This is a genomic window from Sphingomonas ginsenosidivorax, from assembly GCF_007995065.1.
Classification (GTDB): domain Bacteria; phylum Pseudomonadota; class Alphaproteobacteria; order Sphingomonadales; family Sphingomonadaceae; genus Sphingomonas; species Sphingomonas ginsenosidivorax.
This window is the reverse complement of the sequence record NZ_VOQR01000001.1, coordinates 3,352,501-3,575,263: the sequence shown is the minus strand read 5'-3', so window position 1 is coordinate 3,575,263 and position 222,763 is coordinate 3,352,501. Positions and strand designations below refer to the sequence as shown.

Sequence of the window (222,763 nt, the reverse complement as noted above, 5' to 3'; positions counted from 1 at the left end):
ATTCCCTGGGTCCTCGGCCTGATCGCGACGCGCAGCCTCGACAAGGAGGTAACGGGGATGTCCGAACTCGTGCTCAAGGCGCAGGAGCGGATTACCTCGGGCGTCATCGCCTATGACGCGGTCGAGCGTCTCAAGGTCGACCGGACGAACGTCGCGCAGCGCGCGCGGTTCGAGGCGCATAAACGCGACCTCGGCTATGCGCTGCTGCTCAAGCGACACGTCGCCGATCCGAGAATGGCATCCCCGCAGCTGATCGCTACGACCGCGTGGGACGTGGTGCCGAACGTCCCGCTGATGTTCTGGAGCTTCCGGATCATGGCGTTCATCGGCTTCTTCATGATCGCACTGTTCGGCGCCGCGTTCGTGCTGACCTCGCTGCGCCTGCATACCAAGACGCGCTGGTTCCTGAAGCTTGCCGTCATCGCGATCCCGCTGCCCTGGATCGCGATCGAGCTCGGCTGGATGCTCGCCGAGATCGGCCGCCAGCCCTGGGCGATCGAGGGCGTGCTGCCGACCTTCCTCGCCGCCTCGTCGCTGACCCGCGGCGTGCTGTGGACGACGATCTTCGGCTTCACTGCGATCTACGGCACGCTCGCGGTGATCGAGGTCCGGCTGATCCTCGCGACGATCCGCAAGGGACCGTACGAGCATGACGAGGATCTGCCCGGCCCAGCGGCCGCCCGCCTCGCGACAGCCACCCCACCGCTCCCCTTGGTCGCCTGACAGGAGACATGACGATGTTCGATTATGAAACGCTGCGTCTGATCTGGTGGGCGCTGATGGGGATCCTGCTGATCGGGTTCGCGCTGACCGACGGCTTCGATCTCGGCGTCGCGGCTCTGCTCCCGTTCGTCGGGCGCACCGATAGCGAGCGACGGATGGTGATCAATGCGATCGGGCCGACCTGGGAAGGCAACCAAGTCTGGTTCATCCTCGCCGGCGGCGCGATCTTCGCGGCATGGCCGTTCGTCTATGCGATCAGCTTCTCGGGTTTCTACCTCGCGATGTTCCTGGTTCTCGCGGCGCTGATCCTGCGCCCGGTCGGGTTCAAATACCGGTCGAAGCGGCCCGACCCCGCCTGGCGGTCGCGCTGGGACTGGGCGCTGTTCGTCGGCGGGTTCGTGCCGGCTCTGGTGTTCGGCGTCGCGGTCGGCAACGTCCTGTCGGGCGCGCCCTTCCGCCTCGACAGCGACCTGCGCACGGTCTTCGACGGTAACTTCCTCGGGCTGTTCACGCCGTTCACCTTGCTGTGCGGGCTGTTGTCGGTGGCCATGCTGGTGCTGCACGGCAGCGCCTGGCTGGCGATCAAGGTCGAACGCGGCCCGGTCCATGACCGCGCGCGCGCCTTCGGCACGGTCGCCGGGCTCGCCACGCTCGCGCTGTTCGCGATCGGCTGGGGCTTCGTCGCCTATGGTGAGATCGGCTACCGCATCGTCGGCGCGATCGATCCCGCGGGCGCGTCCAATCCGCTTCGCACCACCAGCGAGATCGCGCACGGCGGGTGGCTCGCCAATTACGGCCTCCACCCCTGGATGATGATCGCCCCCGTGCTCGGGTTCGTCGGCGCCGCGCTCGCGCTGTTCGGCATCCGTCGCGGATCGGAGGTCGCCGCGTTCGCGGGGTCCTCGGTCGCCGCGCTCGGCATCATCGCGACCGTCGGGCTGTCGATGTTCCCGTTCATCCTGCCGTCGAGCATCGACCCGCATTCCAGCCTCACCGTCTGGAACGCGTCGTCGAGCGCAAAGACGCTCGGCATCATGCTGGTCGTCACCATAGTGCTTCTGCCGATCGTGCTCGCCTACACCAGCTGGGCCTACACGGTCATGTTCGGACGGGTGACGACGCAGGACGTCGCGACCAACCCCGATTTCTACTGATCCCGCTTAAACAGGACATCTGATCATGTGGTATTTCACTTGGGTCCTCGGCCTCGGACTGGCAGTCGGATTCGGCATCCTCAACGGCATCTGGCACGAATTCCACCTCCCGATCGAGGACGATGCGGACGCATCCGTGGTTTCGTAACGGACGCGTAAAGAAATCACGCGGATATTCGGGGCCGTCGGCGTATACCGGATTGATGGCCCACCACGACATCTGTGCGGATTGTGCGGTCCGCGACCAGGCACTTTGCAGCAGCCTCAGCGACGTCGAGCTGACAGCGCTGAATACGATCGGCCGCCGCCGGAAGATCGCACGCGGCCAGACGCTGATCTGGGCGGGCGACGAGAGCATCATCTGCGCGAACCTGCTGGCGGGCGTGCTGAAGCTGGTCGCCGCGACACCCGATGGTCGCGAACAGATCGTCGGGCTGCTCTACCCCGCCGATTTCGTCGGCCAGCCCTATGCAGGCCAGGCCGGGTTCACGATCACCGCGCTGACCGATGCCGAGCTGTGCATCTTTCCGCGCTACGCGTTCGAGCGCGTGCTCGGGGATCATGCGCGGATGGAACGGCTGCTGCTCCAGCGTACGCTGGCCGCGCTCGGCGTCGCCCGCACGCGCATCCTGTCGCTCGCGCGCACCTCCGCGCAGGAGAAGATCGCCGGGTTCCTGATCGACATGGCGACGCGCGCGGCCGCCACCGGATGCCGTGCGACGCCGGACGGCCCGCTGACCTTTGACTTACCACTGACACGCGGGCAGATCGCCGATGTGCTGGGGCTGACGATCGAGACGGTCAGCCGCCAGATGACCCGGCTCCGGATCGCCGGCGTGATCGCGCTGCCGGGCGGCCGGGCGATCACGATCTCCGACGAAGCCGCGCTGCACGAGCGCGCCGAGGCCGCCTAGTCCACCGCACGTCCGCACAGCCCGCCGACCAGCACGGCGCGCGCGTCCGGCGTCAGCCGCGTGCTGCCGAGCGTCAGGATTGCGAGTTCGGTGAAATCCATCGCGTGCCGGCAGCCGTCGAAGAACCCGCGCAGCATATGCCCGAACGCCTCCGCGCACGGCTTTGCCGTGCCGGACAGTATGGCGAGGATGTCGTCGGCCTGGATCGCGTTGCCCAGATGACGCGCCCGGATCCGCTCTACCACCGCCGCCGTAAGCGGATCGTCGCAATGCCCGGCGAACAGCGCGTCGATCACCGCGGTCTCGTCGCGCGCATGGCTGGCGACGACTGCGCTCAGGTGCCGGCCCAGCGCATCGGCCTCGCTGCCGGAAACGCCGCCGGGCAGCGCATCCGCGCACGCCTCCAAGAGCGTGCACAGGTCGCGGAGCCGGGCATGATCGGCGGCAAGCGGGGCGATGTCGACATCGTGGATGACGTGCCAGCGTCGCACGAACGGCACGACACGCCCGTCAGGCTCCTCATGCTCGGTCATCTTTGCTCTCCATGCCGGCACTGAGCACGATGTCGAATGCGCGGCATTGACGACGATCAAACCGATGCCATCGATCGGGCCGGCAGGCAGATGACGGCTCGCCCCGACAGGCGCCGCGTGTCGCGAGGGACGGATTCCATGTTCCGCCGATCGACGGACAGGTATCGGGGCGCCTGCTGGATCCGACCGCCATCTCTCACATTGACGCAGTGCAGCATTGCACCTACCGCCCGCGCTCCCGAATTTGCGCAGCCCGACCAGGCCCAGCCGAGCACAGCGCTGGAGGCGCCGTTTACAATGACCATGACATTCGCCGATCTCGCCCTGGCGCCCGCGCTGCTGCAGGCGCTCACCGAGCAAGGCTATGCCAACCCCACGCCGATCCAGGCGCAGTCGATCCCGCTGCTGCTCGAGGGCCGTGACATGCTCGGCATGGCGCAGACCGGCACCGGCAAGACCGCGGCGTTCGCGCTGCCGCTGCTGCACCGGATGGCGGCGGATCCCCGCCCCGCGCCCGCTGGCGGTGCCCGCGTCCTCGTCCTTGCACCGACGCGCGAACTGGTCTCGCAGATCGCCGCCGGCTTCGAGGGCTTCGGCCGCCATCTGGGCCTGCGCGTGACGACGATCTTCGGCGGCGTCAGCCAGGTCCATCAGGTCCGCGCGCTGGAAAAGGGCGTCGACATTGTCGTGGCGGCCCCGGGCCGCCTGCTCGACCTGGTCGAACAGGGCCTTTGCGACCTGTCGCGGCTCGAGGCGCTGGTGCTCGACGAGGCCGACCAGATGCTCGACATGGGCTTCGCCAAGCCGATCGAGCGGATCGTCGCGACCACGCCGCAGGACCGGCATACGCTGCTCTTCTCGGCAACGATGCCGAAATCGATCGCCGCGCTCGCCGAAAGCCTGTTGCGTGACCCGGCCAAGGTCGAGATCGCACCGCCGTCGACCACCGTCGACCGGATCGCGCAGTCCGTGATGTTCCTCGATGCCGCCGACAAGAAAGCCGCGCTGCTCGCGTTGCTGCGGACGCCCGACATGGGCCAGGCGGTCGTCTTCACGCTGCAGAAGAACATCGCCAACGAGGTCTGCGCGTTCATCGGCGAGGCCGGCATCACCGCCGAGGCGCTGCATGGCAACAAGTCGCAGGGCCAACGCGAACGCGCGCTCGACGCGTTCCGCGCCGGCACAGTCCAGGTCCTGGTCGCGACCGACATCGCCGCGCGCGGCATCGACGTCGACACCGTGACGCATGTCTTCAATCACGACCTGCCGAGCCTGCCCGAAAGCTATGTCCACCGCATCGGCCGCACCGGTCGCGCCGGCCGCAGCGGCTACGCCGTCACCCTGTGCGACGCTGAGCAGCGCGCCTGGCTGCATGACGTCGAACGCGAGATCGGCCGCACGCTGACGGTGCAGGACGATCACGAATGGCATTGCGAAGTGGCGCGCCATTCGACCAAGCGCGCGCCCGTGCTCGGCGGCGGCCCGGTCAAGCAGGTCAAGGCGCCCAAGCCACCGCGCGAGCGGAAAGTCTGGACCGAGGAGGAAAAGCAGGCGGCGCGTCTGGCGGCGACCGCGGCCTGAAAGCGCTCGGGGAAAATATCTGTACCGATTAGTACGATATTCCTCCCCGCCCTGGTTGCTTTCGCGGGCGGCGTGACCACCTACGCCCTGCATCAGCAGGAGACACTTCATGACCCCGACCGGCAACACGATCCTCATCACCGGCGGCGGCTCGGGAATCGGCGCGGCGCTCGCGCAGCGTCTCCACGACGCCGGCAACAGCGTCATCGTCGCCGGGCGGCGGCAGGAGGCGCTCGACGAGACGATCGCCGGCCGCGAGCGGATGAGCGCGGTGACGCTCGACATCGACGATCCTGCCGCGATCACAGCGTTCGCGGCCCGCGTCCTTGCCGACCACCCGGCGCTCAATGTCGTCATCAACAATGCCGGCATCATGAAGCTGGAGGACATCACGGCAAAGCGCGACCTGGCGGACGTGGAAGCGACGATCGTCACCAACCTGCTCGGCCCGATCCGGCTGATCGACGCCTTTGTCGACCATCTGAAGATGCAAGACGGCGCGACGATCGTCAACCTGACGTCCGGGCTCGCCTTCGTCCCGTTGACCGCGGCGCCGACCTATTCGGCGACCAAGGCGGCGATCCATTCCTATACGGTCAGCCTGCGCCGCGCGCTCGAGGGGCAGGTCGCGGTGATCGAGATCGCGCCACCGGGCGTCCAGACCGCGCTGACCCCAGGGCAGGAGACGCGCCCCGGCTACATGCCGCTGGACGCGTTCGCCGACGAGGTCATGGCGTTGTGGGCGGAACTGCCCCCCTCGAACGAGATCCTGGTCGAGCGCGTCCGGCCGCTGCGCAACGCGGAGGCCGACCACCGGTTTCCGGAAACTCTGGGCCAGCTTAACGAATCCGCGGAACGCGCGCGCGCGGCTGGCAACGCCTAGGCCAGATCCGGTCGGCGGCGGGCACCTGTGCTCGCCGCCGACGATTGCGTTTCCTGCATTCGGGATGGTGATCGTTGCGATTGCGACCGGACGGCAGGCAGACCAGATACACCTCGATGCTGCGACGCAGCAAAGCACGAGGTTTATTATGTTCAGTCTAATCGCTCTGTATGTGACCCATCGCCGGCAGGCGACGGTTCCTGCTGTCTCCGCCGCACCGATGGCCCCCGTCGCCGTTAACGACCGCGACGCGGCACCGACGGCGCGCGCCGCCTGACATCATCGAACCGCGCCGGCACGGCGCGGTCGGGCCGGGGTCAGGCCGTCAGGCGGATGACGTCGTCGCTGACCGGACTTGCGCCCTCGCAGGCGAACGCCGCGGCGGCGAGGATCGCCGATTCGCTGAACGGCTTACGGATATACCCGAGCGCCGGGCTGTTATCGCCAATCTGGCTCGGGTTGGCGGTAACGAACACGACCTTCACATTATGCTCGCGCGCAATCCTCTCGGCGATTTCCGGACCGGTCGGCCCATCGCGCAGATTGATGTCGACGAACGCGAACGAACATTGCGGTGCCGCTGCGATCGCGCCTTCGCGATCGGCGGCGATCGCGACAACCGCATAGCCCGCATCGGTGAGGATCCTTTCCAGGTCCAGGGCGACGAAGATCTCGTCCTCAACGATGAGCGCGGTGTTGGTCATGGCACTGCAACAGTCACGCGCCACTTGCGTTCCCGCTTCGTGTTAATATCGATCAATATCGGTGCAAGATCGACAATAATGTCACGCTCGACGCAGCAGAAAAATCGCGTGCTCCGCCAGCAGGTTGGCGGCGGATGACGTCGTTTTCTTGTCGCCGGACAGGAACCATGCGCCCTCGACCGTCACCCCCCGTGGTCTCAAAAAGGCACGGAAATCGTCGATCGTGACGTGATGGATGTTGGGCGTGTCGTACCAGCTCTCGGGCAATTGCCGCGTCACCGGCATCCGCCCGCCCCACAGCAGCGACAGCCGCACGCGCCAATGCGCGAAATTGGGGAAGCTGACGAACGCGCGTTCGCCGATCCGCAACAGCTCGTCGAGTACGACGTCGGGCGCGCGCGCGGTCTGCAGCGTCTGGCTGAGGATCGCATAGTCGAAGCTGGCATCGGGATAGCCGGCAAGGTCGATATCGGCGTCACCCTGGATCACCGACAGCCCGCGCCCGACCGCGGCGGCGACGTTGCCCGCATCGATCTCCAGCCCGCGCGCATCGACGCCGCGCTCGTCGCGCAACGCCGCCATCAACGCGCCGTCGCCGCAGCCGATATCGAGCACGCGGCTGCCCGGCGCGACGTTCTGCGCGATGATCGCAAGGTCTGCGCGAAGCGTCATGGCTCGGCTCGCAGACGCGCGGCGGTGTCGGGGTCCAGCCGTTCCATATAGCGTTCGGGACGCAGCGGCGCGTGGAAGCCGATCGCCTCGTACACGCCGTGCGCGTCCGCCGTCACCAGGCCGATGCGGCGGATCCCGGCGAAGCGGGGATGGTCGACGAACCAGCCGACCATGCGGCGCGCGAGCCCCCGTCCGCGAACGCTCTCGTCGACCCAGACATCGGCGATCCAGGCGAAGGTCGCATGATCGGTGATCGCGCGCGCGAACCCGACCTGGACGTCGCGGTCATACGCGCCCAGGCAATGCGATCCCGCGATCGCGCGCTCGACCAGATCGCGCGCGATGCCTGGCGACCAGTAGCTGCCCGCGAGCCAGGGATGGATACGATCGAGCTGAAGCCGGGTCGCGTCGTCCGAAAGCGTGATCATGCGCCGGCCCTCAGGAAACCGTCGACGACGCGGTTGAGCTCGGGTGCTTCCAGCAGGAAGGCGTCGTGGCCGTACGGGCTCGACAGCTCGACGAAGCTGACCGGCGCGCCTGCGGCGTTGAGCGCCTGCACGATGCTGCGCGACTCCGCGGTGGGGTAGAGCCAGTCGGTGTCGAAGCTGACCAGGCAGAAGCGCGACTTGGTTGCGCGGAACGCGCCCGCGAGCAGCCCGCCATGCTCTTCGGCGAGATCGAAATAATCCATCGCGCGGGTGATGTAGAGGTAGGAGTTCGCGTCGAACCGGTCGGTGAAGGCGAGCCCCTGGTGGCGCAGATAGCTCTCGACCTGGAAGTCGGCGTCGAAGCCGAAGCTCTTGGCCTCGCGTGCCTGGAGGCGGCGGCCGAACTTCTCGGTCAGCCCTGCCTCGGACAGATAGGTGATGTGCGCCGCCATCCGCGCGACGGCGAGCCCCGCGCTGGGCGGATCGCCCTCGTAATAGTCGCCGCCGCGCCAGTTGGGGTCGGCCATCACCGCCTGGCGCCCGACCTCGTGGAACGCGATGTTCTGCGCGGTGTGGCGCGCGGTCGAGGCGATGACGACGGTCGCGCGGACGCGGTCCGGGAAGGTGGCGGGCCAGCTCAGCGCCTGCATGCCGCCCATCGACCCGCCGACGACGGCGGCCAGCACGCCGATGCCGAGATGGTCGAGCAGCATGGCTTGCGCGCGCACCATGTCGCGGATCGTGATGACGGGGAAGCTCATGCCCCAGGGCTGGCCGGTCGCGGGGTTGACGGTCGCCGGGCCCGACGAGCCCATGCAGCTGCCAAGCACGTTCGCGCACACGACGAAATGGCGGTCGGGATCGATCGGCCGGCCCGGGCCGACCATCCGCGTCCACCAGCCGGGCTTGCCGGTGCGCGGGTGCGCCGAGGCGACATGCTGGTCGCCGGTCAGTGCGTGGCAGACGAGGACCGCGTTCGACGCCTCGGCGTTGAGCGTCCCGTAGGTCTCGTAGGCGATATCGACTGGCGACAGCAGCACGCCGCCGTCGAGCCGGAGCGGCCCCGCCAGCGTCACGCGGCGCGCAAGGCCGAAGCGCGGGTCGATCGTGTCTGAAGTCGCGAGCATGGGCCCGCGCTACCACAACCATTTGCCACCGCGCCACCGCGACCGCTATGGCCGCGGCCATGACCGTACCCGCTCCCAAACCCTGGATCCTGGGCATCGCGCCCTACACCCCCGGCCGTTCGACGACCGACGATGGCCGCAAGGTCACCAAGCTGTCCTCGAACGAGAACCCGCTCGGCACCAGCGCGGCCGCGAAGGCGGCGTTCGACGCCGCCGACCGGACGCTCGAACGCTACCCGGACGCGAGCGCAGCCGAACTGCGCGAGGCGCTAGCGGCGCATTACGATCTCGACCCCGCGCGGATCATCTACGGCACCGGGTCGGACGAGATCCTGCACCTCGCCGCCGGCGCCTATGCGGGCCCAGGCGACGAGATCATCCATGTCCGCTACGGCTTCGCGGTCTACGAGATCGCGACGCGGCGCGTCGGCGCCGAACCCGTGGTGGTGCCCGACCGCGACTATGCGACCGATGTCGACGCGATCCTTGCCGCGGTGACCGACAAGACGCGCGTCGTCTTCGTCGCCAACCCCAACAACCCGACCGGCACCTTCACCGTGCGCAGCGAGATCGCGCGGCTCCATGCCGGGCTGCCGGACGACGTGCTGCTCGTGCTCGACCAGGCCTATGCCGAATATCTGAGCCCCGAGGAGGACGATGCCGGCCTCGCGCTCGCGATGACCGAGCCCAACGTGCTGGTCACGCGGACCTTCTCGAAGATCCACGGCCTTGCCGCCGAGCGGATCGGCTGGGGCTATGCCTGCCCCGCGGTGATCGACGCGATGCACCGCATCCGCGCGCCGTTCAACGTGACGACCGCGGGCCAGGCCGCCGCGGTCGCGGCGATCGGCGACACCGCGTTCGTCGACGCGACGCGCGCGCACAACGACACATGGCGCGGCTGGTTCGTCGAGCAGATCGACGCGATGGGCAATGCCGGCCTGCGCCCGGTGCCGTCCAAGGCGAACTTCGTGCTCGTGCTGTTCGAGGGATCGCTCAGCGCCGACGCCGCCTATCACGGACTGATGGAGGCGGGGTACCTCGTCCGCTGGCTGCCCGGCCAGGGCCTGCCGAACGCGCTGCGCATCACGATCGGTACCGAGGACGAGACGCGCGGCGTGATCGCGGCACTGCGCGCGCTGACCGACCGCTGATGCTGCCGTTCGCGCGCGTCACGATCGTCGGTCTCGGGCTGATCGGCTCGTCAGTGGCGCGCGCGGTGATGCAGGCGATGCCGACCGTCCGGGTGACGGGCTACGACGCGGACGCGGGCGTGCGCGAGACCGCGGATCGCCTGCAGATCTGCCACGACGTCGCGGACAGCGCCGGCGCGGCGGTGATCGATGCCGACCTCGTCATCCTGTGCGTCCCCGTCGGCGCGATGGGCGCGGTCGCGGCGGAGTTCGCCGCCGACCTGCCCGCCGACGCGATCGTCAGCGACGTCGGCAGCTGCAAGGCCGAGGTCGCGCGCGCGCTGTCCGCCGCGTTGCCGGGCGCCACGGTCATCCCCGCGCACCCGGTCGCCGGCACCGAGCGCAGCGGCCCGGAAGCGGGCTTCGCCACCCTGTTCAAGCATCGCTGGTGCATCGTCACCCCGCCCGAGGGGGCCGACGCCGCCGCGGTCGAGCGCGTGTCCGAGTTCTGGCGACGGCTCGGCGCCGAGGTCGAGACGATGGCGCCCGAGCATCACGACCGCGTGCTCGCGGTCACCAGCCATCTGCCCCATCTGATCGCCTATACGATCGTCGGCACCGCGAGCGACCTCGAGGAAGTGACGCAGTCCGAGGTGATCAAATATTCGGCAGGCGGATTCCGCGATTTCACGCGGATCGCGGCGTCGGACCCGACGATGTGGCGCGACGTGTTCCTGACCAACCGCGAGGCGGTGCTGGAGATGCTCCAGCGCTTCTCGGAGGATCTGAGCCACCTGCAGCGCGCGATCCGCTGGGGTGACGGCGACGCGTTGTTCGACCTGTTCACGCGCACCCGCGCGGTGCGCCGCTCGATCGTCGAACAGGGCCAGGACGACGACGCCCCCGATTTCGGACGGACGCACGAGTAGCGGTTTTCCTGCGAGGGCAGGAGCACCGTCAGGCTTCCAGCGCGTTCATTGCCGCGTGTACCCGCGCCTCGGCGTCTTCGCGCGGCAGGCCTGGGGGGATCACGTCGCCGAAGCGGAAGGTGACGACGCCTGGCCCCTTGGGGCCCTTTTTCGGCCAGACCACGCCGCTGTCGCACGCGATCGGCACCGTGGGCATCTTCAGCGTGCGATAGAGCCCCGCGAACCCGGGTTTCAGCGGCGGGTGTTCGCCCGGCGACACCCGCGTGCCTTCGGGAAAGATCAGGATCGAGCGACCCGTGGCCTTCGCGGCGGTCGCTTCGCGCATCATGCCGCGCATCGCGCCCGCCGAGGCGTCGCGGTCGACCACGATCGCGCCGTAGCGCCGCGCCGCCCAGCCCCAGAGCGGGATGTCGGCGAGTTCGCGCTTAAGCACCATCGCCGGGCCGTCGAGCAACGCCTGCAGTTCGAGCGTCTCGAACATCGCCTGGTGCTTGCACGCGTAGAACGCCGGTTCGGTCGGGCGCGTGCCCTCGATCCGGATCTTGATGCCGAGGATGACGCGCGTCGCCCAGCGGTGGAACCGGGTCCACACCGTCGCATGTGCGATCACGGCCTTGTCGCCGAACAGCGCCGAGATCGGCACGCTGGCGACGATCGGCAGCGAGATGCTGTAGAACACGATCATGAAGACGATCGTGCGAACCCAGGCGATCATGTACCCATTCCGATCCAGAGCGCGATCCGACGCAGGATCAGCTTGTTATATTCGTTGACCAGCATCCCGAGCCGCGGGGTGCCGGGCACGCCGTCGCCCAGCACGGTGACGTGATGGTCGAGCGCGGCGTCGAGTTCCATCTTCGCGCGCGGCACGTGCCAGTCCGAGGTGACGAGGCGCACCGAGCGATATTTATGCACACGGACCCAGGCCGCGGTCTCCTCGGCATTGGAGCGCGTGTCGACCGCGTCGGCGCCGAGATCGATGCAGCAGGCGAACAGCGCGGCGGGTGTGCGATATTCGCGCGCGAGGTCGATCGGCCGCACCCCCGGCGCAACGCCGGTGACGAGCATCCGCCGCGCCTGGTGCCGCCGCAACAGGTCGAGCCCGCGGTCGATCCGCCCTGCGGCCCCGGTCGGCACCACGATCGCATCGGTCGTCGTTCCCTCCAGCGGCATCGGAAGCAGCAGCATGAACGCCGCGAAGCCGAGCGCCCAGGCGAGCGCGACGAGCCCGAACAGCCGGACGATCACAGCGTACGCCTGAGAGCGCGGACGATCGTCACGCGCGCCGACAGCGTGGCGAGCAGCACGAAGCCGATCGGCAGACAGACCAGCAGCAGCCAGTCCGCCACCGACAGCATCGCGCCGCTGAGCAGTTCGGAGCCGAGCAGGCTGAGCCGCGCACCGACGATCCCGATCACGCCCAGCGCGGCAATCCCGCCGACGATCCCGCCGAACCCGGCGTCGAGCGCGATCCGGCGCTGGAACAGCCGCGCGACCTGCAGGTCGGTCGACCCCAGCATGTGCATCACCTCGATCGTCGGGCGATGCGCCTCGAGTCCCGCACGCGCAGCGAGCATCACCACCGCCGCGGTCGCGCCACCCATCAGCAGCACCAGCGCGAGCGCCAGCCACGTCAGCGACGTCATGAAGCCGCTGACCGGGGACATCCAGCTTTCGTGCCGGTCGACGCGCGCGGAGCGGCTGATCGCATGCACCGTCGCCGCGATCCGCGCGTCGGCCGCATCGCCGCCGGCGAGGTCGATGTCGATCATCGCCGGCACTGGCAGCTGCGGATCGGCGCCGTCGCTGCCGAGCCACGGACGCAGCAATCGCGTCAGCTCGGCGCGGTCGACCGGCGTCGCGCGCGCGACCTGCGGCAGGCGGCGCACTGCGGCCAGCACGCGCTGCGCGACCGCATCGCGGCGCACCGGATCGCCCTCGACGATCTGCACGGTCAGCCGTCCGACGAGCTGGCGATCGAGCACCCGCGCGGCGCTTGCGGTGCCGAGCCCGAGCGCAGCCGCGAGCATCGTCAGGAACAGCATGATCGCCATCACCCACGCCATCGCGCGCAAGCCCCCGACCTCGTCGAGCACGCGCCGGTCCGTCGCGCGGCGGCTCATGATTCGGGCCGGTGCGGCGGATGACGCAGCGATCCCGTGGGGTCGAGCAGCCGCCCGTGGTCGAGCCGCATCATCTGCGCGTGCGGAATGCGGTTGAGCAGGTGGAAGTCGTGCGTCGCGACCACCACCGTGGTGCCGAGCTTGTTGAGCGAATCGAACAGATGCAGCAGCCGTTCGGCCATGTCGGGGTCGACGTTGCCGGTGGGCTCGTCGGCGACCAGGATCTCGGGCCGGCCGATCACCGCGCGCGCGATCGCGACGCGCTGCTGTTCGCCGCCCGACAGCGTCGCGGGCCGCGCCTGCGCGCGTTCGGCGAGCCCGACCCAGGCGAGCATCTCCTGCACCGGCTGTTCGATATCGACCTCGGGCACGCCCGCGACGCGCAGCGGCAGCGCGATATTGTCGCGCGCCGACAGATGGGGGACGAGCCGGAAATCCTGGAACACCACGCCGATCCGTCGCCGGAACCCGGGCAGCCGGTCGCGCGGCAGCAGCACCGCATCCTCGCCGAACAACCGGATCACGCCGCGCGTCGGACGCTGCGCCAGATACAGGAGTTTCAGCAGCGAGGTCTTGCCCGCGCCGCTCGCGCCGGTGACGAAATAGAATTGCCCGCTGCGCAGCGTAAAGCTGACATCGGTCAGCGTCTCCGCGCCCGTGCCGTAGCGCAGGCCGATATTCTCGAACTGGACGATGTTCGCCATGCGTTGTGGTCGCGCCCGCTCTGTTACCCGATGCCCCGGTCCGCTTTCGCATGGCCCGCGCGCGGCTTCAAGCGCACGCCCCGGGGGCCTGCCTCTGGCGGGCACGGGGCTTGCCATGAGTCGGGGCGCCGTGCTTAGATTCACGGCGATAAGGCCCAAGTCCGGCGGCCGCGCGGTGAAGCGTACCCATGATCCTGCAATGCCCCGAGTGCAGCACCCGCTATCTGGTGCCCGACAGCGCGATCGGCGCCGACGGCCGCACCGTGCGCTGCGCCAATTGCAAGCATAGCTGGTTCCAGGCCGCGACCCCGATCGAGCCGGTCGCGCCGCCGCCGATCGCGGATACGCCGGCACCGTTCGCGCCGCTCGCGCCGCTGGCATCGGCGCCGGACCCCGCGCCCCTCCCCGCTCCGTCGCCCCCGCCCCCCGCCGCGCCCAGCGTCGCGGCGGAACCGGTGGCCGAGCCGATCGCCCGGTTCGAACCGGTCGCCCAGCCCGTCCGGCCGCGAATCAACGTGACCAGGCGCTGGACGATCGCGGCAGTCGCGGCGGGTCTGCTGATGCTGCTCGCGGTGGTCGCGATCCTGTATCTGGGTGCGCCAGGGATCGGCACCACGCTCGGGATCGGCGCCGACCAGACCCCGCTGCGGCTGCGCGACAACCCGATCGAGCGCCGCGAGCTCGAGAACGGGTCCGAACTGTTCGCGGTCAGCGGCCAGGTGACGAATCCCTCCGACTCCCGTCAGCGCGTCCCCGACATCCGCGCCGAGCTGCGCGATGCGCAGGGGCGGATCGTCTATAGCTGGACGATCACCCCGCAGCAGCGGACTCTACCGCCCGGCGGTGCGATCGACTTCAATTCGGCTAAGCTCGACGTGCCGTCGAATTCGAAGCGGCTGGAACTGAGTTTTGCGGGCGAGAGCACGCTCTAGGGGACGGGAACTGTTCTCCCCCTGCCGTTCGTCCTGAGTAAGGACTGAGCGCAGGCGAAGGCCCGTATCGAAGGACAGGTTAGCGCGCGGAACCTGTGCTTCGATACGAGCCTTCGATACGCCTCTTTGGGGCTACTCAGTCTCTACTCAGCACGAACGGGTAGGGGTGACGCACCCTACCGCGCCAGCGCCTCGGCGATCAGCTTGCGCGAATTCGCGACCCCGTACAACGCGATGAAGCTGCCCATCCGCGGCCCCTGTTCGGACCCGAGCAGCGTCTCGTACAACGCCTTGAACCAGTCGCGCAGCGTCTCGAACCCGCCGGTCTTGCCGATCTCGTAGACGATGTTCTGGATATCCTCCGCGCTCGCGTTCGCGGGGAGCGCGGCGAGTTCGGTGTCGAGCCGTTCGAGTGCGGCGACCTCGACACCCTCGGGCGCACGCCGCTTCAAGGTCGGCGCGACGAAATCGCGGCCATAGGCCAGCGCGTGATCGATCAGCTTGTCGAGCTCGGGATAGGTCTCTGCCGACGCATCCGGCACATAGTTCGCCAGATAGCCCCAGACCTGCGCCTTGCTCGCATCGCCCATCACACCGACGAGGTTGAGCAGCAGCCCGAACGTCACCGGCAGCTCGCCCGTCGGCAGCTTGCCGTCGTGGACGTGGTGCACCGGGTTACCGAGCTTCTGCTTCAGGTCCTGGCCCGCATAATTGCCGCGGAACTGCCAATATTCGTCCACCGCACGCGGGATCACGCCCATGTGCAGCGACTTGGCCTTCTTGGGCTCGCGGTACGCGTAGAAGGCGAGGCTCTCCTGCGGGCCATAGGTTAGCCACTGGTCGAGGCTGAGGCCGTTGCCCTTGGACTTCGAAATCTTCTCGCCATTCTCGTCGAGGAACATCTCGTAGTTGAACCCCTCGGGCGGGCGGCCGCCGAGCACGCGCGCGATCTTCGACGACTGCGTCACCGAATCGATCAGGTCCTTGCCCGCCATCTCGTAATCGACGCCGAGCGCGACCCAACGCATCGCCCAGTCGACCTTCCACTGCAGCTTGGCCTTGCCGCCCAGTACCGACTGCTCGATCCGCTGGCCGTCATCCTCGAACGCGATCAGCCCGGCCTCGGCATCGACCACCTCGATCGGCACCTGCAGCACGATGCCACTGGTCGGCGAGATCGGCAGCACCGGCGAATAGGTCGCGCGGCGTTCGGCGCGTAGCGTCGGCAGCATGACGTCCTGGATGCTCTGGAAGTGTCGCAGCACACCCTTTAGCGCCTCGTCGAACCGGCCGCTGGTGTAATAGTCCGTGGAGGAGGCGAACTCGTACTCGAAGCCGTAGCGGTCGAGGAAGTCGCGCAGCGTCGCATTGTTGTGCGCCGCGAAGCTGTCGTGGCAGCCGAACGGATCGGGCACCTGCGTCAACGGCTTGCCGAGATGCTCGGCGAGCATCGCGCCGTTGGGCACGTTGTCCGGCACCTTGCGCAGGCCGTCCATGTCGTCCGAGAATGCGATCAGCCGCGTCGGCGTGTCGCTGAGCGCGTGGTACGCGTTGCGCACCATCGTCGTGCGCAGCACCTCGTTGAAGGTGCCGATATGCGGCAGCCCCGACGGGCCATAGCCGGTCTCGAACAGGATCGGGGCGCCGCCGGGCTTGCCGTCCGGATAGCGCTTGAGCAGTTTGCGCGCTTCCTCGTACGGCCAGGCTTTGGACTCGAGGGCGGCGGTGCGGAGTTCGTCGGTCATGGCCGAAGCGACTAGCGCCTCGGCCACTTCCCGTCACCCCTGCGCACTTTATCAGCGGCAGCGGCGCTTCGCGGTCATCGACCGGTCGATCGCACGCCCGCCGAGCGCACCGGCCGCACCGCCGGCCACCGTGCCGAGCAGTCCGCCGCCGACCGCATTGCCGAGTACCGCGCCACCGACGCCGCCAGCGACCAGCCCGGTCGTGCCGCTCGAATAGCGGCAGCGCTTGGCGCGGTAGCGCTGGTTCTTGCCGCGATACTCCTTGCGCGCCTCGGCCTTGCTTGCGGGGATCACCACCGCTGCCGGAATCGCCAGCGACAACGCGCTCAAAGCCATCAACATGTTACGCATGCAGTATCTCCCTGTTGTATCATCCCGCGCAACGCGTGTGGGTAGGCGGCGGTTGCATCGCGGGCAGCGGGGGCCGGGCGGTTGCCCCACCCCGTCATCCCAGCGAAGGCTGGGATCTCCATACGCAGGCGCGGTTCGCCGCCGCGCAAGACCCCAGCCTGCGCTGGGGTGACGGATATGGAGTGCGGCCGACTACACGCCTGTTGCCCTTTCGTTCCCGACACGCGATATCTCGCCCATGCCGCTCCCGTACCCAGCCCTGCACGCCAGCCATGCCGGCATCTGGATCGCGACCGGGGAGGAAACCCGCGCGGTCGGGCGCGGCGAGGCGATCCGGATCGCGGCGGACACCCCCGTCATCCTGCTCAACGCGCCGCTGATCGGGCAGCGGCTGGGCTATGCCGAGCTGACCGGGCTCGACTTGCTCGAACTCTATGCGTTCCTGCGCCCCGCGCAGTTCGCGGTGCCGACGCCCAAGGGCCTCGCGCGCGTCGCCGGGCTGCCGATGCCGACCGACGACGCGCAGATCGCGCCGTTCCTGCTGCGCGCGGTGGAAGCGCTGCTCGACCTCACCGACGGCGACTGGCCCGAGCGCGAGGGCGCGTGGACCGCGGCGCAGTCGCTGTTCCGCCTGCGCTGGCCCTGGGCACCGGTCGTTGCCGAGCGGCTGAAGAAGCCGGCGGTCAACGAACGCTGGCTGTTCAGCCGCCTCCCCGAATGGGAGGAGCACGCCCCCCGCCCCGCGCCGCGCACCGTCACGATCGAGCCGGGCGAGGCCGAGACGCGGCTCGTCGACCTGACCGGCCACGGCGCCGAGGAACGCGCCGGACAGCGCGCCTATGCCGGCGCCGCCACCGCCGCGTTCGCGCCAAGGGCCGTCCGCGACACGCCCAATCTCGTACTCGCCGAGGCGGGCACCGGGATCGGCAAGACCTTGGGCTATCTCGCGCCCGCGTCGCTCTGGGCGGAGAAGGCGGGCGGCGCGGTGTGGATCTCGACCTATACCAAGGCGCTGCAACGCCAGCTCGGCCAGGAGACCGCGCGGCTCTATCCCGATGCCGCGACGCGGAAAGCCAAGGTCGTGACGCGCAAGGGCCGCGAGAATTATCTCTGCCTGCTCAACCTCGAGGATGCGCTGCAGGGCGGGTTCGCGGGCCGTGCGGCGATCCTCGCGCATCTGGTCGCGCGCTGGGCGGCGTACAGCGCGGACGGCGACATGGTCGGCGGCGACCTTCCTGGTTGGCTGCCCACGCTGTTCCGCCGCAACGGCTCGACCGCGCTGACCGACCGGCGCGGGGAGTGCGTCTATGCCGGCTGCCCGCATTACAAGAAATGCTTCATCGAGCGCGCCGCCCGCGCCTCGTCCGAAGCGGACATCGTCATCGCCAACCATGCGCTGGTGATGGTCAACGCCGCGCGTGGCCGCGAACTCGCGACCCGCCCGACGCGATACGTGTTCGACGAGGGGCATCACATCTTCGACGCCGCCGATTCGATGTTCGCGACCGCGCTCACCGGCGCCGAGACGATCGAGCTGCGCCGCTGGATCCTCGGCCCCGAATCGGGCGGGCGCGGGCGTCGCCGCGGGCTCGCCGCGCGGCTGTCGGACGTCGCGAGCTACGACGAGGGCGGCTCGCGCGCGATCGCCGAGGCGGTCGCCGCCGCAGGGGCGCTCGCGAGCGAAGGCTGGCTGCAACGCGTCGGCGAAGGCGCGCCGTTCGGCCCGATCGAGACCCTGCTCGCAGCGGTCCGCGGCCTCACATATGCGCGCGCCGAACAGCCGGGCGACGCGGGCTATGGCCTCGAGACCGAGCTCGCCGAACCCGACGCGACGCTGATCGAGGCCGCCGCCGCTGCCGCCGCCGCGCTCGACACTTTGGTCCGCCCGCTGGTCACGCTCGGCCGGCGGCTCGAGGCGGTGCTCGCCGAGGCGCCCGACTGGCTCGACGGCCCGGCGCGCGCGCGCGTCGAGGGCGCGATCGCGTCGATCGGCTGGCGCGCCGAGACGGTGGCGGCCTGGCTTTCGCTGCTCGCGCGCGTCGGCGGGCCCGCGGATGCCGATTTCGTCGACTGGCTCGCGGTCGACCGCGGCGACGGTCGCGAGTTCGACATCGGGTTGCACAGGCACTGGCTCGACCCGACCCGCCCGTTCGCCGAGATCGTCCTGAAGCCCGCGCACGGTGCGCTCGTCACGTCGGCGACGCTGACCGGCGGCGGCACGCACGAGGAAGGCTGGGAGGTCGCCGAGGCGCGCAGCGGCGCGCCGCACCTCGCGCGCCCGGCGTCGCGGTTCCAGGCGGTCAGCCCGTTCGACTATGCCCGGCAGGCCGAGGTCCTGATCGTCACCGACGTCAAGCGCGGCGACATTCCCGCACTCGCCAACGCCTATGCGCGGCTGATCGTCGCGAGCGGCGGCGGGACGCTCGGGCTGTTCACCGCGATCCGTCGCCTGCGCGGCGTCCATGGCCGGATCGCCGATCGGCTGGCGCGCGAGGGCCTGCCGCTGCACGCACAGCATGTCGACCCGATCGACACCGGCACGCTCGTCGACATTTTCCGCGACGATCCGGGGGCGTCGCTGCTCGGCACCGACGCGCTGCGCGACGGCGTTGACGTGCCCGGCGATTCGCTGCGGCTGGTGGTGATGGAGGGCGTGCCCTGGCCCAAGCCCTCGGTGCTGCACGGCGCGCGGCGGCTGGCGGGCGGCGGCTCGGCCTATGACGACCGCATCGTCCGCGCGCGGCTCGCGCAGGCGTTCGGCCGGCTGATCCGCCGCGCCGACGATTCGGGTGCGTTCGTGATGCTGTCGGCGGCAATGCCCTCGCGGCTGCTCACCGCCTTCCCGCCGGGCGTGCCGATCGCACGCGTGACCCTGGACGAAGCGGTGAGTCGAATCGCGGCACGGCTTTCCTCGAGCCCGCGCCTGGGGCATGGAATGCGCGAACCGGCCTGAGGACGCCCATGAAGACGCTGACGCTGCTGCGCCACGCCAAGTCCGGCTGGGACGACCCGGTCGCACGCGATTACGATCGCCCGCTGAACGGCAAGGGCAAGCGCGCCGCCGCGATGGTCGGCCGGCACATGCGCAGCCTGGCGCTCGACTTCGATCATGTCGTCGCCTCGCCGGCGGTCCGCGTGGTCGAGACGCTCGACGAGATCGTCGCCGGCTATGGCCGCACGCTGGCCCCGGTCTGGGACCGGCGTGTCTACCTCGCCTCGTCGGCGACGTTGCTCGACATCGTCCACGGCCTGCCTGCCGAGGTGGAGCGCGCGCTGCTCGTCGGTCACAATCCGGGGCTCGAGGATCTCGTGCTGATGCTGGTCCCCGATGCGGTCGACGCGTTGCGCGACGCGGTCGAGCAGAAATACCCGACCGCGAGCCTTGCCGAACTGCAGTTCGAGACCGACGACTGGGGCGACGTGGCAACCGGCCGCGCCCGCTTCACGCGGTTCGTCCGTCCGCGGGACCTGGATCCGACGCTGGGACCCGACGCGGACTGAGTCCGTCGACCCGGGGTCCAGGGTTTCAAGTGGCGATCAACACCCCCCTTTACCGTTCGTGCTGAGCGAAGTCGAAGCACAGGACCCGAACGGGGACCCTTCGACTTCGCTCGGGGCGAACGGGGTGGGCGAACGGGAGAGGGGGCGAACGGCGGGGGCCGGACGGGGCGCCCGCAAACGGGGGGCGCTGCACTCCGCAAGCTCAAGTCCCGAGCCCCAACCCCATCACAATCCGTTATGCCGGGCCCGTCCCGGCATCCAGAGCCGCAAATGCTGCGCGTGATAACCCTGGATCCCGGGACAAGCCCGGGATGACGACGATACTGCCGCCGGCGAAGTTACTTCCCCGCCATCTTCGCCTTCAGCCCCGCAAACGCATTCGCCGGCTGGAAATCCTCTTCCGCGACCACGCCGGCCGCGGCCAGTACGTCTGCCGCATTCGGACCGCGCGGGAAGGGATCGAGCGCGAGCGCCAGCGTTTCCGCCGCCGCTTCGCCCAAGTCGATCGCGCCGCCTTCGATCAGCATCGTGTCGAGCACGTCCTCCGACAGCTCGATCTCGTCCGCCTCGGTCTCGAATTCCTCGACGAAGCGCAGGGAGACGGGTTCGTCGATCGTCACCGGCAGCGGCTCGCCCGTGACCGAGCACGCCTGCACCACATCGCCGCTGACCTGCCCTTGCGCGAACACGCTCCCCGCCTCGCGCCGCACCGCCAACGTCGCTTCGAGTCGCGCGATCGAGACCAGGCCGAAGCGCCTGGCGACCGCGGCGCGCTCGTCGGCGTCCGCAGCGATCGTCACCGTCCGGCCGCGCTCGCCGATCGTGTCGAGCCGTTCGCGACGACTGAATTCCGGATTCACGGCAAATCTCCCACCAGCAAATTGGTCATCGGCGTCGCCGCCAGCGCCGCCTGGAACCGCAGCAGCGACTCGCGGACATGTCGAAGCGCGTCGGGCGACGGCGCCGCCCCGCGATACAGGTTGCGGATCATCGCGCCGTCGATGTCGCCCGCCGCGAGCCCGTCGCGATACGCGCCGAGCCGCCCGCCGAGCATCCCCATCATCCGCCCGATATGCTTGCCGACGATGATGTCGCCGATCCCGAATTCGCGCAGCTGGCCGTCCATGTCGTCGACGAATCGCTCGGCGAGGCGCGCGGCGGGTTCGCCACCGGCGGGCTCGGATTCGAGTCGGAGCATCACCAGCGCGAGGATCGTGGCGATCATGTCGAACCGGCCGTCGACCGTGTCCGGCACGGCGCCCTCGCGGTACCAGTGTTCGGCGCGCCCCCGCGTCACCACCGCATTATACAGCGGTAGCGCCTCGTCGCGCTTCTCTCCCAGCAATCTGCCCAACCACCCCAAAGCAACACGCCTTTCCGCCCGCGGCTTGTCTGCCCGCGCATCCTCGCATATCGAGGCGATCGGTCGCCGATGCAATCGCGCGACACCTGTTTCGCGTACCCCGCCCTGGGAGTTGATTATGAGCGTGTTTTCCGCCCGTACGGGTCTTGCTGCCGTGGCATTGCTCGCGGCGGTCGCCACCGGCGGCTGCGCACAGCTGCGCTCGCACCAGGGCTATGTCGTCGACGTCGACCTCGTCAACTCGGTCCAGCCCGGCGTCGACAACCGCCAGTCGGTGCTGGCGACGCTCGGCAAGCCGACGATCACCGGCCAGTTCGACCAAGGCGACTGGTATTATGTCGCGCGCGACAGCCGCAACTATGCGTTCCGCAACCCGCGCCCCAACGCGCAGATCACGCTGCAGATCAGCTTCGACGCGAAGGGCACCGTGACCGCGATCCGCCGCAGCGGCATGGAGCAGGTCGCCTCGATCAGCCCATACGGCAAGAAGACGCCGACGTTGGGCCGGGAGCGCGGGTTCTTTGCGGATCTGTTCGGCAATATCGGCACCGTCGGCGCAGCGGGCGCGGGCGGCGGCAACAACGGCAGCAACACCGGCGGCGGTCGCAACCGCCCGTAAGAGTTCGCTATGTCCCGTGTCCGGGTTTGGTCGCGCCGCGTGCTACGCATCGGCGCGACCGGGCCTCAGTCGGCACCGATCCCGAAAGGGGAAAAGGGATCGGATGTCGAACGCACGATAGAGGCGTTGGTTCTCGGTAATCGGTGCGGGCCTGCGGTTTGCACCACAGGCCCCGCGTCCGTCCTTACTGCACCCCGTGCATCCACCGCTTGATCAGCGGCGACACCAGCAGCAGCACCACGCCGATCCCGGCCGAAACCAGCCCGATCGTCCAGAACACGCCGGCATAGGTGTCGAGGCTGACCTTCAGATTGGTCACCTGTCCGCCGACCGTCTCGACGCTCGCCACCTGCGCGACGACGCCCGCGACATATTGCGCGACCGAGATCGACAGGAACCATACGCCCATCATCAGCCCGACGACGCGCGCGATCGACAGCTTGGTGATCATGCTGAGCCCGACCGGCGAGATGCAGAGCTCGGCGAACGAGTGGATGAAGTACAGCCCCGCGAGCCACCAGATCCCGACCTTGAACGTGGGGCCCACCATGCTCGCGCCCCAGACGAGGAACAGGAAGCCGACGCCGACGCCGATCAGCGCGATGCCGAACTTGACGGGGATCGACGGTTCCATGCCGTGCGCGGCGAGCTTGGTCCACATGATCGACATCACCGGCGCCAGCGCGACGATGAAGAAGGCGTTGAAGAACTGCGTCTGCCCTGCCGAGATGCTGAACAGCCCGAACACGCTGAGATCGGTGTTGCGGTCGGCGAACAGCGTCAGCGACGATCCGGCCTGCTCGAACAGCGTCCAGAACACGACGTTGAACACGATCAGCACCATCGCCGCCAGCATCATCTGGAACTCGCGGCGATCGCCGTTGACCAGCGACCAGATCAGGATGCCCGGTACCGAGACGAGGAACGTGCCGAACAGCAATTTGCCCATCAGCGACAGCGACGCAATATAGCCAATGATCCCGGAGCCCGGCACCGGCGGCTCTGCGTTCATCAGGTTGACGAACAGCAGGTAGAAGAGCGGGATGCCGATCAGCGCGGCGGCATAGATGCCGAGCGCGCGGTCGGGGCCGCTGCGCACCGGCGGCTCGCCATAGCCGTTCAGCTTGCCGCCATCGAACTGGATCAGCGTCCACGAGAACAGCATGCCGATCGCGGCGAGGCCGAACCCGGCCCACCAGCCGAATGCGACCGCGAGGAACGGGCACAGCAGCTGCGAGAACAGCGAGCCCAGGTTGATGCCCATGTAGAAGATCGTGAACCCCGCATCGCGGCGCTTGTCCCCTTGCGCATACAACTCGCCGACCATCGTCGAGATGTTGGGCTTGAAGAAGCCGTTGCCGACCGAGATCATGCAGAGTGCGAGCAGCATGATCGTGACGTAGAAGCTGCTGCGCTCCGCACCGGCCTCGAACCCGCCCTTTTCGACCGTCCGCGCGACCGATCCATCGGTGCCGAGCAGCGAGACGGTGCCGTCGTCATTGCCCTTGATCTTCAACCGGCTCGCGCCGTCGACGAGGTAGCGGACCTCGCTGTCTGCCTGGTCCTCGACCTGGATCTCGTAGCGCTGGTTGGCGATCGTCGCATAGGGCTTGGCGGTCTCGCCGCCGAAGCACAGCAGCAGATAGCCCAGCGCCATGATGATCGCGCCGAACTTCACCGCGCGCTTCGACCCGAGATACTGGTCCGCCAGATAGCCGCCGACCAGCGGCGTCAGATACACCAAGGCGGTATAGCCGCCGTACAGACCGGTCGCCTCGCGGTCGCCGAACACGAAATGCTTGGTGAGATACAGCGTGAGCAGCGCACGCATGCCGTAATAGCCGAACCGCTCCCACATCTCTGTGGTGAAAAGCCGCGCGAGCTGCCGCGGATGGCCGAACCAGGTCCCGCCGTCCGCCGGATTCACATGGGTGATATCCGGCTCGCGCGGGGTATCCGCGGTCGGGGTGTCCACCATTTCTACGCTCCCTAAACACTGGACGCGCCGTCGGATGCGGCGTCGTCATGATCGCGCGACCCTAGCGGCAAAGCCCGCCCTGTAAATATCGCAGCGGCGTGCCTATCTGCGCCGACATGCTCAACGACACCTCCAGCCCGCTCGCGCTGCTCGCCACCCGCCGCTCGGGCAAGCCGCGCGATCTGGTCGCTCCGGGGCCCGATGCCGACCAGCTGGCGCGGATCCTGCTGATCGCCGCGCGCACGCCCGATCACGGCAAACTCGCCCCGTGGCGCTTCGTGATCGTCGGGGCGGACCAGCGCGCCGCGCTCTCCCGGGTGATTGTCGATGCCTATCGCGCCGAGCGCCCGCAGGCGTCCCGGACTGAGATCGACGCGCTCGACCAGTTCGCGCACCAGGCGCCGACCCTGGTCGTGGTGATGGCTTCGCCGCGTCCCGACAGCCACATCCCGCTGTGGGAACAGGATCTGTCGGTCGGCGCCGCGTGCATGAACCTGCTCCACGCGGTCCATGCACAGGGGTTCGCGGGCGGCTGGCTGACCGGCTGGCCGAGCTACAGCGACGCGGTGCGCGATACGTTCGGCACGGCGCCCGAACGGATCGCGGGCTTCCTGTTCATTGGCACACCGTCGCGTGCGCTCGACGAACGCCCGCGCCCGGACATGGCACGGCTGGTCTCGACCTGGACAGCTGATCCAAAGCAGGACTCGACCTTTTAGGCAATTGCTGTATTAGGACAGCATGACAGCGCTCAGCAGCGACGACAGCCCGGTCTATATCCGGTTGCGGGGAACAATAGCGGCAGGGATCCTGCGTGGCGACTATCGCGCGGGCGACCAGCTTCCTTCGGTCCGCGCGTTCGCGGCCGAGCACGGGGCCAATCCGCTGACCGTCGCCAAGGCCTATCAGAGCTTCCAGGACGACGGCTATGTTGAGGTCCGCCGCGGCGTCGGCATGTTCGTGCTGCCGGGCGCCGCGGAAGCGTTGCGCGTCGCCGAGCGCGAAACCTTCGTGACGGTGCAGTGGCCGCGCATCCGCAGCCATATCGACCTGCTCGGGCTCGACGCGCACGACCTGCTGAACCGCGAGCGGGTCTGACCAGCGGGCGTTCGATCGCGGGCCTGGCCACGCTGACACTGATCTGGGTCGGCGGACTGATCCTGTCCGGCTGGCACCCCTTCGATCGCGCGACCTGGTGGATGGAGGTCGCGCCCGTGCTGGTCGCGCTGCCGATCCTGTGGGCGACCGCGCGGCGCCTGCCCTTGACGACGCTAGCGATGCTGCTGATCGGGTTTCACGGCCTCGTGCTGATGCTGGGCGGCGCCTACAGCTATGCGCGCGTGCCGATCGGCTTCGACGTGCAGCATCTGCTCGGGCTGGCGCGCAACCCCTATGACCGGTTCGGGCATCTGATGCAGGGGTTCGTGCCCGCGATCGTGATTCGCGAACTGTTGATTCGCCGCGGCGGCCTGCATCGCGGTGCGCTGCTGACCGGCCTGGTGATCGCCTGCTGCCTCGCCATCAGCGCGACCTACGAACTGATCGAGTTCGGCGCGGCAATGCTGCTCGGACAGGGCGCGGACGAATTCCTCGGCACGCAGGGCGATCCGTGGGACACCCAATGGGACATGCTGATGTGCCTGGTCGGCGCGATCGTGGCACTGGCGCTGCTGTCGCGGGTCCACGACCGGCAATTGGCGCAGCGGAGCGAACCCTTTTTCCGCTCGCCCTGAGCGCAGTCGAAGGGGCAGCTGTCCTGCACGCGCGCTCTGGGGGAGATCAGTGCCTGACTTCGCTCGGCACGAACGGGTATGGAAATCGGAACGGAAACGACGTTCCTCCGACCGGACGCACATACGAAAATGGCCGCTTGCGCGACCATTTTCGTAACCCAAAACTGTAGAAAACTGGAGCGGGCGAAGGGATTCGAACCCTCGACCCCAACCTTGGCAAGGTTGTGCTCTACCCCTGAGCTACGCCCGCTCTGGCGCCTAACCCGCTAGCGACATCCGCTAGTGGCTGGGTGAGGCGCGGCACTAGCCCGACATGCAGGACACCGCAACCCCCAAGTTCAGAGATTTCCTGCTTGGCGACTCGACCCATAGAACATTACAAGAACATATGGCCGACTCGACCGCCCTGCTTGCCCATTTGCGCAGCCTTGCCGCCCCTGCGGTACCGCGCCAAGCCGATTCGCGCCCGGTCGAGGCCTGGCTCGGCGAGGGCCTAGCGCCCGCGCAATTGCACGAGGTGTTCGCGTTCGAGGCCGATGACGGCCCGAGCGGCGCGGGATTCGCGATCGCCTGTGCACTCGCCGCCGATGCGATGCCTTTGCTGTGGCTGCGGACCGAGGCGAGCGAGAGACAGGGCGGGCGGCTGCATGCGACCGGACTGGCCGAGCTCGGGCTCGACGCATCGACCCTGCTGCTGGTGCTGGTGGCGGACGAGGCCGCATTGCTGCGCGCCGCCGCGGATGCCGCGCGCTGCCCGGGACTCGGCACGCTGCTGATCGAATCCTGGGGTCGCGCGCCCGGCCTCGACCTGACCGCGACCAGGCGGTTGATGCTCGCCGCCGAATCGTCGGGCGTCACCATCCTGTCGCTGCGAGTCGCGGCCGAGCCGGTGCCGAGCGCCGCCGCGACGCGCTGGCGGGTGACCGCGGCGCCGTCGCGCGCGCTCGAGGCGGACGCACCGGGAGGCCCTGCCTTCCAAGTCGAATTGTTGCGCCGGCGCGGAGGCCATGCCGGCCTTGGCTGGTGCGTGGAGTGGAACCGTGACACGCGAACTTTCCAAGACGGGGCCTTCGGTCCCGCGGCGCTATCTGGCGCTGGTCTTCCCCTGGCTCCCGGTGGAGCGGCTGCGGACCGAGCGCCCGCATCTGTTCGTCGGACGGGCTGAGGCGCCGATCGCGTTCGTGGAGAGCGTAGCCGGCGGGATCCGGCTGAAGGCGCTCGACCGCGAGGCCGTGCGCGCTGGGCTGAGCGTCGGGCTGACATTGGCCGATGCCCGTGCGCGCGTGCCCGAGCTCGACGTCTATCCGCACGATTCGCATACCGACCATGCCTGGCTCGAACGGCTCGCCGACGGGTGCCAGCGCTATACGCCGTCGGTCGCGCTCGATCCGCCCGACGGACTGGTGCTCGACATCGCGGGCTGCGTGCACGAGTTCGAGGGCGAACGGCGGCTGGCGGCCGATCTCGAGGACCGCCTCGCGCGGCGCGGGCTGCTGGTGCGCCACGCGTTCGGCGACACGCCCGACGCGGCGCGCGCACTCGCCCGATTCGCCGGCGCCCCCGCCCCCGACGAACGCCGCGCGGTGAAGCGGCTGCCGGTCGCAGCGCTTGGTCTCGACGACGACGCCACCACCGCGCTGGTGCGCGCCGGGTTGAAGACCGTGGGCGACGTCATGGCGCGCCCGCTCAGCGGGATCGCGGCGCGGTTCGGCGCCGAGGCGGCGACGATGGTGCGCCGGCTGAGCGGCGAGGTGAAGGGCCCGATCATCCCGCGGCGAACGGTCGCGAAGATCGGCGTCGAGCGCCGCTTCGCCGAACCGATCGCGCGCACCGACTATGCGCTGGAGGTGATCGGCGACCTCGCAACCGAAGCCGCGGGGACGCTCGCCGAACGCCATGAAGGTGGTCGCCGCTGGGAAGCGCGGCTGTTCCGCGCCGATGGCCTGGTCCAGTCGCTGCGCGTCGAGACCGGCACGCCGACGCGGGACGTGCCGCTGCTAATGCGGCTGTTCCGCGAACGCATCGACAGCCTCGCCGACCCGCTCGACCCCGGCTTTGGCTACGACCTGGTCCGCCTCGACGTGGCGCTCGCCGAGCGGCTCGACGCGAGCCAGCTCAAACTGGAGGGCGGCGAGGCACAGAAGGGGGAAGTGGTGCAGCTGCTCGACCAGCTCGGCACGCGCCTCGGCCGCACCCGCGTGCGCCGGTTCGGATCGCGCGACAGCCATATTCCCGAACAGGCCGAACTGATGCTGCCCGCGAGCGATCCGGTGCCGACTGCGCTGTGGGTCCCGCCCGAAGAGGGCGAGCCGCCGCTCCGCCCGATCTATCTGTTCGATCCGCCGCAGCCGATCGAATCGATGGCGGCCGAAGTCCCCGACGGCCCCCCGCACCGCTTCCGCTGGCGGCGCACCGTCCACGACGTCGCGCGTGCCGAGGGGCCCGAACGCATCGCCGGCGAATGGTGGCGGCGCGAGGATATCCCGACCCGCGACTATTTCCGCGTCGAGGACCGCAAGGGCCGCCGCTTCTGGATCTTCCGCCACGGGCTGTATTCGGAACGCGAAAACCCGCGCTGGTATCTCCACGGGCTGTTCGCGTGAGCCCCCCCGTGAGTTTCGCCGAGCTGGTCGCGGCGACCAATTATTCGTTCCTGGACGGTGCCAGTCAGGCACTCGACGTCGTCGCCACCGCCGCCATGCTCGGACATGCGGGCATCGGCATCGCCGATCGCAATACCGTGTCGGGTGTCGTCCGCGCGCATTTCGAACTGGCCAAGATGCGCACCGGACAGCGTGGGCCTGTGATCCCGCCCGACGCTTTCAAGCTCGTGGTCGGCGCGCGCCTCGTCTTCGCCGACGGAACGCCCGACATCGTCGCCTATCCGGCGACGCGGCTCGGCTGGGGCCGGCTGACCCGCCTGCTGACGGTCGGCAATCTGCGCGCCGAAAAGGGCAACTGCATTCTCGGGCTGGGGGACCTGATCCGCCATCTGCAGGACCTTCTGCTGATCGTGCTGCCGTACAGCAGCGCGCGCGCCACGACGCCGCGACGTGGCGCCCTGTTGCCGCCGGATCTTGCGGATCCGAGCCTTGCCGCCACGCTGCTTCGGCTGAAGCGCGCCGCGCCGGATCGCGTGTGGTTGGGGGTGACGATGACGCACGCCGGCCGCGATCGTCGTGCGGTGGCGCGGTTGGCGCGGCTCGCCGACGGCATGGGCGTGCCGATGCTGGCAACCGCCGACGCGCTGTATGCGCATAACGACGACAAGCCGCTCCACGACATCGTCACCTGCATCCGCGAAGGCGTGACCATCCACAAGGCAGGCAGGATGCTCGCCGCCAATGCCGAGCGGCATATCAAGCCGCCCGAGGACATGGCCCGGCTGTTCGCTGCCCGGCCCGATGCCATTGTCGAGACGATCCGCTTCCTGGATCGCATCACCTTCGACCTCGAGCAGCTCTCCTACGAATATCCCCACGAGCCCGTACCCGAGGGCCGTGACCCGCAGGCCTGGCTCGAAGAGCTCAGCTGGACCGCCGCGCGCGAGAAGTTTCCGGACGGCATCCCCGATCGCCTGGTCAAGCTGCTCGACGAGGAACTGCCGCTGATCCGCGAGCGCAACTACGCGTATTATTTCCTCACCGTGCACGACATCGTGAAGCACGCGCGGTCGCTCGACCCGCCGATCCTGTGCCAGGGCCGTGGGTCCGCCGCCAATTCGGCAGTCTGCTGGCTGCTCGGCGTGACATCGGTCGATCCGATGAAATACGACCTGCTCTTCTCGCGCTTCGTCTCGTCGGAGCGCGACGAGCCGCCCGATATCGACATCGATTTCGAACATGAGCGGCGCGAGGAGATCATCCAGTATATCTACGACCGCTATGGCCGGCACCGCGCGGCGATCGCGGCGACCGTCATCCATTACCGGCCCCGGTCGGCGGTGCGGGAAGTCGGGCGGGCGCTCGGGCTCAGCGAGGACGTCACCGCTCGCCTGACCAGCACCGTATGGGGCAGCTTCTCCGACCGGTTCGAGAACGACCGGCTGAAGGACAGCGGGTTCGAGGCGGACAATCCGCAGATCGCGCAATTGTGCGATCTCACCCGCCGCCTGCTCCAATATCCCCGGCATTTGTCGCAGCATGTCGGCGGGTTCGTGCTCACCGAAGGGCGGCTCGACGAGACCGTGCCGATTCACCACGGTGCGATGGAGGGTCGCACCTTCATCGAATGGGACAAGGACGATATCGATTACCTCAAGATCATGAAGGTCGATATCCTCGCGCTCGGCATGCTGACCTGCATCCGCAAGGCGTTCGATCTCATGGCCGTCGTCGGACATCCCGTTCCCGAACTGGGCACGATCGCCAACAGCGAGGACGATGCCGTCTACCACATGCTCCAGGACGGTGATTCGGTCGGCGTGTTCCAGGTCGAGAGTCGTGCGCAGATCAACATGCTGCCGCGGCTCAAGCCCCGCGAATTCTACGACCTGGTCGTCCAGGTCGCGATCGTCCGCCCCGGACCGATCGAGGGCGACATGGTGCATCCCTACCTGCGCCGTCGTGCGGGCAAGGAGATTCCCGAATTCCCCTCGCCCAGTCCGCCGCACGATCCCAACGAGCTGCGCGACCTGCTGCGCTTCACCTATGGCGTGCCGCTGTTCCAGGAACAGGCGATGAAGCTGGCGATCGTCGCCGCCGAATTCACGCCCGACGAGGCCAACCAGCTCCGCAAGGCGATGGCCACCTTCCGCAATGTCGGTGGCATGGAGGACTTCAAGGCCAAGCTGGTCGGCGGCATGGTCCGCCGCGGCTATGAAGAAGCGTTCGCCGAGCGCTGCTACAGCCAGATCGAGGGGTTCGGCTCCTACGGTTTTCCCGAGAGCCATGCGCTGAGCTTCGCGCGGCTGGTCTATGTCTCGTCCTGGCTCAAATGCTTTTTCCCTGCGGTGTTCGGCTGCGCGATCCTGAACGCGCAACCGATGGGGTTCTACGCCCCGGCCCAGCTGATCCACGACGCGGTCGAGCACGGCGTCGAAGCCAAGCCGGTCGACATCAACCACAGCGGCTGGAACAACAGGCTGGAGCCCGTCACGCCGGGGCGCCCGACCCGCGTGACCCGCCCCCCCAACCGCGCGCCCGGCGGTCGGCACTGGAATCCCGCCGGTCGTCAGGATGTCGACTGGGCCATCCGCCTCGGCTTCCGCCAGGTCGACGGGTTCCGCGAGGACTGGGCGAACGAGATGGCCAGGGCCGCCCCCTTCACCGGAATCGAGGACCTCGCGCGCCGCGCGAACCTTCCCCAGCGCGCGATGAACCTGCTCGCCGATGCCGATGCGTTCCGCTCGATCGACAAGAGCCGTCGCGACGCGCTGTGGGACGTCCGCCGCACGCCGCCGAAACAGCTCGCATTGTTCGCCGCCGCGGATGCGCCCGAGCTGGGTGCCGAACCCGATGCGAACCTGCCCGCGATGCCGCTGAGCGAAGAGGTCGCCGCCGACTACCAGACCACGCGGCTGTCGCTCAAAGGCCATCCGATGGCGTTCCTGCGCACGCATTTCGCCGCCGAGGGTATCCTGTCGTCCGCCCAGGCCAACGCCACCAGGGACGGCCGCCGCGCGAAGGTGGCCGGGATCGTTCTGGTCCGCCAGCGCCCCGGCAAGGGTAACGCGATCTTCATCACGATCGAGGACGAGACCGGCGTCACCAATGGCCTGATGTGGGCCCGCGACTTCGAGGCGAACCGGCGCGCGGTTATGGCGTCGCGGCTGATGGTGCTGGAGGGCGTGATCCAGCGCAGCGAGGAAGGTGTCACGCACCTGATGACCGCGCGCGTCCAGGACCGCAGCGACATACTGCGGCTGTTGTCTGAGGATCACGCGCTCACGCCGCCGCTGGCGCGCGTCGACGAGGTGATCCGCCCGGTCCTGCCTCGCGGCCCCGAATGCGGCGCCCCCCGCGCCTCGCACCCCCGAAACGTTCGCGTGCTGCCAAAGTCGCGGGACTTCCATTAAGAGCCCGCCGGCCCCAAATAGACGCCTACGCCACGAAGGAGCTGATGTTGGCCACGCTTGGAATGTCGCCTGCCGAGAAGGAAGCCGTCGAATCGTTCCGGCGCGACGTCGTCGAACCGTCGATGACCGCCCTTGTGATCATCGATTTCTGGGCGGAATGGTGCGGGCCCTGCAAGGCGCTGACCCCGACGCTCGAAAAGGTCGCCGCCGACTATGCCGACAAGGGCGTCGTGCTGGCCAAGGTCGACACCGACAAGAACCAGTTCATCGCCGCACAATTCCAGATCAAGTCGATCCCGACGGTCTATGCGATGTTCCAGGGCCAGCTCGTCGCCGACCTCACCAGCGCGCGCACCGAATCGCAGATTCGCGTCCTGCTCGACCAGCTGCTCAAGCAATTGCCGATCGAATCTCCCGCCGCCGGTGCCGAGGCGGAGATCGAGCCGCTGATCGCGATGGGCGAGGAGGCGCTGACGCAAGGCGACGGCGAGCGCGCGCTGTCGATCTTCCGCCAGATCGCCGAGATCGCGCCCGATCATGTCGCGGTCCATGCCGGCTTCGTCCGCGCGCTTGTCACGACCGGCCAGCTCGACGAGGCGGCCGACTGGCTCGCCAATCTCGATCCGGCGATCGCCAAGGATCCCGCGATCGGGCGTGCGCAGGCGGCGCTCGCGCTCGCGCAGTCCGCGCCGCCGGTCGAGGACCTGACCCCGCTGGTCGCCGCGGTCGAGGCCGATCCCGACAATCTCGACGCGCGCTTCGCGCTCGCCAACGGCCAGATGGCGGCGGGCGACCGCGATGCCGCCGCCGACACCTTCCTCGGCATCATCGCCACCGACCGCAGCTGGAACGAGGGCGCGGCACGGACGCAGTTGCTGAAACTGTTCGAGGTCGTCGGGCTCGAGGATCCCTGGGTCTCGGCGCAGCGCCGGCGCCTGTCCGCGATCCTGTTCGGATGACCACCCGGCTGTCGATCTTCCCGCTGCCGGGCGCGCTGCTGTTCCCGGGGATGCAGCTGCCGCTGCACATCTTCGAGCCGCGCTACCGGGCGATGGTCAGCGACGCGATGGCGCGCGACCGGCGGATCGGGATGATCCAGCCGCGCGGCGGCCAAGGCGACGATGGCAGCCAGCTTTACGACATCGGCTGCATCGGCAAGATCGCCGAGGTCGAGGCGCTGGACGACGGCCGCTACAATCTCGTGCTGGAGGGCGTCTCGCTCTACCGTATCGTCCGTGAACTCGATGTCACCACCGCGTTCCGCCAGGTCGAGGCCGAATTGCTGGCGGCGGTCGAGGACGACACGCTGTCGCTCGGCCGCCGCTCCTCGCTCGAACTCGAATCGCGCCGGTTCGCCGAGGCGCAGGGCTATGCGGTCGACTGGGACGCGGTCGGCCGGCTCGACGACGAGAGCCTCGTCAACGGCATCGCCCAGATCGCGCCGTTCGATGCCGCCGCGAAGCAGGCGTTGCTCGAAGCCCCCGATATCGAGACCCGCGCCGAACTGATCATCCAGCTGATGCAGTTCTTCGGCCGCCACGACGGCGACGAACGGGTGACGCTGCAGTGAGGGCCGGGCAATGAGCACGACGATCGACCCATGGCTGCTCGACCGACTCGTCTGCCCCGCGACGCGCACGCCGCTGCGCTACGACGAGGCGGCGCAGGAACTCGTCTCAGAGGCGGCGGGGCTGGCCTATCCGATCCGCGAGGGCGTGCCGGTGATGCTGGTCGAGGAAGCGCGGCGGATCGACGCGGGCTGAGTCAGGCCTCCTTGTTCCGTTCGCCCTGAGCGAAGTCGAAGGGCATGCCCCAAACGAGGATGCTTCGACTGCGCTCAGCACGAACGGGTAGTGGGCTTACGTCCCCCCTTCCGTTCGTGCCGAGTAGAGACCGAGTAGCCCCGCGGGGGTGTATCGAAGGCTCGTATCGAAGCACAGGTCGCGCGCGGAACCTGTCCTTCGATACGCCGCTTCGGCTTCGCTCAGCGGCTACTCAGGACGAACGGAAAGCACTGAGGCGGACCCCCCCGCCACTCGCCGCGTTGATGCGGATCATAATTCCAAGGACCGCATCATGATCAAGCCCATCGCGCTCGCCGCCCTGCTCGCCCTGTCCGCAGGGGCCGACGCGCAGACCCGGTCGGGTGGCCTTGCCGGGCTGCTCGGCGGCGCGCTGCCCAATGTCGCGTCCGCGAGCGCGGGCAATGCCGCGGGGTTGCTCGGCTATTGCGTCAAGAACAACGTGCTGTCGGGGGCAAATGCCGCCACCGTGCTCGGCAATCTGACCGGAAAGCCCGGGGTCGCGACCTCCGATGGCTTTGCCGCAGGACAGGCCGGGACGCTCGAAACCGGCCGCGGCTCGGCTCTATCGCTGGACGCGCTCAAGGGCCAGGCGAAGACCAAGATTTGCGACCTGGTGCTGAAGCGCGCGAAGTCGTTTCTCTGATCCCCTACGGGATCAGACCATCAGCCCCTGCAGCAGCTTCGGCAGGTCCCCGCTCTCGCCGCGCGCCTCGGCCATGAACCGGTCCTTGAGCGGTGGGATCGCGTTGACCGCGGAGATCCCGAACCGCCGCACCGCGCTCGCGGTCTTGCCGCGCACGCCGAACAGCCGGGTCAGCGAATCGGTCGCGAGCGCCACCATGAACGTGTCCAGCCCGCGCCACCGCTGATAGCGATCGAGCAGCGCCGCATCGCCGAGGTCAAGCCCCAGCCGCTTGCCCTCGACCAGCACTTCGGCGAGCGTCGCGACGTCGCGCAGGCCGAGGTTCAGCCCCTGCCCAGCGATCGGATGGATGCCGTGCGCGGCGTCGCCGACCAGCGCCAGCCGCTCGGCGGTGATCCGCGCGGCATGATGGAAGCCCAGCGGATAGGACGAGCGCGGGCTCGCGTTCGACAGCGGTCCCAGGAAGCCGCCCATCCGCTTCTCCGCCTCGGCGAGGAACGCGCGGTCGCCGAGCTTGAGCATCGCCGCGCCGTCCTTCGCATCGACCGTCCACACGATCGCCGAGCGATGCCCCTCGGCATCGTCGGGCAGCGGCAGCAGCGCGAACGGCCCGGCGGCGTAGAAGATCTCGTACGCGATATCGCCGTGTGGCCGCGCGTGATGGAACGCGCCGATGATCGCACTGTGATCGTAGCTCCACCGCGCGATCGTGATCCCCGCCGCCTCGCGCGTCGGCGAATTGCGCCCCTCCGCCGCGATCAGCAGCGGCGCGCGCACCGTCTCGCCGCTATCGAGCGTCGCCGTCACGCCGGCCGCCGACCGTTCGACCGCGGTCGCACGCGTCTTCATCCGCAAGTCGATATGCTGCGCGCGCGTCGCCGCGTCGAACAGCGCGGTGCGCAGCAGCTTGTTCTCGTACATCGTGCCCAGCGCACCGTCGTCGGCGTCGGGGATGAAGTCGAGCGCACCGGGCTCGAGCCCGTCGCTGACCCGGATGTGCCGGATCGCACAGCCCTTGCCCGCCAGGCCTGCGCCGACTCCGATCGCATCGAGCATCCGGTGGCTGGCGCTCGCGATCGCCGAGGCGCGCCCGTCGAACCCCGGCGCCAGCGTCACCGCCGGGTCCGCAGGATCGATCACCGTCGAGGAAACCCCGTGTACGTCGAGCGCGAGCGCCAGCGTCGCGCCAACCAGGCCGCCGCCGAGAATGATGACATCTGTGTCCATGAAGCCGCTCTATCCCGCCAACCGTCCCGTGCCAACGCTGCTGACTTGACGACGGACCGGCCGGGGACGATGAAAACCATGGTTTACGGACATTGAGGATACCGACATGGCGAGCCGCGCGCAGCCAGCTTTGTGGCGCGAAACGGTGAAGGCGGGGGCGGTGCGCAGCGGCGCGCTGGTCGCGTCGGTGACGCTGTTCGCAGTGACCTTCGCGATGGCGCTGGCGCTGGCCAGCTATCACGCCAGCGACCCTGCGCTCAACACCGCCTCGGGCGGCTATCCCGCCAACCTGATCGGACCGCCCGGCGCCTGGTTCGCCGACATCGCGCTGTCGCTGTTCGGCCCCGCGGTCGCGCTGCTGCTACCGGTCGGGCCGATCATCGCGATGCGTCTGTGGCGCGACCTGCCGTCGGGTCGCTGGGCGCGGATGCTGCGGCATGCTGCACTGGGCGTCGCGCTGATGGCAAGTGCGCTGGCGTTCGTGTCCGATTCGTCGGTCCTCGCGCTGCCCGCCGGCTGGGGCGGCGTCATCGGCCTCGCGGTCGCCAACGCGGCGCAATGGGCGCTCGCCTTCATCGGCGAGCCCGTCGCGGAATTATGGTCCGCGCGCGCGATCGGGCTGGTGCTCGGCGTCGCCGGCGCGATCGTGTGGGGCAAGAGCCTGGAGATCGAACTCGGCGAGCGCGCCTGGCGGTTCCGCCGCGCCGGTCGCGCCGATCTCGACCCGCAGGACATGGGCTATGACGAGTATGACGACGAGGAGCCGCTGACGCTGACGCGCAAGCCGGTGAGCCCACGCCCGCTTGCCGAACCCGATGCGCGCCCCGCCCCGGTCATCGCCGATCGGCAGGTCGCGCCGTCGCAGGCCAAGCCCAAGTCACAGTCGCAGCTCGACCTGCGCGACAATTACACGCTGCCCCCGCTCGACCTGCTCACGCCCTCCCCACCCAGCCAGGGTAACGTGATCGACAAGGCCGGGCTCGAACGCAACGCACGCCTGCTCGAGAACGTGCTCGACGATTTCCACGTCAAGGGATCGATCATCGAGGTGCGGCCGGGCCCCGTCGTCACGATGTACGAACTCGAACCCGCGCCCGGCATCAAGGCCAGCCGCGTGATCGCGCTCGCGGACGACATCGCGCGCAACATGTCCGCCATCTCCGCGCGCGTCGCGGTGATTCCGGGCCGCAACGTCATCGGCATCGAACTGCCCAACGCACGCCGCGAAGCGGTCTCCCTGCACGAACTCGTCGGCAGCCAGACCTTCGAGGACCAGCAGGCGCAGCTGCCGATCATCCTCGGCAAGAACATCGCGGGCGATTCGGTGATCGCCGATCTCGCGCCGATGCCGCATCTGCTGGTCGCGGGCACCACCGGCTCGGGCAAGTCGGTCGGCCTCAACTCGATGATCCTGTCGCTTCTCTACAAGCTGACGCCGAGCCAGTGCCGGATGATCATGATCGATCCGAAGATGCTCGAACTGAGCATGTACGACGACATCCCGCACCTCCTCTCGCCGGTCGTCACCGATCCGGCCAAGGCGGTGCGCGCGCTCAAATGGGCGGTCGAGCAGATGGAGGACCGCTATCGCCAGATGTCCTCGGTCGGCGTCCGCAGCCTCGCCAGCTTCAACGACAAGGTCCGCGGCGCCAAGGCCAAGGGCCAGCCGCTCGGGCGGAAGGTCCAGACCGGCTACCACCCCGATACCGGCGCGCCGATGTACGAGGAGGAAAAGCTCGAATACGACGTGCTGCCGCAGATCGTCGTGATCGTCGACGAGCTCGCCGACCTGATGATGACCGCGGGCAAGGAAGTCGAATTCCTCATCCAGCGCCTCGCGCAGAAGGCGCGCGCGGCGGGCATCCACCTGATCATGGCGACGCAGCGCCCCTCGGTCGACGTCATCACCGGCGTGATCAAGGCGAACCTGCCGACGCGGATCAGCTTCCACGTCACCAGCAAGATCGATTCGCGCACCATCCTCGGCGAACAGGGCGCCGAACAGCTGCTCGGCAAGGGCGACATGCTCTACATGCCCGGCGGCAAGGGCATCGTCCGCGTCCACGGGCCGTTCGTCAGCGACGACGAGGTCCGCGCGGTCGCCGATCACTGGCGCAGCCAAGGGCTGCCGGATTACATCTCGTCGGTCACCGAGGAGCCCGAGGACGGCTTCGTCCTCGACGGCACGCCCACCGGCGAGGATTCGGCCGAGGACCAGCAATATCGGAACGCGATCCAGCTCGTCTGCGAAAGCCAGAAGGCCTCGACCTCGTGGCTGCAGCGTCAGCTCCGCATCGGCTACAACTCCGCCGCGCGGCTGATCGAGCGGATGGAGAAGGACGGCATCGTCGGCCGCCCCGACCACGTCGGCCGCCGCGAGGTGCTGCGCGATACCGAAGGCCATGCGATTTAACTCATATTAGCCTTCCGTCGTCGGCCCGGCTAACGCGGTCGTCGAAGGATCCCGAACGATGCGAATGACAAGCCGCAGCATATTGACCGCGATGCTGCTGACGAGCGCGGTTCCCGTAGCCGCGCAGACCGACACGACGACGCCGGCGAACAAGACCGCGGGCGGCAGCGCGACCGACACGCAGCATCGCCCCAGCACCGGCGTACGCCGCGACAGCGACCTGTCGCCATCCGCGCTGACCGCCGATACGCAGCGAACCCCGCCGCCGGGGCTGATCGGCGACTGGCGCGAGATCCGCACGCGGCTCGCCAGGCGCGGCATCGGCGTCACCGCGCGCTACGCCTCGGAGAGCGGCTACAATGTCGCGGGCGGCGACCGGAAGCTGTTCCGCGAGACCGGCCAGTTCGACGCGGGCGTGCTGCTCGACCTCAACCAGATCGCCGGGTTGAAGGGCGGCGCGTTCCAGGCGACGCTGACCTATCGCCGCGGTCGCGACCTCGGGCTCGACGCCAATCTCGGCGTGCTGCAGCAGGTCCAGGAAGTCTATGGGCGCGGCCAGACGCTGCGGCTAACGCAGTTCTGGTACGAGCAGCGCCTGAGCGACGCGGTCGAGATCAAGCTCGGCCGGACCAATCCCGGCGAGGACTTCGCGGTCTTCTCGTGCCATTTCCAGAATCTCAGCTTCTGCGGCGCGCAGCCCGGCAACTTGGTCGGCGACTATTGGTACAATTGGCCGATCAGCCAATGGGGTGCGCGTATCCATGTCGCGCTCGGCGACAGGTTCTACGTCCAGACTGCCGCCTATGAGGTCAACCCGCGCAACCTGCGCAAGGATTTCGTGCTCGGCCATTTCCACGGCGCGACCGGGGTGCTGGTGCCGATCGAGGCGGGATGGAACCGCGAGGATGCGAACGGCCATGTCGGCGCGGTCAAGGTTGGCGGCTGGCTCAACACCGCGGACGGCGACGACGTGTATCTCGACGTCAACCGCCGGCCGATCGCGATCACCGGGCTCGACCCGCTGCGGCGCGGCGCGCGCTACGGCGTGTTCTTCAACCTGCAGCAGCAGCTGACCGGCACGTCGAAGGACGGCAAGTCGGTGACCGGACTCAGCGTCTTCCTCAACGCGACGCAGGCCGATCGCGCGACGTCTGTGACCGACAACCAGATCGCCGCGGGGCTGTTCTACAAGGGGCTGGTGCCGTGGCGGCCGGGCGACATCCTGGGGCTCGCGGTCGCGCGCACCAACGTCAACGGGCGCGTCGCGCGCGGACAGCTGCTCGATCCCGCGCGGCCGGCGGTGCAGGACGCCGAATATGCGGGCGAACTCTATTACAGCGTCCACCCGCTCGACTGGCTCGAACTGCGCCCGAACCTGCAGATCGTCCACAATCCCGGTGGCGTCCATGATGCGAACGACGTCGCGGTGCTCGGCATGAAGGCCGCGGTCACGCTGTAGAGCCGCATCCTTCCCTTTTCCGTCATCCTGACGACCGTCAGGATCCAGAGCCACGAACGCCACCGTCCGTTACCCTGGGTCCTGACTTTCGTCGGGAGGACGGTTTATGGGTTCACGACGCGTTCAAGCCGCGCGTTCCACACGCGCCGCCTAGGAGATTTGCATGTACCGTCCCGCCCTGATCGCTACGCCCCTGATCGCGATCGCCGCCGTCACGATGAGCGCGCCCGCCCCGCTCGCCGCGCAGGCGACCGGCGACCTCGCCGCCGTCCAGCGCCACCTCCAGTCGGTGACGACGATGACCGCGGACTTTTCGCAGTCGGATCGCAACGGCAAGGTACTGACCGGCGTGCTGACGCTGAAGAAGCCCGGCAAGCTGCGCTTCCAGTACCAGAAGGGCGTGCCGATCCTGATCGTCGCGGAAAGCGGCGCGCTGACCTTCATCGACTATTCGGTGAAGCAGGTGCAGCGCTGGCCGATCAAGAATTCGCCGCTCGGCGTGCTGCTCGATCCCAGCCGTGACATCACGCGCTATGCCAAGCTCGTGCCCGGGTTCGACAATCGGCTGGTCTCCGTCGAGGCGAACGACCCCAAGCATCCCGAATATGGGCGTATCACTCTAGTCTTCGCCCGCGACGGCGCAGCGCCCGGCGGACTGATGTTGCAGGGGTGGGTGGCGCTCGACAGCCAGAACAACCGCACCACGATCCGGCTGTCGAACCAGCGATTCGGTGGGCCGGTGAGCGACAATACGTTCCGCTGGAACGATCCGCGCCGGACGACCACGCGATAAACTTACCCGAATTGAACGGTTCATTCATCCACGCGACAGGTTGAGTCCCCTAGAGGGTCTCTCGCGGATGTGGGGCGCCAGGATTTTCCCCCCTGTTGCCTGGTTTCCTCATATCTCGCCTGCGTGACGAACGCTGAGTTGGCCCTCGCTCCACGCCCCCGGAGCGGGGGTCTTTCGCGTAAAGCGGCAGCGGACTGCGTCCGCCGACTCGCTCAAGCGCGGCCGACGGGCAAAGCCCGTTCGACGACATGGGCTTTGCCCATGTCGCGCCGCTTGTGACCCGACAAGCTTGAGCCTACCTAACCCCCGTGAAAATCGTCTCGTGGAACATCAACTCGGTCCGCTTCCGGATCGGCATCGTCGAACAGTTCCTTCGCGAGAACGAGCCCGACATCCTGTGCCTGCAGGAGACCAAGGTCATCGACAGCGACTTCCCGCTCGATGCCTTTCGCGCGCTCGGCTATCGCCACATCGTCCTTCACGGCCAGCGGATGCACCACGGCGTCGCGATCCTCAGCCGCGTGCCGATCACGCTCGACGACCGGCTCGACTGGCAGGCGAACCAGGAGGCGCGCCATATCGGCGTCCAGCTGGAGAACGGCGTCCGTCTCGAAAACGTCTATGTCCCGGCCGGCGGCGACGTGCCCGACCGTGACGCAAACCCCAAATTCGGCCAGAAGCTCGATTTCGTCGAGCGCATGACGCGCTGGTCGGAGAGCCTTGCCTGCCCGACGATCCTGGTCGGCGACTTCAACATCGCGCCGCTCGAATCGGACGTCTGGAGCCACAAGCAGCTGCTCGACGTCGTCAGCCACACGCCCGTCGAGGTCGAGGCGCTGAGCGAGCTGCAGGCGGCGGGCGGCTGGACCGATCTCGGCCGCCATTTCCACCCCGCGCCCGCCCGCCTCTACACCTGGTGGAGCTACCGCGCGAAGGATTGGCAAGCTTCGGACCGCGGCCGCCGGCTCGATCACATGTGGGCCACGAACGGTGCTGCCGAACACGCCGTGTCACATACCGTGTTCGAATCGTGCCGCAGCTGGCTGAAACCCTCCGATCACGTGCCGATAATGACCGAGTTCGCGTTTTGAACCCGCGCAGCGCGGCGCGCGCGGTCGATGCGCTGCGGCGCGGCTGGCCGATCGCGATCGACGGGCTGACGGTGCTCGCGGTCGAGACCGCGGACGCGGATCGGCTCGCGGCGTTCGACCCGCCCGCGAGTGGCGGCGTACTGATCTCGTCAGGCCGCGCGGTGACGCTGAAGCTCGCCAACCAGCTCGAGGCCGCCGACCCGACCGCACCCGTGCTGATCGACCGCGCGCCGTGGATCGACTTCGCCGCCGCGACCGCGCTCGCCGACCCGCAATTCGATCTCGCGACGCCGCTGAAAGGCCCGTTCCGCACGCTGCCCGTGCCGCATCCGCATGCGGCGAGCGCAGCGCTCAGGCTCGCCCGGATCGCAGGACTGCTCCCCGCCTTCTTCCTCGGCACGGGCGAGCCCGAAGTCGCGATCACGCTGGCTGATATCGACGCGCACGAGGATGCCACGCGCCTGACTCTCGCGACCCGTGCGCGGTTGCCGGTTGAGGGGGCGGATGATGCGGAGATCGTTGCTTTCCGGTCGCCCGAAAGCGCCGACGAACATATCGCGCTGCTGATCGGTCAGCCCAATGGCGAGCCGCCGCTGGTCCGCCTGCACAGCGAGTGCCTGACCGGCGACGTGCTCGGCAGCCTCAAATGCGACTGCGGGCCGCAGCTCCACGCCGCGATCCGTGCGATTCGCGACAGCGGCTGGGGGATCCTGCTCTACCTGCGCCAGGAGGGCCGCGGCATCGGGCTGGTCAACAAGCTGCGCGCCTATGCGCTGCAGGACCAGGGATTCGACACCGTCGATGCCAATACGCGCCTCGGCTTCGCGGTCGATGCGCGCGATTTCGGCGTTGCCGCGCGGATGCTGACGCTGCTCGGCCAGGACCGCGTGCGGCTGTTGACCAACAACCCCGCAAAAGTCGCCGGGCTCGAGGCGACGGGCGTGCGCGTGATCGAGCGCGTGCCGCACCACCTGCCGCCCAACCCGCACAATGCGCGCTATCTCGCGACCAAGCGCGACCGCACCGGGCACCAGTTCTAGCGTGCCGGCACCGCGTCGCCTGATCGTGATCTTCGGCGCGGCGGTCCGCGCCGACGGCCGGGCGAGCCCGACGCTCGCGCGCCGCATCGCCTATGCCGAGGCGGCGGCGCAGCGCTACACCGACGCGCACGTCTTCTGCTCGGGCGCCCAGGGTGCGCACGGACCGTCCGAAGCGTCGGTGATGGCACGCATCCTCGCCGAGACGATCGACCCCGCGCGCATCCATCTCGACGAAGCGAGCATCGACACGCTCGAACAGGTGCGCGCGGCGGTGCGGTTCGCGAAAGCCCATGACTGCGACGAATGCCTGACCTGCACCGACGGCTATCACCAGCCGCGCGTGCGGATGCTGTTCGCGCTGCTCGGCATGAAGACGCGGCCGGTGCGCCTGCCGCATGCGGGGCGCAGGCGGTACCGCGCGAAGATGTCGATGCGCGAGGCGCTGGCGCTGCCGTATGACCTGGTCGCGGGGACGGCGGTGCGGATGCGGCGGCGTAAGCCTAAAACCGTCATCCCGGGCCTGTCCCGGGATCCAGAGTAACAAAACGCCGCATTCGTGACCCTGGATCCCGGGACGGGCCCGGGATGACGAGGAGGTCAGACGCGCAGCAAACGCTTCACGTCATCGAAGTCGTGCGCGATCGCGTCGACCCCGATCGCCTCCAGCCGCGCGCCGTGATCGACCGCGCAGTGCGATCCCGCGCATAGCCCGATGACATAGCCGCCCGACGCCACCGCCCCGGTCGCGCCGACCGGCGAATCCTCGAGGATCGCGGTGCGCGCGATATCGACGCCCAGCCGCTCGGCGCCGAACAGGTACAGGTCGGGCGCGGGCTTGCCGTTCGCGACATGCTCGCGCCCGCTGTAGAGATGTTCGCCGAACACGTCGCGCAGGCCGATATGGTCGAGATGCCGCGCGATCCAGCGGGTTCCACTCGACGAGACGATCGCCTTGGGCAGGTCGGCGGGGAGCGATCGCACGAACGCCACCGCGCCCTCGACCGCATCGACGCCGGCGGCCATGATGCGGGCATCCTCGGCGGCGCGCGCGTCGTGGAAATCCTGCGGCAGCGGTCGGTCGATCCAGCGTTCGATCGCGTCGATGAACTGCGGGCCCGCGAGACCCATGAAGTTCGCCATCGAATCGGCGGGCGTGGTCGGATGCCCCGCCGCGGTCAGCCACTCGGCGATCTGGCGGTTGCCCGCGGCCTCGCTCTCGATCAGGACGCCGTCGAAATCGAACAGCAGCGCATCGACCTTCATGCCGCGGGCCTCGCGCCGAACAGCGCGCTGCCGATGCGGACATGCGTGGCGCCCAGCGTGATCGCGGTCTCGAAATCGTCGGACATGCCCATGCTCAGCCCCTCGAGCCCGGCATCGCGCGCGAGCTTCGCCAGCAGTGCGAAATAGGGCGCGGCGTCGACATCGGCGGGAGGCAGGCACATCAGCCCGGCGACCGGCAGCCCCGCCGCGCGCGCGGACTCGAGCAGCGCAGGCAGGTCGGCGATCGCGCAGCCGCCCTTTTGTGGTTCGTCGCCGATGTTGACCTGGATGAAGCAGTCCGGGCGACGATCCGCGGCGTCCATCGCCTTGGCGAGCGCGGCGACCAGCGACGGCCGGTCGACCGCGTGGATCGCATCGAACAGCACGACCGCCTCGGCCGCCTTGTTCGACTGGAGCTGGCCGATCAGGTGGAGTTCGACGCCCGGATAGGCCTCGCGCAACGCCGGCCACTTGTCCGCGGCCTCGGCGACGCGATTCTCGCCGAAGACGCGCTGCCCGGCCTGGAGCAGCGGTTCGATGGCCTCGGCCGGGTGCGTCTTGGAAACCGCGATCAGCGTGACGTCGCTGCCGCGGCGGTCGGCGATGGCGGCGGCCTTGGCGATGCGCGTCTGGATCGCGCTCAGGGTGTCGGATGTCATGGCGGGCGCTATAGCAGCGCAGTGCGCGCCCGAAAGCCCATCCCGACCCGCTGGCTGATGACCGACGAGCGCATGGGCGACGCGCTGTGGACGGCGCTCGGTCGCCTGCCGCCGGGGTCCGGCGTGGTGTTCCGGCATTATGCGACTCCGCCGACGGCGCGGCGCGCGCTGTTGGTGAGGGTGAAGCGTGTGGCGCAAGCACGGCGGCTGGTGGTGGTCGTGGCGGGCGGAGGCGTGGGGGGCGCCGATGGCGTCCACGGGGGCGCCCGGACGAAGGGCCTGCGGGCATGGCCGGCGCATGATCGCGCGGAGGCGCTGGCCGGCCGGCGCGCCGGTGCCGATGCGCTGTTCGTGTCGCCGGTCTACGCCACGCGGTCACATGCGGGCGAAGGCGGCATCGGTCCGCTGGGTGCGATCCGGATCGGCCGCGGGCTCGGCATCCCCCTTATCGCACTGGGCGGCATGACCGAACGCCGCTGGCGACGACTGCGCGGGTTCTACGGCTGGGCAGCGATCGATGCGTGGGTGGTTTAATCCCAACGCCGTCATGCCGGATCCTTCGGCGAAGCTCAGGACAGGCTTGGTCCGGCATCCATGCCGCCGCACGTCCTGAAGCCTTAGGGTACGCGGCACGGTGGACCCCGGACCAAGTCCGGGGTGACGGGATGGTCTGTGTTAATGTCTCTCAAACCTCGGCAAAGCCCCGCTTTGCCGAACCGATCAGAACCGGAACGCGGTGCCCAGATAGACGGCCTGGCTGTCGCGGCGGTCGTCTTCCATCCGCGCGAAGCGTTCGCGGTCGGAGCGATAGCGGACACCGGCGGTCACATCGATGTTCCGCGTCAGCGAGTAGGATCCGCCCAGGTCGACCGAATAGGTCGGTGCATCCTCGACCAGGCGCGGCGCATTCGCCAGCGGACGATCGGTCGCCGCCTTCACGCTGCCCGTGAAGCGCTTGGCCGAATAGCTGACCGCGAGGTCGGCGGATTCGCGGCTGCCCGGCAGCCCGGCGAGATCGATACGACCGACATCGCCCGAGATCGCAAAGCGCTTCCAGCCGACCGACATGCCCAGATTATAGGCGATCGGCGCGAGGCCCACGGTCGGCGCGACGGTGGTCGCGGCCAGGCGGCTGGTATCGGCGTTGCGATTCGTGCGCGCCCGCACCGCGACCGTCACCGCGCGCGTATCGCGCCGCGTCTCGGCCGGGGTGAAGCGGAAGCTGCCCGCATCGACGCCACCGCGGGCGAACAGCGCCGCGAGTCGCGGATCGGCGGCGGCGGGCGTGAAGCCACCCAGACCGCGGATCGCCATCGGTGCCGTGTGGCGCGACAATCTGGCGGGCTGTTCCGAGGCGCCGAAGGCGGGCGCGACAACGACGCCGGCGGTGACGAGCACCCCAGCAACCATTCCCGCCAACACGCGCCTGCTCAACACCTAAACCGCCCCTCTGACATTCTCGTCGTTGAACGGCGCCTACCACGAAACGATCCGGTGCAACCACGTCGGCGTCGGCGCCCTGTATGATTATTCGAAAGTGTTGCAATCCGCACACATACGGCCGTTTGGGCGACTGTTCGGGGCGACCGTTTGGGCGACCTTACGGATGCGGTGCCGAGACCTGCCGGCCCGCCTTGCGGGGCCCCGGCCGGCTCTGTAGAGGCAGAGGCTAGTTTTCTTGCCAGGATGATGCCCATGTTCCGCCGCCATCGCACCGCGCTCGTGGTCCTCGCCACCGTTTCCGCCACGCTCTCGCTCACCGCATGCGGCGGCGGCAGCGCGCGTCCCACGGCCGACCTGGCGGCATCGAAGGTCACGACGATCGGCGTGAACGCCTATCTGTGGCGCGCCAGCCTCGACACGCTGTCGTTCATGCCGCTGCTGCAGACCGATTCGAACGGCGGCGTGATCGTCACCGACTGGTATGTGAACCCGCAGACGCCGTCCGAGCGGATGAAGGTCACCGTGTCGATCCTCGACCAGGATCTGCGCGCCGATGCGCTGCGCGTCGCGGCACTGCGCGAAGTGAACCAGAACGGCCAGTGGGTCTCCGCGCCGGTCCAGGCCGCGACCACGCAGAAGCTGGAAGACATCATCCTGACCAAGGCGCGCGACCTGCGCCGTGCGTCTATTGCCGGCTGACGCCGGATGCGGCGCCGGCCCGCTCCCCTACCCCGCCTCCTGCAGATTATCCTGGATGGGAGGCCGGGTGGGCGAGCGGGCCGGCGCCGCGTTTCAGCAAGGCTGAAACCATGAACGGAGTTCACTGAACAATGTCGCGTTTCAACGCACTGAAGGCGGACGCGGCGTGGCAGAAGGTCTGGGACGACGCCCAGACCTTCGCCGCCGACGATTCGTCCACCAAACCGCGCAGCTACGTGCTCGAGATGTTCCCCTATCCGTCGGGGCGCATCCATATGGGGCACGTCCGCAACTACACGATGGGCGACGTGCTCGCGCGCTTCCGCCGGATGAACGGCATGGAAGTGCTGCATCCGATGGGCTGGGACGCGTTCGGCATGCCCGCCGAGAACGCCGCAATGGAAAAGGGCGTGCATCCGGGCACCTGGACGCGCGCCAACATCGCGACGATGAAGGCACAGCTCAAGCGCCTGGGCTTCGCGCTCGACTGGAGCCGCGAACTCGCGACCTGCGAGCCCGACTATTACGGCCACGAACAGGCGCTGTTCCTCGACCTGTTCGCCGCGGGGCTGGTCTATCGCAAGGAGTCGGCGGTCAACTGGGATCCGGTCGACATGACCGTGCTCGCCAATGAGCAGGTGATCGACGGTCGCGGCTGGCGCTCGGGCGCGCTGGTCGAGCGGCGCAAGCTGAGTCAGTGGTTTCTCAAGATCACCGACTTCGCCGACGAGCTGGTCGATGGGCTCGGCGCGCTCGAACATTGGCCCGACAAGGTCAAGCTGATGCAGGAGAACTGGATCGGCCGCAGCCAGGGCCTGCAGTTCAGGTTCGCGCTTACCTCTCCCCTCCCGCCCGCGGGAGGGGTCGGGGGAGGGCCTGTCGACTCCGACGCGACCCCCGATGGGACACGCCCTCCCCTAGCCCTTCCCGCAAGCGGGAGGGGAATCGACAGCGTCGAGGTCTTCACCACCCGCCCCGACACGATGTTCGGGTCGAGCTTCGTCGCGGTCGCCGCGGATCATCCGATCGCGCAGGCGATCGCCGCGACGAACCCCGACGCGGCCGACTTCATCGCGCTGTGCAAGCGCGGCGGCACCACTGCGGCCGAGCTCGACACGCAGGAGAAGCTGGGCTTCGACACCGGGCTGCGCGCGACGCATCCGCTCGATTCGAACTGGCAGCTGCCCGTCTACATCGCCAACTTCGTGCTGATGGACTACGGCACCGGCGCGGTATTCGGCGTGCCCGCGCACGACCAGCGCGACCTCGATTTCGCGCGGAAATACGACCTGCCGGTCAAGCGCGTCGTCAGCGAAGGCGATGACGAGGCACCCGTGTTCGTCGGCAACACCGCCTGGACCGGCCCGGGCAGCCTCGTGAACTCGCACTTCCTCGATGGGCTCGATATCGAGGACGCCAAGCGCACCGTCATCGAACGCGCCGAGGGCGAAGGCTGGGGCACCGGCACCACCGTGTTCCGCCTGCGCGACTGGGGCGTCAGCCGCCAGCGTTACTGGGGCACGCCGATCCCGATCATCCACTGCGACGCGTGCGGCGCGGTGCCGGTGCCGCGCGAGCAGCTGCCGATCGTGCTGCCCGAGGACGTGGCGTTCGACATCCCCGGCAACCCGCTCGATCGCCATCCGACATGGAAGCACGTCGCCTGCCCGACTTGCGGTGCAGATGCCCGTCGCGAGACCGACACGCTCGACACCTTCGTCGATTCGTCCTGGTATTTCATCCGCTTCGCCAGCCAGCCGGACGCCAAGCCGTTCGACCGCACGGGCGCGGAGAAGTGGCTGCCGGTCAACCAGTATATCGGCGGCGTCGAGCATGCGATCCTGCACCTGCTCTACGCACGGTTCTGGACGCGCGCGCTGAAGCATATCGGGATGCTCGACATCGCCGAGCCGTTCGCCGGGCTGTTCACGCAGGGCATGGTCACGCACGAGACCTATAGTCGCGGCGATGCGGAGCCGGAGACCGAGACCGACGACGAAGAGTCCGAAGACGCGCCGGTGCAGACCAAGTGGCTGTCGCCCGAAGAGGTCCGCAAGACTGACGCAGGCTATATCGAGATCGCGACCGGCGGCCCCGTGACGGTCGGCCGCGTGACGAAGATGTCGAAGTCGAAGAAGAACACCGTCGATCCCGAGCCGATCGTCGACCAGTATGGCGCCGATGCGGTGCGCTGGTTCGTGCTCTCCGATTCGCCCCCCGAGCGCGACCTGCCCTGGTCCGAATCGGGGATCGAGGGCGCCTGGCGCTTCGTCCAGCGGCTATGGCGCGCGGTCGAGACAGAGGGCGGCGCCGCCGGCACTGGCGACGACCTGCCCTTGCGCAAACTCGCGCATCGCACGACGCACGGCGTCGCCGGCGATATCGAGGCGCTGCAGTTCAACAAGGCCGTCGCGCGGCTCTACAGCTTCGTCAGCGCGATCGAGAAGGCGGCGCCCTCCGCCGACCGCGACGCCGCGGTCGCCACGCTGCTGCGGCTCGCCAGCCCGATGGTCCCTCACGTCGCCGAGGAAGCCTGGGCGGCCGCCGGCAACACCGGGCTGATCGCCGACGCCGCCTGGCCCGATGTCGACCCTGCGCTGCTGGTCGACGACGAGGTGACGATCGCGGTCCAGGTCAACGGCAAGCTGCGCGACACGCTCGTCTTCGCCAAGGGCGCGCCCAAGGACGAGGTCGAGGCCGCAGCACTCGCGTCGGACAAGATCGTCAAGCTGCTGGACGGCAAGCCCCCCCGAAAGGTCATCGTCGTGCCCGACCGCCTCGTGAACATCGTCGCATGAACCGCCGCATCGCACTCGCGCTCGCGCTGACCTCCGCCGCGCTGTCGGGCTGCGGTCTGCATCCGCTCTATGCCGGCGGCGGCAGCGGTGCGGTCGCGACCGCGCTCGGCCAGGTCGAGGTTGCGCCGATCGAGGGCAAGTCCGGCTGGCTGATGGCAACCGCGCTGCGCGACCGGCTGCAGGCGTCGGGCACGCCGCTCTACCGGCTCGACATCCGGCTCGACGACCAGATCAGCGGGCTCGGCGTCCGCCGCGACGACAGCGTCTCGCGCGAACGCCGCGTGCTGCGCGCACGCTATCAGCTCGTGCGGCTGTCCGACGGCACCGTGCTGGTCGATGCGACCGCGGGATCGGATGCCGGCATCGACGTCGTGCGTTCGGAATATGCCACGATCGCCGCGGAGAACACCGCGCTCGAGCGGCTGTCGACGATCGTCGCGGACCAGATCGTCGCGCGGGTCGCGCTCTACGTGCAGCGCACGCCCGCCAGACCGTGAAGGCCAATGCAGGGCAGATCCGGAGCGCCCTCGCCAAGCCCGGCGCGGATATCCGGCTGTACCTGCTCCACGGTCCCGACGAGGCGGGTGCGTCGGACCTCGCGCGCGTCCTCGGCAAGGCGATGGGCACGGAGGCCGAGCGCGTCGACCTCGACGGCGCGACGCTGAAATCGGATCCGGCGCGGCTGGTCGACGAGGCGGCGGGCATGTCGCTGTTCGCCGCCGCGCGCTACGTCCGCATCGCCACCGTCGGCGAGGAGAGCCTGGAGGCGTTCACCGCGCTGCTGCAGGCCGATCGCGCGGGCAACCCGGTCGTCGCGATCGCCCCCAGCGTGAAAACGAGCGCCAAGATCGTCAAGCTCGCGATCGACTCGCCGCGCGCGATGGCGTTCGCCTGCTACGCGCCGACCGCGCAGGATGCCGAACGGCTCGCCGCGACGATCGCGGGCGAGCACGGCCTGCGCCCTGCCAGCGGGGTCGCGCGGCGGCTGGCCGAGACCACCGGCGGCGACCGCGCGGTGATGGCGCGCGAAATCGAGAAGCTCGCGCTGTATCTCGACGCCGCGCCCGACCGGCCGCACGATCTGGAGCACATAACGCTGGACCTGATCGGCGCAGACTTGGGCGATGCGGAGATGACGCATGCGATCGACGCGATCATCGAGGGGCGCGCCGCCGACCTCGGCAACGAGCTGGCGATGCTCGACGAAGCGGGCACCTCGCCGATCCCCTGGCTGCGCCAGCTGGTCCGCCGGTTGATGACGCTGGCCGAGATGCGCGGCGAGATCGACCGCGGCGAGTCGCCCGACGTCGTGATGAAGCGCCACCGCGTGTTCTACAAGGAAGAAGCGCAGACCGCGCGGTCGCTACGCCGCTGGTCGCCGGTGATGATCGCCGCCGCGATCGCGCGCGTCCGCGCCGCCGAACGCGCGGTGATGGCGCCGGGCAACGCCGGGAGCGTGCTCGCCGAAGCCGCGGTGACGACGATCGCGCAGGGTATCGCGCGCCGCAACTGACCGCCCGCATCGCCGACATCGCCAGCGCTGGGGTTTTGCGTATAGTCGCGGCCATGAGCATCAGAATCGGCATTGGCGGCTGGACCTACGAACCCTGGCGGGGGACCTTCTACCCCGAGAAATGGCCGCAGAAGCGCGAGCTCGACTATGCGGGGACCCATGTCACCGCGATCGAGATCAACGGCACCTATTATGGCAGCCAGAAGCCCGCCACCTTCGCATCCTGGGCCGCCGCGGTTCCCGAAGGCTTTGTCTTCTCACTGAAGGCGTCGCGCTACTGCACCAATCGCAAGGTACTGGCCGATGCGGGCGATTCGATCGCGAAGTTCGTCGGCCAGGGCATCGTCGAGCTGGGCGACACGCTCGGCCCGATCCTCTGGCAGTTCATGGCGACGAAGCAGTTCGACCCGGACGATTTCGGCGCGTTCCTCAAACTGTTGCCGGCCAAACACGACGGACTCGCATTGCGCCACGCGGTCCAGGTCCGGCACGAGAGCTTCGCGGTGCCCGAATTCGTCGCTTTGTGCCGGGAGGCCGGCGTGACGATCGTCTATGCCGATTCGACGGAGTATCCCGCGATCGCCGACGTCACCGGCGACTTCGTCTATGCGCGGCTGGAATCGGCCGAGGAACGCTTCGTCGCGGGCTACGCACCGCACACGCTCGACGACTGGGCGGCGAAGGCGAAGAGATGGGCGGCCGGCGGTAGGCCCGACGGTCTGCCTTATGTCACCGAGACCGCGCCTGCGAAGACGCCGCGCGAGACCTTCGTCTTCTTCATCAACGGCGCCAAGGTCCGCGCGCCGCACGGCGCGATGGCGCTGATCGAGCGCGTCTCGGCCTGACGCGCCGGATTTCCCGGTGCGTGGCGGGCGTGCTACGGCGCGGCCATGGCAAATTCCCGCAATTCCGGCACCCTCGACGTCGACGGCGTCACCTATGACTGGCAGCTCGAGCGCGAGCCGCAATTGTCGGACGACGAGGGCTGGAAGGGGATGGCGATCTCGCTGCTCGCCAAGGACAGCAAGCGCGAGGCGCTGCTCGAATTCCCCGCCCCCAAGCGCCTGCTCAAGGGCCTGCAACGCGGCCGCCTCCAGATTGACGACGCCACCATCACTCGCGGCATCCGCGCCGCGCTGCTCGCCGGCTGGGAACCGTTCTCGCGCGGGCGGCCGGTGGTGTTCACGGTCGACGCCGACGGGAACTAATCGACCGAGGGAAGGATCAGGAGGCAGGAAGAAGACCCTCACCCAACCCTCTCCCGCGAAGGCGGGAGAGGGCTACGAGCAGAACGGTCGGTTCCCACCCGATTCTGTCATCCTGACGAACGTCAGGATCCGGGGGTCCGCACGCCGTGCCTGACCTCGATTTGCGTCAGCGTACCGGCGTAGCGGAGGCGGGCGTCTCGACGACTGGCTCGACCGTCGGCGCAGCCGCGGCAACTGGCGCCGGGTTCGGCTGGCCCACCTGCCCCAGGATCGCGGCGTTCTCGATCCCGTCGAGCGCGTGGCGCGCCTGGATGTAGCGCGTCGCCGCCGCCATCCAGTTGCCGGCGTCGCGCGCGCCCGGCAGCCGGGCGACCTCTGCGCGAGCCGCCTCGACCTGGCCGCCCTCGAGCAGGCGCCGGGCGCGTGCAAGGCGGTCGGCGGCCATCGGCGAGGGCGTGTCGGAGCGGCGCAGCACGATCAGCTGGTCGATCTGGCGTCGCAGCGTCGCGCCCCAGGTGTCGCCGGTCGCCGCGGTGATCTCGGGCGCGATGTCGTCGAGGCCCTTGCGCAGGTCCTCGATCGTCACCGGCTGGCGCGCGGCCTGGATCACCGCGAAGGTCGCGCGCGGCTGGGTGGCGCCGAAACGCAGGCGGAGCTGCTCCTCGAGATAGCCCAGCGGCAGCCCGCGATCGATCGCGCGGCGCGCCGCGAACGCGACCAGCAGCCCCTCGGCGCGAGTCGCCTGGCCGCTGGCCGCGGACGCGTCGATCGTGACCGCGGCGGTGCGCGCCTCGAGGGCTGCCAGCTGCCCCGCCAGCGCGGCCTCGCGCGTCGCCAGCATCGCCGGATCGAGCGCGGCGGTCGCCGCCGGTGCCTCGCCGTTCGCGTTGAGCGGTTGTTGCGGCACATAGCCGGTGCTGGTCGCGGGCTTTTCGACGACGGTGGCCGCGGGCGTGCCGCCGCCGAGCCACCCGCGGTGCATCGCATAGCCCATCAGCGCGAGGCCCGCGGCGAACGCCAGCGCGATACAGATCAGGATGGTGCCAAGCCTGGCCCCGCGCGGCTGTTGGGTCGGCACGTAGTCGGTCATGGCGTGCTTATCCCCGCCCGCGGACGCCCGGTCAATCGCGCGCGTCGCAGCGAGCGGGACGAGCGCGTCGTCGCTCGGTTCGGCGGCGATATCGACGCTCTCCCAGCCCTCGCCGGCGGCCGCCCCGACGGCGGGCGACAGCGCCACCAGCGCGATGGCGGCGCGTTCGGTCTCGAACACCCGCGCGGCAAGCATCTGCGCGGCGCGAGTGGAATGCAGCAGGACGACGCAGCCCGACAGCGCGCGGACGTCCGCCTCGCCGACGGGCGCGGGATCGCTGGCATAGACGGTGACCGCGGTGACGCCCTCCCCGGTCGGCGCGCGGTCCTGCCCCGCGAGGTGAAGCAGCCGCGCGAACCCCGCCTCGCGCGCGAGCGCGACCGCCGCCGCGGCATCGCTCTCGCCGGTCTTTGCGATCATGAAGCCGGCGGCGCGCGCGGCGGCGGCGGTGGCCGCCCCGACCGCGACGACGGGCAGGCCTTTCAGCGCTTCAAGCCCCGGTCCGCCATGCCGGACGGCATTGGCGCTGGTCACCAGCAGCGCGTCGAACGCCGTGGGCGCGGGCGCGGTCCATGCGACCGGCGCGGCGGCGAAGAAGGGGAGTTGCCGGACGCTGAGGCCAGCCGCGCGCAGACGGTTCGCGGTCGCGGCATCGCTCGGCGCGGGCCGCAGCACCACGACGGTACGGCTCACGCCGCGAACAGCCGCCGTACGCTGTCGGGTGCGCGCGTGAGCAGGTCGACCGCGAGCGCGGTGCCCAGATCGTCGCCGAGCGCCCCCTCGATGGAGCCGGCGACGTCGCATGCCCCGTCCTCGGCGATCAGTTCGGCGCGCAGACTGAGCGTCTCGCCCGCCAGCGCAGCGAGCGCCGCGACGGGCGAATGGCAGTCCGCCCCCAGCCGTGCGAGCAGCGCACGTTCGGCGCGCACGCACGCGCTCGTGTCGGCATGGTCGATCGCCTCGACGATCGCGTGTGCAGTACTCCCGGCGAGCACCTCGATCCCGACCGCGCCCTGCGCAGGCGCCGGCAGCATGACGTCGGTCGGGATCGCATGCCCGCACTCGTCGCGGCCCAACCGGTCGAGCCCCGCCGCCGCCAGCAACGTCGCGTCCATGTCGCCGCCCGCGACCTTGGCGAGCCGCGTATCTACATTGCCGCGGATCAGCACGATGTCGAGATCGGGGCGCAACCGCAGCAGCTGCGCGCGGCGGCGCGGCGAGCTCGTGCCGACCACCGCACCGTCGCGCAGGTCCTCGATCCGCTCCGCGCCGATCAGCCGGTCGCGGACGTCGGCGCGCGGCAGCATCGCGGCGATGCGGATCTGCTCTGGCCGGATCGTCTCGACGTCCTTCATCGAATGCACGCACGCGTCGATCTCGCCCGCCATCAGTGCGCGGTCGAGCTCCTTGGTCCACAGCGCCTTGCCGCCGATCTCGGCGAGCGCGCGGTCCTGCACGCGGTCGCCGGTGGTCTTGATCACCACCGTCTCGATGTCCTCGGGCACCCAGCCATGCGCGGCGCACAGCGCGTCGCGGACCATCCCCGCCTGGGTGAGAGCCAGCGGCGAACCGCGCGTGCCGAGCCGGAAACGAGCCATCCCCCGACCATGACGAAGCCCGCGGGCTTCGACAAGCCTGAGGGGGACAAGCTTCGACGGTGGCGATAGGGTGGCGCCCATGATCATCCTCGGCATCGAATCCTCCTGCGACGAAACCGCCGCCGCGCTCGTGACCGGCGACCGCCAGGTTCTCGCGCACCGGCTGCTCGGACAGGAAGCCGCGCACGCGCCGTTCGGCGGCGTCGTCCCCGAAATCGCCGCGCGCGCGCATGTCGAGGCGCTGGAGCCGCTGATCGTCGCGGCACTCGCCGATGCGAAGCTGACGCTCGCGGATGTCGACGCGGTCGCCGCGACCGCGGGGCCCGGGCTGATCGGCGGCGTGATGGTCGGGCTGGTGACGGGCAAGGCGCTCGCGCACGCAGCAGGGAAACCGCTGGTCGCGGTCAACCATCTGGAGGGCCATGCGCTCAGCCCGCGGCTGTCCGACTCCGATCTGGAGTTTCCGTACCTCCTGCTGCTCGTCTCGGGCGGGCATTGCCAGCTGCTGCTGGTCGAGGGCGTCGGGCGCTATCGCCGGCTCGCGACCACGATCGACGATGCGGCGGGTGAGGCGTTCGACAAGACCGCGAAGATACTGGGGCTCGGCTTTCCGGGCGGTCCGGCGGTCGAGCGCGCGGCGGCGCTGGGCAATCCGAAGGCGGTGCCGCTGCCGCGTCCGCTGAAGGGATCGGCCGAACCGCATTTCTCGTTCGCGGGGCTGAAAAGCGCGGTCGCGCGCGCGGCGGGCGACTACACCCCCGAGGACCTGGCGGCGTCGTTCCAGGCCGCGGTGGTCGACTGCCTGATCGATCGCACGACCCGGGCGCTGGGGCGCGTCCACGGCGCGACCGCGCTGGTCGTCGCGGGCGGGGTCGCGGCGAACGGCGCGGTGCGATCGGCGTTGCAGGCGCTGGCGACCGCGCACGGGCTGCGCTTCGTCGCGCCGCCGCTGTGGCTGTGCACCGACAATGCCGCGATGATCGCCTGGGCGGGGGCGGAGCGCTTCGCCGCCGGGCTCACCGATCCGCTCGACGTCGCCGCGCGCCCGCGATGGCCGCTCGACCCGGGGGCGGAGACGGTACGCGGTGCGGGGGTGAAGGCATGATCGGCGTCATCGGCGGCGGCGCCTGGGGCACCGCGCTCGCGCAGGTCGCGGCGCAGCGCAGCGCGGTGCTGCTCTGGGCGCGCGAAGAGGCGGTGGTCGAAGGAATCAACGCGGGCCACGAGAACGCGCTGTTCCTGCCCGGCTGCGCGCTCGACCCCGCGATCCGCGCGACGGGCGACCTGGCCGAGCTCGCCGCGTGCGACCTCCTCCTGGTCGTGGCACCGGCGCAGCATGTCGGCGCGGTGCTCGCGGCGGCGCCGGTCGGCCGCATCCCGCTGGTGCTGTGCGCGAAAGGGATCGAGGCGGGCAGCAAGCGGCTGATCGGCGAGGTCGCGCGCGCGGTGCACCCCGACGCCCCGATCGCGGTGCTGTCGGGCCCGACCTTCGCGCACGAGGTCGCGGGCGGGATGCCGACCGCGGTGACGCTCGCCTGCGAGGATCCCGCGCTCGGCGAGGCGCTCGCGGCACGGCTCGCGGTGCCGCATTTCCGGACCTATGCGACCACCGACGTGATCGGCGCGGAGATCGGCGGCGCGGTGAAGAACGTGCTCGCGATCGGCTGCGGCGTGGTCGAGGGCGCGGGGCTCGGCCAGAATGCGCGCGCGGCGCTGATCGCGCGCGGCTTTGCCGAGATGACGCGGTTCGGGCTCGCGCGCGGCGCGCGAGCGGAAACGCTCGCCGGGCTGTCGGGGCTGGGCGACCTCGTCCTGACCTGTTCGTCGACGAGCTCGCGCAACTTCTCGCTGGGCGTCGGGCTCGGCCGCGGCGAGTCCGCCGCGACGCTGCTCGCCGACCGCCGCACCGTCGCGGAAGGCGCGTTCACTGCGCCCGTGCTGCACGACGCCGCCCGCGATGCCGGCGTCGACATGCCGATCACCGAGGCAGTGTGCCGGTTGCTCGACGGCGCCGCGGTCGGCGACGTGATCGGCGACCTGCTCGCGCGGCCGCTCAAGGGCGAGGTTGGCTGACACCGGTGGCATCGGCGACCATCGTGCGGTAGCGTCGCAGTGCCGACGGGAGAGCGGCGCGCAAGGAGAGGCCATGACCATCAATCGCCGCGACCTGTTGAACGGTGTCGTGCTGGGCGGCGTCGCCGCGGCAGCGCCTGTCGACGCACTGGCTGCCCGCCGCCCGACCGGCTCGGCGCCCGTACCCGTACCCGCCCCCGCTCCCGGCTGGCGCCGCGGTTTCGACGGCCAGCGCGTCTGCGATCTGGACGACGGCCGGTTCCTGAACCCGTTGCTTGCCGGCGACCATCCCGATCCCGCCATCCTGAAGGACGGTGCGGACTATTACATGACGTTCAGCAGCTTCGACAGCTATCCGGGGCTGACGATCTGGCATTCGCGCGACCTAGTGAACTGGCAACCGCGCGGGCCTGCGCTGACGCGCAACATCGGTTCGGTCTGGGCCGTCAGCCTGGAAAAGCATGCCGGCCGCTATTTCCTCTACATCCCGGTCAAGGCGAGCCCGAACAGCATCTTCGTGATCTGGGCGGACCATATCGACGGCCCGTGGAGCGACCCCGTCGACCTGGGGCTGCACGCGCATATCGACCCGTGCCATGCGGTCGGCGAGGACGGGTCGCGCTGGCTGTTCCTGTCGGGCGGCGACCGGATCAGGCTTGCCCCCGACGGGCTGTCGACGGTCGGCGCGGTCGAGCATGTCTATGATCCGTGGCGCTATCCCGACGACTGGGACGTTGAGGGATTCTCGCCCGAAGGACCCAAGATCGTCGCGCATGGCGGCTGGTTCTACATGATCACCGCGGTCGGCGGCACCGCGGGGCCGCCGACCGGGCACATGGTCATCGTCGCGCGCTCGCGCTCGATCCACGGGCCCTGGGTCAACGATCCCGGCAATCCGGTGGTGCGGACCGTCTCGACCGACGAGAAATGGTGGTCGCGCGGGCATGCCTCGCTGGTCGAGGCCCCCGATGGCAGCTGGTGGTCGGTCTATCACGGGTTCGAGAACGGCTATTGGACGCTGGGGCGGCAGGCGCTGCTCGATCCGATCCGCTGGACCGCGGACGGCTGGTTCCGGACGACGGGCGGCGACCTGTCCGCACCGATCGCCAAGCCGCGCGGCGGGACGGCCGTACCGCACGGCCAACCGCTGTCCGACGATTTCGCGACGCTGAAGCTCGGCGCGCGGTGGAATTTCTTCCGCCCGACACCCACCGAGCGCGACCGTGTCCGCGTCGAAGGCCGCGCGCTGGTGCTGAGGGCCGCCGGGACCGCGCCGAGCGATTCGTCACCGCTGCTGCTGACCGCGGGGGACCAGGCCTATCGGTTCGACTGCGATATCGAGATCGCGCCGGGCGGCACCGCGGGGCTGATCCTGTTCTACGACGACAAGCTCTATTGCGGGCTCGGCTTCGACGAGCGCCGGTTCGTGACGCACCAATACGGCATCGAGCGCGGCCGCCCGGCCAACCCGCATGGCCGCCGCATGCGGATCCGCATCACCAACACGCGGCATATCGTCGCGATCCATACCAGCGGCGACGACGGCCGCAGCTGGCAGCGCTTCGATCGCGGGATGGAAGTCTCGGGCTACCACCACAATGTCCGCGGCGGGTTCCTGATGCTGCGGCCCGGACTCTATTCGGCGGGGGCCGGGGAGGCGCGCTTCCGCGACTTCCGCTTCACGGCGCTGTAGCGCCCGCGCGCTACGCCCGGCTCAGCGCGTTCGTCGGGACCGCGATCTCCATCACCAGCCCCTCCGGACGCCAGTCGCGCTCGACCGTGCCGCCCAGCTGTCGCACCGCGCTGAGCTCGATCAGCTGGCTGCCGAACCCGGCACGCCCCGCCGGCGCCTCGAGCGTCGGGCCGCCCAGTTCGGACCAGGTGACCAGCACGGTTTCGGTCCCCGCCGAAATCGTAACCTGGACCGTCCCGGCCGCCGTGCTGAGCGCGCCGTATTTCGTCGCGTTGGTGGCGAGCTCGTGGAACAGCAGGGCGATCGGCGTCGCCGAGCGGTCGTCGACGCGGACGTCGTCGCCGACCACCATCAGGCGCGTGCCGTCGCCCTGCTGATACGGTTCGAACAGGTCGGCGAGCAGTCCGTGCAGGCTGTCCTGCCGCGCGGTCGGCCGCGAGCCCGCGCTGTGCGGCCGGACGAAGTCGTGCGCGCGGCCCAGCGCGGTGATGCGGTGCCGCAGGTCGGCCGCGGTCGCGGCGAATTCGGGCTTGCCGCGCGCCGCGAACGCGATCAGCCCCGAGATCACCGCGAAGATGTTCTTGATGCGGTGGCTCAGCTCCTGGCTGATGACCTCGCGCTCCTCATAGGCCAGCTTCTGTTCGTGGATGTCGGTACACGTCCCGAACCAGCGCATGATCGCGCCGTCCGCGTCGCGCACCGGCAGCGCGCGCCCGAGCACCCAGCGATAGGTGCCGTCGAAATGGCGCAGGCGATATTCGATCGCATAGGGTTCGCCGGTGGCGAGCGAATGCCGCCACGCGGCCCAGGCCCGGTCCTGGTCCTCGACATGGAACATCCCGTTCCAGCCCTCGCCGTCGGTCGTCCCCTCGGGCGCGCCGGTGAAGTCGTACCAGCGTGCGTTGTAGTAATCGTGGAACCCGTCGGGCAGCGTCGACCAGACCATCTGCGGCATGGTGTCGGCCAGCGTGCGAAATTTCAGGTCGCTGGCCTCGAGCACGCGGCGCGACTCGGCCTCGGCCATGCCCTGTTCGCGCGCGACGCGGCGATCGTCGAGGCGGCCCATCGCCGCCTTTGCGAGGATCCGCAGTCCGCGATGCTGCAACGGGGTCAGCGCGGCGCGCGGCTCGGAATCGATCACGCAGAGCGCGCCGAGCGGCACGCCCTCGCTCGAGACCAGCGGTGCTCCCGCGTAGAAGCGGATGAACGGCGGGCCGGTGACCAGCGCATTGTCGGCGAAGCGCGGGTCGGCGCGCGCATCGGGCACCTGCATCACGTCATGGCCGAGCATCGCGTGCGCGCAGAAGGACTGGCTGCGCGGCGTCGCGAGCAGGTCGGTCCCGGCGCGCGCCAGGAACCGCTGATATTCCTCCTCGACCAGGCTGACGAGCGCGACCGGCGCGCCGCACAGTTCCGCGGCGAACGCGACGAGATCGTCGAGCTGCCCGGCGACGCGCGCGCCGGCGACATCATAGGAGGCGATCACGCGCGTGCGGATCGCCTCCTCAGGTCCCAAATCGCTATCGACGGCCACGTCGGATCAGAACGGCACGTCGTCGTCGAGATCGTCCGAGAAGCCGCCACGCGCGCCACCGGCCGGTGCACCGCCACCGCCGCCGCCACGGCTTCCGCCGCCGCCGCCATAGCCGCCGCCACCACCGCCACCGTAACCGCCGCCGCCGAAGTCGTTGCCGCCGCCGGCCCAGTCGTCACCGCCGCCGCCGCGTGCCCCGCCGCCGCCACCCTGGCCGCCGCCGGGACCGTCGAGCATCACCAGCACGCTGTTGAAGCCCTGCAGCACGATCTCGGTCGAATATTTGTCCGCGCCCGACTGGTCCTGCCATTTGCGGGTCTGCAGCGCGCCCTCGATATAGACCTTCGAGCCCTTGCGCAGATACTTCTCCGCGACGTTGGCGAGCCCTTCGTTGAAGATCGCGACCGAATGCCATTCGGTCTTTTCCTTGCGCTCGCCCGACATCTTGTCCTTCCAGGACTCGGACGTCGCGATGCGCAGGTTGACGACCTTGCCGCCGTTCTGGAACGCCTTGCTCTCGGGGTCGCGCCCCAGATTGCCGACGATGATGACCTTGTTGACGCTGCCTGCCACGGCCAGAACTCCACTGGTAAGGTTCAATTGCTCGATAGAGCATAAACGAATAAGGGGATGTGGCGTAGGGCCTAGATCGCGGATTACCCTGTTGGAAGGGGCAATCGCTTCTGAGGAGAAGGGCTAAGTCCTACGCCTTGAACGGCAATGGACGCCGCTCACAGCACCAACCTACAGGCCGGCGAGGACCGCCAGCCAGTATGTGATGCCGGCCATGATGTACGCCGCGCAGAACAAATAGCCAACCATGAAGGCCGGCCATTTCCACCCATTCGTCTCGCGCCGGGTGACCGCGATCGTGGAAATGCACTGCGGCGCGAACACGAACCACATCAGGAAGGCGAGCGCGGTCGGCAGGCTCCAGCGGCCGCGCAAATTGTCGATCATCGCGCGGTTCTCAGAATTGGGGCCGCCCTGGTTGCTCTCGGGATCGTCGATTGCGTACACCGTCCCGATCGCCGCCACCGCGACCTCGCGTGCCGCCATCGCCGGGATCAGCGCGAGCACAATGTCGCGGTTGAAGCCGATCGGCGCGAACACCGGCGCGATGCCGTTGGCGATCCGCCCGGCGACCGAATAATCGACGTTCGAGACCTTGCTGCCCTCGGGCGGCTTGGGGAAGCTCAGCATCACCCACAGGATCACGGTCGAGATCAGGATGATCCCGCCGGCGCGCTTGAGGAAGATCTGCGCGCGGCTCCACAGCCCGATCGCGACGTCACGCCACTGCGGCCACTGATATTTGGGCATCTCCATCATGAAGCCCGACGAGACGCCCTTGGTGACCGTCCGGCGCAGCACCAGCGCGGCGACGAACGCGCCGAGGATGCCCATGACGTAGAGCCCGAGCATCACCAGCCCCTGCAGCCCGACGAACGGCAGCACCTGCGTGTTCGGAATGAACGCGCCGATGATGAGGGTGTAGACCGGCAGCCGCGCGCTGCACGTCATCAGCGGTGCGATCAGGATCGTGGTCAGACGGTCCTTCTCGTCGTCGATCGTCCGCGTCGCCATGATCCCGGGGATCGCGCAGGCGAAGCTCGACAGCAGCGGGATGAACGCGCGCCCCGACAGCCCGACGCTCGCCATCACGCGGTCCATCAGGAACGCGGCGCGCACCATGTAGCCGCTCGCCTCGAGCACGAGGATGAACAGGAAGAGGATCAGGATCTGCGGCAGGAACACGATCACCGCGCCGACGCCCGCGATTACGCCGTCCGCAATCAGCGAGCGGAGCAGCGACGGCGCGAATTCGGCGGCGATGGTCGCCTGCAGCCAGGCGAAGCCGCCGTCGATCACGTCCATGAACGGCTGCGCCCAGCTGAACACCGCCTGGAACATCGTGAACATCACGACGAGCAGCAGGATCGGCCCCGCGACCGGGTGCAGCGCGACCGCGTCGAGCATGTGCGTCCAGCGACGGACCTTGGTCTCCGACACCGTCGCCGCATTGGCGATCCGCCGTGCGCGACGCTGCAGCGTGACGATGTCCTCCTGCGCCGCGCCGGTAGAGGCGCGCAGCCGCATCGGCCCGTTGACGACGATGCTGCCGAGCTCGGCGCGCAGTGCGTCGAGCCCGCGCCGCCGCACCGCGACGGTCGGGATCACCGGCACGCCGAGCTCGCGCGACAATATGTCCGCGTCGAGCGTCAACCCGTCGCGCTCGGCGAGATCGACCATGTTGAGCGCGACCACGACCGGGAGGCCCAGCGCGATCAGCTGCAGCGTGAAGCGCAGGTGGTTGTCGAGATTGGAGGCATCGACCACGACGACCAGCGCGTCGGGCAGGCGTTCGCCGTCCTGCGTGCCGGTGACGACGTCGCGCGTGACGCGCTCGTCCGGGGACGAGGGTTCGAGGCTGTAGGCGCCGGGCAGGTCGACCAGCTCGACCGGGCGGCCGTCGTCGAGCACCAGGCGCCCTGCCTTCCGCTCGACCGTCACGCCGGGATAATTGCCGACCTTCTGCCGCGCGCCGGTCAGCGCGTTGAACAGCGCACTCTTGCCGGCATTGGGATTGCCGACCAACGCCACCAATGGTGCAGCGTTCATGCTACTCGGCGGGAGCGTGCGCTGGCGATACCTGGATCGCGCCGGCGACGACGCGGCGCAGCGCCACCGTCATCCGGCCGATCCGGCACGCGATCGGGCCGCGGCCCAGCACCGCGCGGTGCAGCACCTCGACATCGACGCCCTCGTCGAACCCGAGTTCGCGCAGGCGCCGCGCCTCGGGACCCGCCAGCCGCGCCCAGTCGATCGCGGCGACAATGCCGTGCTGGCGGCGGGGAAGCGTTTCGAGGCTGTATGGGCTATCCATGATGCGACTGATTATCAGTAACGGGAGGAAAGGGAAAGCCCCGAGTGCTCGCAACCGTGATAGACAATGCCGATCCCACCACCACCCCGGCGCAGGCCGGGGCCCAATTGGGGAACGGACGTGACGAAGGCCGGTCGTCCATCACGAGGACCTTTCCAATTGGGCCCCGGCCTCCGCCGGGGTGGTGGCTTGGTCCGAGTCCCCCTTCGTCCCTACCGTACCGGGTACCGCAACCGCCCGACGAACCGCGACAGGCTCGGCCGGTTGGCGGTCCGCGCGAGGAAGCCCGCCTTGGCCTTCTCGAACGCCATGATCCCGTCGATCCGCCGCGCCAGGAACGCACGCGTGTCCGCCTGCCCCTCGCTGTCGTCGTCGAGCAGCACGGTCATCGTCGCGCCGTAGACGCCGAACAGGATCGTGCGCTTGGTATAGTGGTTGTAATCGGTCGCGACGTCGCCCGCGGCGCGCCACATGCCGTCGACGGTGCGCCACCCGAGCTTCGCGCCGCGCGCGACGTTCTGCGGCAGCGCGAGGATCGCCAGGGCCCGGCGCAGCGATTCGCGGTACGGCGCGACCGCATCGATCCGTGCCTCGACCAGGGCGGCGATCCGCGCGCGGATCTTCATCGTCGCGAGCGTCTCCGGCGGCAGCGCCTGCGCCATCGCGGCGTCGATGCTCGCGAACCACGCGTCGATCATGTCCACCGCGCCGCCGGGAAAGGCGAGCGCCGCGACGTCGGGATCGATCCCGGCACCCTCGGCCGCCATGTCGCGCGCGGCGTCGCCCCAGCCGTCGAACGCCGCATTGGCGGCGATGCCGGGTGCGAGCCGGTCGCGAATCTCGTCGAGCGTCAGGTCTTCGGTCATGCTGTCTCCCGACCAGTCAGATGGGCACCATGGTGCAGTGCGCAACGGCCCCAAGTTATTCTTTCGCCCACAGGCGATGCGACCCGACCCTTAGCGTCCTATCTTGCCCCCGTCAGGCACTAAGGAGCCCCCATGCCGAACCTCTTCGATCCGATCCAACTGGGCGCGATTTCCGCGCCGAACCGCATCCTCATGGCACCGCTGACCCGCGGCCGCGCCGACAAGGCCGCGGTGCCGACCGACATGATGGTCGACTATTACACGCAGCGCGCCAGCGCCGGGCTGATCATCTCGGAAGCCACCGGGATCAGCCGCGAAGGTCTCGGCTGGCCGTTCGCGCCGGGCCTGTGGACCGACGAGCAGGTCGCCGCGTGGAAGCCCGTCACCGATTCGGTCCACGCCGCCGGCGGCCGGATCGTCGTCCAGCTGTGGCACATGGGCCGCCAGGTCCATTCGTCGGTGATCGGCGGCCAGCCGGTCTCGTCTTCGGCCACCGCGACCGCGGGCCAGGCGCATACCTATGAGGGCAAGCAGGACTTCGAGACCGCGCGTCCGCTCGAGACCGACGAGATCCCCCGCCTGCTCGCCGATTACGAGCTCGCCGCGAAGAACGCCAAGGCCGCCGGGTTCGACGGCGTCCAGGTCCACGGCGCGAACGGGTATCTGATCGACCAGTTCCTGCGCGACAATGCGAACTTCCGTGACGATCGCTATGGCGGCAGCATCGAGAACCGCATCCGGCTGATGCGCGAAGTGACCGAGCGCGTTGCGAGCGTCATCGGCGCCGACCGCACCTCGATCCGCCTGTCGCCCAACGGCGATTCGCAGGGCGTGAACGACAGCAACCCCATCCCGCTGTTCACCGCGGCGGCCAAGGCGCTGTCCGAGATCGGCATCGGCTTCCTCGAACTGCGCGAGCCCGGCCCCGACGGTACCTTCGGCAAGACCGACGTGCCCAAGATCAGCCCCCAGATCCGCGAGGTCTTCTCGGGCCCGCTGGTGCTCAACTCGGACTATCGCACCGTCGACGAGGCGCAGGCCGCGATCGATTCGGGCGTGGCGGACGCGATCGCGTTCGGCCGTACCTTCCTCGCCAACCCCGACCTGCCCGAGCGCCTGCGCACCGGCGCACCGCTCAACCAGGACGACATGAAGACCTGGTACAGCCAGGGGCCCGAGGGCTATATCGACTACCCGGCGCTGCAGACCGCGGACGCCTGAGCCTCACCCCGTCGTGCCGGACCAGGTCCGGCATGACGGGGTACGCCGCGGCCTGCGCCGTAGCGGTCGAAGGCGGCAGCGGGTACAGCACCGGCGAACGCGTCGATATGGCGTGGCTGCAGGAAGGACCATGATGAAGATCAGCGCGCGCAACCAGATTTCCGGCACCATCGTCGGCATCACCCCCGGCGCGGTCAACGGGTCGATCAAGGTCGATATCGGTAACGGCACGATCGTCACCGCGAACATCACCGAGGAAGCGATCGCGGACCTTGGGCTTGCCGAGGGCGAGACGGTCACCGTGATCATCAAGGCCAGCGACGTGATGATCGGGAAGTAACGTGAAGCTCGGGCCGCTCTGGCTGAAGCTGCAGGTCGCCTGTGGCGACGCGCCGGCGATCGGCCCGGGCAAGGCGGATCTGCTCGAGGCGATCATCGTCCACGAATCGATCACCGGCGCTGGGCAGGCGCTCGGCATGAGCTATCGCCGGGCGTGGATGCTGGTCGACGAGATGAACCGCTGCTTCGATCCGCCGCTGGTCGAGACGCTCCGCGGCGGCGGCCGCGAGCGCGGAGCGCGGATCACCCCGGCGGGCACCGAAGTGCTCGCCGCCTATCGCGAAATGGAACAGCACGCCGCCGTGATCGCCGATCAGCCGGCCTATGCGCGGCTCCTCTCCCACCTGCGCCCAGAGCCGCTGCCACCCGCCTGAACGCGCGATTTCGACGCAGGTAGGATTTGTCGGCTCGCTCTATATACGAACGAACATAGCCTCGATATACGCCCGGACATAATGAGCGGGGACACCCCGCGCGAAGGGGTCCATCGATGTCCATGCGTCTTGCCGTCCTGCTGTGTGCCGCTGCCATGCCCGTCGCCGCCGTGCCGGCGTTCGCGGAGACGCCGGCACCCGATGTCGCCGTGAACGATCCTGCCGCGACCGACGCGAGCGACGGCCTGCCCGAGGTCATCGTCACCGCGCGGCGCAGGGCCGAGGACGCGCAGACGGTGCCGGCCGCCTTGTCGGTGGTGGGCGGCGCGCTGATCGACCAGAGCTTCACGGTCAACACGCAAGGGCTGACGACGCTGATCCCCAGCCTCAACTACAGTTCCGCCAATCCGCGCAACACCGCCTTCACCATCCGCGGCCTGGGGTCGAGCGTGGTCGCGGTCAGCCAGGCGAATGACGGGCTGGAGCCGGGCGTCGGCTTCTATGTCGACCAGGTCTATCACGCACGGCCGGCGACCGCCGCGTTCGACTTCGCCGACATCGAACAGGTCGAGGAACTGCGCGGACCGCAGGGCACGCTGTTCGGCAAGAACACCACCGCCGGTGCGCTGAACGTCACCACGCGCGCACCGACCTTCACGCGCGAAGGCTTTGCCGAGATCTCCTATGGCGAGCGCAACTTCGTGCAGGCGAAGGGCTGGGCCTCGGGCCCGATCACCGACAGCATCGCCTATCGCATCTCGGGCGTGTCGACGCGCCGCGACGGCGTCATCGACAATATCCGCACCGGCCGCGACACCAACACGCTGGGCACGCAGGCGGTCCGCGGCCAGTTGCTGTTCAAGCCCGACGACACGATCCAGATGCGCGTCATCGCCGATTTCACCAACTTCCAGGCCTATTGCTGCGGGCAGGTCTATCTGCGCACCGGCACCTCGCTGCGCGCCGCCAACCGCCAGTTCGGGGGCCCGACCGGCCTTGCCGCGCAGTTCGGCTACACCCCCGCCAGCACCAATCCGTACGACCGCGTCACCGACATCGACGGGCCGCTCGGCGTCGATACCAACGAAGGCGGCGTCAGCGCGATCACCGACTGGAATCTCGGCTTCGCGACGCTGACCTCGGTCAGCGCGTGGCGGTTCTGGAACTGGGATGCGGAGAACGACCGCGACTATACGGGTATCCCGGTCCAGCTCTCGCAGCACATTCCCTCGCGCCAGGACCAGTACAGCCAGGAGCTGCGCCTCGCCTCGAACGGCACCGGCCCGCTCTCCTATGTCGCGGGCCTGTACGGGTTCCGGCAGAAGCTCGTCGGGCGTCCGATCAGCATCTACGGCCCGGCCGCCGCGCGCTATCTGATCGGCACGACGACGGGTGCCGCCAACACCCCGGTGCCGTCGAACCTGCTCGACGGCTACGGACAGGATGGCCGCACCGATTTCCGCAGCCTCAGCTACGCCGCGTTCGGCGAGGTCAACTGGCGGATCGTACCGCGCCTCACCGCCACGCTGGGCTTGCGCTACACGCAGGAGGACAAGGACGGCTATTACACCACCACCGTCTCCGGCGGCCCCGCGACGACCAACGCCGCGCTCGTCGCCGCGCGCCTCGGCGTGCTGCGTCCGCAAAGCTACGAGGCGCACGACAGCGACGGCAGCCTGTCGGGGCGCGGCAACATCGCATGGCAGGCGACCGACAGCATGATGGCCTATGCGAGCTATGCGCGTGGCTTCAAGTCGGGCGGGATCAACATGTCCGGCCTGCCGCTCGACAACGCCAACCGGCCGGTGCTGGCGACCGCAGTGGTGCGGCCGGAACGCAACGAGACCTATGAAGCCGGGATCAAGACATCGCTGTTCGACCGCCGCCTGATCTTCAACATCGACGGTTTCTACACCAAGGTCCACGACTTCCAGGCGACGGTGGTCGAAAACTCGCTGACGCAGACGGTGCAGCTACGCGGCTACCTGTCGAACATTCCCGAGGTGACGGTGAAGGGGATAGAGGCGGACGTCACCGCGATCCTGCTGCCCGGCCTCAGCGCCCGGACCAGCGTCGCCTATTCGGACGGGACCTACAGCGACTATCCCGCCGGTCCCTGTCCGCTGGAGGTGCAGACCGCAGCGACGACGCAGTGTAGCCTCACCGGTCGCCGGCTCGCCTCGCTGCCGCGCTTCGCGCTGACCGCCGGGCTGGATTATACGCGGCCGGTCGGGACGGGTGCGGTGTTCGCGCATGTCGATACCGCATCGCGCAGCGGCTATAACGGCGATCCGAGCCTGTCGCGCTTCACCTATATCCGCGGGTACACCCTCACCAACGCGAATATCGGCTATCGCTTCGCCGATGGCCTCGAACTGATCATGTGGGCGCGCAACCTGTTCGACGCCGACTATATCCAGAACCTGACGATCCAGGCGGGCAATTCGGGCCTGATCCTCGGCGCACCGAGCGATCCGCGCACGATCGGGGGTACGGTCCGCTTCCGGATCTGATCTTTGTGCGAGTGCCGGGCGGCGGCGCGCGACCGGCGCGCGCCTCCGCAGCCGGCGACCGCCCCGTGCCTATTTCGCGAACCGTTCCCGGAGCGCCAGCATCGCGAGCGCCGCCTGCGCCGCGCCGCCGCCCTTGTCGCCTTCGCTCGGCCGGGCGCGGGTGAGCGCCTGCGCCTCGTTCTCGGTGGTCAGGATGCCGTTGCCGATGCACAGCCCGTCCATCGTCAGCGCCATGATGCCGCGTGCGCTTTCGCCCGCGACGATCTCGAAATGATAGGTCTCGCCGCGGATCACGACGCCCAGCGCGACGAACGCGTCATACGCCTCGCTTTCCGCCGCCAGCGCGATCGCGCCCGGGACTTCGAGCGCGCCGGGGACGGTGATCGTCTCGTGGGTATGCCCCGCAGCCTCGATCGCGGCCTTCGCGCCTTCGACCAGCAGGTCGTTCAGATGGTCGTAGAAGCGCGCTTCGACGATCAGGAGATGCGCCATCAGAGGTCCTCGATTCGACGCTCGCCGACGATCGACAGGCCGTAGCCGTCGAGCGCGACAAGCGTGTGATGCGTGTTGGTGAGCAGGATCATGTCGTGGACGCCGAGTTCGGTCAGGATCATCGCGCCGACGCCGTAGTCGCGCAGCTCGTCCATGTCCGGGGTCGTCTCGCCCGCCTTGTGGCGGATCGCGGCGGCAACGCCGTCGGGGCGCGGCTTGTTGATGACGACGATCACGCCCGAACCCTCGGCGGCGATCTGAGTCATCGAGCGCGCAAGCAGCTGGCCGCGGTCGCCGGTCTCGCCGAACAGGTCGGCGAAGGGCGACATCGCGTGCATCCGCACCAGGGTCGGCTTGGCGGGGTCGACCTTGCCCTTGACCAGCGCGACCTGCTCGGTGCCGGTCGCCTTGTTCCAGAAGGTGTAGGCGGTCCAGTCGCCGCCCCACTGGCTGGTGAACTTGGCCTCCGCGCGGCGCTCGACGAGATGGTCGTGGCGGCGACGGTAGGCGATCAGGTCGCGGATCGTGCCGACCTTGATGTTGTGGAACTGCGCGAACGGCAGCAGATCGTCCATCCGCGCCATCGTGCCGTCGTCGTTCATGATCTCGCAGATCACGCCCGACGGGTTGAGCCCGGCGAGCCGCGCGACGTCGACCGCTGCCTCGGTATGCCCGGTGCGCACCAGCACGCCGCCGTCGCGCGCGACCAGCGGGAAGACGTGGCCCGGCGACACGATCTCCGACGCGGCGTTGTTGGCGTCGATCGCGACCGCGATCGTGCGGGCGCGGTCGGCGGCGGAGATGCCCGTGGTCACCCCGGTGCGCGCCTCGATCGAGGTCGTGAACGCGGTCTCGTAGACCGTGCCGTTGTTGCGGCTCATCAGGTCGAGCCCGAGTTCCTCGACGCGCGCCTTGGTCAGCGCGAGGCAGATCAGCCCGCGGCCGTATTTGGCCATGAAGTTGATCGCGTCCGGGGTCGCCATCTGCGCGGGGATGACCAGGTCGCCCTCGTTCTCGCGGTCCTCGTCGTCGACCAGGATGAACATCCGGCCGTTGCGCGCCTCGTCGATGATCTCTTCGGGCGACGACAGGAACGCATGTTTGAGACGCGCGAGTTCAGCCGGCTTTTGCACGATAATGCTCCATGCGTTGCAGATAGCGGGCGAGCACGTCGATCTCGATGTTGACCGATCGCCCGGCCGCCAACGCGCCGAGTGTCGTCGCGCCCTGCGTGTGCGGAATGATGTTGACCGCGAAATGGGTGACGTCGCCGTGATCCGCAACCGAATTGACCGTCAGCGACACGCCGTCGACCGTGATCGATCCTTTTGGCGCGAGGAACGGCGCGATGGCGGCGGGTACCGCGAAGCCGATCCGCAGCGAATCGCCGTCGGGCTCGACGCCGAGCACCTCGGCGACGCCGTCGACATGCCCCGTGACGATGTGGCCACCGAGTTCCTCGCCGAGCTTCATCGCGCGCTCGAGGTTGAGTGGGCGGCCCTTGGTCCACTGGTCGGTCGCAGTGCGGCTGATCGTCTCGCCCGACACGTCGACCGCGAACCAGTTGGGGCCCCCCTCTCGCTGGCCCTTGTCCACCACCGTGAGGCAGACGCCCGAACAGGCGATCGACGCGCCCAGGTCGACGGTGGTCGTGTCGTACGCGGTCTCCACGACGATGCGCGTGTCGCCACGCGTCTCGACGCTGGCGATGGTTCCGATGTCGCTGACGATTCCGGTGAACATTTAGTCGCTCCTCGCGCGCTCGTAGACTTCGAGACGATCACTGCCAAGTTGCCGCGCGTCGATCGCCGTCCAACGCCCGTGCGCGGCGGAAAGATCGATCCCGATCGCACCGATCGCGGGCAGGCCGCCGCCGATCAGGATCGGCGCGCGGTAGAGCAGCAGCCGGTCGACCAGGTCCGCGGCGAGGAACGCCGCCGCGGTCTGTGCGCCGCCCTCGACGAGGATGTGGTCGACGCCGTCGAGCGTGGCGATCTCGGCGGGGCGCGCAATCACGGTCCAGCCTTCACCTTCCGCTTCGGACCGCCGCCCCGCCCCGTCACCCGGCCCGTCACCCTCCCCCTCTCCGTCACCCCAGCGAAGGCTGGGGTCTTTCTGTTGGGGAGAGCGACCCTGTCCCTCGGCGAGACCCCAGCCTTCGCTGGGGTGACGGAGTGCGGAGGCTAGGGGAGAGGCAGAGGGCGCCAAGCTGCCAGACAGCATCACCCGCCGCGGCGCACGCGACTCCAGCCCGGCCAGCCGCACGTCGAGCCGCGGCGCATCCGCCACATAGGTCCCGCGCCCGATCAGGATCGCCTCGTGCCGGCTCCGTTCGAGATGCGCATGCGCGCGCGCCTGCGGCCCGGTGATCCACCGGCTCGTGCCGTCGGCCATCGCGATGCACCCGTCGAGCGAGGTGGCGAGCTTCAGCGTCACCTGCGGCCGGCCGAACCGGCGTCGCGCGAGGAACCCCGCCATCGACCGTCGCGCCGCGTCCGCGCGCATGCCGGTCTCGACCGCGATCCCCGCCGTCTCGAGCCGCGCGAACCCCGCGCCCGCGGTCCGCGGATCGGGATCGCGCAGTGCCGCAACGACTCGGGTAACCCCCGCCGCGACCAGCAGGTCCGAGCAGGCCGGCCCGCGCGCCGACAGATGCGCACACGGCTCCAGCGTCACATACGCCGTCGCCCCGCGCGCCGCGTCGCCCGCTTCGGCCAGCGCCATCGCCTCGGCATGCGGTCGCCCGCCTGCCTGCGTCCAGCCGCGCCCGACGACGCGGCCGTCCGCCACGATCACGCACCCGACATTGGGATTGGGCGCGGTCGCCCCGCGCGTCCGCTCGGCCAGCGCCAGCGCGACGCCGATCCAGGCCGCATCGCTCCGGGCGTCGCTCAGAGCCCCATCGCCGTCATCTTGTCGTCCATCCGCTTGAACACCGCGCGGGTCTCCTCCTCGCGCTTCTTCTGCTCGGCGAGCGCCTTAGCCTTAATCGGCGCATCGATCTTCTGCTGCGCGATGATCTGGGCATCGGTGCGATCCGACGGCCATTGCTCGACATAGATGATCTTGGGCCGATAGACCGGCTCGGCGTAGGAATCCTTGGCGAACGCATAGACCAGGAAGCTGGTCACGCAGAGCGCGGCGATCAGGAACCACAGTTCGTGCGGCTGCCGGTTGGCGAGGAAGAACCGCAGGTCCCGATAGGCCGCGAGCGGCGAAAAACGACTGAAGAATCCCATGCCGTGCAAGATAGGCGCGCGGGGCGGCACAGGCCAGCCCCGCGCACCAAAACCCAGTTCCGGCTCAGTCCTGGCTGAGCACGAACCGCAACGTCATCGTCCGCCATGCCTCGACCGGAACGCCGTCGCGCGTGCCCGCCGTGAACCGCCACTTGCCGAGCGCGCGGTCCATCGTCGCGCGGTAGAACGCGTCGTTGGTCGCGCTGACCCGCTCGACCTGCTTCACGCGGCCATCGGTGCCGATCAGCACGCGGACGACGACCCGGCCCTCGCGTTGGGCGCGGCGCTCGCCGGCGGGATAGACGGGCTGGAAGTCGGCGGCGTAGCGCGAGTCGATCCCCGGCTGCACCATCACCGGCGCCAGCTTCGGCGGATCGGCGGGCGGTGCCACCGGCCCGCTGCCCGTCCCGGCCGAGCCGTCGATCGTCGGCGGCACATAGGGCATCGGATCGACCGTGACGCCGCGGCTCGCCGTGGGAACCGGGACAAGCGGAGTGGGCGCGCGTAGCCGCGGCGCGGGGCTCGGCTCGGCCTTGGTCTGCGGTTCGGGGGGCGGCGGCTTGGGCAGATCGACCTGGTAGGTGACGAGCGGCGGGTCCTTGGGGAAGATCGTCGGCACGATCCCCGGCGCGGCATAGAACAGCGCGCCGATCACCAGTCCGTTGACGCCCATCGCCACCGCGAAGCTTGCCGGGCTGAACCGCCCGGTCCGTCTCTCTGCGTACATGCTCGCTCTCCTTCGCGTCTCCTCGAGGATGGCGGCGTAACGGTGATGCCGCCGGGGAGGAGGCTACGCCGATGGCGGGCGCAAGCAAGCGGGATTTTCGGCAGAGATTGGAGGGGGTTGGCAGCCACCAATTCTCCCCCGCCAGGGGGAGGTGGCACGCGTAGCGTGACGGAGGGGCGGACACGGAAGAGGCGTGGTCGTCGCCCGCCCCCTCCGTCGCCTTCGGCGCCACCTCCCCCTGGCGGGGGAGGATCGAAACTGGCCTATGGCTAGCGCGCCAGCAACCGCGCGATCGCCCGATCGCGCCCGATCAACGGCAACAGCGCCGTCATCTCCGGCCCGTGGTCCAACCCGGTCAACGCGCGCCGCAACGGCAGGAACAGCGCCTTGCCCTTCCGCCCCGTCGCTTCCTTCAACCGTCCGGTCATCGCGTGCCAGGGATCCCCCGCCCAATCGATCTCGCCCGCGACCGCTGCCGCCTGGTCGAGATACGCTGCGTCCAGCTCCGCATCCACCGGCACCGGCCCCTCGATCACCCGCCACCAGTCCGCGGCCTCTGCCAGCACGCTCAGATTCGGCCGCACCGCATCCCATTCCGCCTCACCCATCCCCGCTGGCAGGCGGTCGGCGACGGTCGCGAAATCGAGCCCGTGCACGATCCGCGCGTTCAACTGCGCCAGCTCCGCCTCGTCGAACCGCGCCGGCGCGCGGCCAAACCGCGCAAAGTCGAACCCCGCGATCAGCGGCGCGGCGTCGGCGATCGGCTCGACCGGATCGCTCGTCCCGATCCGCGCGAGCAGCGCGCGCACCGCCTGCGGCTCGATCCCGACCTCGCGGAAATGATCAACGCCCAGCGACCCAAGCCGCTTCGACAATTTGCCCTCCGCACCGGTCAGCAGCGCCTCGTGCGCGAAGCGCGGCGGCGTCACCCCCAGCGCGTCGAACATCTGCAGCTGCAGCGCGGTGTTCGAGACATGATCCTCGCCGCGCACGACATGGGTCACCCCCATCTCGGCATCGTCGATCGCCGACGGCAGCATGTACAGCCACGACCCGTCGGCGCGCCGCACCACCGGATCGCTCATCGTCCGCGCCTCGAAATGCTGGCTTCCGCGGATCAGGTCGTCCCATCCGATCGGCGCGTCGTGATCGAGCTTGAATCGCCAATGCGGCGCGACCCCCTCCGCCGCCAGCCGCGCATGGTCGGCATCGGTCAGCGCCAGCGCCGCGCGGTCGTAGAGCGGCGGCAGCCCGCGCCCCGCCTGGATCTTGCGCTTGAGGTCGAGCTCCTGCGCGGTCTCGTACGCGCGGTACACGCGGCCCTTCGCGACGAGCTCGGCGAACCGCGCCTCGTACAGCGCGCCGCGCGCCGACTGCCGCGCCTCGCCGTCGGGCGTCATCCCCAGCCAGTCGAGATCGGCGCGGATCGCATCGACGAACCGCTCCTCGCTGCGTTCCGCATCGGTATCGTCGATCCGCAGCACAAAGCGCCCGCCGTTCGCGCGCGCGAACATCCAGTTGTGCAGCGCGGTGCGGATGTTGCCGACATGGAGCCGGCCAGTGGGCGACGGCGCGAAACGGGTGAGGATGGTCATGCCCCGCGCTGTAAGTGGCCGACGCCGCAGCCGCAAACCTCTTCCACCTGCCGGGCGCGCGGCCTAAGAGCACCGCGTTAGCGGGGAGCGCACCAATGAAACTGATGACCGGCAACTCCAACCTGCCCCTGGCGCAGGAGATCGCCGCCTATCTCGAAACCCCGCTGACCGATGTCAGCGTGCGGCGCTTCGCCGACGAGGAGGTATTCGTCGAGATCAACGAGAACGTCCGCGGCGAGGACGTCTTCGTGATCCAGTCGACGGGCTTTCCCGCCAACGACAACCTCATGGAATTGCTGATCATGATCGATGCGCTGCGCCGCGCATCGGCCAGGCGAATCACCGCGGTGATCCCGTATATGGGCTATGCCCGGCAGGACCGGAAACCGGGGCCGCGCACGCCGATCTCGGCCAAGCTCGTCGCCAACCTGATCACCGTCGCCGGCGCCAACCGCGTGCTGTCGGTCGATCTCCACGCCGGGCAGATCCAGGGCTTCTTCGATATCCCGACCGACAATCTCTACGCCGCGCCGGTGATGTCCGCGGACATCCATGCGCGGTTCAAGGGGCGCAACCTGATGGTCGTGTCGCCCGACGTCGGCGGCGTGGTCCGCGCGCGCCAGCTCGCCAAGCGACTCGACAACGCCCCGCTCGCGATCGTCGACAAGCGCCGCGAGCGCGCCGGCGAATCGGAAGTGATGAACATCATCGGCGAGGTCGAGGGCCGATTCTGCATCCTGATCGACGACATCGTCGATTCGGCGGGCACGCTGTGCAACGCCGCCGCCGCGCTGAAGGAAGCGGGCGCCGAGGACGTCGTCGCCTATGTCACGCACGGCGTGCTGTCGGGCGGCGCGGTCGCGCGCGTCGAGGGGTCGGAACTGCGCGAGCTGGTCATCACCGATTCGATCGGCAACCACGACGTGATCAAGGGCGCCGGTGGCAAGATCCGCCACCTCCAGATCGCCCCGCTGCTGGGCGAGGCGATCAAGCGGATCGCGGACGAGACGAGCGTGTCGAGCCTCTTCGACTGACGCGGGCTCTGCCGTCGTCCTTTACTCTTCCGGCGTTTACTCCCCCATTTCTTACCCCCCGTCTCTTACCCCCCGTCATGCTGAACTTGGTTCAGCATCCATCCCTCCACATGCGCCAGCGCCTGGGGAAAGATGGACCCTGAAACGAGTTCAGGGTGACGGAGCGGGAGATAGGGTCGCGCGCCTCGTCATGCTTCCGTCATCCCGGGCTCGTCCCGGGATCCAGGGTTACACGGCGCGACGTTTGGGGCTCTGGATCCCGGGACGAGCCCGGGATGACGAGGAAACGACCGCCGCCGCCCCCCGTTCACCCTGAGCGAGGTCGAAGGGCATGCCCCAGGCGCAAGTGCTTCGACCTCGCGCGGCACGAACGGGGGTAGGCCGACCGCCGCCGGCAAAGCCGTCGGCCGGGTTCGCCCGGAGGCGCCCCGCCGTCCGATCGTGGCGCTGTCGCTGCGCCTCAGCGCTGCGACAGCGCCACGATATGCTCGAACACCGCGGGATGCAGCGGTTTTGCGAACGCGCAGCCATATTTGAACTTGTCGCGCCAGGCGACCACCGCCTCGAGTGCGGCGAGCCCCGGCAGCGTCAGCCATACGACCGTGCCCGGCCAGAGGGTAAAGCTCGTCTCGGCGCGGAAGCCCGACAGCGACAGGTCGGTCACCTCGATCTCGAACCGGGTCTGGCCGCGATCGCGCAGGTGCGCGCGCATCTTGACCGACTTCCGCAGCGCCTGGCGCAGCTCCTCGCCGGCCGAGTCGTCGACGGGTGGGACGGACGGATCGATCGCGGGCTGTATCATGACTCGGACCTTCTCCGAAAAAGGTTACTTTTCCGCAAACGCACGCGGCGCGCGAATACGTCCGCTCGCCCGGCGTTTCAGCTCCGCCTTGAGATCCTCGGGCCTGGGCGCCACCAGGAAGCCGAAGCTGACATTGCCCTCTTTCGTCTCGACGACATGGTGCAGCCGGTGCGCCTGGACGATGCGCTTCATATAGGCCGACTTGGGCAGGTAGCGCGTCGGGATGCGCTGGTGCACGATCACGTCGTGGAACCCGAAATAGATCGCGCCGTACGCGGCGATCCCTGCACCAATCCAGATGAACCCCGGCCACCAGCCGAGCTGCGCGCCACCGAGCAGCAGCACGATCGACGGCACCGCGAAGATCGCCGCATACAGGTCGTTCAGCTCCCAATTGCCGTGCCGTGCGCGGTGGTGGCTCTCGTGCAGGAACCAGCCGAACCCGTGCATGACCCAGCGATGCGCGGCGTAGGCGAACGCTTCCATGCCGACGACCGTCGCGAGGAAGAGGAGAAGGCCGAACCAGATCGTCATGCCCCCGCATATAGGGGCGACGCACGCCGCGGCAAAGCGTGTGTGGGGAATAGCGAGCGGCGATGGCCCGAACGCCCTATTGCAAACGCGAACCAGTCGCAAAAGCCTAAGGGGTGGATTCCGCGGGCCGCCTGTGCTTTACGCGCCCCAATTCCCGAATTTCAATGCGTGGAGCCTCCCGATGAACATCCATGAATATCAGGCCAAGGAATTGCTGGCCAAGTTCGGCGTCCCCGTGCCTGCCGGCTTTGCCGCGCTGAGCGTCGAGGAGGCCGTCGAGGCTTCGAAGAAGCTCCCCGGACCGCTCTATGTCGTCAAGGCGCAGATCCACGCCGGCGGCCGCGGCAAGGGCAAGTTCGTCGAGCTGGGCCCCGACGCCAAGGGCGGCGTCCGCCTCGCCAAGACCGAGGACGAGGTTCGCGCGGCCGCGACGGACATGCTCGGCAACACGCTGGTGACGATCCAGACCGGCGACGCGGGCAAGCAGGTCAACCGCCTGTACGTCACCGACGGCGTCGACATCGCCAAGGAGTTCTACCTGGCACTCCTCGTCAACCGCGCCACCGGCCGCGTGTCGATGGTCGCCTCGACCGAGGGCGGCATGGACATCGAGACCGTCGCGCACGACACGCCCGAGAAGATCCACAGCATCGACATTGACCAGGCGACCGGCTTCCAGCCGCATCACGGCCGCGCCGTCGCTGCCGCGCTCGAGCTGACCGGCGACCTCGCCAAGCAGGCCGCGAACACCGCGTCGAAGCTCTATGACGCGTTCATGGGCACCGACGCCGAGCAGATCGAGATCAACCCGCTCGCGGTGACCGAAGACGGCAAGCTGATGGTGCTCGACGCGAAGGTCGCGTTCGACGGCAACGCGCTGTTCCGCCACAAGGACCTGCTCGAGCTGCGCGACGAGACCGAGGAGGATCCCGCCGAGCTCGAGGCGTCGAAGTACGACCTGGCCTATATCAAGCTCGACGGCGACATCGGCTGCATGGTCAACGGCGCCGGCCTCGCGATGGCGACGATGGACATCATCAAGCTCAACGGCATGTTCCCGGCGAACTTCCTCGACGTCGGCGGCGGCGCGAGCAAAGAGAAGGTGACGGCTGCGTTCAAGATCATCCTCGCGGATCCCAACGTGAAGGGCATCCTGGTCAACATCTTCGGCGGCATCATGAAGTGCGACATCATCGCCGACGGCATCGTCGCCGCGGCGAAGGAAGTGAACCTCTCGGTTCCCTTGGTTGTCCGCCTCGAGGGCACCAACGTCGAGAAGGGCAAGGAAATCCTCGCCAACTCGGGCCTCGCGATCGTTCCCGCGAACGACCTGGGCGATGCGGCGAAGAAGATCGTCGCAGAGGTGCAGAAGGTCGCGGCGTAATCGCTGCCCATCGCGCATACTGATTTTGCGAAAAACGGGGCTCGGACGGAAACGTCCGGGCCCTTTTTCGTTGAGGGTGCAGCTGGTCCGATCAGCCGCCCCCCGTGTCGCACCGATGACGCTACGGCAGGGCGATGTTTCCATACCGCACTTGCGAAAACGGCGCAAAACCGCCATCTGTGGCGCCAACGCCAATCGGCGAAACGACTAATTCACCTTGGAAGGAATCCTGATGAAGGTGCTGGTGCCGGTCAAGCGCGTGCTTGACTACAACGTGAAGCCCCGCGTGAAGGCGGACGGAACGGGCGTCGATCTGGCGAACGTCAAGATGAGCATGAACCCGTTCGACGAGATCGCGGTCGAAGAGGCGATCCGCCTGAAAGACAAGGGCGTGACCGAGATCGTCGTCGTCTCGATCGGCGAGCAGAAAGCCCAAGAAACGCTGCGCACCGCGCTCGCGATGGGCGCCGACCGCGCGATCCTGGTGGTCAGCGAGACCAAGGTCGAGCCGCTGGGCGTCGCCAAGATCCTCGCCAAGATCGTCGAGGAGGAGAAGCCCGACCTCGTCATCCTCGGCAAGCAGGCGATCGACGACGACAACAACCAGACCGGCCAGATGCTCGCCGGGCTGCTCGGCTGGGGCCAGGGCACGTTCGCGTCCAAGGTCGAGATCGCCGACGGATCGGTCAACGTGACGCGCGAAGTCGATGGCGGTGCCGAGACCGACACGCTGAAGCTGCCTGCGATCATCACCACCGATCTTCGCCTCAACGAGCCGCGCTACGCCTCGCTGCCCAACATCATGAAGGCGAAGTCGAAGCCGATGGCGAACAAGACGCCCGCCGATTTCGGCGTCGATGTGTCGCCGCGCCTGACCACGCTCAAGGTCGTCGAGCCCGCCAAGCGCTCGGCCGGGATCAAGGTCGCCGATGTCGACGAACTCGTCGGTAAACTGAAGGCAATGGGAGTCGCCAAGTGAAGACGCTCGTCTGGGTCGAACATGACGGTACCGCCGTCAAGGATGCCACGCTGTCCGCGGTGACCGCCGCGAGCAAGCTCGGCGAAGTCCATCTCCTCGTCGCTGGCCAGGGCCTCGACGCGGTTGCCGCTGCGGCGGCGAAGATCGCCGGCGTCGGCAAGGTCCATGTCGCCGACGACGCCGCGTTCGCGCATGCGCTCGCCGAGAACGTCGCACCGCTGATCGTGTCGCTGATGGCGGATCACGACGCGTTCGTCGCACCGTCGACCACCAACGGCAAGAACATCGCGCCGCGCGTCGCCGCCCTGCTCGACGTCATGCAGATCAGCGACATCCTGTCGGTCGAGAGCGAAGACACGTTCACGCGCCCGATCTATGCCGGCAACGCGATCGCCACCGTGCAGTCGTCGGATGCCAAGAAAGTGATCACCGTTCGCGGCACCGCGTTCGACAAGGCCGCGGCCGAGGGTGGCAGCGGCGCGATCGAGGCAGTCGCCTCGACCGGAGACACGGGTCTGTCGACCTTCGCCGGGTCGGAGATCGCGGCGAACACGCGCCCCGAACTGACATCCGCGAAGATCATCGTCTCGGGCGGCCGTGCGCTGGCCTCGAGCGACCAGTTCCATGCGCTGATCGATCCGCTCGCGGACAAGCTCGGCGCCGGCGTCGGTGCGAGCCGCGCTGCGGTCGACGCGGGCTATGCGCCGAACGACTATCAGGTCGGCCAGACCGGCAAGATCGTCGCGCCGGAAGTCTATGTCGCGGTCGGCATCTCGGGTGCGATCCAGCATCTGGCCGGGATGAAGGATTCCAAGACGATCATCGCGATCAACAAGGACGAGGACGCCCCGATCTTCCAGGTCGCGGACATCGGGCTGGTCGGGGATCTGTTCAAGATCCTGCCGGAACTGACCGAGAAGCTGTAGGCGAAGCCGATGCGCGGGGCAAAGCCCCCGCGCAGAGGCAAGCCCGGCCGGCGGCGCTCCAGCGCCGTCCGACGACGCGGGATTTACTCCCGCGTTGCGCCACAAGAAGAAGGGCGGCCCGACCTACGTCGCGCCGCCCTTCTTTGTTATAAACCACTCCGTCACCCCGGACCTGTTCCGGGGTCCACCGCGCCGCGGATCAAACGCCATTGGATACGCAGCGCCGTGGATGCCGGACCAAGTCCGGCATGACGAAGGCGTCCCTTACGCCGTCACCGCCTCGGCCTTCGGATTGATCTTCCCCGTCGCCATCGCGGTCAGCTTGTCGTCGGTCGCATATTCCTCGTCGAGCGTTTCCTGCAGGATTGCCGCGATTTCCGGCCGCCCCAGCTGGTTCGCCCAGGCGATCAGCGTGCCGTAGCGGGCGATCTCGTAATGCTCGACCGCCTGCGCCGACGCGATCAGCCCGGCGTCGAGCACCGCCTTGTCCTCGATCTCGCCGGCGACCTCGTTGGCCTCCTTGATGATCCCGTCGATCGCGGGGCAGGTCACGGCCTTAGGCTTCTCGCCGAGCAGCTCGAAGATCCGCTCCAGCCGCACGATCTGCCCCTCGGTCTCGCGCAGGTGCGTCTCGAAGCCCGTCTTCAGCGACGGCGAGGTCGCCTTGTCGGCCATCTTCGGCAGCGCCTTGGTGATCTGGTTCTCGGCATAATACACGTCCTGCAGCTGGTGCAGGAACAGGTCGTCGAATGTCGCGATGTCCTTGGAAAACAAGCCCATGATGACGTCCTTGATTGAAGAGGCGGAGCCCATCGCTCCGGCCCCACCAACGCGCTATCGGACCCGAAGTTGCCGCGCCTCGTCGGCTAGCCGCTTGTCCAGTTTCGCCCCTGCCGCCGCGGCATAGGCGGCGCAGCCACGGCGATCGACCAGCGGCGTCGTACCGGCGAGCCGCGCATAAAGATCGCTCGCGCCGGGATGCGGCGTGACGAGGATGTCGCACGGCAGCGCTGCGACCTTGGCAAGCGTCGTGCGGAACGTCGCGACATAGGCGGGGTGATCGGTGAACCGATACCCATCCGCCGAGATCGCGCTGAGGCTGTCGGCATAGACCATCGCCCGGCATACGCCCGCATCGCACGATCGCCACGTCCACGACGTCCCGCCCGGCGAATGCCCCGGCGTCGTGTGCGCGGTCAGCCGCACCGGGCCCAGCGTCACCATTTCGCCGTCGCGCACCAGCCGGCCCACGCGCACCCCGGCAAAGGGTGGCAGCCCACCCCTTTGCGGATCGTCCACCGCCGGTGCGCCGCTCTCCAGCACCCCGCGCGCGGCAGCCGTCGCGACCATCGTCGCGCCCGTGAGCCGCTGCATGCCGCGCAGTCCGTCGGCATGGTCGACATGCTCGTGGCTCGACAGCAGCAGCTTCACGTCGCGCAGGCGAAACCCCAGCCGCGTGATGTTGCGCGCGATCGGCGGCACCGCCTCCGCGGTCGCCGCATCGATCAGCACATGCCCCCTGGGCCCGGTCACCAGTAGAGCGACGATCCCGCACGTCCCCACGTCATAGACGTTGGCGAAGATTCGCACCGGCGGTGCCGGATCGCTCCAGCCGTCCTTGCCGCGGCACTGGCGTTCGTGTTCGGGGAAGCTCGCGGGGCGCGGGGCTGCCGGCTCCTTGGCGGCGGTCGCGTGCGTCGCGAGCAGGCAAGCCGCCAGACCAGCCGCGCGTAGGAAGCGTGCCACATCGATCTCCAACTACCGTCATCCCGGGCTCGTCCCGGGATCCAGGGTAACAGGCGACACCGTTCGCGGCTCTGGATCCCGGGTCAAGCCCGGGATGACGGTGGTAGGGGCGGGAAGACGCTGGGGCGCTTGCCCTCCCCGCCCCGCAAACCCAGATACTGGCGATGTACGGCGTCCAGACTCCCCGCGACCGGATCGCCTCGGCGACGGCGTCGATCCTGCTCTGCGCGCTGCTGGGCTATGCGCTGATCCTCGGCCTCGGCGTCACCATGCCCGCCGTCGCGCCCGAGGCGCTCAAGCTCTTCGCGGTCGGTCCGAAGCCGCCCCCGCCGCCGCCCGAGCGCGTCGTCCCGCGTCCCGCCAAGAGCCACCGGCCCGAGGGCGCCGCGTCGCCCGCCAACCTGAAGGCCAAGGCGACCGAAGTCGTCGCGCCCAAGCCGATCGTGCCGCCGATCGTCCCGCCGCCCGTCGTCGTCGCGCTCAAGGCCGGCCCCGGTGCCGAGGCCACGACCGGTGCAGCGCCCGTCCCCGGTCCCGGCACGGGCGCCGGCGGGATTGGTACCGGTACGGGCAGCGGTCGCTATGGTGACGGCGACGGCGATGGCGGCGAGGAGACCCCGCCGCGCCTGCTGCAAAGTCGCTTCAGCCGCGGCGATTATCGCGAGGCGGAGGCGCTGGTCGGCGAGAACAACGTCGTCGGCCGGCTGGGCGTGCGCTATACCGTGGGGCTCGACGGTCGCGTCACCCAGTGCCGCGTGACCCGCTCGAGCGGCAAGCCCGCGCTCGACGGCATCACCTGCCGCCTGATCGAGAAACGCTATCGCTACCGCCCGTCGCTCGACGCCGCGGGACGTCCCGTCGTCTCGACGGTGTTCCACAACCAGACCTGGTTCGAGATCGAGGACGACGGTCGCGACGATGAGGACGACCAGTAGGTCCCCCCCGTCATGCCGGACTTGGTCCGGCATCCATCCGTCCGCGCACCCCTCGGCCTTAGAATATGCGGACCGATGGACCCCGGACCAAGTCCGGGGTGACGGAACGCTTGGGACTATCGGCAGCGCTCTCCGCCCCCCCCGCCTTAGCCCCAGGTTATGCGCCGCATGCCAGAAACCCCTGTCCTACACGCTTAATGCTGTGTCACCTTCGCCACCATGACGAACACCGGTCCCGCACTAGCCTCCCGCCCGCGAAACCTCGTGCGTGCGTGCGACGTTCGTGACCTTTCGCGAGCCTTGCCCTTATGATCACCGCGCTTCTCCTCCTCGCCGCATCCCCCACAGTCGCCACACCCGCTATCGTCGCGCGCGTCGACCGCATTCTCACGCGCACCCCGGTGATCGACGGCCATAACGACCTGCCCTGGGAGATTCGCGAGCATGGCGACGCAAAGCCCGAGGCCGTGCCGCTGGCGCAGGGCACGGCCGCGCTGCCCTATCCGATGCAGACCGACATCCCGCGGCTGCGCAAGGGCCGGGTCGGCGCACAGTTCTGGTCGGTCTGGATCCCCGCCGACACCACCGGTCCGGACGCGGTCGAGACGACGCTCGAGGAGATCGACATCGTCCGCCGGATGGTCGCCGCCAATCCGAAGACGTTCGAGCTCGCGACCACCGCCGACGACATCCGCCGCATCGAGAAAGCGGGCAGGATCGCCTCGCTGATCGGGGTCGAGGGGGGGCACCAGATCGACGGCCGGCTGTCGGTGCTGCGCGAATATCGCGCGCTCGGCGTGTCCTATATGACGCTGACGCACGGCAAGAGCCTCGCCTGGGCGGATTCGTCCACCGATGCCCCGCGCGCCAATGGGCTCACAGCCTTCGGTCGCCAGGTCGTCACCGAGATGAACCGGATCGGCATGATCGTCGATCTCGCGCACGTCTCCGACGCGACGATGCGCGCCGCGCTCGCCGTGAGCAAGGCACCGGTGATCGCGTCGCACTCCAGCGCGCGTGCACTTGCCGACGCGCCGCGCAACATCCCCGACGACCTGCTCGCCGCGATCGGCGCCAATGGCGGCGTGGTGATGGTCAATTGCTACCCCGCCTTCCTGTCGACCGAATGGCGCGCCTGGGACCAGGCCCGGTCCGCCCATGCGAAGTCCGTCGGCGTCCCCGGCAACGCGTACGGCAGCAAGGCGGCGGGACCGCTGATCGCCTGGGACGCCGCGCATCCCGAACCGCGCGTCACCGCCGCGACCGTCGCCGATCATGTCGACCATATCGCCAGGGTCGCGGGCCACGACCATGTCGGCCTCGGCGGCGACTATGACGGCATCCAGGGCACCGGGCCCGCGGACATGAAAGGCGTGGACAGCTATCCCGTGCTGTTCGCCGAGCTGGCGCGCCGCGGGTGGAGCGATGCCGACCTGGAAAAGCTGGCGGGCGGCAACATCCTGCGCGTCATGAAACGGGTCGAGGCGGTCGCTAACAGCATGGCCGGGACAGCCGTGAACGACGCGACCGACATCGCCTCGCGCTAGAACCCGGCGAGGAAGCTCAGGACATTGTGGCCGAGCGCGTTGACCGCATAGCCGCCTTCCATGACGATCACGGTCGGCCAGCCGCGCGCCGCGATGTCGCTGGCCAGCACCGCATAGTCCGGCGTGGTCAGCGCGAACTGCGAGATCGGGTCGCCCTCCCAGGTGTCCGCGCCGAAGCTGACGACCAGCAGCCCGGGGTCGAACGCCGCGATTCGCTCCAGGGCCTGCGCCTGCGCCGCGCGGAACGCATCGCGGGTGGTGCCGTGCGGGAGGGGCAGGTTGAGCGTGGTCCCCAGCCCCGGGCCCTCCCCCGTCTCGTCGGCATGCCCCCAGTAGAAGGGGTAGTCGCGCTTGGGATCGGCATGGACCGACGCATAGAACACGTCGCCGCGCGCGTAGAAAATGTCCTGCGTGCCGTTGCCGTGGTGATAGTCGATGTCGAGGATCGCGACCCGCTCGACGCCCGCATCGCGCGCCGCCTGCGCCGCAATCGCCGCGACGTTCAGGTGGCAATAGCCGCCACAGTAATCCGCGCCGGCATGATGGCCCGGCGGCCGGCACAGCGCGAATGCCGCACGCTCGCCGTCCAGCACCGCCTGCGTCGCCGCCAGCGCCGACTGCGCGCTCGCATAGGCCGAGCGCCAGGTGTCCGCGGTGATCGGCGTGGTCGCGTCGAACGCATGCGCGCCCAGCAGCGCATCGACCCGGTCGAGCCGCAACGGCCGCCGCCCGCGAATCGGGAAGGCGTAGGGGATCGCATCTCCCGACCGCCCGGCCTCCTGCCACAGTCGCGGCGCGTCCTTGAGGAAGGCAATGTACGCGGCATCGTGGACCGCGAGGATCGGCGCCTCGCCGCGATCGGCCGGGGTCTCGGTGGGGCCCACCGCCTTCAGGATCGCGTCGAGCCGCGCGGGCGTCTCGGCATAGGCGGCAAACGCGCCGTTATGCAGCTCGCGCGCCGGCGCATGCGTCCGCTGCGCGTCGTCGTAGAATATCCGCATCATGTCCTTCGCCCCGTCCACCAGAGTACCGCAAACCCCGAAACCGCCGCGAGGACCGACCCCGCCAGCACGCCGAGCTTGACCGCGTCGAGCCGCGCCGGGTCCCCGGTAAAGGCCAGGCCGCCGATGAACAGGCTCATCGTGAACCCGATCCCCGCGAGCAGGGCCACGCCCCAGATCTGCGTCCAGCTCGCGCCCGCCGGCCGCGGCGCGAACCCGGTCCGGTCGGCGATCCAGATCGCGCCGAGGATGCCGGCCTGCTTGCCGACGAACAGCCCCGCGCCGACCCCCAGCACCAGGGGATCCGCGAGCGTCGCCCAGCCGATCCCGCTGAGCGCCACCCCGGCATTGGCGAACGCGAACAGCGGCAGGATCGCGAACGCGACCCAGGGCTGCACCGCATGCTCGATCCGCCTGGCCGGGGCCGCCGGGATGGTAAGCGCCGCGACGACGCCCGCGATCGTCGCGTGCACGCCCGACATCAGCACCAGCACCCACAGCAGCGCGAACCCCGCCAGATACGGCCAGACGCGCCGCTCGCCATGCCGGTCGAGCGCGACCAAAGCGGCGACCACACCCGCCGCCGCCGCCAGCGCCTCCAGATCGATCGCCTCGGTATAGCCGACCGCGATGATCGCCACCGCGCCCATGTCGTCGGCGATCGCCACCGCGGTCAGGAACACCTTGAGCGACGCGGGCGCCCTACTGCCCAGCAGCGCCAGCACCCCGATCGCGAACGCGATGTCGGTCGCTGCGGGGATCGCCCAGCCGCGCGAGAGGCCCGTCCCGGCGATCGCTAGATACACCAGCGCCGGCACCGCCATCCCGGCGGCGGCCGCGACGAACGGCAACCGCCGCCGCGCCGCCGTCGCCAGCTGTCCCGCGACCAGTTCGTACTTGATCTCCAGCCCGACGAGCAGGAAGAACAGCGCCATCAGCGCATCGTCGATCCACGCATGCACCGACAACGGTCCGGCCGGCGCGTGCAGCAGCGCCGCATAGGCCGGCGCCAGCGGCGAATTGGCGACCCAGATCGCACAGGCCGCCGCGGCGATCAGCACGATCCCGCCGGCAGCCGGGTTGGCGAGCCACGCTCGCGCCGAGGATCGGGAGGTGCCGGCCATGGATCCCCCTAGCGGCTGCCGACAGGCAGGCCAATCGCGCCTTCGTGGCGCAACCGCCGCGCGACCTGCCAGAACCGCGCGCCGTGGAGGATCGCGGCGGTGAGCATGCCCAGCCCCGACGCCCAGACCAGCGCGATCGGCCCGTACCCGGCCTGGACCAGCCACCACCCCGCCCCGCCGGTCACGACGAAATAGGCGGCAATGCTGTTGACGCCCGCCACCACCTGATCGCCGAGCGAACGCAGCGCATAGACCAGCACGACCTGCGCGCCGTCGAACAGGATGAACGGCGCCCAGACCGGCAGCATCGCCAGCGCGACGCGGTGGACAGCGGGATCGGCGGGGAAGCCCGCGACGATCGGTCCGCGACCGGCGATCAGCAGTGCCGCGGCGGCGCCGAGCGCCAGCATCGCGAGCGCCGTCGCGATCAGCGCCCGCGATACGCCTGCCAGCGGATCCCCCTCGCCCACCGCATTGCCGACGCGCACGCCCGCCGCGGAGCCCAGGCCCAGCGCCAGCGCGAAGGTCACGTTATGCGCCGCGAACACGATCTGGAACGCATGCGCGACCGAATCGCCGAATCGGGTCGAGAGCGCGATCAGGATCGAAAACCCCGCGAGCTCCAGCCCCGATGCGATCGCCGGCACGATCCCGAACGCCGCCAGCGCGACCACGCCGCGCGGCACGCCGATCCAGGCCGCCCGATCGATCCGCCGCGTCCCGCGTTCGGCGGCGCGGGGCAGCAGCAGCGCCGCCGCGACCATGCCGACCGCGCCGAGCAGCGATGCGATCACGGTCGCGGCGGCCGCCCCCACCGCGCCCAGCGCGGGCAGCCCGAGATGGCCACCACTCAGTGCCCAGGCCAGCACCGCGTTGAGCGGCAGGATCGACAGGTTCACGATCGTCACGCGCTGCGGACGGCTGACCCCTTCGAGGAAGAAGCTCGCCGCGAGCATCACGAGTTGCGGCGGATAGCTGAGCGCCATCACCCGGACGACCCGGGCGGCCGGCGCGACGAGCGTCGGCGCGACGCCGAGCGCCGCCAGCATGGGCGTCGCGAATACCACCAGGATCGCGGCCAGCACGAGCCCCAGCAGCAGCGCGAACACGCTGCCCTCGCGCAGCACCTGCCCGGTGCGCGGCAGGTCGCCCGCGCCGTCGGCGCGCGAGGTCTGGACGATGACACCCGACAGCCAGGCGAGCCCGGCGACGATAGCGATGAAGGTGAGTGCGCGGCTGGCCCCCAGCGCCGCGACCTCGTGCGCGCCGACCAGACCGACCACGACCACGTCGGTGACATGGAGGATCGTCCAGTTGAGGCTGGTGAGCGCGACCGGCCAGGCGAGCGCGAGGATGCGCCCCGTCTCCGCCCGGGTGGTCTGCGAGAGGAGAATGCCCATCCGTCCCAGCTACCCGGTGCGGCTTTGTTTGGGAATGCGCGCAAAGGCGTTGCAGCGGCGCAAAAGCCTTGCTAGTGGCACCGGCCTACCAGCTGCCGGGTGAAAGTCCGGCCTGTATCACGTGCGGCCGTGGCGGAACTGGTAGACGCGCAACGTTGAGGTCGTTGTGGGCGAAAGCCCGTGGAAGTTCGAGTCTTCTCGGCCGCACCATTTTCTCCCCTGCCAGGGTCTTCCCTGCCAGGCGGGGCCCCGGAGAGCAGATGTCCATCGACGATACGATGATCGACACGCCCGACGGCCCGATGACCTTCGCGCAGTGGAAGAAGAAGAACCCCGTCCAGCTGCCGTCGCGTCGAACCAAGGGCAAGAAGCTGCCCAACAAGATCAAGCTGACGACCGACGAGAAATAGCCCCGCCCGATTCGGGATCGGCCGGTGCGGAGGCGCCTCTATGGCATCAGCACCCCAGAACGACCGACAGCGTCGTCAGCGATAGCGGCGCGACGAAGCGAAATCCGAATCGTTCGTCGCGGGTCCAGCAGATCGTGCCGTAGACCGACGTCTCCGTGTCGGGCAGCATGATCTGGCCGGTCAGTCCGAGCGTGACGGGCGTATCGCCCATCAACTTTGCCCCGCCGGCCGAGATATCGATCAACGCCGCGGTGAACGGCGCGCCGTCGAAACGCAGCCGCGCGAGCGCCGCGATCGGGAATCGCGGCGATCGCGCGATCCGGCCATCCTCCAGCTTCAGCGTGAAGACCCGGTCGACATCCTGGGGCTGATCGAATTCGAACCCCGCCTTCAGACCGTTGACCCAGCGCACCGTCCCCGGGACCAGAGGCAGGCCGCGGACCTCGATCCGCAGCGTCTCGCCCACCACCGGCGGGGTCGTGAACCGCGCCATCAGCCCGAATTTCGAGATGTTGTGGACCAGGCAGACCGATTCCTGGTCGCCGCGACAGACCTTGCCGATCAGCAGGACGATCGAATGTCGCTTGCCGCCGCGGCGCTCCTGCGGCGTCACGGCCAGGGCCGGACCCGGACGGTCATGCGGGGGGTCGTTCTTGTCATCGAGCATCGCGAGGTTCCTCGATTGCAATCGTGAGTGTTGCACAAATCGGCCATGTTTGGAACGTGACGCAGTGCGGAAAAGTCGCATCGTCATGCATTACCGATGCAGTTTCGGGACCGTCCGCCGTCATCGCCGCCCCCCGAACAGGGCGCGGGTCACCCCGCCCAGCGTCGCCTGGTCGAACTTCATCCGCATCGTCAGATACGGTCCCTGCCGCGTGTAGCGGTCGTCCTCGAAATCGCGATCGCGATAGCCGGCGATGTTGTAGCCCGCACTGACCCAGATATTGGCGGCAGGCGACACGCCGGCCGACGGCCCGCCGCTCCACGACACCGCGCCGCGGGACCAGGCATGCTGTACCGATCCCTGCACGCCGATATCGAACCGGCTGCCGAGATCGCGGCGCAGGTCGAACCCGGTGACGTCGATATAGCCGTCATAGCGATTGTCGGCGAACCGGCCTGCGACATACTTGGCGCCGTAATACACCGTCGCTTCGAGCCCGTGGCCCGCGCCTTCCGCGCCGGTACGGTAGTTGAGCGCGAGGTTGTTGATGATCCGCGACGTCACTTGGTCGCCCGCGCCATAGGCCGGAACGCCGAGCGTGTTGTCGTCGGTGAAGCCGCGGTCGGCGCGCTCGTGACGCAGTTCGAGGCGCTCGAGCAGCGACCAGCGGCTGTCGAGCGGGCGCCAGGCGATGGCGAGATCGGCATTGGCATAGGCCGCGACCGCGCCCGTCTTGTCGGTGACGGTATAGGCGCGCAGCCCCGAGGCGAGCGTCTTCCCCTCCCCCAGCGTACGGAGGAAATTGGAGGTGATCCCCCAGCGATGGCCGGCGTCGGCGGCGCGATATTCGAGGCGCGCGTTCCACGACCAGCGATCGCCGCGGTAATTGCCGCCGATCGTCGCCGCAGTGTAGTCGCCGATCTGCTGCTCCCCGCTTTGGCCGAGCGCGCCGCCCGATGCGATCGGCTGGAACGCGTTGATCACCGCACCCGTCGGAATCTGGCCCTTCAGCGTGCGGCTCGAATCGAGCGTGCCATCGACGGTCCAGCGCTTGCCCAGCGGGACCGACTGGCTGAGACCATATTGCGCATAGGTGCGCTGGCCGTTCTCGCCGCCGACCTCGCTGCCCATGTCTCTGGCCATGTCTCTGGCCATGTCTCTGGCCGCCTGCTGGTTGACCGTCGTCATGACCTTGGCGCCGGTCCAGGGCGCGACATCGACGCCGATCCGCTTGGTATGCGCGACGAAGTCGGCACCGTCGGCGATCTCGTAACCGCCGATCAGGCGGATGCCGGGGCGGATCTGGTACGACGCGGTCAGCTGGTGCCGGATGGGGAAGTCGACGCTGTCGTCGTCGCCGCCCGGCGCGACCTGCGTCTGCCCGCCGAGCACGAGCGCGTCGCCGAACAGCGACTGGCTGCCGCCGATCGTGAGCAGCCGCGAATCGCGCTTCTCGCCGTCGATCCCGCGATCCGACGAGACCTGGCCGCCGATGAAGACCGTCCCCGTCTCGCGCTTGTATTCCAGCCGCATGTCGCCCGCGATCCGCGTCGCCGGACTGTCGAGCTGGGTCTGGTGCCAGGCGGTACCGGTCAGGCTGAGCCGGTCGGTCAGCCGCAGCCGGCCATCGAACCCCAGCTTCCGCGTTCCTGCCTCGACCAGGTTCTGCTGGCCGACACCGAACGCGGTGTCCTGCTGGCGCGCATAGGCGAGCAGGTCGAGCGTGGCGCCGTGATGATCGACCTCGGCGATGAACGCACGCCCCTTGCCGATCCCGCCGCGTCCGCCGCTGCCCAGTTCGCCGCGGATCTCGGTCGTCCTGGTCGCGCGGACCTTCACGTCGACGCCGGCGACGGTCGCGTCGCCCACGGTCTCGTCGCGGATGACGCTGGCACCGATCTCGACGCGGTCCGCGAACATCCTGGTCGCGACGCGTGCGGCGGCGGCGAGTTTCGCGGAGCGGCCGCCCTCGACCTCGTAATCGGCGACGATGAAGATCGGGTTCAGCGCGCTGTCGCGGCTGAGGATCGGCTCGCGGAAGCGCAGCGTGCCCAGTCGGGTGTCGATGTCGTAATCGATGTGGCGCGTCAGTGCCCGGCTCGACACGATCAGCTCCGAGCGGAAGCGGTCGCGGACCTCGATGCGCAGCTTGTCGCTGTTCGGAACGAGGTTGCGGCCACGCAGGCGGTACGGGCCGCTGAGCCCGTTGCCCTGGATCTCGTCGCGCGCATACAGCGTGTCGGTATGCGCGGCGAACCCGGTCGCGCGGACCGCCTTGCCCTCGTAGGCCGCCTTCACGCCGTTCAGCGTGCGGTTGTAGCGCAGCAGCTGCGTATCGGTGAACCCGGTCTCGAAATCGCCGAACAGCGCATAGATTTCGCGGCGTTCCAGCCGGAGATACAGCTTGCGGCGGGTGGCGGCGTCATAGCCCTGGCGCGATCCGTCGCCATAGACGGTGTAGTAGCGGTCGGGATCGATCGTGCCGAGCAGGCCGCGGTCGGGGTCGTATTTGCGGTCGCTGTCATAGGCGATCGTCGCCAGCCACGATCCCTTGACGCGCCCCTTGGCATAGAAAGCGAGCTGGCCATCGGTGACGACCGCGTTCCGCTCGGCGCGCGGCAACCCGCTCTGCCGCTTGCTGAGCATGTCGTAGCCGATCGAGCCGGCGCCGAAGCCGACCACCACCCAGCTCTTCTGCGAGCCTGCGAGCCAGCCGCGGATCTCGCTGGTACGGATGGTCTTGTCCTCGACCAGCGAGACGACCGCGCGCACCGCGCCGGCCTGCGTGGTCGGCTGCAACGCGAGGAACGCGAGGCCGTCGTCGCCGACGACCTGTGCGCTGGCGCCCGTGCGGTCGCCGTTCATCTGGCGGGCCTGTTCGCGTTCGACGGTGATCGCGGCGGCATAGGGCTGGTCGACGGTGAAGGGGATCGGCGTGCCGGCGCGGACCGGGCGGCCGTCCTTGTCGGTCACGCGGACCGCGAGCAGCGGCCGGGTCAGGCCGTCGGCAACCAGCCGGCTGTGCGCGAGATCGACGACCGCACGCACGCCGGGACCGGCGTAATGGACGGTGCGATCCAGCGTCCGCACGACGCGGCCGTCCGCCGCGAGCACGCGCGCCTGCAGCCGGTTGTCGCCGTCCGTGAGCGCGATGCCGGTCCATTTCGACAGGGCGAGGCCCGTCGTGGCGTCGCCGTCGGTCCCGTCGAAGGTCATCGGGTCGACCTGCCGACCGTTGATGCTGAGCGCGATGCGCTGGTCGGCGCCGTGCTTGATCACTACGCGCTGCGTCGGCGAGCGCGGGTTGTGGTCGGCGGCGGGGAACAGCCAGTCGATTCCGGGCGGAGGCCGCGTCGCCATCCAGTCGCGATTGCCCGCCGCCGTCGCGTCGTCGACGACCGCGATCGGCAGCGCCTGCGCGGCGGCCTGCGCCGCCCCGGTCGGCTTCAGCTGGAAATCGACGCGCTTCAGCAATCCGCCGTCGCCCTCGACGAAGCGCGAGATCGCGCTGCCGGCCTGGCGGGTGTCGCTGTCGCAGGTGACGGGTGTGTGCGTCGGCGGGATGCTCGCGGTGTCGAGCTGGACGACGTGGCGGCCGCGCCGGACGCCTTCGAAATGATACAGGCCGTCGCGGTCGGTGACGACGAAGGTGCCATCCTCCATCAGCAGGCGCACGCCCGCCACGCCCTTTCGGTGGTCGACCGGATCGCCGCAATTCCCCTCGGTCACGCGGCCGATGATCGTCATGGCGTCGGTGAACAGCAGCGGCTGGAGACGGACCGACGCCGCGGCCTCGTTGCTGGCGATGCCGACGCCGCGCATCACCGCGCGGTTGAGCGCCTCGCCGACCGGCGCGCCGGGCGCCACCGTGACGACGTAGCGCAGGTCGAGCGTCTGTCCGCCGGCGAGCGCGGGGACCGCGAAGTCGAGCGTGCGCGCGTCGCTCGCCACGCTCGGCTCATCCGCGCCGCGCGTCGAACCGCGTTCGTAGCGCAGTCCCGCCGGCAGGATGTCCGACAGGTGCAGCGCGCGCGCGGCATCGGTGCCCCGATTGGTCACCTGGATGCGATACTGGATGACGTCGCCCGGCGACGCCTGCCGTACCGACGCGGTCTTGGTCAGCAGCAACACGCTGTTGCTCGCCTTGTCGACGGGGATGTCGGCGTAGAACGGCTCCGGGTCCTGCAGCGTCAGGCCGCCGCCGAAGCTCGCGTCATTGAGCATGAAGGGCTGGCCGGCGGCGTCCTTCAGGGCAGCGAGCGCCTCGCGCGGCATCGTCGACGGCGCGGTATAGGCGCCGGGTGGCTTGATCTTGATGAAATACCGGCCCGGCGGTGCGAGCGGGAAACGGTAATGGCCGGGCAGCGCGGGGTAGACCCGGCCGCTGGCGTCGGTCACCGGCTGCCCGGTGGTGACGGTCGCCGGATAGGCACTGACGCCGTCGTCGCCGAACACCGATGCGGGCGCGCCCTTGTCGTCGACCAGCGACACCACCGCGCCGTCGATCAGCTCGGCCGTCTGCGAATCGAACACATAGCCGGCCGGGTCGATCAGCAGCGAGATCGACGATGCGAAGCTGTTGTCGTTCTCGACGAAGCTGAGGGTCAGGTTCTCGCCGCGCTTCATCGGCAGGTCGCACGCTTCGGTTCCGGCCGGTCCCTGGCCGGTCGCGGGGACGCCGCCGGCGAACACGCCGCTGTCGGGCGCGGTTTCGAGCAGCAGGAGCGCGTTCCTGACCGCGCCGACCTCGACTGCGACGCTGACGGTCTCGCGCGTCGTCGGATCGAGATTGTCGCCGGGATTGTCGATGACGACGATCAGCGGGGTACGGATGTCGAGCGTGGTGAGCCGCGGTGCGGCCGCCAGCGTCGCGGCGTCGATCGGCGCCGCGGTGGTGACGACGGTCGGCGTCGCCTGGCATTTCAGCCCGCTCAGCGTGTAGCCCGGGGGCAGCAGGCGGAGGCTGAACGACGTCGGCCGCTTGGTCCGCACGACGTCCAGCGACACCGTGTTCGACGACACGGTGCGCCGCGCCGCTTCGGGCCCGAACGACAGCGTTGCCGTGTTGACGACGCGCGTCGGGGCCACCTGTGCCGGCAGGGCGCCGGCACTGAGGCCAAGAAGCACGGCACCGAGGCGCGCAAGGAGGCGGAATCCGGGCATGAGGCATCCCGAACCGGCGCGCGTCGCCACGCGCCGGAGTCGAGCGGTCCCTTGAGCCGAGCCGGGGCTAGTTGATCGTGACCTGGAACGTCACGCCCAGCGACTGCAGGCTGGACAATGTCGGGATCGTGGCCGTGATCAATTTCGTGTCTGCATTGTACGAGGCGGTATAGGGGCTGCCCCCCACCGCGGCGCCGCTGTCGTTCATCGGCGTGCCCAGCACGCATGCGCCCAGGACGGGGAGCCCGCCGACCGTGATGGAGCCGGGCACGTAGGTGGTGTTCGTCGGGATCGTGTCGGTGATGTTGACCCCGTTGGCAGGCGTCAGCAGCGTCGCGTTGTTGACGATCAGGCAATATTGCACGACCGCGCCGGGCAGCGCCTTGGGCGCCAGGGGTCCGTTGACCGGGTCCGAGATGACCGCCGACGACTTGACGACGGTCAGCGCGACGTCGCGCGTCGCGATCTCGTAGGCGAGCGTCGCAGAGGCCAGGCCGTCACGCGGTATGGTGTCGGTATCGGCGAACACCACGTCGACCTGCTGGTCGTCGTTGAGAGTGCTCGGCGAGAGCGCCACGCCGGGTACGGTGGTTGACGCATCGCCGCCTGCTGCGACCTGCGCGGTCAACGTGACGTTGGCGAGCCGTGCCGATTGATCGGCCGGAATGTCCGCGACCACGAAAATGACGATCGACGTGTCGGCGGCGAGTTCGTTGACGAAGGTCAGCTTGTCCTTCGTCGCGTCATATACGCCGTCCCCGTCGCTATCGACGTAGACCTTGGGGAGGACGACGTCGAAATTGTCGCCGCCCAGCAGGATTCCCTGGGTCGGCGTCAGCAGGAAGTCCTGCGTGCCGTTGGTGCTGTTGGTCAGCGTGTACTTGAGCACCGCACCGGTCTGGCCGACCGCGACCTGCGTGTTCCCCGGCTGTCCGTCGACCAGCGTCAGGTTGACCTTGCGATCGACCTTGAACGTGGCGGTGTTCGACGTCTTGGTCTGGTTGACGCCGTTGACGCTGTAGCTGGCGGTGGCGGTATTGCTGATGACGGTGCCGGCAGTGGTGCCGGACTGCGCCTCGGCGCCGGTGGATGCAAAGGCCGCCGCTGCGGCCGTACCGGTCAGCATCAGGCGCCTGGCCGCGAAAACGGTCATGTATCGAAGTCCTTGTGGTCGGAGGGGGGTGGGAATCACTTCAGCACGGCCTGGAACGCGAACTGGCCTTGCGAACCGGGGGCCACCGGACTCGCAAGGCGCCACCGGACATGGGTGACATCGTCGGGGTTCGCGGCGCGCGTGCTGCCGTCGAGGGCACGCACGCGGAGGCTGGCGAGCGCCCCATAGGTCTTGCCGTCCACCGACACTTCGGGCGCCGGCGAGCCCGGGCTCGCGCTGCGATAGCCGATCGCGCGGGGCAGCGGGTTGGCGAGGACGACGTCGGACAGCGGCTGGCGCCCGATATTGTGATAGGCGAGCACGAAGACGATGCGGTCGCCGGGCGACACGCGCGCCGGCTTGACCAGCGCGACCCGCGTGGTGCCGTCGGCGGCGGCGCTGCGCTGCTCGACCATCATGCTGCTCGTGATCTCGAGCGGGCCTGCGGCGGGCGCCTGTCTGGCGGGGCCGGCGGCGACCGGGCTCGCAAGCGGGATCGCCGCCGCCATAATGGCGGCAGACAGGCGTCCCGCCGTCAGGACGGCGGCTGGCAGACGCCCCGCCGTCAGGACGGCGGCTGGCAGACGACGCATCTTCATCGTGGTGCTCCTCATTGGATCTGGGTCTTGAATTCGACGACATGGATGGACGCGGCGCCGACATCGCCGAGCGCGACCGCGACCCCTTCGCCGTCGAACCGTCCGGAATCCGCGTCGGCGGCATCGGTCAGCACGGCGTTGTCGACGCGCAGGCTGCCGGGGACGAAGGTGGTGCCGGCGGGAATGCGGTCGGCGATCACCGCGTCGCGCGCGCCGCCGGGGAAGCGTGCTTCCAGCGTGTAGGTGATGACCGATCCGCGCCGCGCGCCGCCAGCGGCGTCCGCGACCGACTGGGTCTTGACCAGCACCGGGTCGGCACCGGCGGTGCGCAGCGGCACGGTGACGCTGGCGGCGGCGCCGGTCGGACCGACGACCGCGTCGCCGCCGCCGTCGCCCTGGCCGTCGAACGCACGACCGGCGGTGCCCGAACCGGTCGTCGCGCGTGCTGTGACGACGAGCGCGTCGCTGGCACTGCCATCGGCGACGAGCGCGAACAGCCGCAGCGTCGCGCCGGGTTCCAGCACCGGCGTCGTGCCCTCGACGACCTCGGCGTCACGGGTCGCGTCGTACTGCCCGTCGCCGTCGCTATCGATCGCGAGCAGCGGGGTCCGCCCGCCGGTCGCGAGCGACGCCGTGACAACGAAGGCCTCGCGCCCATTATCGGCATTGGTCAGGATGAAGGGGATCGCCGCGACAGTGCCGTCGAGCGCGACGGGCCCGTCGCTTTCGCGGACCAGCCGAACGTCGAGGCGTTCGGCGACCAGCATCGTGACCGTATTGGACTGGAGCGCGCGGGTTTCGCCGCCAGTCTCGTAGGTCAGGCCGGCCGTGTTGACGATCGGCGTCCCCGCCCGCGTCTGCGCCCGTGCGCCGACGGAAAGACACGTCGCCATGCACAGCACGACGATGGACCGAACGGCATTGCCGATCATGTCCATCCGGCGATCATGTGAGGGGCGATGCGTAAAAATTCGCTGTTCCAATCCAAAGACCGGAACTTATTTGCGTCTCGCTACTTAATCATTCCCTACAAAATCGAAACGGCAAACATCTGTAGCCTTATACTTCGATTTCAAACCGCTTCGGATGGCGGATCTGAGCAAAGTTGTTCGTTCATCCGCTACATAAACCGAAAACGACTTGGATTAGACCCGTTTTGCTGATGGTTTCCGCCATCACATCTTGGCGACGGCGCGCAGGTAACTGGTGACGGAATCCTGCCCGATTGCACTGAGCGATATCTCGACGCGGCGGCGGTCGGCGGGATCGATGACGCGGTCGATCAGGCGCAGCTTGTACAGATGCTCGATCCAGCGCTGCGACGTCGTCACCGGTGCATCGGCCATCGCGACCAGCGCCTTGATGTTCATCGGCTGCGGATCGTCCGCCGCCACGAACAAGGCGAGCAACATGTCCCAGGCCGGTTCGTGGAACAGCTCGGCCGGCAGATGCTGGCGCCGCAGCCGCCGTTCGGCCAGCAGCGCATTCGCGCGCGCGATCAACGCGCCGGAACTCGGTCCTTCATCGTCGGTCTCTTCGACCGGTTCGACCACCGCGGCAATGCGCTTGTCGAATTCGCCGGCCACCGCCGACAGCGTCGCGGTCAGTTCCTTCATCAATCCAACGACCGTATCGTTGTTCATCCCAAGCTCCCCGTTACCGCAATCTACACCCCGCCCTGCCCCCCCGGGTCAAGTACAGAACGGCGCATCGACCGGGTCAGCCTAGGCACATTGCGAAGGGGGGGCCAAGCAAAACCTGCCCCGCAATGTTACGGATCCGCGGCCGACAGGTCCTTCGAGAGGAAAGCATCGTCGCGCCTGCAGCGGGATCGGCCCGATACATTCATTTTCGACCTAACGTTTTTGTAATAATTTGCTTCGGCAATCTAATGCTCTGGATTATCGACCCTATTCTAAACCATTGCGGTTTCATCTGTCCCGTTCTGGTTCTCGCCCCAAAATAGATCCTAATCTTCGTGGGCCGAGCGGCTATCGCGCGCGCACTCGGACGGCCGCCGACGATTCGGCCGCACCACGGAGACCGACGATGAATGCCCAGCTGATCTATTCGATGTTGAACGATGCGTGTCGCGCGCTGGAGGAGTCCGGCGAGCATGTGATCGCGGCCTATGTCGGGCAGGGCATGGCGCTGATCGACGAGAAATACGCGCTGGGGCATGAGCGGATCGACGACGCCTGCCGTCATTGAGGCACGGTATGCTTTCGCGGTCTCGCGCGTTATAGCCGGAATTCCCGCGAAAGGGCACTGTGTCCGCTTATCTGAACGCCGTCGGATCCGCCGTTCCCGACCATGACATCCATGCTGCATTCCTCGACTGGGCACGGGCCCGCGTCGACGGCCGTTCCGCGCGACTGTTCGATCGGATGGCCGACCGATCGGGGATCGCGCATCGCTGGTCGATCCTGCCGCGCACCGAAACCGGGGCTTCGCCGGTCGCCGAGGACGGCTTCTATGCCGCGGAGACCCTGCCCGGCACCGCCGCGCGGATGGCGCTCTACGCCGACCACGCTCCGCATCTGGCCATCGCGGCAATCGATGCCTTGCGTGCGCAGGTGGCGCTCGACGGCATCACGCACCTGGTGGTGGCAAGCTGCACCGGCTTCGTCGCTCCCGGTATCGACCAGATCATCGCCCGGCGGATCGGCCTGTCCCCCACCGTCGAGCGGCTGCTGGTCGGGTTCATGGGCTGCTATGCCGCGGTCGTCGCGCTGCGCAGCGCACGGCACATCGTCCGGTCGGAACCCGGCGCCCGCGTGCTGGTCGTCACCGTCGAACTGTCGACGCTCCACCTGCAGGCGGTCAGCGCGATCGAACCGCTGCTCGCGATGCTGCAGTTCGGCGATGGGGCCGCGGCCGCGCTGGTGACCGGCGACGCGCACGGGTTCGCACTCGAAGCGCCGTTCGCGACCACGCTCGAGGACAGCGACCACCTGATCCGCTGGGACATCACCGACAGCGGCTTTGCGATGCATCTGTCGGGCGAGGTCCCGGGCCGGATCGCCACCGCGATCGCCGACCCCGCCTTCCGCGACGTCGCCAGCGGCGGCCATCCGCCCGAAAGCGTCGATGCCTGGGCGGTACACGCCGGTGGGCGATCGATCCTCGACGCGGTCGAGCATGCGCTGCACCTGTCGCCCGACGCGCTGGCCGCATCGCGCGCGGTGCTGGCGGAGAATGGCAACATGTCGTCGGCGACGCTGATGTTCGTGCTGGAGCGACTGCTGGCCGGTCCCCCTGTCGCGCGCGGCGTTGCGCTCGCCTTCGGTCCGGGGCTGGCCGCGGAGGGGTTCGGCTTCCGGAGCGCGCCGTGACACTCGCGCGGTCGCACGCCGAGGAGCAGATGGACGCGGACGATCTCGATCCCGCGGTCTACGCCGCGGTCGTCGGCGACCTTGCCAAGGTGAACGTCGTCACGCTCGCTGCGCGCCCTACCCTCGCTTTCCTCGCGCGTGCGGCCGAGCGATCGCCATCGCTCCGGATCCTCGACGTCGGCTTCGGCGACGGCGACATGCTGCGCCGGATCGCGCGCTGGGCAACGAAGCGCGGCGTGGCGGTCGAGCTGGTCGGCGTCGATCTCAATCCGCGCAGCGAGGCCGCGGCGCGCGTGCATGGCGGCGCGATCCGCTACGTCACGGGCGACTATGCGGACCTGGCGGACGAGCCGTGGGACGCGATCATCAGCAGCCTCGTCGCGCATCACATGACGCACGCCCAGCTCGTCGCGTTCCTACGCTTCATGCAGGCGCAGGCGCGGGTCGGCTGGTTCGTCAACGACCTCCACCGCCACCGGTTCGCGCATGCCGGATACCCGCTGCTCGCGACGCTGGCGCGCTGGCATCCGATGGTGCGGCATGACGGCACGCTGTCGATCGCGCGCAGCTATCGGCCCGACGAATGGCCGCCGATCCTCGCCGAAGCCGGGATCGACGATGCCCGGGTGTTCCGCGCCTTTCCGTTCCGGCTATGCGTCGAACATCTGCGCTGATCGTCGGCGGCGGACCCGCGGGGGCCGCGACGGCGATCGGGCTCGCGCGCGCCGGCGTGCCACACACGCTGCTCGAACGATCGCGCGAGACGGGCGATGCGCTGTGCGGCGGCTTCCTCAGCTGGCGGTCGCTGGAGACGCTGGCCGGGCTCGGGATCGACCCCGACCGGCTCAATCCGGCACGCGTGACGCGGGTACGGCTGTTCGCGGGGAGCCGGCGGGCCGAGGCGGCGCTGCCGCACGCCGCGCTCTCGGTGTCGCGCCACCGGCTCGACACGGTGCTGCTCGCCGAGGCGGTACGGCTCGGCGCCGGGGTCGAGCGCGGCGTCACGGTACGCGAGATCGACGATCGCACGGTGCGCACCGCCGACGGCGCGACGCTCGCCACCGATGCGCTGTTCCTCGCGAGCGGCAAGCACGACATCCGCGGACTCGCGCGACCGGAAAGCGCGCGCGGATCCGATCCGACGCTGGGCCTCCGCGTCCGGATCGTGCCGTCCCCTGCCCTCGCCAGGTCGCTCGCCGGCCAGATCGAACTGCACCTGTTCGATCGCGGCTATGCCGGGCTCGCGCTGCAGGAGGATGGCAGCGCGAACCTGTGCCTGGCGGTACATCGCTCGAGGCTGCAGGCGGCGGGAACCCCGCGACAGCTGCTCGACGCGCTCGGCCGGGACCTGCCCGCGCTCGGCGACTGGATCGCGCGGATCGAGGCGCCCGTCGATGCGATCGCCAACGTCCCCTATGGCTGGCGCGTGCGCAGCGGGGAGCCGGGGCTGTTCCGGCTCGGCGACCAGGCTGGCGTCATTCCGTCGCTCGCGGGCGAAGGCATGGGGATCGCGCTGGCGAGCGGTGTCTCCGCGGCCGCTGCCTATCAGCGGAACGGCGCACAGGGCGCCGCGGACTGGCAGGTCGGGTTCGCGGGTCGGCTCGCCCGCCCGATCGGAGTCGCCGGCCTCGTCCGCCGTATCGCCGAGGACAGCCGGGCGACATGGCTGATGCCGCTCGTCCGGCCGTCGCTGATCCGGATCGTCGCCGATGCGACGCGTATTCCCCCGCATTGACCCAGGGCCGTTCCGGTACGACGGTCATCCGATGGACCAGCTGAACCTCTCCGAGGCCGAATGGCGTCGGCGTCTGACCCCCGTGCAGTACCACGTGCTGCGGGAAGCCGGGACCGAACCCGCGTTCAGCGGTGCCCTCACCGATACCAGGGCCGACGGGATCTATCGCTGCGCGGCGTGCGGCAACCCGCTGTTCGACAGCGCGGACAAATATGAGTCCGGGTCGGGCTGGCCGAGTTTCACGCGCCCCGCATCGACCGACGCGATCACCGACCATAGCGATGCGAACCACGGCATGACCCGCACCGAGACGCGGTGTGCGCGCTGCGACAGTCATCTCGGCCATGTCGTCGACGACGGACCGCCGCCGACGGGCCTGCGCTATTGCATGAATTCGGTCGCACTCGAGTTCCGCGCGCGCCGAACCGGGTGATCTTCGCTTGTAGGCCCTGCGGTTAGCGCGTATTTCGCGCATGTTCATGGCTCGTGCGCGTCCCCCCCGTCCCCGATGGCGCCGCCGGCTGATCATCCTGATCCAGCTGCTCGTCGGTCTGGCCGTCCTCGCCTTCGCCGCGCTGGTGATCGCGGTCTATGTCGCCAAGTCGCAGCTGCCGTCGTTCGACAGCCTGAAATCCTCGCCCAACGGCCAGATGATCCGCGTCCATGCCGCGGACGGGACGGTCATCGTCTCGCTCGGGCCGAGCTATGGCGAGTGGCTGCCCTATAGCGAGATCCCGCAGGTGATGCGCGACGCGACCATCTCGGTCGAGGATCGCCGCTTCCGCTCGCATCTGGGCGTCGATCCGATCGGCGTCGCACGCTCGATCAAGGTGCGCTGGGACCGCGGCCGGTTCACGCAGGGCGGGTCGACGATCACGCAGCAGCTCGCCCGCAACGTCTTCCTCAACAACCAGAAGAAATTCGCGCGGAAATTCCAGGAGGCGATCCTCGCCTTCGCGATCGAGCGCGCGTTCACCAAGGACCAGATTCTCGAGCTCTATCTCAACAAGGTCTATTATGGCGGCGGCGCCTACGGCATCGATGCCGCTAGCCGGAAGTTCTTCGGGCATGGCGCGGACCATCTGAGCCTCGCCGAGGCCGCGGTGATCGCAGGGCTGGTCAAGGCGCCGTCCAACTATTCGCCGACCGCCGATGCCGAGGCCGCGGTCGGTCGCGCCGGCGTCGTCATCAGGACGATGGAGGAAACGGGGGCCATTACCGCGTCGCAAGCCGCCGCCGCCGACATCCAGGGATTGAAGCTCGCGCCCGAGCCCAAGCAGAACAGCGTACGCTATTTCACCGACTGGGCGCTGCCGCAGCTCGACACGCTGATCGACGAAACGACGCAGCCACTCGAGGTCTGGACGACGCTCGACCTGTCGATGCAGCGCCAGGCCGACGCCGCGATCCGCGCCAACGCACCCGCGGGTGCGCAGGGCGCGCTGGTCGCGCTCGACCGCGACGGCGGGGTGCGCGCGATGGTCGGCGGCAAGGACTATGTGTCGTCGATCTACAACCGCGCGACGCAGGCGGTCCGCCAGCCCGGCTCCGCATTCAAGCTGTTCGTCTATCTCGCCGCGCTCGAAGCAGGCCACAAGCCCGAGGATTCGATCGTCGACGAACCCGTCACGATCGGCGGGTGGAGCCCGCGCAACGATTCGCGTCGCAACTCGGGCGCCGTGTCGCTCCGCACCGCGTTCGCCTATTCGCTCAACACCGTCGCGGCGAAACTCGGCCAGGAGGTCGGCTTCGCGACGGTCGCCGACATGGCGCGTCGGTTCGGGATCACCACGCCGGTCAACACCCATCCCTCGATGGTGCTCGGCACCTCGGAGGTGCGCCTGCTCGACATGACCCGCGCCTTCGCCAGCGTCGCCAGCAAGGGCGTGGCGGTGACGCCGTACGGCATCACCCGGGTCAGCTCGAACGGACAGACGATCTACACGCACGAGGTCGACCGCAGCCATGTGCTGGTCGCGCCCTATGTCGCGGCGGAGATGACCGACCTGCTGCAGACCGCGGTCAATACCGGCACGGGCCGCGCCGCGCAGATCGGCCGGCCGGTCGCGGGCAAGACGGGTACGACGAGTTCGTCGAAGGACGGCTGGTTCCTGGGCTTCTCGAGCGGGATCACGACCGGCGTGTGGATGGGTCGCGACGATGCGCGCCCGATCGCGGGGCTGCACGGCGGGACGGCGCCGGCGCGCGCCTGGGCCGCATTCATGAAGCCCGCGACCGCCAACCGCCCGATCGAGCAGTTCGAAACGCAGGTGACGTTGCCCGAATGGCAGCTGGAGCCCGACGAGGAGAGCTATTTCGGCCAGCCCGACAATGGCGAGTCCGGGCAGATGGTCGATGCCGATGGCAACCCGATCGAGCGCCCGGCGCCGGTACAGCAGGCGCCAGAGGACGACGGTAGCGTCCCGGTGATCGAGGGCGATCAGCAGGCCCCGGTGCCGCCGCAGCAGTTGAACCAGGACTGGATCGACCGGGTCACCGGCCGCGATGCCCCCGCGCGTGACGGGTCCGGCCGCGATCTGCCGCGGCGCGACGGGCCGGCCGGGCGTCAGCCGCTACAGCGCGACGTACCGCGCGAGCGCAATCAGGACGACCGACCGATCCAGTGAAGCGCGGCGCCGTGCGTGCGCAGCCATGCGCGCGCGGGCATCGGGTCGCTGTCGAGCAGCTCGGCGACGAGCGCGTGGAACACCGGTGCATGGTTCATGTGTACGCGGTGCGCGACTTCGTGCGCGACGGTCGCGCGACGGACCCAGCCGGGGGCGAGGATCAGCCGCCAGCTGTAGCGGATCGCCCCGCTCGACGCACAGCTGCCCCAGCGGCCCGTCGGATCGCCGATCGTCACGCGGGTCACCGAAACGCCCGCTTTCGCGGCGAATTCGGCGGTTTCCTGGGCCAGGCGGTCGAGCGCGACGCGCTTGATCCACGCCTCGACCCGGCGCGGCACGGTCTCGATCGGACCGGACAGCGAGAGCGTATCGCCGTCACGGACCAGCGTGCGCCGCGCGCCTTGCTGCCAGGCGATCGTCAGCGGTTCGTCGGCCACGGTCACCACCGCACCGGGCGCGAACGGACGCGCCTGTGGCAGGCGGGCGCGCTGCTCGGCGAGCCAGCCCGCCTTCTCTTCCGCCCAGGCCAGCACGGGTTTCAGCGCCGCGCGCTTCGGCAGGACCAGCTTTGCCCGGCCGCTGGCCGGATCGATCGACAGCCGCGCACGCCGGGCACGCGGGTGGCGGACGATGTCGAGGCCGTCGATCACCTGCGGATCACAGCTCGCGCTCGACCACATGATATTCGAGCTCGCCGGCCTCGTCCTCGCTGACCGTCCAGCCGCGTACCGATTGCTTGGCGCGGTGGACCGCCTCGCGGTCGCCGCAGACGAGGTAATGCCATTCGGGCAGCGCCTCGCCCGCCGCGCGGAGGCGGTAGGCGCAGGTGCTGGGCAGCCAGTCGATCCCGTGGACGTTGCCCGTCGTCAGCCGGACGCATTCGGGGACATAGGCATGGCGGTGGCGATAGTCGGAACACTGCCCGCTGCGCCGGTCGAGCAGGCGGCAGGCGACGTTGGTCGGGACCAGCTCCCCGGTATCCTCGTCCTCCAGCTTGTGGATGCAGCATTTGCCGCAGCCGTCGCACAGCGCCTCCCACTGGCCGCGGTCGAGCTGTTCGATCGGCGTGGTTTCCCAGAAGCGGCTCAACGAACCCACCGCTTGATTTCGTCGGCCACGGCTTTCGGTCCCTGTTCCTGGGGCAGCAGCGCGATCGGCTTGCCGTCCGGCCCCATCAGATAGGTCTGGCGGCTGTGGTTTACGAGGTAACCGCCACCGGGTGCGGGATCGCCCTTGGCGGAGAAGATCGCGAATTCCTTCTTCACGGCCTCGATCTGCTGCGGCGTTCCCGTCAGCCCGACCATGCGCGGGTGGAACGCCGATACGAAGGCCTTGAGCACCGGAGGCGTATCGCGCGCCGGATCGACGGTGACGAAGACCGGGACGACCTTGGCGGCGACCGCCGGGTCGCTCGCTTCCAGCGTCTTCAGCGCGGCGCCGATCGCCTGGACGTCGGTCGGGCAGACATCGGGGCAGAAGGTGTAGCCGAAGTACATGATCCGGTATTTGCCTGCGAAATCGCGGTCGGACACGGTGCGGCCATCCTGGTCGGTCAGCGTGAACGGTCCGCCGATCCGGGCCCCTTCGAGCGGGGGGCGGGCCGGAGCGACCGGCGTCGGGCTGCAGGCGGCCAGGGCGAGCGCCCCGAACAGGACATGGCGGACGATGTTCATGATGACGCCAGCCTTGATCTGTTAGCGGTTGCAGCGCAAGCGTCGGCAAAAGCCCGGCTTCGAGGATATCCGCTATGTCGCCCTTCCGCCTGTTCCTGACGGCCCTGCTGCTGACCTCCGGCGCGCCCGCGCTCGCGCAGCAGCAATCGGCCGGATACAAGTTCCTGTCCGCGGTGCGCGACGCGAAGAACAACGAGGTGCTCGAAATGCTCGGCAGGCCGGGCAGCAACATCGTCAACGCGCGTGACGTGACGACGGGCGAGGGGGCGCTGCACATCGTCATCAAGCGCGGCGACGAGACCTATCTGCGCTTCCTGCTGCAGAAGGGCGCCGACGCGAACATGCGCGACGGCAAGGGCAACACGCCGCTGCTCCTTGCCGTGACGATGGGGCAGACGGGGATGATCCCGATCCTGACCGCGGCGAAAGCCAATCCGAACCTCGGCAACTCGGCGGGCGAGACGCCGCTGATCCGCGCCGTGCAGCGCCGCGACATCGCCATGATCCGCATCCTGCTGAACGAGGGCGCCGATCCCGACCAGGCCGATATCATCGCCGGCATGTCGGCACGCGCCTATGCCAAGCAGGACAGCCGCAATCCGGTGGTGACCAAGCTGCTCGAGGACGCGCCGAAAAAGACGCAGAAGGCCGTGTCGGGCCCGAAATTCTGATCGTCCCCCCGGGCGGGCTGCCGGCGCGCTAGAAGGCCAGTCCGTCCGCATCGGGATCGACCACCCCGATCAGCCGCCGCGCCGCGCGCCGGCCGAACGCCAGCGTACAGCGCTTGCGGACATGCGCGGGCAGGGGGGTGGAGTGTGCCTCGCGGACGATCGCCGCGTCGTAGCGATCGGCGACGATGATCCCGGTCCGCCCGGGCAGGAACGCCGACCCGTCCAGCGGGCCGATGTCGAATCCCGCTGGCACCGCCCAGTAATAGCGATCGCAATGCGCCAGGTAATCGGGCCATTTGCCGTCGCCCAGCAGGTCGGCGCGCGACACCTTGATCTCGATGATCACGATCTGCCCGCGCGCGTCGAGCGCCATCAGATCGGCCCGTCGGCCACCGTCGAGCGGAACCTCTGCCATCGCGGTCAGGTCGTGCCGCAACAGCATGCGCGTCACGCCGCGGGTGACATCCGCGGCACAAAGGGGCGAACCGGGCGCGTCGACGCACGAGGCGGGGGGGCGGGAAGGGACATCGAGCATGGCCCAGAAATAGAACAATCCGCGAACAGGGCAAGCCCGTTCGCGGATTGGTCGGTCATCGGCAGCGGGTGGAGCAGGGGCCCCGGCGCGTGCGGATCAACGATAGAAGATGTGGTTGCCGATCGCCGCGATCTTGGTGAGGCGGCCGCCCGGCGAGCGGTTCGGCGTGTTGAAGAACAGCGCCTTGGGGGCGGGGCTGTTCCAGGCGCTGGCAAGCGCGACCTTGGCGACGGCGATCGCGGTGCGATAGGCCTTGCCCGCGGTGATCGTCGGGATATGGCCGCCGCGCACGAAGCTGAACTGGCCACGCTGCGTCACGACGTCGCAGACGTCTGCGGGGAAGCGGCCCGACTTGGCGCGGTTGATGATGACTTCAGCGACGGCGAGCTGGCCGGCGAGCGGTTCACCCTTCGATTCGAAATAGACCGCACCGGCGAGGCACTGCAGCGATTCGTTGGCGGCAGCGGAATCCTGCGCGGCGACGGCTTCGGCGAGGGAGTCGAAATCTTCGGATTCGGCTTCGGCAGGGGCGATCGGTGCGGGGGTGACGGCCGGTTCGAAAACGGGGGTCACGGCGGGCACGATCTGCGGAACATTTGCCGGGGCGAGGGTGTTGTAACTTACAGAAACGGGAGTCGTGATCGCGGTGCGGTCGAGTTCCGTGGCCTTTCCAGGCGTGCTGTGTCCAAGCAGGCCGGCGAGGGAGAAGGTCATGGCTGCGATCGTCGCGGCCCGCTGCAGAATCGTCATTCACTCAAGTTTATATGCGGTTGGACCACGGACCCGATCGGCCAGGCCAATCGTCCGGGCATCCCCCCGACTGCGTAATCGACCCGGATCGCACCCGCACCGACACAACGCGATTTCTTCTGCAATCTCCCTCGTTTCACGGGGGATTGGAGTCAATCGTCGAGGATCGTTTCAGCGGCGAACCGTTCCGCGCCTGCGATGTCCACCTCGATCACCCATAAATCCGGGTCACGCGCGCGCCGCCGGCGCCAATAGCCGTCGATATCCTCGGCCGGAGTCGAGTCGATCAGAATGGTGCGGCCGTCCGGCCCCGGGCCGCGCTCCAACAGCTTGGGGGGCTCACCACGTTCGATCGCAACCACGAGTATGGTGCCGTCGGACGTGCCCTTGGCGAGCACCATCCCCGAGCCCCCGGAATCGTTGACGCGCCGGAGCAGGGCGGTGGCCATCATCCCGGTCGGCAGACGTCCGCTCATCGCGCGGGCCTCATGTCATCCGGTATCCCGGCAGGTCGGCAAGCGGGATGCGCGACCGCATGAACGTGCCCGTTCCCCGGGCCGCTTCCTCGCCGTCCGCATCGATCAGCCGCGCATCGGCGACGAATACCCGTCGCTTGCCGCTGATCCAGCGACCCTCGGCAATGACCGGTCCTGCCTTCAAGGGGCGCGTGAGCAGCAGGTTGAACGCGGTGGTGAGCAGGAAGCGATCGGTGACGAGGCTGTTGGCGGCATAGAAGGCCGCATCGTCGAGCATCTTGAAATAGCTCGTTCCGTGCGCGGCACCGCCGGCGTGATAATGGCGTTCGTCGATCGCGAAGTGGATGCGCGCGAACCCGCTCTCCGGAATCTCGAGCGACGATTCGAAGAACCGGTTGATCGGTGCTTCCGCGTAGAGCGACTCCAGCGCGCGGAAATGCGCCTGCGCGCCGCTCTCAGGCTGCATCGCGGGCATCGTCGGTCGCGAACAGGGCGTAGAGGGTGTCGCGCGAGCCCGTACCGCGCAGCCTGGCGAGGAAGGCCTGGTCGCGCAGGCGACGCGAGACGCGGGCAAGCGCCTTCAGGTGCACCGCACCGGCGTCGGTCGGCGACAGCAGGAGAAAGACGAGGTCGACCGGCAGATCGTCCACCGCCTGGAAATCCACCGGCTGCGCCAGACGTGCGAACACCGCGGTCACCTGTTCGAGGCCATCGATCTTGGCGTGCGGGATCGCAACACCGCCGCCGAACCCGGTCGATCCCAGCTTCTCGCGGGCGAGCAATTTGTCGGTGATCATCTTCGCGTCGCCGTCGATCACGGTCGCCGCTACCGCGGCGAGCTGCTGGAGCACGGCCTTCTTTGTCGCAGCGACGACGCCCGTCAGCACGGCGTCGTCGCGCAGCATATCGCTGAAATCATTCATGGTCGTGGAATGGATCCTTGCCCCTGCGCGAGCGCTAGTCGCGTCGCGCAGGGACGTAAAGGTCAGGTCGCGGGGGGTGTCGCAGCCGGGGACGCGGCGGCGCGCTGCGGCTCGACCCAGCCGATCGTGCCATCGCCGCGGCGATAGACCATGTTGTGCGCGCCGGTGCCCGCATTCTCGAACAGCAACGCCGCGGTATTGCGCAGATCGAGCATCATCACCGCGTCGGACACGCTGGCGACGGGCACGTCGACGCGGGTCTCCGCGATGATCAGCGGCGCATCCGCGACGTCTTCTTCCTCGACGCTTTCCTGGAACAGGGTGTAGCCCGCATTGTCGTAGCCGATGCTCTCGGCTGCCGCGACGGCCTCGCCGGCATGGCGATCCTTCAGGCGGCGCATGTAGCGGCGCAGCTGCGTCTCGATCTTCGCGGCGGCGCCGTCGAACGCGGGATGCGCGTCATAGGCCTCGGCATGCCCCTTGAGCACCAGCCCCTTCATGACGTGCGCGACGATGTCGCATTTGAACCCGGCATCGTGCGGGCCCTTGCCGAACGTCACCTCGGCCGAAATGGCGCGGGAGAAATACTTGTCGGCGATACCCTGGAGTCGGTCTTCCACATGGCTGTTGAGCGCATCGCCGGTGGCGACCTGATGACCTGAAATCCGGATATCCATTTTCGTCTCCTTATACGCTGACGGTCCTGTTGGCTCCGTCCGCTCGGCGTCATCCGGACGCCGCGGCCCCCCAGATCGGATCCTTGATCCCCCTCATGAACGCTGCATGCGCCGCAAGGTCTCCCTCGCTCGCGACGAAAATGCGCGGCGGGCGGGCGATACGGGGCGGGGGCGCGACGACCGGTGCGGCGCTTGCGGCAGTGGCCTCCGCCAGCAGCCCCAGACCGATCTGCCGCCCGCCCATCAGCTCGACATAGACTTGCGCGAGCAGCTGCGCGTCGAGCAGCGCGCCGTGCAGCACGCGGTGGCTGCGGTCGATCCCGAAGCGCGAGCACAGCGCATCGAGCGAATGCTTGGCCCCGGGATGGCGGCTGCGCGCGATCTGCAGCGTGTCGACCATCCGGTTCATGTGGATGATCGGCCGGTTGCAGCGCTGCATCTCGCCGTTGAGGAAGGAAAAGTCGAAACTCGCATTGTGCGCGATCATCGGCGCGTCGCCGATGAAGTCGATCAGCTCGTGTACCGCATCGCCGAAGCGCGGCTTGTCGGACAGGAACGCCTCGCTGAGCCCATGGACGTTGAACGCCTCGACCGGCATGTCGCGCTCGGGATGGTAATAGGCGTGGAAGGTACGCCCGGTCTCGACCCGGTTGATCATCTCGACGCAGCCGATCTCGACCATGCGGTCGCCGCCGGAGAAACTGAGGCCGGTGGTTTCGGTGTCGAAGACGATCTCGCGCATCGGCAGGTTATCCTCCTTCACCGCGCGTCACGCAAGCGATCACCGCACGCACCTGCGCACGCGTTTCATCCAATCCCGTATCGGTCTCGATGACGAAATCGGCGCGCGCGCGCTTTTCCGCGTCGGGCGTCTGACGGGCGAGGATCGCCTCGAACGTCTCGCGAGTCATGCCGGGACGGGCCAGCACGCGCGCGCGCTGAACCGCGTCCGGAGCGGAGACCACAACGACCCGGTCGACCTTCGCATCGCCGCCGGTCTCGAACAGCAACGGCACGTCGAAGACCACCAGCGCGTCGCCATGACGCGCGAGAAAGTCGGTGCGGGCCGCCGCGACCGCCGGATGCACGATCGCCTCGAGTCGTGCGATCGCGGCGTCGTCGCCGAACACCGACAAGCGCAGCTTCGCGCGATCGACCGCGCCGTCGGTCGTCGAGCCTGGAAACGCCGCCTCGATCGCGCCGACCAGAGCACCGCCCGGGCCTTGCAGCCGGTGCACTTCTGCATCCGCGTCGAACACCGGGACGCCGAGATCTCGGAACATCGCCGCGACCGTGGACTTGCCCATGCCGATCGATCCGGTGAGCCCGATGATCATGCGGTCAGCAGCGCCCGCAAGTCCTCGTCGCGATCCTGCGGAGGTTCCACGTGGAACAATATCTCGAACGCGACGGCCGCCTGCGCGATGAGCATCTCCAGCCCGTCGACGGTCTCGAGGTTCCGCTTCCGCGCAGCCTTGAGCAGGCCCGTTTCCAGCGGCGAGTAGACGATGTCGTAGACGAGACTGTCATCGTCCAGTGCGCCCAGATCGAGATCGAGCGGCGGTTGGCCAGCCATGCCGAGTACGCTGGTGTTGACCAGCAACCGCGAGGGCGGGGCCGCGGGAGCCAGTGGCAACGCCTGGCCCTTCAGCTTGAACAGCGCCAGCAGCGCTGCACCTTTCAACGGATTGCGGTTGAGGATCGTCACCGGACCGACCCCCATCCGCGACAGCGCGAACAGCACCGCGCGCGCCGCGCCGCCGGCGCCGATCACCGTCACCGGCTGCCCCGCGATATCGAGATCGTCGATCGGCGCCCAGAACCCCGCGGCGTCGGTGTTGGTCCCGATCATCGCGCCGTCCTTGCCGCGAAACACCGTGTTGATCGCACCGATCGTGCCGCGGACATCGCCGGGATCGGTCACATGATCGAGCGCAGCCAGCTTGTGCGGCATCGTGACGTTGCAGCCGCGCCAGTCGGGATCGGCGCTGCGGCTCTCGAAATAGGCGGGGAGGGCGTCGGCGGTCACGTGTGCGCGGCGATACTCGGCATCGATCCTGAGCGCGTCGAGCCAGAAGCCGTGGATGATCGGCGACTTGGATTGCGCGATCGGGTCACCGATCACTTCGGCATAGGCTTTGGTCATCGTCGTTCCTTGTTCCCGCGCGAGCGTTGTCGCGCTGGCGGGGTCGTTATGAGGGGAGCTCGCCGCGGACCCGCAGATAGTCGAGCACGTTGAGCAACGGCATCCCCAGCACGGTGAACTGGCTGCCCTCGATCTTCTCGAACAGCTGCACGCCGGGACCTTCGACGCGGTAGCATCCGACACAGTTCGCGATCGCCGGCCATTCGGCGTCGAGATAGGTCTCGATGAACGCATCGGACAGCGGGCGTACGAACACCTTCGCGCGTTCGACATGGCGCCAGACAATCTGGCCGTTCTCGGCGATCACCGCCGCGCTCCACAGATCGTGCCGCGCGCCGGCCATGCGGCGGAGATGGTCGGCGGCATCGGCGCGGTCGACCGGCTTGTCGAGGATGCTGCCGTCCGCCAACGCGACCAGCGAGTCGCTGCCGAGCACCAGATGGCCGGGCTTGCGTGCCGACACCTTCAGCGCCTTCAGTTCGGCGAGCGCGTCGGCGAGATCGCGCGGCGCCAGATGCCGCAGCGCGGGCTTCGCGGCATCCTCGTCGACACCGGCATGCGTCGCCTCGAACGGCACGCCTGCCGCCGCCAGCATCGCGCGACGCGATGCACTCTGCGATGCGAGGACCAAGGTCATGCGGTGACACCCCGGCGGTCGTTGCACAGCGCGATGATCGCCGCGGCGGTTTCCTCGATCGATCGCCGGGTCACGTCGATCACAGGCCAGCCATTGTCCGCGAACATCCGCCGCGCGAACGCCAGCTCGCGCATCACCGCTTCCTCCTCGACATAGGAGGTGTCGGGCGCCTGGTGCAGCGACAACAGCCGGTTGCGACGCACCTGGATCAGCCGGTCCGCACTGGTCGTGAGGCCGACCACCAGCGGGTGTTTCAACCCGTAGAGATTGTTTGGCGGCGGACTCTCGACCACGATCGGGATGTTCGCCGCCTTGTAGCCGCGATTGGCGAGATAGATCGAGGTCGGCGTCTTCGACGAGCGCGATACGCCCGCGAGCACGACGTCGGCCTCTTCCCATTCGTCCGAGGCGATCCCGTCGTCATGCGCGATGGTCCACTGGATCGCATCGACGCGCGCGAAATAGGCGGCATCGAGGACGTGCTGGCGGCCCGGCCGGGCCTTGGCCTGCTGGCCGAGCAGCCCCGACAGCGCGTCGTTGACCGGATCGAGCGGGGCGACCGCGGGGAGGCCGAGCGCGAGGCAGCGCTGTTCGAGGATCCGCCGCGTCGCCGGGTTCACCAGCGTGAAGATCACGAGCCCGGGGTTCTGCGCGACCTCCTGCAGGATGCGTTCGAGATGCGCCTCGGTGCGGACCATCGGCCAGAAATGGCGGACGGTCTCGACGTCGTCATATTGCGCGAGCGCCGCCTTGGCGATGTTCTCGAGCGTCTCGCCGGTGGAGTCGGACAGCAGGTGGAGATGCAGGCGCATCATCGGCCGGTCCCGGGCAGTTCTGTGGATAACATGGGCACAAGGGCTAGCGTAACTCCGCCCCTCCGCCAAGCGACCCGGGACCCGTGGAAAAGTCCCGATCTATCCACAGCCCCGCACACAGGGAGTGTTTTGCTCAACAGCCTGTGGATAACGGGGACGCCCGATCCGAATCACGGCGTTTCCGCGGTGCCGCCACGGTCAAGCTGTTGGCATTTCGGGGATGACCGCATAAGCCCCGACATCCACCTGCCAACCACTTCAACAATCCTTTTTAGAATCTTCTTTATTGAAGAAGGGGACGCCCGTTGACCGATCCCAAGCCCCTCCTCGCGACGCTCCGTGGCGAGCGTCAGGCCGTGCCGCCGCTCTGGCTGATGCGCCAGGCCGGACGCTATCTCCCCGAATATCGCGCGCTGCGGGCGGACAAGGGCGGCTTCCTGGCGCTCGCGACCGATCCCGAGGCTGCGGCCGAGGTGACGCTGCAGCCGATCCGCCGGTTCGCGTTCGACGGGTCGATCCTGTTCTCCGACATCCTGATGGTGCCTTGGGCGCTGGGACAGGATTTGAGCTTCGGGGTGGGCGAGGGGCCGCGGCTCGAGCCTGCGCTCGTCGATCATGCGCTCGACCGGCTTCATGCCCATCCCGAGCGCCTGGAGCCGGTCTACAGCACCGTGGCGCGCGTCGCCGAGGCGTTGCCGCCCGCGACGACGTTCCTGGGCTTTGCGGGCTCTCCCTGGACGGTCGCGACCTATATGGTGGCGGGCAGGGGCAGCAAGGACCAGGGCGAGACCCGGCGGTTCGCGTACGGCGACCCGGTCGGCTTCGGCGCGATCATCGACGCGATCGCCGACAGTACCGTCGACTATCTGGCGAAGCAGATCGCGGCAGGGGTCGATGCGGTGCAGCTGTTCGACAGCTGGTCGGGATCCTTGTCGCCCGCCCAGTTCGAACGCTGGGTGATCGCGCCGACCGCGCGGATCGTCGCGGCGCTGCACGACCGCTGCCCTGGGGTGCCGGTGATCGGCTTCCCGAAGGGGGCAGGGGGCAAGCTGCTCGCCTATGCACGCGAGACGGGCGTCGATGCGATCGGGCTGGACGAGACGGTCGATCCGGTCTGGGCGCATGCGTCGTTGCCCGCCGACATGCCGGTGCAGGGCAATCTCGATCCGCTCGCGCTGATCGCGGGCGGCGAGGAGCTCGATGCGGCGGTCGACCGGATCCTTGCGGCGTTCGTCGATCGTCCGCACATTTTCAACCTTGGCCACGGCATCCTGCCCGACACGCCGATCGCGCATGTCGAACAGCTGATCGCCCGCGTACGGAGCACTACATGAGCGGTTTCCTCGGCGCGTCCTATGACTGGGTAAAGGCCGCGCACCTGATCTTCGTGATCTTCTGGATGGCGGGGCTGTTCATGCTGCCGCGCTACCTGGTCTATCACCAGGAGGCGCTGGCCGCCGGCAACGCGGGCGAGGCCGCGAGCTGGGTCGACCGCGAGGGCAAGATCCGCAGCATCATCCTGACGCCTGCGATGATCGTCGTCTGGGTGCTCGGGATCGCGCTCGCGCTCAACCTGGGGCTGGCGGACGGCGCGCCGGGGCTCGGCTGGCTGCACCTCAAGCTGCTGCTGGTGCTGATCCTGTCGGGCTATCACGGTTGGGCGGTCGGCTATGCGAAGAAGCTCGCCCGCGGTGCGCCGACGCTCAAGGGCAAGCAGCTGCGGATGTTGAACGAGGTGCCTGCGCTGGCGGTGACGCTGATCGTCGTGCTGGTGATCGTGAAGCCGTTCTGACGTCTCGATCCTCCCCCGCCAGGGGGAGGTGGCACGCGTGGCGTGACGGAGGGGGCGGAAACGATAACGCCTGCTTCGTGTCCGCCCCCTCCGTCACCTGCAGTGACACCTCCCCCTGGCGGGGGAGGGTTAAGGGCATTCGTCTCCGCTTGACTAACCGCCACCCCAATTCTAACCCGAGCCCAGACACGGCCTCCTGGCGTCCTGCCCGGTCGTGGCTTTATCCTATCGTTTCGCCCAGTTTCGCTTTTCAAGCGCGCTCCGCCGAATACGCCTCCCGTCGATCGATATCCGGAAATCCTCATGCATCTCAAAGACCTGAAGAAGAAGAAGCCTGCCGAACTGGTCAGCATGGCGGAAGAACTGGGCGTCGAGAGCGCGTCCACGCTCCGGAAGCAGGACCTGCTGTTCGCGATCCTCAAGGTCCAGGCCGACAATGGCGACCAGATCATGGGTCTCGGCACGATCGAGGTGCTGCCCGACGGCTTCGGCTTCCTGCGCTCGCCCGAGAGCAACTATCTCGCCGGTCCCGACGATATCTACATCTCGCCGAACCAGGTCCGGAAGTTCGGGCTGCGCACCGGTGACACGGTCGAGGGCGAGATCCGCGGGCCGAAGGATGGCGAGCGCTATTTCTCGCTGGTGAAGCTCACGGCCGTCAATTTCGACGACCCCGACGTCGTCCGCCACCGCGTCAATTTCGACAACCTCACGCCGCTCTACCCCGAGAGCAAGCTGACGCTCGATCCCGCCGACCCGACCGTCAAGGACAAGTCGGCGCGGGTGATTGACATCGTCAGCCCGCAGGGCAAGGGCCAGCGTACGCTGATCGTCGCGCCGCCGCGCGTCGGCAAGACGGTCATGTTGCAGAACATGGCCAAGGCGATCACCGACAACCACCCCGAGGTGTTCCTGATCGTCCTGCTGATCGACGAGCGCCCCGAGGAAGTCACCGACATGCAGCGCAGCGTGAAGGGCGAGGTCGTCAGCTCGACGTTTGACGAACCCGCGCAGCGCCACGTGCAGGTCGCCGAGATGGTGATCGAAAAGGCCAAGCGCCTCGTCGAGCACAAGAAGGACGTCGTGATCCTGCTCGACTCGATCACGCGTCTGGGCCGCGCCTACAACACCGTCGTGCCGTCGTCGGGCAAGGTCCTGACCGGCGGTGTCGATGCGAACGCGCTGCAGCGCCCGAAGCGCTTCTTCGGTGCCGCGCGCAACATTGAGGAGGGCGGTTCGCTCTCGATCATCGCCACCGCGCTGATCGATACCGGCAGCCGCATGGACGAGGTGATCTTCGAGGAGTTCAAGGGCACCGGCAACTCGGAAATTGTGCTTGACCGCAAGGTCGCGGACAAGCGCATCTTCCCGGCGCTCGACGTCGGCAAGTCGGGTACCCGCAAGGAAGAGCTGCTGGTCGACAAGGCCAAGCTCTCCAAGATGTGGGTGCTGCGCCGCATCCTCATGCAGATGGGCACGATCGACGCGATGGAGTTCCTGCTCGACAAGATGAAGGATTCGAAGACCAACGAGAATTTCTTCGATTCCATGAATCAGTGATCGAATGCGGCCCGCTGCACGTTGCAGCGGGACTCGCATCGATCCGGCCGGCGGGGCACCGCCCCGACCGACGACGCGGCTTCGCCGCGGCGCGTTACCACCGACATCGCGGCACGCGAGGGCAATGGCTTTCGCGTGCCGCTTTGCTATTGATCCCATTTTACCGTCACCGGGAGCTGACATTTTGAGCATCATCGCCATGCTGGCCGCCGCCGCGACGACCGTGGCCGGACCCGGTTCGCCGCTGGAGATCTGGCAGCACATCGTCGCCGACTTCTCCAACCTGGGCGATCCGAAGGCGCTGGCCGCGTTCGGATCGGTCCTGATGATCGACCTCGTCCTCGCGGGCGACAATGCGATCGTCGTCGGCGCGCTCGCCGCGGGTCTGCCCGCCGACCAGCGCAAGAAGGTCATCCTGATCGGCATCGGCGCGGCGCTGGTCCTGCGCATCTTCTTCGCGTTGATTGTGACGTGGCTGATGGGGATCGTCGGGCTGATCTTCGCAGGCGGCCTGTTGCTGCTCTGGGTCTGCTGGAAATTCTGGCGGGAAATCCGCGAGGGCGCGCAGAATGCGGGCTCGGAGGAGATCGAGGGCGACGAGCATTCGGGCCTCCGGTCCGCCAAGGGCTTCGCCAGCGCGGCCTGGGCGGTCGCGGTCGCCGACGTCTCGATGAGCCTCGACAACGTCCTGGCGGTCGCGGGCGCGGCGCGCGAGCATCCCGGCATCCTCGTCATCGGCCTGCTGCTGTCGGTGGCGATGATGGGCCTCGCCGCGAACTACATCGCACGCATCATCAACCGCTACCGCTGGATCGCCTATGTCGGCCTCGCGGTGATCCTCGTGGTCGCCTGCAAGATGATCTACGAAGGCTGGGTCGGCACCGGCGAGACGCTGGGGATCATCTCGCTCTTCCGCTGATCGCATCGTTTCGAGACAGCGAAAAGGCCTCGCCGGGATCGTCCGGCGAGGCCTTTTTCATGGCGGTCGTCATCCGCGTCCTGCCCTCACCCATCGACGCCTTCGGCGTCTCTCCCTCTCCCGATGGGAGAGGGAAGGGGCCCGCCGCTCTTGCGGTGGGAAGGGTGAGGGCAGGTTAAGATTAGGCGAGGTTCTCGGCGAAGAACTTGGCCGTCCGCGCGTCCGCCTGCTTCGCCGACGCATCCGACCGCCGTTCGCCGAACTCGGTCGCGAAGCCGTGATCCTCGCCCGGATAGTCGTGGATCGTCACCTTGGGGTGATCGTCGAGCCCGGCGTGCATCGCCTTCTGCGCGGCCTTGTCGACGAAATGATCCTCTTCGGGGACGTGCAGCAGCACCGGGTTGGCGATCGCGTGCTTCTCGCCGAGCAGCCCGTCGATCCCGACGCCGTAATAGCCGACGCTCGCATCGGCATCGGTCCGCGCGGCGGCCATGAAGGCGAGGCGCCCGCCGAGGCAATAGCCGACCACGCCGACCTTGCCGTCGTCCACCAGCGCGCGCGCCGCGCGGATCGTCGCTTCGATGTCCGCGACGCCCTGGTCCTGGTCGAACTGGCCCATCAGCTGGAGCGCACGGTCGAACTCGGACTTGATGTCGGGGTCGAGCTCGATCCCCGGTTCGATCCGCCAGAACAGGTCGGGCGCGATCGCCAGATAGCCGGCTTCGGCGAGCGTATCGCATTTGCGGCGGATGCCGGCATTCACCCCGAAGATCTCCTGGATGACGACGATCGCCGCTTTCGCCTGTGCCTGCGGCTTGGCGATGTAGCCGGAAAATTGACCGCTGCCGTCCAGCGTGTCGATCGTGATCGTGGCAGTCATAACGCGTCTCCTTGCGCGAGCGCGATAGCCGTTGCGGGCGCCGCGGCATCGCGCGCATATTGTCCGCGCGCTATGCCGCGCACCACCGTACCGCTCAAGAGGGGCCAGGCCTTGAAGATCAACATCGAACTCGAGTGCACGCCGGAAGAGGCGCGCCGCGCGGTCGGGCTGCCCGATCTGACGCCGATCCACGACCGCTATGTCGCGATGATGATGGAGACGATGCAGGGTCAGATCGCGCCAGAGATGCGCGACGCGATGATCCGGGCGTGGCAACCGATGGGTGAGGCGGGGATGAGTTTCTGGAAGGGCCTGTTCGATCGCGGCACGACGGGCGGCACATCCGGTAGCTGAGCGCATGGACACGATCTTCGCGACGTCGAGCGGACGACCGCCGGCGGCGATCGCCGTCATCCGGATCAGCGGACCGCGCGCGTTTGCGGCGGGAGAATCTCTTGCCGGTGGATTGCCCGAACCGCGCCGCGCCAGCCTGCGGGCGTTGCGCGAGGGGGACGGCGTGCTGGATCGCGCACTGGTTCTTACTTTCCCCGGCCCGGCCACCGCGACTGGCGAGGACCTGGTCGAGTTCCACTGCCATGGCGGCCGTGCGGTGATCGCGGCGGTCGAAGCCGCGCTCGGGCGGATCGCGGGACTGCGTCCGGCGGTCGCGGGGGAGTTCACCCGGCGGGCGCTCGGCAACGGCCGGATCGATCTGGCCGAGGCGGAGGGGCTGGCAGACCTGCTCGAGGCGGAGACCCAGACACAGCGCCAGGCCGCGCTCAGCGCGACCGAGGGCCGTGTCAGCCAGGCCATCCGGTCGTGGATGGACCGCGTCGCGATGCTGTCGGCGCGCGTCGAGGCGATGCTCGACTTCGCCGACGAGGACGATGTCGACAACGACGCAGCCGCGTTCGCCGCCGTCCGGGCCGACGCAGCGGCCCTTGCTTCGGATATCGCGGCGGTGATCGATGCGCCGCCGGTCGAACGGTTGAAGGACGGACTTCGCGTGGTGATCGGGGGACCGCCCAACAGCGGCAAGTCGACCCTGCTGAACCTGCTCGGTGACCGCGACGCGGCGATCGTGTCCGCGATCTCGGGAACCACGCGCGACCGGATCGACGTGCCGGTGACGCGTCGCGGTATCGCCTATGTGCTGACCGACACGGCCGGCCTGACCGCGACCGACGATCCGATCGAGGCGATCGGGGTCGCGCGCGCGGAGGACGCGTTCCGGTCGGCGGACATTCCGCTCTGGCTCGGGGACGAAACGCCACCGCGCGCCGACGCGATCTGGGTGCATGCGCGGGCTGATATTGCCGGGCGCGAACGGCTTCCCGCCGGTCGGGCGTTCGCGATCGCGCAGGATGATGGCGGGTCGGGCGAGCGGGTCTGGACCGCTCTGCACGACCGCGCTGTGAGGATGCTGCCGCGAGGGGATGCGATCGCGTTGAAGCGGGATCAGCGGAGCCGCTGCGCCACGGCCGTTGCCGCGCTGCGCGATCCGACGACCGACCCGCTGATACTCGGTGAGAATCTGCGGCAGGCTCGGATGTCACTTGCGGCAATCCTGGGGCTCGATGCGACCGGCGAGATGCTCGACGCCCTCTTCGTCCGCTTCTGTATCGGGAAGTGATGTTCCACGTGGAACACCCGTGACTTTGACCCGAAGCGTCGCGCGGCTTAGGGCAGGGGCATGTTCGACGTACTAGTCATTGGCGGTGGCCATGCCGGCACCGAAGCTGCAACCGCGGCTGCGCGACGCGGCGCGCGGACCGCCTTGGTCTCGTTCGACGCGCGGCAGATCGGGGCGATGTCCTGCAACCCCGCGATCGGCGGGCTCGGAAAGGGGCATATCGTCCGTGAGGTCGACGCGTTCGACGGGCTGATCGCGCGGGCCGCGGATGCTGCTGCGATCCATCATCGTATGCTCAACCGCAGCAAGGGGGCCGCCGTGTGGGGGCCGCGGGTGCAGGCCGACCGGCGTCTCTATGCCGCCGCAATCCAGGCGATGATCGCCGAGACCCCGAACCTGACGGTCGTGGAGGGCGAAGCCGTTGCGCTCGTGCTCGACGGCGACCGGGCGACGGGGATCGTCCTGGCCGATGGGGCTACGATCGAGGCGCGCGCGATCGTGCTGGCGACGGGGACGTTTCTCGGCGCTCGCCTGTTCCGTGGCGACGAGCGGGACGAGGGCGGACGCATCGGCGAACGCGCGGCCAAGCCGCTCGCTGCGCAGTTGCGCGCGCGGGACTTGCCGATGGCACGGCTGAAGACGGGGACGCCGCCCCGGCTCGACGGCCGGACGATCGACTGGGCGGCGCTTGCCGAGCAGCCGTCCGACGCCGAGCCCTGGACGATGTCGCCGATGACGGCGGCGCGAATCCTGCCACAGGTCGCCTGTGCGATCACGCGGACGACGACCGCAACGCACGACGTCATCCGGTCGGCGTTCGATCGGTCCCCCTTGTTCAGCGGAGCGATCGAGGGGGCGGGGCCGCGCTATTGTCCGTCGATCGAGGACAAGGTCCAGCGCTTCGGCGACCGTGACGGCCATCAGGTCTTCCTCGAACCCGAAGGGCTGGAAGACGCGACGGTCTATCCCAATGGCCTCTCGACCTCGCTGCCGGTGGATATCCAGGCGGCGTTCCTGCGTACGATCGCGGGGCTCGAGCGCGCGACGGTCACGGTGCCGGGTTATGCGGTAGAATATGACCATGTCGATCCGCGCGCGCTGGATGCGACGCTCGCGCTCGGCGCGATGCCCGGCGTGTTCTGCGCAGGGCAGATCAACGGCACCACGGGCTATGAGGAAGCGGCAGGGCAGGGGCTCGTCGCCGGGCTCAACGCAGCGGCCTATGCGTGCGACCTGGCGCCCGTGATCCTCGACCGGGCGTCGAGCTATCTCGGCGTGATGATCGACGACCTCGTGCTGCAGGGCGTGACCGAACCCTATCGCATGCTGACCGCGCGCGCCGAGTTCCGGTTGTCGCTGCGCGCCGACAATGCCGAGACCCGGCTCGGCGGCATCGCGCGTAACGCCGGCTGCCTTGGCGCCGACCGCATCGCGCATCAGGATCGCCGCGATGCCGAGCGCGCCCTGTTTCGTGCGGGACTGACCCATGAACTGACCGCGACGGAAATCGCGGACCAGCGAGTCGGGGTCAGCCGGGACGGTGCGCGGCGGACGGCGTTCGACTGGTTACGATTCGACGGCGTTGCGCTCGATCACGTCGCGCCTGATGCCGCGCGCGGGCTGTCGGAGGCCGTTGTTGCCGAGGGACTCGAGGACGCACGCTACGCGCCCTATGTCGAACGCCAGGCGGCCGAGGTCGCACGCATGCGGCTCGACGAAGCTATCCCCTTGCCCGACGCGATCCGCTATGCCGCGGTCCCGGGACTATCGCAGGAAATGATCGACCGACTGAGCGCGGCCCGGCCGGCTTCGCTCGCGGCAGCGGCGCGGGTCCGGGGCATTACCCCGGCGGCGCTATCCGCCGTACTGCTCCACACGCGAAAGATGGCCGCATGACCGAAGACGATGCGAAGGCCTGGATCGCGGAGCGGTTCGGTACGGAGGCGACCGACCGGCTCGGGGCGTTTCTCGACATGGTCGTCGCCGAGGCGCCGCACCAGAATCTGATCGCCCCCTCGACGATCGAGTCGATCTGGGCGCGCCATGCCGTCGACTCGGTCCAGCTGGTCGGCCTGGCAGGAGAGACGCCATCGAGCTGGATCGACATCGGCACCGGTGGTGGTTTTCCGGGGCTCGCGGTCGCGCTCGTGATCCCGGCACGGATGGTGCTCGTCGAACCGCGACGGCGGCGGGCCGACTTCCTGTCGCTGTGTATCGCGCGTCTCGGGGTCGGCGACCGCGTCACCGTGGAAGCGAAGAAGATCGAACAAGTGGCGGGGACGGCGCAGATTATTTCGGCGCGTGCGGTCGCGTCGTTGCAAAACCTTTTGCGCGCAGCGGCGCACTGCGCCACTACCGACACGCGGTGGCTCCTTCCGCGAGGTCGCCTCGACGAGGATGAGCTTGCCGCGTTGCGCGAACATTGGCGGTTTATGTTCCACGTGGAACAAAGCGTCACGAGCCCGGAGTCGTCGATCGTGGTTCTGGACAAGGTAAGCGCCCGGTGATCTGCATTGCCGTGGCAAACCAAAAGGGCGGGGTGGGCAAGACCACCAGCGCCATCAATCTGTCCACGGCGCTGGCCGCGACGGGCATGCGCGTGCTGCTGATCGATCTCGACCCGCAGGGCAACGCGTCGACCGGACTCGGCATCGCGCATTCGTCGCGCGAGCGGTCGAGCTATGACGTGCTGGTGGGCGAGACCAGTATCGACGACGCGGTCGTGCACAGCCGCGTGCCGCGGCTCGATGTCGTGCCGGCGACTGTCGACCTGTCCGGCGCCGAGATCGAACTCGTCGATTACGACGCGCGCACGCACCGGCTCGATCGCGCGATGAAGGCGGCGCGGGGCCAGTGGGACATCGTGCTGATCGACTGCCCGCCGTCGCTCGGCCTGCTGACGATCAATGCGATGGTCGCGGCGGATTCGCTGCTCGTGCCGCTCCAGTGCGAGTTCTTCGCGCTGGAAGGGCTGTCGCAGCTGCTCAGCACGGTCGAGCGGATCCGCCAGCGCTTCAACCCCGGACTTTCGATCCTCGGCGTCGCGCTGACCATGTACGATCGCCGCAACCGCCTCACCGACCAGGTATCGGCGGACGTGCGGGCCGTGCTGGGCAAAGTGGTGTTCGAGACCGTCATTCCGCGCAACGTCCGCCTGTCGGAAGCGCCGAGCCATGGGCTGCCCGCATTGATCTACGATTACAAATGCTCGGGGTCGCAGGCCTATATCGCGCTGGCGCGCGAACTGCTCGTCCGGCTGCCCGCAGCGGCGGAGGCGGCATGAGCGAGGGTATGAAGCGCGGCCGTCCGGGGCTGGGGCGCGGGTTGAACGCACTGCTCGGCGAAATGGCGCGCGAGGCGCCCGTCACGCCCGGCACCGAACCGCCGCCATCGGGCGTGCGGATGCTGCCGGTCAGCTCGCTGTCGCCGCATCCCGACCAGCCGCGGCGCCATTTCGACGACGCGCTGCTCGACGAGCTCGCCGCCTCGATCGCGTCGCGTGGGCTGATCCAGCCGATCGTCGTGCGGCCGCACGGCCATGACTATCAGATCGTCGCGGGCGAACGTCGCTGGCGTGCGGCACAGCGCGCGCGGCTGCACGAGGTGCCGGTCGTCGTCCGCGACTTCGACGATTCCGAGACGCTCGAGATCGCACTGATCGAAAATATCCAGCGGCAGGATCTCAACGCGATCGAGGAGGCGCAGGCTTACCAGCGTCTTGCCGGCGAGTACGGCCATACGCAGGAGGCGCTCGCCAAGATCGTCCACAAGTCGCGCAGCCATGTTGCCAACCTGCTGCGCCTGCTCGAGCTGCCCGACGTCGTGCAGTCGCAGGTGATGGACGGTTCGCTGTCGATGGGCCATGCGCGTGCGCTGCTCGGGGCGCCCGATGTCGAGGCGCTGGCGGACAAGGTCGTGGCCAAGGGTCTGTCGGTGCGCGACACCGAGAAGCTGACGCGGGCGGCCAAGCCACCGCGTGCCCGTGCCGGAGGGCCTGCCGAGGCACGGATCCCAGACGCGGACATCGCCGCGCTCGAACGCCAGCTCGCGGACCTGCTGGGCCTGCAGGTCCGCGTTGCGCATGCCGAGACGGGCGGTACGCTGACGATCAGCTATTCGACGCTCGACCAGCTCGACATGGTCTGCCAGCGGCTCACCGGCGGCGCGATCTAGGCGCCGCCGATCGCGGGACGTGGTTCGTCCCGCATCGTTCGGGTTGCATCGACCATGCCCGTTTGGGGCGGGTATGGGGTGAACTTAGTTCTCCTGACACGCGGCCCTGACGACCAGGGGACGCAACGACTGCGATCATGAAGTCCTTTCGTCCGGACAGGTCCTTCAGCCAGTCACATCGATCACGACTTTCCCGAACGCACCCGTCTGCAAGTGGCGGTAGGCATCGAGCGCATCGGTGAACGCGAAGCGGCGGTCTATGACCGGCCGAATGCCCGTCGCTTCGATGAAGCGCACCAGGTCCTCCTGCATGGCACGGCTGCCGACCATGATCCCGGCCAGCGTCTTGGCGCCGCCGATCAGTGCACCGGGGTCCACGCCGCCTTCCTGAACGCCGGCGCGCGCCCCGACCACGATGACGGTTCCGCCCAGACGCGTGGCGGCGACCGAGCGCGGCATGGTGCCCTTACCGCCCACCTCCACCACCAGGTCGACGCCGCGACCGTCGGTCAGTCGCGTCACCTCGTCCTGCCACTCCGGATGGGTCGCATAGTTGATCGTCTCGACCGCGCCGAGCGCGCGTGCCTGTGCCAACTTCGCGTCGCTCGACGAGGTGATGATAGGGCGAAGACCGGCTGCATGCGCCAGCTGCAAGGCCCAGACCGAGACGCCACCGGTCCCGAGGAGCAAAACCGTCGCACCGGGCTTCAGGTTGCCGCGGACGAACAATGCGTTCCACGCGGTCACGCCGGCGCACGGGATCGTAGCGGCCTCGACCATCGATAGCCCGGCGGGGGTAATGGTCAGCGCCTGTTCGTCCGTGACGAGTTCTTCCGCCAGTGTGCCGTCGAACTGGGCGCCGAACGCGCCGGCCACCTTGTCGGGCGCGATGTCGCCATCCACCCACTTCGGCCAGAAGCCGGGCATGACGTGATCGCCGACTTTGACTCTCGTCACGGCGCCCCCGATCTCGACCACTTCGCCGGCGCCATCGCTGAGAGGGACAACGATGTTGCCGGCGGGTACGCCGTAATTGCCGTCGGCGAACATCTGGTCGCGGAAGTTGAGCGCCGCCGCGCCGATCGCCACGCGGACGTCGTTCGCGGCGAGGGGAAGGCGAGGGCGGTCGACGAGACGCAGGCCGTCGATGCCGGCAGCGGAGGCGAGTTGATAGGCTTTCATGTTCAGGCCTTCTCGTGAGTCTTGGGGTTACTGGCGGGGTATCGGTCCGGAAGAGCGCCTATGGCGCGTGACGCGTCTCGATCGTCACGGCCTGCGAACCGCGTCGTAGCGATGCGCCAGCCACTCGCCGCCAAGACCGTCCGCCAGCGTGAAATACTGGTCCTTGACGATATGGTCGGGTCCGATCCGAACGATTTCCTGCCGCATCCGGAGCATCTGCCCCTGTCCCGCTCCTTCGCCCGGAAGCGCGAAAGGCTGGAAGACGAGTGCGATGGTTCCGTTCTTCTCGCGCCCGAGACTCTGCGCGGTCATCATGCCGACCGCCGCGCGCGTATCGAACGACATGTACTCCCAGCGACCCTCGATGCGGTTGAAGGTCAGGAAGTCACGGCGCAGGACCGCGCCGCCCGATGCGGCCCGGAGCGATTCCTCGAGGAGGTTGCCGACCAGTCGGCGCTCGGCCACGAGGTTGCCGCTGATGACCGGTTGCGCGTTCGGCGTACCCCAGACGGTTTCGGTCACCGTCCATGTTCCGACCTGCGCTGCAAGCATCGCACCTTCCGGCCCCGGCGCATTGGGGTCTGATCGTACAACGGCGGCCTCCTCCGGACTCGGCCGGGCGGCGGAGAGGGGTACCGAGAAAGTCGATGCCGAGGCCGCAAGCAGTAGCGAAGCGACAGACAGCGCACATCGAGGTCCTGCCCAGGTCCTGGTGGACGGCCGCGTATGGATGAGGGCGTTGGGCATCGGTAGCTCCTTGGCTGCTCCCACCCATGTAGTGCTTTTTTCCGCTGACAATCGCGGCATTACGCCTACATGTTGTCGCGTCTGGAGCTACAATCATGATCGACCTTTTCAACGACGTGCCCGCTTTCGTGGCCGTGGTGGAATGCGGCAGTTTCTCGGCTGCCGGTCGGCGCCTGCATCTCTCCCGCTCTGCCGTCGGCAAGGCCATTGCCCGCCTCGAGCAACGGCTCGCCGTCCGGCTCTTCCAGCGCACGACGCGCAGTTTGAGCCTGACCAACGACGGCCAGTCCTTCTACGAACATTGTCAGCGGGCGATCGAGGTCCTCCACACCGGTACGACGCTGATCGAGACCGGCCGGACCAAGGTCGACGGTACGTTGCGGATGTCGATGCCCGTCCTCTTCGGACGGCTGTGCGTCGCTCCCATCCTGCTACGACTGGCCGCGGAAAACCCCGAGCTGGTCCTGGAACTTGATTTTCGCGATCATCATCTGGACCTGTTCGACACGGGAATGGACCTCGCGATCCGAAACGGCCCGATCGGCGCGGGAACGGGTCTGATGGCACGGCGCATCGCGCGCAAGCGGACCATCGTGTGCGCGGCGCCGTCCTATGTCGAACGGCGCGGGATGCCCGTCGAACTCGGCGAACTCGCCCGACATGATGCGATCGTCTACATGCGCGACCGGCGGGTCCAGACCTGGCAGTTCCAGTCGTCAGATGGCCGCTTGACGGAAATGACCCCGAATGCGCGACTGCGCCTCGACGATCTGGGAACCATGCTGGACGCCGTCGTCGCAGGATATGGCATCGCCTGGCTTCCGGAATGGCTGATCGCCGACAGTCTGAAACGAGGGACGGTGGTCGAGCTTCTGCCCGACTACGCCAGCAGGCTCGACGAGATACACCTCATCTGGCCAGAGGCCCCGCATTTGCCGACGCGGGTTCGCGCTGCAATCGACAGCCTGGCCGCCGGCTTGTGATGTCGCCAGCTCGAGCAGACCAGTCGATCCGGAGCTTGCGCGCCTCGGCAACGCGCGTTGCCGCTTCGCGAGACGTCCATCCAGGACCGCGTTCTCTGCCCACGACCCGCGCGATCGCTACGCGGTGCCATATTCCCATGCGCCGGCCGTGCCGCGTACCTTCTCGAACGCCTCTCGGCCTGTTCCGTCGAGCCAGGCACGGAAGGTCTGCATCTCGGGGTTGATCGCACGCAGCGCGTGGAGGTCCGCCTTGTTCGAGAACAGGCCCTCATCCGCCATCGCGGTCAGCTTCGCGAGGAAAGGACTGGCGGCCAGAACGGCGTCGGAAAAGCGGCCATAGGTGATGGGCTGGCCCGCAGCGTCGGTGAATGCGGTTTCGAGATCGCGACCGGTCACGACGTCGCTCGCGATGGTGAGCGTCTGTCCGCCGAAGCGTGCCGGATCGGCGAAGATCGCGGCGACGAACGGGCCGATATCCTCGACCGCGATCAGCTCCATCGACTGGTCCGGCTGCAGGAAGAAGTCGAAGCGACCCTGATCGAGTCCGAAGCCCGGCATGACGAGCATGTCCATGAATCCCGCGGGGCGGACGATGGTCGCATTGATCGGGAGCGTGCGGATGTGCGCCTCGATGCGGCCCTTAGTATCGAAATGCGCCATTCCCGTCGGCTCGTCGCTGACGCCGTTGGCGGACGTGTAGACGAGATGATCGACGCCGGTCTCGACGGCAAGGTCGGCAATGGAAACGCCGAAACGCTCTTCGTCCTCGTCGCTCAAGCCCAGGATCGGCCCCTGTCCCGAACTCGGCTGGACGCTGAAGACCCCGTGAACGCCGTTCATCGCACCGCGAATGGCGTCCGTGTCGGCGAAACTGCCCCGGACGAGTTCGACGCCCGCCTCGCGGAGCGCGGCGGACTTCGCCGATGCGGTGTCCCGGACCAGTGCGCGGACCGGCCAACCTGCCTTTAGCAGCGCGGCGGCGACCGATCCGCCCTGCTGGCCGGTGGCGCCGAAGACCAGGATCGGTCGTTTGCTGTCGGACATCGAGATTACCCTCCGCGTGAACGTGGGTTACGCATATATACCGGGCCAACGCGCTCGGAAGACGGCACATGTCTTACCCTCAGGCACAGGACTGATACCTTTGGACATGCTAATCCACGGCCGGGCCTATGAGCAGACCGATCGGGGTCCCCGCTTCAAGCCCTGTGCTCCCAACAGCGTTCTCGCGCGGCTAGGCGACAAGTGGACCATCCTCGTCATGTCGCACCTCGCGGTGGCGACCGGGCACCGGCTCCGCTTTTCCGCCCTGAAGAACGGCATCGAAGGGATCACGCAGCGGATGCTGACGCTGACAGTCCGCAACCTGGAGCGCGATGGCCTGCTGACGAGGCATTACTTTCCCGAGGTCCCGCCGCGCGTGGAGTATGAGCTGACCGAGATGGGTGCCAGCATGCTGCCTGCGCTCGAGGGCTTCACATCCTGGATCAAGGACAATTGGCCCCGGATCGCGGAGCACCGCGAGGCCTATGATGAGCGGCAGACCTGACCAGCGCGCTCGCGACAGCGCGCCTGTCATCGGAGGACGACGGGCTGACATGCGATCTTGCACGCGGAAGATCGCGCACCGAAAATTGGGAAAGACCGATCTCTCCGGCTCGCGCCCTGACGCCAGGTGCTTATCCGGCGGCGACCTTGTCGCGGACGACGTCCACGAGAATTTCGGCTAGCACGGTAGCGGCCGTGCTTCCGGCTTGCCCGACGGAGTAGAGGGAAAGAGGTACGCTGGGCAATTTGGGCAGGCCCAGCTTCTTTGCGTCGAGCGCTACGAGCGAGTCCGGCAGCCCGATCGACGTCCGCATCGTGATGCCGAGCCCCGCGGTTGCGGCGGCCCACAATCCCGACAGGCTGGGGCTCGAAAAGACGACCCGCCAGGAGATGCCAGCTTTGTCGAGGGCTGCGATCGCGGGATCGCGGAACGAGCATGGTGGTTCGAAGGCCACCAGCGAGAGCGCGTCGCCGGGCAACGCGGACATGCCGGGCCAGTCACGCGGTCCTACCCAGACCATGGGGATATCCGCCAGATGCTCGACTTCGAGTCCCTCGACGGTCGATCCCCAACCCAACGTCATGTCGAGCTCGCCGCGGATCGTCTTCTCGAGCAGCGCTCCCGTCTTTTCGGCCTGGGCTTCCACCCGCACCTTCGGGTGGAGTCGAGCGAACTGGGCGAGCACGTCTGCGAGCCAGCTTTCCGCGAAATCCTGCGAGAGCCCGAGCTTGACCCACCCTTCCACTCCGGATCCTCGGGTCGCGGCGATCGCCTCGTCGTTCAGCGCGAGTATCCGCTGGGCATAGCTGAACAGGGTGTCGCCGACGTCCGTCAGCGCAAGCCCACGGCCCGCCTTGCGTACAAGAGGTTGCCCGATCTGGTCTTCGAGTTTGCGCAGCTGCGTGCTGATCGCAGACGGCGATCGCCCGAGGCGCTCAGCGGCGCGAGAGAAGCTGCCGAGCTGGAAGCCGAGCACGAAGGTTCGCAGGACGTCCATGTCGAGGTTCGTGCCGAGTATGACAGTTCTCTTTTATTGAAGTGACCGTTCTGATATTTTCGATATTTCCGAACTGTATCCCGGCCTACCTCGTAGCCGTCAAGTGACTGGCGACACGCTTGCCGCTCGTACGAGGGAATAATGATCATGACCAAACTCCTGGTCGCTTTGGCGATCCTCAGCGTGAACGCACCGGTTGGCGCGCAAACCTATCCCCCGCTCCAACGCCAGTCCGTGCTCGAGGCGAAACTGCCGGCCGCAAATCCGACGGTGCGGCTCGTGCGTGGCGCGCACATCCGGTTCGCGCCGGGCCAGCCGACCGGGCTGCACCTGCATCCCGCGTCGACCGTCGGCGTGGTCACCGAGGGGAGCTTCGTGTTCCAGCCGGAAGGCGAGCGGCGGCGCATCCTGCATGTCGGAGACTCGTTCTTCGAACCGGCTCGCCACCGGATCCTGCACTTCGACAATGTGTCGCGGACCAGATCGGCAGCCATCACGCTATTCTATCTGACCGATACCGCGAGCCGGCCGTTGATCGATCTGCTACCCGGGAAGTGAGGCAGCCGAAGCTGCGCGGGCGCGGCGATTGCCAGTGGTCGTCAGCCCGGGATAGCTAGCGCCTGGGCCACGGAAGAATTGGAAATCAGCGACATGCGGGCCTCTATTCGAATTGCTGGGGGGTGCCTCGCGGCCTGTGCTCTAAGCTCGACGGGGACGGGGGTCGCCGCGGCACGACCCGTACCGACCGCGCAGGTTCAGATGCCGACGACGGATCAGGCGCCGTGGCGCGAGATGGCGAGGATCGATCTCGACTTTGCGACGGCGCTGATCCGCAGCCAGTATATCGGTGCGGTCTATCCCGACCCTGCTTCCTTCGCGAAGACGGTCGAGGCGGCGCGCATGCAGGCGCTTCGGGATCTGCCGAAGGTCGGCAGCTTCGCGGGATACCGAGCGTTGCTGAAGCGGTTCATCAACAGCTTCGACGACGAGCATATCGGCATTTCGTTCTTTGTGATGCAGAGCCGACTGAGCTGGCCGGGCTTCCTCGCTACCTATCAAGGGCATCGGTACCTGACATCTGCGACCTCCGGCGGCGACATCCATGATGGTTCGGAGATCACCAGTTGCGATGGCGTGCCCGTCGAGACGTGGGTCGAACGGATCGCGCAGTTCGAGGGCGGCCATGCCGGCCTGGAATCCACCAGGGCATCGTCCGCGACCGCCATGTTCGTGGACGCCGGCAACCCCTTCGTTATGCGGTCGGCGGCCTGCGTGATCGACGGCGTCTCGCACCCGCTCGCCTGGCGCCCGCTGCCGCTCGCCGAGCATCTGGCAAATGTGCGAGCATCCAGCGGGAGCGTCACGCGCGAGACCCGCATCTCCGACTTCTCGACCGACGGTGCGTGGGTCCGGCTCGGCATCTTCCAGCCCGATAGTCCCGAGGAGGCCAGGGCGTTCCACGCGGTGATCGCCGACGCGGCCAGGATCCGCAATAAATCCGTGATCGTGCTCGACGTGCGCGGCAATGGCGGCGGCCCCTACAACTGGTTCATGGCCTTTCTGCGCGGACTGTATGGGGACGCATATGCCGACTATTATGCGCGCGCACGGCTGGCCATCCGGGCCGTGCACCGCGCCACGCCGGAAATACTGGCAAGCTACAGAGCCTCCGATGCTCAAGGCGGCGCGGTCGAAGAACCGCTCGACCTGCCGCGTGGGGGCGGCACGGGCGAGGATCCGGTCAATGCCGGCATCGAGGAGGCGCTGAAGCAGGGACGTCCATGGTATCGCAATGCGGCCACGCCGTTGCCGAGGCCGACCGATCGCGCGCCTCCCAACCCGGTCAGGGCGAAGGTGTACGTTCTGACCGACTATCGATGCGGCAGCGCCTGTATCAGCTTCGTCGACGAACTGAAGCTGTTCCCCGGCGTCACGCAGATCGGTCAGGACACGTTCGTCGACGAACGCACCGGTACGCCGCTGGGCATGCCGCTCCCCAGCGGGAACGGCCGGGTCTCGGCGGCGACGATGACGCGCGATGGCCGCGTCAGGGGCGATGCCGTCCCGCAGAAGCCGACATACGCGTTCGATGGCAATATCGGCGACGATGCCAAGGTGCGCGAATGGATCGAACGGGTCGTGATTCCGAGCGATCGATCCGGCGCCAGATAGAGTGCGCGCCGGTCCAACGTCGGAGGAGAGCGATCCTTGATAGCAGCCGCCGATCCGGCTGGTCGATGGATCGGCGGCGGCTGTCGTTGTTCAGGCGGGCTCGGGGGTGTTCGTCATCCGGCTTTCGAACCAGTCGAGGACGACGTTGCCCAGAAGGTCGCTGCACCCGACATGGCAATGCTCGGACGCGGAGTCCGCGGATGTCAGACGCACGTGATCGCCACGCGCGCCGAGCGCATCGGCAAGCCGCTCGGCCTGACCGAGGAAGAACTGGTCGTCCGCGCCCTCGCATACCAGCACCGGGGTCGTGATCCGATCGACGATGCCATCAAGCGTCAGTTTGTCGAAACGCAGCATGAGGTCCATCGGGGTTGCGCAGCCATAGGCCCACATACCCTGCTCGATCGCCCACCGCAGAATGGTGTTGGCCGCCATCGCCGTCGACAGGGCCGCGTTGGCGGTGGAGGCGTCCCGCCGGTCGATCGCGGCGCAGATCGAGTCCGGCAGGCTCGCGCGATACGCACGGGCCGGATCGAACAGGCCGTCGACACAGGCGATCCCCGCCAGGCGATGCTCGAAACAGCCGCTCCGCGCGACGAGCCAGCCACCCAGCGAATAGCCGACGAGGCCGAGTTTGCCCGCGTCTATCTCCGGCTGGCTTTGGCACCAGTCGACGAGCGGCGTCACGACCTTCTCCCACTCGTCGATGAAGGTCAGGCCCTGGTCCCGGATCACCGTGGGCTGGCCCGGTCCTTCGAACGTCACGACGTTGAAGTCGCGCGACAGCGCGGCGACGCCGAGCACGTGATACATCTCCTCCTGCGAACCGTCATAGCCGTTCATCAGCAGCAGCGTCGGGCGCGCGACACCATCGGTGGAGCAGCGGAAGAAGATCGCCGGTACGCTGAACCCGTCCGCCTGGACGTCGATCCGCTCGCCGGGGATCGGCAGCCGTGCGTTCGCGGCGTCGAAGCAGCGGGTCGCATCCTTCCAGATCGACGCGATCCGGGGATCGTCCGGCTGGCCGTGCAGGAAGAAGTCGGCCGCGCGGTAATAGCTGGCAGCCCGGAAGAACGTGCCGCGTGCGCTGGCATCGCGACCGGCGTTCGCGAACCCTTGCGCCTGCGCATCGACGTGCCGCGCCCGTTTGCTGAACGCGTCGAACCAGCTCTCGAAATCGCCGGCGACGATTTCGCCGGCGACGTCGAGGACCTCCGCCACGTCGGCGCCGTGGTCGTGCGCCGTGCCGAGGATGCGGAGAAGCTCGTAGTTGAACGAATGATCGGGGTTCAGTCGAAGCATGACAGGTCCTTCTAAACAGTGTATAGATTGCGAATGACGAACGATCTGAACACCGTCAAGTTCCAATACCATCATGGCCAGTTGCCGGAGGCGTTGATGGATGCGACCGAGGCGATTCTCGGGGAAAAGGGCGTCGAGGGTTTCAGCCTGAGAGAGGCGGCGCGGCGCGCCGGTGTCTCGCCGTCTGCGCCGGCGCATCATTTCGTCGACAAGCGCGGTCTGTTGACCGCCGTCGCGACGCGCGGGTTCGTGGATCTGATACAGGCCCTGTCGGACGCGGAGAATGCCGCTCCGGCCGGTGCGGCGGCGCGCGCCGTAGCGATCGCTTACGTCCGCTTCGCAATCGACCGCCCGGCTCGGTTCCAGCTCATGTGGCGCGGCGCTTTGCTCGACCAGGGCAATGACACCTACCGCGACGTGGCGGACCGAGCCTTCTCGATGTTCAGTCGCATCATGACGTCGAAGACGACGACGATCCAAGCGCCCGGAGCCGTCGAGGATGCCCCAGCGATCGCGGTGTGGGCGCTGGTCCACGGATTTGCCGTGTTGATGCTCGATGGCATATTCGTCTCGGAAGACCAGAACGCGGACGCCGTGATAGCGAGGTTGCTGCCGGCCGTGCTCGACAACGTATCGGCCAGCGGGGTCAACGCCGATTCTGGTTGAGCGTCCTGTCTGGTTCCGTTTCCGGTCGGACATGACCGGCGAAGTTCGCCTCAGAGCGAGGTGAATTGTCCGCCTCCGGCGTCGCCCGGGCGATCGCGACCATTGCGTGCGTCATGTCCTTCCACAGCGCATTACGGTCGCCGTCGCGCGCATAGACCTGGGTCATGCTATGGGTCGCTTTCGGAACGTAGGTGAAATCGGCCCGTCCACCGACCCGGTGGACTGCGGCCTCGAGCCTGTGCACAGAGCCGTCGAGATAATAGGAATCCGCGGCACCGACCGTCAGATGGATCTTGCCGTCCAGATCCGTTCTCAGTCGCGGCCAGTCTGCCTCGATGCGGTGGCTGATATCGTAATGATCGTGCCAGTACGCGGCGACCTTCGGGTCGATCGCACCGGTCCTGCGGTCGAACAGGAATGCGGGCGAGCCATCGGCGCGGCGTGGCGAGAACACCCAGTCGAACGCGCGGAACTGGCCGCCTTCGCGACCGAGAACGGTCTCCATCCGGACGTGCTGCTCGATGGTTTCCCGGACCTCTCCGTCGTCACGCTCGAGCGGGCGGGGCGCGCCGGCCGCGTCGTGATACATGTTCGCGCCGGGTGCGTAGAGATCGACGCCGATGAAGTCGTGGAAGTCCGACGGATCGGGAGAGGTCGGCCAGCTTCCACCGAACAGCGCAGGGTAGTGGACGATCGTCCATAGAGCGAACCAGCCGCCAGAGCTGTGGCCGGTCAAAAAACGGCCCGACGGTCTGGCGTCCATCCGGTATCTGCGTTCGAGCGTCGGTATCACCTCGTCGATCAGCGCGCGGCCCCAGGGTCCGTTATTGGCGCTGTCCGCGAACTCGGTCGTTCCGGTCGGCGTCGCGAAATCGAGCGCGACCCAGATCATCGGCGGAATGACGCCCGTCTCCATCAGATGCCATTGCTTGGACAGCGTCTGGCCGTCGAGCTTGTGGGTCGTGCCGAAGCCGCCGGCGGTATAGACCGTGGGATACGTCGTTCGCGACCTGGGATCATAGCCGGGCGGCGTCAGCACCCATGCCGCGACGCTCTGGCTGGAACCGTGGAAGCGCGTGAGCAGGCGCGATGCGATGCGTTCGTCATGCAGATGCGGCCGTGACGCGGTGATCTGCTCCGCCGCGACGGGTGGCAGTCCGGCGACGTCGAACGGGCCGGCCTCCGGCGGCAGCGCGTGGTCCAGCGGGATGACGGGCACGGACGCCAGCGGGAAACGGACGGTCACGACCTTGGAAGCGAGGTCGCCCGGGCCTCGTCCGCCGTAGTTGTAGCTCGCGTCGCGATCCAGCACTGCCTGCACGCGGTACTCGCCCTTCAGCGCCGCGAAACTTTCGGGAAAGGCGATTGCCTGCGTATCCATCGTGACGCTGCCCGCCGGTCCGAACCCGGCGACGTCTTGCGCCGCGACCGACACGCCGTCGGAATCGACATCCACCGCATCGCTATCCGCGTTTTTGGCGGTCGCCGGAACGGCGAAGAGCAGCAGTCGTCCGCTGGCGTCGCCGACGATGCCCGGCGGCAGCGCGACGACGACGCGTGTCCCCGGCGACGTCGCGGCAACCAGGCCGGCGGCGATGAGCGGAGCGAGCAGAAGACGCATGGCGGTCCTAGCAGGGAGGGCAGGGCTCGGTGCCGCCGGAGCCGCGGCGATCGAGGCCGTTGGGTCTATCGGGTTCGGTGTTCGTGCGTTCGCGAACACCGGACGCTTGGTGCCGGTGTCCGCGATCGGGCATGCTGCCGGTCGATCCGTCAGCGTCGCGTTCAGCCGCCGCTGTGCGTTGCCGCATCCTCGATCAGCTTTGCCACCGCCCGAGGTTGAGACGCATAGACGGCGTGGCTGCCCTTGATCTCCACCGTCTTGCTACCGGCGCGCTTCGCCATGAAGCGCTCGAGATCGGGATTGATCTTGCGATCCTCCGTCGCGACCGCGAACCAGCTGGGCTTGCTGCGCCAGGCGGCCTTGGCGATCGGCGTGGCGAACCCCTTGATCGCGATCGGTACCTGCGAAATCGCCATATAGGCGGCCTGATCGGCAGGAAGATCGGCGGCGAAGTCCTGTGCGAAGGTCTTGGGGTCGAGGATCTGGAAGCCGTCGCCGATCGAGACGACGTTGTTCGTGGCGGGCGGCAGGCGGCTGCTCAGCGTACGGAGAAGCTCACCGGCATCGGGCATGAGCGCGGCGATATAGACCAGTCCCTGCACCTTGGGATCGTTGCCGGCGTCGCTGATCACCACGCCGCCATAGCTGTGACCGACGAGTATGGTCGGTCCGTCCTGCAGCGCCAGGATCCGCCTGGTGGCCGCGACATCGTCTTCCAGCGAGGTTTCGGGTTCCTGAACGATGCTCACGCGGTACCCATCCCGCGTCAGGATGTCGCTGACGGCCTTCCATCCCGAGCCATCGGCATAGGCACCGTGCACGAGAACGATGTTCTTCGCCGGGGCGGCCTCGGCGGCGGAGCTTGCGCAGAGGGCGACGGAGATCGCTGCAAACGACGTGAAGAGCTGGCTGATCATGAGTATGTCCTTGGTTCGACGCGTTCTGAAAAATCGGGGATCCGTGGTCGGCTAAGTCGGGAGCGCCAACGTCAATGCTCGGCGGCGGCCTTGATGATGAGGTTCGCGATCGCCCGGGGGTGCGAGAGCAGCGAGACGTGGCTGGCGGGCAGTTCGATCGTCTCCGCCTTGATGCGCTTCGCCATGAACCGCTGGAGATCGGGATTGATCACCCGGTCCTGCGTCGACACCGCATAGTAGGAGGGCTTGGTCCTCCAGGCCGCCTGCTGCGGTCGTCCCGCCATCAGCGCCTTGTTGAACGGCCATTGCACCGCATAGAGCACCTCGGCCTTGCTGCGTGGCAGATCGGGCGCGAAATCGCGAAGGAAGGACTCCTTGCCGAGCCGCCCCTCATCCCCATCGAACACCACGCCTGCCGACGCTGGTGTCGATGGAAACCCTTTCGCGAGGTCGGGGAAGTTCTCGCCGGCATCGGGCGCGCGCGCGGCGACGTAGACCAGCGCCGAGACGTTCGGCGCCATGCCGGCTTCGGTCGCAACCGCTCCCCCGAACGAGTGCGCGGCGAGGATGGTCGGACCGTCCTGCCGTGCCAGTACCCTTTGGCAGGCCGCGACCGCATCCGGCAGCGTGGTGAGCGGCTGCTGGACCGCGGTGACGTTCAGGCCGTGCGCCAGAAGATGGGGAATGACCTCCGACCAGGACGAACCGTCGGCGTAGAGGCCGTGGACGAGGACCACGTTCCTCGACCTGGAAGGAGCGGCGATGGCGGCCCGTGCCGCCCCTGGAGCGAGCGCCGTTACGGCACCGGCGAGGAGCGAGGACGAAAAGGTGCGGCGATCGATCTGCATGGTCACAATTCCCGGTTGGCGGCTCCGCCGACGACGGAGCCCGGCGTTGAATTCGAGGTCGTGTTGCTGGTCTCCGAGCCGCTACGCGGTCCGTGCGGGGCGGGTCGCTCGGTGCGAGGATATGGCCAGCACGATCGCCGACATCGCAAAGTAGAGTGCGCCGAACGCCGCATAGGGTGCGATGTCGGCCGCGCTCGGCACGATCACCCCGTCGGCCGCCTGCTTGACGAAGAACACGCCTGCCAGACCGGACTGCGCACCGCTGAGGATCATCGGCCACTGGGCGCCGACGCTGCGCCACCGTCGAATGCCGGTCGCCAGCTGAAGCAGGCCCGACAGCGTCGCCCAGATGCCGAACACGGCGAAGACAGCGTGGATGTTGGTCCGCATCGTGACCACGACTGCAACGGTCACGGCTGCGCTGACGACGGCGTTGAACGCCTGGGTCGGGTTGGCTGCGAGGCCGCCGTTGCGACGGGCGTCGTACAGGTTCGCGAGCGCGTCCCATGCCGGGTAGGCCACGAGAAGTGCGCTCGTCAGCGGGGACGGAGTCTTTCCCGCCGCGAAGGCCGCCGCCACCCACGCCACCGAGAACAATGCGCGCGTACCGTAATATCGCGCCAGCCAGCGCGGGTCGCTGCTGGACTGTTTGAACGCCGTGAGCATGGGTGGTTCCTTCTTGTCTTGATGGCCTGGTGAGAGGCCGGACGTGGCTGTGAATACGGCGCCACGGACGTGCGGCGTCGCCCGGCACAGCGGATAGGCTGGCCGTCTGCGATATGGAGGAGAGGGTTGCCTGTCGGCGTTGGGTTACAGGGTCGAATACTTCGGCAATATCAGCCGCGACGTGAGCGTGACGGCCGCACATCCCGCGCAGTACCAGATGAGTACGTAGAGCGGATCATTGGCAGGGCAGCAGAAGGCAAAGACGAATGCCCCCCAGCTGCCGCCCGCGACGCCGACCGCCAGCGCGCTTCCCTCTGCATGGGTCGACGCGCCCCGTCGCATGAGGATCGCGAGCATGCCCAGCATCGGAAGCGAAAGCACGACGATGGCGGCCATGCAGACCAGGCCATGGGCTGGAGACAGACGCTCCAAGATGGTGCCACCAGCGGAGAGTCCCGGGCTGACAACCGCTCCCATGATCGCAGCCAGCCCGATCACGCCCGTCAGAAGGATGAGTCCGGGCCGCGGAGAGACCGTCGGCGAGAACGAACGAACCGCGGTATGGACGCTGATCGCGACGATCAACGCGAGACTGCCGAGCTTCCACCACATGAAGGGAAGGCCGATCGCCTGACCCATGTCCGGGCGCATCGCGCCGATGCCCAGGAAGAGAGCGAGTTCGAGCGCCCCAAGGCCGACGAGCATGCCGGTTTCGCGTCTCACGCTCCGCCGCCGCACCGGCGTCAGGCTAGAGGCCAGCTCATCGAGGAAAACGTCATTCAACATTGTTCGTCCTCATCACCAAAGCGGCCAGTCGGGCGATGCCGCGATGGATGTTCACCTTCACGGCCGACACCGACTGGCCCGTCTCCCGGGAGGCGTCTTCGATCGTGCAGCCCTGCAATTTCACGAGATCGATGACCCTGGCCTGCGCCGGTCGCAGCTCGTTCATGAGGCTGGACAGCACCGACGCGCTGGTGACCGAGGATTCATGATCGGGGGTCGCGATGGTATCGGTGAGTTCGTCGGTGGAGCGCCGTTTGAGCGTCCGCAGCTGGTCGACCCATTTGCGTTTGGCGATCGCTCCCAGCCAGGGCGAGAAGGGATGGTCCGGGTTGTAGGTGTGCCGGTTGCGATGGACCGCCATAAGGGTTTCCTGCACGGCATCGTCGACGACGATCAGAGGCAGCCGTCGCGTGAAGTATCGACGCAGCCAGATGGTGATCTCCGCGAGCAGGCGGCGATAAGCGCCGCCGTTCCCGTCCTGCGCCGCCCGCATCAGGCGGCCCCATTCGTCTTCGGCGAGGGTCACGTGATCGTCATTGCGGTAGCCCGGCTTGCCCGATCCCGACAGGATCCTGAGCGATGAGAGGGGAGGCCGGACAGACATACCTGGTCATTCGCCCGCAATGGGAGAAAGGTTACATCTGCCGAAGAAATATCCGGAATCCGCTTCCCAGCGGACCCTGCCGCTCATCGGGACGCTCGAGCTTCGATAAGGTCGCGTCGTGAGGACGGCTGTTTGCGGGATATTGTGAAAGACGCGGTGGTAGTTCCGTCGTCGGACCTCGGTCGTCGAACGGAACTACCGAGTGCGACGTCAGAAGCGGAAGCCGGCGCCAATCACGACCCGGTGGCGATCGGGATTCACCGTTCCGACGAACTCGAACGATTCGTAGTTGGTGTAGCTGTATTCGGCCTTGCCATACAGGCCATGCCCAAGTCCGACCTCGGCGCCGGCTCCGACGTGGAATCCCCGCAAGTTGACGCCATCATCGAACGCGAACGCCGGAGCCGCGGTCTCGGTAACGGAGACCTGGATGCGGCCGTTCGAATAGCCGCCCTTGACGTAAAGGAGGGAGGTCGGGCCGACCAGATAGCCGACGCGCGCCCCGGCGGTGAGGTTGCGTCCTGCCTTGACGCAACCCGACAGGGTGCCGTCGGAATCACAGTCCTTCGTGCTGGCACCGTCAATGCCGGCGTAAGCGCCGAGCACGGCGCGCGAGCCGATCATGACGTCATAGCCGATTTCGCCGCCATAGGTGACGCCGCTCTTGCCTTCGCTCTCGCCATCCGCCTTCAGAACGACGCGATCCCAACCGACGTTGGCCTCGACGCGGGGACCACTGACCTTCGCGGTCTGCGCGATCGCGGGCGATGCGACGACGACGAATGCGACCGCAGCCAGTGCTAGACTCTTCATATCCATATCCCTTTTTACTGTTTCGACCCGCCCTGATAACGGGCCAGGCGCAACCCCGAAGGTCGCTATCGACGCCTCCGAACGTCCGGCTGCCATTGCGGCGCCGACATCCTGAGAATTACGAACCGTGCGTTGTGTGAAGCTTACGTGCGGTGCCGGTTGGGCGTAAGCTTCGCGCAACCTTCCTCACCGAAGAGAACTTCCTTGGGGACACTTCATGCGAATTTTGCTGATCGAGGATGAGCGCGAGCTCGCAGAGGCCGTGACCGCTCGGCTCAACCTGGAAGGGTTCGTGGTCGACTGCTTCGGTACGCTCGGCGAGGCGATCGAGGCCGTGATCAGTGCGCAGTACCGGGTGATCCTGTTGGACAGACGGCTTCCCGACGGCGACGGCCTGTCGCTGCTTCCGGTCATCCGCACGCGTCCCGCCCCACCGCCGGTCATAATGCTGACGGCGCTCGGGGACGTGCCCGATCGCGTGGCCGGCCTCGACGCGGGTGCCGAGGACTATCTGATCAAGCCCTATTCGTTCGACGAACTCCTGGCGCGCCTTCGGGTATTGCTGCGCCGGGACGGGAGCGGAGATCTGGCGCAGAAAGTGGCGATCGGACGGCTCACGTTCGACCTTGCATCACTCGAAGCCTCGATCGGCGGAACGCTGCTCCTGTTGCCCAGACGCGAACTGGCAATTCTCGAAACGCTCGTGCGACGGGCAGGGCGCGTCGTGATGCGCGAGCACATCGAGGCGCAGGTCTATAGCTTCGATGACGATATCAGTTCCAATGCGCTCGATGCCCATGTCTCGCGCCTGCGCAAGCGGCTCGTCGATGGCAGCGCGGGCGTGATCCTCAACGGTGTTCGAGGCCTCGGGTACATCTTGCGGGCGGCATGAGCCTGCTCCGTCCCTCGCTGGTTCGGCGGCTGGCGCTCGGGTTCGCATTCGGCGCGGTGTCCGTAAGCCTGATGCTTCTCGCGCTGCTGACCCTGTGGATGGTTGGCCAACCGGCTGCCAACGCGGGGCCCTCGTCGGTCATCGAACTGCTCACCCATGATCTGACACGCGCCGGCGGCCGGCTCATGGTCAAGCCGGGGTCGCGGATCTTTGGAATAGCGCGCCGTAGTCCCCCGCTCTGGATCGTGGGCCAGGATTCGAACGGGAACGCCACGCTGCTCCTCGGTCGCCCCCCCGCACAAACCTTGGCAGCCATCCGATCCCTCCCGATCCAGTTCAAAACGGCGGATCTCGGGAAGGTCGATTCGCCGGATCGCACGACCGACTTCTCAATCCGGGAGATCGTAGGACCGGGTGGTAGCGTGACGCTGTTCGTCGGGGGCGTCCGGCCGGGGGCCGTCACGGCGATGGACTGGATGCTCGGGTTTTTTCTCCGCGATGTGGAGTTCTACATAAGTCTGGGCCTGATATGCCTGACCTCGATGGCGGGCGCGCCGTTCGCGATCCCGATCGTGCTCTACTCGGTCCGTCCGGTCGCGAAGGCAGCGGGCCGCCTCGATCCGTCCGATCTGGACGGGCGGCTGTCGGAACACCGGGTGGTCAAGGAGATCCTGCCGCTGGTCCGCGCGTTCAACGCCGTGCTGGACAGGCTCTCGCACGTATTCGACCAGCGCCGCCGCTTCATCGCGGACGTCGCGCACGAACTTCGCGCGCCCTTGGCCGTGCTCAGCGCACAGATCGAGACGGTCCCCGATGATCCGCGGAGGGTGGACCTTCAACGCACGCTGTACCGTCTGAACCAGATGGTCGGGCAGATGCTGGACGTCGAACGCCTGACACTCGCAGGACGGCGGCGAGAGCCGGTCGATCTGGTCGCGCTCGCGCGCGAAGCCACGGCAGACGTGGCGCCGTTGGCGTTGTCGAGCGGCTATGAGATCGCGTTCAGCGCGGAGCGGGAAACCGCGATCGTCGAGGGCGACTGGCACGCGATCACGCGTGCGGTCTCAAATCTTCTCGGCAACGCGATCGCCCATGGAGACGCAGCGGGGACCATCGAGGTGCGCGTGACCGATGACCGCGCCATAGAGGTCTCGGATGAGGGCCCAGGGGTCCCACCTGACGCGAGGACGCGCATCTTCGAGCCGTTTCATCGCGAGCGTTGGGACCGCGACGGCTGTGGACTGGGACTTCATCTCGTCCAGGAGATCATGGCGTCACACGGTGGAAAGGCGGCGGTAGTCGGCAACGGCCCCGGCGCGACCTTCCGACTGAGCTTCGACCGAGCTCAGGACGCTTTGATCGACGCTGATGGATGAGGGTATCGACGGTTCGATCGCAAGACGTACCCGCCGGAAACGCCGCGAGTGTCGCAATCGCGACGAGCCGGCCCGGGCGGGAGCAATCAGAATTTTTGCCATTCCACGACGGTACGGCCCACCGAACGGATCACGGCTTCCTGATCCAGAAGGCGCATCCCGGGCGCGGCGTAATAGGCACTCATGACGAGGGGCGCGCGCCCTGGCCGTCGTGCGATCGCGTAATCGTTGCAGACCCCGTCACCGGTGCCCGTCCGGTCTCCCGACCGCCAGTCCGACGGGAATGCCGCGCGGAGACGCGTGCGTCCGACGACGTTGCCCTCCATCCAGGTTTCGAGCTGTCGTTGGGAGGAAGGCGGAAGCGCGCTGCCGAGAAGCAGGGTCCGGACGGTCTTCACGATGGCCTGTGGGCTCGTCGTGTCGAACGCCGCCGGGCGTCCGTTCATGTGCCCTTCGTAACTGTCCGTGCGCGTAACGTCGTCGCCGAGGCCCCGAAGGAACCTCGTCAGGCGATCGGGCCCGCCGCGGCGCGTCATCAGCAGGTTGGCCGCGGTGTTGTCGCTGCGATACATGATGGCCTCGCAGAGTTCGCGGACCGTCATCTGTCCACGCGCCACGGCGTCCTCGGTGACAGGCGAGGCCGGCAACAAGTCTGCCTTGCCGAAGTGGACGATGCCGTCGAGCTTCTCCGCTCCTCGGCTTACGTCGGCGAGTACCAGGGCAGCGAGAAGGCCCTTGAAGGTGCTCTGCAGTTTGAAGCGTTGGTCCTTGCGATGTGCAAACGTGCGACCGGTCTCGAGATCCAATGCGAAGACGCCCAGCCGGCCGCCATAACGGCGCTCCAACGCCGAGATCTCGTCCATTGCAGCGGCCGTCGGCATTGCCTGGCTTGCGAGCGCGGCGGCGCCGGCGACGAGCACGGTCCGACGATTGATTGGATTCCGATTGTCGAATCGCATCGCCGAACTGTCTCCCCCCATGCCCATGTCAGCTGGCGTGATGGCAACGCCGCGGCCACGCAAGCATCTGTCGGCCGCTCCGCGCCGAGCGAGCGCCCGACAGGACGAGCCGAGCAACCTGGGCGTCGTTCCAGATCATCGGACCCGGTGCCGCTTACCGGCAGAGGCCGGCGGATCGTGTTCGATCACCAAAGTGGCATGCGCGTCGCGGCCGATGGTCGGTATGCGGTCGATCGACGTCAGGGTTTTGCCGCTGACGGTCGTCGGGGGCGACGTGCGGCGGCTCGATGGCTCCAGTCCCCGGAGATCAGGACAGCGCCGGTGTTCGGAAGGTGGACCAGCAAGCCCTGGTTGCCGGCGGTATGCTGGATCGGGCGTGGCGCAGGTCGGCGGTGCCGATGCCGTTGCGATCATCAACACGGCTTTCTTGAGGAAGCGGATCATTCACGCATCGGCTCCCGGTGCCCGCTGGTGGGGCACCGACACGCCATCGATCGTCGATCGACGGGAAGCGTCTGTAACCGCGTCATTCATTCGGCAAGCGGTATGGATTGCGGCCGGTCGCGACTATCCACGATAACCCGAACCCATCGTTCGATTTATCGGGTATAGAGACTGGGTCGTTTCTCCCGCTACGGATGTCCGAGTTCCGTGGCTTTCGAGACATCATGATGTCGACCGCGCCCGGGAGCAGAACATCGGTATCGAACATCCAGGGGGCGGCGCACCGTGACACGAAGATCGGATCGTTGGGTCCTCCCGCTCGCGGCGGTGCTGTTGTCCGCGGGCCCCGCACGGGCCACGTCGCGGACCGAGACCCCGGTCGCGGCTGCGATCGGTGACCCAGCCAGGCCAAGCGCCGATCGCGCGAAGGATGCCCCGCGCCATCCCGCGGAATTGCTCGCCCTTCTCGATCTTCGTCCCGGCGCGACCATCGCCGATATCTGGCCCGGTGACTATTGGGATCGGCTGTTCTCCACGCTCGTCGGCTCGACGGGCAAGGTCTACGCGGTCCATTTCGTCGAAGGCGACAAGGACGACAAGATCGTGACGCCGCCGTCCGGCTCGAAGTCGCTGCCCGGACACGACAACGTGACGGTCGTGGTCTCGCATCCGAACAGGTTCAGCCTGCCGACCAGGGCCGATATCGTCTGGATTCGCCAGAACTATCATGATCTCTACGACCGCTTCATGGGGCCGGCCGACGTCGCCGCGTTCAACAGAGCCGTGTTTCAATCTCTCAAACCGGGCGGCCGGTTCGTCGTCATCGATCACGTAGCGCCGGCCGGCTCGGGGCTCCGATCGACCGACACCACACACCGCATCGACCCCGAGAGAGTGAAAGCCGACGCCGCCAGGGCGGGCTTCCGGCTCGTCGCTGTGAGCGATGTCCTGCGCAACCCTGCCGACCCGCACACCGCGACGGTCTTCGAAGGTCCCATCAGGGGGCACACCGACCAGTTCGTCTACGTCTTCAAGCGCCCCTGACCCTAATCAGTTCTCGGTGATGGTCCCTGTAGGCATCCAGGTCGATCTCGGACCAGCAGGTCGGATTTTCGACCCGGCACTTGCGACCAGTCTCTTCCGAGACCTCGCCGTTCCACCAGAAGCCTTTGTCGGTCGGTGGTTCGCGGGACCAGGATGCTACCACCTGCCGACCGCCATGCAGCAGCATGAGCAACCGCCCGTCCCGCATCGCCCCGGGCATATCGGAGATCGGCAACCAAGTCTTCGGCAGCGCGCTCATGCTGCCGTCCTCGCCGACGTTGCACCGATCCGTCGGGAACCGCCCGCCATCAGCCGGTCATGCTACGCAGTACGCCATCGCGCCGCACCAGGCCGTGATAGAGCGCCGCCGCAAGGTGAGCGAGGATGAGTGCGAAGAAGAGGTACGCGATCACGCCGTGCGCGCGGCGCAGGAGTCCGTAGGTCACGATGTCGTGCGGCAGGATCGGGGGGAGCACGAGGCCCTTCCATATTTCGACCGGATACCCGCCCGCCGACTGCATGGCCCAGCCGATCAACGGCAGCGCGACCATCGTGGCGTAGAGCAACCAGTGCGAGGCCTTTGCGGCGAATGCCTGTGCGGGCGGCAGATCGGCGGGTAGCGATGGTGCCCGGTGCGTGAAGCGGACTGCAAGCCGGATCAGTGCCAGTACCAGGACGGCGATGCCGATCGGCCGGTGCCAGGCGAGCAGCGCGTCGTAACGGCCGCTGGACGTCGAGACCATGCCCACCCCGATCAGCAACATGGCGAAGATCGCGACCGCCATCGACCAGTGGAGCATACGGGCCGGCAGTGCGAAGCGGGACGGTGCGCTCATCGGACGGTCCCTTCCTTGGCGGCGGCGATAGAGAGAGGGGAGGGCCGCGGCCCTTCGAGCGCCCGCCGTCTGAACGAGGCGGAATAGGCTGCGGAGCGCACGGCGGGCAGCGGATCGTCGCCCGCAGCGACACCCGGAGGCAGGATCATCGGATCGAAGTTGAAATCGCGGCAGCCGCCGGTCTCCTCGCTGGCGACATGATCGAGCACCAGTTCGCCCGCGTCGATGCGGCGATGCGGACCGGTCCACGCGATCGTCGCATTGTCGGTGCGGTCGCCGGGATTGGCCGGGATCAGGATCATCCGCCAACCGGACGGACCGGACGCCATTCGCGTGCGCAGATCGTCGAACAATGCATCGCGCGACGGGGGCGGTGCCTTGGGGTCGAGAGCAACGAATGGCGTCTCGGGCTCGAACTGCCAGCGCACCATGCTGGCCCTGCCGTCCGCAGTGGTGAAGCGGAAGGCGTTGATGCTGTGGTATGTCCCGACGGCGAAGTTCGCGGGCACCGGCGCGGATTTCACATAGGCGAGAAACCGGGCCGTCTCGGGATGGCTGGCGACGAACGCCGGCATCGCTGCCGGGTCGGGCTTGCCGGTCTTCGGGTCCGGCCGACCGGTCTTCTGCAGGGCGACGAAATCGGTGGCGTTGGACACGATGAAGATCGGCGTGTGATCCATCGCCATCCGCCATTCAGACCCGCCCGATCCGGCAAGACGCAGGCTGAGAGCATGGAACACCGCCTTCGCGTCAGGCGCGGCCGGATCGCCGGCGTTCGTCGAGAAGCGTCCGATCACTGGCAGCGTACCGGCCTCGAGAAGGCTTGCGCTGGTCAGCGCTGCGCCCGCGCCGGTTGCTGTGAAACGGCCCGAGACGCACAACCCCTTGGCGTGGGCGCGGCGGAAGCCGGGATGCGGTTGACTGCTGCTGGCCTGCAGCGTGTCGGCCAGCTTGCCGCCGCTGATCCGCGTGGGACTCAGAAAGCCGCCGACCCATGCGAACAGCACCAGGATCGCGCCGACGATCGCGCCGATAATCAGGAATTGTGGCGTTCTGGCAGATGGATCCGTCATACTTGCTCCGATGCTGCGCTCATGTACCGGCCTCGAGCTCGCCTAGGCCAGAGAGAGGCTACAGGCATACCGATATCCTCCCGATGGGGCGGCCGGCGGTCGGTGTTTCGAACGTCGGTCGCGAGCGTTCCGGACTGCCACGCGCCGTTGCAGGCAGCCCCACCGCGGGAGCGACGTACCGCCGCTCCCGCGCGGCGTTTCATTGATCGAGACCGGCCATCAGCACGTATTTGACGTGGACGTATTCCTCGATGCCGTAATAGCTGCCTTCGCGGCCATAGCCCGACTGCTTGATGCCACCGAACGGCACCGACGCGGTGCCGACCGACCCCGAATTGAGGATCACCATGCCAGCCTCGATGTTGCGCGAGAGCCGGAAGGCACGACCGAGATCCCGCGTGTATGCGTACGCTACGAGCCCGTATTCGGAGTCGTTCGCACGGGCGACCACCTCGTCCTCGCTGTCGAAGCGATACATCGCGAAGACCGGGCCGAAGATCTCGGTCGATGCGAGCTGCATGTCGTCGGTCGTGTCGGCGAGGATGGTCGGCTTGTAGAATAGGCCTCCCTGTTCGGCGAGTTCACCGCCGAGCACGACGCGGGCGCCCTTGTCGGTCGCGTCCTTGACCAGCGCGATGACCTTGTTGAGGCCGGACTGGTTGATCAGCGGCCCGACGACGAACTCGTCCTGCAGCCCCTGGTCGATACGGATCTTCGCTACCGCGTCCCTGAGCTTTTCGATGAACGGCTCGTAGACGCCGCTCTGCACGTACACGCGGTTCGGCGAGATGCAGACCTGCCCCGAATTGCGCAGCTTGGCCGAGACCAGCCCCTGGACCGCAATGTCCAGATCGACGTCGTCGAAAACGATGAACGGCGCGTTGCCGCCGAGCTCCAACGTCATCTTCTTCAAGCTGTCCGCGCTGTTGCGCGCGAGCAGCTTGCCGACGTTGGTCGATCCCGTGAACGAGATCTTCTGGATGCGCGGTTCGTTCGTGAAGGCTTCGCCGATCGCCTTCGGGTTGCCCGTGACCATTTCGAACACGCCTTCGGGAATGCCGGCCTTACGGGCATAGTCCAGCAGCTTGTACGCGGTCAGCGGCGTTTCCTCCGACGGCTTGATGATCATGGTACAGCCTGCCGCGAGCGCCGTTGCGACCTTCCGCGTGATCATCATGAACGGGAAGTTCCACGGGGTGATCGCCGCCGTCGGCCCGACCGGCTCCTTGGTCACGAGCACTTGCGCGTTGAGCGCGTGGCTGGGGATCGTGTCGCCGTAGACGCGCTTGGCTTCCTCGGCATACCATTCGACGAAGCCGAGCCCGTAATCGATCTCGCCGAGAGCCTCGGTCAGGCACTTGCCGTTCTCCTTGACCATGATTTCGGCAAAGGCGCGCCTGTCGTCGCGAACGAGTTCGAACCAGCGACGCAGCAGGTCGCCCCGCTCCTTCGCCAGGCGGCGCGACCAGGCTGGGAACGCCTCACAGGTGCGATCGACCGCGGCCTGCACCTCGGCATCGCTCAACTCGGGCGCTTCGCCGACGACCGAGCCGTCGGCTGGATTGAAGACCTTGATCATGCTGTATTCCTCATGTTCGCCCGGCGTGTCGAACGTCCCGGGCTTCGATGCAGTGAAATCGTCCGGGAACGCTCTCAGCGGCACGACCCCCATGTCAGTGCTTGGACCATGCCGGACAATCGAGTAATCCTGCTCAACAATTGAGGTATTTTGAGCATTGAGAGATCTGCCTCCCCTGAACGGCCTGCGGGCCTTCGAGAGCGTGGCGCGGACGGGGAGCGTGAAGGCGGCCGCCGAGGAGATGCGCGTGACCGCGGGCGCCGTGAGCCACCAGCTTCGACAGATCGAAGAGCATTTCGGCCTCACGCTCTTCGTCCGGCAAGGTCGCGGCCTTGCCCTGACAGCCGCGGGCGCGACCTATTTCGAGCGAGTGACCGCGCATTTCGAAGGGCTACGCCAGGCGAGCGGGCAGCTGCACGGCTCCGCGGGACGATCGGTCCTGCGCCTGCGCTCCTATACGACGTTCGCTACGCGGTGGCTGATTCCCCGCCTCACGCAGCTGCAACTTGCCCATCCCGAGATTGATGTCCGACTGACGACGGTGTCAGAATGGAGCGATCTTGGGGACTTCGACGCCGGGATCCGGCTGGGCGACGGCAACTGGCCGCACTATCGCTGCACACGGTTGGTCTCCAACGTTCTCGTGCCGGTATGTCATCCGTCCCTGATCCGTCCCAGCCGTCCCGCCGATGCGGCATGGCTGGCCGAACAGACCATTTTGCTGGTGCGCGCGCGTCCGGACGACTGGGGGCTGTGGTGCAAGGCCGCTGAGATCGATCTCGGGCGGCTTCCCCACCGACGCGAACTCGAAAGCTCGGCACTTGCCTATCAAGCGGCCATCGAAGGGCAGGGCGTCGCGCTGGCGCAACGCGTCCTCGTCTCGACGGAGCTTGCGAACGGCAGTCTGGTGGTTCCTCTTCCGGTGGAGGTCGATCAGGAGGACGTGACGTATTACCTCGTATCCGACCGTGCCGGGCGCAAGGAAAGGCTCGTCGCCCAGCTTCGAACATTCCTGACGTCTTAGCGACGCTCTAGAGGGGGACACCTCTTCCTGCGGGTCATGAGGTTCGCCGGCCTGGGCCATCAAGCGACCGTGCCGATGAAGGCAACCCTCGTGCAGCATTCGCCTCGCGGACGCGACCGTCAGATCGCCCAAGGCACTGAATTCGACCACGCTGTACGAAAGGCTGCGCTTGTCATCACAGCGCGGAACGCTGGATGCCCCGTGAGGATTCGAACCTCAATAGGCGGTATCAGAAACCGCAGTCTTACCATTAGACGACGGGGCATCAGCGATGGGCGATCTAGGCGGCGGGTCGGGCGCTGTCAACGTCTTGCGTGCCTTGTTGGGTGCTTACCTTGTCCTGACCCGGGTGCTGCGCTACGTTGGGTGCAAGCACCGAGCGGGTATCGTCCCGCGACGGCAGATCATATAGCGAGTCTTACGGCGATGGGGGATGGTTCCGCCCGAATGCCGTACCGGCAGGGAGTTCCTGCCCGTCCGGTTGCGACCCGGCCCTCCCGTGGCCGTTGGTCCGATGCGCAGGCGTTTGCCGCGCTCGATCTGGGTACCAATAATTGCAGGTTGCTGATCGCGCGGCCGCAAAATGGCGGGTTCGCGGTCGTCGATGCGTTTTCGCGAATCGTCCGGCTGGGCGAGGGGCTGGCGGCAACGGGGCAGCTGAGCGACGCCGCGATCGAACGCACGATCGCCGCGTTGCGGGTGTGTTCGGAAAAGCTCAAGCGCCGCAACGTCACGCTCGCCCGATCGGTGGCGACCGAGGCGTGTCGCCGGGCCAGCAACGGTGCCGCGTTCATCGCGCGCGCGTTCGAGGAGACCGGCATCCATCTCGACATCATCTCGGCGGAGGAGGAGGCCAGGCTTGCGGTGCTAGGGTGCCATGCGCTGATCGAGCCGGGCGAGGATCCGGCGCTGGTCTTCGACATCGGCGGCGGATCGACCGAACTGGTGCTGGTCGATACCTCGACGCCGGTTCCGACCGTGCTCGACTGGCATTCGGCGCCATGGGGCGTCGTGTCGCTGACCGAGCATGCCGGAGGCGGCGAGGGCGAGGCCGGACGGCGCGAGGCTTACGCGCGGATGCGCAGGATCGTCGCGGACAGCTTTGCGGGCTTCGCCGGGCGTCTGCCGCGCGACGTCGCATGCCCGCGGCTGCTGGGGACCAGCGGTACGGTCACGACGCTCGGCAGCGTGCATCTGGGACTGAGCCATTATGATCGCTCCGTCGTCGACGGGCTGATCGTACCGGCATCCGCAATGCGCAAGATCAGCGCCGATCTGTCGCACATGGCGATCGAGCAACGGGCGAAGCTGCCGTGCATCGGCAACGAGCGCGCCGACCTGGTGGTCGCGGGCTGCGCGATATTGGAGACGATCATGGACGTGTGGCCAGCCGAACGCATCGGCATTGCCGATCGCGGGATCCGCGAAGGCATCCTTCGCCGCCTGATGGGGGCACAGAAGCCATGAGCCGCGGAGGATCCGGCGGGCATACCCGCGTCCTGACCGCGCGCAAGCGCACGGCGCAGTCGACGCGGTGGCTCGAGCGGCAGTTGAACGACCCCTATGTCAAGCGCGCCAAGGCCGACGGCTTTCGCAGCCGCGCGGCGTACAAGCTGAGCGAACTGGACGAGCGGTTCGCGTTCCTGCGCGGCAAGAAGCGCGTCGTCGATCTGGGGCTGGCGCCCGGCGGCTGGGCGCAGGTGCTGCGCCGCCGGTTGCCGAACGCTGCGGTCGTCGGCATCGACCTGCTGCCGGTCGACCCGATCGACGGCGTGACGATCCTGGAAATGGATTTCCTCGACGATGCCGCGCCGGGGAAGCTGATCGACGCGCTGGGCGGCGCCCCCGACTTGGTGCTGTCCGATATGGCGGCGAACACCGTGGGGCATCCGCAGACCGACGCGCTGCGGACGATGGCGCTGGTCGAGACCGCGCTCGATTTCGCCTGCGACGTGCTGATGCCGGGCGGCGCGTTCGTCGCGAAGGTGTTCGCCGGCGGCGCGGATTCGCAGCTGGTGGCCGAGATGAAACGCAATTTCACCAGCGTGAAGCACGCCAAGCCGCCGGCGAGCCGCAAGGGGTCGGTCGAATGGTTCGTGGTGGCGCAGGGGTTCAAGGGGCGGTCGACACGGGCAACCGAGACCGACGAGGAATAGACCCCTTCGTCACTCCGGACTTGGTCCGGGGTCCACCGGGCCGCGTACCCATCGGCCTGAGAGCGTGCGGGACGGTGGATGGCGGGCCAGGTCCGGCATCACGTATCAAGACGTGGAGGCGCACCACCCCCCCCGTTCGCCCTGAGCGAGGTCGAAGGGCCTGCGCGTGGGTCCTGTGCTTCGACTTCGCTCAGCACGAACGGATTGGGCAAACAGGCACGAAAAAGCCCGCAGGCACTACCCACGGGCTATTCGTATTTCGGCGTCGCGGTGAAGCCGCGCCGTCCGCGGGCAGCATTTGCCTGATGGCCGTCCAACGCTAAGCGTTAGACGGCGGGCTCATGCTCAGCCCTCGTAGTCCGCGCCCAGATTCTGGTTCCGCGGCGGCGCGGCGGCGGTGAGGCGAAGCGCCTCGGCCGAGGCCGAGAGGCTGCCGACCGCATCGACCTCGTCGTCGTCGTCGACGCGGACCTTCTGCAGGCCCTGGATCACCTGTTCCTTGAGATGCGCCGGCTTGACGTTCTGGTCCGCGATCTCGCGCAGCGCGACGACCGGGTTCTTGTCACGGTCGCGTTCGAGCGTCAGTTCGGCGCCGCCCGAGATCTGGCGTGCCCGCTGAGCCGCGAACAGCACCAGGTCGAACCGGTTGGGGATCTTGTCGACGCAATCCTCGACGGTAACGCGCGCCATGCCGCATCCTTCGCAACAACGATAAATGGAAGCAGATGGCCTAGGCGAAGGGCACGCCGAAGTCAAGAAAACGCCGATGCTTGCCAGCACGGCCCGGCATGGCCATCACCCGCGGCCATGGAACCGCTTCAGCCGCAGCCCAGCTTCACCGTCGACGGCAACGGGCTGACGCTTCTCGATACCGGCCCGCGGCGGCTCGACGCGCTGCTCGAACTCATCGACAGCGCGACGCGGTCGCTGCGCATCCTCTATTACATCTATGCCGACGACGAGTCGGGGCAGCGTGTTAACGCCGCGCTGATCGCGGCCGCCAGACGCGGCGTGACGGTCTCGCTGATCGTCGACGGGTTCGGCAGCGACGGGGCCGACGATCGCTTCTTCCGCCCCCTGGAATCCGCGGGTGTCGCGGTCTGCCGCTTCTCGGCGAGCTTCGGGCGACGCTATCTGCTGCGCAACCACCAGAAGCTGGCGCTGGCCGACGAGCAGCGGATCATCATCGGCGGCTTCAACATCGAGGATGATTATTTCGGCACCGTCGCCGAACAGGCCTGGCGCGACCTGGGGCTGTTGGTCGAGGGGCCCGCGGCCGAGCGGCTAGCCGGCTATTTCGACGCGCTGCGCGACTGGATCCATGACGGCAAGGGCAAGCTGCGCCGCCTGAATGCCGCGCTGTCGCGGTGGAGCGAGACCCGGGGCGCGACGCGCTGGCTGATCGGCGGACCGACGCGGCGGCTGTCGCCCTGGGCGCGGGCGGTGCGCGACGACATGCGCGCCGGCCGCCGGATCGACGTGATCGCGGGCTATTTCACGCCGAGCCCCGCGCTGCTGCGCCGGCTGGACCGCGCGGGACGGCGGCTGGCGGCCGTCCGGATCGTGACGGCGAGCAAGTCCGACAACAATGCGACGATCGCAGCGGCACGCTTCACCTATGCCGGCCTGCTCCGGAAGGGGGTCCGGCTGTTCGAATATCAGCCGACCAAGCTGCATACCAAGCTCTACGTGATCGACGACGCGGTCCATATCGGATCCGCGAATTTCGACATGCGGAGCCTGTTCATTAATCTCGAGCTGATGCTCAGGATCGAGGACCGGGCGTTCGCCGACCATGTCCGACGCTATGTCGACGGCGAGATCGGCAAATCAACGGAGATCACGGCCGCATTGTACAAGGCGAACACCGGGTGGGTGCAGCGATTGAAGCAGCTCGGCGCCTATTTCCTGGTCGCGGTCGTCGATCCCAGCGTGTCCCGCGGGCTGAACTTCGGCATCGACGAATAGTCGAGGGTCGGCCGCGGCGGTACCGTTGTGGCCGAGCCGTGAGGCTCAGGCCTTCCAGGCCCAGTACAGCTGGGCCGGGGGTACGTTCCACCATTCCATGTCGTGATCGATCGTCGCGAAATGGGGGGTGAGGAAGTCCTTTACCTTCGGGCTGAACTGATAGACCAGGAACGCGCCGCCCGGACGCAGCACGGCGTGCGTCGCATGCGCGATCGCTGGGCCGACACCGGCGGGCAGGGTCGAGAAGGGCAGGCCCGACAGCACATAGTCCGCCGATTCGAAGCCGTGGTCGCTGACGATGGTCTGGACCTCGGCCGCCGACCCCAGCACCGCGAAGAACCGCGGATCGGTGATCGTGTGGCGCAGATAGCGGATGAAATCGGCGTTGGTGTCGATCACGATCAGCTTGGCATCGGGCGCCATGCGGTCGAGGATCGGGCGGCAGAAGGTGCCGACGCCCGGGCCATATTCGACGAACAGCTTGCAGTTCGCCCAGTCGACGCGGTCGAGCATCTTACGGATCAGCTTGTCCGACGACGGCACGACCGATCCGACCATCACCGGGTGTTTCAGAAATTCCGAAAAGAACATCTGCCACGGGGACGGAACGCCGGCGGGACGGGTGCGCGCACGTCGGGCGGCGGTGGTCGAACTAGGCATCGCGTTCCTTAATTTCCAGGCGCTCGCGCGCTGGCGAAGCTTTGACACTCCCGTCGCACGAAATCCGAACGTCTTTCAAGCGTCGCGGTTGCATCGCCGCGACGAGCCGCGGGTCGGCAAGGACTTGCCACGACCGGCGCGGCGCCTAATCGGTGCACATGGATGACGATCGGAACGGGCAGGTCGCGGTGATCTTCGTCTCGCAGCGCACCGCTGCGGACGATGCGGGCTATGCCGCGGCCGCCGACGCGATGGACCGGCTCGCCGCTGCCCAGCCCGGGTATCGCGGCATCGACAGCGCGCGCGGGACCGACGGGATCGGCGTCACGGTCAGCTACTGGAGGGACGAGGCCGCCGCGATCGCCTGGCGCGGCCAGGTCGATCATGCGGCGATCCGCGAAATGGGGCGCGCGCGCTGGTACGCCTGGTATACCGTGTCGGTCGCGACCGTGACGCGGGGGTATCGCTGGGACGCTATCGTCGGGCCGGCATGACTCCGGTCCCGTCGCCCCGGACCCGGTCCGGGGCGACGGGGAAGGTCAGTCGTCGCGCTTGGGAAACGCGAAACCGATCGGCTGGATCGCGGTCGCATCCTGTTTCAGCCGCGCGGCCATCTGCTCGTATTCGCGTTCGGTCTCTGGCGTCACCGACGGGCGCGATTCGGTCAGCGCGGTGTCGAAGTCGGCCATCGTCACCTGCGTAGAGTCGATGGCGCGGCGCAGTGCGACCAGCCCGGCGCGGCGGACGACGTCCTCAAGGTCGGCACCGCTGAACCGCTCGGTACGGCTCGCGATGACGTCAAGATCGACATCGCCGGCAAGCGGCATCTTGCCCGTCTGGATACCCAGGATCCGCCGGCGCCCCGCCTTGTCGGGGACGCCGACATAGACGAGTTCGTCGAACCGGCCCGGGCGGAGCAGGGCCGGGTCGATCAGGTTCGGCCGGTTGGTCGCGCCGATCACGACGACCGACTGCATCTCCTCGAGCCCGTCCATCTCGGCGAGGATGGTATTGACCACGCGCTCGGTCACCTGCGGCTCGCCCGCACCGGAGCCGCGTGCGGGCACCAGCGAATCGAGTTCGTCGATGAAGATCACGCACGGCGCGACCTGCCGTGCTCGGCTGAACAGCTTGGCGATCTGCTGCTCGCTCTCGCCATACCATTTGCTCAGCAGGTCGCTCGACTTGGTGGCGATGAAGTTCGCCTCCGATTCGCGCGCGACCGCCTTGGCGAGCAAGGTCTTGCCGGTACCGGGCGGACCATAGAGCAGGAACCCCTTGGCGGGCCGGATGCCGAGCCGCCGGAACGCGTCGGGGTTCTTGAGCGGCAGTTCCACGCCTTCCTTCAGCCGCATCTGCGCGTCGTCGAGCCCGCCGACATCGGCCCAGCGCACGGTCGGCGCCTGCACCATGACCTCGCGCATCGCCGAGGGCTGGACGCGCTTGAGCGCACCCATGAAATCCTCGCGCGTCACCGACAGCTCGTCGAGTACCTCTGGCGGGATGGTTCGCTCTTCGAGGTTAAGCTTCGGCATGATCCGACGCACCGCCTCGATCGCCGCCTCGCGCGTCAGTGCGGCGAGATCGGCCCCGACGAACCCATAGGTCGTGCGCGCCAGCTCGGCGAGGTCGACGCGGTCGCCCAGCGGCATGCCGCGGGTGTGGATGCCGAGGATCTCGCGACGCCCGCGCTCGTCGGGGACGCCGACGACGATCTCGCGGTCGAACCGGCCGGGACGCCTGAGCGCCTCGTCGATCGCCTCGGGCCGGTTGGTGGCGGCGATCACGACGAGGTTCGCGCGCGATTCCAGCCCGTCCATCAGCGTCAGCAGCTGCGCGACGAGACGCTTTTCCGCTTCGCCCGACACCTGTCCGCGCTTCGGCGCGATCGAATCGATCTCGTCGATGAACACGATCGACGGCGCCGACTTGGCGGCCTCCTCGAACACCAGGCGCAGCTTGCCTTCCGACTCGCCATAGGCCGAGCCCATGATCTCGGGGCCGTTGATCAGGAAGAACTGCGCATCAGATTCATTGGCGACCGCGCGTGCGAGCCGCGTCTTGCCAGTGCCGGGCGGGCCGTGCAGCAACACGCCCTTGGGCGGATCGACGCCGAGGCGCTGGAACAGTTCGGGGTAGCGCAGCGGCAGCTCGACCATCTCGCGCAACTGGTCGATGGTCTGCGCCATGCCGCCGATATCGTCATAGGTGACGTCGGCACGCCGCGCGGCCTCGGGCTCCTCATATTCGGCGCGCAGCTCGATCTCGGTATTCTCGTCGATATGGACGACGCCCTTGGGGCTCGCCGCGATCACCGCGAGCCGGATCTCCTGCAACGCATAGGCCGGCGCGTTCATGAACTGCTGAACGCCTGGCGGCATGTTGCCGACGCGCTGGTGACCCGCGGTCGCGACGATGTCGCCCTGGCAGATCGGCCGGCCCAGAAAGGTCCGCTTCAATGCGTTGGTCGACCCCTGCAGCCGCAGGTTCTGCTGCGCGGGCGCGAAGACGACGCGCGTCGCCGGCTTGGATTCCGCCTTGCGCACCTCGACGAAATCGCCCGACCCGACCCCGGCATTGGCGCGCTGCAACCCGTCGATGCGGACGATGTCGAGGCCTTCGTCCTCGGGATAGGGGCCGACGGCGCGCGCGGGCGTGTTCTGCTTGCCGAGGATCTCGATCACGTCGCCCTCGGCGATCTGCAGCGCCGCCATCAGAGCGCGGGGCAGATGCGCCAGCCCACGCCCGCTGTCTTCGGGCCGGGCATTGGCAACCTGGATTTTCCGCGTCGGGGTTTCGCTGTCGGCCATGATCATCCTTCGGGCTTGATAGCGCGTGAGATAGGTCGCGCGTTCCGGGCTTGCGAGGACTTGAAAAGACAAAAAAAGGGCCGGCCCCGAAAGGCCAGCCCGTGAAAGTTTTTAGGAGAGGATGCCTGAAAGGCGAGGTCCTTTTCGCCGGCAGCGGTTCATGTTGCAAGTGCGAAAGGAATCACTACGATTGCAGTCGACGCAATCGCCGGTACGATTGCAGGCGACGACTCCGGGAGGGTGATCATGCGCAGACTGCCCCCATTGGGCGCGATCGAGGCTTTCGTGCAGGTCGCGCGGCTGGGATCGATCAAGGCGGCGGCAGAGGATTTGGCGCTGTCGGCGCCGGCGCTCAGCCGTCGCGTACAGAGCCTGGAGCGCTTCATCGGCAAGCCCTTGTTCGCGCGGCGTCACCAGGCGATGGTCCTGAACGGCGACGGCGAACGGCTGCTGGCGCAGATCGCGCCGGTGCTCGACAGCCTGTCCGACGCGGTCGAATCGCTGACCAGCGGGACCGAAGTGCTACGGCTGCGGCTCGGCATCCTGCCGCTGTTCGCGTCGCAACGCCTGTTCCCGCGGCTGGGGGAACTGCGCATCTCGCATCCCGAACTGCATCTCGACATCGACACGGCCGGGCACGGCGTGTCGCGGCTGGGCGACGGTCTGGACGCCGTGATCGCGTTGCAGCGCGAGATCGACCCGTCGCTCTATGCCAAGCGGCTGGATCGCAACTCGGTCTATGTCATCGGCGCACGCAGCCTGCTCGAACGGGCGAACCCTGTCACGAAGCCTGAGCAGCTCTCGGAACTGACCGCGCTATTGCACCGCGACATGCCCGACACGTTCACCGCCTGGCGCACCGCGGCGGGGCTGGAGGATATCGAGCCGCTGGCGATCGACCATTTCGATTCTGGCGCGCTGATGCTCGAGGCGGCGGCGCAGGGGCTTGGCATCGCGTTCATGCATGCCAGCCATTTCGAGGACGCTAACGACCCGCGGCTGGTGCGGCTGTTCGATATCGAGGTCGAGAGCCCGTACAGCTACTGGTTCGTGTGCCGGCCGCGCGCCCTGCAGCAAAAGCCGGTCAAGCTGTTCCACGACTGGCTAATCAAGACGCTGGCAACCGGACTGTAGCGCGCGGCTACGCGCCGACCCTGACCGCCAGCAGCCGCGCGACCCGCGCCTTGAACGCACGCAGCTTTTCACCCGACAACGCCGCGACGCTGGTGAAGGCGACCGAGCTCGGATTGATCGCCGTGCCGTTGCGCCAGACCTCCCAGTGCAGGTGGGGCCCCGTCGACATGCCGGTCGAGCCGACATAGCCGATCACCTGGCCCTGGCGCACGCGCGTGCCGGACGAGACCGCGATCCGGCTCATATGGCCGTATCCGCTCGCCATCCCGCCGCCATGCGCCAGCTTGACGAAATTGCCGTAGCCGCCGGTGCGGCCCGCAAACGCGACGATGCCGTCGGTCATCGCATGGATCGGCGACCCATAGGGCGCACCGATATCGAGGCCCTTGTGCATCCGCGTGAAGCCCAGCAGCGGATGCATCCGCCAGCCGAAGCTCGACGTGATCCGTCCGAGCACGGGCAGCCCCGACACCGCGCGGCGCTCGGTCTGGCCGTTGACGTCGAACCAGCCACCGATGCTGGCATCCTCGTTGGAGGGGTCGGCGGCGAAGCGGACGAGCTGCACGGTCTTGCGACCCTGGTCCAGCCCGGCGAAGAGAAGATTACCGATCCGCGTCTCGCCGGTCGCGGCGCGGTCGCGCTCGACGATCAGGTCGAACCGGTCGGCTGCCGTCACGTCGCGGCCGATCGACATACGCGTCGCGAGCGCCTTGATATACGCCTCGACGATCTTGGCCGGGACGCCTGCCGCCCGGGTCGTGCGGTAGAGGCTGGAGCCGACCAGCCCCTGGATCCGAAGCGGGGTTGAATCGATCGCGATCGGCTTGCGCGTCATGGTCAGGCCGGTGGCGGCGCGCGTCAGCGTCAGGCCGAGGTCGAACCGGGCGCGGAAGTCGAGCGCTTCCAGCGGCCGCGCGGTGGTGCGATCGGCGCGACGACCGAGCGTCAGCGCGATCCGCGTCCCGGCCTTGATGGCAGCCGGGTCCACTGCCTGCGAGACGAGCGCGGCTGCGGCTTCGGCATCGTTGCGGCCGACGCCGGCGCGGATCAGCACGCGGTCGAGCGCATCGCCTTCGCCAAGCGTCGCCGACAGCTCGACGGACGGCCGCTCGGGTGCTTCGGCGAGTGGCGCGACTAGGTCGTTCGCCGCCATGTGCCGCCCGGTATCGGCACCGAGCGCGAGCGGCGAGATCGCCAGCGCGCGCGATTCGTCCCATTCGGCACCGGCAAGCGGCGCAGGAACGGCACCGACCAGGGGACGAAAGCCCGGCGACAACGCCCAGGTCGCCGCGCACAGCGCGGTGCAGGTCGCAAGCCCGCGCCACCAGTCGCGCGATCCGACGCGTGACCCGAGATCGGGCACCCAGTCGACCTGCGCCAGCGCGTCGCGAACGCGGTCGAACCGCGTCGGTACCGGATACTCCACCAAGGCACGACCGAACGCGCGCGCGGTGGTTCCGCCGGCCAGTTCCAGTCCAGTCTCGTCACGAAGAAACACGCAGGCACTTTCGGCAAAGCGCGCGGTCCCCCCGCGGCGTCGGGTGCGGTGGTTGTGGAGAACAGGTGCTAAAGTCAAATTAACCGGGGGCAGGGAGAGACGCGTTTGCGCCGAGGCGTTGCGCCGTGCAGCCGGCCCGTGAAACCCGTGTGGAACCGGCGCGAAGCGAGGGGTTTTCTCCGGTTTCGCACAGCTGGTCGGGTGCGCGGTTCGCGGTGCGGACGCCGTCGGATTGCTCGCGCGTCTATCGCCGGCGCAAGGACTGGACTGACGGCGGGACAGGACGCGGTGTCGCGCAAGTCATTGCAAGCGCGGCCCGAACGCCCGATGTTACCCCGCATGAACGACGATGCGTCCGGTACGATCACGGCCGTGCTGGGGCCGACCAACACGGGCAAGACGCATCTCGCGATCGAGCGGATGTGCGCGCATTCGAGCGGGATGATCGGCTTTCCGCTGCGGCTGCTGGCGCGCGAGGTCTATGACCGCGTCGTCGCGATCAAGGGCGCGAACCGCGTCGCGCTGATCACCGGCGAGGAGAAGATCACGCCGCCGGACGCACGCTGGCTGCTGTGCACGGCCGAATCGATGCCCGACCGGGACGTCGCGTTCGTCGGGATCGACGAGGCGCAGCTGGGGGCCGATCCCGAACGCGGCCACGTCTTCACCGACCGGCTTTTGCGCGCGCGCGGTCGCGAGGAGACGATGATCCTGGGGTCGGAGGCGCTGCGGCCGATGATCAAGGCGCTGGTGCCGACCGCCGAGATCGTCAATCGCCCGCGATTCTCGACGCTGACCTATGCAGGCGCGAAGAAGATCAGCCGTCTGCCCAAGCGTTCCGCGATCGTCGCGTTCAGCGCCGAGGAAGTCTACGCGGTCGCCGAGATGCTGCGTCGGCTGCGGGGTGGCGCCGCGGTGGTAATGGGCGCGCTGTCCCCGCGCACGCGCAACGCGCAGGTCGCGATGTTCCAGGCGGGCGAGGTGGATTATCTCGTCGCCACCGACGCGATCGGGATGGGGCTGAACATGGACGTCGCGCACGTCGCGTTCGCCAGCCTCAACAAGTTCGACGGCAAGCGCCAGCGGCGGCTGACCGTCGCAGAGATGGCGCAGATCGCTGGCCGTGCGGGCCGCCACCAGCGCGACGGGACGTTCGGCGCGCTGTCCGACGACGGTCCCGGCGCGTTCCTGCCCGAAGAGGTGCTGGCGATCGAGGAGCATCGCTTCCCGCGGCTCGAGAACCTCTACTGGCGCGAGGGCGAGCCCGATTTCGCGAGCGTCGATGCGCTGATCGCGAGCCTGGAGGCGCGACCGCCATCGGGAGTGCTGCGCGCGGCACCCCAGGCGCTCGATCTCGGCGTGCTGAAGCGGCTTGCCGAAGAAGGCTGGGTCCGCGAGCGTGCGCGCCATCCGAAGATGGTCGCGCGGCTGTGGGCGGCATGCGGCGTTCCCGATTTCCGGAAAGTCGGGCTCGATCCGCATGCGCGCTTCGTCTCGCGGCTGTTCGGTCATCTGAGCGAGGCGCGCGGGCATATTCCGCACCAATGGTTCGCCGACGAAATCGCCCGGCTCGACACCGTCGCGGGCGACGTCGAGGTGATCGCCGGGCGGATCGCCGCCGCGCGCAGCTGGGCCTATATCGCGCAGCGCACCGACTGGCTGGCCGAGCCCGCGCATTGGGCGGCGCGCACCGCCGCGCTCGAGGAGCGGCTGTCCGACGCGCTGCATGCCAGCCTGACGCAGCGCTTCGTCGACAAGCGTACCACCGCGCTGATGCGGCAGATCGGCGCCGATGCCGCGTCGCTGCCCGTCGTGATCGGTGCGGAGGGCGAGGTGATGGTCGAAGACCATGCGATCGGCCGGCTCGACGGGTTCCGCTTCACCGTCGCGGCGGACGCGCGCGCGGCGGACAAGCGACTGTTGCTCGCCGCGGCGGAAAAGCGGCTGGCGGGCGAGCGCGCGCGGCGCGGCCAAGCGCTCATCGATGCGGCGGACGGGGATATCACGCTCGACGAGACCGATATCGTCTGGGCCGGGCACCGCGTCGCGACGCTCGGCATGGGGGCGTCGCTCGCGCGGCCCAAACTCGTGCTCGACCGCGATCTCGACTGCCTCGACAAGCCGATGCGCGAGCGAGTTCAGGCGCGGCTGGGGGCATGGCTGGCGACGATGCTGGGCAAGCGCGTCGGCGGGCTCGTCCGCCTCGCCGAGGTGGCACGCGACCCGCTGGCGACGCCGGCGCTGCGTGCGGTGGTCGGTGCGATCGAGGCGGCGGGGGGCATCACCCCGCGAATGCCGCTGCGGCTGTCGCTCGACGCGATCGCCCCCGACGAGCGCAAGCGGCTGCGTACGCTCGGCATCACGATCGGTGCGCTCGACCTGTTCGACGCGCGGCTGTTGAAGCCCGAAGCCGCGCGCTGGCGTCGCGCGCTGCTCGCGACGCGCGGGGCTTCGGCGCCTGCGACTCCCGATGGCGCCACCGTGCTGCCGCGGTCCGGCGCGGGGATCGCCAGCGGCTTCCGTCCGCTCGCGCACCAGGCGGTCCGGGTCGACCTGGTCGAGCGGATCGCCCGCGCGGCGCATGATGCGCGCGACGGCCGCACGCCCTTTGCCCCCGATCCCGCGCTTGCCACCTCGATCGGGCTCGAGGCGGCATCGCTCGAGCGGCTGATGGCCGAACTCGGCTTCCGCCCCGTTCCCGGCGACGTCCCGCGCTGGGTGTGGCGCGGCCGCCCGCCTGCCAAGACGCCGCCGCCGCCCGTGTCCGACACCGCGCTGTCCGGAGCATTCGCTGCGCTCGCTGCCCGGGTCCGCCATGGCTGAGGCGATGCGGATCGATCGCTTCCTGTGGTTCGTGCGTCTCGCCAAGACGCGCAGCGCCGCGCAGGCGATCGCCGAGAAGGGGCGGCTGCGCATCGATGGTCGGCCGATCGACCGCGCGCATTGCCCGGTCCGCATCGGGAACGTCCTGACCTTCGCTGCCAACGACCGCGTCCGCGTCATCCGGGTCGAGGCGCTGCCGGTCCGACGCGGCCCCGCCCCGGAGGCGCAGGCGTGCTACCAGGATCTGATCGCGGGGCAGACGGAGGACGTCTGAGCGTCCTGACGTTCTCGATCCTCCCCCTGGCGGGGGAGGATCGGGGCAGGTCTAAAGCCACGGAATGGCGCGCAGAAGCCGGCGGATGATTGACGTGGTGGGGAACCACGCATAGTCGGGCCTCGTTCGCGCCGGAGATCCGGCCAAGGGAGCCTTCAATGACCTACGTCGTCACCGATGCCTGCATCCGCTGCAAGTACATGGACTGCGTGGAAGTGTGCCCCGTGGACTGCTTCTACGAAGGCGAGAACATGCTCGTCATCAACCCGAGCGAGTGCATCGACTGCGGCGTGTGCGAGCCCGAATGCCCCGCCGAAGCGATCCTGCCCGACACCGAGAGCGGGCTCGAGCAGTGGCTCGAACTCAACACGACGTTCTCGGCGCAATGGCCCAACGTCACGCGCAACGCGAACCAGACGCCGCCGGACGCCGACGCGATGAAGGGCGTCGAGGGCAAGTTCGACAAGTATTTCTCGCCGGAGCCCGGCGCCGGCGACTGATAGCCGCCGATAAACCGACTTGCGGCAGACCTTCTGCCACGATCGGCTGGTAATTTTGTTGCAAAGCTGCTAAAAGGGTCCGCGACGGGCGCGATGGATCGTGCCCGCTGGAGTGTGTTCGAACCCTTACCCCTCCCGGATACTTGAACGGCGAGTCCTTTGCCGCTCTATCCCTGTGGAGGCATGACCCGGAAAGGCCCCATATGGCTGCCAAGGCACTGTCCTTCGACGTCGGTGATTATGTCGTTTACCCAAAGCACGGCGTCGGCCGCGTGATCGAGCTGCAACGCTCCGAAATCGCCGGCATGACCCTGGAACTCTATGTGCTGCGGTTCGAGAAGGAGCGCATGACGCTCCGCGTGCCGACCAACAAGGCCGAGAGCGTCGGCATGCGCAAGCTGTCGTCGGACAAGACGATGCGCGAGGCGATGGATACGCTGAAGGGCAAGCCCAAGGTCAAGCGCACCATGTGGTCGCGCCGCGCGCAGGAATATGAGGCAAAGATCAACTCGGGCGACCTGGTGTCGATCGCCGAAGTGGTCCGCGACCTGTTCCGTGCCGACGACCAGCCCGAGCAGAGCTATTCCGAGCGCCAGATCTTCGAAGGCGCGACCAGCCGCCTCGCACGCGAACTGGCCGCGATGGAAGAGATCGACGAGCCCAAGGCGCAGGAGAAGATCCTCGAGATCCTCCGCGCCGCCGCTGCGATCTACAACAAGGACAAGGTGCCGGCGTAACCGCCGCGTTCCATGTCGACGACGAAAGGGCGGTCCTGCGGGGCCGCCCTTTTTCGTTGGCGCCCGATCCGAACAGGTGTATTGTCTGTGCAATACACAGGAGGATCGCCATGAAGTTGCTTGCACTCGGCCTGCTCATTCCCCTCTCCGCCTGCTCGTTCTCGTCCAGTAGCGACGCCAAGGGTACCGCCATTCCCGCCCAGGGTAGCGGCGCGGCGCGGACCTTCCAGATCGCCGATTTCACGGGAATCGCGCTGCGCGGGTCGGACGACATCGACGTCCGCGTGGGCACGGGCTTCTCGGTCCGCGCCGAAGGAGCGTCGGAGGATCTCGACAAGCTGCGTATCGGCCGCGACGGCACGACGCTCGACGTCGGACGCAAACCCAATACCGGCATGAACTGGAGCAAGGGCGGGAAGGTCCGGGTGTTCGTCACGCTGCCCCGGCTGGTCGAGGCCGATGTCGCCGGATCGGGCAACATGACGGTGGACCGGATCGAGGGCGGCGCGTTCGCGGGCGGAATCGCGGGGTCGGGCAACCTCCGCATCGCCGCGCTGCAGGTCGAGAATGCCGATTTCTCGATCGCGGGATCGGGCGATGCGATCGCGGCGGGGGCCGCCAAGGCGCTCAAGATCGAGATCGCCGGGTCCGGCAGCGTCGACGGCAGCAAGCTGCGCGCGCAGTCGGCCAGCGTCGAGATCGTCGGTTCGGGTGACGCGACCGCGGTCGTCGACGGTCCGGCCAAGGTCGACATGATCGGGTCGGGCGATGTCGACCTGGGCCCGAACGCGCGCTGCACCGTGTCCAAGATGGGGTCCGGCACGGTACGCTGCGCCCGCTGACTTGCCAGGCGGTGCGGGACGCGCGAGGCTGCCGGGCATGAGATATTTCCTGCTCGCATTGCTTCTCGTCCCCGCCGCGTCGCCGGCTGCGACCCGCACGGTCTCTGTCGGCAGCTTCGAACGGATCCGCATCGACGGCCCGTTCGAGGTACGCGTCGAGACCGGGCGGTCGCCGGGTGCGACGATCTCGGGCGACGGGCGCGCGACGGAGGAGGTCGACGTCCGGGTCACCGGTGCGACGCTGATCGTCGGCAAGGGGCTGAATGGCTGGGGCGAGCAGGCCGGGCAGAAGAAGGGAGCGGTGCTCGTGACGCTGACGACGCCCAGCCTCGTCGGCGCCACCGTGATCGGCGGGGGCCGGGTCACGATCACCGGCATGAAGGCGATGCGGGTCGATGTCTCGGTGAGCGGCGCCGGCAGCCTGTCGCTGGCGAAGGCGGATACCGACCAGCTGAACGCCACCGTGATCGGCACCGGCCAGATGAGTCTCGGCGGCCGCGCGGCGCGGGCGCGGCTGGCCACCAGCGGTCCGGGAGTGATCGACGCATCGACGCTCGATGTCGGCGACCTCATCGTTACGGTCGACGGGGTCGGCGAGACCAAGGCGAAGGCGCGCGGGTCGGCGCAGGTAACGAACGCGGGGCTCGGTTCGGTAACGGTGACGGGACCGGCCAAATGCGTCGTGAAGGCGCCGGCCGGTGGGCCGGTAATCTGCGGGGCAGCATCCCCCTGATCGTCACCCCAGCGAAGGCTGGGGTCTCCCGTTTCGAAACGCGCGCTTGCTGCACGAGACCCCAGCCTTCGCTGGGGTGACGGGAAGTCAGATCAGCGCCAGTTCCGCCAGTTTCCCGACCAGCGCTGCCGGCATGACGTCGAGGCCGCTCGCATCGCCGCCCAGATCGACCGGCGCGTCGGCGCCCTCCAGATAGCGCCACCCCTGGTGCGCGCGCTTGGGCCGCGCCTGGACCAGCACCAGCGCGGGATCGATATGGATCGCGACGCGCCCGCCCTCGGCCTCGCCGAAGCCCAGGATCGGCGATCGCGCGATCAACTGGTGCTTGAGGATCCAGAACAACGAACCCCCTTCGCCGATCGGCCCGGCGATCTCCTCGTGCCGCTTGGGCAGATAGCGGGTGGTGAGGAACACCGGTCCTTCCGCGCCGCGCAACCGCAGCCGTTCGGCGAGATGATCGACGCTTTCCGCGCCGAACGCGACTTTGGTGAGGTGCAACGCCATGGTCCGCCCAGATGGGTCAGCCGTGCAGCCCCCACAAGGTCGCGAGCCCCAGGAACGAGAAGAACCCCATCGTGTCGGTCAGCGTCGTCACGAACACCGCCGACGATACGGCGGGGTCGACGTTCATCCGGTCGAGCGTCACCGGGACCAGCACGCCGCCGAGCCCTGCGGTCACGTTGTTGATCAGCATGGCCGCCGCGATCACGATCGACAGGTCGCGGTTGCCGAAGATCACGAAGGTGCCGATGCCGATCAGCGTGCCCAGCATGGCGCCGTTCGCCGCCGCGATGCGCAGTTCGCGGAGCACCATCCAGCGCGTGTTCGAACTCGTCAGCTGGTTGGTCGCGATCGCGCGGACGACCACCGCCAGCGTCTGCGTGCCGGCATTGCCGCCCATCCCCGAGACGATCGGCATCAGCACCGCGAGCAGCGCGAAGGTCGCGATCGTGCCCTGGAACAGCCCGACGATCGACGACGCGATCATCGCGGTGCCAAGGTTGACGATCAGCCAGGTCATTCGCGTGCGGACGGTCAGACGGATCGGTTCGTTGATATCTCCGTCGCCGGCGCCGGCCAGGCGGAGCGTATCCTCGCCCGCTTCTTCGGAGATGATGTGGACGATGTCGTCGACCGTGATCATGCCGACCAGCCGGCCGCCATTGTCGACCACCGCGGCCGAGATCAGCGCGTATTTCTGGAAGCGGAGCGCGACCTCTTCCTGGTCCATGTCGACCGGAATCAGGGTCTGCTCGCGCTTCATCACGTCCGCCATCGCGATCCCGCGCGGCGTGCGCAGCATCCACGACAGCTGGCAGGTGCCGATCGGCTTGTGCGCGGGGTCGACGACGAAGATTTCCCAGAAATCGGTCGTCAGCTCTTCATGACCGCGCAGATAGTCGATCGCGTCGCCGACGGTCCAATGCTCGGGCACCGCGATCAGCTCGCGCTGCATCAGGCGGCCGGCGGACTCCTCGGGATAGCTCAGCGCCTCCTCGATCGCGGCACGGTCGTCGGGGTCGAGCGCACGCAGCACCGCGCGCTGCTCGTCCTCGTCCATGTCCTCGATGATCGCGACCGCGTCGTCGGTGTCGAGCTCGGAGGCGAGGTCGGCGACCTCGGTGGGAGTCAGCGCATCGATCAGGTCCTCGCGGACGTAATCGTTCATCTCGGCGAAAACGTCGCCGTCGAGCAGGTCGCTGACCGCATGCGCGAGCCCGGCACGGTCCTCGCGCGGGGTCAGCTCGAACAGATCGGCGATGTCGGCCGGATGCAGCGGCTCGACGAGCGCGCGCGCGGTCTCGGTATCGCCCGCCTCGACCGCGTCGAGCACGGCGCTGACGAATTCGGGCTTCAGCCGATCGTCTTCATCGAGCTGGGTTTCGGTATCCGCCTCGGGAAGCTCGATCTCGCTCATGGCTGCCTCCCTTATTTGGCGCAAATCGCCGACCCCGGGGGCCCTAACCCGCCCGCCGCGCATTTGCCAGTCGGGCAGCGGCTCCCTATCTGCCGCGCACCAATTCAGGAGAAGACCATATGGCCGACACCCCCGAGACGCTGACGCTGACGCTGGACGGCGGCGACGTGACGATCAAGCTGCGCCCCGACCTGGCGCCGAATCACGTCGCGCGCATCGTCGAACTGGCGAATGACGGCTTTTACGACGGCGTCGTGTTCCACCGCGTGATCCCGGGCTTCATGGCGCAGGGCGGCGATCCGACCGGCACCGGCATGAGCGGCAGCGACAAGCCCAATCTCAAGGCCGAATTCTCGGCGGAGCCGCATGTCCGCGGCGTGTGCTCGATGGCGCGCACCAACCAGCCGGATACCGCGAACTCGCAGTTCTTCATTGTGTTCGACGACGCGCGCTTCCTCGACAAGCAGTACACCGTCTGGGGCCAGGTCACCGACGGCATGGAGCTGATCGACGCGCTGCCCAAGGGCGAGCCTCCGAAGACCCCGGGCAAGATCGTCAAGGCGCGCGCGGCGTAACAGACACCGTGCATACCAGTAACTTCGTCATGCCGGACCTGGTCCGGCATCCACCGGGCCACATTGTCTCAAGCCTTTGATTCGCGGCGCGGTGGACCCCGGACCAAGTCCGGGGTGACGGAGGGTGTGTGGCTGGGGTACGGATACGCCATGCCCATCCCCCGCATCCTCGTCATCGCCGGATCGGACTCCGGCGGCGGGGCCGGCATCCAGGCCGATATCAAGACGATCACGATGCTGGGCGGCCACGCGATGACCGTCGTAACCGCGATCACCGCGCAGAACACGCTGGGCGTGCAGGCGGTCCACCAGATCCCGACCGCGATGGTGCTCGCGCAGATCGATTCGGTCGTCTCGGACATCGGCGTCGATGCGGTGAAGATCGGAATGATCGGGTCGGCGGAGACGGCCAATGCGATCGCGGATCGACTCGCCGCCTTGTCTCCCCGCGAAGGCGGGGATCCAGACTGGGCCCCCGCCTTCGCGGGGGAACAACGACGCACGGGGCTTCCCATCGTCTTCGACCCCGTCATGGTCGCCACCACCGGTGCGATCCTTGCCAATTCCGACACGATCGCAGCCTTCACCCGATTGATGCGGCTGGCGACGGTCGTGACCCCCAATCTCCCCGAACTCGCAGCGCTGGGCGGGGAGGCCGCGATCCGCGCACTCGGCCCCGCATTGCTCGTCAAAGGCGGTCACCGCGACGGTCCGATCGTCGAGGACCGCCTTGTCGCCGACGACGGCGACACACTCTGGGCCAACCCGCGCATCGACACCCGGCACAGCCACGGCACCGGCTGCACGCTCGCGAGCGGCATCGCCACGGGGCTGGCTGCCGGCCTGCCGCTCGCCGATGCGATCGGCCGCGCCATCGCGTTCGTTCGCGCCGCGCTTGTCGCCGCACCGGGGTTGGGCGAAGGACATGGACCCATGGGCCACGCGCTCGGAAAGATACCGTTCGACACATGCCGGGACTGAAACACGAAAAGCTGTGCGCGGCGCCGGTCGCGGGCGTCGACGAGGCCGGGCGCGGTCCGCTCGCCGGGCCGGTGGTCGCCGCGGCGGTCATCCTGCCGGCCCGCGGCGTGCCGCGCGGGATCGACGATTCTAAGAAGCTCTCCGCCTCCGAACGCGAACGTCTCTGCGCGCGGCTGCACGACTGCGCGATCGTCGGGATCGGGATCGTCGAGGCGGACGAGATCGACACGCTCAACATCTATTGGGCGACGATGAAGGCGATGACGCTCGCGGTCGAGGCGCTGGCGCAGGCGCCTGCGCACGTGCTGGTAGACGGCAACCGCCTGCCGCGCTGGGGCCATACCGCGACCGCTCTGGTCGGTGGCGACGCCAAGTCGCGGTCGATCGCCGCGGCCTCGATCGTCGCCAAGCATACCCGCGACACGATCATGCTCGCGCATGCCGAGACGCACCCCGCGTACAACTGGCATTCGAACAAGGGCTATGGCTGTCCGCACCATCTGCGCGCGCTGCGCGAGCATGGACCGACACCGTTGCACCGCCGCAGCTTCGCGCCGGTCGCTGCGGCCTACGCAAGTCTAGACCTGAGTCTTTCGCGCAACACCCCTACCGCTTGAGTTGGCAGGGACCGGCCGACTCAATATCTGGCGGAAATCCGCCGGCGTGGGATCTGCAGGCAGGGCGCGGTGAGAATCGCTTAACCAAAACGCGCTTGACGGAGTCGCCCGATTCCGTCGCTATGCGCGGACATTGGGGGCGAAGACATGGGTGTGATCGAAATCGCGCGGCCGCGGGTCGCCACCACGGACGAGCAGGCGGTGCTGCCGCTCAACCAGATCCTTCGCGGCGATTGCATCGCGGCGATGAAGGCGTTGCCCGCGAAATCGGTCGACATGGTCTTTGCCGACCCCCCCTATAACCTCCAGCTGGGCGGCGAGCTGTTCCGGCCCGACGGCACGCATGTCGACGCCGTCACCGACGACTGGGACAAGTTCGACACCTTCGCCGCGTACGACCGCTTCACGCGCGCCTGGCTCAAGGAAGCGCACCGTATCCTCAAGGACGACGGTACGATCTGGGTGATCGGCAGCTACCACAACATCTTCCGCGTCGGCGCGGCGGTGCAGGATCTGGGGTACTGGATCCTCAACGACATCGTCTGGCGCAAATCCAATCCGATGCCGAACTTCCGGGGCACGCGCTTCACCAATGCGCACGAGACGCTCATCTGGGCGTCGAAGGGCGAGAAGGCGAAATACACCTTCAACTACCGGTCGATGAAGACGCTCAACGACGAGCTGCAGATGCGCTCGGACTGGGAATTCCCGATCTGCGGCGGGCCCGAGCGGCTGAAGAAGAACGGTACCAAGGTGCATCCGACGCAGAAGCCCGAGGCGCTGCTCTATCGCATCCTGCTCGCCTGCACGAAGCCCGGCGACGTCGTGCTCGACCCGTTCTTCGGCACCGGCACGACCGGCGCGGTCGCCAAGCGGCTGGGGCGCGACTGGATCGGCGTCGAGCGCGAGGGCGACTATATCGAGGCCGCGCTGGAGCGGATCGAGGCGGCGCTGCCGCTCGACGAATCGGCGCTGTCGACGATGATGAGCCCGCGTGGCGCACCCAAGGTCGCGTTCGGCGTGCTCGTCGAGAACGGCTATCTCGCGCCCGGATCGGTGCTGACCGACGCCAAGCGCCGCTGGCGCGCCGCAGTCCGCGCGGACGGCTCGCTGTTGAGCGACTGCGGGACGATCGGGTCGATCCACAAGCTGGGGTCGACACTGCAGAAGACGCCCGCGTGCAACGGCTGGAGCTTCTGGCATCACGAGACCGCAGACGGGTTGAAGCCGATCGACACGCTGCGGCAGACCTATCTGCTCGCGACGACGATCTGACGTACCCGTTCTCCCGCGAAGGCGGGAGCCCAGGGTTACAGGCGACACCGCGTGGTACCCTGGGCCCCCGCTTTCGCGGGGGAACGGCTTTTGACTGGACGCATCGACCGGCCGGTGTGACGGGGTAGACCATGACCAGCCTCCACCTTCGCCCCGTCCAGTTCGTCGAGACACCGATGACGCAGGCGGACGGTGCCGTCGCGCGGCTGGCGGGCGGGATGACCTGGTTCGCTGCCTATGAGGTGATCGAGGGGCGAAGCCGCCGGACGCTGCCGATCGCCGAGGCAGTCGCGCTCGGCGAGCGCGCGGCGCGGCTCCATGCGGCAATCACTGCGCCGCGCCCGGCGCTGACGCTCGGCAGCCGGACGCTCCGCTTCGACCAGCCCGTCGTCGCCGGCATCCTCAACGTGACCCCCGACAGCTTCTCCGACGGCGGCAAGCATGGTGACGCGGCTGCAGCCGGGGTCGACATGGCCGCGGCGGGCGCGACGCTCATCGACCTTGGCGGCGAATCGACCCGGCCGGGTGCCGCCGCGGTGTGGGAAGGGGACGAAATCGCGCGCGTGCTCCCCGTCGCCGAGCGGCTGGTCGCGAGCGGTGCGCTGGTGTCGATCGACACCCGGAAGGCCGCGGTGATGGAGGCGACGCTGGCCGCGGGCGCGCATATCGTCAACGACGTCTCCGCGCTGCTGTGGGACGATCGCGCGCTCGGCGTCGTCGTGCAGAGCGGGTGCCCGGTCGTGCTGATGCATTCGCCCGACCCGAAGGCCGGCGGGCATGGCAGCGGCGGGTATGCGAACGTCCTGATCGACGTGTTCGACTGGCTCGAGGCACGGATCGCGGCCGTGGTGGCGGGCGGCGTCGAGCGATCGCGGATCATCGTCGATCCCGGCATCGGTTTCGGCAAGACGCTCGCCGAGAACCTCGCTTTGCTCAACGGCCTTGCGATCTTCCACGGGCTCGGTTGCCCGATCATGCTCGGCGCGAGCCGCAAGCGGCTGATCGGCGCGCTGTCGAACGAGGCACCGTTGGGCGAACGGCTCGGCGGATCGATCGCGCTGGCGGTGCGCGGTGCGGAGGCGGGGGTGCAGATCCTGCGCGTCCACGACGTCGCCGAAACCGTGCAGGCACTGAAAGTTTGGCGCGGATTGCGCGATCAGGCGTTGACGGGGGGCTGATCGTCTCACGCCGCGTTGCAGCATAAGCCCGGATCGGGCATGACAGAAAGTTCATAATCGGAGCTGTCCCGTGATCGTTACCGCTACCCCACGCCTCAGCCAGATCCTCAGCGAGGTGTGGCGCCCGTTGCTCGGCCTGTTCGTGTGGGACGTCGTCGTCACCGTCACCTATTACGTGCTGCCCTTCCACGCGCCGTCGCTGCCACTGACGCTGTTCGGTACCGCGCTCGCGCTGTTCCTCGGCTTTCGCGACAATTCGGCCTATCAGCGCTGGTGGGAGAGCCGCGGGCTATGGGGGCTGATGATCAACGCCTCGCGCAGTCTGGCGCGAATGACGCGCAACATGCTGCCCGAACCCGAGGGCCACGACATGAAGCGCACGATCGTGCTGCGCCAGATCGCCTATGTGAACGCGCTGCGCTGCCAGTTGCGGCGCCAGCCCGTGCCGCCCGAAGTCCGGCGCTTCTTGTCGGAGGAAGAGGCGTCCTTTGCCTTGGCGCGCACCAACATCGCCAACGGAATCCTCGACGGGACCGGGCGGCGCATCGACATCTGCCGCCGCAACGGCTGGATCGACACCATCCAGCAGACGCAGTTCGAGAGTATCCTGGTCGATATCGCCAACGCGCAGGGCGGGATGGAGCGGATCAAGAACACGCCGCTGCCCAACCAGTATCGCTTCTTTCCGAGCATCTTCACGCGGCTGTTCTGCATCCTGCTGCCGATCGGGCTGGTCGAGACGCTGGGCTTCGCGACGCCGGTCGGCTCGACGATTGCCGGGCTGATGTTCCTGGCCGTGCTGCAGATCGGCGACGATCTGGTCGATCCGTTCGCGGACACGATCCACGACGTGCCGCTGAACGCGATGTGCCGGACGATCGAGATCGATCTGCTGCAGGCGATCGGCGATCCGGCACCCGAGCCGCTGACGCCGGTCAAGGGCGTGCTGTGGTAGCAGCCACCGCGTTCAGATATAGTGGATGTTCACGGTCTCGTCGCGCAGGGGCGGGGCCGGGGGCGTCGCCGGAGGTTCAAACCCCTCGCTGACGGCCTTCTTCGCGAGCGCGCCGAGCAGCTTGCGAAGCCCGGCGCGCTCGTCGGCCAGATGCGCCGCCATCGTCCGTGCCATCGCCATCGCACTCGCGCGATAGCCGTCCCAGTCCGCGAGCGGATCCGCACGGTTCCCGGATCTGGTGAAGTCGCGATATTCCTGGCCAGCAGCGATGCAGGCGGTCTTCAGCCGCAGACAGTCATGGGTCTTGTCGCCGCCCGCGGCCAGGACCGGTGCGAAGATCTCGCGGTGCTTGAACAGCGCATAGTCCATCAGCAGCCGCGTCATCTCCATCCGCGCCTTCGACAGCTCGGCACCGGCCTCGAGCGATCCGTGCGGCCGGTCGAGCAGGGGGAGCGCCGCCGTCATGACTCGCATGATCTGGCGTTGGTGGTCATCGACCTGCGCCGCGAGCGATGATTTTTCGATACGATATTGATAGCTCAAGACCTGGCACCACACGCTGACGGGTAACGCGTGCCGGTCCATCCCCTTCTAACATCAGGGAAGATGGCACGGTCGGTCAACGTGCGGTGCCGCGAATGGCTCCCTGTCGCGCCGGCCGATCAGGCTGCGTTGTCGATGCCCAGTTCGCCGAGTTTGCGGTACAGGGTGGACCGCCCGATCCCCAGGCGGCGCGCGACCTCGGTCATGCGGCCGCGATAATGGCCGATCGCGAGGCGGATGACGTCGGCCTCGATCTCGTCGAGCGCGCGCAGGTTGCCGTCTGCACGGAACAGCGTGACGCCGCCACCGCCCGCGGCCGCCGCAGCCGGACCGCGCTGGCGATTGCCGAGCGCTGCGATCTGCGGGAAGTCCGCCTTGGTCAGCGCGGCGCCTTCGCACAGCACGGCGGCGCGGAAGAGCGCGTTCTGGAGCTGGCGGACGTTGCCCGGCCAGTCATATTGCACGAGCAGCGCGAGCGCGTCGTCGGTGATGCCGAGCGGTCGCAGCCCCGGTTGCTGCGCGATCCGCGCGAGCAGATGGCGGGCGAGCGCGGGAATATCGCCGGTGCGTTCGCGCAGAGGCGGAATCGCGACCTGGACGACGTTCAGCCGGTAATAGAGGTCCTCTCGGAACCGCCCCGCCTCGACCTCGTCGAGCAGCGCCTTGTTGGTCGCGGCGATGACGCGGACGTCGACCTGTCGCGCATGGCGCGCGCCGATCGGCTGGACCTCGCCGGTCTGCAGCACGCGGAGCAGCTTGACCTGCGCGTCGAGCGGCATCTCGCCGACCTCGTCTAGGAACAGCGTGCCGCCATCGGCATCCTGGAAGCGGCCGATCTTGCGTTCGAACGCGCCGGTAAAGGCACCCTTCTCATGTCCGAACAGCTCCGATTCGACGAGGTTCGCGGGGATCGCGCCGCAATTGACCGTCGTCATCGGTTTTTTCGCGCGCGGGGACGCCGCATGGATCGCCTCGGCGATGACTTCCTTGCCGACGCCGATCTCGCCTTCGAGCAGCACTGCGACGCGGGCGCGCGCGGCCTTGGCGGCGATCGCGAGCGCGGAGCGGAAATCGGGGGAGGAGCCGACGATCTCGTCGAACGCCAGCAAGGCGGGGATCTTCTCGGTGAGCGGGCGCAACTCGCCCGCGGCGGTCCCCGCGACCGCGGCATCGAGCGCGGCGAGGAAGCGGTCGGGGGCGAGCGGCTTGACCAGGAAGTCGGTGGCGCCAGCGCGCATCGCGGCGACCGCATGCGCGACCGATCCGTTGGCGGTGAGCATCAGGATGGGCAGCGCCGGGCGACGCTGGCGCAGCGCCGCGATCAAAGCGGTGGCGTCGGCGTCGGGCGCCCAGTGATCGAGCACGATCGCGTCGAGCTGCATCCCGTCCTGCGTGCCGAGCGTGGCGATCGCCATCTCGCCGTCGGTCGCGAAGATCGCGCGCCAGCCCCCGCGTGCGGCGAGCGCAGCGATCAGCCGCCGTTGTGCCGGCTCGTCGTCGATCAACAATACTAGGCGCTGGCCGTTGCGCGTCATGGCGATTCCCGTCCCCTAATAGGACAGCCGTACCGCATCGGGGTAAAGGCGGACTTAAACCGCGGGGCGGTGGACTTGAGGGTAATGGGCGGGCAGGATAGGGCGGACGCAAATATTTCGAGGATGGGCGATGGCCGGCGACGGGAACATGAACGCGCACGTGACGACCTATGACAAGGTCATCGCGATGATGAAGTGGGGCAGCGTCGCGGTCGCGATCATCGCCGCCCTGGTCATCTGGCTGATCGCGCACTGATGAAGATCGCCGTCCTGAAAGAGCAAGCGGACGGCGAGCGGCGCGTCGCGGCCACGCCCGAGACGGTGAAGAAATTCATCGCATTGGGGGCGACGCTGGCCGTCGAGGCCGGCGCGGGCGAGACCGCCTCGATCGCCGACGCCGCCTATGCCGATGCGGGCGCGAGTGTCGCGGACCGCGCGGCTGTGCTGGCGGGGGCCGATATCGTGCTGGGCGTGCAGGGGCCCGATCCGGAGAGTCTGGCCGGCGTTGCGCCCGGTGCGTGGATCGTGGCGAGCCTCAACCCGTTCGGGGAACGGGCGCGCGTCGACGGCTATGCCGCGGCGGGGTACGAGGCGCTGGCGATGGAATTCATGCCGCGGATCACGCGCGCGCAGTCGATGGACATCCTGTCGTCGCAGTCGAACCTGTCGGGTTACAAGGCGGTGCTCGACGCGGCGGCGGAATATGGCCGCGCGTTTCCGATGATGATGACCGCGGCGGGGACGGTCAGCGCCGCCAAGGCATTCGTGATGGGCGTCGGCGTCGCGGGGTTGCAGGCGATCGCGACCGCGCGGCGGCTCGGCGCGCAGGTCTCGGCGACCGACGTGCGCAGCGCGACCAAGGAGCAGATCCAGTCGCTCGGCGCGAAACCGATCTTCGTCGAGAACGTCGCCGGGATCGAGGGCGAGGGATCGGGCGGCTATGCCGGCGAGATGAGCCCCGAATACCAGAAGGCGCAGGCCGAACTGGTGACCGCGCACATCGCGAAACAGGACATCGTCATTACCACCGCGCTGATCCCGGGGCGCCCGGCACCACGGCTGATCTCGGCGGCGCAGGTCGCGAGCATGCGGCCGGGCAGCGTCATCGTCGACCTGGCCGTCGAACAAGGCGGCAATGTCGAGGGCGCGGTCGCGGGCGAGGTCGTCATGGTGAACGGCGTCAAGATCGTCGGCCACCGCAACGTGCCGTCGCGGCTGGCAGCGGATACGAGCGCGCTGTTCAGTCGCAACCTGTTCAATTTCCTGAGCGCGTTCTGGGACAAGGAGACCGGCAAGCCGGTGCTCGACGCGGAGATCGGCGATGCGATCCGGCTGACCAAGGACGGCAAGGTCGTGAACGCGCGGTTGCTCGCATGATCGATCCTCCCCTGGAAGGGGAGGTGGCGCGCGTGAGCGCGACGGAGGGGTGTCGCCCTGCGTTATCGCGCGAACCCTTGCGACCGGGGACACCCCTCCGTCAGGCTGACGCCTGCCACCTCCCCTTACAGGGGAGGATGTGATGTTGCAGGGGACGGGGGTGACCCAGCAGCGGGCGAAGGTCCTGCGGCGGACGATGTCACCGCCGGAGATTGCATTGTGGATGGCGCTTCGGCAGCGACCGGGCGGACTCAAGTTCCGCAAACAGCATCCGTCGGGTCCGTTCGTCGCCGATTTCTACTGCCATGCCGCCCGGTTGATCGTCGAGGTCGACGGTACGGCGCATGATTATGGGGATCGCCCGGCGCGCGACGCCGCTCGCGATCGCTGGTTCGCGCTACGCACGATCGCCGTGATGCGGATAGCCGCGGCCGAGATTCTGCGCGATACCGATGCCGCGGTGCGTGGTGTCGTCGCATTCGCTACCGAGCGGCTTGCCGCAGAGGAGAAATAATGGACTTCATCGCGATCCTGTCGATCTTCGTCATGGCGTGTTTCGTCGGCTATTACGTCGTCTGGTCGGTGACGCCGGCGCTGCACACGCCGCTGATGGCGGTGACCAATGCAATTTCGAGCGTGATCATCGTCGGCGCGCTGATCGCGTCGGCGGCGGCGGGCAGCGCGGTGGCCAAGTATCTCGGGCTGCTCGCGGTGGTGCTGGCGAGCGTCAACATCTTCGGCGGCTTCGCGGTTACCGCGCGGATGCTGGCAATGTACAAGAAGAAGGAGCGCGTCGCGAAATGAGCGGCGTGGTGGGGGGTAGTCCAATGCACGATGTCGCGGTGAACCCCTGGGTGGCACTCGCCTATCTCGTCGCAGGCGTATGCTTCATCCTGGCGCTGCGCGGGCTGTCGAGCCCGGCGACCAGCCAGCGCGGAAACCGCTTCGGCATGATCGGCATGACCATCGCCGTCGTGACGACGCTGGTGACGCATCTGAACGTCGGGATCTGGGAGATCGTCGTCGCGATCGGCATCGGTGCCGCGATCGGCCTCGTTACGGCGCGGCGGATCGCGATGACCGACATGCCGCAGCTGGTCGCCGCATTCCACAGTCTGGTCGGTCTCGCCGCAGTGCTGGTCGGGGTCGCCGCCTATCTCAACCCCGAGGCGTTCGGCATCGCCGACCTGATGATCCCGATGATCGGCGATCCGGTCGCGATCATCCGTCCGGTCAGCCGGATCGAGCTGGGGCTGGGCGTCGCGATCGGTGCGATCACCTTTTCGGGCTCGGTCATCGCGTTCCTGAAGCTCAACGGCAACATGGGCGGCAAGCCGATCCTGCTGCCCGGCCGCCACGTCATCAACCTGGCCGTGCTGGCCGCGATCGTCGGGCTCGTCGCCTATTTCGTGACCGACCAGAGCCCGGCGATCTTCTGGACGATCACGGTGCTGAGCTTCGTGATCGGCTTCCTGCTGATCGTGCCGATCGGTGGCGCGGACATGCCGGTGGTGGTGTCGATGCTCAATTCCTATTCAGGCTGGGCGGCCGCGGCGATGGGGTTCACGCTGCACAACAGCGCGATGATCATCACCGGCGCGCTGGTCGGCAGTTCGGGCGCGATCCTCAGCTACATCATGTGCCGCGCGATGAACCGCAGCTTCCTCAGCGTGATCGCGGGCGGCTTCGGCGCGGTCGCGGATTCGGGCGGCGGCGCGGCCAAGGAGCAGCGGCCTTGGAAGCGCGGCTCGGCGGAGGACGCCGCCTTCCTGATGAGCCAGGCCGAACAGGTCATCATCGTGCCGGGCTACGGCATGGCGGTGGCGCAGGCGCAGCACGCGTTGCGCGAGATGGGCGACAAGCTGAAAGAGCATGGCGTGCGCGTCAAATACGCGATCCATCCGGTCGCGGGACGCATGCCGGGCCATATGAACGTCCTGCTCGCCGAGGCGAACGTGCCCTATGACGAGGTGTTCGAGCTCGAGGACATCAACGGCGAGTTCGCGCAGACCGACGTCGCGTTCGTGATCGGCGCCAACGACGTCACCAACCCGGCGGCCAAGACCGACAAGACCTCACCGATCTACGGCATGCCGGTGCTCGACGTCGAAAAGGCGAAGACCGTTCTGTTCATCAAGCGCAGCATGGGCGGGGTCGGCTATGCCGGTGTCGACAACGACGTGTTCTACATGGACAACACGATGATGCTGCTCGCCGACGCGAAGAAGATGGTCGAGGAAATCGTCAAGTCGCTGGACTGACGGGGAAACTGGTTCGAACGGAAACCGACCCAGTTCGGGTGTAACTGTCTCGCACTCTGTCGCTAGTCTCGTTCCATGACCGGGGATGCGATCAATCCGAGCTACGACGGCGGCCCGAGCGTCCTGCTCGTGGCCGCGTCTGCCGCATCCGACCGGCTAGCGGTCGCGATCGACGTGATCGGATGGACGACAGTGCGGGGCGACTGGGACCAGCCGCGCGCACCGCTTGCAACACCCCAGGTCGTGGCGGTCGAGGCGAGTGGCGTGCCGGCGGCGACCTTACGGGAAACGCTGCCCGACATCGCGGGCTGGGCGGCGGACTGCGGCGCGACGCTGGTCGTCGCGCTGACGTCCGAGCAGATCGATCTGGTGGCCTCGGCGACGTTGGGGGGCGCAACCACGCTGCTGGTCGACCCCGACGTCGCCGACTGCGTCGCCGCGCTCACCATCGCCGCAGAGCGCGCTCGGCTTCCCGCGGGTGTCGCCGATATCGGGCGGGAGAGCGACACCGCGCGGTTCCACCGCCTCAACACCGAGGTCGCGCGGATCGCCGATGCGCTGGCCCGGCTGACCCGCGCCGAGGACCGCGACGAGCAGCCGCCGATCGTCGGCGACCGCACCACGCACTTCGGCGCACCACCACCGGTCTCCACCCCCACTGCGAGCGAGATCCGCCGCGCGATCCGTGGCCGGCGAATGCGCGACCAGTTCTTCGGCAACGGCTATTTCGAAGACCCGGGCTGGGACATGCTGCTCGACCTCTACGCCGCCGAGCTGGAGGGTACGCAGGTCTCGGTCTCAAGCCTGTGCATCGCAGCGGCGGTCGCACCGACGACCGCGCTCCGCTGGATCGGGCGGATGTCCGACGCGGGACTGTTCGAGCGCCGCCCCGACCCGCTCGACCGCCGCCGCGCCTACATGGCGTTGTCGACCCGCACGAGCGAGGCGATGCACGGCTACATGGCGGCAGTCCGCCGCTCGGCGATGACGCTGAGCTAGCATCGCGCGGCTTGCCGACCGCGAAAACGATGGTAAGAGCCACGCTGTAGGGCGATTAGCTCAGTTGGTAGAGCGTCTCGTTTACACCGAGAATGTCGGCGGTTCGAGCCCGTCATCGCCCACCATTCCCTACCGATGCTATGGCCGCGCCGCGCTACCAGTACGGGTCGGCGGCGTTCGGGGCGCCGCGTCGATGGCGTCGGCCAGCCGCCGATGCGCCCGCAGCGCGAGGCGACGCGTCGTCTCGGTCGCGATGCCGAACACCAGATGCGACGCAAGGCCATAGGCATGCGTCTCGATCGGCGATTTCCAAGGCGGGCCGCTCAGCCCGGCCGCCGGAACCGCGACCTCGTCGAGCATTGCCCAGGTTAGCGTGGCGAACGCCGTGCCCGCGCCCAGCGTGACCTTCGGCGCGAATTCGGCCGCGACCGCATAGCCGATCCCGAGGACGGCGCCTGCGCCGTAATGGACCAGCTGGCCGGCGGCGGGTTTGTCGGCGTCGGGAATCGGCGCGCCCGTCACCGCCCGCGCCACATCGTCCGCCGCACGTTCGGTCGCAGGCTCGCCGTCGCCCGACGCAGCGGGCTGGGTCAGTGCCTGGAAGCGGTTCATGACGAAGGAGGCGGCGAGCCCGGCGATCAGCCCTACGGCTGCGGCGGTCGCAATGTCAGCGGCCGTGGGGGACGATGTGTTGGTCATGCGCGCTCCTGTGCGTCGGGTGGTCGACAGTAACGCGCGGGATCGTCAGCCGGCTGCGTCGGGAGTCCACCTCGCCGGGCGGCCGCTCACAGCGTGCGGACGAGCCGCACCGCGCGGCCGATCCAGGCGGGGTCGATGATCGTCTGCGGAACACTGCCGCTACCCGGCGGCGCGATCGTGACAGCGGTGCCATCGAGGTCGATCAACCGTCCGAAGACGAACCGGCCCGCTGGTCGTGGGACCAGCACGTCCCGGTTGCGCGCGTCGGCGAATGCCTCGGCGCCGAGCGGTTCGCACCAGATTTCGTCGCCGCTGCGATAGTCGCCGGTGCTGCCGGTCACGGTGACTGCGATCTGGCCCGGCATCGGTTGAGGCGGGATGGCAGCGGTCGCCCGACGCGGAGCGCGTACGCCATCGGCGTCGAGCAGCGCAGCGACCGGCAGGTCGGCGCGATCCGGCAGCGTCACGAGGTCTGCCGCCGTGACGCCGAGCGCGTCGGCGATGCGGTTGAGCCAGCCGACCGAGACGGTGCGAGTGCCGGTTTCCAGCCGGCCGACGGTCTGCGCGGTCGTCGGCGGTACGCAGGCGCGCGCGACCGCGTCGAGCGTCATGCCCTTTGCGCGGCGGACTTCGCGAATCGCGGTGATCATGGCTATCTCCAAACCATATGGGTTCGCCTCTGTCCTACAAGGGAGACGATATGGCAAGTCCTTCACGACTCGGAGGAGGTTGGCATGCGCGAACTGGTGGAACGATCGATCGATACGGGTGCTGGCGATACAGGCGCAGCGCGCGGGCGGACGGTGACGGTCAATCTGGCGGAGTCGCCGCTCGGGTGGCTGCGGTCGCGGGGGCTGGTCAGTGCGCGGCAGTTCGAGGCGGGCGAACGGTTGCGTGGCGATTACGAGACCGCGTCGCTGGCTCCGCGCGTGACGATGCGCTGGGCGGCGCGGGTTGATGGGGGCGGGGGAGATGCACTCGATCCGACGCTGGCGCAGATCGCGGCGAAACGGCGGTTCGACGCGGCGCTTGCGGCGGCGGGGGCGGGGCTAGCGGACATATTGTGGCGCGTGGTGTGTGCGGGGGAGGGCATGCCGGCGGCCGAAAAGGCGCTGGGTTGGCCGGCGCGCGCGGGGCGGCTTGTGCTGACGTTCGCGCTCGACCGTGTCGCCGATCATTATGCGTTGCGGTGAGGAGCGTTGCCGTCGGTGACCGCGCGTCCTAGATCGCGGCGATGCGCTTCGACATCATCAAATGCCATGGCTCGGGCAACGACTTCCCGCTGATCGACGCACGCGCGCTGTCGTTGGGCGATGCGGCCTGGGCCGGTGTCGCGCGGGCGCTGGCCGATCGGGCGGGGCCGGTGGGCGGGGACGGGCTGTTGCTGCTGACCGCGGGCGACGATTCGCATGCGTTCGGGATGCGGATGTTCAATTCGGACGGCAGCGAGTCGGAGACGTGCCTCAACGGGTTGCGCTGCACCGCGCGCGCGGGGTTCGAGGCGCTCGGCATCGAGCGCGGCAACGTCCGGCTGAAGATCAGTGACGCCTATGTCGTGCGCGATCCGGATCTGGCGCCGGGGGTGTTCACGGTGCGTGAGACCGCGGGGCCCGCGTCGCGCGACGTCGCGGCCTGGCCGATGGCGATCGGCCGGGCGGAGAATATCGACTTGCCGATCGCCAGGTTGCCGACAGACCGCGCGTTTACCGCGCTCGCCATGCCCAATCCGCATCTGGTCGCGTTCGTCGACAAGGTCGATGACGCGGAGCTGGTGCGCATCGGGACGGTCTGCGAATCGGCGCCCGACTGGTTGCCTAACCGCGCGAACGTCAGCTTTGTCGAGCTGCGCGGGTGCGACCTGTTCGTGCGGACGTTCGAGCGCGGCGTCGGGCTGACCGACAGTTGCGGCAGCGCGATGGGTGCGTCGACGCTGGCCGCGTGCCTGACCGGGCGGATACCGTTCGACGTACCGACCACCGTGTTCAACAAGGGCGGGCGGATCCGCGCGGAGGCGAGCGCCGACGGCATGGTGACTCTGTCGGGCAATGCGACGGTGGAATGGACCGGGAGCATCGACGTCGACCCGGATACCGGCGTCGCGACCGCGCTGACGATCGCGGCGCGGCATCCCGACGAGATCGCCGCCTGGTCCGCGGTTGTGGACAGCGCCGCCTGAGCGTTGCGTCAAACGAGGCGTTGTAGTCGTATCTGGCTTCGTATCCGAACCGGGATACGCAAGGAGAGAGACATGCATTCCATCATTCGTACCGCGATCGTTGCGACTGCGCTTGTTTCGAGTGTTTCGGCGACCGCGCAGAAGAACCCGCGCGTCGGCGGCGCCGCAATGTATCCGACCAAGAACATCGTCGAGAACGCAGTGAATTCGAAGGACCACACCACGCTGGTCGCCGCGGTGAAGGCGGCCGGATTGGTCGAGACGCTGTCGGGACCGGGTCCGTTCACGGTGTTCGCGCCGACCAACGCGGCCTTCACCAAGCTGCCCGCCGGCACCGTCGACACCCTGGTCAAGCCCGAGAACAAGGCGCAACTGACGGGCATCCTGACCTATCACGTCGTGCCCGGCACGATCAGCGCGGCGGACATCGCCACCAAGGCGAAGGCCAATGGCGGCACCGCGACCTATACGACTGTGCAGGGCGGCACGCTGAGCTTCATGAAAGCCGGCAGCGGCTGGATGATCATGGACGGCAAGGGCGACAAAGGCAAAATCACGATCGCCAACGTCTATCAGTCGAATGGCGTGATCCACGTCATCGACACCGTGATGATGCCGTAATCTCCCGTCGTCGTCGCGGGATTGTCCCGGGATCCGGAGTCACAGGCGCTGCGCTTGGAACCCTGGATCCCGGGCCGAGCCCGGGATAACGAGGAATCAGGAGATCAGCAGGCCGGCCAGCGCGGCGGACATGAGGTTCGCCAGGCTGCCCGCCGCCAGCGCGCGCAGGCCGAGCTTCGCGATCATCGGGCGCTGGTTGGGGGCGAGGCTGCCCGTGACGGCCATCTGGATCGCGATCGACGAGAAATTCGCGAAGCCGCACAGCGAGAAGGTGATGACGGCGATCGTCCGCGCGCTGAGGCCCTGTTGCGTGCCCAGCGAGATATAGGCGACGAATTCGTTGAGCACGATCTTCTGCCCGAACAGGCCGCCGGCGATCCCCGCCTCGTTCCATGGCACGTTGAGCAGGAACATGATCGGCGCGAAGACGTAGCCGAGCAGCCCCTGGAAACTGAGCCCCGGCAGCCCGATGATGTTGCCGAGCCCGCCGAGCAGGCCGTTCGCGAGCGCGACCAGCGCGACGAACGCCAGCACCATCGCGCCGACCGCGACAGCAAGGCGGACCCCGGTCTGCGCCCCCTGCGCCGCAGCCATGATCAGGTTGGCGGGCTTCTCTTCGTCGTGCGTCGCTTCGGGCAGCGGTTCGCCGGCGACCGATTCGCCTGGCATGTCGCCCAGCGCGAGCTCGCCTTCGGGCGGCGTGACGCGGTCGGGCATGATGATCTTCGCCATCAGGATACCGCCGGGCGCCGCCATGAAGCTGGCAGCGAGCAGATAGTCGATGCGGATGCCCATCGAGGCATAGGCCGCCAGGATGGTGCCGGCGACGCCCGCCATCCCGCTGGTCATCACGGTGAACAGCTGCGCTGGCGTCAGCCCGGCGAGATAGGGGCGGATGACCAGCGGCGATTCGCTCTGGCCGACGAAGATGTTCGCGGCCGCGCACAGCGATTCGACCTTCGAGACGCCGATGACCTTCTCGATCGCGCCGCCGACCCAGCGCACGATCAACTGCATGATGCCGAGATGATAGAGGATCGAGACGAGGCTGGCGAAGAAGATGATGACCGGCAGCGCGGCGATCGCGAAGCTCTGACCGCCGATCTCGGGCGTCGCCATCTTGCCGAACAGGAATTCGGTGCCCTTTTGCGAATAGCCGAGCAGGTTGGCGACCCCGCCCGACATCGAGCCCAGCACGACCTTGCCGATGCTGGAGTAGAGCACGAGTACCGCGATCCCGGCCTGCAGCGCGAACGCAGCGCCGACGATGCGCAACCGGATCGCGCGGCGGTCGGTCGAGAGCAGCAGTGCGATACCCAGGATCACGGCGATACCGCAGAGGCCGATGAGAAGTCTGTTCATGCGTGGACTGACGCTTCCTGAAGATCGTGACGCGGCCCCCCGGGCGCGCGAGCCCGACATGACACGCGGGCGCGGGTGCCGCCAGTGATTTGCGGTGGCGAAGCCCAGGACGATTTGACGTGGTGGGGAAACGCGGTAGCGTCGCGGCGATGGATCATACAGCCCCTGCCGCGACCGTCACGATGTCGCGTTCGCTTTTCGTCTTCTCGGTTCTCTATGGCGGGATGGTCTGCATCGCAGGCGTGCTGGGGGTGAAACAGGTCGCACTGGGGCCGCTCGCGGTCGAGGCGGGGATCTTCGCGTTCCTCCTGCTGGTGGCGATGAGCAGCGCGATCGCCGAGCTGCACGGGCAGAAGACCGCGACCACGCTGGTGCGGCTGGGGTTCGTTCCGCTGATCGTGTCGGCGGTGCTGATCCAGCTCGTGCTCGCGCTGCCGCACGATCCGGGGATGTACCCGCCGGCGATCGACGCGTTCCCGGTCGTCGTCGGACAGGGCGCGCGGATGATGATCGCGGGACTGATCAGCTACGGCATCTCGCAGACGCTGAACGTGCTGATCTTCGCGAAGCTGTCGCGCCCGGTCGGTGGGGGCGAAGGCAAGCTGGTCTGGCTGCGCGGGATGATCGCCAGCATCATTTCGCAGATCATCGACACGCTGCTGTTCATCACCATCTCGTTCCTGGGAGAGCGGCCGATCCTGGCGTTGATGGAGGGACAGATGCTGACCAAGGTCGTGCTGTCGATCGTGCTGGTGCCCGCGCTGATCACGTTCTTCGTGCGGTTGGGGCGGCGGTTGGATCGGGTTTGAGGTAAGGCCAACCGTCATGCCGGACCCTTCGGCGAGGCTCAGGACAGGCTTGGTCCGGCGTCCATGGCGCCGCACACCCCGGACCATCGAGTGTGCGGCGCGATGGACCCCGGACCAAGTCCGGGGTGACGGAGTGGGGTTTACTTGCCCTGAGCGCGCCAGCGCTGGATGGTGCGGGTGATGATCTGATCTTCGCCGCCGACGTCGCGCCAGAGCTGCGAGAAGAGCGGGTCGCCCGAGGCGGGGCGCTTGGCCTCGTCCAGGCCGTCGAACGAGACGCGGACCGGGATGGTGACGCCCTCCCCGCAGATGATGCATTCGCGGTTGCGGAGCGCGGGGATCGAATCGAGGAAGCCGCGGGCGCCTTCGGGCATGGCGGCGCGGACGAAGGCCTGGTCGCGGTCGTTGTTGAGGCGCATCGCGAGGATCGTACCGCACTGCGACAGCACGCCCTCCGCCAGATCCGACGGACGCTGCGTGATCAGCCCCAGCGACACGCCGTATTTGCGGCCTTCCTTGGCGATGCGGCCGAGGATGCGGCCGACCGAATTGGTGGCTTCCTGGCCTGCGGGAATGTAGCGGTGCGCTTCCTCGCAGACGAGCAGGATCGGCCGCGGCTCTTCGTTGCGCGACCAGATCGCGAAGTCGAACGTCATCCGCGCGAGCACCGCGACCACCACCGAGGTGATGTCCGACGGCACGCCCGACACGTCGATGATCGAGATCGGCTTGCCCTCGCCCGGCATGCGGAAGATGCGCTGGAGGAAGTTCGCCATCGTGTCGGCGACGAGCATGCCCGAAAACATGAAGCCGTAGCGCGGATCGGACTTGATCTCGTCGATCTTGGTCTTGAGCCGCAGATAGGGCGCGGTGTCGCCGGCGCGGTCCATCTTGCCCATTTCCAGACCGATGATGTTGGTCAGGTCGCTCAGGAGATAGGGAATCGGCGCGTCGACGGTGAGCTTGGCGATCTCCTGCCCCAGCCGGCTCTTCGCCTTGGCCATCAACAGGCATTTGGCGAGAATGTCGGCGTCGAACTGGCGATCCGAGCCGCTGCTGGTCAGGAAGACCTCGCAATGCTCCTCGAAGTTCATCAGCCAATAAGGCATTTGCAGGTTGGTGACGTCGTAGATCGCACCGTTGCCGCGGAACGCCGCGCCATATTCGCCGTGCGGGTCGATCATCACGATATGGCCCTGCGGCGCGAGCTCGCAGATGCGGTGGAGGATCAGCGCGGCGCTGGTCGACTTGCCGGTACCGGTCGAGCCGACCAGCGCGAAATGCTTGCCGAGCATCGCGTCGACATAGAGCGCGGCGCGGATGTCGCGGGTCGGGTAGACCGTGCCGATCTCGATGTTCGCGCGGTCCTCGGCGGCGTAGATCTGCTTGAGGTCGGCGGTGGTGATCGGAAACACCTCGCAGCCGGGCATGGGGTAGCGCGTGACGCCACGACGGAAGCGGTAGAGCTTGCCGGTCAGCCGCTCCTCGTCACCTTCGCCAAGGAAATCGATCTCGGCGACGACCCGGGTCCCCGCGGCATCGTCGAGCTTGAGCGAGCGGATGTTGGCGACCAGCCAGGTCGAGCCGATGCGCATCTTGATCTGGCTGCCGACCGAGCCGGCCGTCGCGACCACCGGATCGGGATCGTCGATCAGCGTCTCGATCGACGCGCGATCGATCAGCACGCGGCTGCTCGCGCCCGCGATCGCAAAGACATAGCCGATCGGCACGGTGGCCTGGCCGGCAAGGCTTGCAGGGATCGCCCGCTGGAACGCGTCGGCTCCGAACATTTCGGTCATTGTGGGTACGCCCCTGCTCATACAGGCCGATGCTATGCGGGCGGAGGGGTAAAGATCGCGTTATCCTCGCCTGTTACCGGGCAGCTGGGACTGAACCTGCCGGGCCAGGCCCGGCGGGCTAGACCCGGCGCGCGATCCAGCCGGCGCCCCAGCCGAGCAGCATCGACAGCGCGACCGCGGCGAGGCCGTAGAGGATCGACGAGCGATCCGCGGCGCGTGCGACGAATCGTTCGAAGCCCGACTTGCGAATGTCGATGTCGCGCACGGCGGCCGCCAGCACGCGACCGTCGCGAATCAGGAAGGTCTCCGCGGTGAATCGCCCAACCGGCACGCGGGCGGGGATCGAGACGCGCGCGCGGTAGAGCACGCCGTCGGTGATCTCGACCGCGTGCGGGGCGGCGTAATAGAGCCCGGCGCGGCGCTTCAGGTCGACCAGCCCGCGCTGGAAGCGGTCCTGCGTCTCAGCGGGGGCGCTGGATGCGGGGGACAGCTGGAGGCTGTCGAGCCCGAGTTCGTAGATTGCGCGGGTGCGTTCGTCGACGATCCGGCCGATCGGGCGCGACGAGGCGATCGCGTAGAAGCTGGGCGCCGAGCGATAGCGCAGCCGCGCGGCGTTGACCCAGATCCCGGCGACCTTTTCCTTCTCGCGGATCAGCACCGATTGCGTCGGCCCCTTCACGACGACGACGATGTCGGTCGGCTGCGCGGCGCCGGGCAGGCGGCCACCGGGATAGAGGATCGCGCCGAACAGCAGCAGCTCGGCGCCGGTGAAGCTGTAGGCGATCTCGATGTTGCGCTGGCTGACGTCGGGGACGAGCACGGGCTTGGCCTGACCCATCAGCAACGGCGCGATGAGCCCCATCAGCAGGGGGGCGACGGTCGCGGCTCGGCGCCTCACGAGACCGCGACCGAGAAGATCTCTTCGGGCCGCCAGACCAGCCCGAGCAGGACTCGTGCACCGATCAGCAGCACCATCACCGCGAGCGCGAGACGGAGATATTCGGGCTTCACCTTAGTCGCGAGTCGCGCACCGACCTGCGCGCCGACCACCGAGCCGAGCAACAGCAGGGCTGCGAGCACGATGTCCACCGCCTTGGTCGTGGTGGCATGCACCATCGTCGCGACTGCGGTGACGAACAAAGTCTGGAACAGCGAGGTGCCGACGACGACGCTGGTCGCCATGCCGAGCAGGTAGATCATCGCCGGCACCAGGATGAAGCCGCCGCCGATGCCGAGCAGGATCGTCAGGATGCCGGTCGCGAAGCCCAGCAGCAGAGGTGCCAGCGGCGAGATGTAGAGCCCCGAGGCGTAGAAGCGCGTGCGCAACGGTAGGGCTGCGACCAGCGGGTGGTGCCGGCGTTTGCGCGCGCGCGGCGGTCGGCCGCTGCGTTGCCGGCGGATCGCACCGAACGATTCGCGCGCCATCATGCTGCCGATCGACCCCAGCATGACGACGTAGACGATCGCGATGACGGTATCGATCTGGCCGTTTTCCTGGAGCAGGCGGAACAGCCAGGCGCCGAACACCGTGCCGATGATGCCGCCGGCGACGAGCACGCCGCCCATCTTTGTATCCACCCCACTGCGCCGGAAATGCGCGAACACGCCCGACACGCTGGCGCCGGTCACCTGGCTGGCCGCGGACGCGGCGGCGACCGTCGGCGGGATGCCGTAGACGATCAGCAGCGGCGTCGTCAGGAACCCGCCGCCGATCCCGAACATCCCCGACAACAAGCCGACCCCGCCGCCGAGCAGGATGATGACAAGCGCGTTGACCGAGAGGTTGGCGATGGGAAGGTACAGGTCCACGGGGGCGTTATAGCCGCTTGGGGCGTGGGGGCTACCGCCATGGCGCTAGACGTCGCTGCCGATCGACAGCGGAGGGCCCGAGCCGGCGCGGGCCCCAACTCCCCCTTTTCGTTCGTCCTGAGTAGCTGCTGAGCGAAGCCGAAGCGGCGTATCGAAGGAGAGGCGCGCGGAACCTGTGCTTCGATACGAGCCTTTACGCCTTCGGCTACTCGGTCTCTACTCGGCACGAACGGGGGGGTAGATCACGGCGCGGCTAAAAATCGCTGCCGATCGAGAGTGCGGGGCCTGATCCGGGTCGCGCTTCGCCGGCGACGCGTTGGCGCCAGTCGAGGGTGAGGCGGATCGTCTTGTCGGCAACAGGGATCGCCACGCCGAGTGTCGGGCCGAGGTCGACCCGGCGGGCGCCGCGTTGGGCGCTGGCCCAGCTGCCGAGGCCGAGATCGATCCGCCGGCCGGCGACATGCGCGACCGGATGGGTGAGGCGGGCGGCGATGTCGATGAAGGTCTCGATTCCATCGCGGGCGATCGCGCCGGCCTGCGCGTAGGCTTCCAGCCTCAGGCCGGGGGCGATGTCGGCGGGGCCATAGCCGCCGATGATCCCGACCGTGGGACCGCCGCGGGCGCCGTCGAGCGAGACGCGCTGTTCGGCGATCAGGCGCAGCGGCAGGTGGGTCGGCTGCCAGTCGAGCCCGAGTGCGGCTTCGCGGCCGCGGCCCTTCATCGGTGCGGACAGGCGCGCGGCGAGCGCCAGGCGGCGCGCGGTGCCGAGCGCGTAGGTGAGGCGCAGGCCGGCTTGCGATGCGCCGAGCTGGCCGGTGTCGAGCAGGCTCGCCGGGCCGCTGCGCGCAAGCAGCCACGCGCTGCCGGCGAGGCGGGTGCGGCCGCGCGCGATCGGGGTCGGGACGAGCGGGGGCGGCAGCGCGGACTGGGACGTGGCTTGGCGCGCAGGGTCGGGTGGAGCGGTACCGGGTGTCGGCGGGACCGGGGTTGCGATCGCTGCGACGATCATCGGTCGAGGACCTGGCACCGGTGACCCAGGCCGTACCGCGGTCGCGACGGATGAAGCGCTAGGGGCGAGGGGACGGTGGCGCGGCGCCAGCGATGTTGGGGGCGGTGTCAGCCGCTCGGCGATCGCGTGTGGGACGATGGTTGCGCCCAGCGCGGGCAGTGGCTGCGGCGTCGGGAGCAGCGTCAGCGTCCGGATCGCGATCCAGCCGCCCAAGGTCAGCATCAAAAAGCGGAGCGGGCGGCCGCCCTTCACCGCACGTCGGCGTTTGCCATGGCCGGTGCGTCGGGAAATTCGTGCCGCGTCTTGTCCCATACCGGTGCGGCGCCGCGCAGCATGCCGATATAGCGGACCAGCGCACGGGGGGCGGCGTTGAGGGCGACGAAATTGCCGACGACGAAGCGCGGCAGCGACCACAGAGCTTCGCGCAGGCCGTAGCTGCGCCCGGTGAAGAGCATCCGGGTCGCGAGGCGCCAGGCCAGCAGCGCGGTGTTGACGACGAGCAGCCACAGGCCGGGCGAACCGACAGCCGTCGCGCTCGAGCCGCGATACCAGTGCAGCCCGGCGGCCAGAGCCCAGGCGGGCAGCGCGCAATAGGCGGTGGCCAGCACGACGACCGCCAGCGGCGCACGCCGGTCGCGCATCCGCATCCAGTGATCGGCGAACGCCAGCGGCCGCGCCCAGCCGGTACGGTCCCACCCCGACAGCGCGATTCCCGTCATCCACCGCGTCTTCTGACGGACCGCGGTGTCGATCGTGTCGGGGAAGAAGGCGCGCACCGCGACGATCCCGCCGCGCGCGTCGTCGATCCGTACGAACAGGCCGCGCGCGCCGAGGTCGGCCATGCGCAGCCCGAGCTCGTAATCCTCGGTCAGGCTGGACGCATCGAACGGATCGCCGCCGCGCTCGGCCGCGATCAGCGCGAGGATGTCTGGCGCGATCGCGCAGCCGGTGCCGGCGAGCGGCATGCCGGCGCCGAGCGCGGTGCGGACGACGAGCTGCTTGGCGTGCGCTTCGGCGAACTCGTCGGCATAGTGGCCGGAGACGAGCTGCGCGCCGCGCTTGACCAGCGGGAGGACGGGCAGCTGCACGTAGTCGTGGCGTTCGATCAGTGCGTCGAAGATGCGCAGTTCGTCGGCGTGGACGACGTCCTCGGCATCGTGGAGCACGATCGCCTTTGTCGCGACGCGGGTGCGCGCGTCGTCGCGTTGCTGCGCGCGCCACAGCGTGTTGAGGCAGTCCGCCTTGGTGGTGGGGCCGTCGCGCGCGCCGATGACCAGGCGGATGCGCGGGTCGCGCGCGGCGACCGCGGCGGCGGCGTCGATCGTGGCGCGGTCATTGGGGTAGAGGCCGACATAGATTCGGTAATCGGGATGGTCGAACCGCTCCACCGCGGTCACGAGCATGTTGCCGATCACCGCCACTTCGTCCCAGGCGGCGACGAAGACCGCGATGCGACCGGGCTGACGGGGTGGCGGGAGCGTGGCGATCGTCAGCCGGGCATGGCCGCCTCGACGCACCCGGCCGACGAGAAAAACGAGGTCGACCAGCATGTCGTCGAGGCCGCCGATGAGCAGCCCGATCGCGGCGAACAACATGGTTTCGCGCGCGACGGCATCAATGAACCAGATCGACTCGCCCATGCCCTGTCCCCCCGCACGGACCCTAGCAAGCCGATCGAACCGATTCGGCAGGAGTCACGTTCGATTCGGATGTTTGGCGATAATCACCAGCGCGCGGGGGGCAGGCGCGGTCAGATCGGCATCAGCCCGAGGCCGAACGCGGAGACCTGGAGATCAGGGCCGAGCGTGCGATACGTCATCGAGGGTCTCCTGCGTGCCGGTACGGGCTGCGACGGAGATGGTGACGGCGGTGTCCATCGTCACGTTCCCCACCGTGCGGAACAGGTCGGGCACGGTCTCGACAGCGATGAGCAGCCCCAGCACCTCGAGCGGGATTCCCATCGCGAGCGCGACGGGCGCGACGCTCGCGATAAAGCTGATCGTGCCGGGGAGCGAGATCGATCCCATCGTGGTGATCGCGGCGGTGGCGACGCCGGCGGCCATCTGCGCAGGGCCGATCGGCATCTGCAGCCAGTGCGCGACATAGAGCGCGACCGCGAGGTTCATCGCCGGGCTGGTCGCGCGGAATACCGCGACCGAGAGCGGGAGGACGATGCCGGCGGTCGAGGCGGAGGCGCCGAGATCGGTCGACGCCTTGAGCATCGCAGGCAGCGAGGCGAGCGACGACTGGGTGCTGATCGCCACTGCCTGAGCGGGTGCGACCGCGCGCGCGAAGCGGCCGAGCCCGACGCGGCCGCCGATCATCGCCACCGGATAGGCGGTGAGCAGGACGATGAACCCGATCGCCGAGACGCAGACGATATAGTGGAGCAGTGCGCCGAACGCCGCGGTCCCGGTGCGTGCGCCAACGCCGTAGGCGAGCGCGAAGATACCGATCGGCGCGAGCTTCAGCACCCAGTTGATGATGATCAGCAGCGCGTCGACCACCGCCTGGAAGAAGCCGGTCAGGATGCGGCGGCGGTCGTCGGGAAGCTTGGTCACCGCAAAGGCGAAGGCGAGCGAGAAGATGGTGAGCGGCAGGAACGCGTCGCCCGCCGCCGCCGCGACGATGTTGGTGGGGACGATGGTGTCGAAGAACGCGCCGATGCCGGGCACCGGGCCGACGGGAGCAGCGCCGGTCAGCGCGTCGCGCAGGGCGGCGCCGAGCCCCGCGGGCAGCGGGAACGCATCGAGGATCAGCGGCATCACGAACGCGGACATCAGCGTGGTGCTCCACAGGATGACGACGATCATCACCATCGCGCGCGCGGTGATCTGCCCGGCGCGCGCCGCTTCCGACGTCGCGCCGATGCCGGTGACGAGCAGCCCGACGACGAGCGGCACGATCACCATTTGCAGCCCGTGCAGCCAGGCGGCGCCGATCGGCTGCGTGATCGCGGTCGCGGCGATCGCCTGCGCCGGCGCGAGCGAGGCGACGAGGATACCGAGCGCGATGCCGCCGATCAGCGCGGAGAGAATTCGTGTTGTCTGCGACATGCTCGCCCTTGTTGCTGTGCCGCGCTAAGAACGACCCGAGCGTGATAGCGGGACAGGACGGCGCGGATGGCAAGGAAATATTTCGGTACCGACGGAATTCGCGGGGCCACCAACGTCTCGCCGATGACCGCGCAGATGGCGATGAAGGTCGGGATGGCGGCCGGCGCCCACTTCCTGCGCGGCGGGCACAAGCACCGCGTGGTGATCGGCAAGGACACGCGCCTCAGCGGGTACATGCTCGAATCGGCACTGGTCGCAGGGTTCACCAGCGTCGGCATGGACGTGGTGATGGTCGGGCCGATGCCGACGCCCGCGGTCGCGATGCTGACCCAGTCGATGCGCGCGGATATCGGCGTGATGATCTCCGCCAGCCACAACCCGTTCGCGGACAACGGCATCAAATTGTTCGGGCCCGACGGCTACAAGCTGAGCGACGACGCGGAGTCGGCGATCGAGGCGCTGATCGACAGCGAGGTCGATCTGGTGCCGTCGGCGCAGATCGGGCGCGCGCGGCGGATCGACGACGCGCAGGGGCGCTATATCCATTTCGCGAAATCGACCTTCCCCGAGAATCTGCGGCTCGACGGCCTGCGCATCGTGATCGATTGCGCGAACGGGGCGGCGTACAAGGTCGCGCCCTCGGCCTTGTGGGAGCTGGGCGCGGACATCGTCGCGATCGGCGTCACCCCCAACGGCACCAACATCAACGACGGCGTCGGGTCGACTGCGCCGCAGACGCTCGCCGAGACGGTGGTCGCGAGCGGCGCGGATATCGGTATCGCATTGGACGGGGATGCCGACCGGCTGATCGTGGTCGACGAGAAGGGCGCGGTGGTCGACGGCGACCAGCTGATGGCGACGATCGCGGCGAGCTGGGCGCGTGCCGGGCGGCTGGCGGGCGGCGGGCTGGTCGCGACGGTGATGTCGAACCTGGGGCTCGAGCGGCATCTGGCGGCGCAGGGGCTGGGGCTGGTGCGTACCGCGGTCGGCGACCGGCACGTGCTCGAGGCGATGCGCGCGCGGGGGTATAATGTCGGCGGCGAGCAGTCGGGGCATATCATCCTGAGCGATTATGCGACGACGGGCGATGGGCTGGTCGCGGCGTTGCAGGTGCTGGCCGAGGTCAAGCGTGCGGGGGCGCCGGCGAGCGAGGTGCTGCACCGGTTCGAGCCGTTGCCGCAGTTGTTGAAGAATGTGCGGTTCGCGGGGGGCAAGCCGCTCGAGGTCGAGAGCGTCAAGGCGGTGATCGCGGCGGCGGAGATTGAGCTCGAGGGGCGCGGGCGGCTGGTGATCCGGCCGTCGGGGACCGAGCCGGTGATCCGGGTGATGGCCGAAGGCGATGACCCGGGGCAGGTCGAGCGCGTGGTGGACCGGATTTGTGACGCGGTGCGGGCGGCGGTTTAAGGTAAGCACAATCCTCCCCCGCCAGGGGGAGGTGGCAGGCGCAGCCTGACGGAGGGGGCGGGCGGCGACCACGTCTGTCCCGTTTCCGCCCCCTCCGTCGCCTTCGGCGCCACCTCCCCCTGGCGGGGGAGGATTGAGTGTGGGCGGTGCTTCGCTCGGCACGAACGGCGTGGGAGAAACCGGGTGGGGCGGGCGGTTTAGTCTCTCAGCGTTCCGCCATTCCTGTCCTCACCCATCGCCGCCTTCGGCGTCTCTCCCTCTCCCAATGGGAGAGGGAAGGGGCCCGCCCGGCTCTTGCCGGGTGGGAAGGGTGAGGGCGGGGGGCGAAGTTGCCCCATCTTCCGTTCGCCCTGAGCGAAGTCGAAGGGGCCTCTCCCAACACGGGCGGTTTGCGGGGCTAGCAGTGCTTCGACTCCGCTCAGCACGAACGGGATGGGGACGGTGCGCCGCGCAACGCTAAGCCAGAAACGGCGCGGCAATGTCAGGGCGGACCCTCAGCAACCGCCCTGTCGCGCGATCGAGCAGCGCCCAGGTGGTCACCGCCTCCAGCTTCACCTTGCCGTCGCTGCCGGTGAAGCGCACGTGGCGGTCGAAGCGGGCGCCCTTGGGGGGCTCGGGGACCCAGGTTTCGCCGGTGACCGTCTCGCCCGCGACGACGTTGCCGCGATAGTCGATCTCGTGGCGGGTCACGACCCAGACATAGGCGGCGCGGTGCTCGGGCGGCGCGATCGCGTCCCAGTGTGCGGTCGCGATGTCCTGGATCCAGCGGACCCAGACCGCATTGTTGACGTGGCCGAGCTCGTCGATGTCGGCGGGCGTGGCGGTGATGGTCAGGGTGAATCGGGTCATGCAGGTCCTTCCGTCACCCGAGACTAGCCCGTTCTCCCGCGGAGGCGGGAGTCCAGGGTTGCAGGCGATGCCGTTCGTGACTCCTGGGCTCCCGCTTTCGCGGGAGAACGGTCAGGCGACACCCAGCTGCCAGAGCACGAAGGCGTGTTCCTCCGCCGCCTCGCGCAGGGACTCGAAGCGGCCCGACTTGCCGCCGTGGCCTGCGCCCATGTTGGTTTTCAGCAGCAGGATGTTGGCGTCGGTCTTCACGCTGCGCAGTTTCGCCGCCCATTTGGCGGGCTCCCAATAGGTCACGCGCGGGTCGTTGAGGCCGCCGCTGATGAACATCGGCGGATAGGCGTGGGGGGCGACGTTGTCGTAGGGGCTGTAGCTGCGGATCAGGTCGAACGCGGCCTTGTCCTCGATCGGGTTGCCCCATTCGGGCCATTCGCCGGGCGTCAGCGGGAGACTGTCGTCGAGCATCGTGTTGAGCACGTCGACGAAGGGCACGTCAGCGATCACCGCGCCCCAGAGTTCGGGGTCCGAATTGACGACCGCGCCCATCAGCTCGCCGCCCGCCGAGCGGCCCGCGATCGCGATGCGGCCGGGGGCGGTCCAGCCCCCCGCGACGAGGCCCTTCGCGACGTCGACGAAGTCGTTGAAGGTGTTGGTGCGCTTCTCAAGCTTGCCGTCGAGATACCATTGCTGGCCGAGATCGTCGCCGCCGCGGATATGCGCGATCGCATAGGCGAAGCCGCGGTCGAGCAGGCTCATCCGGCCGGTCGAGAAGCCGGGCGGGATCGCATAGCCATAGGCGCCGTACGCGTAGAGGAAGAGCGGCGCCGATCCGTCGCGCGGGAAGCCGGCGGGGTAGACGATCGAGACCGGGATCTCGGTGCCGTCGCGCGCGGCGATTTTCAGGCGCTCGGTGCCGTATTTGGCGGCGTCGTAGCCGCTCGGGATTTCCTGGACCTTGAGCAGGGTCCGTTCGCCGGTGTCGACGTCATAGTCGTAGACCGAGCCCGGGGTGACCATCGACTCATAGCCGAGGCGGAGGACCGTCATGTCGTATTCGGGGTTGTCGCCGAGGCCGGCGACGTAGCTCGCCTCGGGGAAGGCGATGCGGCGGCCTTGGGTCGGCGTTTCGTAGCGGTGGATCGCGATCTGATCGAGCCCGTCCTCGCGGCCGTCGACGACGAAGAAGTCCTGATAGCATTCGACGCCGGTCAGGTAGAAATCGGGCGAAGGCGCGATCAGTTCGGTCCAGACGCCGGGTTCCTCAAGCTGTGCGGTGCACAGGCGGAAATTGGGGTCGGTGTCGTTGGTGTGGATGAACAGCGTGTTGTCATGGTCGTCGACATCGTATTCGCGGCCGACCTGGCGCGCGGAGACGAGGATGGGGACCGCCAATGGCTCGTGCGCGGGGAGCAGGTAGATCTCGCTGGTGACGTGGTCGCTCGTGGCGATCGTGATCCACTTGCGCGAGCTCGTTTCGCCGACGCCGACGCGGAATCCTTCGTCCTCCTCGTGGAACAGGACGACGTCCTGCTCGATCGGGGTGCCGAGGCGGTGGAAGCGCGCATTGTCGGTGCGCCACTGCTCGTTGGCGAGGCCGTAGAGGAAGCCGGCGTCGTCCGCGGTCCAGACGATCTCGGACAGCATCCCCGGGATCACCTCGGGCAGATGCTCGCCGGTCTGCAGGTCCTTGACGCGCACCTCGAAGCGTTCGGAGCCGTTGTCGTCGATCGCATAGGCGAGATAGCGGCCGTCGTTGCTGACCGAGAAGGCGCCGAGGCGGAAATATTCATGGCCCTGCGCAAGTGCGGGTTCGTCGAGCAGCAGCTCGTCGGGGCCGCCGGCGACGGGCTTCCTCCACCATTTGCGATACTCGCCGCCGGTCTCGTAGGCGGTCCAGTAGACCCAGTCGCCGTCCTTTTGCGGGACCGAGGATTCGTCCTCCTTGATGCGCGCCTTCATCTCTTCGTAGAGCGTGTCGACCAGCGGCTTGTGCGGCGCCATCGCGGTCTCGAAATAGGCGTTCTCCTCGGCGAGATAGGCGAGGATGTCGGGGTCGGTGACCTCGGGATAGCCTGCGTCCTTCAGCCAGGCATAGGGATCGTCGATCGTGACGCCGTGCGCGGTGAAGCTGTGCGCGCGGCGGTCCGCGATGGGGGCAGTCGGGGGGGGCGTGTTCGTCATTCGCTGCATGTACCGCGGGCGGACGCGCGTGTCGAAGGGCGCGCGTCGCGCCGCTAGTTGCAGCGCGAGACCGGGGCGTTCTCGTCGTTGCGGATTCCGCTGCCCGAGGTGTCGCGATCGTCGCGGACCGCGAACGACGCGATCTCGCTGATCGTCGTGGCGGGTGCCCAGGCGGTGGAGATGATCGGCGTGTAGGCGACCGCGAGTTCGGCGAACACGACGGGACCGGTCGCGGACGCGGTGACCTTCGCGGTCGAGGGGCCCATGCCCTTGAACGCGGTGCCATTCGCGCCGGTACCCTCGGTACCGTAGTTGGAGGCGAACGCCATGCTGCCGAAGCAGCGCTGCCACTGGATCCACTGCCCGCCCGAGCTGTTGACGGTCAGGCCGGAAAGGATGATGCGGCCCTTCGACGCGACGTCGAGCGAGCCGCCCTGCAGTGCGCCGCCGGTGAACAGGTCGTTGATCTGGCGTTCGGTGATCGGGCGGTTGCGCAGCACCTCCTGCACGCCGATCCGCGAGGCGTTGTCGGCGACCTGCAGCGCGAGCTGGCTGACGCGCTGGCGGGCGAGCGTGAAATTGGCGATCTCGATGCCGTAGAAGACCAGGGTCAGCAGCACCGGGAGGACGAGCGCGAACTCGATCAGCGCGAGGCCGTGCCGGTCCGCGACGAGCGCGCGCAGGGGGCGATGCCTCATGCGCATGTCCTGAGCGGCGCGGCGGCCTGGTCGCTGGACGGCTGGTTGCGGAGCAGCGTCGTCGAGGTGAGGTTCATCTGGCCCCTGGTCTGCCCGAACGGCAGGAAGCTCGCATAGGAAACGATGGCCTTGAGCAGGACAACGTCCTTCGACCCGCCGATGCCGGTCGTGCCCCCCTCGCGATCCCAGCTGTTGTTGTTGTTGGCGTCGACGTAGGATTCGCCCTTGTTGCAGGTCCCGTCGTGATTGCCGTCGACATATTCCTCGACCTTGGCATCGGCGTCGCGATAGTCGTGATAGGCGGTCAGCTCGAAGTCGACATCGGCGCCCTTGACCAGTTTGTGGACCTGGTCGCGCACGCGGTCTTCGATCGCCGCCTGGCGGGCCTCTGCGCTCGCATCCTCGAGGCTCATGTCGCGCGCCGCCTTCTGCATCTCGCCGTCGAGGACGGACTGGACGTAGAGCGTGTGGCCGGCGCCGAGCCCGCCGACGATCATCGTCAGCAGGACCGGCGCGACGATCGCGAACTCCATCAGCGCGGCGCCGCGCGTGTCGCGCAGGAACGGGCGCATCAGTGCGTCACCCGCAGCTGCGAGATCCGCGCGGCGATGTCCGCGAAGGTCGTGTTGAGTTCGGCCGCGTTGTCCGCCTGATAGGCGCGGTTGGGCGAGGCGCAGTCGGACAGCAGCGACGTCAGACTGGTGCCGAACGCGATCACCCAGACGGTGATGTTCTTCTTTTCCTTCGCCACCGTGCACAGCCGCGACAGCCGGTCCTCGACGATGCCGTCCTGCTCCGACTTGGTCGGCAGCCTGTTGAGGGGGGTGCGGCGGCGATCGAGCGCGGCGAGGCCGTAGGCGTCATAGTCGGCGATATTGGTCTCGGTATCCCCGTCGGTCATGAAGATGAGGTTGCGCGCGATGTTGCCGCCGCTCGCGGACGCGGCGTTCTCGGACGCGAACAGCCCTTCGGCGGACATCAGCCGCAGGCCCCAGAGCATGCCGATGTCGTGATAGGTGCGACCGCGCGGGGCGAGGTTCTTCAGATAGGTCTTGAGATCCGATATCTCGGTCGTGGTGCGGATCGCAGCAAGCTTGCGCGCCGCGGACGGGCAGGCGGCGAAATCGTCCTTGAACGACGACAGCGCGACGAAGTTGTTGGAATTGTGCGTGACCGGGTCGAACTGCCACCCGGTGATCCCCGCCGAGCCGGTCGTATTGTAGTTCGTGACCGATCGCGCCCAGACCAGATCGGGGAGGAACGGGCGCCACTGGGTCTCGGGGTTGCTCGGCGACGGGACCAGGTCGACGTCGAGATCATAGGCCGTGCCGGTCTCCGACGGGCGCAGCGTCTTGCGTTCCTCGATGCAGGCGCCCTGGCTGGCGTTGCCCCAGTTGATGCTCTTGGCGGTGAAGCCGTTGCCGAGCATCAGCGTCGCGCTGCCGCCGGCCATCAGTCCCGAGGCGTTCGACCCCTTCACGAGCCCGACCGGATAGGAGATCTTCTTGTAGTTCCAGTAATAGGTCCGGCTGGCCGCGTTCTGCTGCCCGGCATTGGGGTTCGCGGTCTCGGTCTGCGTGAAGGTTCGCGTATAGTCGACATAGACGACCTTGGTGATCGTGCAGACGCCGTTGTTCAGCGATTTGCTGTAGGTCGTGCCGTTCAGGACCTGCGTGCCGGTGCGCGACCGGGGCAGGGAGTTCGCGGGCGTCCATGCCGACCAGGTCGTGTTGTCCTTGTAGTTCTCGTTGGCGGGCGCGACGCACTGCTCCGAGGGTACGATCTGCTGCGTCTCGGTCCTGCCGCCGCTCCAGTTCGAATAGTTGCTGTTGGTCGTGTTGGTCGCGCCCTGCGTGCTGCCAGGCGTGTCGACATAGCCGTCCTGTTCGCGCGACTGGTACTCGGCGTTGTCGACCATCCAGTCGCGCTTGAGCAGCAGGCCGACGTTCACCGTCGAGGAATAGGGGACGAAGCCGTAGCGGACCTGAGAGGCGGGGGACTGCGCGTTGTTGAGCGTGGTGTAGAAGTCGGTCACCGCCTGGCGCAGCGCGGCGATCTTGCTCTGCGAGTCGCCGGTGTTGGTCTCGGCCATCGACAGCGTCGTATCGAGCACGAACATGATGTCGCTGTTGGGCAGCTGGAGCTGCGCGTCGCAGGTCGCCTCGAGCGGGATGCTCGCAAAGCCGAAGATCTTCATGATCGTGGTGGTGACGACGACGCCCGCCTTGCCGTGGACGATCATGTCGTTGCCGACGTCGTACGCCATGGTCAGCGCGGTGGTGCCGTACTGGCCGGACGCGAAGTTGAGGTTGAAGAACCGGTTCGCCGCGTCGCGCGCCGGCGTGTCGAAGGTCGAGGCGCTCATCGCGCGCCGTCCGCCGAGCACCGCCGCGTCGCACGCATTCTGCAGCCGCGACTTGACCAGATAGGCGCGACTCATGTCGAGCGCGCCGCCGATCATCCCCATCAGCGGAAGAAGAGAGAAGGCAAAGAGCATCAGGGTGTTGCCGCGAACATCGGTCTTGAGTGCAGCGAGTCGTTCGAAATCGATCCTCATCGGGATCCTCTCCAGGCAGTACGTCAAACCATTCTGGATCTAATCCTCTTTAAATTTGATGTAGGTTGCAGATGTGGAATAGTTTTCTTGTCGCTCAGACTTGAACCATCCCGGATATTGTTCCTGCAACCATCCTATTTGGTACATTACGCTTGACAGCGTCACTCTCTTCGGGTACACGGCAGGAACGCTGAAGAATTGCGGGCAGGAAAGACGGGCGCCGGGAGCGCCCGTTTTCGTGTCCGGGTTCGGCCGTGGTGTTCCGGGGGGATGGCATGACGGATGGATCGGGCGCGAAGGACGAGGCGCGCGACATGGTGGTCGCGCGCAGGCGGCACGGTGGCGCGAGACTCATGGCGGTCCGGGCCAAGGGGTGGACCCCGGCGAAGCGCGAACGCTTCCTCGATACGCTGGCGGCGACCGCGCATGTGAAGATGGCCGCCGCGGCGGCGGGGATCAATCGGACCAACGCCTATCGCCTGCGCCGTCGCGATCCGGTGTTCGCCGGGTTGTGGCTGCAGGCGCTCGAGCTCGGGTACCAGCGACTCGAGGACGAGCTGCTGAGCCTGGCACTCGGCAACGGGCGCGATGCCGTGTCCGATGGCCGGGCCGATGCGATCAACGCGATCGAGCCCGATGGCGACCGGGTCGATGTGCAGATCGACGTCGAGCTCGGCTTGCGCGTGCTGGCGCTGCGCCGCGCGGAGGGGACGGCGCCGGGGCCGCGGACGCGCGGCTACAAGTTCGTGCCGATCGAGGAGGTCGAAGCGGTGCTGGCGAAACAGCTCGATCTGCTCGCCGCGCGGTTGCGGCGGAAAGGGGGCGGGGACGGGGAAAGGGACGGGGACGGGGGCGGGGGCCTTCCGGCGTGACCGCGCCGGCGGGGGGCATCGGCGCCTTGTCCGAGCGGCTGGCGCTGCTGTCGGTCGCCGATCGCAACGCCGTGCTGAACACGCTGACCGAGCCGCAGCGCCGCGCGCTGGCCGAGCATTGGCCGCTTTGGGCGCATGCCGGGCAGATGGCGGGACGCGACGACTGGCGGGTGTGGCTGATCCGCGCGGGACGCGGGTTCGGCAAGACTCGCGCCGGGGCGGAATGGGTCAGCGCGGTGGCGCGGGCGCGGCCCGATGCGCGGATCGCGCTGGTCGGCGCGACGATGGACGATGTCCGGCAGGTGATGGTCGAGGGGCATAGCGGGCTGATCGCGGTGGTGCGCGGCCATGAATCGTTCGTCTGGTTGCGCGGCGAAGGCGAGTTCCGCTTCGCGAGCGGCGCGCGGGCGTTCGCCTATTCGGCGGACGTCCCCGATTCGCTCCGCGGGCCCGAGCATCACGCCGCCTGGGCGGACGAGATCGCCAAGTGGCGGCGCGGCGAGGCGGCGTGGGACAATCTGATGCTCGGCCTGCGGATCGGCGACCGGCCGCAGGTGCTGGTGACGACGACGCCGCGGCCGACCCGGCTGATGCGGCGGGTGATGGCATTGCCCGACTGCGTCGAGACGCGGGGGCGGACGCACGACAATCCGCACCTCGATGCGGGGTGGGTCGCGCAGATGGAGGATCTGTACGGCGGCACGCGGCTGGGGCGGCAGGAGCTGGAGGGCGAGATGATCGACGAGCTCGTCGGCGCGCTGTGGAGTCGCGCCGGGCTGGAGGCGCGGCGGGTGCGCGCGATGCCGGTGGCGAGCAAGCGGGTCGTGGTCGGGGTCGATCCGCCCGCGGGTGGGGAAGGCGATGGGGGCGACGCCTGCGGGATCGTCGCGGTCGCCAGGGGGACGGACGATTTCGCCTATGTGCTGGAGGATGCGAGCGTGGCGGGATTGTCGCCCGAGGGCTGGGCGCGCGCGGTGGCGGACTGTGTCGCACGCCACCGCGCGGACCGGGTGATCGCGGAGAAGAACCAGGGCGGCGCGATGGTCGAGAGCGTGCTGCGCGCCGCCGACAAGGTGATGCCGCTGACGTTGGTGCATGCCGCGCGCGGGAAGGTGGCGCGCGCCGAGCCGGTGGCGGCGCTCTACGAGAGCGGGCGGGCGTGGCATGTCGGCGGGTTTCCCGAGCTGGAGGACGAGCTGTGCGGGCTGGTCGTGGGGGGTGGCTATGAGGGGCCGGGCCGCTCGCCCGATCGTGCCGATGCGCTGGTGTGGGCGATGACGGCGCTGATGCTGACGCCGGCGGGGGATGCGCGGATCAGGATGCTGGGGTGAGGGGCGTTGTGATCCTCCCCTGCAAGGGGAAGTGGCCGGCGTAGCCGGACGGAGGGGTGACGCCGGGGGTTCTGCGGGGGCGGTTGCGGGCGGGGACACCCCTCCGTCAGGCCTGCGGCCTGCCACCTCCCCTTGCAGGGGAGGATTTTTACGGGGGACAGACCATGAAGCTATTCGGATGGAAGCCGCGCGAGGGGGCGCGGCCGGCGTTGTCGCGTGGCGGGTCGGGGCCCGCGGTGGGGGACTGGCCGCGGAGCTACGAGGCGCAGGTGCGCGAGGCGTATCTCGGCAATGCGATCGCACAGCGCGCGGTGAAGCTGGTGGTGGCGGGGATCGGGAGCGCGCCTTTGGTGGCGTCCGATCCGCGGCTGGTCGCGCTGGCACGGATGCGGTCGGGCGGGCAGATGCTGGTGGAGACGGTGGCGGCGCAGTTGCTGCTCCACGGCAACGCCTATGTGCAGGTGCTGCGCGATGCCGAGGGGGGCGCCGCCGAACTTTATGCGCTGCGGCCCGAGCGGATCACCGTCGAGGCGGATGCGGGCGGGTGGCCTGTCGCGTATCGCTACAAGGTCGGCGAGCGCGTCGCGCGGCTGCACGCCGATGCGGTGCGGCCCGAGGTGATCCACCTGAAGAGCTTCCACCCGGTCGACGACCATTATGGCTTGGGGTGCCTGGGCGCGGCGGCGGGGGCGGTGGCGATCCACAATGCCGCGGCGCGGTGGAACAAGGCGCTGCTCGACAATGCGGCGCGGCCATCGGGCGCGCTGGTCTATGATCCGGGGGACGGATCGACCTTGTCGACGGACCAGTTCGACCGGTTGAAGGGCGAGCTGGAGGCGTCGTTCGCGGGGTCGGGGAACGCCGGGCGGCCGATGCTGCTGGAGGGCGGGCTGACCTGGCAGGCGCTGTCGCTGAGCCCGGCGGAGATGGATTTCGCGGGCACCAAGGCGGCGGCGGCGCGCGAGATCGCGCTGGCGTTCGGGGTGCCGCCGATGCTGCTCGGGCTGCCGGGTGACAACACCTATGCCAATTACCGCGAGGCGAACCGGGCACTGTGGCGGCTGACGGTGCTGCCGCTGGCGCACGCGGTGCTCGACGGGATCGCGCAAGGGTTGCGCGGGTGGTTCGAGGGGGCGGCGCTGTCGATCGATCTCGATCGGGTGCCGGCGCTGGTCGAGGACCGCGCGGCGTTGTGGACGATGGTGGGCGCGGCGGAGTTTCTCAGCGCGGACGAGAAGCGGGCGATGCTGGGGGTGGTGGCGTCATGACGCTCGCGTTTGCGGGCTATGCGGCGGTGTTCGACGTGGTCGACCGCGCGGGCGACGTCGCGCGCGCGGGGGCGTTCGCGGACGCCGCGCCGGTGCCGTTGCTGTGGCAGCATCGCGGGGGGCCGGTGGGGGTGTTGTCGGCGGTCGGCGAGGATGCGCGCGGGTTGCGGGTCGAGGGGGTGATCGAGGATCCGGGGCTGGCGGACGCGGTGCGGCGCGGCGCGGTGGCGGGACTGTCGGTCGGGTATCGGCCGGTGACGGTACGGCGGGGGGCGCGGCGGGAATTGCTGCGCGTCGACCTGGTCGAGGTGAGCCTGGTGGCGGTGCCGATGCAGCGGCTAGCGCGGGTGGACATAATTACCCCGCTCACCACCCCGGCGGAGGCCGGGGCCCAATTGGGATAGCAGAGGTAACGGGGTGCGACGGTCTTCGCGATCGTCCCCCAATTGGGCCCCAGCCTTCGCCGGGGTGGTGGTCGAGTTCGACGGGTTTTGGCGGCGTCCTGCGGGGCGCCTTTTTTGTGGGAGAGCGACATGGAAATGATCGACAGGGACGTGATCGACAGGCCGGTACTGGAGGGGGCGGCGCCCTTGGGGAATGCGGCGTTCGAGGGGTTCGTGCGGAGCGGCGCGACGATCGAGATGAAGGCGTTCACGGGGGTGACCGGGGATGCGGGCGGGTTTGCGGTGCCCAAGGAGATCGATGCGACGATCGATGCGGTGCTGAAGGGCATCTCGCCGATCCGCGGGATCGCCAATGTCGTGAAGGTGGGCTCGGCGGGGTACCGGAAGCTGGTGACCACGGGGGGCACGCCGTCGGGCTGGGCGGCGGAGACCGATGCGCGGCCGGGGACCGCGACGCCGGTGTTCACCGAGATCGCGCCGCCGATGGGCGAGCTCTATGCGAACCCCAGCGCGAGCCAGGCGATGCTCGACGATGCGGCGTTCGACGTCGAGGAGTGGCTGGCCAGCGAGATCGCGATGGAGTTCGCCAAGGCGGAGGGCGCGGCGTTCGTCGGCGGGTCGGGGGTCGGGCGCCCCAGGGGCTTCCTGACCCAGGCGACCGCGGCGACCGGCGATGCGGCGCGGCCGTTCGGGACGCTGCAATATCTGGCGAGCGGGGCGGCGGGGGATTTCGCCGCGAACCCGCAGGAGCGGCTGATCGATCTCGTCCAGAGCTTGCGCGGGCCGTATCGGCAGGGCGCGAGCTTCGTCATGAACGCGAGCACGCTGGCGCGGATCCGCAAGTTCAAGACGAGCGACGGCGCGTTCGTCTGGGCGCCGAGCCTCGCCGCGGGGCAGCCGGCGACGCTGCTCGGCTATCCGGTGGTCGAGGCGGAGGACATGCCCGACATCGGCGCGAATGCGCTGGCGATCGCGTTCGGGAATTTCCGGGCGGGGTATATCGTCGCCGAGCGGTCCGAGACCGCGATCTTGCGCGATCCGTATTCGAACAAGCCGTTCGTCAGTTTCTACGCGACCAAGCGCGTCGGCGGGTGCGTGACGAATTCGGAGGCGATCAAGCTGATGAAGTTCGCGGTGTCGTAACATCGATCCTCCCCCGCAAGGGGGAGGTGTCGCCGAAGGTGACGGAGGGGGAGGATACGGAACCGAGGTTGCGTGTCCGCCCCCTCCGTCAGGCTGCGCCTGCCACCTCCCCCTGGCGGGGGAGGATCGAGATTTTAGGAGACGTCACATGAGCGGAGCGATTCCGCCGGGCGTGATCGCGGATGCGGTCGCGGCGGCGATGCTGTGGTTGCGGCTGGAGAGCGACGAGGGGGTGCTGGCGGGGCTGGCGGAGACCGCGATCCTGACCGCGGAGGCGTTTCTGGGGACCATCATCGTGCCGCGCGACGAGAGTGCGGGGTGGGATGCGGTGCCCGCGCCGATTGCCTTGGGGGTGGCGATGCTGGTCGCGCATCTGTTCGAGGCGCGCGGCGGCGATGCGGCGCCGCCTGAGGGGGTGGCGGCGTTGTGGCGGCCCTATCGGCAGGTGCGGCTGTGAGCGCGCGCAGCGCGCTGCAGGCGGCGATCGTGGCGCGGCTGGGGACGGTCGCGGGCCTGCGCGTGTTCGACGCGCCGCCGCTGCGCGGGGGGGTGCCCTACGCGGTGGTCGAGGAGCCGGTGCTGCAACAGGCGGACGCAGTGGGGATCGCCGGGCGGACCGGCACGGTGAGCGTCGTCGCGCACGATGCGGGCGAGCGGCCGGTGCGGCTGCGGGCCCTGGTGGCGGGCGTCGACGCGGCGCTGGAGACGATGGCGGGCGATGTCGGCGAGGGGTGGCGGCTGGTCGGCGTGCGGCTGGCGCGCAGCCGGCTCGCGCGCGTCGGCGACGATCGCTGGCGGGGTGTGAGCGAGTTTGCGGTGCGACTGTATCGGGAGAGCTGAGCGCCACCCCCTCGTCATCCCAGCGAAGGCTGGGATCTCGTGAGGCGAACGTGGCGCGCGAGCCGCGGGAGACCCCAGCCTTCGCTGGGGTGACGGATTTGGGGATGGGGTGACGGAATCTTTCGCGTGACGGGTTCTGGACAGGGGAGAGCTGAGATGGCGGTGGAGAAGGGGAGTGCGTTCCTACTCAAGGTCGGGAACGGGGCGGCGCCGGTGGCCTATGCGACCGTCGCGGGGCTGCGGACGACGCAGCTGATCGTCAACGGCGAGACGGTGGTGGTGACGACCAAGGAGTCGGGCGGGTGGCGCGAGCTGCTGTCGGGCGCGGGCGTGCGGCATGTCAGCGTGGCGGGGGCGGGCGTGTTCACCGGGTCGGCGGCGGAGACGCGGATCCGGGCGAACGCGCTCACCGGGGTGATCGACGATTACCGGCTGAGCTTCGAGAGCGGCGAGACGATGACGGGCAAGTTCCTGGTGTCGCGGCTCGATTATGCCGGGGATTTCAACGGCGAGCGCTCCTACACGCTGAGCCTCGAAAGCTCGGGCGCGGTGGTGGCGGCATGAGTGCGGTTCCCAATCCCGTGCGCGGCGAGGCGGGGGTGCGCGTCGCGGGCGAGACGCTGGTGTTGCGGCCGAGCTTTGCGGCGCTGGTCGCGGCGGAAGAGGCGCTGGGGCCGCTGTTCGCGCTGGTCGAGCGCGCGGCGGACGGGACGCTGGGGGTCGGCGAGATCGTCACGCTGTTCTGGCATTGCCTGCGCGATCCGCCCGAGGGGCTGACGCGCGAGCAGCTGGGCGACGCGGTGATCGAGGCGGGGCTGGCGGCGGCGACGCCGGTGCTGCGCGTGCTGCTGCGGCAGATCCTGCAGGGTCGATGAGGCGGGGGCGATGACGACGTTCGCGCAAGGAGCGGTGCGGCTGGCGGGGTTTGCGGGGGCGGTGCTGGGGTGGAGCCCCGACATCTTCTGGCGGGCGACGCCGGCCGAGCTGGCGGCGGTGGTGGGGGCGATGGTCGGCGAGACCGTGGCGCCGCCCGATGCGGATGTGCTCGCGCGGTTGAAGGAGGCGTTTCCGGATGGATGAGGACAGTCTGATCGGCGTGCGCGCCGATACCGCGGGGTTCGCGCGCGACGTGGCGGCGATGCGCGGCGAGCTGGAGGGCGTGCTGGGCGCGGGTGCCGAGCGCGCGGCGGCGCGGATCGAGACCGCGCTGCTGCGCGCGGTGCGGAGCGGCAAGATCGGGTTCGAGGAGCTGAAGGCGGTGGCGCTGGCGGCAATGGACGCGATCGCGCGGCGGGCGGTCGATGCGGGGATGCAGTCGGTGCTCGGCGGGCGCGATGTGGGGGCGACGCTGGCGGGGGGACAGCCTGGGCGGGCGACCGGGGGGGCGGTGTCGCCGGGGCGTGCCTATCTGGTGGGGGAGCGGGGGGCGGAGCTGTTCGTGCCGACGTCTTCGGGGCGGGTGGAGCCTTCCGGGTCGGGCGCGCGGGACGTGCGGGTGACGATCACGGTGAACGCGAGCGGGGATGCGGCGCCGGCGATGCTGGCGCAGTCGAGCCGGCAGGTGGCTCGGGCGGTGCGGGCGGCGTTGGCGGAATAGGGGGGCGGGCGAAGAAGGTGTTCGCGCAGAGGCGCAGAGGACGCAGAGGTGATTCGTTCGCGATAGCGGACCGCATGATCTCTGATCAGAGAAGGCAGAGGTACGTCGCGGATACCGACCTCTGCGTCCTCTGCGCCTCTGCGCGAATTTTCCTTCCGGTCGAGAAGAAGGTGGTTCACGCGGAGGCGCGGAGACGCGGAGGTGTTTTGTTCGGGGGGACGGAGTGGCCGCCGGTTTCGTCATCCCAGCGAAGGCTGGGATCTTTCGCGGCTGGCGTGGCGCAGGTTCGGCGGGAGACCCCAGCCTTCGCTGGGGTGACGGAGTTGAGAGGGGTGCTTCCGCTCCTTTCTGCCCTTTCTCTCCGCGTCTCCGCGCCTCCGCGTGAACCCGATTTCTTCTGTTCGTACGCGTGGCCGGTGGCGGGAGATGGGCAATGGCGCATTGGGTGTGTTCGGCGCGGACGGTGCAGGGGGTGGGGACGCTGACGCGGTTCGATCCGCGGTTCTGGACGGTCGATTTCCCGCGGCCGATGATGGCGGCGGTGACGACGACCGGGCCTGACTCGCTGCGCGTCGATGCGGTGTTCTACAAGGCGGACGACCTGGCGGGGCTGATCTGGGAAGCGGAGGATCGGTTCGATCATCCGTTGCTCCGCTACGAGACGGTGCGCGACTTCCGCGATTGCCGGCTGTCGTTCCGATGGCGGTCGGGCGGCGTGATGGCGCTGGATGCGATCAACGGGCCGACGCTGACGATCGAGGGGCGGGACGCCGGGGGGACGGCGCGGGCGTGGTATGTGCGGTTGTGGAACCATGCGGTCGGGAGCCCCGAGGATGCGGCCGTCTCGATCGACTTCGCCGATCTGGTCGGCGGGTTCGACCTGCCGACCGACAGCGATCCGGTATGGGCGGGGGATATCGACCGGATGTTCGTGTCGCTGGTGTCGCCCGACTATTCGGGGGCGGATGCGGCATTGCCGGCGCCTTGCGAGGGGTGGGTGGAGCTGACCGGGATGGTCTGCGAGGGACCGGGGTCGGTGATCGCGATCGGTGACGCGGTGGTGCCCGAGCACGGCATCGGGATCGCAGGCGGCTATGACGACAGCTACAACCTGACGCCGGCGCGGTTGCTGCGCAATGCGCTGCACCTGGGGTATCGCGGCGACATCGTGCACTATGTGGGGATGAGCCATTATTTCCGGCTCGAGGCGCTGTCCGGTGGCTATTATGTGAGCCTGGCGGGGGGCGTGCTGAACGTCGCGTGTGCGGCGTGGCACCGGGATTTTGCGGAACGGGCCAAGGCGCTCGGGTTCGGGGTGATCTGGTCGCTCAGCTACGAGCTGTTCGATGCGCATTGCTGGAACGACTGGAAGCAGCGGGCTGCCGATGGGACGCCGGCGCTGACGGGGTGGGCGCCGCCGTCGACTTTGCTGTCGCCGGCGCATTCGGGCGCGATCGGGTATCTGCAAGCGGTGGCGCGGGCGGTCATGGGGATCGCGGTCGCTGCCGGACTCGCGGCCAAGTTCCAGGTGGGCGAGCCGTGGTGGTGGGTGATGCCCGACGGGCGGCCGTGCCTGTATGATGCGAGCGCGGTGGCGGCGTTCGCGCCGGTCGCGCTGCCGACGATCCGGGGCGGCATGAGCGCGGCGCAGATTGTCACGCTGGACGCGGCGGGGGCGTGCCTGGCGGCGTCGACCGCGGCGCTGGCGGGGGCGGCAAAAGACACGGCGTCCGGATGCGTCACGCATCTTCTGACCTATCTGCCGACCGTCCTGGATGCAGCGGCGCCCGAGGCGAAGCGCGCGAACATGCCTGTGGGGTGGGCGTCGCCGGCGTTCGACGTGCTGCAGCTCGAAGATTACGACTGGGTGACCGCGGGGGACGCGGGGTCGACTGCGCGCGGTGTGGCGGCGGCCGAGGCGCGGCTGGGGTATCCGGTCGAGCGGCAGCACTATCTGTCGGGGTTCGTGTTGCGGCCCGATCAAGTGGCGCAGTGGAGTTTCATCGAGGCGGCGGCGGTGCGGGCGCGGGCGCGCGGGGTGGCGGCGGCGCTGCTGTGGGCGCTGCCGCAGGTGATGCGCGACGGGTTCGTGCATTTCGATACGCAAGGGGTCGATACCGAAATGGAGGACGAAATGGACGCGTTCGACGACGTGCTGTTCCCGCTGGCGCTGGGGCGCGAGGCGGCGGTGACGCCGGGATTCTCGACGGCGATCCTGACGAGCGCGGGCGGGGTCGAGACGCGCAGTGCGGCCTGGGCGGAGGCGCGGACGGCGTATGACGTCGGGCCGGGGTTGCGCAGTGCGGACGATATCGCGGCGCTGCTAGCGTTCTTCCGCGCGCGGATGGGGCCGGCGCGGGCGTTCCGGTTGCGCGATCCGTTCGACAGTTCGGGGGTGGGCGAGCTGGTTGGGGTGGGGGACGGCGTGCTGCGGCGGTTCGCGCTGGTGAAGCATTACGGCGCGAGCGTGCGGCGGATCACGCGGCCGGTGTCGGGGAGCGTATCCGTGGCGGTCGACGGGGGTGCCGTCGGGTTCTCGGTCGAGGTTGGCGGCTGGGTGGTGCTGGATGCGGCGCCGGGGGTGGGGGCGGTGGTGACGGCGGGGTTCGGCTTCGACGTGCCGGTGCGGTTCGCGGAGGATCGGTTGCGGGTGAACCTGGCGACGTTCCTGACGGGGGAGGCGGCGTCGGTGCCTCTGGTCGAGGTTCGGGAGGGGTAGGTTCGTTCGTTTGCGGAGAAGCGGAAGAAGGTTGGTTCACGCGGAGGCGCGGAGGCGCGGAGACGCGGAGGGGGATGCCGACAGGCATCTTCCAAATCCAGTGTCGCTGAAAGTCTTTATGAGAAAGTGTAGCTGCCGCGAGCGCCCTTCCTCCGCGTCTCCGCGCCTCCGCGTGAACCCCACTTCTTCGGCGTGGCAGGCAGTTTGATCACGCTAAGCCGCAAAGACGCGAAGGTGTTGCGGTCGGGGGTGCGTGGTGCGCCCGCCATTTTCGTCATCCCAGCGAAGGCTGGGGTCTTTCGCGGCTGGCGTGGCGCAGGTTCGGCGGGAGACCCCAGCCTTCGCTGGGGTGACGGATTTGGGAAGGGGGCTGCTTGTTCCTCTCTCCTTCCCTTCCTTGTCTTCGCGTCTTTGCGTGAAAACCCCTTCTTCTCGGAGGTTTCCATGACCTGGCTGAGCGCAGAACTGACGACGATCGCGTTGTGCTGGCGGATCGAGCGGCGGGATGGGGTGGCGATCGGGTTGACCGCGCATGACCGGGACCTGGTCGTCGACGGGCTGGTGCACCGCGCGGCGCCGGGGATGACGCCGTCGGCGATCCAGCGGTCCGGCGGGCTGGAGGTGGATACGATGGATGTTGCGGGCGCGTTGACGAGCGGCGCGATCGGCGAGGCGGATTTGCTCGCGGGGCTCCGCAACTCTTCTTCGCGTCTTCGTGGCTTTGCGTGAAAACCATTTCTTCTTGGAGGTTCCCATGACTTGGCTGAGCGCAGAACTGACGACGATCGCGCTGTGCTGGCGGATCGAGCGGCGGGATGGGGTGGCGATCGGGTTGACCGCGCATGACCGGGACCTGGTCGTCGACGGGCTGGTGCACCGCGCGGCGCCGGGGATGACGCCGTCGGCGATCCAGCGGTCCGGCGGGCTTGAGGCGGATACGATGGATGTCGCAGGCGCGCTGACGAGTGGCGCGATCGGGGAGGCGGATCTGCTCGCGGGGCGCTGGGACGGCGCGCGGGTGGCGGTGTTTGCGGTGGACTGGACCGATGTCGGCAACCGGGTCGATTTGGGCGAGGGGACGATCGGGGCGGTCGAGCTGACCGAGGCCGGGTTCACCGCCGAACTGCAGGGGGCGAGCGCGGCGCTGGACCGCGCGGTGGTCGAGGAGACCTCGCCCGAGTGTCGCGCGTCGCTGGGCGACCGGCGGTGCAGGGTGGCGATGGCGGGGCGGCGGCGGTTCGTGCGGGTGCTGGCGTGCGATGGGCGGGCGGTAACGGTGGATGCGGTCGAGCCGGTCGCGGATGCCTATGGCGGGGGACTGTTGCGTTGGTTCGGGGGCGCGAATGGCGGGCTGGAGAGCGGCATCGCGCGGTCCGACGGCGCGGTGGTGACGCTGCGCGCGGCGCCGGGGTTCGTGGTCGCGGCGGGGGTGCTCGCCGAGCTGGTCGAGGGGTGCGACAAGAGCCTCGCGACGTGCGGCGCGCGGTTCGGGAACGCGGTGAATTTTCGCGGCGAGCCGTATCTGCCGGGGATCGACCTGCTCACGCGCTATCCGGGATGAGCGCGGTTGCAGACGCCGCACTGGCGGCGGTGGGGGCGCGGTTCCGGTTGCATGGGCGCGATCCGGTGCACGGGCTCGATTGCATTGGGGTGGTCGCGGTGGCGCTGCGTGGCGGCGGATATTCGGGTGAGGTTCCCAGCGGTTATGCGCTGCGCGGTGGCGATCCGGGGCGGGTCGCGGCGGCGCTGGATGCGGGTTTGGCGCGAAGTGACGGCATGGCGGCGGGGGACGTGCTGCTGATGCGGACGGGGCCGGGGCAGCTGCATCTGGGCGTGCGGACCGCGCGTGGGTTTGTTCATGCGGATGCGGGGTTGCGGCGCGTGGTGGAGCGGACGGGCGCGGCCTGGCCGCTGGTGGGTGCGTGGCGATTACGGGGGACAGACGATGGCGACGTTGGTGCTGACGGTGGTCGGGACGGCGGTGGGGGGCCCCATTGGCGGGGCGATCGGGGCGCTGGTCGGGCAGGCGATCGACCATGCGGTGTTCCGGCCGAAGCGACGGCAGGGGCCGCGGCTGGTCGAGCTGGCGGTGCAGACCTCGTCCTATGGTAGCCAGATCCCGCTGCTGTTCGGGACGATGCGCGTCGCGGGGACAGTGATCTGGGCGACCGACCTGATCGAGAGCCGCGGGACCGCGCATGGCGGCAAGGGGCAGCCGAACACCACGGTGTACAGCTATGCCGCGTCGTTCGCGGTGTTGCTGTCGGCGCGGGCGATCCAGGGGGTCGGGCGGATCTGGGCGGAGGGGACGCTGCTGCGCGGCGCTGCGGGGGACTTCAAGACCGCGACCGGGTTCCGGCTGCACCCGGGGGGTGAGGACCAGGCGGTCGATCCGCTGATCGGGTCGGCGGAGGGGCTGGCGCCGGCGCATCGCGGGTGCGCGTACGCGGTGTTCGAGGGGATGCAGCTGGGTGACTACAGCAACCGGATTCCGTCGCTGACCTTCGAGGTGATCGCGGATCCGGCGGCGGTGTCGGTGGGGCACGTCGCGCGGGTGCTGGCGGGCGAGGTCGGCGGCGATGCGGGGATGATGCTGGACGGGTTCGCGGCGTCGGGCGGCAGCGTGCGCGCGGTGCTGGAGACGCTGGGGCAGGCGAGCGGGGCGTGGTTCGCGCCCGCCGGTGCGGGTCTGGCGATGCGCGATTCTCCCGGTGCGGTGGCGACCGTCGTCGATGCCGGGTTCGGGGGACGCGAGCGGCGGACACGGAGCGTGGCGGCGATCGACACGGTGCCGCGGAGCGTGAGCGTCGGGCATTACGATCCGGCGCGCGAGTATCAGGCGGGGCTGCAGCGCGCGACGCGCCCCGGTCCGGGATCGCGCGACGAGCGGGTCGAGGTGCCCGCGGTGCTGGACGCGGGGGCGGCGAAGACCGTGGCCGAGGCGATGCTCGCGCGCGCCGAGGCGGGGCGGGTGCGGCGGAGCGTGACGTGCGGGTTCGACGGGCTGGCGATCGCGCCGGGGCGCTGCGTCGCGATCGCCGGCGAGGCGGGGACCTGGCGGGTCGCCGAGGTGATGGTCGAAGCGATGGTGGTGCGGCTGGCGCTGGTGCCGCTGGAGACCGCGCCGATCGCGGCGCGCGCGACGAGCGGGCGGGTCGCGGCGGCGGCGGACGCGGCGGTCGGGCGCACGATCCTGGTGGCTGTCGAGACGCCGGGGCTGGACGACGGGCCGCTGTCGGCGCCGCGGCTGACGATCGCCGCGGCGGGCACGGGCGCGGGGTGGCGGCGTGCGGCGTTGCTCTACAGCCTCGACGACGGCGCGAGCTGGACCGCGGGCGGGGCGACCGCGGCGCCTGCGGTGATCGGGGTGGTGGAGACGGTGGCGCCGCGCGCGCCGGCGACGCTGATCGACCGGGACGGTGCGATCCTGGTGGCGCTCGCCCATGACGGCATGGTGCTCGGCGATGCGGATGCGGCGGCGCTCGACCGCGGGGCGAACCTCGCGGTGGTCGGGGGCGAGCTGGTGCAGTTCGGGTCGGCGGAACCGCTGGGCGGCGCGCGGTGGCGGCTGACGCGGTTGCTGCGCGGGCGGCGGGGGACCGAGCGTGCGGCGGCGGTGGCAGGGGACCGGTTCGTGCTGCTGGAGAGCGAGACGGCAAGGACGATCGACCTGCCGGTGTCGGCGATCGGGCGGACGGTGCGCGTGATGGCGTCGGGGGTGGGGGACGACGAGCCGGTCGAGACCCGCTGCACGATCGGCGGTGTCTCGGTCCTGCCGCCGTCGCCGGTGCATCTGCGGGTCAAGGGGACACGGCTGCACTGGGTGCGGCGGAGCCGGGCGGGGTGGCGCTGGAGCGACGGGGTCGATGCGCCGCTGGGCGAGGAGAGCGAGCTGTACCGCGTGGCGATCGTCGGGGCCGGCGGGGAGCGCGTGGTCGAGACTGCCGTGCCCGCGCTGGAGCTGGCGCCGTCGGACCTCGCGGCGAGCGTGCGGCAGGTCGGTGTGTTCGGCGCCTCGAGCGCGGCGGAACTGGTTCTGGAAACGGGAGCGATGGCATGAGCGAGACGAGTGCGCGGCTGGGATTGCCGCTGCTGCAGCCGGGGCAGGCGCAAAAGGAGCTGACGCACAACGAGGCGCTGACGCTGCTCGACCTGGCAGTGCAGGCGGGGGTGGTCGCGGTCGGCGTCAACGTGCCGCCGGCGTCGCCCGTCGTGGGGCAGGCCTGGGTGGTGGGGAACGCGCCGACCGGGGTCTGGAGCGGCCATGCGCAGGCGCTCGCGGGTTGGACCGAGGGCGGGTGGCGCTTCGTCGCGGCGCGCGAGGGGATGGCGGTGTGGAGCATCGCCGGCGCCCGGGAAACCCGCTTCGTCGATGGCGCGTGGCGAGTCGGGATGCTGACCGGCAGCGGCGTGACGATCGACGGGATCCGCGTCGTCGGGCCGCAGCACGCCGCCATCGCCGGACCGATAAGCGGATCGGTCGTCGACGCCGAAGCGCGGGCGGTGATCGGTGCGATGCTGGCGGCGCTACGCGCGCATGGGTTGATCGCATCCTGAACCCGACCGACCGCAAACCGTTGTGATTCGGGCCTTTGATCTACGTTAGATGGTTTGTCGTGGCGTATCGGCGGCAGCGGCTGCTAGCCTTCACTGCCCCGCCGCGACCCCCTGCCGGACCAGCCGATCCGGCACCGCGCGCAACGCAGTTCGCGACTGTTGCACCGAAGCAACAGTTCCGGTGTTTGTTCGCTTGCGTGGAAACGAACCCGGAGATAGGGAGTTTGCGATGTCCGTGTGACACTCATGAAAGGGGATTTAGTATGCGGAAGCTTGCCGTCGTTCTGGCACTCGCCTCCACCGCACTCGCCACTCCCGCCCTCGCCCGCGACAAGTCGTGGTACGTTGGCGTCGAAGGCGGTGCGATGATCGTTGAAGACATCGATTACGACATCGGTGCACTGAAGAATGCTGGCACTGTCGATCATGACTATGGTTATGACGTCGATGGTGTGATGGGCTATGATTTCGGCGGGTTCCGCGTCGAAACCGAAGTCGGTTACCGCAAGGCGACCGTCGACGGCTACTCGTCGACCACGACGACCCCGGCGTTCACGACTGCCGGCGTTCGCGGCAACCGTCCTGCTGGCGATTACAACTACGCAGGCGGCCACACCTCGGCACTCAGCTTCATGCTGAACGGCCTGCTCGACTTCGGTCCGGATGATGGCATCCAGGGCTTCGTCGGCGGCGGTGTCGGCGTTGCCCGCGTCAAGGCCAACTACGGCCTGACCACCGGCGGCGACTTCATGAACGACTCGGACACCGTGTTCGCGTACCAGGGTCTCGCAGGCGTCCGCGCTCCGCTGACCGACCATGTCGACGCAACGCTGAAGTATCGCTTCTTCAACGCCGACAACGTCAAGCTGGTCGACGTGTCGAACCGTTCGTTCAACGGTCGCTATCGTTCGCACAGCATCCTGGGTGGCCTGACCTACAACTTCGGTTCGCCGACGCCGCCGCCGGAGCCCGTTGCTCCGCCGCCGCCGCCGCCCGAGCCCGTCGCTCCGCCGCCCCCGCCCGAGGTCGTTTGCTCGCCTGGTCCGTTCATCGTGTTCTTCGAATGGGACAAGTCGGACATCACGCCTGAGGCAGCGTCGATCCTCGACAACGCCGTCACGCAGTACCAGTCGTGCGGCAACGCACAGGTCATGCTGGCCGGTCACGCCGACAAGTCGGGTGCCGCTTCGTACAACGTCGGTCTGTCGCAGCGTCGCGCTGACGGCGTGAAGGCTTACCTGTCGTCGCACGCCATCCCTGACTCGGTCATCTCGACCGAAGCGTTCGGTGAGAGCCGTCCGCGCGTCGACACCGCAGACGGTGTCCGCGAAGTCCAGAACCGTCGCGTGGAAGTCACGTACGGTCCGGGTTCGGGCCAGTAAGCTTTCCAATCCTTCGGGATTTGAGCTGAACGGTGAAGAGGGAGGTCGGCGCAAGCCGGCCTCCCTTTTTCGTTGTGGGGTTTGGGCGGGCACGTCCTTCGATCCTCCCCTTGGCGGGGGCGGATGAGGCTGGATCCTCGGCGGACCGCGGCGCGCAAAGTCGCTGGCATCGTGCGTGGCGCGGTTGAGCAGCGGACGCTCTTGGGGAGGGCGTACCCTCGCCCCGGCGACTCCTATCGTCATCCATCGAACCTCTCCGTCGCCCCAGCGAAGGCTGGGGTCTTTCGCGGTAAGCGCGCGCGCCTGCGTCGGGAGATCCCAGCCTTCGCTGGGATGACGGGCGTGGTGGTTGGATGACAGGCGCGGGGATCGGATGACGGGCGCGTGGATCGGATGACGGGCGTGGGGATCAGATGACACGCGTAGCGATCGGGACACCGGGTATGGGATGGGCCGCTGCGTGCAAATCCGCTGGCATCGTGCGCGGCACGGTTTAGTAGCGGGGCCTGTTCAGGGGGCGTGGCCCTCGCCACGGGGTACCGCCATGCGCATCACGATGATCGGTTCGGGCTATGTCGGCCTGGTATCCGGCGCCTGCTTCGCCGATTTCGGGCACGACGTGATCTGCGTCGACAAGGACGAGACCAAGATCGCCGCGCTCGAGGCGGGGCGGATGCCGATCTTCGAGCCCGGGCTCGAACAGCTGGTCGCGGTCAACGTGGCGGCGGGGCGGCTGACCTTCACCACCGATCTGGCGAGCGCCGTGGCGGGGGCCGATGCGATCTTCATCGCGGTCGGCACGCCGTCGCGCCGCGGCGACGGGCATGCGGACCTCAGCTACGTGTTCGCGGCGACCGAGGAGATCGCCGCCGCGGTGACCGGACCGACCGTGGTCGTCACCAAGTCGACCGTGCCGGTCGGCACCGGTGACCGCGTCGAGGCGATCCTGCGCGAGCAGCGGCCGGACATGGCGATCGCAGTCGTCTCCAATCCGGAATTCCTGCGCGAGGGCGCCGCGATCGGCGACTTCAAGCGGCCCGACCGGATCGTCATCGGCACCGAGGACGAGACCGCGCAGGCGGTGATGCGCGGCGTGTACCGCCCGCTCTACCTCAACGAGAGCCCGATCCTGTTCGTCAGCCGGCGGACGTCCGAGCTGATCAAGTACGCAGCCAACGCGTTCCTCGCGACCAAGATCACCTTCATCAACGAGATCGCCGACCTGTGCGAGGCGGTCGGCGCCGACGTGCAGGACGTCAGCCGCGGGATCGGGCTCGACAACCGGATCGGCAAGAAGTTCCTGCATGCGGGGCCGGGCTATGGGGGCTCGTGCTTCCCCAAGGATACGCTCGCGCTGCTCAAGACCGCGGAGGATTACCAGTCGCCGGTGCACATCGTCGAGGCGGTGGTGAAGGTGAACGACAGCCGCAAGCGCGCGATGGGGCGCAAGGTCATCGCCGCGCTGACGGGCGAAGGCGGCAGCGTCGACGACGTGCGCGGGAAAACGGTCGCGTTGCTGGGGCTGACGTTCAAGCCCAACACCGACGACATGCGCGACGCGCCGAGTCTTGCGATCGCGACCGCGCTGGCGGATGCCGGGGTGACCGTCCGCGGGTTCGATCCCGAGGGGATGGAGGCGGCGAGGGCGATGATGCCGGATCTCACTTATTGCCGCGATGCGTACGAGGCGGCCGAGGGCGCCGACGCGGTGGTGATCGTCACCGAATGGGACGCGTTCCGCGCGCTCGACTTCGCGCGGCTGAAGACGGTGATGGCCGCGCCGGTGCTGGTCGACCTGCGCAACGTGTATAATCGCGGGCAGATCGAGGCGGCGGGGTTCGCCTATACGGCGGTCGGGCGGTAGTTTCCGCAAATGCTCCGTCATCCCGGGCTTGTCCCGGGATCCAGGGCCGCGGGCGGTGCACCTGTAACCCTGGATCCCGGGACGAGCCCGGGATGACGGCGTAGGGGTTAGTCCGCCACGGCCAGCGCTGCCGCCAGCCAGTCGGGGATCAGCGCATTGCCGAGCGTGTCGACGCGGCGGTGCTCGATCATCAGGCCGAGCTCCGGATAGGTCGCGCGGGTGCGGTCCGTCGGTTCGCCGAGCGGCGCGACGACCAGGCGGCGGTTGACCTTCGAGCGGTGGTGCATCCGCGCGGTGTTCTCCTGCCCGACATAGCACCCCTTGGTGTAGCTGACGCCGTTCAGCTCGCCGGCATTGCATTCCAGCCAGAGCGTCTCGCCATTGCCGAGCTCGCCGACGCCTTCGACGACGCCGAGCGAGAGGCGGTGTGCCATCCAGCCGGTCGCGGGCGCGGAGGCGGGGCCGATCCAGCGCCGGCCGAGCGCCGCCAGCCGCGGATCGGGCACGCCTTCGCTACCCGACAGCGACCAGTGCACCGCAAGATCGGTCACCGCGATGTCGATCGTCCGGCGCAGGCGGTACATGGCGAGGCGGCGGACCAGCGCGTCGGCCTGCGTCGCCTCGACATCGATCAGCACCGCATCGCCGTCCGCCCACAGGATGAAGTCGAACAGCGCCTTGCCTTGCGGCGACAGCAGCGCACCCCAGGCGGGCGCCCCCGGCGCGAGCGCGGCGGTGTCGGCGGTGACGAGCCCCTGCAGGAAGCCCCGCGGGTCTTCGCCCGAGACGCGCAGGACGCGGCGATCGGGGAGCGTTGTGGTGTCGTCCATGACTGTCACCTAGTGCACCGCAGGCGATTTCCAAGCGTCGTGCGGCTGGCGCCCGGCGACCCGCGCCGATAACAGGGCGCATGACCCAGAGCCTGACGATCCGCCGCCCCGACGACTGGCATGTCCATTTCCGCGACGGCGCGATGCTCGACGCCGTCGCCCGGCATACCGCGCGGCAGTTCGCGCGCGCGATCATCATGCCCAACCTCACCCCGCCGGTGACGAGCATCGACGCGGCGCGGGCGTATCGCGACCGGATTCTGGCGGCGGTCGGCGATGCCGCGTTCACCCCGCTGATGACGTGCTACCTGACCGACGGGATCGACCCGGCCGAGATCGAGCGCGGCTATGCCGAGGGCGTGTTCGCCGCATGCAAGCTCTACCCCGCGCATGCGACGACCAATTCGGCGCACGGCGTCACCGACATCCGCGCGCTGACGGGCGTGCTGGAGACGCTGCAGCGGATCGGGATGCCGTTGCTGATCCACGGCGAGGTGACCGACAAGGCGATCGACATCTTCGACCGCGAGGCGGTGTTCGTCGAACGGACGCTCGGCCCCCTGACGCGCGATTACCCCGCGCTGAAGATCGTGCTCGAGCACATCACCACCGCGGAGGCCGCGGCGTTCGTGCTGGAGGCGGACCATCCGATCGCCGCGACGATCACGCCGCAGCATCTGATGATCAACCGCAACGCGCTGTTCGACGGCGGGCTCAGGCCGCACGCCTATTGCCTGCCGGTGCTGAAGCGCGAGACGCATCGGCTCGCGGTGCGCGCCGCGGCGGTGTCGGGCAGCCCGCGGATCTTCCTCGGTACCGACAGCGCGCCGCATGTCGTGGGCGCGAAGGAATCGGGCTGCGGCTGCGCGGGGATCTTCAACGCGCCGTTCGCGCTCGAGGCATATCTGAGCGTGTTCGACGCGGAGGGCGCGTTGCCGCATTTCGAGGGGTTCGCCTCGGAACACGGCGCGCGCTTCTACGGGCTGCCGCTCAACGAGGGGACGGTGACGTTGGTGCGCGACGCGGTCGTGGTGCCCGACCGGATCGGCAAGGGCGACACGTCGGTCGTGCCGTTCCTCGCGGGGACGACGCTCGGGTGGCGGTTCGCGGGTTAATCCTCCCCCGCCAGGGGGAGGTGGCGCCGAAGGCGACGGAGGGGGCGGACACGGAACCGACGTTCCTTTTCCCGCCCCCTCCGTCAGGCTGACGCCTGCCACCTCCCCCTGGCGGGGGAGGAGTGTCGAGCGCTCAGGCGCGGAGGCGTTCAAGCCAGGCCTTCGCCTGCTTGCCCTCGCCGACCGCACTCGCTGTGACGGGCCCGCGTGCCGCGAAGAAGTCGCGGTGGAGTACGAACGGCTCCATCATCAGCCGCTCGCGCATCGAATCGATCGAGTCGCCGAGTTCGTTCAGCGCGTCGATCGTCGGCTGGATCGCGGCGCGGACGCGGCGGTCGGTGCCGTGGTCGAACAGCCCGAGCGATCCGCGCGCGGTCTTCTCCAGCGCGGCGATCAGCGTTTCGCGGTATTCGGCTTCGAGGTCCGCGCGCTGGACGTCGAGGCGGGCGAGGCGGTCGGGTTTTGCCATGGGGGCAGGGTAGGGGATTGCAGGGGTGGGCGCTACCGGGGGCTTCGTGCGCCGTTCTCCCGCGAAAGCGGGAGCCCAGGGTTGCGGGGGGTGAGGGGTGTTGGCGCGGGGGCGGCGCCGCGGCACGGGCAAAGCCCGTGTCGTCGGACGGGCTGAAGCCCGCCGGCCGGGCTTGCGCGAGTCAGGCGGACGTCGCCGCCTGCCGCGCTACGCCGCGCCTAGAAAGGCAGCCACCGCGATTTATGCGTGATGTTCATATACCCGACGTTCACCCCCGCGCGCCAACCCACGCCAAGCCGGATCGGGATCAGCACCACGTTCCCCCGCCGCAGATAGGTCGCGGCGAATCCGCCGACGAGGTAGAGCCGCCCCTCGACCGCGGGGAAGCGCTTGTACAGTTCCTCGGTGTCGTAGAGGTTGTAGACCAGCACGAAGACCTTGTTCGCATCGCCGCCGACGTCGAACCCGACCGACGGCCCGGTCCAGTAGACCGGCTGCTGCCCCTCGATCTTGTGGCTCATGATCCCCGAGCCGTAGCGTACGCCGAGGACAAACGCGCCCGATGCCTCGCGCCCGGCGATATAGGCGTTGGGCTGGCCCTGGTCCTTGAGGATGTTCTCGAGGATCCCGCCGAGCCCCGCCGCACCCTTGCCGAACACGCCTTCGCCCGCGGCGAGCAGGTCGTCGCGCTGATAGGTGTCGGCCGCCTGCGTCGTCGCTTCCGCGCGCGCCTCCTGCGATGCGCGATCGACGGGGTCGGGGGCGGGCGCCGGCGCGGCCTGTGCCTGGGGCTGCTCGGCCGGATAGCGCTGCGGCGGCGGCGGGTCGCGGCGCGGCGTGACCTGCGGCCGCGGCGCCGGCGAGAGGTCGGCGTCGATCGCCTGGTTGGGATCGATCGTGCGGACCTGCGCAAACGCAGTCCCCGTCGCGGGTCCCGCAATGGTCGCCAGGGCGGCGAGGCCCAGCCAGAAATGACGCATAACCTGTTCCCCAAACCCGAGCGGCCACTAAACCAACCTCCGGGTTACGGTGCAATGAACGAGTCGCGCGTCGCCGTCCAATTCGTGCCGAACCGTGCACGCGAGCCGTCGATCGCGATTCGGCGGGGCCGCCCCGCTAGTCGGTCACCGGCCGCTTGCGCACGATCGCGATCAGCTCGCGGACCGCCCCGCGCGAGAAGACCAGCATCCAGCCACCGTACACGACCGCCCCGATCGCGACGAGCAGGCCGAGGCGCAGCGCGACCGGAATCCCGGGGAGAATCGCGGGCAGCGCATCGTCGACCAGCGCGACGATCAGCGCCATCGCGATCCCCGCGAGTGTTGGCGAGGCGACCGCATCGGCGACGTCGCGCAGCCGCGCGCCGATCACCGGCAGCGATCGCCACGCGCTGATCGCGAGATACAGCGGATAGGCCGCGATCCACGCCAGCCCCATCCCCGTCGGCCCCCAGTGCACGCCGACCAGGAACGCGACGCCCAGGATCGCCGCACCGGTCGCGCCGTTGCGCACTCCGATCCCCGGTCGCCCGCGCGCGTCGCACGCCGGGGTGAACAGCACCTGCAGCGTCATGAACGGCATCGCGAGGGCAAGCAGATGGACGACGGGGGCGGTCTCGCGCCATTTCTCGCCGAGCACGGTCAGCACCAGAGGCTCTGCCGTCGCGGCGAGCCCCATATAGAAGGGCATCGCCACCACCATGACGATCCGCACCGCACGGACGAACGCGCGCGCGATCGCGTCGGCGTCGTGCTGCATCCGCGCATAGGCGGAGAACGCGACCTCGTTGAGCGGCGGCACGAACTTCGCGACGAAGATCTGCGTCAGGAACAGGCTGGTCGTGTAGATGCCGAGCATGTGCGGCGAAAAGCTGCGCCCGGCGATGAACACGTCGACCTGGCTCTGCAGGAACCAGAACAACTGCCCGGCGGCCATGATCCCGCCATAGCGGGCAAGTCCCCCGGCGCCGCGAAAGTCGAAGCTCGGCCAGACCAGCGAGCGCGCGCTCGCCGTCATCATCGCGCCGCGCACCGTGAACAGCACGATCGGCGCGAGCACGAGCGTCCACACCCCCAGCCCGTAGAGCGCGCCGCCCAGCGCCGCGCTGGCGCTCGCGATCGACGCGACGATATTGGCCTTGGCCTGATGGCGGAAATCCATCGCGCGCGACAGCAGTGCATAAGGGAGCGCGATGAACGGCGTGGTCAGATAGAGCAACGCCTGCACGCGCAGCATGTCGCCGACGATGGGCTGGCGGTAATAGGCGGAGGCGAGCGGCGCGAGCACCGCGAGCTGGACGACCGCGAGCCCGACATTGAGCAGGATCAGCATCCCGAACAGCTGGCGCACCTCGGTATGACTGATCGTCTTCTGCTGGATCAGCCCGCTCGCCAGCCCATAGCCGTTGAGCATCGC

225 protein-coding genes, 4 tRNA genes and 1 pseudogene (2 of these 230 running past the window's edge) are annotated in these 222,763 nt (G+C 68.5%); 124 read left to right on the top strand and 106 right to left on the bottom strand.

Annotated elements, in window-relative coordinates; translation table 11 throughout:
• The 4 genes in view from FSB78_RS16385 to FSB78_RS16370 are tightly spaced (at most 55 nt apart) and all read left to right on the top strand, a layout consistent with a single transcriptional unit that may run on beyond the window.
• Positions 1-723, top strand: partial view of a cytochrome ubiquinol oxidase subunit I gene (locus FSB78_RS16385; RefSeq protein WP_147083617.1) — the end only. 864 nt of this gene lie to the left of the window's left edge; 723 of the gene's 1,587 nt are visible here — the last part of the coding sequence; the start codon falls outside the window, past its left edge; the stop codon is at positions 721-723.
• A gap of 14 nt (positions 724-737) precedes the next feature.
• On the top strand, positions 738-1,877 hold the full coding sequence (gene cydB, locus FSB78_RS16380; RefSeq protein WP_422396716.1) for a cytochrome d ubiquinol oxidase subunit II: 1,140 nt from the start codon (positions 738-740) through the stop codon (positions 1,875-1,877).
• A 25-nt stretch (positions 1,878-1,902) separates the two neighbouring features.
• On the top strand, positions 1,903-2,025 hold the full coding sequence (cydX, locus tag FSB78_RS16375) for a cytochrome bd-I oxidase subunit CydX (protein WP_147083615.1): 123 nt from the start codon (positions 1,903-1,905) through the stop codon (positions 2,023-2,025).
• Positions 2,026-2,080: 55 nt separating this feature from the next.
• The gene (locus FSB78_RS16370; protein WP_147083614.1) at positions 2,081-2,791 is read left to right on the top strand and encodes a Crp/Fnr family transcriptional regulator; all 711 of its coding nucleotides are present in this window, start codon (positions 2,081-2,083) and stop codon (positions 2,789-2,791) included.
• Here the strand turns inward: FSB78_RS16370 and FSB78_RS16365 are convergent.
• On the bottom strand, positions 2,788-3,324 hold the full coding sequence (locus tag FSB78_RS16365) for a hemerythrin domain-containing protein (protein WP_147083613.1): 537 nt from the start codon (positions 3,322-3,324) through the stop codon (positions 2,788-2,790). The genes FSB78_RS16370 and FSB78_RS16365 overlap by 4 nt on opposite strands.
• A 297-nt stretch (positions 3,325-3,621) precedes the next feature.
• Here FSB78_RS16365 and FSB78_RS16360 point away from each other — a divergent pair, with 297 nt between their 5' ends.
• Positions 3,622-4,905, top strand: a complete 1,284-nt coding sequence (locus FSB78_RS16360) for a DEAD/DEAH box helicase (RefSeq protein ID WP_147083612.1) — start codon at positions 3,622-3,624, stop codon at positions 4,903-4,905.
• Positions 4,906-5,014: 109 nt separating this feature from the next.
• Positions 5,015-5,788, top strand: coding sequence for an SDR family oxidoreductase (locus FSB78_RS16355; RefSeq protein ID WP_147083611.1), 774 nt, complete (start codon positions 5,015-5,017; stop codon positions 5,786-5,788).
• A gap of 317 nt (positions 5,789-6,105) precedes the next feature.
• On the opposite strand, the gene FSB78_RS16350 is transcribed toward FSB78_RS16355, so the two are convergent.
• The 4 genes from FSB78_RS16350 to metX all read right to left on the bottom strand — a co-directional run bounded on the left by FSB78_RS16350 (position 6,106) and on the right by metX (position 8,719).
• On the bottom strand, positions 6,106-6,492 hold the full coding sequence (locus FSB78_RS16350) for a response regulator (protein ID WP_147083610.1): 387 nt from the start codon (positions 6,490-6,492) through the stop codon (positions 6,106-6,108).
• Positions 6,493-6,573: 81 nt separating this feature from the next.
• The gene (gene metW, locus FSB78_RS16345; RefSeq protein WP_147083609.1) at positions 6,574-7,164 is read right to left on the bottom strand and encodes a methionine biosynthesis protein MetW; all 591 of its coding nucleotides are present in this window, start codon (positions 7,162-7,164) and stop codon (positions 6,574-6,576) included.
• Positions 7,161-7,592: a GNAT family N-acetyltransferase gene (locus FSB78_RS16340; protein ID WP_147083608.1), complete on the bottom strand. Its 432-nt coding sequence runs from the start codon at positions 7,590-7,592 to the stop codon at positions 7,161-7,163. The genes metW and FSB78_RS16340 overlap by 4 nt, the downstream gene beginning before the upstream one ends.
• Complete coding sequence (gene metX / locus FSB78_RS16335; RefSeq protein WP_147083607.1) at positions 7,589-8,719, bottom strand: homoserine O-acetyltransferase MetX; 1,131 nt, start codon at positions 8,717-8,719, stop codon at positions 7,589-7,591. Before metX ends, FSB78_RS16340 begins: the two co-directional genes overlap by 4 nt.
• A gap of 59 nt (positions 8,720-8,778) precedes the next feature.
• Here metX and hisC point away from each other — a divergent pair, with 59 nt between their 5' ends.
• Entirely contained in the window at positions 8,779-9,873 is a 1,095-nt protein-coding gene (gene hisC / locus FSB78_RS16330; RefSeq protein ID WP_147083606.1) for a histidinol-phosphate transaminase, read from the top strand.
• The gene (locus FSB78_RS16325; protein WP_147083605.1) at positions 9,873-10,781 is read left to right on the top strand and encodes a prephenate/arogenate dehydrogenase family protein; all 909 of its coding nucleotides are present in this window, start codon (positions 9,873-9,875) and stop codon (positions 10,779-10,781) included. The genes hisC and FSB78_RS16325 overlap by 1 nt, the downstream gene beginning before the upstream one ends.
• A gap of 28 nt (positions 10,782-10,809) precedes the next feature.
• On the opposite strand, the gene FSB78_RS16320 is transcribed toward FSB78_RS16325, so the two are convergent.
• The 4 genes from FSB78_RS16320 to ftsE are packed head-to-tail and all read right to left on the bottom strand — an operon-like array spanning position 10,810 to position 13,608.
• Complete coding sequence (locus FSB78_RS16320; protein WP_199743208.1) at positions 10,810-11,496, bottom strand: lysophospholipid acyltransferase family protein; 687 nt, start codon at positions 11,494-11,496, stop codon at positions 10,810-10,812.
• Entirely contained in the window at positions 11,493-12,029 is a 537-nt protein-coding gene (locus FSB78_RS16315) for a YdcF family protein (RefSeq protein ID WP_147083604.1), read from the bottom strand. The genes FSB78_RS16320 and FSB78_RS16315 overlap by 4 nt, the downstream gene beginning before the upstream one ends.
• Positions 12,026-12,904 (bottom strand): cell division protein FtsX, encoded by an 879-nt coding sequence (locus FSB78_RS16310; RefSeq protein ID WP_147083603.1) that lies wholly within the window; start codon positions 12,902-12,904, stop codon positions 12,026-12,028. Before FSB78_RS16310 ends, FSB78_RS16315 begins: the two co-directional genes overlap by 4 nt.
• The gene (gene ftsE / locus FSB78_RS16305) at positions 12,901-13,608 is read right to left on the bottom strand and encodes a cell division ATP-binding protein FtsE (RefSeq protein WP_147083602.1); all 708 of its coding nucleotides are present in this window, start codon (positions 13,606-13,608) and stop codon (positions 12,901-12,903) included. Before ftsE ends, FSB78_RS16310 begins: the two co-directional genes overlap by 4 nt.
• A gap of 188 nt (positions 13,609-13,796) precedes the next feature.
• On the opposite strand from ftsE, the gene FSB78_RS16300 reads away from it, so the two are divergent.
• Positions 13,797-14,540: an MJ0042-type zinc finger domain-containing protein gene (locus tag FSB78_RS16300; protein WP_147083601.1), complete on the top strand. Its 744-nt coding sequence runs from the start codon at positions 13,797-13,799 to the stop codon at positions 14,538-14,540.
• Between the two features lie 176 nt (positions 14,541-14,716).
• Here FSB78_RS16300 and FSB78_RS16295 read toward each other — a convergent pair whose 3' ends face one another.
• Together FSB78_RS16295 and FSB78_RS16290 are read right to left on the bottom strand one after the other, a co-directional pair.
• A complete protein-coding gene (locus FSB78_RS16295; protein WP_147083600.1) occupies positions 14,717-16,285 on the bottom strand; it encodes a lysine--tRNA ligase in 1,569 nt (522 codons plus the stop codon).
• Between the two features lie 51 nt (positions 16,286-16,336).
• Entirely contained in the window at positions 16,337-16,636 is a 300-nt protein-coding gene (locus tag FSB78_RS16290; protein WP_147083599.1) for a hypothetical protein, read from the bottom strand.
• Between the two features lie 238 nt (positions 16,637-16,874).
• Here FSB78_RS16290 and FSB78_RS16285 point away from each other — a divergent pair, with 238 nt between their 5' ends.
• Complete coding sequence (locus FSB78_RS16285) at positions 16,875-19,589, top strand: ATP-dependent DNA helicase (protein ID WP_147083598.1); 2,715 nt, start codon at positions 16,875-16,877, stop codon at positions 19,587-19,589.
• Positions 19,590-19,597: 8 nt separating this feature from the next.
• Positions 19,598-20,137, top strand: a complete 540-nt coding sequence (locus FSB78_RS16280) for a SixA phosphatase family protein (RefSeq protein WP_147083597.1) — start codon at positions 19,598-19,600, stop codon at positions 20,135-20,137.
• Positions 20,138-20,475: 338 nt separating this feature from the next.
• On the opposite strand, the gene FSB78_RS16275 is transcribed toward FSB78_RS16280, so the two are convergent.
• Positions 20,476-20,997 carry a YceD family protein gene (locus FSB78_RS16275; protein ID WP_147083596.1) on the bottom strand — a complete coding sequence of 174 codons (522 nt, stop codon included), beginning with the start codon at positions 20,995-20,997 and terminating at the stop codon, positions 20,476-20,478.
• Positions 20,994-21,482: a ubiquinol-cytochrome C chaperone family protein gene (locus tag FSB78_RS16270; RefSeq protein WP_147083595.1), complete on the bottom strand. Its 489-nt coding sequence runs from the start codon at positions 21,480-21,482 to the stop codon at positions 20,994-20,996. The genes FSB78_RS16275 and FSB78_RS16270 overlap by 4 nt, the downstream gene beginning before the upstream one ends.
• Before the next feature lie 136 nt (positions 21,483-21,618).
• On the opposite strand from FSB78_RS16270, the gene FSB78_RS16265 reads away from it, so the two are divergent.
• A complete protein-coding gene (locus FSB78_RS16265; protein WP_147083594.1) occupies positions 21,619-22,119 on the top strand; it encodes an outer membrane protein assembly factor BamE in 501 nt (166 codons plus the stop codon).
• Between the two features lie 184 nt (positions 22,120-22,303).
• Here FSB78_RS16265 and FSB78_RS16260 read toward each other — a convergent pair whose 3' ends face one another.
• A complete protein-coding gene (locus FSB78_RS16260) occupies positions 22,304-24,097 on the bottom strand; it encodes a peptide MFS transporter (RefSeq protein WP_147083593.1) in 1,794 nt (597 codons plus the stop codon).
• A 116-nt stretch (positions 24,098-24,213) separates the two neighbouring features.
• On the opposite strand from FSB78_RS16260, the gene FSB78_RS16255 reads away from it, so the two are divergent.
• Genes FSB78_RS16255 through FSB78_RS16245 form a run of 3 tightly spaced genes read left to right on the top strand, consistent with a single transcriptional unit; the run spans position 24,214 to position 25,830 of the window.
• Positions 24,214-24,816 (top strand): nitroreductase family protein, encoded by a 603-nt coding sequence (locus FSB78_RS16255; RefSeq protein WP_147084274.1) that lies wholly within the window; start codon positions 24,214-24,216, stop codon positions 24,814-24,816.
• A gap of 22 nt (positions 24,817-24,838) precedes the next feature.
• Complete coding sequence (locus FSB78_RS16250; protein WP_147083592.1) at positions 24,839-25,195, top strand: GntR family transcriptional regulator; 357 nt, start codon at positions 24,839-24,841, stop codon at positions 25,193-25,195.
• A complete protein-coding gene (locus FSB78_RS16245) occupies positions 25,192-25,830 on the top strand; it encodes a DUF2238 domain-containing protein (protein WP_479685473.1) in 639 nt (212 codons plus the stop codon). Before FSB78_RS16250 ends, FSB78_RS16245 begins: the two co-directional genes overlap by 4 nt.
• Positions 25,831-26,005: 175 nt before the next feature.
• On the opposite strand, the gene FSB78_RS16240 is transcribed toward FSB78_RS16245, so the two are convergent.
• A tRNA-Gly gene (locus FSB78_RS16240) sits at positions 26,006-26,080 on the bottom strand.
• Positions 26,081-26,218: 138 nt separating this feature from the next.
• Here FSB78_RS16240 and FSB78_RS16235 point away from each other — a divergent pair.
• The 7 genes from FSB78_RS16235 to FSB78_RS16205 all read left to right on the top strand — a co-directional run bounded on the left by FSB78_RS16235 (position 26,219) and on the right by FSB78_RS16205 (position 34,294).
• Entirely contained in the window at positions 26,219-26,995 is a 777-nt protein-coding gene (locus FSB78_RS16235; protein WP_147083590.1) for a hypothetical protein, read from the top strand.
• On the top strand, positions 26,955-28,433 hold the full coding sequence (locus FSB78_RS19570) for a Y-family DNA polymerase (protein WP_147084273.1): 1,479 nt from the start codon (positions 26,955-26,957) through the stop codon (positions 28,431-28,433). The genes FSB78_RS16235 and FSB78_RS19570 overlap by 41 nt, the downstream gene beginning before the upstream one ends.
• Entirely contained in the window at positions 28,430-31,846 is a 3,417-nt protein-coding gene (locus tag FSB78_RS16225; protein ID WP_147083589.1) for an error-prone DNA polymerase, read from the top strand. The genes FSB78_RS19570 and FSB78_RS16225 overlap by 4 nt, the downstream gene beginning before the upstream one ends.
• 62 nt (positions 31,847-31,908) lie before the next feature.
• A complete protein-coding gene (locus FSB78_RS16220) occupies positions 31,909-32,805 on the top strand; it encodes a tetratricopeptide repeat protein (RefSeq protein WP_147084272.1) in 897 nt (298 codons plus the stop codon).
• Positions 32,802-33,416: an LON peptidase substrate-binding domain-containing protein gene (locus FSB78_RS16215; protein ID WP_147083588.1), complete on the top strand. Its 615-nt coding sequence runs from the start codon at positions 32,802-32,804 to the stop codon at positions 33,414-33,416. Before FSB78_RS16220 ends, FSB78_RS16215 begins: the two co-directional genes overlap by 4 nt.
• A gap of 10 nt (positions 33,417-33,426) precedes the next feature.
• Complete coding sequence (locus FSB78_RS16210) at positions 33,427-33,609, top strand: Trm112 family protein (protein ID WP_147083587.1); 183 nt, start codon at positions 33,427-33,429, stop codon at positions 33,607-33,609.
• Positions 33,610-33,922: 313 nt separating this feature from the next.
• Positions 33,923-34,294 (top strand): YjjA family protein, encoded by a 372-nt coding sequence (locus FSB78_RS16205; RefSeq protein ID WP_242008351.1) that lies wholly within the window; start codon positions 33,923-33,925, stop codon positions 34,292-34,294.
• A 12-nt stretch (positions 34,295-34,306) separates the two neighbouring features.
• On the opposite strand, the gene FSB78_RS16200 is transcribed toward FSB78_RS16205, so the two are convergent.
• Positions 34,307-35,521, bottom strand: coding sequence for a UbiH/UbiF/VisC/COQ6 family ubiquinone biosynthesis hydroxylase (locus FSB78_RS16200; RefSeq protein ID WP_147083586.1), 1,215 nt, complete (start codon positions 35,519-35,521; stop codon positions 34,307-34,309).
• Between the two features lie 106 nt (positions 35,522-35,627).
• Here FSB78_RS16200 and FSB78_RS16195 point away from each other — a divergent pair, with 106 nt between their 5' ends.
• The 6 genes from FSB78_RS16195 (at position 35,628) to FSB78_RS16170 (ending at position 42,858) form a co-directional block, all read left to right on the top strand.
• Positions 35,628-37,934, top strand: coding sequence for a DNA translocase FtsK (locus tag FSB78_RS16195; RefSeq protein ID WP_147083585.1), 2,307 nt, complete (start codon positions 35,628-35,630; stop codon positions 37,932-37,934).
• A 64-nt stretch (positions 37,935-37,998) separates the two neighbouring features.
• Positions 37,999-39,393 carry a carbohydrate porin gene (locus tag FSB78_RS16190; protein WP_242008349.1) on the top strand — a complete coding sequence of 465 codons (1,395 nt, stop codon included), beginning with the start codon at positions 37,999-38,001 and terminating at the stop codon, positions 39,391-39,393.
• Positions 39,394-39,556: 163 nt separating this feature from the next.
• On the top strand, positions 39,557-40,186 hold the full coding sequence (locus tag FSB78_RS16185; protein WP_147083583.1) for a LolA family protein: 630 nt from the start codon (positions 39,557-39,559) through the stop codon (positions 40,184-40,186).
• A 308-nt stretch (positions 40,187-40,494) separates the two neighbouring features.
• Positions 40,495-41,277, top strand: a complete 783-nt coding sequence (gene xth / locus FSB78_RS16180; protein ID WP_147083582.1) for an exodeoxyribonuclease III — start codon at positions 40,495-40,497, stop codon at positions 41,275-41,277.
• Positions 41,274-42,317 (top strand): GTP cyclohydrolase II, encoded by a 1,044-nt coding sequence (gene ribA, locus FSB78_RS16175; protein ID WP_199743206.1) that lies wholly within the window; start codon positions 41,274-41,276, stop codon positions 42,315-42,317. The genes xth and ribA overlap by 4 nt, the downstream gene beginning before the upstream one ends.
• 1 nt (position 42,318) lies before the next feature.
• Positions 42,319-42,858: a YdcF family protein gene (locus FSB78_RS16170; protein ID WP_158638031.1), complete on the top strand. Its 540-nt coding sequence runs from the start codon at positions 42,319-42,321 to the stop codon at positions 42,856-42,858.
• A 56-nt stretch (positions 42,859-42,914) separates the two neighbouring features.
• Here FSB78_RS16170 and FSB78_RS16165 read toward each other — a convergent pair whose 3' ends face one another.
• Together FSB78_RS16165 and FSB78_RS16160 are read right to left on the bottom strand one after the other, a co-directional pair.
• Positions 42,915-43,580 (bottom strand): HAD family hydrolase, encoded by a 666-nt coding sequence (locus FSB78_RS16165; protein WP_147083580.1) that lies wholly within the window; start codon positions 43,578-43,580, stop codon positions 42,915-42,917.
• Positions 43,577-44,239, bottom strand: a complete 663-nt coding sequence (locus FSB78_RS16160) for a YggS family pyridoxal phosphate-dependent enzyme (protein WP_147083579.1) — start codon at positions 44,237-44,239, stop codon at positions 43,577-43,579. The genes FSB78_RS16165 and FSB78_RS16160 overlap by 4 nt, the downstream gene beginning before the upstream one ends.
• Positions 44,240-44,260: 21 nt before the next feature.
• Between FSB78_RS16160 and FSB78_RS16155 the strand changes: the two genes are divergently transcribed.
• A complete protein-coding gene (locus tag FSB78_RS16155) occupies positions 44,261-44,773 on the top strand; it encodes a thiamine phosphate synthase (protein ID WP_338419980.1) in 513 nt (170 codons plus the stop codon).
• Between the two features lie 186 nt (positions 44,774-44,959).
• Here FSB78_RS16155 and FSB78_RS16150 read toward each other — a convergent pair whose 3' ends face one another.
• Positions 44,960-45,649 (bottom strand): hypothetical protein, encoded by a 690-nt coding sequence (locus FSB78_RS16150; protein WP_199743205.1) that lies wholly within the window; start codon positions 45,647-45,649, stop codon positions 44,960-44,962.
• A 285-nt stretch (positions 45,650-45,934) separates the two neighbouring features.
• On the opposite strand from FSB78_RS16150, the gene FSB78_RS16145 reads away from it, so the two are divergent.
• The 6 genes from FSB78_RS16145 to FSB78_RS16120 all read left to right on the top strand — a co-directional run bounded on the left by FSB78_RS16145 (position 45,935) and on the right by FSB78_RS16120 (position 51,900).
• Positions 45,935-46,381, top strand: coding sequence for a DUF3576 domain-containing protein (locus tag FSB78_RS16145; protein ID WP_147083577.1), 447 nt, complete (start codon positions 45,935-45,937; stop codon positions 46,379-46,381).
• Between the two features lie 131 nt (positions 46,382-46,512).
• Positions 46,513-49,179, top strand: a complete 2,667-nt coding sequence (leuS, locus tag FSB78_RS16140; RefSeq protein ID WP_147083576.1) for a leucine--tRNA ligase — start codon at positions 46,513-46,515, stop codon at positions 49,177-49,179.
• The gene (lptE, locus tag FSB78_RS16135) at positions 49,176-49,676 is read left to right on the top strand and encodes an LPS assembly lipoprotein LptE (RefSeq protein ID WP_147083575.1); all 501 of its coding nucleotides are present in this window, start codon (positions 49,176-49,178) and stop codon (positions 49,674-49,676) included. The genes leuS and lptE overlap by 4 nt, the downstream gene beginning before the upstream one ends.
• On the top strand, positions 49,673-50,692 hold the full coding sequence (gene holA, locus FSB78_RS16130) for a DNA polymerase III subunit delta (RefSeq protein ID WP_147083574.1): 1,020 nt from the start codon (positions 49,673-49,675) through the stop codon (positions 50,690-50,692). The genes lptE and holA overlap by 4 nt, the downstream gene beginning before the upstream one ends.
• Before the next feature lie 53 nt (positions 50,693-50,745).
• A complete protein-coding gene (locus FSB78_RS16125) occupies positions 50,746-51,537 on the top strand; it encodes a DUF72 domain-containing protein (RefSeq protein ID WP_199743204.1) in 792 nt (263 codons plus the stop codon).
• A 45-nt stretch (positions 51,538-51,582) separates the two neighbouring features.
• Positions 51,583-51,900: a hypothetical protein gene (locus FSB78_RS16120; RefSeq protein ID WP_147083573.1), complete on the top strand. Its 318-nt coding sequence runs from the start codon at positions 51,583-51,585 to the stop codon at positions 51,898-51,900.
• A gap of 166 nt (positions 51,901-52,066) precedes the next feature.
• Here the strand turns inward: FSB78_RS16120 and FSB78_RS19565 are convergent, their stop codons facing one another.
• Together FSB78_RS19565 and hemC are read right to left on the bottom strand one after the other, a co-directional pair.
• A complete protein-coding gene (locus FSB78_RS19565) occupies positions 52,067-53,683 on the bottom strand; it encodes a uroporphyrinogen-III synthase (protein ID WP_242008347.1) in 1,617 nt (538 codons plus the stop codon).
• Positions 53,680-54,588, bottom strand: a complete 909-nt coding sequence (gene hemC / locus FSB78_RS16110; RefSeq protein WP_147083572.1) for a hydroxymethylbilane synthase — start codon at positions 54,586-54,588, stop codon at positions 53,680-53,682. Before hemC ends, FSB78_RS19565 begins: the two co-directional genes overlap by 4 nt.
• A 79-nt stretch (positions 54,589-54,667) precedes the next feature.
• On the opposite strand from hemC, the gene tsaD reads away from it, so the two are divergent.
• The 3 genes from tsaD to FSB78_RS16095 all read left to right on the top strand — a co-directional run bounded on the left by tsaD (position 54,668) and on the right by FSB78_RS16095 (position 58,354).
• Complete coding sequence (gene tsaD, locus FSB78_RS16105; protein ID WP_147083571.1) at positions 54,668-55,693, top strand: tRNA (adenosine(37)-N6)-threonylcarbamoyltransferase complex transferase subunit TsaD; 1,026 nt, start codon at positions 54,668-54,670, stop codon at positions 55,691-55,693.
• Positions 55,690-56,661: an NAD(P)H-dependent glycerol-3-phosphate dehydrogenase gene (locus FSB78_RS16100; RefSeq protein ID WP_147083570.1), complete on the top strand. Its 972-nt coding sequence runs from the start codon at positions 55,690-55,692 to the stop codon at positions 56,659-56,661. Before tsaD ends, FSB78_RS16100 begins: the two co-directional genes overlap by 4 nt.
• Positions 56,662-56,734: 73 nt before the next feature.
• Positions 56,735-58,354 carry a family 43 glycosylhydrolase gene (locus FSB78_RS16095; RefSeq protein ID WP_147083569.1) on the top strand — a complete coding sequence of 540 codons (1,620 nt, stop codon included), beginning with the start codon at positions 56,735-56,737 and terminating at the stop codon, positions 58,352-58,354.
• A 10-nt stretch (positions 58,355-58,364) separates the two neighbouring features.
• Here the strand turns inward: FSB78_RS16095 and FSB78_RS16090 are convergent, their stop codons facing one another.
• From FSB78_RS16090 to FSB78_RS16070, 5 genes are all read right to left on the bottom strand, one after another.
• Complete coding sequence (locus FSB78_RS16090; RefSeq protein ID WP_422396713.1) at positions 58,365-59,888, bottom strand: sensor histidine kinase; 1,524 nt, start codon at positions 59,886-59,888, stop codon at positions 58,365-58,367.
• A 6-nt stretch (positions 59,889-59,894) separates the two neighbouring features.
• Positions 59,895-60,461, bottom strand: a complete 567-nt coding sequence (gene ssb, locus FSB78_RS16085; protein WP_147083568.1) for a single-stranded DNA-binding protein — start codon at positions 60,459-60,461, stop codon at positions 59,895-59,897.
• 171 nt (positions 60,462-60,632) lie between these two features.
• A complete protein-coding gene (gene feoB, locus FSB78_RS16080; RefSeq protein ID WP_147083567.1) occupies positions 60,633-62,510 on the bottom strand; it encodes a ferrous iron transport protein B in 1,878 nt (625 codons plus the stop codon).
• A gap of 1 nt (position 62,511) precedes the next feature.
• Positions 62,512-62,775, bottom strand: a complete 264-nt coding sequence (locus FSB78_RS16075; RefSeq protein ID WP_147083566.1) for a FeoA family protein — start codon at positions 62,773-62,775, stop codon at positions 62,512-62,514.
• A 212-nt stretch (positions 62,776-62,987) separates the two neighbouring features.
• On the bottom strand, positions 62,988-63,641 hold the full coding sequence (locus tag FSB78_RS16070; protein ID WP_147083565.1) for a COQ9 family protein: 654 nt from the start codon (positions 63,639-63,641) through the stop codon (positions 62,988-62,990).
• Between the two features lie 132 nt (positions 63,642-63,773).
• On the opposite strand from FSB78_RS16070, the gene FSB78_RS16065 reads away from it, so the two are divergent.
• The 4 genes from FSB78_RS16065 to FSB78_RS16050 all read left to right on the top strand — a co-directional run bounded on the left by FSB78_RS16065 (position 63,774) and on the right by FSB78_RS16050 (position 68,088).
• Positions 63,774-64,862, top strand: a complete 1,089-nt coding sequence (locus FSB78_RS16065) for an alkene reductase (RefSeq protein ID WP_147083564.1) — start codon at positions 63,774-63,776, stop codon at positions 64,860-64,862.
• 133 nt (positions 64,863-64,995) lie between these two features.
• Positions 64,996-65,202: a TOBE domain-containing protein gene (locus tag FSB78_RS16060; protein ID WP_147084266.1), complete on the top strand. Its 207-nt coding sequence runs from the start codon at positions 64,996-64,998 to the stop codon at positions 65,200-65,202.
• 1 nt (position 65,203) lies between these two features.
• Positions 65,204-65,575 (top strand): winged helix-turn-helix domain-containing protein, encoded by a 372-nt coding sequence (locus tag FSB78_RS16055; protein WP_147083563.1) that lies wholly within the window; start codon positions 65,204-65,206, stop codon positions 65,573-65,575.
• 116 nt (positions 65,576-65,691) lie between these two features.
• Positions 65,692-68,088, top strand: a complete 2,397-nt coding sequence (locus FSB78_RS16050) for a TonB-dependent receptor (RefSeq protein ID WP_147083562.1) — start codon at positions 65,692-65,694, stop codon at positions 68,086-68,088.
• 69 nt (positions 68,089-68,157) lie between these two features.
• On the opposite strand, the gene ribH is transcribed toward FSB78_RS16050, so the two are convergent.
• From ribH to gltX, 7 genes are all read right to left on the bottom strand, one after another.
• Entirely contained in the window at positions 68,158-68,580 is a 423-nt protein-coding gene (gene ribH / locus FSB78_RS16045; protein WP_147083561.1) for a 6,7-dimethyl-8-ribityllumazine synthase, read from the bottom strand.
• Positions 68,580-69,713 carry a 3,4-dihydroxy-2-butanone-4-phosphate synthase gene (gene ribB / locus FSB78_RS16040; protein WP_147083560.1) on the bottom strand — a complete coding sequence of 378 codons (1,134 nt, stop codon included), beginning with the start codon at positions 69,711-69,713 and terminating at the stop codon, positions 68,580-68,582. Before ribB ends, ribH begins: the two co-directional genes overlap by 1 nt.
• Positions 69,697-70,323: a riboflavin synthase gene (locus FSB78_RS16035; RefSeq protein WP_147083559.1), complete on the bottom strand. Its 627-nt coding sequence runs from the start codon at positions 70,321-70,323 to the stop codon at positions 69,697-69,699. Before FSB78_RS16035 ends, ribB begins: the two co-directional genes overlap by 17 nt.
• Positions 70,324-71,445, bottom strand: a complete 1,122-nt coding sequence (gene ribD / locus FSB78_RS16030) for a bifunctional diaminohydroxyphosphoribosylaminopyrimidine deaminase/5-amino-6-(5-phosphoribosylamino)uracil reductase RibD (RefSeq protein WP_147083558.1) — start codon at positions 71,443-71,445, stop codon at positions 70,324-70,326. It abuts the gene before it with no gap.
• 26 nt (positions 71,446-71,471) lie between these two features.
• Positions 71,472-71,819 carry a hypothetical protein gene (locus FSB78_RS16025; RefSeq protein WP_147083557.1) on the bottom strand — a complete coding sequence of 116 codons (348 nt, stop codon included), beginning with the start codon at positions 71,817-71,819 and terminating at the stop codon, positions 71,472-71,474.
• A 64-nt stretch (positions 71,820-71,883) separates the two neighbouring features.
• A complete protein-coding gene (locus tag FSB78_RS16020; RefSeq protein WP_147083556.1) occupies positions 71,884-72,546 on the bottom strand; it encodes an energy transducer TonB in 663 nt (220 codons plus the stop codon).
• A gap of 269 nt (positions 72,547-72,815) precedes the next feature.
• A complete protein-coding gene (gltX, locus tag FSB78_RS16015; protein WP_147083555.1) occupies positions 72,816-74,141 on the bottom strand; it encodes a glutamate--tRNA ligase in 1,326 nt (441 codons plus the stop codon).
• A 95-nt stretch (positions 74,142-74,236) separates the two neighbouring features.
• Between gltX and FSB78_RS16010 the strand changes: the two genes are divergently transcribed.
• A complete protein-coding gene (locus FSB78_RS16010; protein WP_147083554.1) occupies positions 74,237-75,175 on the top strand; it encodes a ribose-phosphate pyrophosphokinase in 939 nt (312 codons plus the stop codon).
• A 460-nt stretch (positions 75,176-75,635) separates the two neighbouring features.
• Here the strand turns inward: FSB78_RS16010 and FSB78_RS16005 are convergent, their stop codons facing one another.
• Both FSB78_RS16005 and FSB78_RS16000 read right to left on the bottom strand, forming a co-directional pair.
• Positions 75,636-75,977: a PilZ domain-containing protein gene (locus FSB78_RS16005; protein ID WP_147083553.1), complete on the bottom strand. Its 342-nt coding sequence runs from the start codon at positions 75,975-75,977 to the stop codon at positions 75,636-75,638.
• A gap of 24 nt (positions 75,978-76,001) precedes the next feature.
• Positions 76,002-76,511, bottom strand: a complete 510-nt coding sequence (locus tag FSB78_RS16000) for a sterol desaturase family protein (RefSeq protein ID WP_147083552.1) — start codon at positions 76,509-76,511, stop codon at positions 76,002-76,004.
• A 181-nt stretch (positions 76,512-76,692) separates the two neighbouring features.
• On the opposite strand from FSB78_RS16000, the gene sucC reads away from it, so the two are divergent.
• The 3 genes from sucC (at position 76,693) to FSB78_RS15985 (ending at position 79,800) form a co-directional block, all read left to right on the top strand.
• Positions 76,693-77,895: an ADP-forming succinate--CoA ligase subunit beta gene (sucC, locus tag FSB78_RS15995; RefSeq protein ID WP_147083551.1), complete on the top strand. Its 1,203-nt coding sequence runs from the start codon at positions 76,693-76,695 to the stop codon at positions 77,893-77,895.
• 232 nt (positions 77,896-78,127) lie between these two features.
• Positions 78,128-78,874, top strand: a complete 747-nt coding sequence (locus tag FSB78_RS15990) for an electron transfer flavoprotein subunit beta/FixA family protein (RefSeq protein ID WP_147083550.1) — start codon at positions 78,128-78,130, stop codon at positions 78,872-78,874.
• Positions 78,871-79,800 (top strand): electron transfer flavoprotein subunit alpha/FixB family protein, encoded by a 930-nt coding sequence (locus FSB78_RS15985; RefSeq protein WP_147083549.1) that lies wholly within the window; start codon positions 78,871-78,873, stop codon positions 79,798-79,800. Before FSB78_RS15990 ends, FSB78_RS15985 begins: the two co-directional genes overlap by 4 nt.
• Before the next feature lie 264 nt (positions 79,801-80,064).
• Here FSB78_RS15985 and FSB78_RS15980 read toward each other — a convergent pair whose 3' ends face one another.
• Together FSB78_RS15980 and bla (FSB78_RS15975) are read right to left on the bottom strand one after the other, a co-directional pair.
• Positions 80,065-80,580, bottom strand: a complete 516-nt coding sequence (locus FSB78_RS15980) for a YciE/YciF ferroxidase family protein (RefSeq protein WP_147083548.1) — start codon at positions 80,578-80,580, stop codon at positions 80,065-80,067.
• Between the two features lie 54 nt (positions 80,581-80,634).
• Positions 80,635-81,546: a subclass B3 metallo-beta-lactamase gene (gene bla, locus FSB78_RS15975; RefSeq protein ID WP_147083547.1), complete on the bottom strand. Its 912-nt coding sequence runs from the start codon at positions 81,544-81,546 to the stop codon at positions 80,635-80,637.
• Positions 81,547-81,710: 164 nt separating this feature from the next.
• Between bla (FSB78_RS15975) and FSB78_RS15970 the strand changes: the two genes are divergently transcribed.
• Positions 81,711-82,481, top strand: a complete 771-nt coding sequence (locus FSB78_RS15970; RefSeq protein ID WP_147083546.1) for an energy transducer TonB — start codon at positions 81,711-81,713, stop codon at positions 82,479-82,481.
• A 308-nt stretch (positions 82,482-82,789) separates the two neighbouring features.
• Positions 82,790-84,028: a dipeptidase gene (locus FSB78_RS15965; protein ID WP_147083545.1), complete on the top strand. Its 1,239-nt coding sequence runs from the start codon at positions 82,790-82,792 to the stop codon at positions 84,026-84,028.
• Here the strand turns inward: FSB78_RS15965 and FSB78_RS15960 are convergent.
• From FSB78_RS15960 to FSB78_RS15950, 3 genes are read right to left on the bottom strand one after another with little or no spacing between them, the layout of a single operon-like run.
• Positions 84,025-85,029, bottom strand: coding sequence for a histone deacetylase family protein (locus tag FSB78_RS15960; protein WP_147084265.1), 1,005 nt, complete (start codon positions 85,027-85,029; stop codon positions 84,025-84,027). The genes FSB78_RS15965 and FSB78_RS15960 overlap by 4 nt on opposite strands.
• Positions 85,029-86,153 carry a Na+/H+ antiporter NhaA gene (gene nhaA, locus FSB78_RS15955; protein WP_147083544.1) on the bottom strand — a complete coding sequence of 375 codons (1,125 nt, stop codon included), beginning with the start codon at positions 86,151-86,153 and terminating at the stop codon, positions 85,029-85,031. Before nhaA ends, FSB78_RS15960 begins: the two co-directional genes overlap by 1 nt.
• A gap of 8 nt (positions 86,154-86,161) precedes the next feature.
• Positions 86,162-87,553, bottom strand: coding sequence for an MATE family efflux transporter (locus FSB78_RS15950; protein ID WP_147083543.1), 1,392 nt, complete (start codon positions 87,551-87,553; stop codon positions 86,162-86,164).
• Between the two features lie 123 nt (positions 87,554-87,676).
• On the opposite strand from FSB78_RS15950, the gene FSB78_RS15945 reads away from it, so the two are divergent.
• Together FSB78_RS15945 and FSB78_RS19335 are read left to right on the top strand one after the other, a co-directional pair.
• A tRNA-Leu gene (locus FSB78_RS15945) sits at positions 87,677-87,763 on the top strand.
• A gap of 50 nt (positions 87,764-87,813) precedes the next feature.
• Positions 87,814-87,963, top strand: a complete 150-nt coding sequence (locus tag FSB78_RS19335; RefSeq protein WP_199743203.1) for a hypothetical protein — start codon at positions 87,814-87,816, stop codon at positions 87,961-87,963.
• Between the two features lie 46 nt (positions 87,964-88,009).
• Here FSB78_RS19335 and FSB78_RS15940 read toward each other — a convergent pair whose 3' ends face one another.
• The 6 genes from FSB78_RS15940 to FSB78_RS15915 form a co-directional block, all read right to left on the bottom strand.
• The gene (locus FSB78_RS15940; RefSeq protein WP_158638030.1) at positions 88,010-88,630 is read right to left on the bottom strand and encodes a PilZ domain-containing protein; all 621 of its coding nucleotides are present in this window, start codon (positions 88,628-88,630) and stop codon (positions 88,010-88,012) included.
• Between the two features lie 120 nt (positions 88,631-88,750).
• Complete coding sequence (locus tag FSB78_RS15935) at positions 88,751-93,793, bottom strand: DUF11 domain-containing protein (protein WP_147083541.1); 5,043 nt, start codon at positions 93,791-93,793, stop codon at positions 88,751-88,753.
• Positions 93,794-93,860: 67 nt separating this feature from the next.
• Positions 93,861-94,946, bottom strand: a complete 1,086-nt coding sequence (locus tag FSB78_RS15930; RefSeq protein WP_242008346.1) for a hypothetical protein — start codon at positions 94,944-94,946, stop codon at positions 93,861-93,863.
• Positions 94,947-94,981: 35 nt separating this feature from the next.
• Complete coding sequence (locus tag FSB78_RS15925) at positions 94,982-95,545, bottom strand: hypothetical protein (protein WP_242008345.1); 564 nt, start codon at positions 95,543-95,545, stop codon at positions 94,982-94,984.
• 11 nt (positions 95,546-95,556) lie between these two features.
• Complete coding sequence (locus tag FSB78_RS15920; RefSeq protein ID WP_147083540.1) at positions 95,557-96,483, bottom strand: hypothetical protein; 927 nt, start codon at positions 96,481-96,483, stop codon at positions 95,557-95,559.
• A gap of 237 nt (positions 96,484-96,720) precedes the next feature.
• Positions 96,721-97,188: a MarR family winged helix-turn-helix transcriptional regulator gene (locus FSB78_RS15915; RefSeq protein ID WP_147083539.1), complete on the bottom strand. Its 468-nt coding sequence runs from the start codon at positions 97,186-97,188 to the stop codon at positions 96,721-96,723.
• A 406-nt stretch (positions 97,189-97,594) separates the two neighbouring features.
• Here FSB78_RS15915 and FSB78_RS19155 point away from each other — a divergent pair, with 406 nt between their 5' ends.
• From FSB78_RS19155 to FSB78_RS15890, 6 genes are read left to right on the top strand one after another with little or no spacing between them, the layout of a single operon-like run.
• Entirely contained in the window at positions 97,595-97,756 is a 162-nt protein-coding gene (locus tag FSB78_RS19155; protein ID WP_158638029.1) for a hypothetical protein, read from the top strand.
• Between the two features lie 59 nt (positions 97,757-97,815).
• Positions 97,816-98,880 (top strand): type III polyketide synthase, encoded by a 1,065-nt coding sequence (locus FSB78_RS15910; protein WP_147083538.1) that lies wholly within the window; start codon positions 97,816-97,818, stop codon positions 98,878-98,880.
• Positions 98,877-99,554, top strand: a complete 678-nt coding sequence (locus FSB78_RS15905) for a methyltransferase domain-containing protein (protein ID WP_147083537.1) — start codon at positions 98,877-98,879, stop codon at positions 99,552-99,554. The genes FSB78_RS15910 and FSB78_RS15905 overlap by 4 nt, the downstream gene beginning before the upstream one ends.
• Positions 99,533-100,615 (top strand): NAD(P)/FAD-dependent oxidoreductase, encoded by a 1,083-nt coding sequence (locus FSB78_RS15900; protein ID WP_147083536.1) that lies wholly within the window; start codon positions 99,533-99,535, stop codon positions 100,613-100,615. The genes FSB78_RS15905 and FSB78_RS15900 overlap by 22 nt, the downstream gene beginning before the upstream one ends.
• A 31-nt stretch (positions 100,616-100,646) precedes the next feature.
• Entirely contained in the window at positions 100,647-101,048 is a 402-nt protein-coding gene (msrB, locus tag FSB78_RS15895) for a peptide-methionine (R)-S-oxide reductase MsrB (RefSeq protein ID WP_147083535.1), read from the top strand.
• Positions 101,049-101,094: 46 nt separating this feature from the next.
• The gene (locus FSB78_RS15890) at positions 101,095-103,242 is read left to right on the top strand and encodes a transglycosylase domain-containing protein (RefSeq protein WP_147084261.1); all 2,148 of its coding nucleotides are present in this window, start codon (positions 101,095-101,097) and stop codon (positions 103,240-103,242) included.
• Here FSB78_RS15890 and FSB78_RS15885 read toward each other — a convergent pair.
• From FSB78_RS15885 to FSB78_RS15875, 3 genes are read right to left on the bottom strand one after another with little or no spacing between them, the layout of a single operon-like run.
• Positions 103,218-103,922 (bottom strand): M48 family metallopeptidase, encoded by a 705-nt coding sequence (locus FSB78_RS15885; RefSeq protein WP_422396712.1) that lies wholly within the window; start codon positions 103,920-103,922, stop codon positions 103,218-103,220. The genes FSB78_RS15890 and FSB78_RS15885 overlap by 25 nt on opposite strands.
• Positions 103,900-104,331, bottom strand: a complete 432-nt coding sequence (locus FSB78_RS15880; RefSeq protein ID WP_422396711.1) for a YcgN family cysteine cluster protein — start codon at positions 104,329-104,331, stop codon at positions 103,900-103,902. Before FSB78_RS15880 ends, FSB78_RS15885 begins: the two co-directional genes overlap by 23 nt.
• Positions 104,328-104,915 (bottom strand): SCO family protein, encoded by a 588-nt coding sequence (locus FSB78_RS15875; RefSeq protein ID WP_147083533.1) that lies wholly within the window; start codon positions 104,913-104,915, stop codon positions 104,328-104,330. The genes FSB78_RS15880 and FSB78_RS15875 overlap by 4 nt, the downstream gene beginning before the upstream one ends.
• Before the next feature lie 74 nt (positions 104,916-104,989).
• On the opposite strand from FSB78_RS15875, the gene FSB78_RS15870 reads away from it, so the two are divergent.
• Positions 104,990-105,586, top strand: coding sequence for an ankyrin repeat domain-containing protein (locus FSB78_RS15870; RefSeq protein WP_147083532.1), 597 nt, complete (start codon positions 104,990-104,992; stop codon positions 105,584-105,586).
• A gap of 28 nt (positions 105,587-105,614) precedes the next feature.
• On the opposite strand, the gene FSB78_RS15865 is transcribed toward FSB78_RS15870, so the two are convergent.
• From FSB78_RS15865 to FSB78_RS15815, 11 genes are all read right to left on the bottom strand, one after another.
• Positions 105,615-106,121 (bottom strand): MmcB family DNA repair protein, encoded by a 507-nt coding sequence (locus FSB78_RS15865; RefSeq protein WP_147083531.1) that lies wholly within the window; start codon positions 106,119-106,121, stop codon positions 105,615-105,617.
• A gap of 96 nt (positions 106,122-106,217) precedes the next feature.
• Positions 106,218-106,871, bottom strand: coding sequence for a cell wall hydrolase (locus FSB78_RS15860; RefSeq protein WP_147083530.1), 654 nt, complete (start codon positions 106,869-106,871; stop codon positions 106,218-106,220).
• A gap of 152 nt (positions 106,872-107,023) precedes the next feature.
• The gene (locus FSB78_RS15855; RefSeq protein WP_147083529.1) at positions 107,024-107,347 is read right to left on the bottom strand and encodes a DUF1491 family protein; all 324 of its coding nucleotides are present in this window, start codon (positions 107,345-107,347) and stop codon (positions 107,024-107,026) included.
• Between the two features lie 10 nt (positions 107,348-107,357).
• The gene (locus tag FSB78_RS15850; RefSeq protein WP_147083528.1) at positions 107,358-107,813 is read right to left on the bottom strand and encodes a PaaI family thioesterase; all 456 of its coding nucleotides are present in this window, start codon (positions 107,811-107,813) and stop codon (positions 107,358-107,360) included.
• Complete coding sequence (locus FSB78_RS15845; protein WP_147083527.1) at positions 107,803-108,270, bottom strand: PTS sugar transporter subunit IIA; 468 nt, start codon at positions 108,268-108,270, stop codon at positions 107,803-107,805. Before FSB78_RS15845 ends, FSB78_RS15850 begins: the two co-directional genes overlap by 11 nt.
• A 62-nt stretch (positions 108,271-108,332) precedes the next feature.
• Complete coding sequence (gene hpf / locus FSB78_RS15840; RefSeq protein WP_147083526.1) at positions 108,333-108,947, bottom strand: ribosome hibernation-promoting factor, HPF/YfiA family; 615 nt, start codon at positions 108,945-108,947, stop codon at positions 108,333-108,335.
• A 49-nt stretch (positions 108,948-108,996) separates the two neighbouring features.
• Complete coding sequence (gene dnaQ, locus FSB78_RS15835) at positions 108,997-109,689, bottom strand: DNA polymerase III subunit epsilon (RefSeq protein ID WP_147083525.1); 693 nt, start codon at positions 109,687-109,689, stop codon at positions 108,997-108,999.
• A 7-nt stretch (positions 109,690-109,696) separates the two neighbouring features.
• Positions 109,697-110,284 carry a dephospho-CoA kinase gene (gene coaE, locus FSB78_RS15830; RefSeq protein ID WP_147083524.1) on the bottom strand — a complete coding sequence of 196 codons (588 nt, stop codon included), beginning with the start codon at positions 110,282-110,284 and terminating at the stop codon, positions 109,697-109,699.
• Positions 110,281-111,093 carry a shikimate dehydrogenase family protein gene (locus FSB78_RS15825; protein WP_147083523.1) on the bottom strand — a complete coding sequence of 271 codons (813 nt, stop codon included), beginning with the start codon at positions 111,091-111,093 and terminating at the stop codon, positions 110,281-110,283. Before FSB78_RS15825 ends, coaE begins: the two co-directional genes overlap by 4 nt.
• 46 nt (positions 111,094-111,139) lie before the next feature.
• The gene (locus FSB78_RS15820) at positions 111,140-111,730 is read right to left on the bottom strand and encodes a Maf family protein (protein WP_147083522.1); all 591 of its coding nucleotides are present in this window, start codon (positions 111,728-111,730) and stop codon (positions 111,140-111,142) included.
• The gene (locus FSB78_RS15815; protein ID WP_147083521.1) at positions 111,727-112,545 is read right to left on the bottom strand and encodes a pyruvate, water dikinase regulatory protein; all 819 of its coding nucleotides are present in this window, start codon (positions 112,543-112,545) and stop codon (positions 111,727-111,729) included. Before FSB78_RS15815 ends, FSB78_RS15820 begins: the two co-directional genes overlap by 4 nt.
• A gap of 305 nt (positions 112,546-112,850) precedes the next feature.
• Between FSB78_RS15815 and hemE the strand changes: the two genes are divergently transcribed.
• The 4 genes from hemE to FSB78_RS15795 all read left to right on the top strand — a co-directional run bounded on the left by hemE (position 112,851) and on the right by FSB78_RS15795 (position 116,816).
• Complete coding sequence (hemE, locus tag FSB78_RS15810; protein ID WP_147083520.1) at positions 112,851-113,879, top strand: uroporphyrinogen decarboxylase; 1,029 nt, start codon at positions 112,851-112,853, stop codon at positions 113,877-113,879.
• Positions 113,876-114,337, top strand: coding sequence for a CopD family protein (locus FSB78_RS15805; RefSeq protein ID WP_147083519.1), 462 nt, complete (start codon positions 113,876-113,878; stop codon positions 114,335-114,337). The genes hemE and FSB78_RS15805 overlap by 4 nt, the downstream gene beginning before the upstream one ends.
• Positions 114,338-114,640: 303 nt before the next feature.
• Complete coding sequence (rho, locus tag FSB78_RS15800) at positions 114,641-115,897, top strand: transcription termination factor Rho (protein ID WP_055874916.1); 1,257 nt, start codon at positions 114,641-114,643, stop codon at positions 115,895-115,897.
• Between the two features lie 199 nt (positions 115,898-116,096).
• Positions 116,097-116,816 (top strand): TerC family protein, encoded by a 720-nt coding sequence (locus FSB78_RS15795; RefSeq protein WP_199743295.1) that lies wholly within the window; start codon positions 116,097-116,099, stop codon positions 116,814-116,816.
• Between the two features lie 181 nt (positions 116,817-116,997).
• Here FSB78_RS15795 and FSB78_RS15790 read toward each other — a convergent pair whose 3' ends face one another.
• Positions 116,998-117,696: a dienelactone hydrolase family protein gene (locus FSB78_RS15790; protein ID WP_147083518.1), complete on the bottom strand. Its 699-nt coding sequence runs from the start codon at positions 117,694-117,696 to the stop codon at positions 116,998-117,000.
• Between the two features lie 111 nt (positions 117,697-117,807).
• Here FSB78_RS15790 and FSB78_RS15785 point away from each other — a divergent pair, with 111 nt between their 5' ends.
• From FSB78_RS15785 to FSB78_RS15760, 6 genes are read left to right on the top strand one after another with little or no spacing between them, the layout of a single operon-like run.
• A complete protein-coding gene (locus FSB78_RS15785; RefSeq protein ID WP_147083517.1) occupies positions 117,808-118,050 on the top strand; it encodes a DUF6489 family protein in 243 nt (80 codons plus the stop codon).
• Positions 118,051-118,054: 4 nt separating this feature from the next.
• Positions 118,055-119,329 (top strand): tRNA uridine-5-carboxymethylaminomethyl(34) synthesis GTPase MnmE, encoded by a 1,275-nt coding sequence (mnmE, locus tag FSB78_RS15780; RefSeq protein ID WP_147083516.1) that lies wholly within the window; start codon positions 118,055-118,057, stop codon positions 119,327-119,329.
• A gap of 60 nt (positions 119,330-119,389) precedes the next feature.
• The gene (gene mnmG, locus FSB78_RS15775) at positions 119,390-121,225 is read left to right on the top strand and encodes a tRNA uridine-5-carboxymethylaminomethyl(34) synthesis enzyme MnmG (RefSeq protein WP_147083515.1); all 1,836 of its coding nucleotides are present in this window, start codon (positions 119,390-119,392) and stop codon (positions 121,223-121,225) included.
• Complete coding sequence (locus FSB78_RS15770; RefSeq protein ID WP_147083514.1) at positions 121,222-121,836, top strand: 16S rRNA (guanine(527)-N(7))-methyltransferase RsmG; 615 nt, start codon at positions 121,222-121,224, stop codon at positions 121,834-121,836. The genes mnmG and FSB78_RS15770 overlap by 4 nt, the downstream gene beginning before the upstream one ends.
• The gene (locus tag FSB78_RS15765) at positions 121,833-122,612 is read left to right on the top strand and encodes a ParA family protein (protein WP_147083513.1); all 780 of its coding nucleotides are present in this window, start codon (positions 121,833-121,835) and stop codon (positions 122,610-122,612) included. Before FSB78_RS15770 ends, FSB78_RS15765 begins: the two co-directional genes overlap by 4 nt.
• Entirely contained in the window at positions 122,609-123,502 is an 894-nt protein-coding gene (locus FSB78_RS15760; RefSeq protein WP_147083512.1) for a ParB/RepB/Spo0J family partition protein, read from the top strand. Before FSB78_RS15765 ends, FSB78_RS15760 begins: the two co-directional genes overlap by 4 nt.
• Before the next feature lie 165 nt (positions 123,503-123,667).
• Here the strand turns inward: FSB78_RS15760 and FSB78_RS15755 are convergent, their stop codons facing one another.
• Both FSB78_RS15755 and FSB78_RS15750 read right to left on the bottom strand, forming a co-directional pair.
• On the bottom strand, positions 123,668-124,684 hold the full coding sequence (locus FSB78_RS15755; RefSeq protein ID WP_147083511.1) for a zinc-dependent alcohol dehydrogenase family protein: 1,017 nt from the start codon (positions 124,682-124,684) through the stop codon (positions 123,668-123,670).
• Positions 124,685-124,768: 84 nt separating this feature from the next.
• Positions 124,769-125,236, bottom strand: a complete 468-nt coding sequence (locus FSB78_RS15750; RefSeq protein ID WP_158638028.1) for a hypothetical protein — start codon at positions 125,234-125,236, stop codon at positions 124,769-124,771.
• Positions 125,237-125,526: 290 nt separating this feature from the next.
• Here FSB78_RS15750 and FSB78_RS15745 point away from each other — a divergent pair, with 290 nt between their 5' ends.
• Positions 125,527-126,414 carry a LysR family transcriptional regulator gene (locus FSB78_RS15745; RefSeq protein WP_147083509.1) on the top strand — a complete coding sequence of 296 codons (888 nt, stop codon included), beginning with the start codon at positions 125,527-125,529 and terminating at the stop codon, positions 126,412-126,414.
• A 117-nt stretch (positions 126,415-126,531) separates the two neighbouring features.
• Here the strand turns inward: FSB78_RS15745 and FSB78_RS15740 are convergent, their stop codons facing one another.
• Positions 126,532-127,458 carry an NmrA/HSCARG family protein gene (locus FSB78_RS15740; protein WP_147083508.1) on the bottom strand — a complete coding sequence of 309 codons (927 nt, stop codon included), beginning with the start codon at positions 127,456-127,458 and terminating at the stop codon, positions 126,532-126,534.
• 106 nt (positions 127,459-127,564) lie between these two features.
• On the opposite strand from FSB78_RS15740, the gene FSB78_RS15735 reads away from it, so the two are divergent.
• Entirely contained in the window at positions 127,565-127,963 is a 399-nt protein-coding gene (locus FSB78_RS15735; protein WP_242008437.1) for a winged helix-turn-helix transcriptional regulator, read from the top strand.
• A gap of 130 nt (positions 127,964-128,093) precedes the next feature.
• Here the strand turns inward: FSB78_RS15735 and FSB78_RS15730 are convergent, their stop codons facing one another.
• Entirely contained in the window at positions 128,094-128,960 is an 867-nt protein-coding gene (locus tag FSB78_RS15730) for a LysR substrate-binding domain-containing protein (RefSeq protein ID WP_147083506.1), read from the bottom strand.
• A 147-nt stretch (positions 128,961-129,107) separates the two neighbouring features.
• On the opposite strand from FSB78_RS15730, the gene FSB78_RS15725 reads away from it, so the two are divergent.
• Together FSB78_RS15725 and FSB78_RS15720 are read left to right on the top strand one after the other, a co-directional pair.
• Positions 129,108-129,518 carry a cupin domain-containing protein gene (locus FSB78_RS15725; RefSeq protein WP_158638027.1) on the top strand — a complete coding sequence of 137 codons (411 nt, stop codon included), beginning with the start codon at positions 129,108-129,110 and terminating at the stop codon, positions 129,516-129,518.
• A 201-nt stretch (positions 129,519-129,719) separates the two neighbouring features.
• Positions 129,720-131,132, top strand: a complete 1,413-nt coding sequence (locus FSB78_RS15720; protein ID WP_158638026.1) for a S41 family peptidase — start codon at positions 129,720-129,722, stop codon at positions 131,130-131,132.
• 90 nt (positions 131,133-131,222) lie between these two features.
• On the opposite strand, the gene FSB78_RS15715 is transcribed toward FSB78_RS15720, so the two are convergent.
• Positions 131,223-132,434, bottom strand: coding sequence for an alpha/beta hydrolase family protein (locus tag FSB78_RS15715; protein WP_158638025.1), 1,212 nt, complete (start codon positions 132,432-132,434; stop codon positions 131,223-131,225).
• Between the two features lie 33 nt (positions 132,435-132,467).
• Here FSB78_RS15715 and FSB78_RS15710 point away from each other — a divergent pair, with 33 nt between their 5' ends.
• On the top strand, positions 132,468-133,100 hold the full coding sequence (locus FSB78_RS15710; RefSeq protein ID WP_147083502.1) for a TetR/AcrR family transcriptional regulator: 633 nt from the start codon (positions 132,468-132,470) through the stop codon (positions 133,098-133,100).
• Here the strand turns inward: FSB78_RS15710 and FSB78_RS15705 are convergent.
• The 7 genes from FSB78_RS15705 to FSB78_RS15675 all read right to left on the bottom strand — a co-directional run bounded on the left by FSB78_RS15705 (position 133,081) and on the right by FSB78_RS15675 (position 139,535).
• Complete coding sequence (locus tag FSB78_RS15705) at positions 133,081-134,721, bottom strand: alpha/beta hydrolase (RefSeq protein ID WP_147083501.1); 1,641 nt, start codon at positions 134,719-134,721, stop codon at positions 133,081-133,083. The two genes, FSB78_RS15710 and FSB78_RS15705, sit on opposite strands and share 20 nt — an antisense overlap.
• Before the next feature lie 161 nt (positions 134,722-134,882).
• Positions 134,883-135,638, bottom strand: a complete 756-nt coding sequence (locus FSB78_RS15700) for an alpha/beta hydrolase (protein ID WP_147083500.1) — start codon at positions 135,636-135,638, stop codon at positions 134,883-134,885.
• A gap of 71 nt (positions 135,639-135,709) precedes the next feature.
• Positions 135,710-136,486: an alpha/beta fold hydrolase gene (locus FSB78_RS15695; RefSeq protein WP_147083499.1), complete on the bottom strand. Its 777-nt coding sequence runs from the start codon at positions 136,484-136,486 to the stop codon at positions 135,710-135,712.
• 81 nt (positions 136,487-136,567) lie between these two features.
• Positions 136,568-137,152: a DUF308 domain-containing protein gene (locus FSB78_RS15690; RefSeq protein ID WP_147083498.1), complete on the bottom strand. Its 585-nt coding sequence runs from the start codon at positions 137,150-137,152 to the stop codon at positions 136,568-136,570.
• Between the two features lie 144 nt (positions 137,153-137,296).
• On the bottom strand, positions 137,297-137,938 hold the full coding sequence (locus FSB78_RS15685) for an NrsF family protein (protein ID WP_147083497.1): 642 nt from the start codon (positions 137,936-137,938) through the stop codon (positions 137,297-137,299).
• Positions 137,928-138,464, bottom strand: a complete 537-nt coding sequence (locus FSB78_RS15680) for a sigma-70 family RNA polymerase sigma factor (protein ID WP_147083496.1) — start codon at positions 138,462-138,464, stop codon at positions 137,928-137,930. Before FSB78_RS15680 ends, FSB78_RS15685 begins: the two co-directional genes overlap by 11 nt.
• A 288-nt stretch (positions 138,465-138,752) precedes the next feature.
• A complete protein-coding gene (locus FSB78_RS15675; protein ID WP_147083495.1) occupies positions 138,753-139,535 on the bottom strand; it encodes an outer membrane protein in 783 nt (260 codons plus the stop codon).
• A gap of 37 nt (positions 139,536-139,572) precedes the next feature.
• Between FSB78_RS15675 and FSB78_RS15670 the strand changes: the two genes are divergently transcribed.
• The gene (locus tag FSB78_RS15670) at positions 139,573-140,247 is read left to right on the top strand and encodes a response regulator transcription factor (protein ID WP_147083494.1); all 675 of its coding nucleotides are present in this window, start codon (positions 139,573-139,575) and stop codon (positions 140,245-140,247) included.
• Positions 140,244-141,623 (top strand): sensor histidine kinase, encoded by a 1,380-nt coding sequence (locus FSB78_RS15665; protein ID WP_147083493.1) that lies wholly within the window; start codon positions 140,244-140,246, stop codon positions 141,621-141,623. The genes FSB78_RS15670 and FSB78_RS15665 overlap by 4 nt, the downstream gene beginning before the upstream one ends.
• An 86-nt stretch (positions 141,624-141,709) precedes the next feature.
• On the opposite strand, the gene bla (FSB78_RS15660) is transcribed toward FSB78_RS15665, so the two are convergent.
• Together bla (FSB78_RS15660) and FSB78_RS15655 are read right to left on the bottom strand one after the other, a co-directional pair.
• The gene (bla, locus tag FSB78_RS15660; RefSeq protein ID WP_242008343.1) at positions 141,710-142,582 is read right to left on the bottom strand and encodes a class A beta-lactamase; all 873 of its coding nucleotides are present in this window, start codon (positions 142,580-142,582) and stop codon (positions 141,710-141,712) included.
• A 135-nt stretch (positions 142,583-142,717) separates the two neighbouring features.
• Positions 142,718-143,026, bottom strand: a complete 309-nt coding sequence (locus tag FSB78_RS15655) for a hypothetical protein (protein ID WP_147083492.1) — start codon at positions 143,024-143,026, stop codon at positions 142,718-142,720.
• 453 nt (positions 143,027-143,479) lie between these two features.
• Here FSB78_RS15655 and FSB78_RS15650 point away from each other — a divergent pair, with 453 nt between their 5' ends.
• Entirely contained in the window at positions 143,480-144,070 is a 591-nt protein-coding gene (locus FSB78_RS15650) for a class I SAM-dependent methyltransferase (RefSeq protein ID WP_147083491.1), read from the top strand.
• On the opposite strand, the gene FSB78_RS15645 is transcribed toward FSB78_RS15650, so the two are convergent.
• From FSB78_RS15645 to FSB78_RS15630, 4 genes are all read right to left on the bottom strand, one after another.
• Entirely contained in the window at positions 144,057-144,329 is a 273-nt protein-coding gene (locus tag FSB78_RS15645; protein ID WP_147083490.1) for a hypothetical protein, read from the bottom strand. The genes FSB78_RS15650 and FSB78_RS15645 overlap by 14 nt on opposite strands.
• A 49-nt stretch (positions 144,330-144,378) precedes the next feature.
• Positions 144,379-144,906: a cytochrome b gene (locus FSB78_RS15640; RefSeq protein WP_147083489.1), complete on the bottom strand. Its 528-nt coding sequence runs from the start codon at positions 144,904-144,906 to the stop codon at positions 144,379-144,381.
• The gene (locus tag FSB78_RS15635; protein WP_147083488.1) at positions 144,903-145,979 is read right to left on the bottom strand and encodes a catalase family peroxidase; all 1,077 of its coding nucleotides are present in this window, start codon (positions 145,977-145,979) and stop codon (positions 144,903-144,905) included. Before FSB78_RS15635 ends, FSB78_RS15640 begins: the two co-directional genes overlap by 4 nt.
• A gap of 199 nt (positions 145,980-146,178) precedes the next feature.
• The gene (locus FSB78_RS15630) at positions 146,179-147,642 is read right to left on the bottom strand and encodes an NAD-dependent succinate-semialdehyde dehydrogenase (RefSeq protein ID WP_242008341.1); all 1,464 of its coding nucleotides are present in this window, start codon (positions 147,640-147,642) and stop codon (positions 146,179-146,181) included.
• 73 nt (positions 147,643-147,715) lie between these two features.
• On the opposite strand from FSB78_RS15630, the gene FSB78_RS15625 reads away from it, so the two are divergent.
• On the top strand, positions 147,716-148,582 hold the full coding sequence (locus FSB78_RS15625) for a LysR substrate-binding domain-containing protein (RefSeq protein ID WP_147083487.1): 867 nt from the start codon (positions 147,716-147,718) through the stop codon (positions 148,580-148,582).
• A gap of 191 nt (positions 148,583-148,773) precedes the next feature.
• On the opposite strand, the gene FSB78_RS15620 is transcribed toward FSB78_RS15625, so the two are convergent.
• A tRNA-Gln gene (locus tag FSB78_RS15620) sits at positions 148,774-148,847 on the bottom strand.
• 182 nt (positions 148,848-149,029) lie between these two features.
• On the opposite strand from FSB78_RS15620, the gene FSB78_RS15615 reads away from it, so the two are divergent.
• A complete protein-coding gene (locus FSB78_RS15615) occupies positions 149,030-150,049 on the top strand; it encodes a Ppx/GppA phosphatase family protein (protein WP_147083486.1) in 1,020 nt (339 codons plus the stop codon).
• Positions 150,046-150,738, top strand: a complete 693-nt coding sequence (locus FSB78_RS15610; RefSeq protein WP_147083485.1) for an RlmE family RNA methyltransferase — start codon at positions 150,046-150,048, stop codon at positions 150,736-150,738. Before FSB78_RS15615 ends, FSB78_RS15610 begins: the two co-directional genes overlap by 4 nt.
• A 345-nt stretch (positions 150,739-151,083) precedes the next feature.
• Here the strand turns inward: FSB78_RS15610 and rpoZ are convergent, their stop codons facing one another.
• Positions 151,084-151,428, bottom strand: a complete 345-nt coding sequence (gene rpoZ, locus FSB78_RS15605) for a DNA-directed RNA polymerase subunit omega (RefSeq protein WP_147083484.1) — start codon at positions 151,426-151,428, stop codon at positions 151,084-151,086.
• 117 nt (positions 151,429-151,545) lie between these two features.
• On the opposite strand from rpoZ, the gene FSB78_RS15600 reads away from it, so the two are divergent.
• Positions 151,546-152,706 carry a phospholipase D-like domain-containing protein gene (locus FSB78_RS15600; protein WP_147083483.1) on the top strand — a complete coding sequence of 387 codons (1,161 nt, stop codon included), beginning with the start codon at positions 151,546-151,548 and terminating at the stop codon, positions 152,704-152,706.
• A gap of 45 nt (positions 152,707-152,751) precedes the next feature.
• Here FSB78_RS15600 and FSB78_RS19330 read toward each other — a convergent pair whose 3' ends face one another.
• A complete protein-coding gene (locus FSB78_RS19330; protein WP_199743199.1) occupies positions 152,752-153,366 on the bottom strand; it encodes a class I SAM-dependent methyltransferase in 615 nt (204 codons plus the stop codon).
• A gap of 158 nt (positions 153,367-153,524) precedes the next feature.
• Between FSB78_RS19330 and FSB78_RS15590 the strand changes: the two genes are divergently transcribed.
• Positions 153,525-153,860 (top strand): antibiotic biosynthesis monooxygenase family protein, encoded by a 336-nt coding sequence (locus FSB78_RS15590; protein WP_147083482.1) that lies wholly within the window; start codon positions 153,525-153,527, stop codon positions 153,858-153,860.
• Positions 153,861-153,905: 45 nt separating this feature from the next.
• Here the strand turns inward: FSB78_RS15590 and FSB78_RS15585 are convergent, their stop codons facing one another.
• On the bottom strand, positions 153,906-156,176 hold the full coding sequence (locus tag FSB78_RS15585) for a CDC48 family AAA ATPase (RefSeq protein ID WP_147083481.1): 2,271 nt from the start codon (positions 156,174-156,176) through the stop codon (positions 153,906-153,908).
• A gap of 246 nt (positions 156,177-156,422) precedes the next feature.
• On the opposite strand from FSB78_RS15585, the gene FSB78_RS15580 reads away from it, so the two are divergent.
• Positions 156,423-157,310 (top strand): LysR substrate-binding domain-containing protein, encoded by an 888-nt coding sequence (locus tag FSB78_RS15580; RefSeq protein ID WP_147083480.1) that lies wholly within the window; start codon positions 156,423-156,425, stop codon positions 157,308-157,310.
• A 7-nt stretch (positions 157,311-157,317) separates the two neighbouring features.
• Here FSB78_RS15580 and FSB78_RS15575 read toward each other — a convergent pair whose 3' ends face one another.
• On the bottom strand, positions 157,318-158,808 hold the full coding sequence (locus FSB78_RS15575) for a M23 family metallopeptidase (protein ID WP_147083479.1): 1,491 nt from the start codon (positions 158,806-158,808) through the stop codon (positions 157,318-157,320).
• 339 nt (positions 158,809-159,147) lie between these two features.
• Here FSB78_RS15575 and FSB78_RS15570 point away from each other — a divergent pair, with 339 nt between their 5' ends.
• The 6 genes from FSB78_RS15570 (at position 159,148) to FSB78_RS15545 (ending at position 164,717) form a co-directional block, all read left to right on the top strand.
• The gene (locus FSB78_RS15570; protein ID WP_147083478.1) at positions 159,148-161,631 is read left to right on the top strand and encodes a helicase-related protein; all 2,484 of its coding nucleotides are present in this window, start codon (positions 159,148-159,150) and stop codon (positions 161,629-161,631) included.
• Complete coding sequence (locus FSB78_RS15565) at positions 161,624-161,905, top strand: RNA-binding S4 domain-containing protein (RefSeq protein WP_147083477.1); 282 nt, start codon at positions 161,624-161,626, stop codon at positions 161,903-161,905. Before FSB78_RS15570 ends, FSB78_RS15565 begins: the two co-directional genes overlap by 8 nt.
• 158 nt (positions 161,906-162,063) lie before the next feature.
• The gene (fdxA, locus tag FSB78_RS15560; protein ID WP_147083476.1) at positions 162,064-162,405 is read left to right on the top strand and encodes a ferredoxin FdxA; all 342 of its coding nucleotides are present in this window, start codon (positions 162,064-162,066) and stop codon (positions 162,403-162,405) included.
• 203 nt (positions 162,406-162,608) lie between these two features.
• The gene (locus FSB78_RS15555; protein WP_147083475.1) at positions 162,609-163,142 is read left to right on the top strand and encodes a CarD family transcriptional regulator; all 534 of its coding nucleotides are present in this window, start codon (positions 162,609-162,611) and stop codon (positions 163,140-163,142) included.
• A 110-nt stretch (positions 163,143-163,252) separates the two neighbouring features.
• Positions 163,253-163,984: a GIN domain-containing protein gene (locus FSB78_RS15550; protein WP_147083474.1), complete on the top strand. Its 732-nt coding sequence runs from the start codon at positions 163,253-163,255 to the stop codon at positions 163,982-163,984.
• Positions 163,985-164,021: 37 nt separating this feature from the next.
• Complete coding sequence (locus FSB78_RS15545) at positions 164,022-164,717, top strand: GIN domain-containing protein (protein WP_158638024.1); 696 nt, start codon at positions 164,022-164,024, stop codon at positions 164,715-164,717.
• Positions 164,718-164,804: 87 nt separating this feature from the next.
• Here the strand turns inward: FSB78_RS15545 and FSB78_RS15540 are convergent, their stop codons facing one another.
• Both FSB78_RS15540 and mgtE read right to left on the bottom strand, forming a co-directional pair.
• Complete coding sequence (locus tag FSB78_RS15540) at positions 164,805-165,221, bottom strand: DUF1489 family protein (protein ID WP_147083472.1); 417 nt, start codon at positions 165,219-165,221, stop codon at positions 164,805-164,807.
• A 16-nt stretch (positions 165,222-165,237) separates the two neighbouring features.
• Entirely contained in the window at positions 165,238-166,635 is a 1,398-nt protein-coding gene (gene mgtE, locus FSB78_RS15535) for a magnesium transporter (RefSeq protein ID WP_147083471.1), read from the bottom strand.
• A gap of 119 nt (positions 166,636-166,754) precedes the next feature.
• Between mgtE and FSB78_RS15530 the strand changes: the two genes are divergently transcribed.
• From FSB78_RS15530 to FSB78_RS15505, 6 genes are all read left to right on the top strand, one after another.
• Positions 166,755-167,210, top strand: coding sequence for a peptidylprolyl isomerase (locus tag FSB78_RS15530; protein WP_147083470.1), 456 nt, complete (start codon positions 166,755-166,757; stop codon positions 167,208-167,210).
• A 150-nt stretch (positions 167,211-167,360) separates the two neighbouring features.
• Positions 167,361-168,191: a bifunctional hydroxymethylpyrimidine kinase/phosphomethylpyrimidine kinase gene (gene thiD, locus FSB78_RS15525; protein ID WP_147083469.1), complete on the top strand. Its 831-nt coding sequence runs from the start codon at positions 167,361-167,363 to the stop codon at positions 168,189-168,191.
• The gene (locus FSB78_RS15520) at positions 168,179-168,808 is read left to right on the top strand and encodes a ribonuclease HII (RefSeq protein ID WP_147083468.1); all 630 of its coding nucleotides are present in this window, start codon (positions 168,179-168,181) and stop codon (positions 168,806-168,808) included. The genes thiD and FSB78_RS15520 overlap by 13 nt, the downstream gene beginning before the upstream one ends.
• 147 nt (positions 168,809-168,955) lie before the next feature.
• Complete coding sequence (locus FSB78_RS15515) at positions 168,956-170,083, top strand: site-specific DNA-methyltransferase (protein ID WP_147083467.1); 1,128 nt, start codon at positions 168,956-168,958, stop codon at positions 170,081-170,083.
• Positions 170,084-170,214: 131 nt separating this feature from the next.
• A complete protein-coding gene (folP, locus tag FSB78_RS15510; RefSeq protein ID WP_147083466.1) occupies positions 170,215-171,261 on the top strand; it encodes a dihydropteroate synthase in 1,047 nt (348 codons plus the stop codon).
• Positions 171,262-171,331: 70 nt separating this feature from the next.
• Entirely contained in the window at positions 171,332-172,216 is an 885-nt protein-coding gene (locus tag FSB78_RS15505) for a bestrophin family protein (protein WP_147083465.1), read from the top strand.
• A 12-nt stretch (positions 172,217-172,228) separates the two neighbouring features.
• On the opposite strand, the gene FSB78_RS15500 is transcribed toward FSB78_RS15505, so the two are convergent.
• Positions 172,229-172,681 (bottom strand): hypothetical protein, encoded by a 453-nt coding sequence (locus tag FSB78_RS15500; protein ID WP_147083464.1) that lies wholly within the window; start codon positions 172,679-172,681, stop codon positions 172,229-172,231.
• 197 nt (positions 172,682-172,878) lie between these two features.
• On the bottom strand, positions 172,879-174,294 hold the full coding sequence (locus FSB78_RS15495) for a sigma-54-dependent transcriptional regulator (protein WP_147083463.1): 1,416 nt from the start codon (positions 174,292-174,294) through the stop codon (positions 172,879-172,881).
• A gap of 130 nt (positions 174,295-174,424) precedes the next feature.
• Here FSB78_RS15495 and FSB78_RS15490 point away from each other — a divergent pair, with 130 nt between their 5' ends.
• The 7 genes from FSB78_RS15490 (at position 174,425) to FSB78_RS15460 (ending at position 179,056) form a co-directional block, all read left to right on the top strand.
• The gene (locus tag FSB78_RS15490; RefSeq protein ID WP_242008337.1) at positions 174,425-174,550 is read left to right on the top strand and encodes an aa3-type cytochrome c oxidase subunit IV; all 126 of its coding nucleotides are present in this window, start codon (positions 174,425-174,427) and stop codon (positions 174,548-174,550) included.
• Positions 174,550-175,671: an NAD(P) transhydrogenase subunit alpha gene (locus FSB78_RS15485; RefSeq protein ID WP_147083462.1), complete on the top strand. Its 1,122-nt coding sequence runs from the start codon at positions 174,550-174,552 to the stop codon at positions 175,669-175,671. Before FSB78_RS15490 ends, FSB78_RS15485 begins: the two co-directional genes overlap by 1 nt.
• Positions 175,672-175,813: 142 nt before the next feature.
• Positions 175,814-176,185 carry an endonuclease domain-containing protein gene (locus FSB78_RS15480; RefSeq protein WP_147083461.1) on the top strand — a complete coding sequence of 124 codons (372 nt, stop codon included), beginning with the start codon at positions 175,814-175,816 and terminating at the stop codon, positions 176,183-176,185.
• Positions 176,185-176,475, top strand: coding sequence for an NAD(P) transhydrogenase subunit alpha part 2 (locus FSB78_RS15475; RefSeq protein WP_147083460.1), 291 nt, complete (start codon positions 176,185-176,187; stop codon positions 176,473-176,475). Before FSB78_RS15480 ends, FSB78_RS15475 begins: the two co-directional genes overlap by 1 nt.
• Positions 176,476-176,498: 23 nt before the next feature.
• Positions 176,499-177,932 (top strand): NAD(P)(+) transhydrogenase (Re/Si-specific) subunit beta, encoded by a 1,434-nt coding sequence (locus FSB78_RS15470; protein ID WP_147083459.1) that lies wholly within the window; start codon positions 176,499-176,501, stop codon positions 177,930-177,932.
• Positions 177,933-178,007: 75 nt separating this feature from the next.
• The gene (locus FSB78_RS15465; protein WP_147083458.1) at positions 178,008-178,931 is read left to right on the top strand and encodes a hypothetical protein; all 924 of its coding nucleotides are present in this window, start codon (positions 178,008-178,010) and stop codon (positions 178,929-178,931) included.
• Between the two features lie 49 nt (positions 178,932-178,980).
• Positions 178,981-179,056 (top strand) — tRNA-Val (locus FSB78_RS15460).
• A 13-nt stretch (positions 179,057-179,069) separates the two neighbouring features.
• On the opposite strand, the gene FSB78_RS15455 is transcribed toward FSB78_RS15460, so the two are convergent.
• Together FSB78_RS15455 and FSB78_RS15450 are read right to left on the bottom strand one after the other, a co-directional pair.
• Positions 179,070-179,630 (bottom strand): DUF1440 domain-containing protein, encoded by a 561-nt coding sequence (locus tag FSB78_RS15455; RefSeq protein ID WP_147083457.1) that lies wholly within the window; start codon positions 179,628-179,630, stop codon positions 179,070-179,072.
• Between the two features lie 86 nt (positions 179,631-179,716).
• Positions 179,717-180,280 (bottom strand): helix-turn-helix domain-containing protein, encoded by a 564-nt coding sequence (locus tag FSB78_RS15450; protein WP_147083456.1) that lies wholly within the window; start codon positions 180,278-180,280, stop codon positions 179,717-179,719.
• 84 nt (positions 180,281-180,364) lie between these two features.
• Here FSB78_RS15450 and FSB78_RS15445 point away from each other — a divergent pair, with 84 nt between their 5' ends.
• The 3 genes from FSB78_RS15445 to FSB78_RS15435 all read left to right on the top strand — a co-directional run bounded on the left by FSB78_RS15445 (position 180,365) and on the right by FSB78_RS15435 (position 182,427).
• Positions 180,365-180,823, top strand: coding sequence for a DUF6456 domain-containing protein (locus FSB78_RS15445; RefSeq protein ID WP_147083455.1), 459 nt, complete (start codon positions 180,365-180,367; stop codon positions 180,821-180,823).
• Positions 180,824-180,864: 41 nt separating this feature from the next.
• On the top strand, positions 180,865-181,806 hold the full coding sequence (gene dapF, locus FSB78_RS15440) for a diaminopimelate epimerase (RefSeq protein WP_147083454.1): 942 nt from the start codon (positions 180,865-180,867) through the stop codon (positions 181,804-181,806).
• A gap of 72 nt (positions 181,807-181,878) precedes the next feature.
• Positions 181,879-182,427: a fasciclin domain-containing protein gene (locus FSB78_RS15435; protein WP_147083453.1), complete on the top strand. Its 549-nt coding sequence runs from the start codon at positions 181,879-181,881 to the stop codon at positions 182,425-182,427.
• Between the two features lie 96 nt (positions 182,428-182,523).
• Here the strand turns inward: FSB78_RS15435 and FSB78_RS15430 are convergent, their stop codons facing one another.
• Positions 182,524-183,789: a NupC/NupG family nucleoside CNT transporter gene (locus tag FSB78_RS15430; RefSeq protein WP_147083452.1), complete on the bottom strand. Its 1,266-nt coding sequence runs from the start codon at positions 183,787-183,789 to the stop codon at positions 182,524-182,526.
• Positions 183,790-183,938: 149 nt separating this feature from the next.
• Between FSB78_RS15430 and FSB78_RS15425 the strand changes: the two genes are divergently transcribed.
• Positions 183,939-184,598, top strand: a complete 660-nt coding sequence (locus FSB78_RS15425; protein ID WP_199743198.1) for a queuosine precursor transporter — start codon at positions 183,939-183,941, stop codon at positions 184,596-184,598.
• Positions 184,599-184,738: 140 nt separating this feature from the next.
• Here FSB78_RS15425 and FSB78_RS15420 read toward each other — a convergent pair whose 3' ends face one another.
• The 6 genes from FSB78_RS15420 to FSB78_RS15395 all read right to left on the bottom strand — a co-directional run bounded on the left by FSB78_RS15420 (position 184,739) and on the right by FSB78_RS15395 (position 192,271).
• Positions 184,739-186,397, bottom strand: a complete 1,659-nt coding sequence (locus FSB78_RS15420; RefSeq protein WP_147083451.1) for an ATP-binding protein — start codon at positions 186,395-186,397, stop codon at positions 184,739-184,741.
• Between the two features lie 118 nt (positions 186,398-186,515).
• On the bottom strand, positions 186,516-187,235 hold the full coding sequence (locus tag FSB78_RS15415) for a TIGR02186 family protein (protein ID WP_199743293.1): 720 nt from the start codon (positions 187,233-187,235) through the stop codon (positions 186,516-186,518).
• A gap of 56 nt (positions 187,236-187,291) precedes the next feature.
• A complete protein-coding gene (locus FSB78_RS15410; protein WP_147083450.1) occupies positions 187,292-188,206 on the bottom strand; it encodes a sulfite exporter TauE/SafE family protein in 915 nt (304 codons plus the stop codon).
• 253 nt (positions 188,207-188,459) lie between these two features.
• The gene (locus tag FSB78_RS15405; RefSeq protein WP_147083449.1) at positions 188,460-189,215 is read right to left on the bottom strand and encodes a hypothetical protein; all 756 of its coding nucleotides are present in this window, start codon (positions 189,213-189,215) and stop codon (positions 188,460-188,462) included.
• Positions 189,216-189,463: 248 nt separating this feature from the next.
• Positions 189,464-190,855, bottom strand: coding sequence for a glycosyl transferase family protein (locus FSB78_RS15400; RefSeq protein ID WP_147083448.1), 1,392 nt, complete (start codon positions 190,853-190,855; stop codon positions 189,464-189,466).
• Between the two features lie 153 nt (positions 190,856-191,008).
• Positions 191,009-192,271 carry a dicarboxylate/amino acid:cation symporter gene (locus FSB78_RS15395; protein ID WP_147083447.1) on the bottom strand — a complete coding sequence of 421 codons (1,263 nt, stop codon included), beginning with the start codon at positions 192,269-192,271 and terminating at the stop codon, positions 191,009-191,011.
• A 66-nt stretch (positions 192,272-192,337) separates the two neighbouring features.
• On the opposite strand from FSB78_RS15395, the gene glmM reads away from it, so the two are divergent.
• Entirely contained in the window at positions 192,338-193,675 is a 1,338-nt protein-coding gene (glmM, locus tag FSB78_RS15390) for a phosphoglucosamine mutase (protein WP_147083446.1), read from the top strand.
• 456 nt (positions 193,676-194,131) lie between these two features.
• Here the strand turns inward: glmM and FSB78_RS15385 are convergent, their stop codons facing one another.
• The 5 genes from FSB78_RS15385 to FSB78_RS15365 all read right to left on the bottom strand — a co-directional run bounded on the left by FSB78_RS15385 (position 194,132) and on the right by FSB78_RS15365 (position 199,957).
• Positions 194,132-194,524, bottom strand: a complete 393-nt coding sequence (locus tag FSB78_RS15385; protein ID WP_147083445.1) for an acyl-CoA thioesterase — start codon at positions 194,522-194,524, stop codon at positions 194,132-194,134.
• A gap of 111 nt (positions 194,525-194,635) precedes the next feature.
• Positions 194,636-196,702, bottom strand: coding sequence for a S9 family peptidase (locus FSB78_RS15380; RefSeq protein ID WP_147083444.1), 2,067 nt, complete (start codon positions 196,700-196,702; stop codon positions 194,636-194,638).
• A 53-nt stretch (positions 196,703-196,755) separates the two neighbouring features.
• Positions 196,756-197,400: a TadE/TadG family type IV pilus assembly protein gene (locus FSB78_RS15375; RefSeq protein WP_158638023.1), complete on the bottom strand. Its 645-nt coding sequence runs from the start codon at positions 197,398-197,400 to the stop codon at positions 196,756-196,758.
• Positions 197,397-197,972 carry a TadE/TadG family type IV pilus assembly protein gene (locus FSB78_RS15370; RefSeq protein WP_147082300.1) on the bottom strand — a complete coding sequence of 192 codons (576 nt, stop codon included), beginning with the start codon at positions 197,970-197,972 and terminating at the stop codon, positions 197,397-197,399. Before FSB78_RS15370 ends, FSB78_RS15375 begins: the two co-directional genes overlap by 4 nt.
• The gene (locus tag FSB78_RS15365) at positions 197,972-199,957 is read right to left on the bottom strand and encodes a pilus assembly protein (RefSeq protein WP_147083442.1); all 1,986 of its coding nucleotides are present in this window, start codon (positions 199,955-199,957) and stop codon (positions 197,972-197,974) included. Before FSB78_RS15365 ends, FSB78_RS15370 begins: the two co-directional genes overlap by 1 nt.
• Positions 199,958-200,232: 275 nt before the next feature.
• On the opposite strand from FSB78_RS15365, the gene FSB78_RS15360 reads away from it, so the two are divergent.
• The 18 genes and pseudogenes from FSB78_RS15360 (at position 200,233) to FSB78_RS15270 (ending at position 217,934) form a co-directional block, all read left to right on the top strand.
• On the top strand, positions 200,233-200,829 hold the full coding sequence (locus FSB78_RS15360; RefSeq protein WP_147083441.1) for a hypothetical protein: 597 nt from the start codon (positions 200,233-200,235) through the stop codon (positions 200,827-200,829).
• Complete coding sequence (locus FSB78_RS15355) at positions 200,826-202,160, top strand: DNA-packaging protein (RefSeq protein ID WP_199743196.1); 1,335 nt, start codon at positions 200,826-200,828, stop codon at positions 202,158-202,160. The genes FSB78_RS15360 and FSB78_RS15355 overlap by 4 nt, the downstream gene beginning before the upstream one ends.
• Positions 202,161-202,324: 164 nt before the next feature.
• Positions 202,325-203,428, top strand: a complete 1,104-nt coding sequence (locus FSB78_RS15350; RefSeq protein ID WP_147083440.1) for a phage portal protein — start codon at positions 202,325-202,327, stop codon at positions 203,426-203,428.
• Positions 203,425-203,832 carry an HK97 family phage prohead protease gene (locus FSB78_RS15345; RefSeq protein WP_147083439.1) on the top strand — a complete coding sequence of 136 codons (408 nt, stop codon included), beginning with the start codon at positions 203,425-203,427 and terminating at the stop codon, positions 203,830-203,832. Before FSB78_RS15350 ends, FSB78_RS15345 begins: the two co-directional genes overlap by 4 nt.
• A 135-nt stretch (positions 203,833-203,967) precedes the next feature.
• Positions 203,968-204,975 carry a phage major capsid protein gene (locus FSB78_RS15340; RefSeq protein ID WP_242008435.1) on the top strand — a complete coding sequence of 336 codons (1,008 nt, stop codon included), beginning with the start codon at positions 203,968-203,970 and terminating at the stop codon, positions 204,973-204,975.
• Between the two features lie 148 nt (positions 204,976-205,123).
• A complete protein-coding gene (locus tag FSB78_RS15335) occupies positions 205,124-205,432 on the top strand; it encodes a head-tail connector protein (protein ID WP_147083437.1) in 309 nt (102 codons plus the stop codon).
• The gene (gene gp17, locus FSB78_RS15330) at positions 205,429-205,815 is read left to right on the top strand and encodes a tail completion protein gp17 (protein ID WP_147083436.1); all 387 of its coding nucleotides are present in this window, start codon (positions 205,429-205,431) and stop codon (positions 205,813-205,815) included. Before FSB78_RS15335 ends, gp17 begins: the two co-directional genes overlap by 4 nt.
• A gap of 156 nt (positions 205,816-205,971) precedes the next feature.
• On the top strand, positions 205,972-206,379 hold the full coding sequence (locus tag FSB78_RS15325) for a phage tail tube protein (protein WP_147083435.1): 408 nt from the start codon (positions 205,972-205,974) through the stop codon (positions 206,377-206,379).
• Complete coding sequence (locus tag FSB78_RS15320) at positions 206,376-206,690, top strand: gene transfer agent family protein (RefSeq protein ID WP_147083434.1); 315 nt, start codon at positions 206,376-206,378, stop codon at positions 206,688-206,690. The genes FSB78_RS15325 and FSB78_RS15320 overlap by 4 nt, the downstream gene beginning before the upstream one ends.
• Positions 206,691-206,700: 10 nt before the next feature.
• Positions 206,701-206,895, top strand: coding sequence for a phage tail assembly chaperone (locus tag FSB78_RS15315; protein WP_147083433.1), 195 nt, complete (start codon positions 206,701-206,703; stop codon positions 206,893-206,895).
• Positions 206,888-207,412 (top strand): tail tape measure protein, encoded by a 525-nt coding sequence (locus tag FSB78_RS15310; RefSeq protein WP_147083432.1) that lies wholly within the window; start codon positions 206,888-206,890, stop codon positions 207,410-207,412. Before FSB78_RS15315 ends, FSB78_RS15310 begins: the two co-directional genes overlap by 8 nt.
• Before the next feature lie 433 nt (positions 207,413-207,845).
• Positions 207,846-210,131 (top strand): DUF2460 domain-containing protein, encoded by a 2,286-nt coding sequence (locus FSB78_RS15305; RefSeq protein ID WP_147083431.1) that lies wholly within the window; start codon positions 207,846-207,848, stop codon positions 210,129-210,131.
• A 444-nt stretch (positions 210,132-210,575) separates the two neighbouring features.
• Positions 210,576-210,857 (top strand): annotated as a pseudogene (locus FSB78_RS15300) (baseplate hub domain-containing protein); the annotation flags it as partial.
• Between the two features lie 28 nt (positions 210,858-210,885).
• Positions 210,886-211,692 carry a DUF2163 domain-containing protein gene (locus FSB78_RS15295; protein WP_147083429.1) on the top strand — a complete coding sequence of 269 codons (807 nt, stop codon included), beginning with the start codon at positions 210,886-210,888 and terminating at the stop codon, positions 211,690-211,692.
• 384 nt (positions 211,693-212,076) lie between these two features.
• Positions 212,077-214,191, top strand: coding sequence for a phage tail protein (locus FSB78_RS15285; RefSeq protein WP_147083428.1), 2,115 nt, complete (start codon positions 212,077-212,079; stop codon positions 214,189-214,191).
• On the top strand, positions 214,188-214,688 hold the full coding sequence (locus tag FSB78_RS15280) for a DUF2793 domain-containing protein (RefSeq protein ID WP_147083427.1): 501 nt from the start codon (positions 214,188-214,190) through the stop codon (positions 214,686-214,688). The genes FSB78_RS15285 and FSB78_RS15280 overlap by 4 nt, the downstream gene beginning before the upstream one ends.
• A gap of 263 nt (positions 214,689-214,951) precedes the next feature.
• Positions 214,952-216,070: an OmpA family protein gene (locus tag FSB78_RS15275; protein ID WP_147083426.1), complete on the top strand. Its 1,119-nt coding sequence runs from the start codon at positions 214,952-214,954 to the stop codon at positions 216,068-216,070.
• A gap of 544 nt (positions 216,071-216,614) precedes the next feature.
• Positions 216,615-217,934, top strand: a complete 1,320-nt coding sequence (locus tag FSB78_RS15270) for a UDP-glucose dehydrogenase family protein (protein ID WP_147083425.1) — start codon at positions 216,615-216,617, stop codon at positions 217,932-217,934.
• Positions 217,935-218,041: 107 nt separating this feature from the next.
• Here FSB78_RS15270 and ygfZ read toward each other — a convergent pair whose 3' ends face one another.
• On the bottom strand, positions 218,042-218,764 hold the full coding sequence (gene ygfZ / locus FSB78_RS15265) for a CAF17-like 4Fe-4S cluster assembly/insertion protein YgfZ (RefSeq protein WP_147083424.1): 723 nt from the start codon (positions 218,762-218,764) through the stop codon (positions 218,042-218,044).
• An 80-nt stretch (positions 218,765-218,844) separates the two neighbouring features.
• On the opposite strand from ygfZ, the gene pyrC reads away from it, so the two are divergent.
• Positions 218,845-219,879, top strand: a complete 1,035-nt coding sequence (gene pyrC, locus FSB78_RS15260; protein ID WP_147083423.1) for a dihydroorotase — start codon at positions 218,845-218,847, stop codon at positions 219,877-219,879.
• A gap of 133 nt (positions 219,880-220,012) precedes the next feature.
• On the opposite strand, the gene FSB78_RS15255 is transcribed toward pyrC, so the two are convergent.
• The 3 genes from FSB78_RS15255 to FSB78_RS15245 all read right to left on the bottom strand — a co-directional run.
• The gene (locus FSB78_RS15255; protein WP_147083422.1) at positions 220,013-220,348 is read right to left on the bottom strand and encodes a hypothetical protein; all 336 of its coding nucleotides are present in this window, start codon (positions 220,346-220,348) and stop codon (positions 220,013-220,015) included.
• Between the two features lie 218 nt (positions 220,349-220,566).
• A complete protein-coding gene (locus FSB78_RS15250; protein WP_147083421.1) occupies positions 220,567-221,328 on the bottom strand; it encodes a DUF1134 domain-containing protein in 762 nt (253 codons plus the stop codon).
• Between the two features lie 136 nt (positions 221,329-221,464).
• A protein-coding gene (locus tag FSB78_RS15245; protein WP_147083420.1) for a lipopolysaccharide biosynthesis protein crosses the window boundary here: on the bottom strand, positions 221,465-222,763 show its 3' portion. The gene runs 198 nt beyond the window's last position; only the last 1,299 of its 1,497 coding nucleotides appear in the window; its start codon lies beyond the right edge, outside the window — the gene reads right to left on this strand; the stop codon is at positions 221,465-221,467.

Bases quoted from the DNA above. Each gene is read 5' to 3' on its own strand.
- FSB78_RS15710 (WP_147083502.1), top strand. From the start codon at position 132,468: ATGACGAACGATCTGAACACCGTCAAGTTCCAATACCATCATGGCCAG.
- glmM (WP_147083446.1), top strand. From the start codon at position 192,338: ATGGCAAGGAAATATTTCGGTACCGACGGAATTCGCGGGGCCACCAAC.
- FSB78_RS15540 (WP_147083472.1), bottom strand. From the start codon at position 165,221: ATGGCGTTGCACCTCACCAAAGTCGCGTTCGGCGCGGAAAGCGTCGAT.
- FSB78_RS15285 (WP_147083428.1), top strand. From the start codon at position 212,077: ATGGCGACGTTGGTGCTGACGGTGGTCGGGACGGCGGTGGGGGGCCCC.
- thiD (WP_147083469.1), top strand. From the start codon at position 167,361: ATGCCCATCCCCCGCATCCTCGTCATCGCCGGATCGGACTCCGGCGGC.
- FSB78_RS15645 (WP_147083490.1), bottom strand. From the start codon at position 144,329: ATGAGCGCGCTGCCGAAGACTTGGTTGCCGATCTCCGATATGCCCGGG.
- FSB78_RS16010 (WP_147083554.1), top strand. From the start codon at position 74,237: ATGAAACTGATGACCGGCAACTCCAACCTGCCCCTGGCGCAGGAGATC.
- mnmG (WP_147083515.1), top strand. From the start codon at position 119,390: ATGTTCGACGTACTAGTCATTGGCGGTGGCCATGCCGGCACCGAAGCT.
- FSB78_RS15360 (WP_147083441.1), top strand. From the start codon at position 200,233: ATGACGGATGGATCGGGCGCGAAGGACGAGGCGCGCGACATGGTGGTC.
- FSB78_RS15500 (WP_147083464.1), bottom strand. From the start codon at position 172,681: ATGACGGCGGCGCTCCCCCTGCTCGACCGGCCGCACGGATCGCTCGAG.
- FSB78_RS15655 (WP_147083492.1), bottom strand. From the start codon at position 143,026: ATGATCCGCTTCCTCAAGAAAGCCGTGTTGATGATCGCAACGGCATCG.
- lptE (WP_147083575.1), top strand. From the start codon at position 49,176: ATGAACCGCCGCATCGCACTCGCGCTCGCGCTGACCTCCGCCGCGCTG.
- FSB78_RS15405 (WP_147083449.1), bottom strand. From the start codon at position 189,215: ATGATCGTCGCAGCGATCGCAACCCCGGTCCCGCCGACACCCGGTACC.
- FSB78_RS15825 (WP_147083523.1), bottom strand. From the start codon at position 111,093: ATGACCAAAGCCTATGCCGAAGTGATCGGTGACCCGATCGCGCAATCC.
- mnmE (WP_147083516.1), top strand. From the start codon at position 118,055: ATGGACACGATCTTCGCGACGTCGAGCGGACGACCGCCGGCGGCGATC.
- FSB78_RS16325 (WP_147083605.1), top strand. From the start codon at position 9,873: ATGCTGCCGTTCGCGCGCGTCACGATCGTCGGTCTCGGGCTGATCGGC.
- cydX (WP_147083615.1), top strand. From the start codon at position 1,903: ATGTGGTATTTCACTTGGGTCCTCGGCCTCGGACTGGCAGTCGGATTC.
- FSB78_RS16350 (WP_147083610.1), bottom strand. From the start codon at position 6,492: ATGACCAACACCGCGCTCATCGTTGAGGACGAGATCTTCGTCGCCCTG.
- dnaQ (WP_147083525.1), bottom strand. From the start codon at position 109,689: ATGCGCGAGATCGTCTTCGACACCGAAACCACCGGCCTCAGTTTCTCC.
- FSB78_RS15690 (WP_147083498.1), bottom strand. From the start codon at position 137,152: ATGCTCACGGCGTTCAAACAGTCCAGCAGCGACCCGCGCTGGCTGGCG.
- FSB78_RS15940 (WP_158638030.1), bottom strand. From the start codon at position 88,630: ATGCTCGATGACAAGAACGACCCCCCGCATGACCGTCCGGGTCCGGCC.
- FSB78_RS15450 (WP_147083456.1), bottom strand. From the start codon at position 180,280: ATGATCACCGCGATTCGCGAAGTCCGCCGCGCAAAGGGCATGACGCTC.
- FSB78_RS15580 (WP_147083480.1), top strand. From the start codon at position 156,423: ATGCGCAGACTGCCCCCATTGGGCGCGATCGAGGCTTTCGTGCAGGTC.
- FSB78_RS15325 (WP_147083435.1), top strand. From the start codon at position 205,972: ATGGCGGTGGAGAAGGGGAGTGCGTTCCTACTCAAGGTCGGGAACGGG.
- FSB78_RS15380 (WP_147083444.1), bottom strand. From the start codon at position 196,702: ATGACGAACACGCCCCCCCCGACTGCCCCCATCGCGGACCGCCGCGCG.
- FSB78_RS15790 (WP_147083518.1), bottom strand. From the start codon at position 117,696: ATGACTGCCACGATCACGATCGACACGCTGGACGGCAGCGGTCAATTT.
- FSB78_RS15860 (WP_147083530.1), bottom strand. From the start codon at position 106,871: ATGACGATTCTGCAGCGGGCCGCGACGATCGCAGCCATGACCTTCTCC.
- FSB78_RS15320 (WP_147083434.1), top strand. From the start codon at position 206,376: ATGAGTGCGGTTCCCAATCCCGTGCGCGGCGAGGCGGGGGTGCGCGTC.
- FSB78_RS16025 (WP_147083557.1), bottom strand. From the start codon at position 71,819: ATGGGATTCTTCAGTCGTTTTTCGCCGCTCGCGGCCTATCGGGACCTG.
- FSB78_RS15470 (WP_147083459.1), top strand. From the start codon at position 176,499: ATGCACGATGTCGCGGTGAACCCCTGGGTGGCACTCGCCTATCTCGTC.
- FSB78_RS15950 (WP_147083543.1), bottom strand. From the start codon at position 87,553: ATGGGCATTCTCCTCTCGCAGACCACCCGGGCGGAGACGGGGCGCATC.
- FSB78_RS15515 (WP_147083467.1), top strand. From the start codon at position 168,956: ATGGGTGTGATCGAAATCGCGCGGCCGCGGGTCGCCACCACGGACGAG.
- ribH (WP_147083561.1), bottom strand. From the start codon at position 68,580: ATGGCGCATCTCCTGATCGTCGAAGCGCGCTTCTACGACCATCTGAAC.
- FSB78_RS16360 (WP_147083612.1), top strand. From the start codon at position 3,622: ATGACCATGACATTCGCCGATCTCGCCCTGGCGCCCGCGCTGCTGCAG.
- FSB78_RS16280 (WP_147083597.1), top strand. From the start codon at position 19,598: ATGAAGACGCTGACGCTGCTGCGCCACGCCAAGTCCGGCTGGGACGAC.
- FSB78_RS15755 (WP_147083511.1), bottom strand. From the start codon at position 124,684: ATGAAAGCCTATCAACTCGCCTCCGCTGCCGGCATCGACGGCCTGCGT.
- FSB78_RS16310 (WP_147083603.1), bottom strand. From the start codon at position 12,904: ATGAGCCGCCGCGCGACGGACCGGCGCGTGCTCGACGAGGTCGGGGGC.
- FSB78_RS15280 (WP_147083427.1), top strand. From the start codon at position 214,188: ATGAGCGAGACGAGTGCGCGGCTGGGATTGCCGCTGCTGCAGCCGGGG.
- FSB78_RS16160 (WP_147083579.1), bottom strand. From the start codon at position 44,239: ATGACATCCGACACCCTGAGCGCGATCCAGACGCGCATCGCCAAGGCC.
- FSB78_RS15900 (WP_147083536.1), top strand. From the start codon at position 99,533: ATGCGTCGAACATCTGCGCTGATCGTCGGCGGCGGACCCGCGGGGGCC.
- fdxA (WP_147083476.1), top strand. From the start codon at position 162,064: ATGACCTACGTCGTCACCGATGCCTGCATCCGCTGCAAGTACATGGAC.
- FSB78_RS15305 (WP_147083431.1), top strand. From the start codon at position 207,846: ATGGCGCATTGGGTGTGTTCGGCGCGGACGGTGCAGGGGGTGGGGACG.
- FSB78_RS16235 (WP_147083590.1), top strand. From the start codon at position 26,219: ATGGCCGACTCGACCGCCCTGCTTGCCCATTTGCGCAGCCTTGCCGCC.
- FSB78_RS15665 (WP_147083493.1), top strand. From the start codon at position 140,244: ATGAGCCTGCTCCGTCCCTCGCTGGTTCGGCGGCTGGCGCTCGGGTTC.
- FSB78_RS15640 (WP_147083489.1), bottom strand. From the start codon at position 144,906: ATGAGCGCACCGTCCCGCTTCGCACTGCCGGCCCGTATGCTCCACTGG.
- FSB78_RS16320 (WP_199743208.1), bottom strand. From the start codon at position 11,496: ATGATCGCCTGGGTTCGCACGATCGTCTTCATGATCGTGTTCTACAGC.
- FSB78_RS15570 (WP_147083478.1), top strand. From the start codon at position 159,148: ATGAACGACGATGCGTCCGGTACGATCACGGCCGTGCTGGGGCCGACC.
- FSB78_RS15760 (WP_147083512.1), top strand. From the start codon at position 122,609: ATGAGCGAGGGTATGAAGCGCGGCCGTCCGGGGCTGGGGCGCGGGTTG.
- FSB78_RS15565 (WP_147083477.1), top strand. From the start codon at position 161,624: ATGGCTGAGGCGATGCGGATCGATCGCTTCCTGTGGTTCGTGCGTCTC.
- FSB78_RS15750 (WP_158638028.1), bottom strand. From the start codon at position 125,236: ATGCTTGCAGCGCAGGTCGGAACATGGACGGTGACCGAAACCGTCTGG.
- FSB78_RS15745 (WP_147083509.1), top strand. From the start codon at position 125,527: ATGATCGACCTTTTCAACGACGTGCCCGCTTTCGTGGCCGTGGTGGAA.
- FSB78_RS15685 (WP_147083497.1), bottom strand. From the start codon at position 137,938: ATGTTGAATGACGTTTTCCTCGATGAGCTGGCCTCTAGCCTGACGCCG.
- FSB78_RS15890 (WP_147084261.1), top strand. From the start codon at position 101,095: ATGGCTCGTGCGCGTCCCCCCCGTCCCCGATGGCGCCGCCGGCTGATC.
- coaE (WP_147083524.1), bottom strand. From the start codon at position 110,284: ATGATCATCGGGCTCACCGGATCGATCGGCATGGGCAAGTCCACGGTC.
- FSB78_RS16070 (WP_147083565.1), bottom strand. From the start codon at position 63,641: ATGACCGAAGACCTGACGCTCGACGAGATTCGCGACCGGCTCGCACCC.
- FSB78_RS15730 (WP_147083506.1), bottom strand. From the start codon at position 128,960: ATGGACGTCCTGCGAACCTTCGTGCTCGGCTTCCAGCTCGGCAGCTTC.
- FSB78_RS16125 (WP_199743204.1), top strand. From the start codon at position 50,746: ATGAGCATCAGAATCGGCATTGGCGGCTGGACCTACGAACCCTGGCGG.
- FSB78_RS16095 (WP_147083569.1), top strand. From the start codon at position 56,735: ATGACCATCAATCGCCGCGACCTGTTGAACGGTGTCGTGCTGGGCGGC.
- FSB78_RS16250 (WP_147083592.1), top strand. From the start codon at position 24,839: ATGACAGCGCTCAGCAGCGACGACAGCCCGGTCTATATCCGGTTGCGG.
- FSB78_RS15725 (WP_158638027.1), top strand. From the start codon at position 129,108: ATGACCAAACTCCTGGTCGCTTTGGCGATCCTCAGCGTGAACGCACCG.
- FSB78_RS15670 (WP_147083494.1), top strand. From the start codon at position 139,573: ATGCGAATTTTGCTGATCGAGGATGAGCGCGAGCTCGCAGAGGCCGTG.
- FSB78_RS16035 (WP_147083559.1), bottom strand. From the start codon at position 70,323: ATGTTCACCGGAATCGTCAGCGACATCGGAACCATCGCCAGCGTCGAG.
- FSB78_RS15370 (WP_147082300.1), bottom strand. From the start codon at position 197,972: ATGCGCCCGTTCCTGCGCGACACGCGCGGCGCCGCGCTGATGGAGTTC.
- FSB78_RS15815 (WP_147083521.1), bottom strand. From the start codon at position 112,545: ATGATGCGCCTGCATCTCCACCTGCTGTCCGACTCCACCGGCGAGACG.
- FSB78_RS16065 (WP_147083564.1), top strand. From the start codon at position 63,774: ATGCCGAACCTCTTCGATCCGATCCAACTGGGCGCGATTTCCGCGCCG.
- sucC (WP_147083551.1), top strand. From the start codon at position 76,693: ATGAACATCCATGAATATCAGGCCAAGGAATTGCTGGCCAAGTTCGGC.
- FSB78_RS15700 (WP_147083500.1), bottom strand. From the start codon at position 135,638: ATGATCAGCCAGCTCTTCACGTCGTTTGCAGCGATCTCCGTCGCCCTC.
- FSB78_RS19155 (WP_158638029.1), top strand. From the start codon at position 97,595: ATGAATGCCCAGCTGATCTATTCGATGTTGAACGATGCGTGTCGCGCG.
- tsaD (WP_147083571.1), top strand. From the start codon at position 54,668: ATGATCATCCTCGGCATCGAATCCTCCTGCGACGAAACCGCCGCCGCG.
- FSB78_RS15310 (WP_147083432.1), top strand. From the start codon at position 206,888: ATGGATGAGGACAGTCTGATCGGCGTGCGCGCCGATACCGCGGGGTTC.
- ftsE (WP_147083602.1), bottom strand. From the start codon at position 13,608: ATGGCGAACATCGTCCAGTTCGAGAATATCGGCCTGCGCTACGGCACG.
- FSB78_RS16100 (WP_147083570.1), top strand. From the start codon at position 55,690: ATGATCGGCGTCATCGGCGGCGGCGCCTGGGGCACCGCGCTCGCGCAG.
- FSB78_RS15385 (WP_147083445.1), bottom strand. From the start codon at position 194,524: ATGACCCGATTCACCCTGACCATCACCGCCACGCCCGCCGACATCGAC.
- FSB78_RS15960 (WP_147084265.1), bottom strand. From the start codon at position 85,029: ATGCGGATATTCTACGACGACGCGCAGCGGACGCATGCGCCGGCGCGC.
- FSB78_RS15610 (WP_147083485.1), top strand. From the start codon at position 150,046: ATGAGCCGCGGAGGATCCGGCGGGCATACCCGCGTCCTGACCGCGCGC.
- FSB78_RS15715 (WP_158638025.1), bottom strand. From the start codon at position 132,434: ATGCTTCGACTGAACCCCGATCATTCGTTCAACTACGAGCTTCTCCGC.
- hisC (WP_147083606.1), top strand. From the start codon at position 8,779: ATGACCGTACCCGCTCCCAAACCCTGGATCCTGGGCATCGCGCCCTAC.
- FSB78_RS16185 (WP_147083583.1), top strand. From the start codon at position 39,557: ATGTACCGTCCCGCCCTGATCGCTACGCCCCTGATCGCGATCGCCGCC.
- FSB78_RS15820 (WP_147083522.1), bottom strand. From the start codon at position 111,730: ATGACCTTGGTCCTCGCATCGCAGAGTGCATCGCGTCGCGCGATGCTG.
- FSB78_RS16210 (WP_147083587.1), top strand. From the start codon at position 33,427: ATGAGCACGACGATCGACCCATGGCTGCTCGACCGACTCGTCTGCCCC.
- FSB78_RS15425 (WP_199743198.1), top strand. From the start codon at position 183,939: ATGGATCATACAGCCCCTGCCGCGACCGTCACGATGTCGCGTTCGCTT.
- rho (WP_055874916.1), top strand. From the start codon at position 114,641: ATGCATCTCAAAGACCTGAAGAAGAAGAAGCCTGCCGAACTGGTCAGC.
- hpf (WP_147083526.1), bottom strand. From the start codon at position 108,947: ATGGATATCCGGATTTCAGGTCATCAGGTCGCCACCGGCGATGCGCTC.
- FSB78_RS15695 (WP_147083499.1), bottom strand. From the start codon at position 136,486: ATGCAGATCGATCGCCGCACCTTTTCGTCCTCGCTCCTCGCCGGTGCC.
- nhaA (WP_147083544.1), bottom strand. From the start codon at position 86,153: ATGGCCGGCACCTCCCGATCCTCGGCGCGAGCGTGGCTCGCCAACCCG.
- FSB78_RS15255 (WP_147083422.1), bottom strand. From the start codon at position 220,348: ATGGCAAAACCCGACCGCCTCGCCCGCCTCGACGTCCAGCGCGCGGAC.
- FSB78_RS16190 (WP_242008349.1), top strand. From the start codon at position 37,999: ATGACAAGCCGCAGCATATTGACCGCGATGCTGCTGACGAGCGCGGTT.
- FSB78_RS15465 (WP_147083458.1), top strand. From the start codon at position 178,008: ATGACCGGGGATGCGATCAATCCGAGCTACGACGGCGGCCCGAGCGTC.
- FSB78_RS16165 (WP_147083580.1), bottom strand. From the start codon at position 43,580: ATGAAGGTCGATGCGCTGCTGTTCGATTTCGACGGCGTCCTGATCGAG.
- FSB78_RS16020 (WP_147083556.1), bottom strand. From the start codon at position 72,546: ATGTACGCAGAGAGACGGACCGGGCGGTTCAGCCCGGCAAGCTTCGCG.
- FSB78_RS15545 (WP_158638024.1), top strand. From the start codon at position 164,022: ATGAGATATTTCCTGCTCGCATTGCTTCTCGTCCCCGCCGCGTCGCCG.
- FSB78_RS15930 (WP_242008346.1), bottom strand. From the start codon at position 94,946: ATGACCGTTTTCGCGGCCAGGCGCCTGATGCTGACCGGTACGGCCGCA.
- FSB78_RS15875 (WP_147083533.1), bottom strand. From the start codon at position 104,915: ATGAACATCGTCCGCCATGTCCTGTTCGGGGCGCTCGCCCTGGCCGCC.
- folP (WP_147083466.1), top strand. From the start codon at position 170,215: ATGACCAGCCTCCACCTTCGCCCCGTCCAGTTCGTCGAGACACCGATG.
- FSB78_RS15315 (WP_147083433.1), top strand. From the start codon at position 206,701: ATGACGACGTTCGCGCAAGGAGCGGTGCGGCTGGCGGGGTTTGCGGGG.
- FSB78_RS15340 (WP_242008435.1), top strand. From the start codon at position 203,968: ATGATCGACAGGGACGTGATCGACAGGCCGGTACTGGAGGGGGCGGCG.
- FSB78_RS15550 (WP_147083474.1), top strand. From the start codon at position 163,253: ATGAAGTTGCTTGCACTCGGCCTGCTCATTCCCCTCTCCGCCTGCTCG.
- FSB78_RS15585 (WP_147083481.1), bottom strand. From the start codon at position 156,176: ATGGCCGACAGCGAAACCCCGACGCGGAAAATCCAGGTTGCCAATGCC.
- FSB78_RS15735 (WP_242008437.1), top strand. From the start codon at position 127,565: ATGCTAATCCACGGCCGGGCCTATGAGCAGACCGATCGGGGTCCCCGC.
- pyrC (WP_147083423.1), top strand. From the start codon at position 218,845: ATGACCCAGAGCCTGACGATCCGCCGCCCCGACGACTGGCATGTCCAT.
- leuS (WP_147083576.1), top strand. From the start codon at position 46,513: ATGTCGCGTTTCAACGCACTGAAGGCGGACGCGGCGTGGCAGAAGGTC.
- FSB78_RS15915 (WP_147083539.1), bottom strand. From the start codon at position 97,188: ATGAACAACGATACGGTCGTTGGATTGATGAAGGAACTGACCGCGACG.
- FSB78_RS15720 (WP_158638026.1), top strand. From the start codon at position 129,720: ATGCCGACGACGGATCAGGCGCCGTGGCGCGAGATGGCGAGGATCGAT.
- FSB78_RS19330 (WP_199743199.1), bottom strand. From the start codon at position 153,366: ATGCCTAGTTCGACCACCGCCGCCCGACGTGCGCGCACCCGTCCCGCC.
- FSB78_RS15600 (WP_147083483.1), top strand. From the start codon at position 151,546: ATGGAACCGCTTCAGCCGCAGCCCAGCTTCACCGTCGACGGCAACGGG.
- FSB78_RS16050 (WP_147083562.1), top strand. From the start codon at position 65,692: ATGTCCATGCGTCTTGCCGTCCTGCTGTGTGCCGCTGCCATGCCCGTC.
- FSB78_RS15555 (WP_147083475.1), top strand. From the start codon at position 162,609: ATGGCTGCCAAGGCACTGTCCTTCGACGTCGGTGATTATGTCGTTTAC.
- FSB78_RS15420 (WP_147083451.1), bottom strand. From the start codon at position 186,397: ATGACCGAAATGTTCGGAGCCGACGCGTTCCAGCGGGCGATCCCTGCA.
- FSB78_RS15925 (WP_242008345.1), bottom strand. From the start codon at position 95,545: ATGAAGATGCGTCGTCTGCCAGCCGCCGTCCTGACGGCGGGGCGTCTG.
- FSB78_RS16290 (WP_147083599.1), bottom strand. From the start codon at position 16,636: ATGCGTAACATGTTGATGGCTTTGAGCGCGTTGTCGCTGGCGATTCCG.
- FSB78_RS15635 (WP_147083488.1), bottom strand. From the start codon at position 145,979: ATGACGGATCCATCTGCCAGAACGCCACAATTCCTGATTATCGGCGCG.
- FSB78_RS15270 (WP_147083425.1), top strand. From the start codon at position 216,615: ATGCGCATCACGATGATCGGTTCGGGCTATGTCGGCCTGGTATCCGGC.
- mgtE (WP_147083471.1), bottom strand. From the start codon at position 166,635: ATGAGCGAGATCGAGCTTCCCGAGGCGGATACCGAAACCCAGCTCGAT.
- FSB78_RS15275 (WP_147083426.1), top strand. From the start codon at position 214,952: ATGCGGAAGCTTGCCGTCGTTCTGGCACTCGCCTCCACCGCACTCGCC.
- hemC (WP_147083572.1), bottom strand. From the start codon at position 54,588: ATGGCTCGTTTCCGGCTCGGCACGCGCGGTTCGCCGCTGGCTCTCACC.
- FSB78_RS16150 (WP_199743205.1), bottom strand. From the start codon at position 45,649: ATGGTTGCTGGGGTGCTCGTCACCGCCGGCGTCGTTGTCGCGCCCGCC.
- cydB (WP_422396716.1), top strand. From the start codon at position 738: ATGTTCGATTATGAAACGCTGCGTCTGATCTGGTGGGCGCTGATGGGG.
- FSB78_RS15455 (WP_147083457.1), bottom strand. From the start codon at position 179,630: ATGACCAACACATCGTCCCCCACGGCCGCTGACATTGCGACCGCCGCA.
- FSB78_RS15970 (WP_147083546.1), top strand. From the start codon at position 81,711: ATGTACGGCGTCCAGACTCCCCGCGACCGGATCGCCTCGGCGACGGCG.
- FSB78_RS16120 (WP_147083573.1), top strand. From the start codon at position 51,583: ATGGCAAATTCCCGCAATTCCGGCACCCTCGACGTCGACGGCGTCACC.
- FSB78_RS15250 (WP_147083421.1), bottom strand. From the start codon at position 221,328: ATGCGTCATTTCTGGCTGGGCCTCGCCGCCCTGGCGACCATTGCGGGA.
- FSB78_RS15490 (WP_242008337.1), top strand. From the start codon at position 174,425: ATGGCCGGCGACGGGAACATGAACGCGCACGTGACGACCTATGACAAG.
- FSB78_RS15530 (WP_147083470.1), top strand. From the start codon at position 166,755: ATGGCCGACACCCCCGAGACGCTGACGCTGACGCTGGACGGCGGCGAC.
- FSB78_RS16370 (WP_147083614.1), top strand. From the start codon at position 2,081: ATGGCCCACCACGACATCTGTGCGGATTGTGCGGTCCGCGACCAGGCA.
- FSB78_RS15375 (WP_158638023.1), bottom strand. From the start codon at position 197,400: ATGAGGCATCGCCCCCTGCGCGCGCTCGTCGCGGACCGGCACGGCCTC.
- FSB78_RS15795 (WP_199743295.1), top strand. From the start codon at position 116,097: ATGCTGGCCGCCGCCGCGACGACCGTGGCCGGACCCGGTTCGCCGCTG.
- FSB78_RS15980 (WP_147083548.1), bottom strand. From the start codon at position 80,580: ATGGGCTTGTTTTCCAAGGACATCGCGACATTCGACGACCTGTTCCTG.
- gltX (WP_147083555.1), bottom strand. From the start codon at position 74,141: ATGACCATCCTCACCCGTTTCGCGCCGTCGCCCACTGGCCGGCTCCAT.
- FSB78_RS16295 (WP_147083600.1), bottom strand. From the start codon at position 16,285: ATGACCGACGAACTCCGCACCGCCGCCCTCGAGTCCAAAGCCTGGCCG.
- FSB78_RS15590 (WP_147083482.1), top strand. From the start codon at position 153,525: ATGGATGACGATCGGAACGGGCAGGTCGCGGTGATCTTCGTCTCGCAG.
- FSB78_RS15845 (WP_147083527.1), bottom strand. From the start codon at position 108,270: ATGAATGATTTCAGCGATATGCTGCGCGACGACGCCGTGCTGACGGGC.
- FSB78_RS16300 (WP_147083601.1), top strand. From the start codon at position 13,797: ATGATCCTGCAATGCCCCGAGTGCAGCACCCGCTATCTGGTGCCCGAC.
- metW (WP_147083609.1), bottom strand. From the start codon at position 7,164: ATGACGCTTCGCGCAGACCTTGCGATCATCGCGCAGAACGTCGCGCCG.
- FSB78_RS15495 (WP_147083463.1), bottom strand. From the start codon at position 174,294: ATGACGCGCAACGGCCAGCGCCTAGTATTGTTGATCGACGACGAGCCG.
- FSB78_RS16340 (WP_147083608.1), bottom strand. From the start codon at position 7,592: ATGATCACGCTTTCGGACGACGCGACCCGGCTTCAGCTCGATCGTATC.
- FSB78_RS15345 (WP_147083439.1), top strand. From the start codon at position 203,425: ATGACGCTCGCGTTTGCGGGCTATGCGGCGGTGTTCGACGTGGTCGAC.
- bla (WP_242008343.1), bottom strand. From the start codon at position 142,582: ATGCGATTCGACAATCGGAATCCAATCAATCGTCGGACCGTGCTCGTC.
- FSB78_RS15615 (WP_147083486.1), top strand. From the start codon at position 149,030: ATGCCGTACCGGCAGGGAGTTCCTGCCCGTCCGGTTGCGACCCGGCCC.
- FSB78_RS16220 (WP_147084272.1), top strand. From the start codon at position 31,909: ATGTCGCCTGCCGAGAAGGAAGCCGTCGAATCGTTCCGGCGCGACGTC.
- FSB78_RS16000 (WP_147083552.1), bottom strand. From the start codon at position 76,511: ATGACGATCTGGTTCGGCCTTCTCCTCTTCCTCGCGACGGTCGTCGGC.
- FSB78_RS16355 (WP_147083611.1), top strand. From the start codon at position 5,015: ATGACCCCGACCGGCAACACGATCCTCATCACCGGCGGCGGCTCGGGA.
- msrB (WP_147083535.1), top strand. From the start codon at position 100,647: ATGGACCAGCTGAACCTCTCCGAGGCCGAATGGCGTCGGCGTCTGACC.
- dapF (WP_147083454.1), top strand. From the start codon at position 180,865: ATGCGCTTCGACATCATCAAATGCCATGGCTCGGGCAACGACTTCCCG.
- FSB78_RS15475 (WP_147083460.1), top strand. From the start codon at position 176,185: ATGGACTTCATCGCGATCCTGTCGATCTTCGTCATGGCGTGTTTCGTC.
- FSB78_RS15865 (WP_147083531.1), bottom strand. From the start codon at position 106,121: ATGCTCGATGTCCCTTCCCGCCCCCCCGCCTCGTGCGTCGACGCGCCC.
- FSB78_RS15350 (WP_147083440.1), top strand. From the start codon at position 202,325: ATGAAGCTATTCGGATGGAAGCCGCGCGAGGGGGCGCGGCCGGCGTTG.
- FSB78_RS15520 (WP_147083468.1), top strand. From the start codon at position 168,179: ATGCCGGGACTGAAACACGAAAAGCTGTGCGCGGCGCCGGTCGCGGGC.
- FSB78_RS16255 (WP_147084274.1), top strand. From the start codon at position 24,214: ATGCTCAACGACACCTCCAGCCCGCTCGCGCTGCTCGCCACCCGCCGC.
- FSB78_RS15850 (WP_147083528.1), bottom strand. From the start codon at position 107,813: ATGCAGCCTGAGAGCGGCGCGCAGGCGCATTTCCGCGCGCTGGAGTCG.
- FSB78_RS16195 (WP_147083585.1), top strand. From the start codon at position 35,628: ATGGCGAGCCGCGCGCAGCCAGCTTTGTGGCGCGAAACGGTGAAGGCG.
- FSB78_RS15430 (WP_147083452.1), bottom strand. From the start codon at position 183,789: ATGAACAGACTTCTCATCGGCCTCTGCGGTATCGCCGTGATCCTGGGT.
- FSB78_RS15395 (WP_147083447.1), bottom strand. From the start codon at position 192,271: ATGTCGCAGACAACACGAATTCTCTCCGCGCTGATCGGCGGCATCGCG.
- FSB78_RS16265 (WP_147083594.1), top strand. From the start codon at position 21,619: ATGAGCGTGTTTTCCGCCCGTACGGGTCTTGCTGCCGTGGCATTGCTC.
- FSB78_RS15855 (WP_147083529.1), bottom strand. From the start codon at position 107,347: ATGAGCGGACGTCTGCCGACCGGGATGATGGCCACCGCCCTGCTCCGG.
- FSB78_RS15990 (WP_147083550.1), top strand. From the start codon at position 78,128: ATGAAGGTGCTGGTGCCGGTCAAGCGCGTGCTTGACTACAACGTGAAG.
- FSB78_RS15400 (WP_147083448.1), bottom strand. From the start codon at position 190,855: ATGGGCGAGTCGATCTGGTTCATTGATGCCGTCGCGCGCGAAACCATG.
- FSB78_RS15920 (WP_147083540.1), bottom strand. From the start codon at position 96,483: ATGGACATGATCGGCAATGCCGTTCGGTCCATCGTCGTGCTGTGCATG.
- FSB78_RS16060 (WP_147084266.1), top strand. From the start codon at position 64,996: ATGAAGATCAGCGCGCGCAACCAGATTTCCGGCACCATCGTCGGCATC.
- FSB78_RS19335 (WP_199743203.1), top strand. From the start codon at position 87,814: ATGTCCATCGACGATACGATGATCGACACGCCCGACGGCCCGATGACC.
- FSB78_RS15705 (WP_147083501.1), bottom strand. From the start codon at position 134,721: ATGCGTCTTCTGCTCGCTCCGCTCATCGCCGCCGGCCTGGTTGCCGCG.
- FSB78_RS15770 (WP_147083514.1), top strand. From the start codon at position 121,222: ATGACCGAAGACGATGCGAAGGCCTGGATCGCGGAGCGGTTCGGTACG.
- FSB78_RS16205 (WP_242008351.1), top strand. From the start codon at position 33,923: ATGATCAAGCCCATCGCGCTCGCCGCCCTGCTCGCCCTGTCCGCAGGG.
- FSB78_RS16260 (WP_147083593.1), bottom strand. From the start codon at position 24,097: ATGGTGGACACCCCGACCGCGGATACCCCGCGCGAGCCGGATATCACC.
- feoB (WP_147083567.1), bottom strand. From the start codon at position 62,510: ATGAACGCTGCACCATTGGTGGCGTTGGTCGGCAATCCCAATGCCGGC.
- metX (WP_147083607.1), bottom strand. From the start codon at position 8,719: ATGCTCGCGACTTCAGACACGATCGACCCGCGCTTCGGCCTTGCGCGC.
- FSB78_RS15480 (WP_147083461.1), top strand. From the start codon at position 175,814: ATGTTGCAGGGGACGGGGGTGACCCAGCAGCGGGCGAAGGTCCTGCGG.
- FSB78_RS15885 (WP_422396712.1), bottom strand. From the start codon at position 103,922: ATGTGGTCGAGCGCGAGCTGTGATCCGCAGGTGATCGACGGCCTCGAC.
- FSB78_RS15415 (WP_199743293.1), bottom strand. From the start codon at position 187,235: ATGGGTCAGGCCAAGCCCGTGCTCGTCCCCGACGTCAGCCAGCGCAAC.
- FSB78_RS16365 (WP_147083613.1), bottom strand. From the start codon at position 3,324: ATGACCGAGCATGAGGAGCCTGACGGGCGTGTCGTGCCGTTCGTGCGA.
- FSB78_RS15335 (WP_147083437.1), top strand. From the start codon at position 205,124: ATGAGCGGAGCGATTCCGCCGGGCGTGATCGCGGATGCGGTCGCGGCG.
- ygfZ (WP_147083424.1), bottom strand. From the start codon at position 218,764: ATGGACGACACCACAACGCTCCCCGATCGCCGCGTCCTGCGCGTCTCG.
- FSB78_RS15740 (WP_147083508.1), bottom strand. From the start codon at position 127,458: ATGTCCGACAGCAAACGACCGATCCTGGTCTTCGGCGCCACCGGCCAG.
- FSB78_RS16005 (WP_147083553.1), bottom strand. From the start codon at position 75,977: ATGATACAGCCCGCGATCGATCCGTCCGTCCCACCCGTCGACGACTCG.
- FSB78_RS15935 (WP_147083541.1), bottom strand. From the start codon at position 93,793: ATGCCCGGATTCCGCCTCCTTGCGCGCCTCGGTGCCGTGCTTCTTGGC.
- FSB78_RS16285 (WP_147083598.1), top strand. From the start codon at position 16,875: ATGCCGCTCCCGTACCCAGCCCTGCACGCCAGCCATGCCGGCATCTGG.
- FSB78_RS15435 (WP_147083453.1), top strand. From the start codon at position 181,879: ATGCATTCCATCATTCGTACCGCGATCGTTGCGACTGCGCTTGTTTCG.
- FSB78_RS16145 (WP_147083577.1), top strand. From the start codon at position 45,935: ATGTTCCGCCGCCATCGCACCGCGCTCGTGGTCCTCGCCACCGTTTCC.
- FSB78_RS15805 (WP_147083519.1), top strand. From the start codon at position 113,876: ATGAGCGGTTTCCTCGGCGCGTCCTATGACTGGGTAAAGGCCGCGCAC.
- FSB78_RS15295 (WP_147083429.1), top strand. From the start codon at position 210,886: ATGACTTGGCTGAGCGCAGAACTGACGACGATCGCGCTGTGCTGGCGG.
- FSB78_RS15485 (WP_147083462.1), top strand. From the start codon at position 174,550: ATGAAGATCGCCGTCCTGAAAGAGCAAGCGGACGGCGAGCGGCGCGTC.
- FSB78_RS16215 (WP_147083588.1), top strand. From the start codon at position 32,802: ATGACCACCCGGCTGTCGATCTTCCCGCTGCCGGGCGCGCTGCTGTTC.
- FSB78_RS16200 (WP_147083586.1), bottom strand. From the start codon at position 35,521: ATGGACACAGATGTCATCATTCTCGGCGGCGGCCTGGTTGGCGCGACG.
- rpoZ (WP_147083484.1), bottom strand. From the start codon at position 151,428: ATGGCGCGCGTTACCGTCGAGGATTGCGTCGACAAGATCCCCAACCGG.
- FSB78_RS16075 (WP_147083566.1), bottom strand. From the start codon at position 62,775: ATGGATAGCCCATACAGCCTCGAAACGCTTCCCCGCCGCCAGCACGGC.
- FSB78_RS15965 (WP_147083545.1), top strand. From the start codon at position 82,790: ATGATCACCGCGCTTCTCCTCCTCGCCGCATCCCCCACAGTCGCCACA.
- FSB78_RS15870 (WP_147083532.1), top strand. From the start codon at position 104,990: ATGTCGCCCTTCCGCCTGTTCCTGACGGCCCTGCTGCTGACCTCCGGC.
- FSB78_RS15445 (WP_147083455.1), top strand. From the start codon at position 180,365: ATGCGCGAACTGGTGGAACGATCGATCGATACGGGTGCTGGCGATACA.
- FSB78_RS15365 (WP_147083442.1), bottom strand. From the start codon at position 199,957: ATGAGGATCGATTTCGAACGACTCGCTGCACTCAAGACCGATGTTCGC.